232 protein-coding genes, 1 tRNA gene, 2 pseudogenes and 1 riboswitch (1 of these 236 cut by a window edge) are annotated in these 219,952 nt (G+C 60.2%); of the genes and pseudogenes, 116 read left to right on the forward strand and 119 right to left on the reverse strand.

Annotated elements, in window-relative coordinates:
* Positions 1-113 precede the first annotated feature (113 nt).
* Complete coding sequence (locus FFM53_RS36410; protein ID WP_131645326.1) at positions 114-350, forward strand: hypothetical protein; 237 nt, start codon at positions 114-116, stop codon at positions 348-350.
* On the opposite strand, the gene FFM53_RS21195 is transcribed toward FFM53_RS36410, so the two are convergent.
* A complete protein-coding gene (locus FFM53_RS21195; protein WP_138387112.1) occupies positions 310-1,194 on the reverse strand; it encodes a hypothetical protein in 885 nt (294 codons plus the stop codon). The two genes, FFM53_RS36410 and FFM53_RS21195, sit on opposite strands and share 41 nt — an antisense overlap.
* Positions 1,195-1,412: 218 nt before the next feature.
* Between FFM53_RS21195 and FFM53_RS21200 the strand changes: the two genes are divergently transcribed.
* Both FFM53_RS21200 and FFM53_RS21205 read left to right on the forward strand, forming a co-directional pair.
* Positions 1,413-1,613 (forward strand): dehydrogenase, encoded by a 201-nt coding sequence (locus FFM53_RS21200; protein WP_245509974.1) that lies wholly within the window; start codon positions 1,413-1,415, stop codon positions 1,611-1,613.
* Entirely contained in the window at positions 1,610-1,945 is a 336-nt protein-coding gene (locus tag FFM53_RS21205; protein ID WP_245517740.1) for a hypothetical protein, read from the forward strand. The genes FFM53_RS21200 and FFM53_RS21205 overlap by 4 nt, the downstream gene beginning before the upstream one ends.
* A 162-nt stretch (positions 1,946-2,107) precedes the next feature.
* Here the strand turns inward: FFM53_RS21205 and FFM53_RS21210 are convergent, their stop codons facing one another.
* A complete protein-coding gene (locus tag FFM53_RS21210) occupies positions 2,108-2,461 on the reverse strand; it encodes an RT0821/Lpp0805 family surface protein (protein ID WP_138387113.1) in 354 nt (117 codons plus the stop codon).
* A 272-nt stretch (positions 2,462-2,733) separates the two neighbouring features.
* Here FFM53_RS21210 and FFM53_RS21215 point away from each other — a divergent pair, with 272 nt between their 5' ends.
* From FFM53_RS21215 to FFM53_RS21235, 5 genes are all read left to right on the forward strand, one after another.
* The gene (locus FFM53_RS21215) at positions 2,734-3,183 is read left to right on the forward strand and encodes a hypothetical protein (RefSeq protein ID WP_138387114.1); all 450 of its coding nucleotides are present in this window, start codon (positions 2,734-2,736) and stop codon (positions 3,181-3,183) included.
* 100 nt (positions 3,184-3,283) lie between these two features.
* Complete coding sequence (locus tag FFM53_RS21220; protein WP_138387115.1) at positions 3,284-4,033, forward strand: sulfite exporter TauE/SafE family protein; 750 nt, start codon at positions 3,284-3,286, stop codon at positions 4,031-4,033.
* A 441-nt stretch (positions 4,034-4,474) separates the two neighbouring features.
* Positions 4,475-5,230, forward strand: coding sequence for an ImuA family protein (locus FFM53_RS36415; protein WP_138387116.1), 756 nt, complete (start codon positions 4,475-4,477; stop codon positions 5,228-5,230).
* The gene (locus FFM53_RS21230; protein WP_138387117.1) at positions 5,151-6,665 is read left to right on the forward strand and encodes a Y-family DNA polymerase; all 1,515 of its coding nucleotides are present in this window, start codon (positions 5,151-5,153) and stop codon (positions 6,663-6,665) included. Before FFM53_RS36415 ends, FFM53_RS21230 begins: the two co-directional genes overlap by 80 nt.
* Positions 6,662-9,925, forward strand: coding sequence for an error-prone DNA polymerase (locus tag FFM53_RS21235; protein WP_138387118.1), 3,264 nt, complete (start codon positions 6,662-6,664; stop codon positions 9,923-9,925). The genes FFM53_RS21230 and FFM53_RS21235 overlap by 4 nt, the downstream gene beginning before the upstream one ends.
* A gap of 52 nt (positions 9,926-9,977) precedes the next feature.
* Here FFM53_RS21235 and FFM53_RS21240 read toward each other — a convergent pair whose 3' ends face one another.
* Positions 9,978-10,265: a hypothetical protein gene (locus FFM53_RS21240; protein WP_138387119.1), complete on the reverse strand. Its 288-nt coding sequence runs from the start codon at positions 10,263-10,265 to the stop codon at positions 9,978-9,980.
* Between the two features lie 17 nt (positions 10,266-10,282).
* Positions 10,283-10,540 carry a CrpP-related protein gene (locus FFM53_RS21245; RefSeq protein ID WP_138387120.1) on the reverse strand — a complete coding sequence of 86 codons (258 nt, stop codon included), beginning with the start codon at positions 10,538-10,540 and terminating at the stop codon, positions 10,283-10,285.
* Between the two features lie 221 nt (positions 10,541-10,761).
* Here FFM53_RS21245 and FFM53_RS36420 point away from each other — a divergent pair, with 221 nt between their 5' ends.
* From FFM53_RS36420 to FFM53_RS21270, 6 genes are all read left to right on the forward strand, one after another.
* On the forward strand, positions 10,762-11,403 hold the full coding sequence (locus FFM53_RS36420) for a hypothetical protein (RefSeq protein WP_246413023.1): 642 nt from the start codon (positions 10,762-10,764) through the stop codon (positions 11,401-11,403).
* Positions 11,363-11,800, forward strand: a complete 438-nt coding sequence (locus FFM53_RS36425) for a hypothetical protein (RefSeq protein ID WP_246413025.1) — start codon at positions 11,363-11,365, stop codon at positions 11,798-11,800. The genes FFM53_RS36420 and FFM53_RS36425 overlap by 41 nt, the downstream gene beginning before the upstream one ends.
* 227 nt (positions 11,801-12,027) lie before the next feature.
* On the forward strand, positions 12,028-12,189 hold the full coding sequence (locus FFM53_RS21255; protein WP_246413027.1) for a hypothetical protein: 162 nt from the start codon (positions 12,028-12,030) through the stop codon (positions 12,187-12,189).
* Between the two features lie 77 nt (positions 12,190-12,266).
* Complete coding sequence (locus FFM53_RS21260) at positions 12,267-12,743, forward strand: hypothetical protein (RefSeq protein ID WP_138387490.1); 477 nt, start codon at positions 12,267-12,269, stop codon at positions 12,741-12,743.
* 125 nt (positions 12,744-12,868) lie between these two features.
* Entirely contained in the window at positions 12,869-13,642 is a 774-nt protein-coding gene (locus FFM53_RS21265; RefSeq protein ID WP_138387121.1) for an SOS response-associated peptidase, read from the forward strand.
* A 300-nt stretch (positions 13,643-13,942) separates the two neighbouring features.
* Positions 13,943-14,779 (forward strand): thermonuclease family protein, encoded by an 837-nt coding sequence (locus FFM53_RS21270; protein ID WP_138387123.1) that lies wholly within the window; start codon positions 13,943-13,945, stop codon positions 14,777-14,779.
* Positions 14,780-15,400: 621 nt separating this feature from the next.
* Here FFM53_RS21270 and FFM53_RS21275 read toward each other — a convergent pair.
* Positions 15,401-15,700 carry a DUF982 domain-containing protein gene (locus tag FFM53_RS21275; protein WP_138387125.1) on the reverse strand — a complete coding sequence of 100 codons (300 nt, stop codon included), beginning with the start codon at positions 15,698-15,700 and terminating at the stop codon, positions 15,401-15,403.
* Positions 15,701-16,238: 538 nt separating this feature from the next.
* Here FFM53_RS21275 and FFM53_RS21280 point away from each other — a divergent pair.
* Together FFM53_RS21280 and FFM53_RS21285 are read left to right on the forward strand one after the other, a co-directional pair.
* The gene (locus FFM53_RS21280; RefSeq protein WP_003577126.1) at positions 16,239-16,433 is read left to right on the forward strand and encodes a hypothetical protein; all 195 of its coding nucleotides are present in this window, start codon (positions 16,239-16,241) and stop codon (positions 16,431-16,433) included.
* Positions 16,434-16,485: 52 nt separating this feature from the next.
* Positions 16,486-16,677 (forward strand): hypothetical protein, encoded by a 192-nt coding sequence (locus FFM53_RS21285; protein ID WP_138387126.1) that lies wholly within the window; start codon positions 16,486-16,488, stop codon positions 16,675-16,677.
* Positions 16,678-16,728: 51 nt separating this feature from the next.
* Here the strand turns inward: FFM53_RS21285 and FFM53_RS21290 are convergent, their stop codons facing one another.
* From FFM53_RS21290 to FFM53_RS21310, 5 genes are all read right to left on the reverse strand, one after another.
* Entirely contained in the window at positions 16,729-17,001 is a 273-nt protein-coding gene (locus FFM53_RS21290; protein WP_138387491.1) for a hypothetical protein, read from the reverse strand.
* 301 nt (positions 17,002-17,302) lie between these two features.
* Positions 17,303-17,800 carry an SRPBCC domain-containing protein gene (locus tag FFM53_RS21295; protein ID WP_138387127.1) on the reverse strand — a complete coding sequence of 166 codons (498 nt, stop codon included), beginning with the start codon at positions 17,798-17,800 and terminating at the stop codon, positions 17,303-17,305.
* Between the two features lie 78 nt (positions 17,801-17,878).
* Entirely contained in the window at positions 17,879-18,673 is a 795-nt protein-coding gene (locus tag FFM53_RS21300; RefSeq protein ID WP_130685733.1) for an SDR family NAD(P)-dependent oxidoreductase, read from the reverse strand.
* A gap of 76 nt (positions 18,674-18,749) precedes the next feature.
* Entirely contained in the window at positions 18,750-19,250 is a 501-nt protein-coding gene (locus FFM53_RS21305) for an SRPBCC domain-containing protein (protein ID WP_138387128.1), read from the reverse strand.
* Between the two features lie 3 nt (positions 19,251-19,253).
* Complete coding sequence (locus tag FFM53_RS21310; RefSeq protein WP_130685731.1) at positions 19,254-19,856, reverse strand: NADPH-dependent F420 reductase; 603 nt, start codon at positions 19,854-19,856, stop codon at positions 19,254-19,256.
* 155 nt (positions 19,857-20,011) lie between these two features.
* Here FFM53_RS21310 and FFM53_RS21315 point away from each other — a divergent pair, with 155 nt between their 5' ends.
* Positions 20,012-20,929 (forward strand): LysR family transcriptional regulator, encoded by a 918-nt coding sequence (locus FFM53_RS21315; protein WP_130685730.1) that lies wholly within the window; start codon positions 20,012-20,014, stop codon positions 20,927-20,929.
* Positions 20,930-21,042: 113 nt separating this feature from the next.
* Here FFM53_RS21315 and FFM53_RS37025 read toward each other — a convergent pair whose 3' ends face one another.
* Entirely contained in the window at positions 21,043-21,210 is a 168-nt protein-coding gene (locus FFM53_RS37025) for a nuclear transport factor 2-like protein (protein ID WP_210273014.1), read from the reverse strand.
* A gap of 1,235 nt (positions 21,211-22,445) precedes the next feature.
* On the opposite strand from FFM53_RS37025, the gene metB reads away from it, so the two are divergent.
* Positions 22,446-23,603 (forward strand): cystathionine gamma-synthase, encoded by a 1,158-nt coding sequence (metB, locus tag FFM53_RS21325; protein WP_138387129.1) that lies wholly within the window; start codon positions 22,446-22,448, stop codon positions 23,601-23,603.
* A gap of 287 nt (positions 23,604-23,890) precedes the next feature.
* Here metB and FFM53_RS21330 read toward each other — a convergent pair whose 3' ends face one another.
* The 3 genes from FFM53_RS21330 to FFM53_RS21340 all read right to left on the reverse strand — a co-directional run bounded on the left by FFM53_RS21330 (position 23,891) and on the right by FFM53_RS21340 (position 25,865).
* The gene (locus FFM53_RS21330) at positions 23,891-24,196 is read right to left on the reverse strand and encodes a hypothetical protein (RefSeq protein WP_130658211.1); all 306 of its coding nucleotides are present in this window, start codon (positions 24,194-24,196) and stop codon (positions 23,891-23,893) included.
* Between the two features lie 415 nt (positions 24,197-24,611).
* Positions 24,612-24,752 carry a hypothetical protein gene (locus FFM53_RS21335; protein ID WP_173883617.1) on the reverse strand — a complete coding sequence of 47 codons (141 nt, stop codon included), beginning with the start codon at positions 24,750-24,752 and terminating at the stop codon, positions 24,612-24,614.
* 744 nt (positions 24,753-25,496) lie between these two features.
* Complete coding sequence (locus FFM53_RS21340; RefSeq protein ID WP_138387130.1) at positions 25,497-25,865, reverse strand: DUF488 domain-containing protein; 369 nt, start codon at positions 25,863-25,865, stop codon at positions 25,497-25,499.
* 140 nt (positions 25,866-26,005) lie between these two features.
* Here FFM53_RS21340 and fsa point away from each other — a divergent pair, with 140 nt between their 5' ends.
* Both fsa and FFM53_RS21350 read left to right on the forward strand, forming a co-directional pair.
* Positions 26,006-26,662, forward strand: coding sequence for a fructose-6-phosphate aldolase (gene fsa / locus FFM53_RS21345; RefSeq protein WP_138387131.1), 657 nt, complete (start codon positions 26,006-26,008; stop codon positions 26,660-26,662).
* 476 nt (positions 26,663-27,138) lie between these two features.
* Positions 27,139-27,960, forward strand: a complete 822-nt coding sequence (locus FFM53_RS21350; RefSeq protein ID WP_138387132.1) for a universal stress protein — start codon at positions 27,139-27,141, stop codon at positions 27,958-27,960.
* A gap of 155 nt (positions 27,961-28,115) precedes the next feature.
* On the opposite strand, the gene mazF is transcribed toward FFM53_RS21350, so the two are convergent.
* A complete protein-coding gene (mazF, locus tag FFM53_RS21355) occupies positions 28,116-28,475 on the reverse strand; it encodes a type II toxin-antitoxin system toxin MazF (protein ID WP_138387133.1) in 360 nt (119 codons plus the stop codon).
* Positions 28,475-28,738: a type II toxin-antitoxin system antitoxin MazE gene (gene mazE / locus FFM53_RS21360; RefSeq protein ID WP_037063579.1), complete on the reverse strand. Its 264-nt coding sequence runs from the start codon at positions 28,736-28,738 to the stop codon at positions 28,475-28,477. Before mazE ends, mazF begins: the two co-directional genes overlap by 1 nt.
* A 643-nt stretch (positions 28,739-29,381) precedes the next feature.
* On the opposite strand from mazE, the gene FFM53_RS21365 reads away from it, so the two are divergent.
* The gene (locus tag FFM53_RS21365; protein ID WP_138387134.1) at positions 29,382-30,137 is read left to right on the forward strand and encodes an IS1595 family transposase; all 756 of its coding nucleotides are present in this window, start codon (positions 29,382-29,384) and stop codon (positions 30,135-30,137) included.
* Here FFM53_RS21365 and FFM53_RS21370 read toward each other — a convergent pair.
* Entirely contained in the window at positions 30,134-30,595 is a 462-nt protein-coding gene (locus tag FFM53_RS21370; protein WP_138387135.1) for a hypothetical protein, read from the reverse strand. The genes FFM53_RS21365 and FFM53_RS21370 overlap by 4 nt on opposite strands.
* A 209-nt stretch (positions 30,596-30,804) precedes the next feature.
* Positions 30,805-31,506, reverse strand: coding sequence for a uracil-DNA glycosylase family protein (locus tag FFM53_RS21375; protein WP_313905151.1), 702 nt, complete (start codon positions 31,504-31,506; stop codon positions 30,805-30,807).
* A gap of 481 nt (positions 31,507-31,987) precedes the next feature.
* On the opposite strand from FFM53_RS21375, the gene FFM53_RS21380 reads away from it, so the two are divergent.
* Positions 31,988-34,486, forward strand: a complete 2,499-nt coding sequence (locus tag FFM53_RS21380) for an NAD-dependent epimerase/dehydratase family protein (protein WP_138387136.1) — start codon at positions 31,988-31,990, stop codon at positions 34,484-34,486.
* A 584-nt stretch (positions 34,487-35,070) separates the two neighbouring features.
* Here FFM53_RS21380 and FFM53_RS21385 read toward each other — a convergent pair.
* Positions 35,071-36,711 (reverse strand): adenylate/guanylate cyclase domain-containing protein, encoded by a 1,641-nt coding sequence (locus tag FFM53_RS21385; protein WP_246413028.1) that lies wholly within the window; start codon positions 36,709-36,711, stop codon positions 35,071-35,073.
* Between the two features lie 777 nt (positions 36,712-37,488).
* On the reverse strand, positions 37,489-39,084 hold the full coding sequence (gene ctaD / locus FFM53_RS21390) for a cytochrome c oxidase subunit I (protein ID WP_138387138.1): 1,596 nt from the start codon (positions 39,082-39,084) through the stop codon (positions 37,489-37,491).
* Between the two features lie 557 nt (positions 39,085-39,641).
* Here ctaD and FFM53_RS21395 point away from each other — a divergent pair.
* The gene (locus FFM53_RS21395; RefSeq protein ID WP_138387139.1) at positions 39,642-40,289 is read left to right on the forward strand and encodes a BON domain-containing protein; all 648 of its coding nucleotides are present in this window, start codon (positions 39,642-39,644) and stop codon (positions 40,287-40,289) included.
* A gap of 315 nt (positions 40,290-40,604) precedes the next feature.
* Here FFM53_RS21395 and FFM53_RS21400 read toward each other — a convergent pair whose 3' ends face one another.
* The 3 genes from FFM53_RS21400 to FFM53_RS21410 all read right to left on the reverse strand — a co-directional run bounded on the left by FFM53_RS21400 (position 40,605) and on the right by FFM53_RS21410 (position 43,690).
* On the reverse strand, positions 40,605-42,149 hold the full coding sequence (locus tag FFM53_RS21400) for an FAD-dependent oxidoreductase (protein WP_130685717.1): 1,545 nt from the start codon (positions 42,147-42,149) through the stop codon (positions 40,605-40,607).
* A 354-nt stretch (positions 42,150-42,503) separates the two neighbouring features.
* Positions 42,504-42,803, reverse strand: coding sequence for a helix-turn-helix domain-containing protein (locus FFM53_RS21405; protein ID WP_138387140.1), 300 nt, complete (start codon positions 42,801-42,803; stop codon positions 42,504-42,506).
* Between the two features lie 386 nt (positions 42,804-43,189).
* Complete coding sequence (locus FFM53_RS21410; RefSeq protein ID WP_130657961.1) at positions 43,190-43,690, reverse strand: PTS sugar transporter subunit IIA; 501 nt, start codon at positions 43,688-43,690, stop codon at positions 43,190-43,192.
* Positions 43,691-44,185: 495 nt separating this feature from the next.
* Here FFM53_RS21410 and FFM53_RS21415 point away from each other — a divergent pair, with 495 nt between their 5' ends.
* The 3 genes from FFM53_RS21415 to FFM53_RS21425 are packed head-to-tail and all read left to right on the forward strand — an operon-like array spanning position 44,186 to position 46,024.
* Positions 44,186-44,599, forward strand: coding sequence for a DUF5602 domain-containing protein (locus FFM53_RS21415; protein WP_138387141.1), 414 nt, complete (start codon positions 44,186-44,188; stop codon positions 44,597-44,599).
* The gene (locus FFM53_RS21420; RefSeq protein WP_173883618.1) at positions 44,596-45,123 is read left to right on the forward strand and encodes a plastocyanin/azurin family copper-binding protein; all 528 of its coding nucleotides are present in this window, start codon (positions 44,596-44,598) and stop codon (positions 45,121-45,123) included. Before FFM53_RS21415 ends, FFM53_RS21420 begins: the two co-directional genes overlap by 4 nt.
* Positions 45,124-45,163: 40 nt before the next feature.
* The gene (locus FFM53_RS21425; protein ID WP_246413029.1) at positions 45,164-46,024 is read left to right on the forward strand and encodes an ATP-binding protein; all 861 of its coding nucleotides are present in this window, start codon (positions 45,164-45,166) and stop codon (positions 46,022-46,024) included.
* Positions 46,025-46,032: 8 nt separating this feature from the next.
* On the opposite strand, the gene FFM53_RS21430 is transcribed toward FFM53_RS21425, so the two are convergent.
* Positions 46,033-46,884 (reverse strand): LysR family transcriptional regulator, encoded by an 852-nt coding sequence (locus tag FFM53_RS21430; protein WP_130660652.1) that lies wholly within the window; start codon positions 46,882-46,884, stop codon positions 46,033-46,035.
* 569 nt (positions 46,885-47,453) lie between these two features.
* On the opposite strand from FFM53_RS21430, the gene FFM53_RS21435 reads away from it, so the two are divergent.
* Positions 47,454-48,350 carry a universal stress protein gene (locus FFM53_RS21435; protein WP_138387142.1) on the forward strand — a complete coding sequence of 299 codons (897 nt, stop codon included), beginning with the start codon at positions 47,454-47,456 and terminating at the stop codon, positions 48,348-48,350.
* A gap of 160 nt (positions 48,351-48,510) precedes the next feature.
* On the opposite strand, the gene mnhG is transcribed toward FFM53_RS21435, so the two are convergent.
* From mnhG to FFM53_RS21465, 6 genes are read right to left on the reverse strand one after another with little or no spacing between them, the layout of a single operon-like run.
* Positions 48,511-48,873: a monovalent cation/H(+) antiporter subunit G gene (gene mnhG, locus FFM53_RS21440; protein ID WP_130660650.1), complete on the reverse strand. Its 363-nt coding sequence runs from the start codon at positions 48,871-48,873 to the stop codon at positions 48,511-48,513.
* Positions 48,870-49,151, reverse strand: a complete 282-nt coding sequence (locus tag FFM53_RS21445) for a K+/H+ antiporter subunit F (protein WP_130657956.1) — start codon at positions 49,149-49,151, stop codon at positions 48,870-48,872. Before FFM53_RS21445 ends, mnhG begins: the two co-directional genes overlap by 4 nt.
* Entirely contained in the window at positions 49,148-49,624 is a 477-nt protein-coding gene (locus FFM53_RS21450; protein WP_130685713.1) for a Na+/H+ antiporter subunit E, read from the reverse strand. The genes FFM53_RS21445 and FFM53_RS21450 overlap by 4 nt, the downstream gene beginning before the upstream one ends.
* 1 nt (position 49,625) lies before the next feature.
* Complete coding sequence (locus FFM53_RS21455) at positions 49,626-51,245, reverse strand: monovalent cation/H+ antiporter subunit D (RefSeq protein WP_173883619.1); 1,620 nt, start codon at positions 51,243-51,245, stop codon at positions 49,626-49,628.
* Positions 51,242-51,580 (reverse strand): Na+/H+ antiporter subunit C, encoded by a 339-nt coding sequence (locus FFM53_RS21460; RefSeq protein WP_130660647.1) that lies wholly within the window; start codon positions 51,578-51,580, stop codon positions 51,242-51,244. The genes FFM53_RS21455 and FFM53_RS21460 overlap by 4 nt, the downstream gene beginning before the upstream one ends.
* Positions 51,580-54,483 (reverse strand): monovalent cation/H+ antiporter subunit A, encoded by a 2,904-nt coding sequence (locus FFM53_RS21465; RefSeq protein WP_138387143.1) that lies wholly within the window; start codon positions 54,481-54,483, stop codon positions 51,580-51,582. Before FFM53_RS21465 ends, FFM53_RS21460 begins: the two co-directional genes overlap by 1 nt.
* A gap of 115 nt (positions 54,484-54,598) precedes the next feature.
* On the opposite strand from FFM53_RS21465, the gene FFM53_RS21470 reads away from it, so the two are divergent.
* A complete protein-coding gene (locus tag FFM53_RS21470) occupies positions 54,599-54,865 on the forward strand; it encodes a helix-turn-helix domain-containing protein (protein WP_130657951.1) in 267 nt (88 codons plus the stop codon).
* Between the two features lie 214 nt (positions 54,866-55,079).
* On the opposite strand, the gene rnk is transcribed toward FFM53_RS21470, so the two are convergent.
* Positions 55,080-55,493, reverse strand: coding sequence for a nucleoside diphosphate kinase regulator (gene rnk, locus FFM53_RS21475; RefSeq protein ID WP_138387144.1), 414 nt, complete (start codon positions 55,491-55,493; stop codon positions 55,080-55,082).
* A 325-nt stretch (positions 55,494-55,818) separates the two neighbouring features.
* Complete coding sequence (locus tag FFM53_RS21480) at positions 55,819-56,073, reverse strand: hypothetical protein (protein ID WP_138387145.1); 255 nt, start codon at positions 56,071-56,073, stop codon at positions 55,819-55,821.
* Positions 56,074-56,127: 54 nt separating this feature from the next.
* On the opposite strand from FFM53_RS21480, the gene FFM53_RS21485 reads away from it, so the two are divergent.
* The 4 genes from FFM53_RS21485 to FFM53_RS21500 all read left to right on the forward strand — a co-directional run bounded on the left by FFM53_RS21485 (position 56,128) and on the right by FFM53_RS21500 (position 59,506).
* Positions 56,128-56,550 (forward strand): GreA/GreB family elongation factor, encoded by a 423-nt coding sequence (locus FFM53_RS21485; protein WP_130657948.1) that lies wholly within the window; start codon positions 56,128-56,130, stop codon positions 56,548-56,550.
* Positions 56,551-57,372: 822 nt separating this feature from the next.
* Positions 57,373-57,897: a GreA/GreB family elongation factor gene (locus FFM53_RS21490; protein WP_138387146.1), complete on the forward strand. Its 525-nt coding sequence runs from the start codon at positions 57,373-57,375 to the stop codon at positions 57,895-57,897.
* Positions 57,898-58,560: 663 nt separating this feature from the next.
* Positions 58,561-58,851, forward strand: coding sequence for a hypothetical protein (locus FFM53_RS21495; RefSeq protein ID WP_138387147.1), 291 nt, complete (start codon positions 58,561-58,563; stop codon positions 58,849-58,851).
* 193 nt (positions 58,852-59,044) lie between these two features.
* On the forward strand, positions 59,045-59,506 hold the full coding sequence (locus FFM53_RS21500) for a GreA/GreB family elongation factor (protein ID WP_138387148.1): 462 nt from the start codon (positions 59,045-59,047) through the stop codon (positions 59,504-59,506).
* A 123-nt stretch (positions 59,507-59,629) separates the two neighbouring features.
* On the opposite strand, the gene FFM53_RS37030 is transcribed toward FFM53_RS21500, so the two are convergent.
* The 10 genes from FFM53_RS37030 to FFM53_RS37035 all read right to left on the reverse strand — a co-directional run bounded on the left by FFM53_RS37030 (position 59,630) and on the right by FFM53_RS37035 (position 68,884).
* The gene (locus FFM53_RS37030) at positions 59,630-59,890 is read right to left on the reverse strand and encodes a YHYH domain-containing protein (RefSeq protein WP_425504945.1); all 261 of its coding nucleotides are present in this window, start codon (positions 59,888-59,890) and stop codon (positions 59,630-59,632) included.
* Positions 59,891-59,972: 82 nt separating this feature from the next.
* Positions 59,973-60,359 (reverse strand): SH3 domain-containing protein, encoded by a 387-nt coding sequence (locus tag FFM53_RS21510; protein WP_173883620.1) that lies wholly within the window; start codon positions 60,357-60,359, stop codon positions 59,973-59,975.
* A gap of 328 nt (positions 60,360-60,687) precedes the next feature.
* A complete protein-coding gene (locus FFM53_RS21515) occupies positions 60,688-62,598 on the reverse strand; it encodes a helix-hairpin-helix domain-containing protein (protein ID WP_138387151.1) in 1,911 nt (636 codons plus the stop codon).
* Positions 62,595-63,365 carry a PP2C family serine/threonine-protein phosphatase gene (locus tag FFM53_RS21520; RefSeq protein WP_138387152.1) on the reverse strand — a complete coding sequence of 257 codons (771 nt, stop codon included), beginning with the start codon at positions 63,363-63,365 and terminating at the stop codon, positions 62,595-62,597. The genes FFM53_RS21515 and FFM53_RS21520 overlap by 4 nt, the downstream gene beginning before the upstream one ends.
* Positions 63,362-64,042, reverse strand: coding sequence for a vWA domain-containing protein (locus tag FFM53_RS21525; RefSeq protein WP_138387153.1), 681 nt, complete (start codon positions 64,040-64,042; stop codon positions 63,362-63,364). The genes FFM53_RS21520 and FFM53_RS21525 overlap by 4 nt, the downstream gene beginning before the upstream one ends.
* A 21-nt stretch (positions 64,043-64,063) precedes the next feature.
* On the reverse strand, positions 64,064-64,678 hold the full coding sequence (gene hxsA, locus FFM53_RS21530; protein ID WP_138387154.1) for a His-Xaa-Ser repeat protein HxsA: 615 nt from the start codon (positions 64,676-64,678) through the stop codon (positions 64,064-64,066).
* The gene (gene hxsC, locus FFM53_RS21535) at positions 64,675-65,763 is read right to left on the reverse strand and encodes a His-Xaa-Ser system radical SAM maturase HxsC (protein ID WP_138387494.1); all 1,089 of its coding nucleotides are present in this window, start codon (positions 65,761-65,763) and stop codon (positions 64,675-64,677) included. Before hxsC ends, hxsA begins: the two co-directional genes overlap by 4 nt.
* Complete coding sequence (gene hxsB, locus FFM53_RS21540; protein WP_138387155.1) at positions 65,760-67,169, reverse strand: His-Xaa-Ser system radical SAM maturase HxsB; 1,410 nt, start codon at positions 67,167-67,169, stop codon at positions 65,760-65,762. The genes hxsC and hxsB overlap by 4 nt, the downstream gene beginning before the upstream one ends.
* Entirely contained in the window at positions 67,166-67,414 is a 249-nt protein-coding gene (locus FFM53_RS21545; protein ID WP_138387156.1) for a hypothetical protein, read from the reverse strand. Before FFM53_RS21545 ends, hxsB begins: the two co-directional genes overlap by 4 nt.
* Positions 67,415-67,504: 90 nt before the next feature.
* Positions 67,505-68,884 carry a hypothetical protein gene (locus tag FFM53_RS37035; RefSeq protein WP_246413030.1) on the reverse strand — a complete coding sequence of 460 codons (1,380 nt, stop codon included), beginning with the start codon at positions 68,882-68,884 and terminating at the stop codon, positions 67,505-67,507.
* A gap of 305 nt (positions 68,885-69,189) precedes the next feature.
* Here FFM53_RS37035 and FFM53_RS21555 point away from each other — a divergent pair, with 305 nt between their 5' ends.
* Both FFM53_RS21555 and FFM53_RS21560 read left to right on the forward strand, forming a co-directional pair.
* A complete protein-coding gene (locus tag FFM53_RS21555) occupies positions 69,190-70,455 on the forward strand; it encodes a metallophosphoesterase family protein (protein WP_138387157.1) in 1,266 nt (421 codons plus the stop codon).
* A gap of 1 nt (position 70,456) precedes the next feature.
* The gene (locus FFM53_RS21560) at positions 70,457-73,963 is read left to right on the forward strand and encodes an AAA family ATPase (protein WP_138387158.1); all 3,507 of its coding nucleotides are present in this window, start codon (positions 70,457-70,459) and stop codon (positions 73,961-73,963) included.
* Between the two features lie 243 nt (positions 73,964-74,206).
* Here the strand turns inward: FFM53_RS21560 and FFM53_RS21565 are convergent, their stop codons facing one another.
* From FFM53_RS21565 to FFM53_RS21585, 5 genes are all read right to left on the reverse strand, one after another.
* Positions 74,207-74,407: a hypothetical protein gene (locus FFM53_RS21565; RefSeq protein WP_138387159.1), complete on the reverse strand. Its 201-nt coding sequence runs from the start codon at positions 74,405-74,407 to the stop codon at positions 74,207-74,209.
* Between the two features lie 345 nt (positions 74,408-74,752).
* Positions 74,753-75,535, reverse strand: coding sequence for a metallophosphoesterase (locus FFM53_RS21570; protein ID WP_138387160.1), 783 nt, complete (start codon positions 75,533-75,535; stop codon positions 74,753-74,755).
* 52 nt (positions 75,536-75,587) lie between these two features.
* Positions 75,588-76,913, reverse strand: a complete 1,326-nt coding sequence (locus FFM53_RS21575) for a DUF2442 domain-containing protein (RefSeq protein ID WP_138387161.1) — start codon at positions 76,911-76,913, stop codon at positions 75,588-75,590.
* Positions 76,914-78,890, reverse strand: coding sequence for an AAA family ATPase (locus FFM53_RS21580; protein ID WP_138387162.1), 1,977 nt, complete (start codon positions 78,888-78,890; stop codon positions 76,914-76,916).
* Between the two features lie 241 nt (positions 78,891-79,131).
* Entirely contained in the window at positions 79,132-79,494 is a 363-nt protein-coding gene (locus FFM53_RS21585) for a hypothetical protein (RefSeq protein WP_138387163.1), read from the reverse strand.
* A gap of 119 nt (positions 79,495-79,613) precedes the next feature.
* On the opposite strand from FFM53_RS21585, the gene FFM53_RS21590 reads away from it, so the two are divergent.
* On the forward strand, positions 79,614-80,171 hold the full coding sequence (locus tag FFM53_RS21590; RefSeq protein ID WP_138387164.1) for a helix-turn-helix transcriptional regulator: 558 nt from the start codon (positions 79,614-79,616) through the stop codon (positions 80,169-80,171).
* A 21-nt stretch (positions 80,172-80,192) separates the two neighbouring features.
* Here the strand turns inward: FFM53_RS21590 and FFM53_RS21595 are convergent, their stop codons facing one another.
* Complete coding sequence (locus FFM53_RS21595) at positions 80,193-80,765, reverse strand: hypothetical protein (protein ID WP_138387165.1); 573 nt, start codon at positions 80,763-80,765, stop codon at positions 80,193-80,195.
* A gap of 322 nt (positions 80,766-81,087) precedes the next feature.
* On the opposite strand from FFM53_RS21595, the pseudogene thyA reads away from it, so the two are divergent.
* The 5 genes and pseudogenes from thyA to FFM53_RS21620 form a co-directional block, all read left to right on the forward strand.
* A pseudogene (gene thyA / locus FFM53_RS21600) lies at positions 81,088-81,366 on the forward strand (thymidylate synthase); the annotation flags it as partial.
* Between the two features lie 13 nt (positions 81,367-81,379).
* A complete protein-coding gene (locus FFM53_RS21605) occupies positions 81,380-81,898 on the forward strand; it encodes a dihydrofolate reductase (RefSeq protein WP_138387166.1) in 519 nt (172 codons plus the stop codon).
* A gap of 148 nt (positions 81,899-82,046) precedes the next feature.
* The gene (gene hflK, locus FFM53_RS21610; protein WP_138330553.1) at positions 82,047-83,129 is read left to right on the forward strand and encodes an FtsH protease activity modulator HflK; all 1,083 of its coding nucleotides are present in this window, start codon (positions 82,047-82,049) and stop codon (positions 83,127-83,129) included.
* A 3-nt stretch (positions 83,130-83,132) separates the two neighbouring features.
* Positions 83,133-84,098: a protease modulator HflC gene (hflC, locus tag FFM53_RS21615; protein ID WP_129419962.1), complete on the forward strand. Its 966-nt coding sequence runs from the start codon at positions 83,133-83,135 to the stop codon at positions 84,096-84,098.
* A gap of 202 nt (positions 84,099-84,300) precedes the next feature.
* The gene (locus FFM53_RS21620) at positions 84,301-86,028 is read left to right on the forward strand and encodes a DegQ family serine endoprotease (RefSeq protein WP_138387167.1); all 1,728 of its coding nucleotides are present in this window, start codon (positions 84,301-84,303) and stop codon (positions 86,026-86,028) included.
* Between the two features lie 248 nt (positions 86,029-86,276).
* Here the strand turns inward: FFM53_RS21620 and FFM53_RS21625 are convergent, their stop codons facing one another.
* A complete protein-coding gene (locus tag FFM53_RS21625; RefSeq protein ID WP_173883621.1) occupies positions 86,277-86,432 on the reverse strand; it encodes a hypothetical protein in 156 nt (51 codons plus the stop codon).
* Positions 86,433-86,458: 26 nt separating this feature from the next.
* The gene (gene serB / locus FFM53_RS21630) at positions 86,459-87,349 is read right to left on the reverse strand and encodes a phosphoserine phosphatase SerB (RefSeq protein WP_138387168.1); all 891 of its coding nucleotides are present in this window, start codon (positions 87,347-87,349) and stop codon (positions 86,459-86,461) included.
* Here serB and miaA point away from each other — a divergent pair.
* Positions 87,348-88,244, forward strand: a complete 897-nt coding sequence (gene miaA / locus FFM53_RS21635) for a tRNA (adenosine(37)-N6)-dimethylallyltransferase MiaA (protein WP_138330557.1) — start codon at positions 87,348-87,350, stop codon at positions 88,242-88,244. The genes serB and miaA overlap by 2 nt on opposite strands.
* On the opposite strand, the gene pdxR is transcribed toward miaA, so the two are convergent.
* On the reverse strand, positions 88,241-89,749 hold the full coding sequence (pdxR, locus tag FFM53_RS21640) for a MocR-like pyridoxine biosynthesis transcription factor PdxR (protein ID WP_173883622.1): 1,509 nt from the start codon (positions 89,747-89,749) through the stop codon (positions 88,241-88,243). The two genes, miaA and pdxR, sit on opposite strands and share 4 nt — an antisense overlap.
* Positions 89,750-89,900: 151 nt before the next feature.
* On the opposite strand from pdxR, the gene FFM53_RS21645 reads away from it, so the two are divergent.
* Positions 89,901-90,515, forward strand: a complete 615-nt coding sequence (locus FFM53_RS21645; RefSeq protein WP_138387170.1) for a LysE family translocator — start codon at positions 89,901-89,903, stop codon at positions 90,513-90,515.
* A 21-nt stretch (positions 90,516-90,536) separates the two neighbouring features.
* Positions 90,537-91,463, forward strand: coding sequence for a dihydrodipicolinate synthase family protein (locus tag FFM53_RS21650; protein ID WP_138387171.1), 927 nt, complete (start codon positions 90,537-90,539; stop codon positions 91,461-91,463).
* Here FFM53_RS21650 and FFM53_RS21655 read toward each other — a convergent pair.
* Entirely contained in the window at positions 91,448-93,487 is a 2,040-nt protein-coding gene (locus FFM53_RS21655; RefSeq protein WP_138387172.1) for an ATP-binding protein, read from the reverse strand. The genes FFM53_RS21650 and FFM53_RS21655 overlap by 16 nt on opposite strands.
* A gap of 323 nt (positions 93,488-93,810) precedes the next feature.
* Here FFM53_RS21655 and FFM53_RS21660 point away from each other — a divergent pair, with 323 nt between their 5' ends.
* Both FFM53_RS21660 and ilvN read left to right on the forward strand, forming a co-directional pair.
* Positions 93,811-95,601 carry an acetolactate synthase 3 large subunit gene (locus FFM53_RS21660; protein ID WP_138387173.1) on the forward strand — a complete coding sequence of 597 codons (1,791 nt, stop codon included), beginning with the start codon at positions 93,811-93,813 and terminating at the stop codon, positions 95,599-95,601.
* An 83-nt stretch (positions 95,602-95,684) separates the two neighbouring features.
* Positions 95,685-96,257: an acetolactate synthase small subunit gene (ilvN, locus tag FFM53_RS21665; protein WP_138387174.1), complete on the forward strand. Its 573-nt coding sequence runs from the start codon at positions 95,685-95,687 to the stop codon at positions 96,255-96,257.
* A 102-nt stretch (positions 96,258-96,359) separates the two neighbouring features.
* Here ilvN and FFM53_RS21670 read toward each other — a convergent pair whose 3' ends face one another.
* Positions 96,360-97,208 carry an aldo/keto reductase gene (locus FFM53_RS21670; protein ID WP_138387175.1) on the reverse strand — a complete coding sequence of 283 codons (849 nt, stop codon included), beginning with the start codon at positions 97,206-97,208 and terminating at the stop codon, positions 96,360-96,362.
* A gap of 150 nt (positions 97,209-97,358) precedes the next feature.
* Here FFM53_RS21670 and FFM53_RS21675 point away from each other — a divergent pair, with 150 nt between their 5' ends.
* A complete protein-coding gene (locus tag FFM53_RS21675; protein WP_138330563.1) occupies positions 97,359-97,952 on the forward strand; it encodes a LysE family translocator in 594 nt (197 codons plus the stop codon).
* Here FFM53_RS21675 and FFM53_RS21680 read toward each other — a convergent pair.
* Together FFM53_RS21680 and FFM53_RS21685 are read right to left on the reverse strand one after the other, a co-directional pair.
* Positions 97,944-98,420 carry a DUF2269 family protein gene (locus FFM53_RS21680; protein WP_138330564.1) on the reverse strand — a complete coding sequence of 159 codons (477 nt, stop codon included), beginning with the start codon at positions 98,418-98,420 and terminating at the stop codon, positions 97,944-97,946. The two genes, FFM53_RS21675 and FFM53_RS21680, sit on opposite strands and share 9 nt — an antisense overlap.
* Positions 98,420-99,694: an SDR family oxidoreductase gene (locus tag FFM53_RS21685; protein WP_138387176.1), complete on the reverse strand. Its 1,275-nt coding sequence runs from the start codon at positions 99,692-99,694 to the stop codon at positions 98,420-98,422. The genes FFM53_RS21680 and FFM53_RS21685 overlap by 1 nt, the downstream gene beginning before the upstream one ends.
* A gap of 97 nt (positions 99,695-99,791) precedes the next feature.
* On the opposite strand from FFM53_RS21685, the gene nthA reads away from it, so the two are divergent.
* From nthA to FFM53_RS21700, 3 genes are read left to right on the forward strand one after another with little or no spacing between them, the layout of a single operon-like run.
* Positions 99,792-100,439 carry a nitrile hydratase subunit alpha gene (gene nthA, locus FFM53_RS21690; RefSeq protein ID WP_138387177.1) on the forward strand — a complete coding sequence of 216 codons (648 nt, stop codon included), beginning with the start codon at positions 99,792-99,794 and terminating at the stop codon, positions 100,437-100,439.
* On the forward strand, positions 100,436-101,095 hold the full coding sequence (nthB, locus tag FFM53_RS21695) for a nitrile hydratase subunit beta (protein WP_138387178.1): 660 nt from the start codon (positions 100,436-100,438) through the stop codon (positions 101,093-101,095). The genes nthA and nthB overlap by 4 nt, the downstream gene beginning before the upstream one ends.
* Positions 101,082-101,450: a nitrile hydratase accessory protein gene (locus FFM53_RS21700; protein ID WP_138387179.1), complete on the forward strand. Its 369-nt coding sequence runs from the start codon at positions 101,082-101,084 to the stop codon at positions 101,448-101,450. The genes nthB and FFM53_RS21700 overlap by 14 nt, the downstream gene beginning before the upstream one ends.
* A 107-nt stretch (positions 101,451-101,557) precedes the next feature.
* Here the strand turns inward: FFM53_RS21700 and FFM53_RS21705 are convergent, their stop codons facing one another.
* The 5 genes from FFM53_RS21705 to FFM53_RS21725 all read right to left on the reverse strand — a co-directional run bounded on the left by FFM53_RS21705 (position 101,558) and on the right by FFM53_RS21725 (position 104,232).
* A complete protein-coding gene (locus FFM53_RS21705; RefSeq protein WP_138387180.1) occupies positions 101,558-102,340 on the reverse strand; it encodes an anti-sigma factor family protein in 783 nt (260 codons plus the stop codon).
* Positions 102,337-102,852: an RNA polymerase sigma factor gene (locus tag FFM53_RS21710; RefSeq protein ID WP_138330569.1), complete on the reverse strand. Its 516-nt coding sequence runs from the start codon at positions 102,850-102,852 to the stop codon at positions 102,337-102,339. The genes FFM53_RS21705 and FFM53_RS21710 overlap by 4 nt, the downstream gene beginning before the upstream one ends.
* Positions 102,853-102,886: 34 nt before the next feature.
* Positions 102,887-103,267, reverse strand: coding sequence for a COG4315 family predicted lipoprotein (locus FFM53_RS21715; protein ID WP_138330570.1), 381 nt, complete (start codon positions 103,265-103,267; stop codon positions 102,887-102,889).
* Positions 103,268-103,422: 155 nt separating this feature from the next.
* Positions 103,423-103,839, reverse strand: coding sequence for a VOC family protein (locus tag FFM53_RS21720; protein ID WP_138387181.1), 417 nt, complete (start codon positions 103,837-103,839; stop codon positions 103,423-103,425).
* A 57-nt stretch (positions 103,840-103,896) separates the two neighbouring features.
* Entirely contained in the window at positions 103,897-104,232 is a 336-nt protein-coding gene (locus FFM53_RS21725) for a cupin domain-containing protein (RefSeq protein WP_138387182.1), read from the reverse strand.
* A 145-nt stretch (positions 104,233-104,377) separates the two neighbouring features.
* Here FFM53_RS21725 and FFM53_RS21730 point away from each other — a divergent pair, with 145 nt between their 5' ends.
* Both FFM53_RS21730 and FFM53_RS21735 read left to right on the forward strand, forming a co-directional pair.
* Complete coding sequence (locus FFM53_RS21730) at positions 104,378-104,929, forward strand: MarR family winged helix-turn-helix transcriptional regulator (protein ID WP_138387183.1); 552 nt, start codon at positions 104,378-104,380, stop codon at positions 104,927-104,929.
* 132 nt (positions 104,930-105,061) lie between these two features.
* Complete coding sequence (locus tag FFM53_RS21735; protein ID WP_138387184.1) at positions 105,062-105,550, forward strand: RrF2 family transcriptional regulator; 489 nt, start codon at positions 105,062-105,064, stop codon at positions 105,548-105,550.
* Positions 105,551-105,566: 16 nt separating this feature from the next.
* Here FFM53_RS21735 and FFM53_RS21740 read toward each other — a convergent pair whose 3' ends face one another.
* From FFM53_RS21740 to FFM53_RS21755, 4 genes are all read right to left on the reverse strand, one after another.
* A complete protein-coding gene (locus FFM53_RS21740; RefSeq protein ID WP_138387185.1) occupies positions 105,567-107,048 on the reverse strand; it encodes a cyclic nucleotide-binding domain-containing protein in 1,482 nt (493 codons plus the stop codon).
* Between the two features lie 188 nt (positions 107,049-107,236).
* A complete protein-coding gene (locus tag FFM53_RS21745) occupies positions 107,237-107,653 on the reverse strand; it encodes a cupin domain-containing protein (protein WP_138387186.1) in 417 nt (138 codons plus the stop codon).
* A gap of 68 nt (positions 107,654-107,721) precedes the next feature.
* Positions 107,722-108,477, reverse strand: a complete 756-nt coding sequence (locus tag FFM53_RS21750; protein ID WP_138387187.1) for an SDR family oxidoreductase — start codon at positions 108,475-108,477, stop codon at positions 107,722-107,724.
* A gap of 68 nt (positions 108,478-108,545) precedes the next feature.
* Positions 108,546-109,025, reverse strand: coding sequence for a carboxymuconolactone decarboxylase family protein (locus FFM53_RS21755; RefSeq protein WP_138387188.1), 480 nt, complete (start codon positions 109,023-109,025; stop codon positions 108,546-108,548).
* 131 nt (positions 109,026-109,156) lie between these two features.
* On the opposite strand from FFM53_RS21755, the gene FFM53_RS21760 reads away from it, so the two are divergent.
* Positions 109,157-110,080 (forward strand): LysR family transcriptional regulator, encoded by a 924-nt coding sequence (locus FFM53_RS21760; protein WP_138387189.1) that lies wholly within the window; start codon positions 109,157-109,159, stop codon positions 110,078-110,080.
* 73 nt (positions 110,081-110,153) lie between these two features.
* On the forward strand, positions 110,154-111,281 hold the full coding sequence (locus FFM53_RS21765) for an ATP-dependent DNA helicase (protein ID WP_003560862.1): 1,128 nt from the start codon (positions 110,154-110,156) through the stop codon (positions 111,279-111,281).
* A gap of 85 nt (positions 111,282-111,366) precedes the next feature.
* On the opposite strand, the gene FFM53_RS21770 is transcribed toward FFM53_RS21765, so the two are convergent.
* Complete coding sequence (locus FFM53_RS21770) at positions 111,367-112,059, reverse strand: MerR family transcriptional regulator (protein WP_138387190.1); 693 nt, start codon at positions 112,057-112,059, stop codon at positions 111,367-111,369.
* Positions 112,060-112,509: 450 nt separating this feature from the next.
* Here FFM53_RS21770 and FFM53_RS21775 point away from each other — a divergent pair, with 450 nt between their 5' ends.
* Both FFM53_RS21775 and FFM53_RS21780 read left to right on the forward strand, forming a co-directional pair.
* A complete protein-coding gene (locus FFM53_RS21775; RefSeq protein WP_138387191.1) occupies positions 112,510-113,262 on the forward strand; it encodes a pyridoxine 5'-phosphate synthase in 753 nt (250 codons plus the stop codon).
* Positions 113,263-113,432: 170 nt separating this feature from the next.
* Positions 113,433-115,265, forward strand: coding sequence for a WG repeat-containing protein (locus tag FFM53_RS21780; protein ID WP_246413031.1), 1,833 nt, complete (start codon positions 113,433-113,435; stop codon positions 115,263-115,265).
* 233 nt (positions 115,266-115,498) lie between these two features.
* On the opposite strand, the gene FFM53_RS21785 is transcribed toward FFM53_RS21780, so the two are convergent.
* Positions 115,499-116,407, reverse strand: a complete 909-nt coding sequence (locus FFM53_RS21785; protein ID WP_138387192.1) for an SDR family oxidoreductase — start codon at positions 116,405-116,407, stop codon at positions 115,499-115,501.
* Between the two features lie 137 nt (positions 116,408-116,544).
* On the opposite strand from FFM53_RS21785, the gene FFM53_RS21790 reads away from it, so the two are divergent.
* Complete coding sequence (locus FFM53_RS21790; RefSeq protein WP_138387193.1) at positions 116,545-116,961, forward strand: winged helix-turn-helix transcriptional regulator; 417 nt, start codon at positions 116,545-116,547, stop codon at positions 116,959-116,961.
* 3 nt (positions 116,962-116,964) lie between these two features.
* Here the strand turns inward: FFM53_RS21790 and FFM53_RS21795 are convergent, their stop codons facing one another.
* The 5 genes from FFM53_RS21795 to FFM53_RS21815 form a co-directional block, all read right to left on the reverse strand.
* Positions 116,965-117,198 carry a DUF6429 family protein gene (locus tag FFM53_RS21795; protein WP_138387194.1) on the reverse strand — a complete coding sequence of 78 codons (234 nt, stop codon included), beginning with the start codon at positions 117,196-117,198 and terminating at the stop codon, positions 116,965-116,967.
* Positions 117,199-117,305: 107 nt separating this feature from the next.
* The gene (locus FFM53_RS21800) at positions 117,306-118,529 is read right to left on the reverse strand and encodes an MFS transporter (RefSeq protein WP_138387195.1); all 1,224 of its coding nucleotides are present in this window, start codon (positions 118,527-118,529) and stop codon (positions 117,306-117,308) included.
* Positions 118,530-118,639: 110 nt separating this feature from the next.
* Positions 118,640-119,263, reverse strand: coding sequence for a TetR/AcrR family transcriptional regulator (locus FFM53_RS21805; RefSeq protein WP_138387196.1), 624 nt, complete (start codon positions 119,261-119,263; stop codon positions 118,640-118,642).
* Positions 119,264-119,323: 60 nt separating this feature from the next.
* Complete coding sequence (locus FFM53_RS21810) at positions 119,324-120,241, reverse strand: bifunctional helix-turn-helix transcriptional regulator/GNAT family N-acetyltransferase (RefSeq protein ID WP_138387197.1); 918 nt, start codon at positions 120,239-120,241, stop codon at positions 119,324-119,326.
* Between the two features lie 247 nt (positions 120,242-120,488).
* The gene (locus FFM53_RS21815) at positions 120,489-121,208 is read right to left on the reverse strand and encodes an aspartate/glutamate racemase family protein (RefSeq protein WP_138387198.1); all 720 of its coding nucleotides are present in this window, start codon (positions 121,206-121,208) and stop codon (positions 120,489-120,491) included.
* Between the two features lie 157 nt (positions 121,209-121,365).
* Here FFM53_RS21815 and FFM53_RS21820 point away from each other — a divergent pair, with 157 nt between their 5' ends.
* The 3 genes from FFM53_RS21820 (at position 121,366) to FFM53_RS21830 (ending at position 125,459) form a co-directional block, all read left to right on the forward strand.
* Complete coding sequence (locus FFM53_RS21820) at positions 121,366-121,830, forward strand: Lrp/AsnC family transcriptional regulator (protein ID WP_138387199.1); 465 nt, start codon at positions 121,366-121,368, stop codon at positions 121,828-121,830.
* A 108-nt stretch (positions 121,831-121,938) separates the two neighbouring features.
* A complete protein-coding gene (locus FFM53_RS21825; RefSeq protein WP_138387200.1) occupies positions 121,939-123,204 on the forward strand; it encodes an NAD(P)/FAD-dependent oxidoreductase in 1,266 nt (421 codons plus the stop codon).
* A gap of 443 nt (positions 123,205-123,647) precedes the next feature.
* Positions 123,648-125,459 (forward strand): elongation factor G, encoded by a 1,812-nt coding sequence (locus FFM53_RS21830; protein WP_138387201.1) that lies wholly within the window; start codon positions 123,648-123,650, stop codon positions 125,457-125,459.
* A 59-nt stretch (positions 125,460-125,518) separates the two neighbouring features.
* Here FFM53_RS21830 and FFM53_RS21835 read toward each other — a convergent pair whose 3' ends face one another.
* The gene (locus FFM53_RS21835) at positions 125,519-126,565 is read right to left on the reverse strand and encodes an NAD(P)-dependent alcohol dehydrogenase (RefSeq protein WP_011652713.1); all 1,047 of its coding nucleotides are present in this window, start codon (positions 126,563-126,565) and stop codon (positions 125,519-125,521) included.
* A gap of 204 nt (positions 126,566-126,769) precedes the next feature.
* Here FFM53_RS21835 and FFM53_RS21840 point away from each other — a divergent pair, with 204 nt between their 5' ends.
* The 3 genes from FFM53_RS21840 to FFM53_RS21850 all read left to right on the forward strand — a co-directional run bounded on the left by FFM53_RS21840 (position 126,770) and on the right by FFM53_RS21850 (position 130,507).
* Positions 126,770-127,678 carry an AraC family transcriptional regulator gene (locus FFM53_RS21840; protein ID WP_138330589.1) on the forward strand — a complete coding sequence of 303 codons (909 nt, stop codon included), beginning with the start codon at positions 126,770-126,772 and terminating at the stop codon, positions 127,676-127,678.
* A 91-nt stretch (positions 127,679-127,769) separates the two neighbouring features.
* Positions 127,770-128,828: a glycosyltransferase family 2 protein gene (locus FFM53_RS21845; RefSeq protein WP_138387202.1), complete on the forward strand. Its 1,059-nt coding sequence runs from the start codon at positions 127,770-127,772 to the stop codon at positions 128,826-128,828.
* Positions 128,828-130,507, forward strand: a complete 1,680-nt coding sequence (locus FFM53_RS21850) for a hypothetical protein (protein ID WP_138387203.1) — start codon at positions 128,828-128,830, stop codon at positions 130,505-130,507. Before FFM53_RS21845 ends, FFM53_RS21850 begins: the two co-directional genes overlap by 1 nt.
* Before the next feature lie 83 nt (positions 130,508-130,590).
* On the opposite strand, the gene FFM53_RS21855 is transcribed toward FFM53_RS21850, so the two are convergent.
* Both FFM53_RS21855 and FFM53_RS21860 read right to left on the reverse strand, forming a co-directional pair.
* Positions 130,591-130,956, reverse strand: coding sequence for a DUF4087 domain-containing protein (locus tag FFM53_RS21855; RefSeq protein ID WP_138387204.1), 366 nt, complete (start codon positions 130,954-130,956; stop codon positions 130,591-130,593).
* Positions 130,957-130,978: 22 nt separating this feature from the next.
* Positions 130,979-131,458 (reverse strand): hypothetical protein, encoded by a 480-nt coding sequence (locus FFM53_RS21860; protein ID WP_173883623.1) that lies wholly within the window; start codon positions 131,456-131,458, stop codon positions 130,979-130,981.
* 141 nt (positions 131,459-131,599) lie between these two features.
* Between FFM53_RS21860 and FFM53_RS21865 the strand changes: the two genes are divergently transcribed.
* Together FFM53_RS21865 and ilvC are read left to right on the forward strand one after the other, a co-directional pair.
* Positions 131,600-132,265 carry a TetR/AcrR family transcriptional regulator gene (locus FFM53_RS21865; protein ID WP_171598384.1) on the forward strand — a complete coding sequence of 222 codons (666 nt, stop codon included), beginning with the start codon at positions 131,600-131,602 and terminating at the stop codon, positions 132,263-132,265.
* 49 nt (positions 132,266-132,314) lie between these two features.
* On the forward strand, positions 132,315-133,334 hold the full coding sequence (ilvC, locus tag FFM53_RS21870; protein ID WP_003560822.1) for a ketol-acid reductoisomerase: 1,020 nt from the start codon (positions 132,315-132,317) through the stop codon (positions 133,332-133,334).
* 49 nt (positions 133,335-133,383) lie between these two features.
* Here ilvC and FFM53_RS21875 read toward each other — a convergent pair whose 3' ends face one another.
* The 7 genes from FFM53_RS21875 to FFM53_RS21905 all read right to left on the reverse strand — a co-directional run bounded on the left by FFM53_RS21875 (position 133,384) and on the right by FFM53_RS21905 (position 136,563).
* Positions 133,384-133,860, reverse strand: a complete 477-nt coding sequence (locus tag FFM53_RS21875; protein ID WP_138387206.1) for an SAM-dependent methyltransferase — start codon at positions 133,858-133,860, stop codon at positions 133,384-133,386.
* On the reverse strand, positions 133,850-134,185 hold the full coding sequence (locus FFM53_RS21880; RefSeq protein WP_138330595.1) for a type II toxin-antitoxin system RelE/ParE family toxin: 336 nt from the start codon (positions 134,183-134,185) through the stop codon (positions 133,850-133,852). The genes FFM53_RS21875 and FFM53_RS21880 overlap by 11 nt, the downstream gene beginning before the upstream one ends.
* A complete protein-coding gene (locus tag FFM53_RS21885) occupies positions 134,169-134,420 on the reverse strand; it encodes a ribbon-helix-helix domain-containing protein (protein ID WP_138330694.1) in 252 nt (83 codons plus the stop codon). The genes FFM53_RS21880 and FFM53_RS21885 overlap by 17 nt, the downstream gene beginning before the upstream one ends.
* A 118-nt stretch (positions 134,421-134,538) precedes the next feature.
* Positions 134,539-134,916, reverse strand: a complete 378-nt coding sequence (locus tag FFM53_RS21890) for a type II toxin-antitoxin system VapC family toxin (protein WP_138330596.1) — start codon at positions 134,914-134,916, stop codon at positions 134,539-134,541.
* Positions 134,916-135,125, reverse strand: a complete 210-nt coding sequence (locus FFM53_RS21895) for an AbrB/MazE/SpoVT family DNA-binding domain-containing protein (protein WP_017961195.1) — start codon at positions 135,123-135,125, stop codon at positions 134,916-134,918. The genes FFM53_RS21890 and FFM53_RS21895 overlap by 1 nt, the downstream gene beginning before the upstream one ends.
* Before the next feature lie 42 nt (positions 135,126-135,167).
* Positions 135,168-135,497, reverse strand: a complete 330-nt coding sequence (locus FFM53_RS21900) for a hypothetical protein (protein ID WP_138387207.1) — start codon at positions 135,495-135,497, stop codon at positions 135,168-135,170.
* Positions 135,463-136,563: a branched-chain amino acid aminotransferase gene (locus tag FFM53_RS21905; protein WP_138387208.1), complete on the reverse strand. Its 1,101-nt coding sequence runs from the start codon at positions 136,561-136,563 to the stop codon at positions 135,463-135,465. The genes FFM53_RS21900 and FFM53_RS21905 overlap by 35 nt, the downstream gene beginning before the upstream one ends.
* 206 nt (positions 136,564-136,769) lie before the next feature.
* On the opposite strand from FFM53_RS21905, the gene FFM53_RS21910 reads away from it, so the two are divergent.
* Positions 136,770-137,990, forward strand: coding sequence for an aminotransferase-like domain-containing protein (locus FFM53_RS21910; protein WP_138387209.1), 1,221 nt, complete (start codon positions 136,770-136,772; stop codon positions 137,988-137,990).
* Positions 137,991-138,029: 39 nt separating this feature from the next.
* Here FFM53_RS21910 and FFM53_RS21915 read toward each other — a convergent pair whose 3' ends face one another.
* The 3 genes from FFM53_RS21915 to FFM53_RS21925 form a co-directional block, all read right to left on the reverse strand.
* Positions 138,030-139,073: a DUF2278 family protein gene (locus tag FFM53_RS21915; protein ID WP_138387210.1), complete on the reverse strand. Its 1,044-nt coding sequence runs from the start codon at positions 139,071-139,073 to the stop codon at positions 138,030-138,032.
* A 203-nt stretch (positions 139,074-139,276) separates the two neighbouring features.
* Complete coding sequence (locus FFM53_RS21920; RefSeq protein ID WP_138330600.1) at positions 139,277-140,335, reverse strand: aldo/keto reductase; 1,059 nt, start codon at positions 140,333-140,335, stop codon at positions 139,277-139,279.
* 223 nt (positions 140,336-140,558) lie between these two features.
* Entirely contained in the window at positions 140,559-141,029 is a 471-nt protein-coding gene (locus FFM53_RS21925) for a MarR family winged helix-turn-helix transcriptional regulator (protein ID WP_138330601.1), read from the reverse strand.
* A 230-nt stretch (positions 141,030-141,259) separates the two neighbouring features.
* Here FFM53_RS21925 and FFM53_RS21930 point away from each other — a divergent pair, with 230 nt between their 5' ends.
* The 4 genes from FFM53_RS21930 (at position 141,260) to FFM53_RS21945 (ending at position 146,005) form a co-directional block, all read left to right on the forward strand.
* The gene (locus tag FFM53_RS21930) at positions 141,260-142,027 is read left to right on the forward strand and encodes an alpha/beta fold hydrolase (RefSeq protein ID WP_138387211.1); all 768 of its coding nucleotides are present in this window, start codon (positions 141,260-141,262) and stop codon (positions 142,025-142,027) included.
* A 291-nt stretch (positions 142,028-142,318) separates the two neighbouring features.
* Positions 142,319-143,296, forward strand: coding sequence for an ABC transporter substrate-binding protein (locus FFM53_RS21935; protein WP_138387212.1), 978 nt, complete (start codon positions 142,319-142,321; stop codon positions 143,294-143,296).
* A 7-nt stretch (positions 143,297-143,303) separates the two neighbouring features.
* Positions 143,304-144,998 carry an ABC transporter permease gene (locus FFM53_RS21940; protein ID WP_138387213.1) on the forward strand — a complete coding sequence of 565 codons (1,695 nt, stop codon included), beginning with the start codon at positions 143,304-143,306 and terminating at the stop codon, positions 144,996-144,998.
* Entirely contained in the window at positions 144,986-146,005 is a 1,020-nt protein-coding gene (locus FFM53_RS21945) for an ABC transporter ATP-binding protein (protein WP_138387214.1), read from the forward strand. The genes FFM53_RS21940 and FFM53_RS21945 overlap by 13 nt, the downstream gene beginning before the upstream one ends.
* 547 nt (positions 146,006-146,552) lie before the next feature.
* Here the strand turns inward: FFM53_RS21945 and FFM53_RS21950 are convergent.
* A complete protein-coding gene (locus tag FFM53_RS21950; RefSeq protein ID WP_138387215.1) occupies positions 146,553-146,912 on the reverse strand; it encodes a DUF4189 domain-containing protein in 360 nt (119 codons plus the stop codon).
* Between the two features lie 198 nt (positions 146,913-147,110).
* Between FFM53_RS21950 and FFM53_RS21955 the strand changes: the two genes are divergently transcribed.
* The 5 genes from FFM53_RS21955 to FFM53_RS21975 all read left to right on the forward strand — a co-directional run bounded on the left by FFM53_RS21955 (position 147,111) and on the right by FFM53_RS21975 (position 150,918).
* Positions 147,111-148,220 (forward strand): endonuclease/exonuclease/phosphatase family protein, encoded by a 1,110-nt coding sequence (locus tag FFM53_RS21955; protein WP_138387216.1) that lies wholly within the window; start codon positions 147,111-147,113, stop codon positions 148,218-148,220.
* Positions 148,217-148,990 carry an NUDIX hydrolase gene (locus tag FFM53_RS21960; RefSeq protein ID WP_138387217.1) on the forward strand — a complete coding sequence of 258 codons (774 nt, stop codon included), beginning with the start codon at positions 148,217-148,219 and terminating at the stop codon, positions 148,988-148,990. The genes FFM53_RS21955 and FFM53_RS21960 overlap by 4 nt, the downstream gene beginning before the upstream one ends.
* 165 nt (positions 148,991-149,155) lie before the next feature.
* Entirely contained in the window at positions 149,156-150,067 is a 912-nt protein-coding gene (locus FFM53_RS21965; protein ID WP_128401576.1) for a PhzF family phenazine biosynthesis protein, read from the forward strand.
* Between the two features lie 324 nt (positions 150,068-150,391).
* Positions 150,392-150,467 (forward strand) — tRNA-Lys (locus FFM53_RS21970).
* Between the two features lie 154 nt (positions 150,468-150,621).
* Positions 150,622-150,918: a hypothetical protein gene (locus tag FFM53_RS21975; protein WP_138387218.1), complete on the forward strand. Its 297-nt coding sequence runs from the start codon at positions 150,622-150,624 to the stop codon at positions 150,916-150,918.
* 38 nt (positions 150,919-150,956) lie between these two features.
* Here the strand turns inward: FFM53_RS21975 and FFM53_RS21980 are convergent, their stop codons facing one another.
* Positions 150,957-151,190 carry a hypothetical protein gene (locus tag FFM53_RS21980; RefSeq protein WP_246413032.1) on the reverse strand — a complete coding sequence of 78 codons (234 nt, stop codon included), beginning with the start codon at positions 151,188-151,190 and terminating at the stop codon, positions 150,957-150,959.
* Positions 151,191-151,521: 331 nt separating this feature from the next.
* Between FFM53_RS21980 and FFM53_RS21985 the strand changes: the two genes are divergently transcribed.
* Positions 151,522-151,824 (forward strand): hypothetical protein, encoded by a 303-nt coding sequence (locus tag FFM53_RS21985; RefSeq protein WP_138387219.1) that lies wholly within the window; start codon positions 151,522-151,524, stop codon positions 151,822-151,824.
* A gap of 220 nt (positions 151,825-152,044) precedes the next feature.
* Here the strand turns inward: FFM53_RS21985 and FFM53_RS21990 are convergent, their stop codons facing one another.
* Positions 152,045-152,353 (reverse strand): hypothetical protein, encoded by a 309-nt coding sequence (locus FFM53_RS21990; protein WP_003541169.1) that lies wholly within the window; start codon positions 152,351-152,353, stop codon positions 152,045-152,047.
* 376 nt (positions 152,354-152,729) lie between these two features.
* Between FFM53_RS21990 and FFM53_RS21995 the strand changes: the two genes are divergently transcribed.
* Positions 152,730-153,545, forward strand: coding sequence for a chromate resistance protein ChrB domain-containing protein (locus FFM53_RS21995; RefSeq protein WP_138387220.1), 816 nt, complete (start codon positions 152,730-152,732; stop codon positions 153,543-153,545).
* A 1-nt stretch (position 153,546) separates the two neighbouring features.
* Entirely contained in the window at positions 153,547-154,968 is a 1,422-nt protein-coding gene (gene chrA, locus FFM53_RS22000) for a chromate efflux transporter (RefSeq protein WP_138387221.1), read from the forward strand.
* Here the strand turns inward: chrA and FFM53_RS22005 are convergent.
* Both FFM53_RS22005 and FFM53_RS22010 read right to left on the reverse strand, forming a co-directional pair.
* Positions 154,965-156,296, reverse strand: a complete 1,332-nt coding sequence (locus FFM53_RS22005; RefSeq protein WP_017961161.1) for a hemolysin family protein — start codon at positions 156,294-156,296, stop codon at positions 154,965-154,967. The two genes, chrA and FFM53_RS22005, sit on opposite strands and share 4 nt — an antisense overlap.
* 229 nt (positions 156,297-156,525) lie before the next feature.
* Positions 156,526-156,909 carry a VOC family protein gene (locus FFM53_RS22010; protein WP_138387222.1) on the reverse strand — a complete coding sequence of 128 codons (384 nt, stop codon included), beginning with the start codon at positions 156,907-156,909 and terminating at the stop codon, positions 156,526-156,528.
* A 530-nt stretch (positions 156,910-157,439) separates the two neighbouring features.
* On the opposite strand from FFM53_RS22010, the gene FFM53_RS22015 reads away from it, so the two are divergent.
* Complete coding sequence (locus FFM53_RS22015) at positions 157,440-157,766, forward strand: RcnB family protein (RefSeq protein ID WP_138387223.1); 327 nt, start codon at positions 157,440-157,442, stop codon at positions 157,764-157,766.
* A gap of 114 nt (positions 157,767-157,880) precedes the next feature.
* Here FFM53_RS22015 and FFM53_RS36440 read toward each other — a convergent pair whose 3' ends face one another.
* The 3 genes from FFM53_RS36440 to FFM53_RS22025 all read right to left on the reverse strand — a co-directional run bounded on the left by FFM53_RS36440 (position 157,881) and on the right by FFM53_RS22025 (position 160,458).
* Complete coding sequence (locus FFM53_RS36440; RefSeq protein ID WP_138387224.1) at positions 157,881-158,060, reverse strand: hypothetical protein; 180 nt, start codon at positions 158,058-158,060, stop codon at positions 157,881-157,883.
* On the reverse strand, positions 158,057-159,262 hold the full coding sequence (zigA, locus tag FFM53_RS22020) for a zinc metallochaperone GTPase ZigA (RefSeq protein ID WP_138387225.1): 1,206 nt from the start codon (positions 159,260-159,262) through the stop codon (positions 158,057-158,059). Before zigA ends, FFM53_RS36440 begins: the two co-directional genes overlap by 4 nt.
* A 146-nt stretch (positions 159,263-159,408) precedes the next feature.
* A complete protein-coding gene (locus tag FFM53_RS22025; protein ID WP_138387226.1) occupies positions 159,409-160,458 on the reverse strand; it encodes a zinc ABC transporter substrate-binding protein in 1,050 nt (349 codons plus the stop codon).
* A 102-nt stretch (positions 160,459-160,560) separates the two neighbouring features.
* Here FFM53_RS22025 and FFM53_RS22030 point away from each other — a divergent pair, with 102 nt between their 5' ends.
* The 4 genes from FFM53_RS22030 (at position 160,561) to FFM53_RS22045 (ending at position 163,356) form a co-directional block, all read left to right on the forward strand.
* Positions 160,561-161,487, forward strand: coding sequence for an ATP-binding cassette domain-containing protein (locus tag FFM53_RS22030; protein WP_138387227.1), 927 nt, complete (start codon positions 160,561-160,563; stop codon positions 161,485-161,487).
* Positions 161,480-162,295, forward strand: a complete 816-nt coding sequence (gene znuB, locus FFM53_RS22035) for a zinc ABC transporter permease subunit ZnuB (protein WP_138387497.1) — start codon at positions 161,480-161,482, stop codon at positions 162,293-162,295. The genes FFM53_RS22030 and znuB overlap by 8 nt, the downstream gene beginning before the upstream one ends.
* Positions 162,292-162,690: a Fur family transcriptional regulator gene (locus tag FFM53_RS22040; RefSeq protein ID WP_011652680.1), complete on the forward strand. Its 399-nt coding sequence runs from the start codon at positions 162,292-162,294 to the stop codon at positions 162,688-162,690. Before znuB ends, FFM53_RS22040 begins: the two co-directional genes overlap by 4 nt.
* A gap of 267 nt (positions 162,691-162,957) precedes the next feature.
* Complete coding sequence (locus tag FFM53_RS22045) at positions 162,958-163,356, forward strand: ester cyclase (RefSeq protein ID WP_138387228.1); 399 nt, start codon at positions 162,958-162,960, stop codon at positions 163,354-163,356.
* A 31-nt stretch (positions 163,357-163,387) separates the two neighbouring features.
* Here FFM53_RS22045 and FFM53_RS22050 read toward each other — a convergent pair whose 3' ends face one another.
* Positions 163,388-163,759: a hypothetical protein gene (locus FFM53_RS22050; RefSeq protein ID WP_138387229.1), complete on the reverse strand. Its 372-nt coding sequence runs from the start codon at positions 163,757-163,759 to the stop codon at positions 163,388-163,390.
* A 419-nt stretch (positions 163,760-164,178) separates the two neighbouring features.
* Between FFM53_RS22050 and FFM53_RS22055 the strand changes: the two genes are divergently transcribed.
* Complete coding sequence (locus FFM53_RS22055; protein WP_032992104.1) at positions 164,179-164,580, forward strand: hypothetical protein; 402 nt, start codon at positions 164,179-164,181, stop codon at positions 164,578-164,580.
* 89 nt (positions 164,581-164,669) lie between these two features.
* A complete protein-coding gene (locus tag FFM53_RS22060; protein ID WP_138387231.1) occupies positions 164,670-165,377 on the forward strand; it encodes a methyltransferase family protein in 708 nt (235 codons plus the stop codon).
* A 40-nt stretch (positions 165,378-165,417) separates the two neighbouring features.
* Here FFM53_RS22060 and FFM53_RS22065 read toward each other — a convergent pair whose 3' ends face one another.
* A complete protein-coding gene (locus tag FFM53_RS22065) occupies positions 165,418-165,948 on the reverse strand; it encodes a gamma carbonic anhydrase family protein (protein WP_138387232.1) in 531 nt (176 codons plus the stop codon).
* Between the two features lie 10 nt (positions 165,949-165,958).
* A complete protein-coding gene (locus FFM53_RS22070; RefSeq protein ID WP_138387233.1) occupies positions 165,959-166,654 on the reverse strand; it encodes a fumarylacetoacetate hydrolase family protein in 696 nt (231 codons plus the stop codon).
* 290 nt (positions 166,655-166,944) lie between these two features.
* On the opposite strand from FFM53_RS22070, the gene FFM53_RS22075 reads away from it, so the two are divergent.
* Together FFM53_RS22075 and FFM53_RS22080 are read left to right on the forward strand one after the other, a co-directional pair.
* Positions 166,945-167,697 (forward strand): nucleotidyltransferase domain-containing protein, encoded by a 753-nt coding sequence (locus FFM53_RS22075; protein ID WP_138387234.1) that lies wholly within the window; start codon positions 166,945-166,947, stop codon positions 167,695-167,697.
* A 44-nt stretch (positions 167,698-167,741) separates the two neighbouring features.
* Positions 167,742-168,278 carry a GNAT family N-acetyltransferase gene (locus tag FFM53_RS22080; RefSeq protein ID WP_138387235.1) on the forward strand — a complete coding sequence of 179 codons (537 nt, stop codon included), beginning with the start codon at positions 167,742-167,744 and terminating at the stop codon, positions 168,276-168,278.
* A 31-nt stretch (positions 168,279-168,309) separates the two neighbouring features.
* Here the strand turns inward: FFM53_RS22080 and FFM53_RS22085 are convergent, their stop codons facing one another.
* Positions 168,310-169,203 carry a DMT family transporter gene (locus FFM53_RS22085; RefSeq protein WP_138387236.1) on the reverse strand — a complete coding sequence of 298 codons (894 nt, stop codon included), beginning with the start codon at positions 169,201-169,203 and terminating at the stop codon, positions 168,310-168,312.
* 162 nt (positions 169,204-169,365) lie between these two features.
* On the opposite strand from FFM53_RS22085, the gene FFM53_RS22090 reads away from it, so the two are divergent.
* Entirely contained in the window at positions 169,366-170,256 is an 891-nt protein-coding gene (locus tag FFM53_RS22090; RefSeq protein ID WP_138387237.1) for a LysR family transcriptional regulator, read from the forward strand.
* A gap of 56 nt (positions 170,257-170,312) precedes the next feature.
* Here the strand turns inward: FFM53_RS22090 and FFM53_RS22095 are convergent, their stop codons facing one another.
* Entirely contained in the window at positions 170,313-172,283 is a 1,971-nt protein-coding gene (locus tag FFM53_RS22095) for a CHASE2 domain-containing protein (protein WP_138387238.1), read from the reverse strand.
* Complete coding sequence (locus FFM53_RS22100; RefSeq protein WP_138387239.1) at positions 172,283-175,999, reverse strand: FecR domain-containing protein; 3,717 nt, start codon at positions 175,997-175,999, stop codon at positions 172,283-172,285. Before FFM53_RS22100 ends, FFM53_RS22095 begins: the two co-directional genes overlap by 1 nt.
* Before the next feature lie 129 nt (positions 176,000-176,128).
* On the opposite strand from FFM53_RS22100, the gene FFM53_RS22105 reads away from it, so the two are divergent.
* Positions 176,129-176,668, forward strand: a complete 540-nt coding sequence (locus tag FFM53_RS22105; protein ID WP_138387240.1) for a Pycsar system effector family protein — start codon at positions 176,129-176,131, stop codon at positions 176,666-176,668.
* Positions 176,669-176,793: 125 nt separating this feature from the next.
* On the opposite strand, the gene FFM53_RS22110 is transcribed toward FFM53_RS22105, so the two are convergent.
* On the reverse strand, positions 176,794-177,282 hold the full coding sequence (locus FFM53_RS22110; RefSeq protein WP_138387241.1) for a RidA family protein: 489 nt from the start codon (positions 177,280-177,282) through the stop codon (positions 176,794-176,796).
* Entirely contained in the window at positions 177,276-178,001 is a 726-nt protein-coding gene (locus tag FFM53_RS22115) for an SDR family NAD(P)-dependent oxidoreductase (protein ID WP_138387242.1), read from the reverse strand. Before FFM53_RS22115 ends, FFM53_RS22110 begins: the two co-directional genes overlap by 7 nt.
* Before the next feature lie 194 nt (positions 178,002-178,195).
* Between FFM53_RS22115 and FFM53_RS22120 the strand changes: the two genes are divergently transcribed.
* Complete coding sequence (locus tag FFM53_RS22120; RefSeq protein WP_138387243.1) at positions 178,196-179,098, forward strand: LysR family transcriptional regulator; 903 nt, start codon at positions 178,196-178,198, stop codon at positions 179,096-179,098.
* A gap of 113 nt (positions 179,099-179,211) precedes the next feature.
* Positions 179,212-179,988 carry a DUF1194 domain-containing protein gene (locus FFM53_RS22125; protein WP_138330630.1) on the forward strand — a complete coding sequence of 259 codons (777 nt, stop codon included), beginning with the start codon at positions 179,212-179,214 and terminating at the stop codon, positions 179,986-179,988.
* A 121-nt stretch (positions 179,989-180,109) separates the two neighbouring features.
* Here FFM53_RS22125 and ampC read toward each other — a convergent pair whose 3' ends face one another.
* Positions 180,110-181,267 carry a class C beta-lactamase gene (gene ampC / locus FFM53_RS22130; RefSeq protein ID WP_138330631.1) on the reverse strand — a complete coding sequence of 386 codons (1,158 nt, stop codon included), beginning with the start codon at positions 181,265-181,267 and terminating at the stop codon, positions 180,110-180,112.
* A 123-nt stretch (positions 181,268-181,390) separates the two neighbouring features.
* Here ampC and FFM53_RS22135 point away from each other — a divergent pair, with 123 nt between their 5' ends.
* Entirely contained in the window at positions 181,391-182,275 is an 885-nt protein-coding gene (locus tag FFM53_RS22135; RefSeq protein WP_138387244.1) for a LysR family transcriptional regulator, read from the forward strand.
* Positions 182,276-182,381: 106 nt separating this feature from the next.
* Here the strand turns inward: FFM53_RS22135 and FFM53_RS22140 are convergent, their stop codons facing one another.
* Complete coding sequence (locus FFM53_RS22140) at positions 182,382-182,750, reverse strand: antibiotic biosynthesis monooxygenase family protein (protein ID WP_171376910.1); 369 nt, start codon at positions 182,748-182,750, stop codon at positions 182,382-182,384.
* A gap of 98 nt (positions 182,751-182,848) precedes the next feature.
* Here FFM53_RS22140 and FFM53_RS22145 point away from each other — a divergent pair, with 98 nt between their 5' ends.
* Positions 182,849-183,325: a MarR family winged helix-turn-helix transcriptional regulator gene (locus FFM53_RS22145; protein WP_138387245.1), complete on the forward strand. Its 477-nt coding sequence runs from the start codon at positions 182,849-182,851 to the stop codon at positions 183,323-183,325.
* Positions 183,306-183,839, forward strand: a complete 534-nt coding sequence (locus FFM53_RS22150; protein ID WP_138330635.1) for a cytochrome b — start codon at positions 183,306-183,308, stop codon at positions 183,837-183,839. Before FFM53_RS22145 ends, FFM53_RS22150 begins: the two co-directional genes overlap by 20 nt.
* Before the next feature lie 71 nt (positions 183,840-183,910).
* Here the strand turns inward: FFM53_RS22150 and FFM53_RS22155 are convergent, their stop codons facing one another.
* From FFM53_RS22155 to FFM53_RS22165, 3 genes are all read right to left on the reverse strand, one after another.
* Complete coding sequence (locus FFM53_RS22155) at positions 183,911-184,075, reverse strand: hypothetical protein (protein ID WP_173883624.1); 165 nt, start codon at positions 184,073-184,075, stop codon at positions 183,911-183,913.
* 26 nt (positions 184,076-184,101) lie between these two features.
* The gene (locus FFM53_RS22160) at positions 184,102-184,791 is read right to left on the reverse strand and encodes a VOC family protein (RefSeq protein ID WP_138387246.1); all 690 of its coding nucleotides are present in this window, start codon (positions 184,789-184,791) and stop codon (positions 184,102-184,104) included.
* Positions 184,792-185,043: 252 nt separating this feature from the next.
* Positions 185,044-185,478 carry a 6,7-dimethyl-8-ribityllumazine synthase gene (locus FFM53_RS22165; RefSeq protein ID WP_138387247.1) on the reverse strand — a complete coding sequence of 145 codons (435 nt, stop codon included), beginning with the start codon at positions 185,476-185,478 and terminating at the stop codon, positions 185,044-185,046.
* A 78-nt stretch (positions 185,479-185,556) separates the two neighbouring features.
* Positions 185,557-185,699: riboswitch (FMN riboswitch) on the reverse strand.
* Positions 185,700-185,944: 245 nt separating this feature from the next.
* Here FFM53_RS22165 and FFM53_RS22170 point away from each other — a divergent pair.
* Complete coding sequence (locus FFM53_RS22170; protein ID WP_138387248.1) at positions 185,945-186,391, forward strand: SRPBCC family protein; 447 nt, start codon at positions 185,945-185,947, stop codon at positions 186,389-186,391.
* 187 nt (positions 186,392-186,578) lie between these two features.
* Complete coding sequence (locus FFM53_RS22175; RefSeq protein ID WP_138330638.1) at positions 186,579-186,887, forward strand: GCG_CRPN prefix-to-repeats domain-containing protein; 309 nt, start codon at positions 186,579-186,581, stop codon at positions 186,885-186,887.
* A 109-nt stretch (positions 186,888-186,996) separates the two neighbouring features.
* Here the strand turns inward: FFM53_RS22175 and FFM53_RS22180 are convergent, their stop codons facing one another.
* Positions 186,997-187,221: a hypothetical protein gene (locus FFM53_RS22180; protein ID WP_003541104.1), complete on the reverse strand. Its 225-nt coding sequence runs from the start codon at positions 187,219-187,221 to the stop codon at positions 186,997-186,999.
* A 215-nt stretch (positions 187,222-187,436) separates the two neighbouring features.
* Here FFM53_RS22180 and FFM53_RS22185 point away from each other — a divergent pair, with 215 nt between their 5' ends.
* From FFM53_RS22185 to FFM53_RS22195, 3 genes are all read left to right on the forward strand, one after another.
* The gene (locus tag FFM53_RS22185) at positions 187,437-188,543 is read left to right on the forward strand and encodes an adenylate/guanylate cyclase domain-containing protein (protein ID WP_138387249.1); all 1,107 of its coding nucleotides are present in this window, start codon (positions 187,437-187,439) and stop codon (positions 188,541-188,543) included.
* Positions 188,544-188,627: 84 nt separating this feature from the next.
* On the forward strand, positions 188,628-189,278 hold the full coding sequence (locus tag FFM53_RS22190) for a winged helix-turn-helix domain-containing protein (RefSeq protein ID WP_138387250.1): 651 nt from the start codon (positions 188,628-188,630) through the stop codon (positions 189,276-189,278).
* Positions 189,275-190,549: an MFS transporter gene (locus tag FFM53_RS22195; protein ID WP_138387251.1), complete on the forward strand. Its 1,275-nt coding sequence runs from the start codon at positions 189,275-189,277 to the stop codon at positions 190,547-190,549. The genes FFM53_RS22190 and FFM53_RS22195 overlap by 4 nt, the downstream gene beginning before the upstream one ends.
* Here FFM53_RS22195 and FFM53_RS22200 read toward each other — a convergent pair.
* Positions 190,512-191,417, reverse strand: a complete 906-nt coding sequence (locus FFM53_RS22200) for a LysR family transcriptional regulator (protein WP_138387252.1) — start codon at positions 191,415-191,417, stop codon at positions 190,512-190,514. The two genes, FFM53_RS22195 and FFM53_RS22200, sit on opposite strands and share 38 nt — an antisense overlap.
* A gap of 195 nt (positions 191,418-191,612) precedes the next feature.
* Positions 191,613-192,536, reverse strand: a complete 924-nt coding sequence (locus FFM53_RS22205) for a phytanoyl-CoA dioxygenase family protein (RefSeq protein ID WP_138387253.1) — start codon at positions 192,534-192,536, stop codon at positions 191,613-191,615.
* A gap of 97 nt (positions 192,537-192,633) precedes the next feature.
* Between FFM53_RS22205 and FFM53_RS22210 the strand changes: the two genes are divergently transcribed.
* The 3 genes from FFM53_RS22210 to FFM53_RS22220 all read left to right on the forward strand — a co-directional run bounded on the left by FFM53_RS22210 (position 192,634) and on the right by FFM53_RS22220 (position 195,374).
* Positions 192,634-193,458: a helix-turn-helix transcriptional regulator gene (locus FFM53_RS22210; RefSeq protein ID WP_138387254.1), complete on the forward strand. Its 825-nt coding sequence runs from the start codon at positions 192,634-192,636 to the stop codon at positions 193,456-193,458.
* Between the two features lie 363 nt (positions 193,459-193,821).
* Complete coding sequence (locus FFM53_RS22215) at positions 193,822-194,928, forward strand: AI-2E family transporter (RefSeq protein ID WP_138387255.1); 1,107 nt, start codon at positions 193,822-193,824, stop codon at positions 194,926-194,928.
* Positions 194,925-195,374, forward strand: a complete 450-nt coding sequence (locus tag FFM53_RS22220) for a potassium channel family protein (protein WP_138387256.1) — start codon at positions 194,925-194,927, stop codon at positions 195,372-195,374. Before FFM53_RS22215 ends, FFM53_RS22220 begins: the two co-directional genes overlap by 4 nt.
* Positions 195,375-195,501: 127 nt before the next feature.
* On the opposite strand, the gene FFM53_RS22225 is transcribed toward FFM53_RS22220, so the two are convergent.
* Positions 195,502-196,524, reverse strand: a complete 1,023-nt coding sequence (locus FFM53_RS22225) for an LLM class flavin-dependent oxidoreductase (protein WP_138387257.1) — start codon at positions 196,522-196,524, stop codon at positions 195,502-195,504.
* A gap of 223 nt (positions 196,525-196,747) precedes the next feature.
* Between FFM53_RS22225 and FFM53_RS22230 the strand changes: the two genes are divergently transcribed.
* A complete protein-coding gene (locus FFM53_RS22230) occupies positions 196,748-197,530 on the forward strand; it encodes a class I SAM-dependent methyltransferase (protein WP_138387258.1) in 783 nt (260 codons plus the stop codon).
* Between the two features lie 323 nt (positions 197,531-197,853).
* Here FFM53_RS22230 and FFM53_RS22235 read toward each other — a convergent pair whose 3' ends face one another.
* The 3 genes from FFM53_RS22235 to FFM53_RS22245 form a co-directional block, all read right to left on the reverse strand.
* Positions 197,854-198,567 carry a DNA helicase gene (locus tag FFM53_RS22235; RefSeq protein ID WP_138387260.1) on the reverse strand — a complete coding sequence of 238 codons (714 nt, stop codon included), beginning with the start codon at positions 198,565-198,567 and terminating at the stop codon, positions 197,854-197,856.
* Between the two features lie 40 nt (positions 198,568-198,607).
* Positions 198,608-198,793, reverse strand: coding sequence for a hypothetical protein (locus FFM53_RS22240; RefSeq protein WP_138387261.1), 186 nt, complete (start codon positions 198,791-198,793; stop codon positions 198,608-198,610).
* An 81-nt stretch (positions 198,794-198,874) separates the two neighbouring features.
* Positions 198,875-200,026, reverse strand: coding sequence for an ROK family transcriptional regulator (locus FFM53_RS22245; RefSeq protein ID WP_138330650.1), 1,152 nt, complete (start codon positions 200,024-200,026; stop codon positions 198,875-198,877).
* A 208-nt stretch (positions 200,027-200,234) separates the two neighbouring features.
* Between FFM53_RS22245 and FFM53_RS22250 the strand changes: the two genes are divergently transcribed.
* The 6 genes from FFM53_RS22250 (at position 200,235) to FFM53_RS22275 (ending at position 206,341) form a co-directional block, all read left to right on the forward strand.
* Positions 200,235-201,542 (forward strand): extracellular solute-binding protein, encoded by a 1,308-nt coding sequence (locus FFM53_RS22250; RefSeq protein ID WP_138387262.1) that lies wholly within the window; start codon positions 200,235-200,237, stop codon positions 201,540-201,542.
* Positions 201,543-201,648: 106 nt separating this feature from the next.
* Positions 201,649-202,539, forward strand: a complete 891-nt coding sequence (locus tag FFM53_RS22255) for a carbohydrate ABC transporter permease (protein ID WP_138330651.1) — start codon at positions 201,649-201,651, stop codon at positions 202,537-202,539.
* A gap of 3 nt (positions 202,540-202,542) precedes the next feature.
* Complete coding sequence (locus FFM53_RS22260) at positions 202,543-203,460, forward strand: ABC transporter permease subunit (protein ID WP_138387263.1); 918 nt, start codon at positions 202,543-202,545, stop codon at positions 203,458-203,460.
* Between the two features lie 2 nt (positions 203,461-203,462).
* On the forward strand, positions 203,463-204,569 hold the full coding sequence (locus tag FFM53_RS22265; protein WP_138387264.1) for an ABC transporter ATP-binding protein: 1,107 nt from the start codon (positions 203,463-203,465) through the stop codon (positions 204,567-204,569).
* 114 nt (positions 204,570-204,683) lie between these two features.
* Positions 204,684-205,514 (forward strand): glycerophosphodiester phosphodiesterase family protein, encoded by an 831-nt coding sequence (locus FFM53_RS22270; protein ID WP_138387265.1) that lies wholly within the window; start codon positions 204,684-204,686, stop codon positions 205,512-205,514.
* Positions 205,511-206,341, forward strand: coding sequence for an inositol monophosphatase family protein (locus tag FFM53_RS22275; RefSeq protein ID WP_138387266.1), 831 nt, complete (start codon positions 205,511-205,513; stop codon positions 206,339-206,341). The genes FFM53_RS22270 and FFM53_RS22275 overlap by 4 nt, the downstream gene beginning before the upstream one ends.
* A 111-nt stretch (positions 206,342-206,452) precedes the next feature.
* Here the strand turns inward: FFM53_RS22275 and FFM53_RS36445 are convergent, their stop codons facing one another.
* Together FFM53_RS36445 and FFM53_RS36450 are read right to left on the reverse strand one after the other, a co-directional pair.
* Positions 206,453-206,854, reverse strand: a complete 402-nt coding sequence (locus FFM53_RS36445) for an RNA ligase family protein (protein ID WP_246413164.1) — start codon at positions 206,852-206,854, stop codon at positions 206,453-206,455.
* Complete coding sequence (locus tag FFM53_RS36450) at positions 206,839-207,165, reverse strand: hypothetical protein (RefSeq protein ID WP_246413033.1); 327 nt, start codon at positions 207,163-207,165, stop codon at positions 206,839-206,841. Before FFM53_RS36450 ends, FFM53_RS36445 begins: the two co-directional genes overlap by 16 nt.
* 191 nt (positions 207,166-207,356) lie before the next feature.
* Between FFM53_RS36450 and FFM53_RS22285 the strand changes: the two genes are divergently transcribed.
* Positions 207,357-208,004: a metallophosphoesterase family protein gene (locus tag FFM53_RS22285; protein ID WP_138330697.1), complete on the forward strand. Its 648-nt coding sequence runs from the start codon at positions 207,357-207,359 to the stop codon at positions 208,002-208,004.
* Between the two features lie 287 nt (positions 208,005-208,291).
* Here FFM53_RS22285 and FFM53_RS22290 read toward each other — a convergent pair whose 3' ends face one another.
* Positions 208,292-208,654: a hypothetical protein gene (locus FFM53_RS22290; RefSeq protein ID WP_138387498.1), complete on the reverse strand. Its 363-nt coding sequence runs from the start codon at positions 208,652-208,654 to the stop codon at positions 208,292-208,294.
* Between the two features lie 5 nt (positions 208,655-208,659).
* Positions 208,660-209,472, reverse strand: coding sequence for a DUF899 domain-containing protein (locus tag FFM53_RS22295; RefSeq protein WP_138387267.1), 813 nt, complete (start codon positions 209,470-209,472; stop codon positions 208,660-208,662).
* Positions 209,473-209,591: 119 nt separating this feature from the next.
* On the opposite strand from FFM53_RS22295, the gene FFM53_RS22300 reads away from it, so the two are divergent.
* The 5 genes from FFM53_RS22300 to FFM53_RS22320 all read left to right on the forward strand — a co-directional run bounded on the left by FFM53_RS22300 (position 209,592) and on the right by FFM53_RS22320 (position 215,654).
* Positions 209,592-210,812 (forward strand): helix-turn-helix domain-containing protein, encoded by a 1,221-nt coding sequence (locus FFM53_RS22300; RefSeq protein WP_138330658.1) that lies wholly within the window; start codon positions 209,592-209,594, stop codon positions 210,810-210,812.
* A gap of 54 nt (positions 210,813-210,866) precedes the next feature.
* Complete coding sequence (locus FFM53_RS22305; protein WP_138330659.1) at positions 210,867-211,526, forward strand: Vgb family protein; 660 nt, start codon at positions 210,867-210,869, stop codon at positions 211,524-211,526.
* Positions 211,527-211,605: 79 nt separating this feature from the next.
* Positions 211,606-212,145 carry a hypothetical protein gene (locus FFM53_RS22310; RefSeq protein WP_138387268.1) on the forward strand — a complete coding sequence of 180 codons (540 nt, stop codon included), beginning with the start codon at positions 211,606-211,608 and terminating at the stop codon, positions 212,143-212,145.
* 97 nt (positions 212,146-212,242) lie between these two features.
* Positions 212,243-214,561, forward strand: coding sequence for an autotransporter family protein (locus tag FFM53_RS22315; protein ID WP_246413035.1), 2,319 nt, complete (start codon positions 212,243-212,245; stop codon positions 214,559-214,561).
* Positions 214,562-214,739: 178 nt separating this feature from the next.
* Positions 214,740-215,654, forward strand: a complete 915-nt coding sequence (locus FFM53_RS22320) for a phosphotriesterase family protein (RefSeq protein ID WP_138387269.1) — start codon at positions 214,740-214,742, stop codon at positions 215,652-215,654.
* Between the two features lie 67 nt (positions 215,655-215,721).
* Here FFM53_RS22320 and FFM53_RS22325 read toward each other — a convergent pair whose 3' ends face one another.
* Positions 215,722-216,480 carry a hypothetical protein gene (locus FFM53_RS22325; protein WP_246413037.1) on the reverse strand — a complete coding sequence of 253 codons (759 nt, stop codon included), beginning with the start codon at positions 216,478-216,480 and terminating at the stop codon, positions 215,722-215,724.
* A gap of 125 nt (positions 216,481-216,605) precedes the next feature.
* A pseudogene (locus tag FFM53_RS22330) lies at positions 216,606-217,156 on the reverse strand (GNAT family N-acetyltransferase).
* A 75-nt stretch (positions 217,157-217,231) separates the two neighbouring features.
* Between FFM53_RS22330 and FFM53_RS22335 the strand changes: the two are divergent.
* Together FFM53_RS22335 and FFM53_RS22340 are read left to right on the forward strand one after the other, a co-directional pair.
* On the forward strand, positions 217,232-218,977 hold the full coding sequence (locus FFM53_RS22335) for a sensor histidine kinase (protein ID WP_138387270.1): 1,746 nt from the start codon (positions 217,232-217,234) through the stop codon (positions 218,975-218,977).
* Positions 218,978-218,987: 10 nt separating this feature from the next.
* A complete protein-coding gene (locus FFM53_RS22340; protein ID WP_138330662.1) occupies positions 218,988-219,389 on the forward strand; it encodes a response regulator in 402 nt (133 codons plus the stop codon).
* 266 nt (positions 219,390-219,655) lie between these two features.
* On the opposite strand, the gene FFM53_RS22345 is transcribed toward FFM53_RS22340, so the two are convergent.
* Positions 219,656-219,952, reverse strand: the end of a protein-coding gene (locus tag FFM53_RS22345; protein ID WP_138387272.1) for an aminotransferase-like domain-containing protein. 1,113 nt of this gene lie beyond the right edge of the window; only the last 297 of its 1,410 coding nucleotides appear in the window; its start codon lies off the right edge, out of view; the stop codon is at positions 219,656-219,658.

The raw sequence follows: 219,952 nt of genomic DNA on the forward strand, positions 1-219,952 counted from the left end.
CAGGTCCCCGTGGATGTCCTGTCTTTCCTAGTCTGGATCATGGCGACGCCGCTGTGTCGTAACGAAGCAGTCATAGCCACGCAGGCCTGCCGCCTCCATGTCTGGGGTAACGCATGTCCAAGTGCATACAGGAAGACCACCTGCTAATGTCGAAGGCGGTCCGTGAATGGTATCGGTACTACGAGGTGGAGTGGGACGATCAAGCGTCCTCGTTTTTGTGTGATGCCGCCATCGAACTCTACAACGAGGGCTGTCGCTCGGTAGAGGAGATGGCGACCGTTCTGATCGGCACTTACGTCGGGCTGGCCGCTACGCGCGTAAACGCGCCGTCTTCGAGCTCAGTGCATTGACCGGCCAATTCAGATCGGGCTGAACTCGACGAATTCGCACTGCATGTGATCCGACCGCGTCTTCATCCAGTCGTAGACATATTCCCCCTGGTCGATTGCCGAGCAGCTCATTCCAGGCAACACGGTACCGGATGGATTGGTCGCCGCTTTCCGAGCGATGTACCGCCAGAACATGCCCGAGGTTTCGGACTGGTCCTTCTCGATACGAGAGAGTTGGACGACACCGCATGGACCTTCGGGATGATACGACCCAAGCTCCACCATTCGTGAAGTCGGAGATCCAGACGAACTCCTGCGTGAACGGGTTCGAGCTGACCTGGCAGGTCCGAAGATCCTTCGCGTGGTCGGCCCTGGTGATCTTCAGGAAGTTCTCCTCGGTCGGATGATCGCACATGCCTGCGAGAGCGCGGAACGTGTCGAGCATACTGGGGTTCGCCTTCGCGTCCTCTCGCAGACGGACCATGCCTTCCTTAAACTTCGCGGCATCCGTCGCGATTCCAGGATTGCGGGCGAGGGCGTCATCAATGGAAATCTGACCGGTGGCCATGCCGAGCCACGCGCCCATCATGTTGCATTCCTTGGGATCGGAGAATTCCTTCACAGCACCCGGATAGTTCTTGCGAGCTTCGTCGAGCTTCTTTTCCAGATCGGCTGCCTTCGCCTTCTTGCGAACAGCCGTCTGAAGGAACTCGCACCGGAGGCGCTGCTGGCCCGCCTGAAGCTTGCAGCTATACGTCAGCGAGGAATCCTCCTGCTGGTTATAGAGCATGCCATTGGTGGGATAGTCTGTGGCGACGGCATCGAACGCCACCATTCCAACTGCAAGCATTATCAGCGTTTTCATCGATTTTCCCCCGTGCTCAACTTTGCTCCGGCAGGAAGGGGAATTCAAGCCTCAGGACACGCCGCATCTTGTGACCTACTAAGGTTCAACGGATCCTTGCCACGACTCGTTCTGGTGTCTAGCTTTCGGTGCTCGCGCTGTCGCGCCGTTGCATAGGCCGCTTCGCTGCCGCAACATTGTCTCTGGGCATGCTCTTCCTGAACTGACGAGGACTCGACATGCTTGCCGAACGTCATATGACACCGGAATCCAACCCCGTCGACGCAGCGATGGCCTGGCACGGAGGGGATCCGCGCGCAACCATCGATGCTCTGCTCAAGGATCGTGAACGGCTGTGCGAACAGCTCGCAATCGCTCGGGCATGTATCAGCAAAGGTTATACGCGCGGTTGGCTGCCCGGCGCTGAATTCGAGGGATGATGACGATAACTGCGGAGACGAGCAGCGTCCCGGGGTTCGTCGCAGAACTCGTAAGGGCGGCGAATGAAGTCGACCGCCTGACCGCGAGCGAAATCGAGAGCTTGTTGGTTCGTGCGATGACCACGGTGCGCGATCTGCGCGAACAAGCTGGCATCCCTGGAAGTGGTACCGAACACGATGCAATCGTCCGTCTGGACATCGCGGCAAAAGGCGTCGTCACATTTTCCCAAACGAATATCTCGGCATCCCTTCGGGAAGCCGCAGATTTGGTCCGAACACTCTGGATCATCGTCGACAGTGGGACGGTTGTGACCTTAAAGCCGTCTCGGTAAACCAACAGCGATCGTCCTTGATCGAGTTCAGTGCGACCCAGGCTAGTAGCTCCCCGGGTCATGGGGCCGGCCGTTGCGATGGACATGGGGTTCTTGCGACTGATCGTTTGTCCGAAGAGAGCACGGCGAAGATGTCCTTGACGCGAGACCGGACGTAGAGCGCTATTGCGCACCCAGTTTCCAACTATCCCCGGATGGGCAGGCCACGCCGTTGAAGCGCGTGATGCCGTCGAGAGATTGCCGACTGGTTACAAAACCGCGACATCCGTCAGGCCCATCGTTACTGGCATCGATCTGTTCGATAACACCCGCGCTGCCCGTCGATGGGTTCGCCCAAGCAAGCGCCGTTGCACCGACGGCACTGTGACCCACCGTATCTGCGATCACGGCTTGATCGGTCAAAGGCGTCTGGTGCTGAATTGCTGACTGGGCGAGGGGCGTCTCAAGCGGGTCGATATGCGAGCATGCCGCCAAAGCCGCGATACTGATTGCCGAGATGGAGTGCTTCAGATTCATCGGTCGGATAAAGCGCTTTGCTTATTGTGTTTCAAGTTACTTATGGTTCACGATGTTGCGAGGTCTGAAGAAAGCGCATCGCTTTGAGACGGCGCGAACGTGTTCTCCAAAGGGGCAAGAGACCTTCAATGAGCACGGCCGGACAATGATCTCTCCGCGTTTGAACCGTTCGCGACGATTACCTCTATGACCAAGTCTCCGTTGCTCGTTCAGCCGACACTCATTAATCTCGCCGTCTGACCGAAAGGTCATTATTGAAATGCAGCGATTCGATGGCCATTCTCTTCAAAACAACAATCAGCGAAAACTCGGCATTCGCGATGATCGAACGGTCACTGTCAGGCCCTTACCAATATGACGGTTACCTCAATGTCGTTCGCGATGCGGGCGAGACGGCATTGTCTTGGGGGCCGGCAATGCATGCCGAGGAGTTCAAGGCAGAGGTCAGCCAAATCCTACGGCAGACTTGGGATGCTGCCCGCTTCTGGGTCATCTATGAGCGCCGCGACGACCGGGGGGATCCAAAAGGGACTGAGATCCGTAACGCGGCTTTCCGCCTGACGCGCGGATACAGCGGCGTTATCGTTGTCACGCTCAGCCTCCTTGGCAAGCGCGACAGCGCCAATGACCTGGAACTCGTCTTCGTCTGCTTCGAGCAGGATTTTCACAGAAGAAATTTTCGCGTGCGCTACGAGGGCAAGCCAATACCAAACCAGGATTGATGTTGCTCTTCTGAACGCGCAACGGCGTGCGGCGATTTGTCGGCGGCATTGGACGAGAGGCTCGGCCGGACTCAGGCTTGGGGGCTAAGGCGACCTGAACATGTACGATATCATGCTTCTTTTCCTTGCTGGCCTGTTAGCAGGTAGCATGAATGCGTTGGCGGGCGGCGGGTCGTTCGTATCCCTGCCTGCGCTGATATCGGTCGGAGTGCCGTCGGTAGCCGCAAACGCGACAAGCACCTTAGCCTTGTTTCCCGGCGGCATGGCGAGCTCGTGGGTCTACCGTGACGGGGTTAGGAGTGTGTGCGGTGTCAATGTCGTGCCCATTGCTATCGTGACGGTTGTGGGTGGTGTGGCCGGAAGCATTCTATTGCTGCTAACCCCATCGAGGATTTTCGATGGTATCCTGCCATGGCTTTTGCTGGTGGCGACATTGATGCTGGCGGCAGGTCCGAGGGTCAGCGCCGTATTCCGGACGCAGGCACGTCCGAGTGTTCTGACCTTCGCAACGGTTCAATTCTTTCTCGGTCTTTATGGCGGCTATTTTGGCGGCGCGGTGGGTCTTATGATGCTTGCGGCATGGAGCGCGCTCGGGGGCGGGGCCATCAAGAGCCTGAATCCGACAAGAATGGTGATGGTCACTGCCGCCAACGCGGTCGCCGTCGTCGTCTTCGTGGTTGCTGGGGCAATCGTATGGCAGGAGTGCATTCCCATGACGATTGGAGCCGTTATCGGCGGATGGATCGGAGCCCACATCGGACGTAGGCTGCCATCATCGGTCGTTCGGGTGCTAACCCTCACGGTCGCCTTTTTAACGACCGCGGTGTTCTTTTCGCGAGCTTACCTTTGAGCGGAGGTCCGGCACCCAGCGAGGCAGGCTTTAACCCCGGAACATCCAGCTTTGGATGTCCCAAAAACGGGAGCCAGCGCCCGACAGTCGGCGTGGCCTATCGAGAGATGGCCGCCATGCACCGGGCGGCCGCAACCGCCTACGGCACCACTGGCTCCCGGGCAGCCAATCTTTAGAGTTGGTTCTTCGAGGCGACAACGTCGCGGAGCGAGATGAATTCACCGTAGGTATTTTTCTTCGATGACTTTTCAGTGGCTGTGGACGGTTCCTCGTTACGAGATTGAATCCATTCGTCCTTCCGCTTCAGCAGCATGGGGAAAGGTTGCAGTTCGCGGAGCACTCGCCAGCATATGTACATTGACTCACATTGCCCAAAGGAACAAATAGAGAACGTACTCGCTTTCGAGTGAGATGAAAACCTGATTTTGAAGAAGGCTTCGAATGGCGCAGAACGGCGCGAACCCCATCATTTGCGATCTTCGAGACCGCATCCAGCATCTCGAAGGCGCGGTGGCTCGCCCTAAAACGGTCCTGCCATTTGGTGTTTCCGAGATCGATGAGCGGCTTCCGGGCGGCGGACTGGCATATGGCGCGATCCACGAATTCGCCGGAGGTGGGGCAGGGTCGGTTGATGGGGCCGCAGCCGCGCTTTTTGTTGCCGGTGTCGCGGCCCGTACCAAGGGCAAGGTGGTTTGGTGTCTCGCTCGCCCTGATCTTTTTGCCCCGGCGCTGGCACAGGTCGGCCTCCACCCTGATCGTGTGATCTATGTCGAAGCGATCCGTGAGGAATATGTCCTCGAAGCCTTCGAAGAAGCCTTGAGGTTCGGAGGGCTTGCAGCTGTCGTCGCCGAACTGGTCCGGTTGCCGATGGTAGCTTCGCGCCGCCTTCAACTTGCCGCCGAAGGGTCCGGGACCATCGGTCTGGTGATCCGACGATGGCGGCGGCAGACCGAGGCCGGAGATTTTGGGCATCCGACAGCTGCGGCAACACGGTGGCGAATATCGGTTCTGCCGTCCGAGCCGCTTCGGGTTCCAGGTATCGGCCGGGCGCGATGGCTGGCGGAACTGATCAGGGTCAAGGCAGGTGAAAGTGCGGATTTTGAAGTAGGTGCATGTGATGCCCAGGGTCGTATCAGTCTTTTTTCCGACGCTGGCAACGGATCGGATCAGACGCGCCGATCCGTCCATACCGGCTGAGAGCCCGCTCGTCGTTGTCGCACGGAGCGGCTCGAAACGCTGGCTGTCGGCCGTCGATCAGAACGCAGCAAAGGTCGGCCTGCACGTTGGCATGGCAGGCGCAAAAGCACAGGCACTTGTCCATGGCCTGCATATGGTTGACGCCGATCCGGCGGCCGATCTTGCTGCACTCGAACGCCTGACGCTCTGGGCGCTGTCTCAATATTCACCGGTTGTGGCAACCGATCCTCCTGATGGCATCGTCATGGACACGGAAGGGGCCGATCATCTGCAAGGCGGCGAAGAGCTGATGCTGTCCGGTCTCGTGAACCGGTTTCTTGCACGCGGTCTGCCAGCACGTGCTGTCATTGCCGACACCTGGGGAGCCGCATTCGGGCTGGCGCGGTCCATGAGGGCTGAGACGAAGGTTATTCCAACATGGAAGACGGCCGACGCTGTTGTACGACTTCCCCTCTCGGCATTGCGGTTGAGTGCCGAGACGATTGTCGGCCTGCGCACGCTCGGGTTCAAAACGGTCGGCGAACTGGCTGCGACACCGCGTGCGCCACTGTCCCTTCGCTTCGGTCCGGAGATCGGCCGTCGTCTCGACCAGATGTTCGGCCGCGTAGCAGAGCCCATCGATCCCATCCGCTGTCCGGAGATCATCGAAGTCCATCGTGCTTTCGCCGAGCCGATTGGCGCTGCTGAGACCATCGGAAAATACATCTCGCGGCTCGTGACCAAGCTCTGTCTCGAACTTCAGGCTAAGGGGCTTGGTGTCCGGCGCACCGATCTCATTATCCACCGCGTTGACAACACCATTCAGGCGCTGCGGGCGGGGACGGCAAAGCCGGTGCGAGATGTCGTCTGGCTGACGAAACTCCTCCATGATCGCATCGAGAGGATCGATCCCGGCTTCGGTATCGAGAAGCTCAGCCTTGCCGCAACGATGGTCGAGCCGCTGAAGGACAGGCAGATGGTTTCCGGTCTTGTGGAGGCAGCCGACGTCGACGTTACCTCGCTGATCGACGTATTGGGTAACCGTGGAACACAACGCATTTATCGTCTGGCACCAGTGGCCAGCGACGTTCCGGAGCGCTCGGTACAGCGGGTCTCACCGGTTGCCGAGGAAGACGGCCAGACGTGGCCGATGATCTGGCCGCGCCCGGTGCGCCTGTTGGACCGCCCGGAACTCATCGAGGTGATCGCGCTGCTCCCCGACCATCCTCCCGTTTCCTTTACCTGGCGCGGCAAGCGTCGGCGTGTGAAGCGAGCTGACGGACCCGAGCGCATCTTCGGGGAATGGTGGCTGCGAACATCCGAATGGACCGCCGTCCGCGACTATTTCACCGTCGAGGACGAGACCGGCGAGCGTTACTGGATTTACCGATCAGGTGACGGCGTTGACGCGGACACGGGCTCCCATCGGTGGTTTATTCACGGGACTTTCGCATGAGATACGCCGAACTCCAGGTCACAACGCATTTCAGCTTCCTGCGTGGCGCATCCTCGTCCGACGAGCTGTTTGCCACCGCCAAGGAACTCGGCATCGAAGCTCTCGGCATTGTCGACCGGAACTCCTTGGCCGGTATCGTTCGAGCACTGGAAGCGTCGCGAGCGACCGGTGTCCGCATGGTCGTCGGCTGCCGCCTTGATCTGCAGGACGGCATGTCGATCCTGGTCTACCCGACGGATCGTGCGGCCTATTCGCGTTTGACGCGGCTGCTGACCCTCGGCAAGTCGCGCGGCGGCAAGGCGAAGTGCATTCTGAACCTTGAAGACGTTGCACTCTACGCCGAGGGCTTGCTCGGCATGCTTGTTCCCGATCTGCCGGATGAGACCTGCGCTATCCAACTCCGAAAGATGTCCGAAGTTTTCGGAGACCGGGCCTATGTTTCACTATGCCTGCGCCGTCGACCGAACGACCAGGTTCGCCTGCACGAGATTTCGGACATGGCAGTTCGGCAAAAGGTCAAGACCGTCGTCACCAATGACGTGCTGTTCCATGAGCCGTCCCGCCGCCAGCTTCAGGATGTTGTGACCTGTATCAGAACGCGCGTGACAATTGACGATATTGGATTTGAACGCGAGCGCCATGCGGACCGGTTTTTGAAACCGCCGGCCGAAATGGAACGGCTTTTCTCGCGGTATCGCGAAGCGCTCGCTCGAACGATTGAAATCGTCGAGCGCTGTCGCTTCAGCATGGAAGAGTTGACATACCAATATCCGGAGGAGGCCATCGTTCCCGGCAAGACGACCCAGCAATCGCTTGAGCAGTTTGTATGGGAATGCGTGCCGAGCCGCTATCCGGAGGGCCTTCCAGCGCACGTCGAAAAGACCATCCGGCATGAATTGGCGCTGATCGAAACGATGCGATACGCACCCTATTTTTTGACTGTATTTTCCATCGTCCGTTTTGCGAGGTCCCAAGGAATCCTCTGCCAAGGGCGCGGTTCGGCCGCCAACTCCGCCGTCTGCTATGTCCTCGGTGTCACGTCCATAGACCCGGAAACCAACGATCTGCTCTTCGAGCGTTTCGTCAGCCAGGAACGCGACGAACCTCCGGACATCGACGTCGACTTCGAGCACGAACGCCGCGAGGAGGTCATCCAATGGATTTACGAGACTTATGGCCGCAACAAGGCCGCACTCTGCGCGACTGTGACGCGATATCGCACAAAGGGTGCCATCCGGGATGTCGGTAAGGCGCTGGGCCTGCCCGAGGACCTGATCAAGGCTCTGTCGTCTGGTGTATGGGCATGGTCAGAAGCCGTCGGCGAAAAGCAGGTCAGGGACCTCAATCTCAACCCTGACGACCGCCGTCTCGCATTGACGCTTCAACTGGCGCAACAACTGATGGGAGCCCCACGCCATCTCGGCCAGCATCCGGGCGGTTTCGTGCTTACCCATGACCGGCTCGACGACCTGGTGCCGATCGAGCCGGCCTCCATGGTGGATCGCCAGGTCATCGAATGGGACAAGGACGATGTCGAAGCCCTGAAGTTCATGAAGGTGGACGTGTTGGCGCTCGGTATGCTGACCTGCATGGCCAAGAGCTTTACGCTTCTCGCGCAGGAGAAGGACATCGATCTCGATCTCGCGACGATCCCGCAGGAGGAGCCCAAGACCTATGCGATGATCCGGAAGGCCGACACGCTCGGCACATTCCAGATCGAGAGCCGAGCGCAGATGTCGATGCTGCCGCGTCTAAAGCCTCGGACCTTCTACGACCTTGTCATCCAGGTGGCTATCGTCCGGCCGGGTCCGATCCAGGGCGACATGGTGCACCCCTATCTCCGTCGCCGGGAGGGCAAGGAGAAGGTCGAATACCCAACACCCGAACTGGAAGCGGTGCTTCACAAAACGCTGGGGGTGCCGCTGTTTCAGGAGTCTGCCATGAAGGTGGCCATGGTTTGTGCCGGTTTCACTGGCGGTGAGGCGGATCAGCTCAGAAAGAGCATGGCGACCTTCAAGTTCACCGGAGGCGTGAGCCGCTTCAAGGATAAGCTTGTGAACGGGATGGTCCGCAAAGGCTATACGCCGGAGTTCTCGGAGAAGACCTTCAGCCAGCTCGAAGGATTCGGCAGCTACGGCTTTCCGGAGAGCCACGCTGCATCGTTCGCCTTGATCGCCTATGCAAGCAGCTACATCAAATGCCACCATCCCGATGTCTTTTGCGCGGCGCTTTTGAACTCGCAGCCGATGGGCTTCTATGCTCCGGCCCAAATCGTGCGCGATGCCAGGGAACACGGCGTCGAGGTTCACCCGGTGTGCGTCAACCAGTCCCGTTGGGATTGCACGCTGGAACCAGTCGAGGGCTCGGACCGACATGCCGTGAGGCTGGGAATGCGGATGGTGCGTGGCCTTGCCACTGCGGACGTTGCTCGGATCGTTGCAGCCCGCGCCGATCAGCCATTCGATAGCGTCGACGACATGTGGCGTCGTTCCGGCATTCCGGCTGCATCGCTGGTGGAGCTTGCGGAAGCGGACGCCTTTCTGCCGTCGCTCGGACTGGAGCGTCGTGATGCTCTTTGGGCAATCAAGGCGCTTCGTGACGAGCCATTGCCACTGTTTGCGGCGGCTGCGGAGCGGGAGGCCAAAACAATTGCGGAGCAGCAGGAACCATCGGTCGAACTCAGGCAGATGACACAGGGGCACAATGTCGTACTGGACTACGGGCATACCGGGCTGACTTTGCGTGAACACCCCGTCAGCTTCCTGCGTCGGGAGCTCGCGGAACGCCGGATCGTCACCTGCGCGGAGACGAGGTCGGCCCGCGACGGCCGGTGGCTGATGGCGGCTGGCCTGGTTCTCGTGCGCCAGCGGCCTGGTTCGGCAAAGGGCGTGATCTTCATGACCATTGAAGACGAGTCAGGCGTCGCCAACGTCGTCATCTGGCCCAAGCTGTTCGAACGGTCAAGACGGATTGCGCTGGGAGCCCCGATGCTGGCGATCAATGGGCGCATTCAGCGGGAAGGCGATGTCGTTCACCTGGTTGCCCAGCAGTTGTTCGATCTGTCAGGAAGTCTGACGGGTCTTGCGGATCGCGATCTGGAATTCCGATTGCCGACCGGCAGAGGAGATGAGTTCGCTAACGGTACACCCGGCAGGCCGGATTCGCGCGAGCCGTCAGGTCAGGGAATGAAATCGCGGGATATTTTCATCTCGGACCTTCATGTCGATCAGCTCAAGTTGAAGAGCCGAAACTTCCATTAGGAGCGGATGCGCAAACAAGGCTCGGACCGCGGCCACTGACTCCAGATCCCACTCAATCTTGGCCATCGAAAAAAGTGCGCTGAATTGCTGCCCATTCATCTGGATAGGGCTCGTGATCTTGCGGAGATTCCGCCTCGTACTCGCCCCAGCCTTGAAGCTTCCAATACTTGGTCATGGCGTCGAAATGGCTATGTCCCGTCAGCTCGGCGGCCTTTACCGCCTCTGGTTTGAGGAGCGCCCTGAAATCATTGCCCAGGGGGCCAGCAAGACAAAGACCAGGAAGCATCTGACCATCGGCTTCGGGATCGAGCCAGACTTCGTGGATGAGTTCATTTTTCATTGGAACGCGCTATTACATTACGCATCGAGCGGACGTCGGTTGGCAATCGAGATCAGTTCCTTGAAGTGAGTAACAATCCTACCTTCGCGACTCGCGTCCTCAGCCTCCCAACCGAACTTCCACGCGTCGTGACGCGCAAGCCAATCCCCGAGAGCACCGGCATCACCAGTGGGCATCCTATGGGCCGCGAGGTATGGGTTCTCGTGGGCTTTCAGGTCGAGCACCCGCGCCCTTGAGCCTGCTTCCTGTATATCGATCAGCTCTTCAATTGTCATACGCGATCCCCCTCGATGTCTGCGACGGTAGCATCGGAGTTCGCGCATGCAAGCGAATGCTTAATTATGGGTTAATTTGGGACAGTTGTTAGTGGAGCGCCTCTGGTCAGCGATGCTCAATGGCTATTAAAAATTTGAGGATGGAGCTTTACGGCGGGTTTAGGTTGAACAGATAGCTATCTGGCGACGCGAAAGTGGTGGGGACTGGGAGACTGCCGTTCATGGAACATTTCGGATCGTTCGTCACGTTGGCAGCAATTCCGTATTTCATTGGTTTCTTTGCCCTGTGCTTTTGGTGGCGTTGGTGGTTGCTCGTACCCGCTGGGCTCGTCGCGGCAGTTCTGGCCAAAGTCGAATTCGCCAGTGTCAATGCCTCGGACGGGGCTGGCGCAGCATTCGGGATCATCCTCGTGATCTTCGCGATGATCGGGGCCGCCAGCGGTTTCGTGGCGAGTGGCGTTGTGGTGATCGGCCGCATGACCCGACTGCGGGCTCTGCGGGCCGTATACGTGCTTCCTGTCGTCTTCATTTTAGGCTTCGGAAGTTTTTTCGCGGTCACCTGGACCCAGCAGAAAATCAGGGAAGCTCGCTATGCACCGCCATCTGCCGCATGCCTCGACAACCTGCATCCTGCCCGGATTGCCGGTGTCGCTGTCGCGATTCCGGTCGCGCCTGGTATCTTGCTCTACGGCGATGGAACGAGTGACAATCATTACATTCTCTGGAGCAAATGCACGCGCCTTCTGCAACGAGGCAGACGGAGGCAGCGCGACCTTGAAGTCAGTGGTCTTCATGCTGGATGGCAGTCCGGCGCGGAGAGAAATGGAGACCAAACGACCGTTCTGCTCGCGCCCGCAACCTGAGTATCCGTGGGCAGAGATGGCTTGTCACCTGATCCCGACCGACGTTATTCCCGATAAGCCTGTGCAAATGACGGTTTCCGTCAAGGCTCCGGGCTTTGATCCTTCGGTGCGCGAACGCGAGGCTATGTTGAAGACCCAGGCAATTGTGGCGTCCGACGGCCTCAGAACCTATCGCTCGCAAAACGACTTCTATCTGCAGCGGCCGGATGGATATTTCGCCCAATGCCACGACCATCGCTCGAAAAGCCAACCCTGGCTCTCCTGCACGGCAACAGAGGAACTTTCAGACAAGCTCGCCATCTCGTACGATTTCAGAACCACGGCCGAGATTTTCATACAGCAGTCGGCGGCTGTTGCGACCAATGCCCGTGCGATTTTCAATTCTCTCAAACCATGACGTGCCAGTAGACTCCGATGTGCGGAGCTTGGCCAAAAGGTTCAAACAAGCTGAATTGGCCCGCCGCGAGGCGATGTGGAGATGGCGTCAAGGTCATCGACCATGCCCTCCAGTGTATTGACGCGCTTCTTCGAGCGGCTCAAGTTCATCAGATGGACGAAATATATCCGCCTGATGTGCCAAACAACGATCCTGATCGCTTCCTCCGATGCCAGGACGCGCTCCATTTGGAATTCGCTGCTCTCGTCGACCGCGCCGTTGCTGCGGGGTGGCGGGCGGATGAGGTGCTCACGACATTCATCGAATTGGCTGACAACCACGCGCTCATGCTTGCCGCTAACGCCGACCTCGACAGTGGGCTGACGGTCCTGAAGAAAAAGCGTCCTTGACTCCTCCGTCAAAAAGAACAAAATGGGAACATTCCTGCGGCAACCCGATATTCCTATTCCAGCGTGGAGGATTTGGCATGCCCACCATTTTGTACAGAAACGATCAGAAAATCTCGCCAGGCGATGTCATGAAGTTCGCGGTCTACGCGGAGCATGTCAGCAGACAGTGCTATGACGTTTTCGCCGAAGACGGTTCGAGGTCTCGATCAGGAGCTCTGTCCCGTCGAGCGCAGGCCGTGTCTGATTCACTCGATTTTGGAGATGAACCACACTTCTTGGCGGAGACGACGAAGAAGGTTCTCGACCTTCGAGATATGGTCTCTGGCATGTGCTTCGATACGTTCGGAGAGAGCGGCCAGATGGGCAAGTCCATGGACCTTCTCGGCATGGCCCGGGACGTGGACGAAGTGCTCGAAAAGCTCGTTATCTGCCACCTTTCCCCGGAGGAGTTGGAAGAGGCCGAGGCGGAATGGGCACATGAAGCTCAGTTCTATGCGAAGATCGAAGGGGACAATTTGACGCGCGATGGGCCTGGCACCGGGGCGAGCGCCTGAAATCCTACCTAGTCATGATCTCCAGACTTCCGGCATGAAAGCGGCGGCCAGCAGTGTGGACTGCAGGGATGGCCAGAAAAGCGCTCAGATATTAGGCTGGCCGTGACGCGAAGGGGGGGTCGTGAATGTGCAATCTGTATCGCATGGAAGACAAGGATTGGGTTCGCAAATGGGCAGTGGACGTCGAGAGCCTGATTAACTTGATGCCCTCCTATCAGATGAACCCGGACCAAGCTGGGCCGATCGTTCGCAATACGGCGGACGGCCGGAAGCAGCTTGTGCATGCGCGGTGGGGAATGCCGTCGCCGTTTTTTGCGATCAAGCAAGCGGCTGAAGCGCGGGCCGAGAAATTGCGGCAGAAGGGTAAGTTGGTCGATATGGATGTGCTCATCCGTATGGAGCCGGACAAGGGCACCACAAACATCCGAAATCTCAATCTTCCGCATTGGAAGAAATGGTTCGGTGTCCAGAGCCGTTGCATCGTGCCGGTAACCAGCTTTGCCGAGCCCGATCCAGCCAGCAAACAGGACGGCGGAAGCACGCCGAACGCATGGTTCGCGCGTGACGAAAGCAAGCCCTTGATGTTTTTTGCGGGTGTACACGTTCCCCAATGGCAAAGCGTTCGGAAGGTCAAAGACGGCCTGACCACAGACGACCTCTATGCGTTCCTGACGACCGATGCCAACGACGTCGTCAAACCGATTCACCCGAAAGCCATGCCGGTCCTCTTGCTGACGCCGGAGGAGGTGGATGTATGGATGCGTGCACCGTGGGAGGAGGCTAAGGCGCTCGCCCGGCCGCTTCCGAACGCCCAGATCGTTGTGACGTCACGGGAGCCCTATGGTTCGACCATCGTTACCACGTCCGGGGAGCCGGTGTCACAGCCGACTCTTCTCTAGGCAATGACCCATTTCGTAATTCGGCATTTACCAGGTTTTAAACCGGGGCCAGCCCGATCTTGGAAGCAATGGTTGTTTTGCGTACAATCAAATTACTAACAAGGGTTGCGCTGGGTGCTCTTCACTAGGATTGGATTTGTCCTTGCTCAAATTGCGCTGGTCGCAGGGGCTTTAGTCCTTCGCGACCGCGAGCATCTATGGGTCCTTGGCCTGATGTTCGGCTGGTATTGCTTCGCAATGGTCGCCCTCATCGCCGCTATTTGGGTTCATTATAAAAAATCGAGCAGGTTGCCGCGCTAGATGCAGAGCCATTCGGATTCGAAGCCAGGCGGTGCGACGCTCGTGCTCTTTGAGGCGGAACATCTCAAAGCCAATATTCGCAACGCATTGGTGGAAGCGGCTCTGAGCCCATGGCAGCGGAGCTTTCTCTCGGATGTGCTATCCAAGTTGGAAAAGTATGGCGGCCGCGCACGGTTGAGCGATAAACAACGCCTGAAACTGAATGAAATCCTCGGAGGCGATGGAACGCGGCGTCAAGAAGCGGTCACGACATCTCGTACGACCCGGCAAACACGTCGTTCTCGCTTCCGCACGCCTTCCTTCCTGTCACGACGGATCAGGTGGTGGCGCAGGCGGCTTGTCCGGGACGCGGTGGTGGTGGCGCTGATCGTAATGGCCGGTCTTGTCTACTTGGTATTCGAGACTGGACCGGTGCAACCTTTTCTTGGCACGGTCGGCAAGTGGTCGCAAGCGATGGGGCCGGTCGACCAAGCGTTCACTGTCACAGATGGCGATACGGTTCACGTTGCAGGAGAGCGGGCAGGGACGCGGCTAGTTGGTTTTAACACGCCGGAGAAGTTCTCGCCCCAATGTGAATATGAACGCAAGCTGGGAGAGCGTGCATCGTCCCGGCTGAGGGAATTGGTCAAATCCCCCAACCTTCAGCTTACAAAAGTGCCGTGTGCTTGTCCGGCCGGTTCTGAAGGAACGGACGCCTGCAATCATGGACGTAGTTGCGGCGTCTTAAAGGTCGACGGCCGCGACGTCGGACAAATCCTGATCGGGGAGGGCCTTGCCGTCCCGTTCATCTGTGAAGGAAACCGCTGTCCGAGAACGCCTCGACCCTGGTGCGGGTAGCAATCATGATCATTCCGCCGACAAGCCCGCCGAATGGGCGCAGCCTTTTCACGTCCGCTTCCTCGAAGTGCGACAATTTCCGTGAACGTTTGACATGACATTTCTCGTTCGGTTGCTGAGGATCGTACTGTCACAATCGTTTGGATCGTCGTTTTCGCGGCATTGTTCGAGTTTCTGAACGCCATAGATCATCCTGTTTCCAAACTATACGAACGGCGAGCAGCAGTCCCAGTTAGACGCGGGCAGCGTTCTTGTCCCAGATCGGACATGGCGTCCCCTTGAGTGCGTCATGCGACGTTCGATGACATCTCAAATTCATAGTTCGGTGGGAAGCGCGAGCGGCTTATCTCGTCTACCGCTTCGCAGAGAGGAGTGCCCAAGCTCGACGTATCTTCTGAAGCCGGGAGGAAATCCGCTGTGGAGAAGGGGCAGATATTCCATTGCGAAAATCAGCCAAAGCCTGAGCCTCCAGCCTCGTTCTCTCGCTTGACCATTGCTGGTCAACTATTGGCTTGCCGGTCTGGTGATCTATCACCGACCATGCCCCGTTCTCGAGTGCTTGTATCTGGTAGCGCTGCATTCGCAAATATCGCTCGCAAAGTGTGTGGGTAATGCAAAAAATTATGCACGGATATGCAGTTGCGAGCCGGTTGTCGTCTTGGTGACGATAGTTATCGCTGCGATGCCCGCTTCATCGGCCGCGCGCAGAAACGCATCCCGAAATTGCTCCGGAGCGATCTGACCGCTGATCGCGTCGACGCAAGCCTTCACCGCAGTGACATATTCTTCGCCGTCATCGAAAGGCCAGTCCTTGAGCAGCATATATGCAGCGTCGCCGAGGGTGCGGACGATCCTGTGAGCTGGCTGACCGCGCAGAGCCAGCGCGACGGGTGTGAATGCAGAGGTTGCGTCCCAGTCCATTATCGTCGACCTCAGGGCAGGGATCGCAATCCCCGAGGGGTAATATACGCGTGTATTCCCAATTCGTAATTGACGATTGATTACCTCGAGTGACCGGGTGTGAAGGCATGCGGCTGAAAAGGAGTGGGCGTTCTACGATTTCGTATAGTTAGAGACGATCGGAATTTCGCTGGATTGCGGACGCGTTCGCGAGACGAACGTACATCATTTGTTACTTCGCACTTGCGGTAATTGTCATACGATTCAAAACGCTAAATAATAACAAAAATCAGTTGCTTACTAGAAGTTTCTCGACTACGCTTTTTACAGAATAGTTCCGAAATAACCGGCCCTCGCCGGCGATACTCAGCGGTCGTTTGACCTCGCTTGAGGAGGATGATGACGTTGTTTGCCCGACTTCGTTTCTTCGCAATGGTGCAGCGAGTGCGTGATCTCGTCTCGATCCGATACCGAACTACGACGGCAATCTGACGCGTCGTAAACCCTTTGTTCCACTTTTCTAAGATGGTGCTCCCGTGTGGCGCGCCCGAGGTTTGTTATGCAAAAGCAAGCTGTCGTATTCAACGGTCAGGAAGTCGGGATCGCGGTCCCTGTCGAAAACCGCCTCAAATTCATCGCTGTGCGCTTCAATGTCATCGACTTGGACAACAGGCTCTTCGACACGGTTACCGAAATCCGGCGCGCCATTACTGAGCATCTCGCGTCCAGCGGTCGTGCGATCACCTCGCACTGAATGGCAGGAGATATTTTTCTACGTCATGCGGCGTCCGTCATCGGAGGCCGACATGAACGCAATCCCCATCTGCTTCACAACGCTGCCCGATTACGAGAACTCAAAGGTGAAGAATGGTGGACGAAAGACCATCAACCGAGGCGGTTCAATGCCCGACGTCTCAACCATGAAACTCCCGAACACCATCATCGAACTGAATTCTCTCGTGGCTCCGAGGTCGGTTGTCGTGTTGATGTCCGATTGAGGTTCCTTGGGCCCAGCAAGCTGATCGGCCAGTGCTCAGGGATCTTGCTTCCTACTCACGAACTTCAAGCTTGTCGCCATATTTCAAGGCGAGCCGACGGCAGTCCTCGCAATTCAAAGTAATGCCCTCCGCAACGACACTCGCGACGGCGGTCGTGCAAACCGAGACGTCCAGTCTCGCGACATGCAGGATTGCATTACCCAGTAGCATATCGCAGGGCGCGGTCTCGACTTCGGCCCCGCCCACGCTATGCGCGACGACGCCGCGGACGGTCGCCAGCATTCCGCGCTTTCTTAATATGGTTATGTCGGCGTCCCTGGCCATGACGATCTCTTCTGCCGCCCGAGGCGCGGGATGTCCGCCCGATACGCCGCATCTGCAACTAAACGGCCGCGAGACACCGAAGTTCCCATCGCCAATCCAGTCGCGGCCGGACACCTGCGCCATATCCCCATCGGGTCGAAGATCACCGCGCGAGAAATCAGAAATCCGCGCTATCCTCAGCAACGGACATGACCGACAACTTCCCTGGGCTTTCCGGGGCGTTCGTGGGCACCCAGTCGCCAGGCAATTTGTGCGCAGGGTCGTCGGGAGCCCCAGACGGTTCCTCCCATGCGAGGTCGGGTTAGTCGTATTGCAAAGACTCGCGTTCGAGCGCAACATTTGCAAGGTCGTGAAGGAGCTTCTCATGTGTCCGCCAAAAGATGTCGGGCGCTTCCTTCGCGAGTTCGAGCCAAAGCGGGCCCTGCATCGTCTCTTCTGTCCAAAGGAGGCAACCCTTCGACGTCGGAGTGATGATCCATGCGTGATATGCGCGGGAGGATGGCGACGACTTCGGACCGCCCGCCCAGGCGATGCGGCTGGTAGACTCGAACTCGACGACAGACGCCGAGACGTCCTGACCAGCCAAATTGGTTTCAAAACGGCTTCCGAGCCGTAGATGTGTTTGGCCGTCGAGAACGTCTACATGCGAGACACCCGGATAAAAACTAGACCACGCCAGTGGATCAGTCAAAAGAGACCAGATTGTTTCCGGTGATGCGGCAACTTCGAGTTCGTTCGTAAAGTGGATTGGTGACCGGCTGGGAGCCATATCCGCGGGCCAGTGGATTGCTTCGAACATCTTATTTCCTGCGTTTTGGATTGAATGGTGGAGCTGGCAGTTCATATTCACCTGCCGCCTGTCAATTATCAGCCGGGGTCAGACGATCGAGCGAAGGACACCGCCATCGACACGCAACGCAGCGCCGCTTGTGCCGGATGCCTGTTCAGAGCAGACGTAAACGACCATGTTCGCGATCTCGTCCGTTGTCGTGAACCGGTTGATCAACGAGGTGGGACGCATCGTGTTGAGGAAGTTCTGTTCGGCTTCGTCCTGCGTGATGCCTTGTTCCCTGGCCGTCGCGGCCATCCAGTTACCCAGGATTTCGGAGCGGGTCGGTCCCGGTAGAACCGAGTTCACGGTGACGCCTGTTCCGCCAACCAACTCAGCAAGGCCCCGGGATACGGAAAGCTGAGCCGTTTTCGTCATCCCGTAGTCGATCATCTCCTTGGGGATGTTGACCGCCGACTCGCTGCTGATGAACACCACGCGACCCCAGCCACGCTTGACCATTCCGGGGACAAACTGACGGGCCGCGCGCACGCCGCTCATGACGTTGAGCTGGAACAGGTCGAGCCACTCCTCGTCGTTCTGGTCGAAGAAACCGTTGATGTGCGCGGTGCCAAGATTGTTGATGAGGATATCGGCCTCATCGATCTGATCTGCCAGTAGGGTGGAACCCTCCGAAGTCGATAGGTCGGCAGCAACGCCACTAAATTCGGCGTTGGGAAAACGCCTGCGAAGTTCCTTCAACGCGTCGGTAACGCGCTGTTCTCCGCGCCCGTTGACGACAACTGCTGCACCTGCACGTGCCAGCCCTTCGGCAATTGCGAAGCCAATGCCGGCAGTTGAGCCTGTGACGACGGCCTTGCGGCCGTTTAGTTCGATTTTCATGATGGGTATCTCCTAGCGATATTGCGATTGTGAGATCAAGGGCACCGGGCGCGGCGGTCTGTTCGTCTACCGCGCGTCACACCTTTTGGGCGACCTCTGCTTCTGCAGCTTGAGCCAGTCGTTCGACCCAGTCCTGGTGGTAGCTGTAGAGACCGCCAGGGTGCTTGCGTCCGAGCATGTCGAGGAACCACTCGCCCTGTTGCGTTTCCTCTGTCAGGACATGACATCCGCTTTCCGTGGGCGTGATAACCCAGCCGTGGTACGCGGTGGAACCCGTTTTGTCGTCGTCGACCGTCGTCGCCCAGGCCAGTCGCTCGTTTCGGACGTACTCGGTTACGACAAGGCTCATTGGGTAGCCGACAGTTACGCGGCCGTATCGGGTTCCGAGCGCCAGTTCGGGCTCTCCCGACATAATCTTTACCTGGTCCTCGGCAGGGAAATAGCGTGACCAGTTCTCGGCGTCGATCAGCAATTTCCACACCACTTCCGGCGGCGCTTTCACATCGATGTCGTTGAGCGCGTAGATTGCCGATGTCTTCGGATCAAAGCGTTCTGGCCAAATGACATGATCGTACATCGATCAGCCCTCCTTCTTGAAGAAATCCTGGAATATAAGCGGTGCCCAAGTTTTATCCTGCGCCTGCACGAGCCGGCCGCCTTCCGCTATTTTGCCGAGGCTGACCGGAGCAAAGCCAAGCCGCCGGACGAGATTGGCGACCTCAGAGGTTGCTCCCTCGTCGTCGCTCGACAGGAAGACCACACGCCGTCCCTCAGCAGTTTTGGGGTCTTGCGCTAGCACACCAGCTGGCAGGTGATTGAATGCCTTCACAAGTCGAGCGCCCGGCATTGCCTTCGCGATAAGGCTGGAGGACGGCTTGTTACCGAGATCGGATAGCGGTACGCCATAGGCATTGGTGACATCTATGATGGTCTTGCCCTTCCAATCGATCGCTGCCTTGGCGACGTCACGGTGTGCCCAGAAGGGTACGGCGAGAATGATGAAGTCGGCCTTGACCGCTTCTTCAATCGTGAGAGCGCGCAGCACCTCCCCGTGACCGCCCAGGACTGCGGCGACTGCATCCCTCCCTCGTGAGTTTGCAACACCCACCCTGATACCATTGCGAACGAACTGGCTTGCGAGCGCCATGCCGACGCTACCGCTGCCGATGATTGAATAGTTCATGATCACTTCCTGTGAACCGATGTTCCGTCTGTGCTGCCAGAGATTTTGCCCAAAGCAAATTTCGCTATGGCTGAGAACATATGGGCTGGCATCATATCTGATAAGAGGATATATTGAGATGCAATATATCTCCAATAGAGATGGATTGTTCCGGGATGCTTGACGGGATTTCGCTTGACCAATTGCGAACGTTCATCGCGGCGGTGGACGAGGGGAGCTTTTCGGCGGCGGCCAGAAAGCTCAATCGCGTACAGTCGGCTGTCAGCGGCTGGGTCAGTGGCCTTGAATATCAGATTGGCGTCATGCTCTTTGATCGCTCTGGTAGGTTTCCGACGCTGACGCAGGAGGGGGTGCTTCTGCTTGCCGACGCCCGCAACGTCGTCGCTGGAGTGGACATGTTGAAGGCCAGGGCGAAACTGATGACCTCCGGGGTCGAGGCAGAGTTATCAGTCGTGATCGACGTGTTCTTCCCTACGGATGTCATAAGCGCTGTGGCGAAGGAGTTTGCGAAACGCTTCCCCCTGACACCATTGCGTCTGTTTGTCGAAGCTTTGGGAGCGGCATATCAGCCTGTCCTGGACGGCCGGTGCAGTCTTGGAATCTTGCCGCCACTGCCTCAACCGTTTCCGTCGCTCACCAGTGAGCGACTAGGCGAGCTACCCTTGGTTGCGGTTGCTTCGGCTTGTCATCCGCTAGCTGCCTATGGACAACGTATTCCCCGACATGAACTGGCAAAACATGTACAGCTTGTTCTCACTGATCGATCGGACCTCACTTCCGGTCGAGACTTTGCGGTGGCCTCGCCCTCGACGTGGCGGCTCGCAGACCTTTCCACCAAGCACGCGTTTCTCAAGGAGTGCGTGGGGTGGGGCGGCATGCCGCTGCATATGATTGAAAAGGACGTTGCCGACGGCACGCTTACGGTTCTGGACGTGGACGATATGCCACTTTCCGGTTTCATGTTGACGATGTCTGCGTTTCATAGGCCATCGCACCCCCCTGGGCCCGCAGGGAGATGGTTTGTCGATCAGGTGAAGTCGTTATGGCATGGCGCAGATGTCCTTCCGACCTGACCATTTCATATTTGGGTTGATTGATGAATGACGCAGGTCCCAATAGTGCTATGCGTGCTAATCCTTCGACGCCTGCGCCAGTGCCTGTGTATCGACGTACTTCCGGATTTTCGTCAGTTGCCGTTCCGGACAGTAATGGCAAATACCCAGTTGTCCTTCCACGGCTTGTTCGTGGCTTTGACTTTTCCGGTGGCGACGCCGATGACCATAACCCTGTCCGCCATGAACTCAGGAGGCTCCGTGAACGAATTTTCGATCGCCTCCGAAGCCGTCTGAAGCAAGTCTTCGAGTCCACGGCGTCCGCGGTGGGTGCCAGCCAGCGGCCAGTCTTCGCCTGTCTTCGGCAGACAAGGCCAGCCCCGACCTATCGCCGCGAAAAAAGTCCTTCACGCTTGATATTCTCTCCGATTTTCATCGAAATCTCTCCGTCGATCTTTGATCACCGCCGCGACCCTGCCAAGGCGCGGGCGCTGACAGACCAGCTCGCATCAGGAGAGACAACAGGACATACGGCTCCGTCCCAGCCGGAGATATCCAGGGTGTTGCTCGGTTCTTGCCGTCGCACCAATAGAATTGGAGACAATGGACAAGCAAATTCGTTTGCTTACCAGCCATAACGGCATCAAACTGCGTGGGAATATCAAGAGGCGCACGACTAAAAAGCATTCGCATTCGTGCCGCAGACTTGGACGCGATGTCGCGTTGGCTTTTGAACTCATCAGCACGACCGGCCGGATCTGGCCCAGCAATGAGAACTAACCGGCGACCATAACACAGCGAAGCAAAAGGAGATGAGCCATGTCAACGTTGTCCTCGCACGATTTCGATTCTGCCGTGCTCTCTCCATCTGCTCCTGCTAAGCACTACTCAAGGTCAATAAAGTTCGTCGACGAGATTGCCGAGCACGAGCCGCACCAGGCCTCAACCACGGTGGATATCTATTCGGATGATAACAACGAGTGGTACTGCCAAGTTTGCCGCGGGGGACAAAAGACCCCAGGCGATGGGTCCTTACACCAAGCGACAGGCAGAGCGAGTTCAAGACGCTCGCAGGACTAGGATAGCAACAAAGGGCACCGCCTGGCTGATCTTTGACAAAACAGAAGAGGGCGAAAGTGACGAGAGCGGCTGAGTGGTAGTGTCAGTCAAGACCTCGCCCTGTTGGGGTGCTGGGGAAGTCCCGGAGAACTCGGGTAAACGGTACCTTGTCGTCCACTGAGAACTCTAATAACGCGTCGGCTCCCGGATAGCGGCATTTTGCCAGACCTCATGCCTTCCGACGCATTATTCCTTGACCAAGCTCCTACAGCTTACGCGTCGTCACCAAAAGTAGGTCTGTTTCGAAAAGAATCTTGTAGTTCTTGCTGTCGAAGTTGTTGTCATTGGAAGAACGGGCATCCGAAGAGCGTGGAAGATCGCCCTCGGACGTGTCTCGCAACGAAGCCTTCGGCATTCAAATACAGGTGGTCTTTCGAACTGCCGGCGGCGACAAAATTCAAACGTATGGGAACGCGAGATGGCAAGAGCGAAGTCATATCGTACAATTGCGGTTGCCAATGGCATTGCGGCAGACAAAGCGTTTGGCGCGGTCACGCCCCCCCTTTACCTGTCCAGCAATTTCGCGTTTTCAAAATTTGAGCAGTCGCAGGATTATGAATATTCTCGAACCTCCAATCCGACGCGCGATGTTCTAGCTGATACCCTTGCTAAGCTGGAGGGCGGTTCAGGCGCTGTGGTCACACCCACGGGTATGTCGGCGATCCATCTTCTCCTTAGTCGCGTGCCGGCCGGTGGGCTTGTGATCGCACCATATGATTGTTATGGCGGAACTTACCGTCTTCTTGCAGCCTTGAAGGAACGCCATCAGTTGGATGTCGTCTTCATTGACCAAAGCGATAGCGCTGCCCTCACAAGCGCAATTCAGAGAGAGCCCTCGCTAGTTTGGGTGGAAACGCCTAGCAACCCGCTCATGCGCGTGGTCGACATCCGCGGGATCGTCGAACTCGCGGGAGGATGGAACGTCAAAGTGGCGGTTGACAACACATTTCTCTCTCCCGCGCTTCAGCAACCCCTGGGCCTTGGAGCGGACTACGTCGTCCATTCGACAACGAAATATCTCAATGGGCATTCAGACGTGGTCGGCGGCGCAATCGTCGCGTCCGATCCGTCTGAAGTCGAGGCCCTACGATCCTGGGCAAACATAACAGGCGCGACGGGATCGCCATTTGATTCATACCTAACTTTGCGTGGCATCCGAACTCTGTTTGCACGGGTTGAGCGGCAGCAGTCCACGGCGTTGGTCATAGCAGATTTTCTCCTCCAGCATCCGGCGGTCTCCGCGGTCCACTATCCGGGTCTGCCCTCTCATCCAACACACGGCATCGCGGCGCGCCAGCAAAGAGGCTGGGGTGCGATGCTAAGCTTTGAATTGAAAGGTGGGATTGAAGCCGTTCGACCGTTTGTCGCTTCGCTCGGTATTTTCACGCTTGCTGAGTCGTTGGGAGGCGTCGAAAGCCTCGTTGCGCATCCGTCAACAATGACACATGCGGGGATGAGCGTCGAAACACGGAGACTGGCAGGCATCACGGATGGATTGTTGAGAATGTCAGTTGGGCTGGAGGCTGAAGAGGACCTGATTGACGACCTTACGCAGAGCCTGTCACTGATTGCCTAGAGGCAAGACCACCTCAACGTTGCGTGGTTTCAGGCAGTCGACAGTACCTGCCACGGCTGGCCAGGATTGGAAGCCAAGTTCACGAGCATCCAGTAGAACAGGAACAAGGAAACGAGGTAGATAGTATTATTGAGGTTGATGGACTCGGTCACGGGATTGCCTCCAACGGAATTTCTGCATGCCTCCTCTCACTTAATGATCGGCAGCGAAGAAACCTGGTGGCGTGGTGGTGGAGAGGAGGGATACCATTCCAGTGTCGTCGAACCGCTGGGACAATTGCTGCACTCCTACAGGAGATCTTTGCCGCCGGGCCCCACAAACTCGATACGAAAACCCTGAGCCCGTGCGCTTTTGATAAATCGATCCGCGCTCAAGACATCAACGGTGATCCTTCCGCCCAGACAGTGACCGAACGGTTGACTTAGTTCCGTGCGAACCCAGGCATCGGCTCTTTCCGAGCGGATGGAAATCTCCCACTGATCGACCGTTTTGTGATCGAGCGCGAGATCGCAGTTGCTGTGTTGCGGCGCAGGGCATGCCGCTCCTGAATGCTGCGCTTCGCTTTTCCGTGAACGATTGAAATCGGTGGGCATCGAGACGCTCCTGCCTGTTCCTAAGCCATCAAGATCTCTTCGGCGGGACTGAGATCACTATCTGTTGTGATGATGTCTTTGGCTGCAGGACATCATTCTCCGGTCATTTCTCCGCCGAAGTATCGGATGCGCATAACACCTCACGCGGTGCTTGTGACGGCATGTCGCATTGCTGGTGGGATAGACGCGCAGCGCCGCAGCGCATCATCGTCAACCGTCGATAGCAACCAATCTGTGCTGTTTTTCAAAGATATGCAAACGGAACTTATTGCTGGTTAACCACAAAAATATTGCATTAAAAATGGAGCGCTGGCCAGGCGCGCGCCTTATGTAACGAATGCAGGAATACACCATCCGTAGAATGTTTGGTCGCGATAGTTTGTCATTCCCGCCGTTTCAGTTCGATGGCGAATGGCTAAACGAACATCATTACGACGATCGCGCCGATGACGATCATGACAAGCCCCCCTATCAACATGGGCAACAGACTGTTGCCCTGATCGACCTCCGAGTTTATTTGCTTTGTTACCGGCTCATCGTCAGTTGATTTATTCATGCTTGCCTCCATTCGAGAATACCTGCGGCGGTCCGGAGGTGCCTCGCCAGCATAAGCGGGTGACGGATGTCTCTCTCCTCCAGCCGATGCGGGGCGGGCTCTCCCTTCTTCATCAGCTGACCAAGCGGCTCCGATCCTACACTGACGCCTATACCCGCCGTCCGTGTGCTACGGCGGAACCGGGGCACGATAGCGCTCCATCGAAGAATCCCTGGGGCGTCAGCGCCAAGTCAACAAAGCGTGCAGCGATCAAGGATCATCTGGAAGAGGGGCATCGCTTCGCCAAACATTCTCGGCATCGTCGCCAGGTACAGTCCACGTTATACCGGTCTTAAAGACTCTGACCGACACCTAAGAACTGGGTTGCCCGGCATCGAAGGACCGTAAGGTTGCACCCCGACGGTTCACATTTCCAGATCTAGTTCGAGCCCACAATCCCCAGGTAAATGAACATTGTCAATACCGGATTCCGGCGGCTCCTATCCAGCGACATTCGCGCGCGAAACGGTTTTAGATCATGAAAACTGCACTAAACCGCTGCTTAAATTCATTTGTCTGTTGCTGGGCAGATGATAGGCTTGCATTCAATTGGCTGGGCTGACGCTTGCATACATTGGCCGGAGAGCAAAAATCATCAGCTTGTTTTCACTGCATGTGAGGATCAGTCAGCTTGGCAATCCTTAGCAAAATCCACGGCGTCCTTGATGCTGCGGACGACACGGACACAATCGGAACATGATCTCTCTATCGTTGTTTCAGCAGCATCTCCTCGAGGACGACGGCGTCGTTATGCGTCTCGTCATGAGCCGAGTAGACGAGCGTGACCGTGCCCTCCGCCATCAGCGCGCGCAATCGGTCGAGTTCGTCACCATGCTCTTCAATTTCCGCCATATACCGCCGGCGGAATTCGACCCAGCGGGCTGGATCATGTCCGAACCATTTCCGAAGATCGGTGCTTGGCGCGAGCTCCTTCAACCAGTGATCGATCGCCGCTTCGGACTTCTTGATCCCGCGCGGCCACAGCCGATCAACCAACACGCGGATGCCGTCGTCGGCGGTCGGGGTCTCGTATGCCCGTTTCAATTTCACTCTGTCGGAGATTTGTTTAGTCATCGACTTCGATCCTCGCTGTCCGTTGTTTTAAAGCATATAGGATGAGTAATCACGACTGCGAGAGTAATATCAGCCCCTGAACCAGGATAAAGAACTCCATTTATCAATTGATGGAGGTATTGACCTTGAGGAGAAGGACAATGAAGTTTTTCATCGATACAGCCGATACTGCTGAAATCAGCGAGCTCGCCGCGGCGGGCTTTGTCGACGGAGTAACCACAAATCCTTCGCTGATCGCAAAGACCGGCCGACCGTTCAAGGATGTGATCAAGGAAATCTGCCAATTAATCGACGGCCCGGTTTCAGCGGAAGTTACGGCGAAAGACGTCGAAGGCATGATCGCCGAGGGAGAGCTCTTGGCGAGCATTGCTACCAACGTGGCCGTCAAGGTGCCATCTACGTGGGATGGATTCATGGCTTGCCGGGCACTCAGCACGCGCGGGCTGACGGTCAACGTTACCCTCTGCTTTTCAGCCAACCAAGCGCTGCTCGCCGCCAAAGCGGGCGCGACCTTCATTTCCCCATTCGTCGGAAGGCTCGATGATCTAGGGTTGAATGGCATGGAGGTCGTCCGAGAAATCCGCACAATTTATGACAACGATAAATCCTTGAAAACGGAAATTCTGGCGTCTTCAATTCGTACGGCTCTGCATGTGAAGGAGGCCGCGATGGCTGGCGCAGACATTGCGACCGTGCCGCCGGCGGTGCTTAGAAACCTTGCCAAACACCCGCTGACAGAGAAGGGTTTAGCATCCTTCCTCGCCGACTGGGATAAGACAGGGCAGGCGATCCTGTGATCGCTCAACATGGCATCGTTGACAAATTCAGCACCATCGCAGCTGACGCAATCCCCGCGCCGAAGATGAGGCAATCGCTGCAACGTCCAATATTGTGCTGCGGGGCTGCGAGGCGGCCGATCATGCCTGCTTTGGTCTCACGCTGCTGTTCCAAAGAAGTGTGACCTGTTCCTCGGCCGCGGACAATTCCGGGTGCCGAGAACAGTCCGACGGCAGTTCATCTTTCGGTCGCCAACAGTTCACAACTTAGGAGAGCGCCCGGACGGCCGATGAATCGGAGGTGCCTGTCTCTAATATTCGGCGGTCGCAAAACGATATTTTCCGTCCGTTGCGGCACCCTTTGCTACACAAAAATTGCACTAAACCGGTGATTAAAATCGTTTGCGCGATGCCGAGTAAAGGGGAAAACTAGCGCATATCCCGCTTTGGATCCGCACTCTCCCCGCGCCGCTTGCTCGTTCATGGACGGAAGTCAAATGACCTACAAGTCAATCGTACTCAATCTCAACATCGACGGTATGGTTGCCCCTGTCATTAAGCTTGGTGTCGAGCTGGCCCGGCGGTTCGATGCGGTCTTGATTGGATTTTCGGCTGCCGATGTTCCGCCGCCCATCGTGATGGAAGGAGGGACGACCTTCGTAGATGAAAGCATGACGCGCCAGCTTCAGAATATCGAACGACGGATTGAGGACATTCGCGCGGAATTCGGAGGTCTTGCTGGCACAGCGGTTGAGACGGAATGGCGTGGTGCGGTAGGCAATCCAACCCGTTTGCTGATCAACGTGGCGTGTGCGGCCGATCTCATCGTCACCGCGTCGCCCGAGAGTGTCTTTTCTGGCAACGTTCATCGCTCCCCTGATCTAGGCAATCTCATCATTCAGTCAGGACGACCTGTATTCGTCGCCGCGGCCGATCAGAAAAGTATCCGGCTCAACAAAGTCATTGTTGGGTGGAAGAATACGCGTGAAGCCAGGCGTGCTGTTGTCGACGCCATGCCATTTCTGCGACTAGCTCAGGAGGTTCGCATCATTACGATCAACGAAAAAGCCACGGATGCGATTTGGAACAGCCTGAACGATGTTGTCGCCTTCCTTTCCCGCCACGGCGTACAGGCGAAGGTGGAGATATTTCCGGAAAAATCTGACGGTGGAACGATCGTCGATGTGGCCGATGCAATGGATGCGGACCTGATCATATCCGGCGGCTACGGCCACAGCAGATTGAGGGAGTGGATTTGCGGTGGGGCCACCCGCTCGCTGCTCGAAAATGACCGGTTGAATCGGGTCATGTCGCATTGAACACTTGTGCCGGGGGTGCTCGACCGCGGTGGGTCATGACTGAAAAAGATCCGGCATTATGGAGCAGTTGCCACAAACCTGATTAAAGGCTCACGGCACCTTGAGGTGGGATAGGAAATTTAAGGTGAGGGTTCTCGGCGAGGTGTGTTGGCCGACTAAGCAGGGTCGATCATGCTGACCACTCTGGCGACAATTTCGTCGATGGTGGAGGCATCCAGCGTGTCGACATGTTTGGCAGTCTTTTGCTTCACCCGCTCCAGGATGTCGAGTGCTCTCACCTGATTGCAGAGAGCCACACCGGTCGTTTTGTGGCCTGAGATATTGACGGCAAGACCGGCTTTGCGGGTGAACGCACCGCCCGTCGTAATGGGAACTGTAAGGCACATGCCGACCAGATTGATTTCACGAGGGGTGATCACGACACAGCGATGATCATCCCTCATTTCATTGCCTACAACGGGATTAAGGTCGACGAGAAAGACGTCGCCACGCTTTGGAATGTTGCTTCGGACCATCAGAACACTTCGTTACCAACGGGCGTGCTAACATTCCACGAGGCCGCTTCTTTATTGAGCGCAGCCATTTCATCTGCTCCTTCGAGCAGCTCAGCCAGCGTGTATCTTTTCTTTCCCTGCTTCGGGGTCGCCACAAGAGACCCATTATTGACAACCAAGGTCAGCTCTGTGCCGACTTCGACGCCGAGCATCTTCAAAAGCGCGGGAGGAATGCTAAATACGGTCGCGCCGCCCTGACGGCGAATCTTTGCTGTGTTACTCATCTGATGAACTCCAATTGTGCTACTTAAATAGCACATTCTTCGAATGAAGCAAGGTGCCCTGGCAAGCTTCATGGATATTTTTAACTCCTGGCCTTCGCTTGGACTGTCACGCGTCAACGCAATTCGAATCGACTCCGGATGATATCCCTGGTATCGGGTCCTTATGTTGAGATCGATACGAATAGAGCGCTGACCTTCCGCTTCCGTCCTTCGACGGAGCTGTCCGCTTATGTCCTGCGTATCGACCGGAAATCGGAACATGCTCCAGAAGCGAATTCCCATCCTGAGGCCGAACTCTTACGACCCCTTCTTCGCAGGAGACCGGAGGTTCGAAATACGACCAGTGCGCCTGGCCTGACCCGAAAGAAGGCTTTGGACAGCATCCGCTCCTGCGGCCGCATGGTCGCGATCTCGATCCGGAGAAGGTCTGGTCGCTCTCTGAGGATGACGCCCATGGCCTGTTCGTTGACTTCCGCTGGGCGGACAACGGCGGCCAGCCTTATGCCCGCGCTGCGGCTGTTTTGAGCCGTACAGCGTCCGACGTCGCCGCTTTCGATGCTCGGAGCCGGAGTGCCGCGCCGAGTTCTCGGTGACGTCCGGGACCGTGTTCGCCAACCGGAAGCTCTCGTTCAAGAAGATCATTATGGCGATCTGGGAGGAGATCACGGCCGCCAAGGGCATGGCGGCGCTTCACCTGAGCCGCAAGCTCAACGTCCAGTACAAGACCGCCTACGTCCTGTTGCAGAAGCTCCGTGAGGCCGTCGGCCTCCGCCGAGAAACGGTTAAGCTTCAAGGCATCGTGCAGATTGACGGGAAGTACGTCGGCGGCGTCCTCCGCAAGGCCAACAAGAAGGAAGAGCGAAAGGACGGGCGGAAGAAAGAGAATCAGAACGGCAAGCGCATGTGCGTCCTGGCGCTGAGGGAGGCGAACCGACACGCTCCGAACCGCACTCTCACGCGGGTGATCATGGATGAGAACGGCAAGGACGCCTGGGCGGCCGTCGCCAAGCATGTCGACCCGAAGGCGCTCCTGATCGCCGACGAGCATAAGGCGTATGACGATCTCATCGGCCTCGTCCAGTTGACCCGCGTGAACCATAGCCTTCAGTACCAGGAGGAAGACGGCACGAACTCGAACGTGATCGAGAGCTTCTTCAGCCGCGTCGAGAAGGCCTACAAGGGCATCAACCATCGCTTTTCGACGAAGTACCTCGACTGGTACATGGCGATGCTGTCGTGGAAGGAGGACACGCGCTACATGGGCCTGCGCTGGCAGTTCGCCGATCTACTCCGCACGATCACCTCCAGACCGACGTCGCGAAACCTCTGCGGGTACTGGCAGTGCGCCGCCCAGAACATCGTGGACCAGGTGTGGCTGCAGGGTGAGCCGCCGGACTAACGGCTGATTTCCCAGAGGTGACGGCGACCGTCTGCGGTGCCAGCCTGTCGCACCAGTCCCTGCTTCACCAGTCCGTTCAGCGTTGCCGAGAACCTGCTGGTGAGGGCAGATTCCAAGCGTGCCGCTTCGCTTCCGAGGTCGGCCTCGTTCGCGAACCGCTCGGCGATCTCTGCCGTCGTCGTCGGGCGCTCCGCGCGGCGCAGGATGTCGAGCACGATGTGACGGTTGTTCTTGCCCTTCAAAAGTTTGGTGACGCGACCGCTCGCCGTTTCTCGGGACGAGGCGCGGCGTGCCTTCGAAGGCGGCGCAGCCAGTTCGAAACTGGGGTCGTAAACCCTGATCACCGTCTCGAATGCGGATTTCTGAGCTTCGAGGACGACGCTCTCGCGCCGCAGCGCTTCCATCTTGCCGCCGATCTCGACCAACTTCGCTTTCAATTCGTCTACGACTTCCACCATACGCAGCACTCCCAAGGCACCCTCAGGAGATAGCATCAGCCCTCATCGGAATCTTGTGGCAACTGCTCCATAATGCCGAAAAGATCTGAGTTCAGAGAATTTCGGTGCGGCAAGTTTTCCTCTGCCCGACAATCCGGGTGACTACATTCCGCGCAGAGCGATGACGAAGCGGTTAGAGGTCGGGAATCGGGTGAGTTGGAACACCAGGACTACCCACCGAGTTGATCGATAGAGTCATCATGACGCCGGCTGGTTAGGGGAGCAGCGCCGCCCAATATGGCAGCAATCCGGTTGCGTAGATGAGGAGCCAGCTCCTCCTCGAACCAAGGGTTGCGGCGCAGCCAGACTGTACTGCGCCACGAGGGATGAGGCAGCGGGATCACTGCGGGACCATGAACGCGCCATGCGCGGACGGTCGCGGTCATCGAACGCCCCGAAGCGTGTTGCAACGCCCACCGTTGAGCGTAACCGCCGACCAGAAGCGTCAGTTCCACTTTTGGAAGACACGCGAGGAGCGACCGTCGCCAGAGCGCGGCGCAGCGCGGCGGTGGCGGGTAGTCGCCGCCTTTCGGATTGGTCCCGGGGAAGCAAAAGGCCATAGGGGCCACGCAAATTCGCGGGTCTGTATAGAACGCATCGCGATCCAACCCAAGCCACTGGCGCAAGCGATCGCCCGAGGGATCATCGAATGGAAGACCGCTCTCATGCACGCGTCGTCCCGGTGCCTGGCCGCAGATCAAGAGGCGCGTCTCAGTGGTTACCTGAACCACCGGGCGTGGTTCGTGGCCGAATTCCGTAGCACACGCCCGACACGCACGGATTCTCGCAAGCAACGTGTCAAGTTGCACCTCTTCCAACCCTGTGCGTGTTTCGCGGCTCGGCAGGTCGAATTTAGTTGCAGCAGTCTCCACCGTCGCTCCGGTCTTATTGCCGCTCTGCTCTCTGATCGTGCAGGCTGGCCAATTACGAATGTAGGAACTTGAGTTGGATTCGACCAGCTGCGACTTGCGCCGCGCGACCGTTCGCCACGCCAGTCTTAGTTCGTTAGCAGGTCGGCGACGCGACAGAAATCCTTGGTAGCGAGGGAGTCTTAGCAACAATATTGGTGTATTCAAATTCGCGTTAAAATCGTTTTTGTTGAGGGATCAGATGCCATACGCTCGGCCTAAGGCCTTGAGCGAATGACGTCTTGTGTCGAAGCGCTGCCTACCGGATTCGCCCTCGTCGTGCTCGTCAAACTGCAGGCGCTTCCTGTCCGACAAAGTCGCACTGCACGATGAGACTGCTTGTGACTGTGTGGCAGACCACGGACTGGCAGACAGTTCCATATCGTACTGACGCGGTTGTCAGGCCGGCTTAACTTTGCCTGGAGCGAAATCAAGGTTTAACATCATGTCAGCGGGTTCCACCTTTGTAACAGTCACGGATACACGGCCCGTTATTCTGATTACCGGTGGAACCGGGAACCTCGGACGTTCGATCGCTCGAGCACTTGGTCCGGATTACCGCATCGTTGCACTCGATCGGATGGCACATGATGCAGACATCCCGGTATTTGAATTCGACATTAGATCTGACGCTTCCGTCGAGCTCGCCCTTTATAGGTTCCGCGATATGTTCGGCGAGCGTATCGCCAGCGTCATCCATCTCATTGCCTTCTTTGACTTTTCCGGCGAAGACGACCCGCGTTACCAATCCGTCAACGTGGAGGGTACTCGTCGCCTTCTGAGCTCGTTGCAACGATTCGATGTTGGGCAGTTCGTCTATGCAAGCACCATGCTCGTGCACGCTCCGTGCAGCCCAGGAGAGCGCATTGACGAGCGCCAGCCGATTGATCCGCGCTGGGCATACCCGAAATCAAAAGCCGCGGCCGAAGAAGTGGTCCGCGCCGAGCACGGAAAAATCCCATACGTCATTCTGCGGCTGGCAGGTGTTTACGATGAGCGCACAATGGTGCCGACGGTGGCCAACCAAATTGCACGAATTTACGAGCGGGAATTCCAGAGCTACTTCTATTCCGGCAGCACCCTTGTTGGCCAATCAATGCTGCATCGCGAAGATATGGTCGACGCCTTCCGACGCGCCGTCGAGCGCCGCGCAGAGTTGCCGCTGGAAACTGCGATCCTGATCGGGGAGCCAGATGCGATTGGCTACGATGCTCTCCAGGACAAACTTGGCTATCACCTTCACGGCAAAGACGATTGGCCAACACTGCGCTTGCCAAAGTTCTTAGCCGCGGCGGGCGCGTGGATGCAAGGTAGGCTGGAGCCACTGATACCGGATGTCATCGATCAGGGTGAGGAACCATTCATCAGGCCGTTCATGGTTGGCATGGCCGATGACCACTACGCGCTCGATATTCGGCGCGCGCGCGACCTGCTTGGCTGGGAGCCGCGACATCGGTTGACCGACGAACTGCCTCGGCTCATCGCCACTCTCAAGGCCGACCCCGCCGACTGGTATGACGCCAATCGCGTTGCACCTCCGGCGTGGTTCGGCGAGGCCGCGGGTGCCGGAAAAAACGCTGAACTTTTGAGGGTTCAGCGCAAAACACGGCTCAAAACTGAGCACGGCGCAAGCCGCTGGGCGCATTTCGTCAATATCGGCCTCGGCACCTGGCTTCTCACGCAGCCGGCGCTGATAGACGTTTCCGAGCCGCTTCTGCGCAGAAGCGAAATGGCACTCGGCGTCGCGCTCATCGTTTGCGCCGTGCTGGCGTTGTCTTGGCGCGCGTTGTGGGCGCGCTGGCTCTGCGCCGGCATCGGCGCTGTGGTCATGGCTGTACCGTTCGTGTTTTCGACGGCGAACGCCACAGCGTATCTCTCCGACACGCTCGTTGGGGCCCTGATCTTCGGCTTTGCGGTCTGCACCAAACCCGAGCCCGGTCCTTCGGCGGTGGCCGCGCTGACCGGTCCGAGCGTCCCCCTCGGGTGGAGCTACAACCCGTCCGCCTGGACCCAGCGCTTGCCCATCATCGTGCTGGCCCTGATTGGCCTATATGTTTCCCGATATCTCGCCGGTTACCAGCTTGGCTATATTTCGGAGATATGGGACCCATTTTTTGCTGGCTCGCCCTCTGATCCGCAAAACGGCACCGAGGAGATTATCACTTCCTCAGTTTCGAAAGCCTGGCCGGTCTCCGACGCAGCCGTCGGCGGTTACGCCTATCTGCTCGAGATTCTCACTGGCATCGTCGGCTCGCGCATGCGCTGGCGTACGATGCCGTGGCTGGTCGTGCTGTTCGGCCTGATGATCGCACCGCTCGGTATCACTTCGATCGTGTTCATTATCATTCAGCCGGTCATCATCGGCACGTGGAGCACCATCGCCCTGATCGGGGCGGCGGCAGTCCTTGTGCAGATTCCCTATTCGCTCGACGAACTGCTGGCGACGTTGCAATTCATGCGTCGCCGGATCAAAGCAGGCCGGAACTGGCTGCGCGTGCTCCTTTTTGGCGACACCGACGAGGTGCCGGAGAGCGAGGCGGATCAACCCTTCCAGGACGAGTTCGACCGCTCGCCGGGTGCCGTGTTGAAGAGTATGATTGGAGGCGGTGTCAGTCTCCCGTGGGCGCTGGCTCTTTCTGCGTTGATCGGCCTGTTCTTGCTTTTCACGCGCCTGACGCTCGGTGCTGAAGGGAACATGGCGGATGCGGACCATGTGATCGGCGCGCTTGTTCTGACCGTAATTTCGATCGCTGCCGCGGAAGTCGCGCGGCCCGCTCGGTACCTGAATGTGCTTCTAGGGTGCACACTATTCATCACGCCGTTCGTCTTTGAAGCGAGCCTTGTTGGGACCCTCGCGAGCATCGCGGCCGGGGCCGCCTTGATCTTGCTCAGCGTGTGTCGAACTCCAATAAGAGAGCGTTACGGGAATTGGAATCCTTATTGAGTGGAGCGCCGTCCTGCTGCATAATTCTCCCGACTTAGCAAATGCCACAAGACGGCTTAGGATGGCGACTGGGCCGTCATCGTTAGGGGTGGAAAAACGGTGCCGGACAAGACCACGTCAGATTCTCCGGAAAGGGAGCGCCAAGCCGCCGCCGCACGTACTCGTTTTGAGAAAGCTACATTGGAAATAGCCTCAGAGCACCGCTTCGGTGGACCCAATGCGGTATCTACAGAGACAGAGATCGAGATAATGGAAGAGGCCACTCGGCTCGTAAGGGAAGCTCGTGAGGGCGAATAGCAATCTGGCTCTTATGGGATTTGCTACATAATTCTTTAATTCTCTGGATTGCCAATTAAGAGGCCACTCAATCGGCACTGCGCGGAGCGAGTTGTTGTGTTCGCGTAGACCGATGTTCATGCCTCACGTCGTCCCGCCCCCTAATCTGTGATCGCGTTCCAAGAATGAAACGGGAGTTTCTCCACGGAGACTACATTGGAGGTTCTCACGACCAGAAGCTTGCCCGTGAGGTGCACCGGCACTGACCAGGCGAGGTTAAGGGTCTAGCCGGCAAAATGCCAGGAAAATTAGCCCTCGAAGGCGGCAAGGAGCTTCGCCAGTGCACCATCGTCCCGATAGGGAAATGTTCTTTGCACCAACTCTGGGCTCAACCGTGGCTGGAGGCTACGCGCCTCGACCTCATTGTACCTCCGCCGTACTTCGTCACCGCGCTGAGCATGAGCTGCGGCGAGCAAAATTAGGGTCCGCCACGACTTGCTCGGAATATTCTCGAAATCCTCGACGGCGGCATCCGGACGGCCTTGCTGCAATCGGATAATCCCCCTGACGGTCCAGAACCACACAGGCGGATACTTCGTCCTCCTAAAGCATTCTTCGATTTCGGCTGCGGCCTTTTCCAAACCACCAATGTAGTGAAGCAACTCGGCATGATCGGCGCGAATCTCCACGTCGCTCGGCGCTAGGTCGCGTGCTTTGACGTAGTGGGATTCCGCGCCATCATAGTTTCGCATCGACACTTGAACCAATGCCGCCGCGTAGTGTGAGAAGGCATGGTTGTTGTCGAGCCGCAAGGCAATGCGCGAGATTTCTTCGGCGCGATGCAGTCGCTCGATCACTCCTTCCATGGAGAAGCGAAAAGCCAGTGCTATGGCATACGTCGCATGTGCGTCGATGAGCGCTGGATCGAGTTCCGTCGCTTTCTGGAAGAAGCGTTCTGCGTCGGGCAGCAGATGTTTCGCGTCGAGCATCCTGCCGTAAAGAAAATTCTCGTATGCGGACCAGGAAGCCTCCGGTTTCTTCGCAATGGTCTTTGATGCAGTGGAAAGCACTTTGTCAACGACGAGCGACACGATCTCCGCCGCTACCGATTCGATGGCGTCGATATCGCAATCCGCAGGAAGATCGAAAGCCCTCGACCAGAGGATGGATGTCGCCGAGGTGCGCAGGAACCTGACGTTTAACCGGAACGGACCCGCCCCATGAACGCCGGTGCTGACCGTGTAGTCGTGGGAACGGCTGCCCATTTCAGCCGTCGAGGCGGACGCGACGTCGATCCAGTGCCGATCCGAAAGGAACTGTTCGAGGCCGGAGGTGATCAGCCCCATGACGTCCTGCTGATGGGGAAGAGCCGAAGACGCGACCCCAACTCTGACCAGGACTTTTTCCTGATCCAACGATGCTGCCGCTTCAGCAATGCGCGACGGCTCTCCTTTCACGGTTCCCGCGTGACGCGGTTGCCAGTTCCAGACGCGAACGGGGCGCTCGATATTCTTCAGACGTTTTTCCCCACCCTCTACGAACTCGCCGCCGATCCGCGCGGCGATCTGGTGGTAGACACCATCGGTGATGCAAATGCCCCCGGGCACGGCACCCGCTTCAACCCGAGAGGCGACGTTTACTCCGTCACCGAACATATCCGTGCCGTCAACCAGCACATCGGCAAGGTTGATCCCAATTCTGAGAACCATACGAGCGATTTCTGACTCGCGGCGCACCAGTTCGCCTTGGATCGCCATCGCGCATTCGACTGCCCCGGTGGCAGAATCGAATACAGATAAAGTTCCGTCGCCTATCAGCTTGAATATCCTGCCGCCATTACGCTCAATGTTCGGCGCGATTACGTCAGCCTGCAACGCCTTGATCAAAGCAAGGGTCGCTTCTTCGTCACTCTCCATGAGGCGGGAATAACCAACCACATCCGTGGCCATGATTGCTGCCAGCCGTCGCTTGACAGGAACGCTAGCCATTAGCCCTCCGAGTAGTTCCCACAGATCGCATCCACGAAGTTTGGCGAGACTAACACAGAACAGTTTCTCCGTCTTCCGAAGGGCGGAGTGGTCGACTTGACTGTTATCGAAAATTCCAATCGATAAAGGACAGTGTTTACGAGCACGTCGACCGCAGGCTGCCCCTGCAATACGTGGATATTGGACCCCAGCGGCTAAAGAACATAGCGAGGGCCGTCCATGCTTATCGTGTGACCATTCAGCAGACATCCGAGAAGGTGCTCTCGATTTCCGCGATCCAAACCTTCGCGACTAATTGGCTGGCCCCGCGCCTTAGGGCATTCCAGACCGGCCCACCGCGATCTCGGGTTGAGACAGGAAGCTATGAGCCGCGTGGTAGATTTCTCGCGCGAGCCGTTTGGCCTCGGCATTCGCACGGGTATCCATGGAAATCCGATCACAGATTAGGGCGACGAGGACAATGTGGGGGCGCAACACCGGTTACGGTTAAGGCGCAGATCGCTTCGGAAGGTCTCCGACTCGGTGCGTTGGTGAATGAGGTCGCCGAGCGGTCAAGCATCTGCTTGAGGAAGAGTCGGTTTGCGCTGATCGGTGCGTTGAATCGCGACATGGCCGCCGCTTAGCTGATCGGCGAGCACGCGGGATGTTACTGAATTTTCAGAGGGCGATTGCCGCGCGTTTCATCGCGATCGGCCGAATAACGTGTGAAAAAGAGCGGCCCACATTGGATAGAGACCGTTAGAGAATGCGCGGCAGCTGGTCCCATTGATGGAAAGGCGGCGGCGAAGGCAAATGCCACTCGAGCGTCGTTGCCCCTTCGCCCCATGGATTCGCCCCCGCCTGGCGTTTTCGACTGAAAGCCTCCGCGACCGTGATAAAGAAGATAATGAGCCCGACCGTCGAAATATACGACCCGATCGAAGACACGAAATTCCAACCCTCGAACGCGTCGGGATAGTCGGCATAGCGTCGCGGCATGCCAGCCAAACCGAGAAAATGCTGAGGGAAGAAGGCGAGGTTGACGCCTATCAATGTCAGCCAAAAATGCAGCTTGCTGAGCATTTCGCTATACATGTAACCCGTCATCTTCGGAAACCAGTAATAAAAGCCGGCGAAAATGGCAAAGACGGCACCCAGCGACAGCACATAGTGAAAGTGAGCGACCACAAAGTAAGTGTCGTGAAACATGCGATCAATGCCGGGGCTGGCAACCATGATCCCGGTGACGCCTCCGATTGTGAAGAGCAGAACGAAGCCGAGAGCCCAGAGCATGGGTGTCTTGAAATCGATCGATCCGCCCCACATGGTTGCAAGCCATGAAAACACCTTAACGCCAGTCGGAACAGCGATGACCATCGAGGCGAAGGCGAAATAGCGCTGGGTGTCCACAGATAAGCCAGACGTATACATATGATGGGCCCAGACGACAAAGCCGATCGCGCCAATCGCCACCATTGCATAGGCCATGCCGAGATACCCGAAGATCGGCTTCCTGGCGAACGTCGAGATGACATGGCTGATGATCCCGAAACCAGGCAGGATCATGATGTAAACTTCGGGATGACCGAAGAACCAGAACAGATGCTGGTAGAGGATCGGATCTCCGCCGCCGGACGGCGCGAAGAAGGTCGTCCCGAAATTACGGTCGGTCAGAAGCATTGTGATCGCACCTGCCAGCACCGGCAGGGATAGGAGAAGCATGAAGGCCGTCACCAGCATCGACCAGGCGAACAAAGGCATCTTGTGCAGCGTCATGCCAGGCGCACGCATATTGAGGATGGTCGTGATGAAGTTAATCGCGCCGAGAACCGAGGAAGCTCCTGAAAGGTGGATCGACAGGATGACGAGATCGACCGCGGGCCCGGGCTGGCCGTCCGTCGAATAGGGTGGATAAAGCGTCCAGCCGCCGCCATGGCCGAACGTGCCGGGCGCTCCTGGAACGAAAATTGAGGTAATGAAAAGGATAAGCGACGCCACTAGCAGCCAAAACGAGACATTGTTCAAGCGTGGAAAAGCCATGTCTGGCGCGCCGATCATGATTGGCACCATCCAATTGCCGAAACCACCGATAAGCGCCGGCATCAGGACGAAAAAGATCATGACCAGCCCGTGGGCGCTGACGACAACGTTATAGATACCCGTATCGTCAAATATCTGCAGGCCCGGTTTCTGAAGCTCCATGCGGATCAACACCGAAAGTGCGGTACCGAGAACGCCGGTCAGGATCGAAAATAACAAGTAGAGCGTCCCGATATCCTTGTGGTTGGTCGAGAAAAACCACCTAACGAGAAACCGGGGCTTTTGATGATCCAAGGCTGGCGCTGGGTTAGACATAATCTGCTTCCTGCTTTCACGACGGCACGCCAGCGGATTCGCAATCGAGGACGTTTCCAGTCCGCAATGTGCGTCTTTGGATAGATGTTCTGCCGCGGGCGGAGCAGACGCGGACGTTTACCGCGGACATTACTCGCTCCCATTGGAGTACAGCTGATATCGGTCAGGCACTTGAGCTTGGCAGCTCGAAAACTAGAAAGCAAACGCGATTAAATGCTGGATAGATGCAATATTCTTGCATTGAAATGGAGCGCGCCGCGCGGCGAGACCCAATACGCGGAATGAAGAACGGTTCAGCCTGAATCGCGATGGACGCCTGCAGGGTTGAGGTCGAGCTGTGTCATCTTCAATGCGGTACTTCTACCTGTCATGCCGATAAGCTTCAGAAATTTTGCATTGAAACAATAATCAAATTCATTTGTCACATAGATGCAGGTCGCCGTATAGTCGGGGTCACCAGCGGCTGTGCATTTCGATCCTAGCTGTATGCACCCAATCCCAGCCGCCTCGATCGGCACAGCGGGATCCGATGCATCGGACAAAGAAAGGCGACTATCGTGAACGACAGCAAATTGAGACAGGATATCATCGACGAGCTCGACTTCGAACCGAGCGTTGATGCGGCGAACATCGGCGTAGCCGTCGAGAACGGCATCGTCGTACTGACCGGGCATGTTGCCACATACCTTCAGAAAACCAGGGTTGAAGACGTCGTACGTCGCGTGAAGGGCGTTACGGGTATTGCCCAGGAGGTCGAAGTTCGACCGTTCGGCACCAATAAAACCGCGGACGACGAAATCGTGAAACGAGCGCTGGACCTGATTAAATGGAACACCGCCATTCCGGTGGATGTTGTCCAGGTTAAGGTCCAGAACGGCTGGGTCACTCTCACCGGTGACGTGGAGTGGCAATATCAGAAGAACGCTGCGTCTGACGCCATCAAGGGCCTGGCGGGGATATCCGGTGTCGCGAACAATATTACCGTCAAGCCGCATGCCTCGGCCTTCGATGTCAAGAAGCGCATTGAAAATGCCCTAAAGCGCAATGCCGAACTTGAGGCAGCCGCGATCAAGGTAAATGTGCTGGACGGCAAGGTCACGCTTGAGGGCCGTGTCAACCTCTGGTCGGAACGCAATGCAGCCGAACATGCGGCATGGTCAGCACCAGGTGTTAACCTGGTGGTGGATCGGATCACAGTAGCCTGAGCCAAATAGGATGCAAAAGGGGAGCGGATTCGTCCGCTTCGCTTTCCTCTTCCGTCCTGGGTCAGATTTTGATTGGAGGCGCTTATTTTGGCTTCTTCTGTATCACCGACGTTAGCATCCTCGTAGGACGGGTATCTGCTTTAGCGTCGCGCCATCCATCCCCCAGGTTGTCGCGCCGGAGATGAGGATGATGAGCCGCGTCCCGCAGGTCGAACTGGAAGACAGCACAATGCTGCTACAAGCCTCTGTCTCCAGCAAAGATGCCAACGTTTGATGTCGCGTGCCGCAGCATTTTTTCGCTCCTATCTCTTGTCTCTACGTGGGTAACATCCGATTGGCCATCGCCCGCTCGAACTCAAGTTCGGCGCGAACTCCAGCCAAATCCCGATGAACAAAGGCGGCGGCCACCTTCTCGCCGCCGCGTCGATACGTGACTGTGCAGTCATTTTCTGCCAAATTCCCGTCGATCTCCGTCTCGTCCCATCCTTCAGCATGACCGACGTAGGCTAGACTGAGATCGTACTGTTCTGTCCAAAAGAACGGTACGCAATCAAATCGCTCGCGTTTACCGAGCATGTTGCGGGCAGCGGTCTGACCCTGGCGCTCGGCAACCACCCAATGTTCCACTCGAAAGTTCTCGCCGGTAAGTCGGTCGGGCCATCGGGCGATGTCGCCGGCGGCGAAAATCCTCGGGATACTGGTCTCCAGGTATGTATCGACCATTACTCCGCGATCGAGCTTCAACCCGGCTTGCCGAGCCAATGTTAGGCTCGGGCGCACGCCAATTCCTGCGACGACAAAGTCGGCTTGGAGAACCTCGCCATTCTTCAGCATGACGCCATTCGCGCCGATCGCGGCTGCCGTCGTGCCGAGGTGGAAGGTTACGCCACGGCTTTCATGAAGCGCTTGGATGTGCCGGCCGAGGTCGTCCCCGAGAACCCGTTGCATGGGGATTGTTCCGGGCCCGACGACATGCACCTCGACACCCCGAGCGCGGAGGGAAGCGGTGACTTCGAGACCAATAAAGCCAGCGCCGAGCACCACGGCCCGACGGGACTCCACTGCCTCGGCGGTCAGTGCGTGGGCGTCCGCAAGCGTTCGTAATTGGTGGACAGGAGGGCGTCCGTCATCGGCGTTTAGCCGCACCGGATCTGCCCCTGTGGCCAGCAGGAGGGCGTCGTAGGCATGTCGCGTCCCGTCTTTGAGTTCGACGTGCCGCCCCTTCGTGTCTATTACGCTCACCTGCGCCCGCAGCTTGAGGTCTATGTCCTGAGCCTGGTAGAATTCAGGTGAGCGCAACGGGAGCGAACTTTCGGTGGCAGTCCCCGAGAGATAGCCCTTCGATAGATTGGGTCGGTCATAAGGACCTGCCTCATCGGCGCTCAGCATCGTCACACGCCCGTCGTAGCCCTCATTCCTCAGGGTTTCGGCCGCCGCATGGCCGGCAGCGCCGCCGCCGACGATCACAATTGACCGTGGCAGACCGTCACGGGTTGGAAGCGATCGGCGCGCTACCGGCCCGCGCCGCGCCCGAACCATTATGTGACCATCGGTTTGCTCGACGTCAAAACACGGGATTGATGAAAAAGCTGGTGCGCGGAGCGCCTCCCCGGTTCGAAGACTGAAGCAAGCATGATGCCAAGGGCAACGAACTGTATCCTCCACCATGAGTCCGCCATCCAACGGCGCGCCGTAGTGAGTGCACACCGATCCCACGGCGAATATTTCCTCGCCCCGGCGCGCAAGCAACACATGCTCGTCGCCGACACGACCGGCGAGCATGCCACCATCGGCAAGTTGGCTCATCGGGATGCCGACGCCGAAGTCAAGCTTTTGGGAATCATTTGTCTTGGAGCTCATAAAAGGCCTCTCACTGGCATGGCTACACCGGCTGCGGTGCGCGACGTAAATCACCGCGTCGCACTGATGCGCTCGTCCTTTCGAATTCTCAGCCCGCTCCCTAACAGAGAAACCGCCAGCGATGACGTCCAGTCACGCTCCTGGCACACGAGGCGTGCAGAGAGTGCGGGAGCGCGCCGCGTTGTCCCATTGGCTGAGGGAGGTTCGGCTAACTCTCCGGAGCGTAACGCAACCGACACTATGTGACAAATGAAACGAATTGACCTTTGAGTGCAATTATATTGCACCGAATTCCAACGTTTCCGGACAAACCGGCCGCGCGGCATGTATCACGCCGTTGGGCCGATCGCGCACCTATGGCACTCGGTCAGGTGCAACTATCCCGCCTTCATTCTCCAATATGGCGATACGTTTAGCATCAGATCTCGTAAATTTCAGACGCACACCGATGCCGCGGCCGTTGTCAGAAATGAAGACCGCGCCGGCCTGTTCCAACGCTGCTTGCAAGGCAGACACTTCCTCATCGGTTGGTCCCGTGAGTTTACTCTCAAAACGCAAGATGCTCTCGATGCTAACACCTGCAGATATTGCGAGGCGTTCGCGCGAGAAGTCGATTAGTGCGCGCGCCGCCCGACATTGCGAACCGTTGATCATAATTCACCTTTCCCAGCAAAACATCAGCGCAACTTTCGCCCGGGCTGATTTCAACGCGAGCTCGTGACCACATGGTTGCTGCAACTACCAATCGTCCGTTTGAGCTGCCGATTATATCGTGTTTCCGGCAAACCGTCTGGGCCAACCGCAAGGCCGAGACGGGCCGTGCGAATTGGTGCCAATGAACATTTTTCCTCTGGAAATATCGTCGTCCTTCGGAAAAACAAGTTCTACTGTTGATCCCATGTCCACGACATTTCCGGTGCCGCGACGTCGGCTGTCTGTGCGCGTTGGAGCAACAGACCGAGCAAATCGCGGAGCAAGCTACGACGGCAAGGTTGTTCGCCCCCTGATCCGTCATGCCGATGGCGATTAGTCGCATTCCTTCATCTGAGGGACACCGATATGGCGGCGCGCTCTGGGACTGGCCAGTCGATCGCTCGAGGATCGCCATCTAGGATGGTTATCACCTCGTCAGAGGATTGTGCCAATCGGAGCCCCTCGCGGATCCGAGGTGCCCGAAGCATCCGGCACAGTTGTGCGAGCGCTGGCAGGAAGGCGGCAGCGGCAGAGCGCGGCCAAAGAAGAGTGAAAACAAGGTCGACGGGATCGCCGTCGGCGCTGCCGAAATCAATAGGAGCGGCTAATCGGGTGAACGACGCAACAGGCTTTGAAATCGAATCGAGCAGAGAATGCGGGACAGCGATACCACGGCCGATACCCGTTGCTCCGCTACTTTCGCGCTCCCAAAGGCCACGGAGAACAGCCTGATCATCAGCCTCGATCCTCTGCGCAATATTAAACGCGATTTTGGATAGCGCCGAATGCTTCCCCTTCGTCACAACGTCAAGGAAGATGTCTTTCTCTGACAGGTTTTTGAATATCATCGTGGTTGCCTCTAAGCCGAGCCGCGCCCATGCGAACGAAGCGCGTTTGGCACTCCGTCTGCAGCGGGGTCACATTGGATTGGGATGCTGGCGGACCCGGACGCGATGCCAGTGAATTCGCGCCCGGGCTAGAGGCCTGCTTTAAGGCGTCGTGGTTCTCGAAGGTGCAAGAAGATATTCATAGCTCTAAAGATGGGTGCGGTTTTTTTGAAATCAAGATAACCGCAGAAACAGCGAATCTAAGTTGCGTTTGCAATCGAATGAAATGTCTACTTCCAATTGGGGCGGTGGATGGCGAAATCATTATGTGTGAGGCGATTGTTACGTACGTGGTGGCGGCCACTACTCGGTGCAGAAATACTGCATTAAAATTCCATGTTATTTCATTGGACTAATATTATCGGTAGCTTTTGAATGGCTGTGCGCGACAGATCGAAGCGGCCCATGGCTGCCGAACTTTTGGCAATCGCGAGTTAACGAAAAAGGATCTCCCCGATGAAAAAGCTGCTGCTCGTACCTGTTCTTACACTCGCCACGTCGGTTTGTGCCATGGCAACGGATGACTTCGCAAAATCGCCACCGGCCGCCCCCTATCAGCAGGTTAGCAAGCTGGTGAAGTTACCTGATTTTTTGCCTGGCATGGGCCAACTCTTCGTCGATCCGGCGACACTGCCTGCCGGTCCGTTCCTTGCTTATGATCACGACGGAAAGCTTGTCAGCACGATTTATATGCTGCCGACGAAGGATCTTAACCCGGAAAAGACATTCGATAATCTTGCAGCGCCCGGCGGCAATGTCGACCATGTCGACGTCTACTACAATGCCGGCCATCCCGGCGTCGAAGAGCCACATGTTCATGTCGTGCTGTGGCATGTCGCAGCGGACGGCGAAGCGGGTGTCGCCAAATGACGGTCGCGCGGCGTGATGTGCTGAGCTTGGGTGGCGGGCTTCTCGCCGCCCTTTCCCTGTCCCGAAAGGATGTGTGGGCCCAAGAGGTGGTGGAGATCAGAATGCAGGGTCGCTCGGATGGCTCACATGTCTGGTTCGATCCGATTGGTGTTTTGATCAAGCCCGGTCAGATGATCCGATGGATCAACCAAAACCCCGGCAATTCGCATACGACCACAGCCTATCATCCGACAAACTTCGGGAAACCGTTTCGCATTCCCGAAGCCGCAAACTCCTGGGATTCAGACTATCTCCTGCCCGACGAGAGCTTCTCCGTCACCTTCACGGAGCAAGGGGTTTATGACTACTACTGCATCCCCCATGAGCACGCTGGAATGGTCGGTCGCATTATCGTCGGGAAACCAGAAGTACATGGTGGCTGGATGGAGTCGGTTGCTGCAAGCCGTGGCCTCCCGGACGAGGCCCTCAAGGCGTTCCCGATGGTCGAAGAGATTATGGCGAAGCGGATAGTCCGTCGTTTGTAAAGAGCCGTGGCGACAGGTTCGGCAGTAGCCGACCAGGCGAATGGATGAGGACGGTGCGGACGGGAAATGGTGCTTCCTGACGGCGTCGGTGAACAGAGAGATGGGCAACATGACAGACAACACGGCGTTTCCGAAAGAGGTTTCGCTGCCATCGCAGGCGGAACGCAGCAGTCGCGCGCAGGCGGTCCAACAGCGCGAACGCGGAATGTATCGACTTTCGACTTTGGGCGAGATGACCGGCGGTATTGTCCATGATTTCAGGAACCTCCTGGCGATCATAGAATCCGGCCTGAGGCTCGCCGAATCTAAAGCGGACCACCCCGAGAGCGTGCGCGACTATATTGCGGCGGCGCGGGAAGGCGTCAATCGAGGTGTCGAGCTAACGTCGCAGTTGCTCACATTTGCGAACTATAAAAAACTCGACCTCCGAGCACGAGACCTGAATGAGCTCATCAATTCTTTCAAGCCTATCCTTAAATATGGGACGGGAACAAAAGTCCGTATTCGGCTCGTGCTTGGTTCGGACGTGCCGAACTGTGGGCTCGATCCGTCGTTGTTCGCGGCAGCCCTACTCAATCTGGTGCTCAATGCCCGGGATTCCATGCCGTGCGGCGGGGAAATCTCAGTACTTACAGAGCGTTTTGTCCAGACGGACATTGCAATCAGTGAGCCACCGCCGGGAACCTATGCGTGCCTTCGCGTCAAGGACCAAGGCTGCGGAATGGATCCAGATCTATTGCAGAAGGTGCTGGACCCCTTCTTTACGACCAAGGGCGAGAATGGCACCGGGATGGGGTTAGCCCAAGTGCATGCGACTATTCAGTTAGTTGGCGGTTATTTACGCATTGCCAGCGAGCGAGGATCCGGAACCACGGTCGATCTCCTGTTTCCATCGATCTGAGCCGCCGCTTAGGCCTGTATGTTGCCTCTAGAGATAGCGTGTAATCCCGTCAATGCAGCGCCTACGACGCTCTCGTCGGCATTCGCAGACCTCACCGCGTAAACTGGATACGAATATTGCGGCATTTCGGGTACCAGGTGGAGCTGCCCCGCCGCTATATGCGGCTCAACAGCGCTCATCCTGAAATATCCGGAGCCGCCGCTCATCAAAACATAACTAAGGGCCAACGTGCCAAGATCGAATGACAGGTTCGGTGTGACATCTGGGAAGTTCATGTCGTGGTGCAGCACGAAATCGGGTCCCCAATCCATATGGACGTAGTTCGCCTCCTCAAGGCGCTCTACTTCCGGATTTGTCGTCACAAGCACGAGCTTTTCTTCCACCAGCAGCTCGATTTTCAGGCCTGGGCGATGCTGCGGCGCATACATTATCGCCACGTCCACTATCCCTGAAGCGACCTGATTGATCAGGTCCTGGGGCACGTCGACGTGCACGCGAAGCGCGATATCAGGGAGAGTCTGGCGAAACCATCTGACCCAGTTAAGCAAGAGCGGTTGAGCAAGCGTGACTTCGCTGCCTATCGTTAACACCGCTCGGTGGCCTGCTGGTACTGCGACCTGTTGACGAGTGCGCTGCCACAACTGGACGAACGCCGGTGCGTGGCGCAGAAACTGCTCGCCAGCAGGTGTGAGAGACGCTCCAGCCTTGTTTCGAATGAAAAGCGGCCGACCAAGCAATTGTTCTAAATTGCGAATTCTAGCGCTGACCGTCGTTTGGGCGACATTCAAGCGTTCTGCGGCGCGAACAAAGCTACCCGTTGAAACGATTTCCAGGAAGGTACGGGCAAGCTCAATATCCATCGGCGCATAGCATAAAACTTGCGTTCAAATGTCAATCAACTTCGTTTGTCAACTCCGGGACGAGGTGTGAGTTTTGGTGAACCTATCTGGCGTGCAACCCTGATCTCGCTGCAAGCGGTCGTGGGGGAGGGGTCGGAAACAAGCCTTCGCTGCCGACAGCGTCGGGTAGCGTCATCTTCTGGTCGCGCAGCATCGCCGTCCTCATGGGAATCACCGGGGTTCCCGCCGTTTCGCTTATGCGTCCCAGTGCCCTCGACTTGACTCGTTGATGCTCGCGGGCGAAGATGCTGCTATGAAGACCCGCGACATATACTCCTGCTCTTGCATCCGGATCTGCTCTATCGCAGAGCACTAGACCCGGACCGGGTTCTGTCGCTCCCGCGTCTTGGGTTCAATCTACATAGCTCCTGCTTTTGTACGCGACGAGTTTGCGAAACCGCAACTTACGCTGGAACATCCAGTCGGTCTGCGGTCGCGAAGAACGTAGCCATGCGGTCGGCAAAGCCTGCCGCTGACGTGCCGGACCCGCATCGAGCGACCGACGCGTCTCAGATCATGGGAATAGAAACATGTTCAATCCTTCACTGGATGTGTCGGGCGATGCAGTCGTCAACCAGGTACCAAGTCATATTGTTTTCGCCACCGACTTCACGGCGCGATGTGATCGCGCGCAGGATCGCGCGGTGCAGCTTGCCATCGAATGGAATGCCAGTCTCACAGCTGTTCATGCAATCGACGATGCCGGCGTAGCTGCCAACGCCTCGGTCCGCCATGCTCACCAGGTCGCTGCGCGCCGAAACGCCAAGCGCCTGCGCGAAGATCTGGCAGGGGTCGAGGGTCTTCGCTCGTCCGTTCACGTCGAAAGCGGAAGACCGGCAACAGTAGTTCAGGCACTGGCGACGAGAGAGCGGGCTGATCTGATCGTCACCGGCCTGGCAGGAAGCATGATACTGGGCGTACTGCCGATGGGCAGCACCGTAATGGCTCTGGCGAGGTCATCACTTGTTCCGGTGCTCGTGGTGAAGAAGAAGCTCCTGGACACAAGGTCACGAACGTTGGTGGCCACCGACCTAACGGCGTCGTCTAGCACCGCTTTGCGGGTTGCCCTGAATTGGTTCCCCAATGGCCGGCATGGACTCTTTCACGTTATCGATCCGCCTTACCGGATGTGGGCGGAGGACAAAGCGGCTTACACACGCCAAGTTGAACAGTTCGCGATCGGTGAATGCGCGAGGTTCGCCGTCGAGGCCGCTGGCGCGGCCGCGCGGAACAGGTTCGATATCACTGTGAGAGATGGTGACGTGGTGGACGCCCTGCGCCCCGTGGTAGACCAGGGGGACCTCGACCTTGTCATTGTTGGGACCCATGGCCGCACAGACGTGATGAATTTCCTCCTGGGCAGCGTGGCATCTCGAATTGTGAATGAGATCGAGAGTGATGTGCTGGTGGTTCCTCCAAGTTTTTAGTGAGGTCCGCCCCGGAATGCCGACGTTAGGCTGAGCTGAATAGCGATGAGTTTGCTGAGCCCATCCTGGAGACGCGCCGGACCGAGACCCGCGTGTGGGGCAACGTCTGTTGGCCATCGTCCCCTGCATGCGCCCCACGTGCCACCGCAGAAGTGCGACGTTAGGGTTCGACCTGGCCGCTCCGCAGCGGCACATCGGGATTCTTTTCAAACCTGTCCCGATATAGCGCCGCCCTCGCAAGAAGCATCAAGGTTACCGGAGTAGTCACAGTGATGAAAACTCCGATCAACACTTCGTGCACTATCAGGCGACCTCCGGCCACGCTGAAGAACAGGATGGAAGCAGTCATGATGCCGCCGGTTCCCCAACTCGTTGAGAGGGTAGGAGCGTGAATGCGCTCATAGAAGGTGGGCAGTCTCGCAAAGCCGATGGCCCCGATCAAGGCCAACCCCGCCCCAACGAGAATGAAGAAGGCGATAAAAAGAGCCAACCAAACCGGCGTGTCGGCAGCGGAATACGTCATTCGATCACTTCCCCGCGCATCAGGAACTTGGCCATGGAAACGCTCCCAACGAAGCCAAGCAGCGCGATCACAAGGGAGGCTTCGAAGTACACGGTCTTTCCGGTGCCGATACCGAAGACTGACAGCAGCAGCATTGAGTTGACGTAGAGCGCGTCGAGCCCGAGGATTCGATCCTGCGCGCGTGGCCCGTAGAACATTCGCACAGACAATATGGCGATGGCGATCGTCAGCATCAGTTGGGCAAGGCTGACGGCGGTGAGTATGATGATCGTGCTCATGAGAAAATCTCCAGCAGCAGCGTTTCGTAGCGGTTTTTGAGAAGATCCCGCCATTCGTCCTCGTCATCGAGATCCAGGACGTGAAGCAGAACCGAGCTGTTGCGCGAGTCGTATTCGAGCCAGGCGGAGCCCGGAGTGCCCGTAACGATGATGGCAAGGACCGCGAGAGCGGTAGGATCTTTCAGCTCGAGTGGGACATTGATGAACGCAGACCGATGCCCCCTTGTTCGTCCTCGTAGAATGACGACGCTCGCGCTGATGTTCGAGCGGATGATGTCGAGCATCACGAGGCCGAATAGCTTTGGAAGGAGATACCATTTGCGCAATTTCGGCTTTTCCGGTCGCAACGCGGCCAACGCCCAGGTCGAACACACTGCGACGATGCTGCCAAGCAGCACTTGGCCGATCGTGACGCCATTGAGCAGGAGCCACATCCCCAGTAAGGAAATCGTCAGTAGCGGATACGGAAACATGTCACTCCCCCGGAGCCGGTGTGTGATCGCGCCAGGATTGTAGAGGAACCACGCGTTTGACAGCCTCGATGTAAACCTGAGGATCGGCGATCGTGCGCACGGTCGCATCCGTATAGGCAAGCGCCGGTCCGGCTTTGACGGCCAAGGTAGCCGTCATCGCCAGGATCAGCATTACCGGAACAATTTCCAGGACGAGCACTCGCGGCACCGTCCCCTCAATCGAGCTCCAGAATGTTCGGATCCCAGCGCGCGTGAACGCAATGAGCGTTGCAAGGCCGCCGAGGATGATAAGGAATACGAATAGCATTGCGGTCGCCGTGGGGGCTCCTACAGACCCGGGTCCGACCAAGGCGGAGAGCATAATGAATTTCGCGACAAAGCCTGACAGGGGAGGAAGGCCAGACAGAAGAACGGCGCAGGCGGCAAAGCAGATACCCAGTATCGCTAGTGTCGCCGGCATGGTCGCACCTTGGCCCTCCTCGGGTACCTCGTTGTCGGCATCGCCGTAGAGTTCCATCGTCACTGCCAAAACAGAAGCCCCCGCGTCCTGGCCTCGCTCGACAAGTTCTACCAGCATGAAAAACGCTCCGAGCGTCAGGGTGGAACTGACGAGGTATAGAAGCGCTCCCGAAGATGCCGCCCCATTATTCAACCCAATCACCGCTAAAAGGGTACCGGAAGAGACGAGAACAGAATATGCGCCCATCCGTCCCAGCGCCTGCGATGCCAGAACCCCAATCGTGCCAAACGCCAAGGTAGCCAATCCCCCATAAAGCAGGACTTCCGAGCCGAGGCCGGCGGACGGCCCTTCGGAAAACATGAGCATCGTCAGACGCAGAATGATGTAGATGCCCACCTTGCTCATCAGAGTGAGAATTGCGGCGACCGGAGCTGCGGCAACACTGTAGGCGCTGGGGAGCCAGAAGCAGAGCGGCCACATGCCGGCCTTGATGAGAAATGCAACACCGAGAACGGCTGCTCCCGCTTCCAGCAGCATTCGACGATCGGGTTCGATCGTTGGCAGCCGTTCTGCAAGATCGGCCATGTTCAGCGTTCCCGCGGTGCCGTAAACAAGACTGACACCGATCAGGAAGAGGAGGGCAGCAGCAAGGTTTATGGCAATGTAGTGCATTCCGGCCTTGACCCGAAGCGTCCCCGAGCCGTGCAGGATCAGCCCGTAGGATGCCGCCAGCATCACCTCGAAAAACACGAAGAGGTTGAACAGATCCCCTGTCAGGAAAGCGCCGTTCAGGCCCATTAGTAAGAACTGGAACAGGCTGTGGAAGTGCGCTCCGGCGGAGTGCCAACGAGCCAGCGAAAAGGTTAGGACAGGCACGGCGAGGATTGCCGTTAGACCCACCATGAGGGCAGACAGGCGATCGATCACGAGGACGATGCCGAATGGAGCCGCCCAATTGCCTAGCAAATAGACGCCCTCGAAAGTGCTTTCCCCCGCATTCGCGATCAATAGAAGGGCGGCACCGGCCAGTGCCACGGTCCCCGATAGACTGACCAGCGCCTTTATTGATCGCTGGCGATCTGGAATGAACAGAAGGCCCGCACCAAAAATGAGGGGGATCAGGATAGGTAGGATTATCAGATGCTGCGACCAAACGATCATCGCGGATCGTTCCTTCCATCGACGTGGTCGCTGCCTGTGAGTCCACGGGAGGCGAGCAGGACTACCAGGAACAGGGCAGTGGTGGCGAAACCTATGACGATCGCAGTAAGGACAAGAGCCTGCGGAACGGGATCGGCCAGCGTTGTGACCGAGACGCCATCGACGAGGATCGGTGGCTTGTCCGACTTCACGCCTCCTACTCCGAAAATGAACAGGTTTACGGCATATGAGAGAAGCGAGAGGCCGACGATCACCTGATAGGTCCTCGGGCGGAGTATGAGCCAGATCCCACAGGCGGTCATGAAACCTATTGCTGCAGCAAGGACGAGCTCCATTATTCCGCTCCTTTCCTCGGTTCGTCCAACGCTCGGATCCGATTGATCCGGATCGATTGATGGGCGAGCGCGACGAGAATGAGCACGGTGGAGCCCACAACCAACAGGAAAACGCCAAGGTCGAAGATCATCGCGGTCGCCGCCGGCACCGTCCCGATGAGCGGGAGTTCCAGGTAGCGGGAATGAGAGGTCAAAAAGGGGTAGCCGAACAACCAGGCACCGATGCCTGCCCCTCCCGCGGTGATCAGCCCGGACCCCATCCAGCGCAGTGGCAAGACACGGAGTCGCTCTTCGGCCCAGCGGGTGCCGCCGGAGAGATATTGCAGCAAGAATGCGATCGACATAGTCAGACCTGCGGAGAACCCGCCACCTGGCAGGTCGTGGCCGCGGATGAACACATAAAGCGCCAATGTGATGATGACAGGAAAAAGCCATTGCATGATGACCGAGGGCACGAGGAGATAGTCACGCACGGTGTCGCCTGAGTGACGGTCCGGCTGCTCCTCGTCAAAAAGAGACTGGACCTGCTGCTGTGCGGGTGGAGCGAGGCTATCTGGGGCGGGCCGGAAGCGGCGAAGGAGGGCGTAGACGGTAAGGGCAACAATTCCGAGAACGGTGATTTCCCCGAGCGTGTCGAAGCCTCGAAAGTCGACGAGGATCACATTGACAACATTGCGGCCGCCCCCTTGGCTATAGGCGTTGTCGAGGAAGAAGTTGGAAATTGCGTCTGGCACTGTCATTGTCATCACGGCGTAGGAGATGAAAGCCATGCCAACACCGCAGGCGGCTGCAAGCAGGAAGTCTCGGAACCGTCGGAACCGGGATCTGAAAGTCATCTCTTCTTTGAGAGCCGCTACTCGCTTCGGCAACCATCGCAGTCCGAGAAGAATGAGAACGGTGGTCACGATCTCAACGAGTAACTGGGTAAGGGCAAGATCCGGTGCCGAGAGCCAGAGAAACGTGATGCACACGATCAATCCAACCCCACCCAGCATCACCAGAGCCGCCAGTCGATGGTACTTTGCAAGGTAAGCCGTTCCAAGCGCAAGGCAGCAGCCGATCATCCAGAGCCCGAGAAAAGGTACGTTAAGGTCGGATGGAGATATCGCTCGCGACTGAAAACCGGCGAGGTAGAGCGGTAGAAGAGCGGCCAGGAAGCCAAGAAGCGTAATCCATCTGAGCTGTGGTTGCAGCCTCCTTGTCCCAAGCCAGATCTCCAGACTTCTTGCCCAGCGCCATGATACGGTCACGAGGACCCGCTCGAATATTCGTTGACCGGCAAAGTGCCGGAACACGGGGGGGCCGTCGCAGCGCGCGAAGTATTTCCGGAAGCCTACAAAGATCGCGCACCCGGCCGACAGCGCAACGAGGCTCATCAGGAACGGAATGTTCAATCCGTGCCAGACCGAAAGGCTGTATTGCGGCGTGGACTGGCCAAGAACACTAACAGCCGCGGCATGTAGAAAAGGGCCGATCGTCAGGTTTGGAACGATGCCAACAACGAGACAGGCAATGACCAGGAATTCGATGGGGAAGCGCATCCAACGCGGTGGTTCGTGTGGGTGTTGGTTAGGGAGGTCGGTTGAAGGCGGTCCAAAGAAAACCGAATAGATGAACCTGATTGAATAGGCGACGCTGAAGGCGCTGGCTAAAACGGCCAGGTATGGTGTCGCAGTATCCAACCACGAGTGGGCATGTGTCTCTACCGCTTCAGCGAAGAACATTTCCTTGGAGAGGAAGCCGTTGAGGAGTGGGACCCCCGCCATGGCTGCGCTGGCGACCATGGCGAGCCGACCCGTTATGGGCAGATGGCGTAACAGACCGCTGAGACGTCGCATGTCGCGTGTGCCGGTTTCGTGGTCGATAATGCCGGCTGCCATGAACAGCGATGCCTTGAAGGTGGCATGATTTACCATGTGAAAGATCGCGGCAACCGTGGCAAGCGGGCTTCCCAGGCTGAGGAGAGTGGTGATCAGTCCTAGATGGCTAATCGTCGAATAGGCCAGCAGCCCTTTGAGATCCTGCTGGAACATCGCAAAATAAGCGCCGAGCAGAAGCGTCAAAATGCCTGCGAGACCGACGAGCATGAACCAATCGTAGGTTCCCGAAAGCGCCGGCGAAAGGCGCGCCAGCAGGAACACGCCCGCCTTAACCATCGTCGCGGAGTGAAGATAGGCCGATACGGGCGTGGGCGCAGCCATCGCGTTCGGCAGCCAGAAATGGAACGGGAATTGTGCGCTCTTTGTGAAAGCGCCAAGGAGGATTAAGACCAGGCACGTCAGGTAAAGCGGATGAGCTTTGATCACGTCCGCCGAGGAGAGGATGACGTCGAGGTCATAACTTCCGGCGATGTTTCCAAGGATCACCAACCCGACCAGGAGGCAGAAGCCACCGGTCGCAGTCACGGTCAACGCCATTCGCGCACCATCGCGTGCCGCAGGGTTTTGGTTCCAGTAGCTGATTAAGAGGAACGAAGTGAGGCTCGTAAGTTCCCAGAACACGGAGAGCAGGATGACGTTGCCGGAAAGGATAATTCCCAGCATCGATCCCATAAACGCCAGGAGAAAGGAGAAAAACCGAGGTACCGGATCCTCTTCAGACATATAGTAGCGTGCATAAAGGACGACCAGGACCCCGATGATCGAGACCATCATCGCGAACAACCATGCGAATGCATCCAGCCGCAGAGTGAAATTAACGCCTATCTGAGGTAGCCACTCGATCTCGAACCTAAAAACGCCTCCGTTCGAAACGAGCGGATAGAGAGCGGCCGTGAAAAACACGACAGTTGCGGTCACGACCCCGGCGATGGAAGCGGGCAGGCTTCTCGAACTTGTTCGGAGTAAAAATGCCGTCAGCAAGCTTCCCGCGAAAGGCAGGATGACGATCAGCACGAGAACTATCGATGCTGCATTTACCCCAACTGGATTCTCTCCTGACGTAGAAGTGGCGGCCGTAAAATTGGCCGCCCTGAAACACTAACTTTAAACTTTACCCTCATTGGGCTATATCTCTCATATGGGTCGCGCCACAGTAGAAGTCAGCCTCACCCCGGCATTATGTCGCGCCGCACGCGGTTTCCTTGGTTGGACCCAGGAGGAATTGGCCGCCCGCTCAACAGTCTCCCGCAGTACAATCCGCGACTTCGAGGGAGATAGACATGGGCTGCATCGCTCGACGGAAGCGCAGTTGCTCAGCGCTCTCAAAGAGGGAGGCGTCATGTTCGTTGACATTCTCGGCTGCGGTACGGCGATCTGTGGCACGACCAATGGCTCCAACGAATGAGCAAGCAGGGTATTTCGCCAATAATAGCGGTCGTTAATTCGGAAAGAAGGTGTCGAGCGATGTAATGTGTGTACCATTTTGCTTCCGAACTTTGCCGAAAATAGGCCTCGGCCAAGCCGCCGAAATTGCGCTTTAGCGCCCTCCGGCAAGCTGCAGCCCAATCCCGACAGACGAAATCCTCTTCGACCATTCCGCCATCCTGCCTCTCACGGCTTCAACGAGAGGGTTTGATGTTTTTGACCGATGTTACAGTCAGCCTATGAACGTGCCCGTCTCGACCGCTCCAGTTGATCGACTGTCCGGACGAGAGCCCAAGGAGGGCTACTCCTACAGGGGTCATCACGCTCACCATCGATCGCTCGATGTCGGCCCGTCCCGGATAGCAGAGAGTGACCGTCCGCGCTTGCCCACGTTCTGTCTCGTAAGAGACAGTAGAGCCCAAGCCCACCACTTCGGGTGGAAAACTGTCGTCGATCACCACTGAAGCCCGCTCGAGTTCGGCGAGGAGCTCATCAGCCACGTCGAGGTCCCGACCAGGTGCCGCCAGCGCCAGCGAGGTGAGGCGGGAGTGGTCGGTTTGGCGCACGATGATCGGTGGCTTGACGCCAGTATATAAGTCGGTTTCCATTTTTCATGAATCCTCACGCAGCCGTTCAGGCCGCACTGATAGAGTAGAGTCTTGTGAGTGGAGGTCGCGCGGAACCAGCAAATGACGGAGACGATCCCAGGGTTAAAGCGCGCGACAGCTGCGAAGAACCCTGGGCTAGAGTCCTTCGATAAGACGCACTCCGCGGAGGCGACGGCTACGAAATTGAGAGTTCTTCGTCATGGTCCTGAGATGATGCCGTTCCCGAGGGGGAAGTCAAGGCACTCGCTCAATCCAAGGCCGAGCTGTCCCGATGTTGTCAATCTGCGACCACATCTACAAATTCTGTGTGGCGTTTTCCGAAGCTTCAGGAAAGAAGCCCAGCTGAATTGGATGCGGCAGCGCGCCACATGCCGGACGCGAGGCGGGATGGCTTGACTTCTTGGCTCCCAATGACGATCTTAAAGGCCATGTTTAACAACCGCGACATATTCCCGATCGAAGCCTTCAGGGTCTGCCCGATCGCAGGATCGTAACCCGGATCCGGCCCATCGTCGACCGCCGGATCATGGGTAAAAGCGGTCAGCACCAGAGTTTGCTGATAGCCCGACAATTCTTCCAAAACAGTATCGCATGCATGGCAAGCGTCATGCTTGCACCGGAGGTATCGCGAGCAATGTCAAACAGTATTTCCTCTTCAATGCATCACGTGTCCATTCTCGGAGCAACAGACTACTCGTCGCTCGTACGCCTTGCTAAAACTGCCTCGGCGAAGGACCGCCACGCCTCGGCCGAACTGGTCGATAAACTCGAGAAGATCGTCGTGGTGCCGGATGGGCAGTCGCCAGACGGTACAGTCGGGATCGGTTCAACCGTTACTTTCGATGTCAAAGGCGCATCCCGCCGCACCATCACTCTCGTAGATCCGGATGATCTCGATGCCGAGGCATCAAGGATATCCGTGCTTGCTCCAATCGGGGTGGCACTTCTGGGCCTTCGGCAAGGGCAGAGCAGCCAATGGGTCTCTCAAGACGGTCAGTTCAACGACCTGACTGTGGTGCACGTTGCCGAAAGACCAATCACCGGCTTCTCGCACTAGCGCTCCTCTACGTGAGCACATCCCGAGGAACATCAATGCTCTTGCGCGACAGCAAATACCGAAAACACCGGGGAGGTTGCCTCACCGCAGGTCCGTAGCCCTGTGCTGCCATCGTGGTCGGCACAGGGCGTTCCTGTTGAACCAGCGTTGGCACATCCATAGGAGACCTACGATGACTACGGTCCATTCGTCCCTTTTATTTTCTGATGGGGATACTACTATCCTGCGGCGTCTGCTTGACGACGCTACTCCGCTTGATCGTGCGAAGGCATTGAAACGAGGAAAACTCGGTCGCATGCGCGGCCTAGTCTGCCGTTCCATTCCCCGTCTGCAGGAACTTGAACTTGCAGAGATGGAGCTGTGTGAAAATTCGCACGCGACCAAAGGGCTCAGGCGAAGGGTCCACCGGCTCCAGTGCGGGCTAGAAATGATTTCCGGATCGGCAGATTTGATGGCACGGCACCGGGAGCAGGCACAAAGCCGGCTCGACCCTTCGCAAAGTGAGGCGGCGCGATGACCTATCATTCCGTCACCAATAATCCGTCTGGGGACGCTATCGACGTTCAGCTCCACTACGACCGCCTGAGCGGGACCGCTTACGCCTGCTCGACCGTATTCGATGGGGTGTTGCCGTTGCGCTATCCAAGCCCTGAGGCTGCAGCGGATGGGGCTCGCTTGGTGATCGAGACCGCCATTTCACGTAGCGACCCGAACTTCCCGCCGCGCCAGATACGAGTTTGGTTGCGCTGAGGTCCTCATCGAGGTGCTGCGGTATCCCCGACCATCGACGAGGTGAGCGACTATATTTACTGGAGAATGAGCATGTCCAGAGAAGCTTTTTATCAATTGACCGCCGAGGACGCCAATGTCTTGATGTCCATGCTCGAACGGCAGGGGGACCGCCCGGGTCCGTTCGCGGCCGTGCTTCGAGAGAAGTTTAACCGTTCGAGGGTGTTTTCTCGCGAGGACATTCCCGCCAATGTGGTCACGATCGACACCGAACTCGTCTACACCATCAACGGCGTGAGGGCCGGACCGCATGTTCTTGTCCATAAACCGGCAGGCGGACTGCCCAGACTCGCCCTCTCTGTTTGTTCGATGCGCGGCCTGGCGCTCTTGGGGCTGGCGGTTGGGGCGAAGACCGAAATTCCGGGAAACGACGGAGAGTTTGAGGTTCTAACGGTCGAGAGCGTGGTGTTTCAGCCTGAGGCGGAAACCCGCCTGAAAGAGGATGGCCGGCAAGCCGCAGAACTGATTGACGAGGCACCCCAAGTGGTCGATTTCCGGCCACGGCCCAGGAAAATCGTGATCTCCGATGACGATGATCCTGGTCCTAGTGCCGCATGATCGGAAACACTTAGGGCACGGGAAGCAGCATCTCCGACGGCCGAGATCGCCATCATTGGCAGCTTGAAAACCGCGCTTCCAATCCGGATACATCGGGGCCTCAGAACGGTTGTTCAGCGTCGCCGAAGCTTGGGCCACAATTTCGCCGCCCTGATCCTTCCGACGCGAATATCCGAATCAGGGTGGGCGCAGCTAGGGCCGCTGCCTTTGCAAGATCCTGAATGTTTGCTCGGCCAAGTGAAAATTTCGCGGTGCTGGCACCGCGCTCGTCGGGCTGAAGAGGGTTACGACACCGTCGATCATGTGCCTGCACTACATTCTTCTACGCCGTCTAGCCAGTCGTTAGGCGTCCACAATCATGCGTCCTGGAGCATGTGACTGCCTCTGAAAATCCAACAAAGAAGTTGCATTCAACCTGCATTCGAATTCGTTTGTCAAATAGGAGCAATGCAATATCCTCATGGGGTCACAGCTCTGACTCCATGCCGGCGGTTCGGTCTCGCCTAGATCGGCATCTTGCCCGTCATCTTGTCAGAGGAGTGTGTGACAAACCGTTTTCCGCATAGCGGAATTCAACAACTGCACTTGCAAACGAGAACGTATCGAAAAGAGCCCCGTTGTCGCTCTTCACAGAGGTAGAGGTTTGGAGGCGAGGAGAACGTTATGCTGTCTACTGAGCGGGATTTTAAGCGCGGCGGCGAGCGTATGGCGATCCCTACGCAAGGTGAAGTTGAAGGAAAGTTGCTGGTTTTCGAAGTCGTTGCCATTGCTTGTTTGGAAGAACTTCTGCGACACGAGCATGCACCCGCAGTTTCAAAAGTTCGACGGCGGATACTGCATAATCTTAAAGAAAGATGCCGGTCGCTCAAATTGTGTGCCGAGGACGAAAAGGCGACTGTCGACTATGCACTGGGCGTGCTCGAGGCAGCGGTTGAGGAGGCGGGGTCTTGGTAACATTTGGGTTACGAGAGGCCGCTCTTGAGCTCGGAAAGTTGAGCTCCGGCAGAGTCCTGCACCAACGCCAATCTGCCGATTTTCCCGTAGTTTCTAATTGGAGACGGCATCCAAGGTCCACCGGCTGCCACGCAACCGGGGGCTATGGCGATCTTGCACAATTTGAGAATTTTGCACTCCGAGGAGTAATGCCATGACTGTGCCGCTTGCGTGTTACCTAACGACTAACGACCGCGCGACTCTGCAAGAAATTCTTGATCAGGACCCTCGCGACAACGCCTACAGCCGATTGCTTAAAAGCAAGCTGCTGAAGGCCTCAGTTTGCCCCCCCAGAAGTATGCCCGATGATGCCGTGACGATAGGCAGTCGCGTGACGTTCTGCGTCAATGAAGGCGCTGCAAGGACGGCCTTGGTGGTACGGAATGAGAGCCGCGACTTTCCTGTGTATACTGTCTCCGTGAAATCCATTCTAGGATTGGGGATACTCGGCTTGAGAGCGGGAGCGACGACCAACATAGAAACCGACATCGGTAGCTCACAAAAAATAAATGTCATGCGGCTCGATTTCCAAGCTCCTGCACTTCATCTCCAGCTCGTCACTGCGGTCATTTCAGAGTTTCCGCGAGGGACCATCCTTCTGCAGCCACGCGATTAAGCTGGCCGAGCGGCGCGTGGGAGTAGATTGTACTAGCCAGATCAACAACTGCGACCTGAACATATAACGCGGTAAGATCGTGCGTCGTGAATCCAACTCCCGAAGTATCGAGCGATAACCGCGTCAGTGGCAGTGATAGTCTCCGGTCTTGTGATCGGTATGGCAGCCATTCTTGTCAAGGCCACCGCCGTGACCGGAAGCACTGATTGGAGAAAAAGCGAATACTGCGGCTGCGAGAGCGATTTTTGCAAAAGTCATCGGTTGAGTCTCCATTCCTTCTAGGGAAGCACTGACTCGACCAGAAGTCGAGTTGTTCTCAACCGTTGATACACGCTTATCGAGAGGATGGTAAACGTTGCGCGAGTGGACAAAGATCGAGGTCATCCTCTCCACGCGGATAAGCAGCAATCCTTGTCAGAAGATCGGACACAATTTGCGTGTACACAATTGCCACCTTGCCAGCTTGTCAGTTCTTCGCTGTCACAAACGTCCCGTTGATCCACCCCTCGGCGCTCGAGGCTATCGACCTAACGCGCCACCATTTACCCGATCGCTCAAGCACGACCAACTCAGTCCCTTTCGCCATCGTCTCGACCTTCAAATAGTCAGGCCCCGGACCTTCGCGCAGATTTAGGTCGGTAGTCGTCAGCGCCCGGTCTTTCAGAATTGGGTCGTCGGTTTCGTCCCCCACCTGCACTGTGATCGGTTGATCGAAAATATTAGGCTGCGGAGCAATCTCTCTGGTCTGAAGTGGCGGAGGGGATGCGTCGTTCGGGATGGTAGCGGTCGGTTCCGCGGCCACGGCAGCTTTGGGGGTTGCAAGTGCGACTTCCATTGCGCGATCGAAGGCCATCTGAAAGTCCGCATCGATGGAGCGAGTTTCGGTCGAACTGTTCGCCGAGGAACTTTCCTTAGTCGATGTCGGTGACGAAGCTGCTAGCGCGGAAGCGATCGTGGGGGTGGAAGACTGAGGAAGAGGCGAAGGTTCTGCTAGTTTCGGCTCTGAGGGAGCTAGCGATGACGAGGGGAAAACACTCTTCGAGTTCGTTGCTTCTGTGTAGGTCGAACCTGAGTACGTCGATGAGCGATGAGGTTTGGCGGTCGAGTTCGCGATGACGAACGCAGCGACCGTCATCCCCACAATTATCCAAAACCCTTTGTACGATGCGGACATGACGATCCTATCCGATGTCCAGTTCAACCTGCTTTAGTCTTGTATAGGCGTCAATCAGTTGCTGTGGCGGCTTGGTCCTCAATGCCTGCGCGGTGTCGGCAAGGTGTTTCAGGTCCGCCGTCGCCTTGAGCAGATCGCGCTCGATTTCCGCACGCTGCTTAGCAATCTCACTTTTAGCGGCTTGGACAGCCGCAGGGTCCGTCGGGATCGATGCGTTATACACGAACTTGCGCTCCACCGTTCTTGCCCAGCCTTCGATTTCGCTAGCCAACGAGGGCCCAAAACCCGGAACACCCGTCACGGACCGCTGCCGCACGTCTAGTGCGCTTTCGAAACCGTAGGAGGCGAGGGTGGCCTTGCGGCCTGGGCCGACACGCGGGATTTTCGCGCGGTCGATGAGGTGCGCGTCCATGTGCTTGTCTAACTGTAGCTGCCGCTTCTTTTGCTCAAGCGCAGCCAGCTTTTCTCGTTCCTTGGCGGGCAGGCCGGAGTGCGTCGCTCCCAGCGCGATATAGTGGCTTCGACGGGCCTCAAACGCCTCCGGTCCGGCCTTCTTGACCCAGTTTTTATGCTGCTCCTCCCAACCGGCCTTTGCCCCATTGAGTTCCGAAGCGAACTTCGTCTTGAGATCGAGCGACCTCCCTGCGATCACGATAGCGCCGAGCGACAGAGCGATGCCCCAAAACCCGCTGACTTGCGCCATCAGGTAAAGACCGACGCCTACAGCGATCACGCCTGCTGCGACGGTGGCGTTACGTTCATTCCTTGCTGATTTTCCGGTCTGGGACATGGTCAGACTGGCGAGCGGCCCTATTACCGATTCAGCATTCGGCGGGGAGGGCGGAGCGGGCATTGTCTTGATAGCGTTCAGCAACTGCCCGATATCCATGACAGGTGCGGCGGGCGAGAAGTGGGCAGGGAACAGCGACCGTCCCATCGTTTTTTCCAGTTTGCACCATGGGCAGGAGCTAAGTTCACGCTTGTAGGCATGGGACTTGTCGACGGTGCAAACAGCCAGGGTGGCTTCGACGCCTTTCAGGATCGCTGACCAGGACGCGGCCGTTGGGCGACCTCCCGGCTGCCGCGCCGGAGGCATGAACGCTGCCTCTAACGCTTTGCGGACATCTTCGCCGTAGTCGCCAAGACCCGGCACGAAGGGTGGCGGCTCCATCATCGTTTCGGTTTTGCGAGCGCTGTAGGCAAAGCGGCCAGCCCCGATGGCAGTCTTGATATCCATGTCGCCCTTACCGAGGTAGCGGCCGGCGAACGGATGTCGACCCAGAAACAGCAGCTGGAAGATCAGCACGGCGAGGCCGAAGTTATCGTGAATTGGAGTCCGGTCGACCTTGCTGAAGGTCGCCCCCTGGAGTTCGGGGGGAGTGTACTCGGCGACCCCAACCAAGGAGCGATAGGTATTCGGTCCCGATCGGTACTGGAATGAATCGCTGTCGATCAGCGTCACCAGCGCCTTGTTGGAAACGAGAATTCCCGAGTGGTTGATGTCACCGATCACGCATCCGGTCGCGTGGATGCTCGCGACGGCGTTCGCCAGATTGATCGCTGACCTCAACAGGAATTGGGAATCCGCGGTCGGGAACTCCGTTTTCCGGCTGCCAGGGCCGTAGAGGTCATGGACGCTCTTGAAGCCAGCGACTTTCTTCATCGTGAAGCCGAGGAACTCACCGGACGGTGACTTGAGGGCTTCGATTGGGAAAGCCACGTAGTCCGAGCGGGTGTGAAGCCGATCGGACACCATGGCGTTGACCTTGTCGCGCCGGTCCTTCGCCTTGCCGGGATTGTAAATCTTGGCGGCGATGTCGGCGGATTCGACGATGTGATGGACCGCGCCTTCACCTCCCTTGCCGAGCGTGGCCCCTAGTGTCAAACGTCGGCCGTCCGAACAGATCACTGTGGTCACGTGCGCAGCCCCAGAATGAGGGACTTGTCGTCATCCGTGCGCTCGCAGACGTTTGCGCTGTCGAGATAGTCCCTGAGTGCGAGCGACAGAGCCTTGTCGACGGTCTCGGCAACCGAAGACTTCAATGGAGCAAGCATTCGATCGAAAAATGGACCATGAGGGGTCTTCGAAACATGATCGAGTACCATTCGCTCAATGCCGTCGGAGAAGACCGCGAACTCTGCGACACGGTCTTCGATCGAGATGACCTCCAGGCGTGGTTGCGGGTCGTCCGTCACGAAGGATGTCGTCGATGCATATTCTCCCTGGTAAGGCCAGGAGGGCACCTCCCATTCGTCGCAACCTTCACGCCTGATCACCGCCGCACCGTCACCGACGTGAATGACAACGGATCGTTCTTCTGCCACCAACAGGGCAACCAGGGTCGCGGCGAAATCCCTCGGCCGCGCCTCTGCCGTCTTGGCTTTCTGATTGATCGCTTCGCGGATCGCATCGACCCAATCCCAGACGACCTCCTCGTCGAGGTCGTCGAGGGTGGAGCGAATGAGGAAATCGCGGCAAGCCTTGAGGAAGCCGATGCAGACGGTCCGTGATCCAAATTCCGCCAATGACGCGCTTCCAGCGCCGTCGGACACGACGGCGGCCATCACCGGACCGTCTTGTGTTAGAAACAGCTTGGCGCAGGCGTAGTCCTGGCACGGCGTAGCCGTTTTCAAATGAGAGGTGCCGATCGCTCGGGCACCCGCCCAGCGCCATTCTCCATTCATGAAATAGAGGCCCATCCGTCGGGAGTCGCCGGGCTCGAGAGTGGAACCGCGTCACCTGGATTGGATTGGGAGACCGAGCTGAGCGAGCTGGAAAGCCACGAGAATAGATCGCGGAAACGCAGCGCCTTGAGCGCCAGTGGGGCGCGTGTGCTGATCTGCGCCAGGGTTTCCATGTTCGCGCCTTCGACACCGACTGCGAAGAAGGAGAACGCTTTCTCCTGCTCGCCGGCCTTCACGAGGCTTGCGGCGTTCTTCCAGGCATCTGTCGGGCCACCGTCGGTAATAAGGAACACCCAGGGACGATAGTAAGAGATGCCGTTTTGACGATACTGGTCCTTGCGCTCTCGGAGCATCTGCAGGCCCTGTTCGATAGCAGCACCCATCGGTGTGTCGCCTTGGGATGACAGGCTAGGCGCATACCAGTTCTGCACGCTCTGAAAGTCATTGACGATCGTGACTGGACCGAAGGTGACCAGACCGACTTCGACACGCTTGGCGGCCAAAGCGTCAGCAAAGAGTTCGTCCTTGAACTGAACCAGTCCATCGTTCAGCTCACTGATCGGCCGACCGTTCATCGATCCCGACACGTCGAGCAGCAGGAGACAAGGGCAACGCGGTTCCGGGTTGTCTACGAACTCCGCACCTTCGAATGGCTGTTGCTCGAACGGATTGCTCATCGGATGTCTCTCTGTTGGGATTTAGTTCGCGGCGATACCAAAGGCGTCCAGCACCTCCGGCGTGATGGTTCCTGTCGCCCTCAACCGGTAATCCGTCTGCATGGCGACAAGGGCGGTCTTGCAGGCGGGGCCGACTTTTCCGTCGATCAGTCCCGAGTAGTAGCCATAGGCGGTCAGGGCCGTTTGAACCTGCATCACGATGCGGGTGAACTTCTCGCTGTTGCCGGGGAGCGTCTTGAGCGGCGCGGTCAGCGCAGGTGCGCCAGGAGCGATCGCGTAGGCAGGCGAGGGTGCTGCGGGTACCTGTGGCGGCGCAGGTGGCGGCGTGTAGACAGGCTTTGGCGCGGTATAGGTCGGAGCGGTGTAGACCGGTGCGGGCGCGCTGTAGCTCGGTGAACTGTAGGATCGATAGCTGTAACCGCCGCCACTGCTGGAACGGTGGCTCGAGTGCGAGCGATGGGAGCTATGTGACCTGTGGCCCGCCAGCGTATAGATGTGTTTGAGCTTCAGGCGCTCGAGCACCGACGGCACCGGATTTGGTTTCGAAACAACGTCGCCCCAGATCATTGCATCGGCCTTTGACGGCAGAAAGCCCGCCGCGAAAAACGACGGGATAAGAAAAAGTCTTTTCTTCATATTGGACCCAGCGCAGAGAACCCCTCGTTGTGACTATACCATTCGAAAAAACCACCACAAGCTGCGCGGCGGTCACACTGAGAGCAAAAATCGAGGTATTTGCGCTTCCAGTCCGAAATGGTTGATGGCGCGTAAGAGCGGTATGCTGCCGGAACCGAGCAAAGCGGAAAGTTGTAGAGCGAGACGTCAATTCCCCTGGCAACGCTGAGGTCTATCGCGGAGGCGATCGGCGCGAAGTCAGCGGACGAGTCATAGAACGACTTCTGCCAGTTCATACGTCCATAGCCGATGCGCTCCATCTGCATGAGGGCCCAGACATGCGCAAAGTTCAGCCTCGTGAACACGAAGTCCGCCAGGTCAGCAAGCCCGGCGACGTTCTGGCGCATCACGACAGTGCGCAGTTCGACCGATGCGCCGCCGCTCATGAGAACGCCCAGGCCCTTTGCAAGCTGACGAAACGCACCGGACTTCCCGACGATCTTGTCGTGTGTTGCCTCGTCGGCCGAATATAGAGGCACTCCCCATAGGACGCGTTGCGTACCGATCTCTAACATCGCCTCGACATCTGACGGCTGGAAATGCTGGCCGTTCGTCAGAACGTGGAACGTGACGTCGGGTCGTGCCTGGCTCACGGCCCGCAGCATGTCAAACAGCCTCGACTTATGCAGGAGGGGCTCGCCGCCGGATATCCCGATTACCACTCCCTTGGGCGACAGGAGTGCAGCCTCCGCAAACTGGCTGAACAGATCGGTATGCTGTTTTTTGGGCGGCTGTGAGCACATGACGCAGAGTTGGTCGCACTGCTCTGTGACAAGGAAGGTATTGTGCTGCGAGGAGGCCCGTATGAGCCTGTGGGCGCTTGCTTGGCCGGGTAGGGCGAGGATGACGTCTCCATCATAGTCCTCGCCGCCCTCTGGATGTAGCACGAGTGAGAAGCCATTGAGGTCGTACTCCAGGCGGCCGTTCGATCGATCGATCAGGACGGCATCGTTCTCGGTTGTCGCGCTTGTAGCCGAATGACAAAGCCTGACCACGAGCGGCTCTGCCAAGGGTAGCTGATCGATCTCGATCCTGAGGTTTATCATCGATGCCATCTTGCGAGTGCCCGATCGAACTGCGGGGCCCCGGTCCATATCGCCATGGATTTCCGCACCTTTACGTCTTCGGAATAGATCATCGAGAAGATTTTATCGAAGATGTAGGTATGCCGCTGGCAGAAGTCCGTAAGGTGCTTGGGCATGTCGATCCGGCCGTACCGTGAAAGGTCATCGACCAGGTCGATTCCACAGAATGCCTGGTAGGGACAGTGCACGCAGTCGGGATGGTAGTTGTTCAGCGCCTCGGAATTTAAGGTGTCGATAGTCGACCTATCTATCCCGTCGAACACATTACCCATCGAGAGGTCGAACTGACCGAGGCGGGTGACCATCCGGGCTTCGTCCGTTGGGTAAACCTTGCCGTCGTAATCGATTACCACGTAGCCGTGGCCGACGATGTTGGGGTTTCTGAGATCGACATGCCCGTTGTGCCCCGATCGCAGAACCCGCCGCAGACAGTGGACGAAATAGTACTCCTCGACTGCGTACGTGGCTGTCCAGTTGTACTCGACGAGGTTGTCGATGAAGTCGGAATGGTATGCGTTCCAGGTGGCGGCGGAGGCCGCTGCGTTGTACTTCTTCCGCGCAAATCCATGGAAGTTGATCGGTCTCAGATAGATCGACCGCATCCCGAGGGACGCATAAGTTTCGATTATGGACCTTGCGGTGGGAGGACGATGCGGGTTTATTGTCGGTAGAGCGGAGACCTTGTCCGGTCCCAGCTGCTCAAGAGCCCGATGTAGGTTGAATACGAAAGCCTGTGTCCTGTCGCCGGAGAGCGTGCGCTGCCTCTCGTGGGTGAGGATGTCACCGTCGAGTGATGTGCTGACAACGACGTCGGAGAGGTGGAAGAACCGCCAAGCATCCTCAGGGATTTCCTGCAGGTTGGTGCAGACGACGAACTCGCAGCTCTCGAATTTCGTCAGACAGAACTCTCGGACTTTGGTGAGGACATCCAAGCGTAGGCTGGGCTCTCCGCCTTGAAATTCGATCTTGATTTTTTTAGTTGTGAGGCCGTCCAGGAAACCCAGGACGGCGTCGAGGGTTCGGTCATCCCAGTCGAAACCGGGCGTGTTCTCGTTGACCCGTGAAACTTGGCAATAACCGCAGGCAAGGTTGCAGCGGAGCGTGGGCACCAGGATGACGTAGTCGAGTTCGCCAGGGCTATATAAACGGCTCGCGAAACGATATTCGAAGCCAGCATAGGCGAGGTCACCGACTTCTTCGAAAGCGTTCCCATTTCGAAGCAGGTAGTTCCGGTCCCGGTCGGTCAACCGATCCAGCGCATAGCGGGTCAGAAAATCATGATCTGATTTGAAGTAAGAGCCGGCCTCGTCGGCAAACAACAGATCATCATCGGGAGAGGGACGGAAGCGCAGCGGAAAGACAGTCATCGCCCGGTCACACCGGCGAGCAACGTGTGCCTCAGCGGCAGGGTCTCGCTGTAAATCTTCTGGCGATACAGGCAGAACATGAACTGCTGTTCGAGGTCCTTGACATTTACGACCTCGCTTCCGGCAACAACTGCGGTGGCCCCGCTTATCGTCACACCGATGCCGGGATTAAGGTAGCGAAACCGTACCGTCGCGTCGGCGACATACGGCATGAGTTCAGGGGCAATTTCAAATTCCAGGGGCATGGTACACGTCGGTGCATTTGCAGTTATTGGTTGAAAGTATCGGCCCGAGGATTGGGTAGCAATCGCCAAATCTTCGGATGGTTATGAGGATCAACGAACGTTCTCCGCGATGGTCTTGAAGCAATCATCCATTGTGCCGACTTCATGTTTCAGCAGATCGGTCCATTCGCCGTCGTCAAAGCCAAAAAACTGAACGTAACATTTGCTGGCGTCGTAGTCGGCCCATTGCGCCACAAGGAGGCGACTGTCGAGCTGATATCTCAAGCTCAGGTACATGTTGTCCTCGCCTCCGACGGGAACGTCGAAGACCTGGCCCGTGCGGTTGTTGCCGACGTAGGCAAAGGAGCATCCGGTGCCGCATCCGATCTGGATCACGGAATACTCTCCGGCAAATGACGGGCCGCCACTCATTCCGTCGGTTATCCGCGTCCGAAAATTGCTGAACTCGTTGTCCCGCCCGGTGAAATCTGGAAAATTGTTCGGCCCGGAGTACGTGCGGAAGACTGGGAGCTGCCCGGGCTTGATCCGCGCTAGCGAGATCGCCGGGTGTTTGGATGTCGCCTCCTGAGATGTCCAGGAAATCGCCCTATAGCCGATGTCCAACGTTCGCCTGGTGCCATGGCTCTTTTCCAGGTACTCGCGCCTTGAAACACTGATGGTCGTAAGCTTGGCTGCCGCTGGCGCGTTCTTGTACGCGTCGGCTCCGAAGGTTGCCTTCAGCCTTGCTGCCTGATCACTGTCTATCGACGTCACGAAGGTCGCGACAGTGTCGGTCCCGCTGACGTCAAAATAGCTGAGGATATCGATCGTGCCGTTTGAGGATGCGACAACGGGGGATTTGGAGCCATAGAGGATTCCCCTTGAGCCCATCTGCGATCGGATTTCGGTCAAGGAGGTCTCTCCGAACGTCAAGTCGCCGTAGCCCGTCGAGGGCCCCGCGGAATCTTTCGGCCAGGTTGCCTGGAGCGCGACTAGGAGATTCGAAGGCTTCTGATAGGTAGCCTCGAGGTCTACTCCGTCGGAGCCATGAAACGATAGCGTCGTAAAGGCACCGTCCGCTTTCGTTTCCGATGGTTCACCCAGCCGCTGAAGGGCGATCTTGTCGTCGCCAAGCCGAAAGCCCTCAATGGACTGAGCGCTTGAAACCGATGGAGTTGCAACGGCGCAGAACGCGATCAGGCAGGGTTTCGTGAGGCACTTCGTGAATAGGCCAGTCAAGTCCCGTCGCGGTGCACTGGCGCGCGCAGGAGACTGCTGACGTGGCGTGACGAGGTTACCCTCGCGGCCGGCTTTTTCGGCCTTCCAGCCGTATTTCAGCGCGTCTAAGAGTGCCAACCGGTCGCCGAGAGCTTCGCTGCCGCCCTTGGGGACGTTGTAGTCGCTCAGATATGCGTTCTCGTGGCCCGCCAAGCCGAGCACGCGCGCCCTCGCTCCTGCCTCCCGGAGATAGATCAGTTCTTCGATTGTCATGCATCCCCCTAGAGATCGCAGATGCTACCAACAGGATACACTAATGCAAGCACTCTGTTCACGGATACATTCGCAGAAGTTGCACGGGGACGGTTGGCTTCCGGCGTCCTCACCCCTCGAATCGAGCAAGGTAAAAGCGACCGTCCTAATACACCACACCAATCCACTGGATCTGGATCGGATGAAACGAACGAAAATGCGTGCCCTTGCAACTTTCTTGGGGATTTCCAGAACAAAACGAGAATATAGGCTGGCGCGGGCGAATTGTAGCGGTTACGGAAGTAGATCACAGATGAGGCTCTGCATTGGTCTATCGATTCCTCCACACGGCCGACATTCATCTCGATTCCCCGCTGCGTACGCTGGCGTTGCGAAACCTTGAGCTTTCCGAATTGATCGGTCTGGCGACCCGGCGCTCGTTCGTTCGAATCATCGAACTTTGTCTCGAAGAACAAGTCAACGCTCTGGTTGTAGCCGGAGATCTCTACGACGGCGAGCAGACGTCGATGAAGACGGCTCGGTTCCTCGCCGAACAGCTTGGACGTCTGCACGAGGCGGGCATCAGGACGTTCATCATCCGCGGCAATCACGATGCGCTGTCGAAAATCACGGCCGAGCTCGTGATGCCGGAGACGGTGAAGGTTTTCGGTGCCGTGGCGGAGGCAGTCGCCGTCGACAGCGATCCAGGCCATTTCCCCGTCGCAATACACGGGATGAGTTTTGCAAAGCCGCATGCTCCGGAAAGCCTCCTGCGGCATTACGCACCTCCGGTTCCGGACGCCGTCAACATCGGCATCATGCACACCAGTCTTGGCGGGTCGACAGGACACGATCTCTACGCTCCATGTAGCGTACCGGACCTCCGCCAGACCGGATTCCGTTATTGGGCTCTCGGACATATTCATAAGAGATCTGCTATCGAGGATACGTCTTCCGCGATTGTCATGCCCGGGATACCTCAAGGGCGCGACATAAACGAGGACGGTTCCAAGTCCGTTTCGTTGGTTACGATCAGGGACGACCGGTCGGTCGTCGTCGAAGAACGCAACACGGCCGTCGCCCAATTCGAGAGATTGGTTGTTGATGTATCGGAAGCAGTCGATTGGAGAGATCTGGTCCTCAAAGCAAACGGTAAACTGAGAGATCTCTCTTCGACGAAGTCGGCCGAGCATCTCGTCGCCCGCGTCGAACTAAAGGGATCCAGCGAGTTTGCCTGGCTCATCCGACGAGACGCCGATCTCCTGCGGACCGAACTCGAGACACATGGCGCGGACATCGGGAATGTTTGGATCGAGAAACTGGTGACATCCCCTGTCGCACCCCGATGCGAGGAAGCACGGTCCGGCGCGCTTGAAGAACTCGCGTCGATTGTCGACACCGAAATTCGCGGCTCGATCTCTTATCTCGAAGAGGTACGCTCGATCGCCGACGAAATGCGGACCCAGCTTCCACCAGAGCTTCGGGATATGTTCGGCAAGGACGAAGCATCGTTCGAAACCCTGCTGTCGCAATTCGCGAAGGACGGCGCATCGCAGGTGTTGGCGCGTCTGCGCGGTGGCGAAGGAGCATGACGTGCGCATCAATCGTCTAGATCTCACCCGATATGGCAAATTCACGGACGCTGCCATTGACTTCGGGCCGCGCCCCGTCGCCTCGCCTGACCTCCATGTGATCTACGGCCCTAACGAGGCGGGAAAGTCGACGACGCTTGATGCGATCCTCGATCTGATCTTCGGGATCGGCAATACGACAAAATACGGGTTCCTGCATCCCTATAATGCCATGCGTTTAGGCGCGAACGTGCATGTGGCGGGTCAGGAACGCGACTTCGTTCGCATCAAACGGCCGCAAAGCAGCTTGCTCGATCGCGAAGAGCGTAGCGTGGCCGACGCCGAGATAAAGGCGGACCTCGGCGGAATCGACCGCGACGCATTCTCGACAATGTTCTCGCTGGATGACATCACGCTCGAAAAAGGCGGGGAGAGCATCCTGGCGAGCAAAGGCGATCTCGGCGAACTGCTTTTCTCCGCAAGCGCGGGTCTGTCCGATCTGAGCAGGCAACTCCTGGCGATCCGCGCCGATGCAGATGGCTTCTACAAAGTTCGCGCGCGCAGCGGACTGCTGAGCGATCTGAAGGCCCGGTTGACCGAGCTGAAGCAAAAACGCGACGAACTCGACCTCAAGGCTAATGAGTATCACAGGCGGGTGGCTGAACTGGGCCGCCTTGACGATCTCTACGACCATGCGCTGGCGGAGCGTGCAAATACGCAGCGGAGAACGGACGATATCAATCGCATTCTCCGTGCGCTCCCGACAATGAGAAGGCTGACCGGATTACGACACCAGCTCGAAACTCTCGAGATCGTATCCGAGCCACCGGAATCGTGGAGACTTGAGCTACCGGATATCCGCAGGAGCGGGATCGAAATCCACGTCAAAATGGACCAGCTTTCTCGCGCCATTTCAGAGATCGAGCAGGAGATCGGCGAGATCGCGGATGACGAGGTCGCCCTTCGCCTTGCGGCACGTGTTGGCGAACTCACGAAGACACAGGAACCAAGGTATATCACGGCGCAGGCCGACATCCCGAAGCTCACTGCCCGGGTAGCCGAACTTTCCGTCGAAACCCTCCTCCTGCAATTAGGCAAACCGAACGAAAATTCCCCAGCCCGGCTGGTCCTGGATGCGGCCACCGTAGGCAAACTGAGGGCTCTTATCCAGTCGAAATCAGGCATTGAGGTGCGTCGTGCCTCTGCGATGGAGGAATTTGCCAAGGCAGAGCGGGCGCTTCAGGAAGAGGGCGAGAAGGTCTCCCGTTTCTATGAGTTCCGTTCGCCGGCCCGGGTCAAAGCATTCGAACTGCTTTCCGCGACAGTGAAGGCGCTGCCGAAGCAAGACGACGGGACTGCTATTCGTTCCTTGATGCGGCGGCGAGAAACTGCGGAAGTCGCTTTAACGGAAAGCGTGGCGCAGCTCGCTCCCTGGCGCGGCAGCCCGGCCGAGCTCGCGGTCATGAGCACACCTTCTCCTGCAAAGTTCGACGATTGGAAAGCGCGGTATAGAGAGACCAGAGAGAAGTTGAACGCAGCGCGGTCTGAACTCGATCGCTTGGAGCCGGAGAGCAGAAGGCTTGACGCGGAGATCAGTGTCGTCCGGGAGATGGCAGGAGAGATCGACGAACCTTCGGTCGCTGCAAGCAGGGCGGCTCGCGACAAAGCCTGGATTTTACATCGCCAGACCATGGACGCTAAAACGGCCAACAATTTCGAGAGCGCCATGAGGACGGACGACCAGCTCGTTTCGCAACGAATACTGTATTTTGGGGAGGCGACCAAGTTGGCGCAGCTGATGCTAAATCGTGCATCGGTGGGATCTGATATTGACACAGCACGGGGACGCCTTGAAGCGGCGGAATTTTCGCTCGCCGAACTCGCGACACAGATGTCCGGGACCTTGGCGTTGATATCTGCAGACAGCGATTTCAGCTCCGATCCGGCAGACCTAGAGGAATGGTTTCGCGGGAGGGCGGCTGCCCTGAGATCGCGCGATGATCTGGCGTCCATCGACCAGGAAATCGCCGACATCCGCGACAGGGCTGAGCAGTCGAAGAAACGACTACTTGCCGCGATGGTCGGGGCGGGCCTTATATTCAACCCTGACGCCGACCTGGGAACGCTGTTCGCCGCTGCCGAAGAAGGCCTGGATGACTTCAACCTTGCGGTGGATCAGGCCGAACGCCTTGAGCAGTTGAAAGAAGATAACGCCGCACGCGCACGTGCCACGACCGAAGCGCTGAAAGCCGCCGACGAATGGGACGAAAGATGGTCCGAGCTTTGCGGCAGCTGCTGGCTGGGGGAGTTGACGCCGACCCCGGACGTAGATGCTGTCAACGGAATTCTCCATGTTCTTGAAAAGCTCGCCGCTGCTGACGAGACCAAAGCCGGGCTCGTTGATCGAATCCAGAAAATGGAGAACGACAGGGCCCTTTTCGAAGCGTCGGTCTTTGAATTCTGCGACACCTTGGAAATCCCGAGATCGGCCTCCCTTACAGAGCTCGCGCGGACGATATCCGACAGGATTAGGGCGGCAGAGCGGGGTCAGGAACAACGGCAGAAGTTATTGGGCGATCTCGCTAAAAAACGCGACGACGAACGCGCGCTGCTTATCGCCAAAGAAGTACTCGACGCCCGGATAGGCAAGATGGTCGCGTTCTTCGGATGCGCCACCATGGATGAGGTCGAAGCCTTTATCGATCTGTCTTTGAAGCGACAGGCTCTGCGGAACTCGATTGCCGAGCTGGAGCAGGAACTGGTCGAAATCGGCGGCGCGAATGACATCGCCGAGATCGAGGGGCGGCTCGCACTGGCGGATAGAGAGACGCTAGAGGGCGAGCTCGCATTGCTGGTCCCAACCCTGGAGGACCAGGATAAGAAGTGCCATGACGTATTTCACGAGCGGTCGACGATGCAAAAGGCACTTGATGCCATCGGCGGCGATTCCGTTGTGGCGGAAATAGAAGAGCAGCGACGAACCGTTTTGCTCGAAATCGAAGAACGAGCTGGACGCTACCTCGAACTCCGCGCGGGCATAACGGCCGCCGAGCATGCTTTGAAGCTCTACAGGGACCGACATCGCAGCGGGATGATGACGAGAGCCTCTGAGGCATTCAGGACCATCAGCCGCGGAGCCTACACAGGTGTCGCAGCGCAGCCTAGCAAAGACGGCGAAGTACTGATCGCGTTACCGGCGAACGGCGGCTCGAAGGCTGCCGACCAGCTATCCAAAGGTGCGCGTTTTCAGCTCTACCTCGCTCTACGGGTGGCTGGCTATCACGAGTTTGTCGCTAATCGCGCTCCCGTTCCTTTCATCGCAGACGACATCATGGAAACTTTCGACGACTTCCGCGCCGAGGAAGCCTTCAAGTTGTTCGCGGAGATGGGGCGATACGGTCAGGTTATCTACCTTACCCATCATCAGCATCTGACCGAGATCGCCAGAAAGGTGTGCCCGGGCGTCAGACTTCATAATCTGGAAACGATCGAATCGGCGCGTGGGCTCGCTGGCATAGCCGCGGAATAGTCGAGGCGCTGTTGACCGACGCCCCGTGTAATCTCGGTCGCTCACGCTGCGAATAAACGCTGGACAATCCGAAGATGCCAGTGAGAATTGCGCATTTTCTCGCTTTCTATCTTTCCTCCATGTGCACCTTTGATTGCTTCGTGGGCGGCCTTTTGGTCCGGATGCTAACCCCGCCAAAAATCTCCGCAAAATCGACTCTGGCCGGCGGAGTGGCATCTGGGGACTTTGGGTAAGCGGCTTCAGTCACCACGATTTGGGAGGACGTTTATCGCGGACTTCGTCGAACGCCTTTGAATAGTCGAAGCTCACGATCGGCTGGCCATCCCGCGCCATTTCGGCTGCGAGCCTGCAAAACTTGACGAAGACATACTCGCCGATGTTTGCCTGGAGAACGAATATTTCGTCATGTTCATCCCCGCGGAAGAGCCGGCACGGCTCGGCCATTGCACCGATTTCGCCAGGGTTTCGGGGAGACTGCAATATCTCGCTTGATCGCAAAGCTGCGAAGTCGGTTGGACGGGTGGAGCACCGCCTGAGTCCCTCGTTTATAACCGAAACTTTGTTGAATAGCAGAATTATGTTCCAGGTTTAGGCAAGGGGCAGAGCAGCGCACCGGGTCTCGCTCGATACTGCGAAGCCTTGGTTCGGATTAGACGGCTGCCGGACCGGGTACCCACCTTAGGTCATAAATTCGGTGAGGCATCATCGTTGCAAGTTCGTCGCCTGGATCGGGTTGGCCGTAGGTGCGCGGTCGAGGATGGCCAACGCCGACTGCACGAGTTCACCCTTTCATCCCGATTTCGTACTAATCTCGACGGTGAAATTAGGATCAAACCCCGTCGGTTCGCCGGGATATCCCCTGGCATTCGACACAATCCGCGTATCTCGGACGATGTAGTCGTTTCGGTGATGGACGTGACCGTGCACCCACAATTTTGGGCCGACCTCGTACAGCAGGTCTTCCAAATCCGAAGCATAACAAGCGGAGAGTGGGTCGTGTCGAAAACCGAGGTCGATCGCCTGTGGCGACGGAGCATGGTGTGTAACGACAACCGTCTTCAGCGGTGGATGTTTTCGGAGCTCTGCCGCAATGAAATGCCGGGTTTGGACATGCAGCCGATAGGCGTCAATCGGCTTGAACTTGCGGTATGGTCGCTTTGAGAAGTTAATCTTCTTATAGTCGTTCATCCCGTGCGCGGCGTACGACATGGTGACCTCCGGTTTTCGTCCAAACAGGCGAAAATCGGTCCAAAGTCCTCCGCCGATGAACCGGACACCACCGATGTCGACGGTCTCGTTCTCAAGAAAATGAATGTTGGGAAAACGACCAGCGAAATCGCGGGCGTCCCGGATACTTTCCTGGACGAACGCAGAATAAAACTCGTGGTTTCCCGGCACGAAAACCACGGGGATAGCATGCGCCACGGTGTCGGCGAGCCACTGCAGACTCGGGACGATGCCCTTGTCCAGAACGTCGCCAGCGCAAATCATGACATCGGCATCGGCTGGTGGGGTCTGCAAAAAAGGCTGTCCGAATTCCAGATGGAGGTCTGAGAGGATCCAAAGCTTCATAACTGTTGTCCTACTGCGGCAGAAAAAAAGAGAACTCGGTCTAGCGAGTGGATCAGAGGGCCAGGAGTGGCTGGCTTGGGTAGAGCCAACCCATGACCGCCTTTCTCATCGAACTCGCCAACTCATCGTGGTGAATCTCTAATGCGGATTTCGCCTCGTCAGCGGAGAGCCAACCGTCACTCAAGCGCCATCGGCGATAGAACAAGACATCGAGACGATGGCGTCGGAAATCTTCTGCCATGCTCCGCAGATCGCTGGGCTTTTCTGGCGGCATCGCTTCGGCATCGGGAGGTAGGTCAGACTTATCGGAGTGCTCACCATTCGGCGTCTGAACCACCCAAGTCTCCTCATCCGCGGCGGTGACAATCGCGTCTATCTGAGAGCGGATGTCGTCCGGCACGTTCGCGGCGGCGTCGAAAGCCGCCGTGATAAATCTGGCATCGCTCGCGAAATGGAGGTTCAACGTCGACGGATTGTACCGCCAGAGGACTGTTTCAGCAGCTTTCGTCCAAGACCCCGCTTGCACAAGTCCGAGAGCCTCCAGAACCGAGTATGCGTTGACCGTGGCGCACGCCGGGCCGGCCCCGTTGGCAGCGGCGATGTTGGCTACTGGCACGCTATCGGGGTCGTCCGCCTTCAGCGACAGAACGCGTCTGTCCAACTTTCGGAATCGCAGTTCGCCGTTCTGGTCGGCCACGTAGATGACCGCGGTCGAGATATCGTCCCACCTTGGCGGCGGCTCGGGACGTTCGGGAAATCGCCGCGGCTTGGCTCCCCCGACAAATTCGTGCGCCTGTCCCATCGCAACAAGCGCCGCACACCCGACCTCATAGGCGGTTATGTGGTAATGTTGCCAACCTATCTCGTCCTTGTAAGGTAATCCGTACGACAAATATACGGCAACTGCCCGAGCCCAGGCGGCGAAATCGTTTGCGTGCTTTTTGTTGTGCAGCTCCATGGCACGCGTCGCAGACTCCGCCATGAAACTCGGCGTGCCGTATATTCCGGTGATCATCAGCCCAATCTCGTGATCGACATCGAGGCTCTCCCAGTGGAGACCCGTCTCGCCAAGCAGTTCGACTTCGGCGAGGTGAGCCTCGGATGCCTCGACTAATCCCTCAAGGGATCGTCCGGGGACCGTGAAGGTCGAGCCGTTCTCGAACTCGACGACGATCCGGCCTGTCGACTGATCGTAGTAGGCACCCTTTGGAGTCGGGTGTTTCAGTCGCCAATATGCGTCGCGTGCGCTCCCGGCCATAATACGGCGTCCCAGCGGGTCAAAGCCGATTTCGTCCAGACCCAACCCAAGCGACCTCTCCCGGTCGGGTTCCGTTTTGATGCGATGATAGCGCCGCCTTCCCCGCCCCTTGCTCGCCATCTACCCCCCCGCGCTGCGACGAGGCAGCTTCGCAAGGCTGACCGTCGGCATCCGGTACCGTCGTACGATCTCGGCGACTTCCTCGCCGGACAACGTTCGCCTTCCCATCAAACGCTCGACGATGGCGTCGAGGGTGGCTCGACGGGCTTGAACGATGGACTTCACGCGGCCGAACTCGTTCTGTAAGACGTCGTGAACACGCCTCCGGAACTCTGGGTGATAGGCTCGCAACCGCTCGAGCTGCTCCTGGGAACCTTCGACGAGGAGCGTGTGCCCCATCCCAAGAGCGCCCTCAAGCATGGTAGCAAGCTCCGTCGCCCTGTTGAGGTCCGCGTCTTCAGAGCCCGAAGCGCCGTCGGCAAACCGACCGAAAACTTCCATTTCAGCGGCGATCCCGGCGAGGCAAACCGCGATTGCGTTCAAATACTCGGTCCGCGTCTTTGGTCGAGCATCTATTTGGCCGTACCGCACGTAGCCTAATTGGCCGGATTTGCCTTCGATCCGGTATTGGGAAATCTTGACCTCCATCACCTCTCCGTGGCCGATTTCAATAGATACCAGGGCATGACCTGCTTCATGGACAGCGAGAGCGCGAACGATTTCTTCCGAAAGCTCTGTCAACGTTCTCAGTTGGGCAATGATGTGGGTTCCCGAAAGAACCTCGACACGGCGTCGCGCTGCCCGTCTGGCGTCACGAGCGAGTTGTTCAATATCAGCACCCGAAAAACCCTCAGTGGCCATGCCGAACATCTCGGCTTGTGAGTGATCAAGCTCAATGCCGCTGTGGAATTTCAGAATCGACAGTCGGGAATGCTTGTCGGGCAAGGTGATTTGGTAATGGCGGTCCAGCCGTCCCGCACGCCGGATTGCCGGATCGAGGCTGTCCGGGTGGTTACATGCCGCGACGACCACCACACCTTCCCGACCATGAAAACCGTCGAGGAGCTCGAGAAAACCGGAGATCGCGGCCGTCATGTAGGCTCTGTTGTGATCACGGATGTTCCGGCTGCCAAAGGCGTCGACCTCGTCCACGAACAAAATCGCCGGCGCTTTCGATTTGGCTTCTTCGAAAGCCTTACGCATGGCTTGCAAAAAGTCGTCAAGCGAACCCGCGCTTTGCCAAGTAGAAAAAGACCCGGCGACAATGGATACGCCACAGCTGATTTGTAGCGCACGCATGAACGTCGTCTTTCCGGTTCCTGTCGGACCAGAAAGCAAGACCCCATCGTCCACATCCGCCCATTCGATGCGGCCCGATCGGTAATCTTCGATGTCCCGGGCGAGATTATTCCCCCACTCCACCACCGGTCCGTACCCGTGCATGTCCGCGAGCGTCGGAACGGCGACCTTGGCCACCGACGCAACGGTCGGCGTGCCGGGTCGCGGATACTGCCTCAACCTTTGCAATGCGAGCGCAGGCGACCGACCTTCCTGGAAGGCCTTGTCCAGGCGAGACCACGGATCAGACAGTAGCAGCTCGACGTCCCTGTTGCTAATCGGCATTCCGAAGCGTTTGAGAGCCGCCTCCACATGCCGTCTGCTTCTCAACGGAACGTCCACCACCGCGTCACCAAAGAGTTTTGCCTCGTCATCCAACTCCTTCTTGGGCTCTCTAAGGAAGATTGCCTGCTCTTTCCTCAGGACTTCAAACTGGTCGCGATTGGAGTAGCGACCGCCCCAATCGGAGACGAACGGTGGCGTTCCCACCTTGTAGTTCCCGATCCCATTTAGAAAGACCCGAGCCGCCGCAGTGTAGACGGGAATGCATCCTTCCTCCGACAGGCAGAGGATCAAATTGAACTTCGCGTTCTTCCTGTTCCACGGCCGGGCTGCCGCAGCGATCCCGCAAAAGGCGATATAGATCGGAAGGGTCATGAAGTTCTCGTCGTCAGGTAGACTGAGCTTCCACGGTGGGCGCGGCTTGCTGTTGGACGGCGGCATCGACTTTACGATCTCAAGAAATTCCACGATATCCATCAATGCAAGTCCTCTGGTGGGCCAGCTTTCTCCCGGAGCCGTTCACGCCAACATTCACAGCCAGTGACGGTGGACTTAGCGGTATTCCTGTTCCACGGCCGCGGCTTGGCGAGGCTCCCGGTGAAAACCGGCATGGTCATGACTACACCGTCGACCGGGTTGCCGGATTTCTGCGTTGCGCGTGGTTTGCCGCCGAGGGGGCTCGTCGCTTTTGTGTCGTCCTCAGTTAGCAAGTCCGGGATCAAATCGTGTCCTCCAGCGGGTAGGAAGCCCGGCGCAGCCGCTCGCCCCAGTATCCTGGCTCGACGCGGGTGCCGAGACGGTACCAGCGGCTCAACGTCCGCGCGATTCCGCGGTTCGGGTCGAAGTAGAATAGTTCGCTTGAGAACGCTGGTCTGCCGTCTGAGATCAGGGGGTGTCCCAACGGACGACCGATAAGGCATGGAACGACACGCTTCCCCAGGGTCCAGCTGTTGAACGCCGCACTCGGCGCGTCGGCGTCGGCGCAATGATTGATGTCCGCCAGATCGTCTGCGAGCCGTCGCAGTTTTCCGACCAATAAAGGGTGGGGCCTTCCCAGCCATTCGGGAACTGACTCGTTCATTTGTTTGTCCTCAGAATCGATTGTCGTCATATTTTTTACATTTGATTCCAAATTTGGTCGTCAATGTCAAATGAAAGACGCCATTTGACATTCGTGTTTTCCCCCGGTTCTTCGAATTTATGAAGTTCTACGCTCCTCCCGATGCACTACGGGCGGCCCGCGCATTGTCGCGGCTGTCGCAGCAGGAGCTATCCAAGAACATCCAGGTTAGCCGTCAAAGCATTTCTGCCGCAGAGAACGACGCATCTGCTCCGTTCCCGACGGTGTCAAAAATGCGAGGGTTCTACGAGGACAGAGGGCTGCAGTTCGTGGGTGTGATTGATATCGATACCGGAGCGATCAATGCCGCCGGGGTGTGTTGGCGGCTCCCCGAGAGGTTCCCACCACCTCAGGCTGAGGCGTCAAAATATCACACCGAGCCGCATGGCACGGCGTTCGTGGCTGCAAGGAGCCTTTTAGGCGCGAGTAGAGCGGATGTCGCTAGCAACTCAAACATTGGACTCAAGGATTTAGCAGCTCTTGAGGCGGGAAGCACATATTCGGGCGACGAGTACCAGCGCTTGCGGGCCTACTATATTGAGGCAGGCATCGAATTCATGGGCGCGGGGGACGTTCGCACAGGACTTTATTATGGAGTCGGTGTTCGTCGGGCCAGTTCAAATCCCACGGCTGATTGAAGTGGGTGGGATAGGTGCGCCTCAGACGATGGTGCGACCTTGCTTCTGTTTCCGAGATTCGGCTCGTGCGTCTAGGAGGCGATCCAGCGCACCAAGTTTCGCCTCTTCGATGGTGCCGTACATTCTGGGGTCGTTTCGTACGTACTCACCATCGAAACGGTTCTCTTTCCGAATGGTAACACCGAAGCCCGGACCCTTTTTCCAAATTGAGAGGTTGTAACCCCGGGCATTGATGAACGGGTTGCCAATCCTAGAGGTCTTCCACTCCCGCTTGGGCCAGTCATTTTTTATCCGCAGGTCGTCTCGGTATTCACGCTCGCGCTTTTCAGGGCCGCAGTAGTCATCCTTCTGTAGAGCCTCCGCGCACTTCAACCCAACGAGGATGACGTCAGGCACCGTGGCGTGAACCAACACGTGGGCGAAACGAACACGCGCATGCTGGCACATTTCGCAGCGTGCATCCTCAGCACCCATGTCCTTGAACGTTGAAAAGCGCCATCCCTCGCGAGGAAACGACTCGTCCTGCCATCTTCCTGTATCCATCCGGTGGACCAGTTCCGCACTGTCATCACCTTCTCTGAAGCCAGACATCATGATTCCCTCCCATGCGCCAGGCGCATGCGCCCTGAAATATTCGGTAGGATGGAAACATTGAGCGACAGCGTCAAGCCGGCGGCGGCAGGGCAAAAAGCTCGGACCTACGGCCGGGAAAAGGCTCCGTCTAGCATCAGAACCGTTGGAGTGTTATGGACGCTTCATAAGCCCCGAACCTACGGTCGGGGAAAAGCGACTAACGTCGATAAGGGTCAGCAATAGGCCAAGCTTATTTCGACGTGTAGCGATGGGGCATAGCCGAAATAAGCTTGGCTACGAGAAGTCAGAGATGATACCGAAATTGCAAAAGTACTTACATTCTGGGAAACCATTCAACATCGCTTCCTATGCGCTGCTGACGATGATGGTGGCTCAGGTGACCGGGCTGAAGCCCGGCGATTTCGTCCACACGCTCGGCGACGCCCATCTCTATCACAACCATTTCGACCAGGCGAAGCTGCAGCTGGCTCGCCGGCCGAAGCCGCTGCCGTTCATGCGCATCAAGCCTGGTGTGAAGGACATTTTCGGCTTCACCTTCGACGATTTCGAGCTGATCGGCTACGAGGCCGATGCCAGCATCAAGGCGCCGATCGCCGTCTGATCCGGGATATTCCATGGCCGACATCCGCAGGACCATTATCGCCGCCGTTGCCCGCAACGGCATTATCGGCCGCGACGGCGACATGCCGTGGCGGCTTTCGAGCGATCTCAAGCGCTTCAAGGCGATGACATTGGGAAAGCCTGTCGTGATGGGCCGCAAGACTTACGATTCGATTGGCAAGCCGCTGCCGGGACGGCTGAACGTCGTCATTTCGCGGCAAGCGGCGATAGACCATCCTGATGTCTCCATGGCCCATTCGCTGTCCGAGGCGATGGTGGCGGCCGACAGGCTGGCGCTCGAAACCGGCGTCGACGAGATCTGCATTATCGGCGGCGGGCAGGTCTATGCCCAGGCGATCGGTCTTGCCGACCGGATGTGCATCACGCATGTCGAGGCCGATCTCGACGGAGACGCGTCGTTTCCCGCGATCGATCCCGCCATCTGGCAGGCGGGGGAGGCGATCGCGGTTCCGGCCGGCGAAAAGGACAGTTATCCCACGCGTTTCATCGTCTACGAACGCCGTTACGCCTGAAAATGAACTATTTTCCAATTAAATTGACCAAGTTTCTCACGCTGCGTTGAAAGCCGATGCGGTGATACCTATAACGGTCACCAACGCGTCCACCGGTCAGCCCCCACGGTTTCGGATGTGTGGAGACTTAACGAACAACGAGGTTTTGATGCCCTGGAGCAATCAGAATGGCGGCGGCGGCCCTTGGGGCGGCGGCGGCGGTAATAATCAGGGACCATGGGGACAGGGGCCGAACCGGCCGCGCGGTGGCGGCGGCAAGGGCGGACCGCCTGATCTGGAAGATATCATCCGGCGCGGCCAGGACCAGCTGCGCAACATCATCCCCGGCGGCTTCAACGGCGGCGTGGCAGTGATCGTCGTGGCGATTGTCGCCGTCTTCTGGCTGATCCAGTGCATTTATGTCGTGCAGCCGGACGAGCGCGGCGTCGAACTGCGGTTCGGCAAGCCGAAGGACGAGATTTCCATGCCGGGCCTGCATTTCCACATGTGGCCGATGGAGACCGTGGAGACGGTCAAGGTGACCGTGCAGCAATTGAACATCGGGGCGACTTCGGCATCGTCTTCGAACGGCCTGATGCTGTCCAGCGACAAGAGCGTCATCAACGTGCAGTTCGCTGTCTTCTACACCGTCAGCGATCCCAAGGCCTATCTCTTCAACGTCGAAAATCCGGCAGAGACGCTGCAGCAGGTTTCCGACAGTGCCATGCGTGAAATCGTCGGCCGACGCCCGGCGCAGGACGCCTTCCGCAGCAATCGTCAGCCGATCGAAGTGGACGTGCTCAATATCCTGCAGGACACGATGAACCGCTATGGCGCGGGCGTGACCGTGACCGGCGTGACGATCCAGAACGTGGCGCCGCCGCGGGAAGTCGCCGATGCTTTCGAAGAAGTGCAGCGTGCCGGCCGTGACCGCGACAGCACGATCGAAGAGGCCAATCGCTACACGAACCAGAAGCTCGGCCAAGCGCGAGGCGATGCGGCCAGAATCCGTGAAGATGCAGCCGCCTACAAGGACCGTGTCGTGAAGGAGGCGGAAGGTGAAGCGCAGCGATTCACCGCGATCAACGACGAATATTCCAAGGCGCCCGACGTGACCCGCAAGCGGTTGTATCTCGAAACGATGGAGCAGGTGCTGAAGAATTCCCGGAAGGTCATTATCGACGAGAAGCAGGGCGTCCTGCCCTATCTGCCGCTCAATGAGCTCGGCAAGCCGGCGCAGCAGGGAGGTTGAGTCATGACATCGAACAGACTTCCCATCATTCTCATCATCCTCGCCATCGTGCTGGTCGGGCTTTATTCGTCCATCTTCGTGGTGAATGCACGCGAGCAGGCCATCGTCGTCCGTTTCGGCCAGATCCAGTCGGTCAAGACCGAGCCTGGTATTTATTTCAAGCTGCCCTTCGGCTTCATGGATGCCGACCGCGTTCAGCTGGTCGAAAAACAGGCGCTGAGGCTCGATCTCGACAATATTCGCGTTCAGGTTCAGGATGGCCAGACCTTCGACGTCGATGCCTTCGTGATCTATAACATCGCGGATGTTCGCCGCTTCCGAGAAACGGTATCGGGCGATCGCGAAGCCGCGGAAGCGCGGTTGAGAGCGCAGCTCGATTCATCGCTTCGCCGCGTCTACGGTCTGCGTGACTACAATGCCGCGCTCTCGGAAGAGCGTGTCGCGATGATGCTGGAGATTCGCGACGACCTGCGCACGGATGCCGAAAATCTCGGCCTGCATATAGACGACGTTCGTATCCGGCGCACCGACCTTTCGCCGGAGGTTGCGCCGAACACCTATAATGCCATGCGGTCGGAACGCCTCGCCGAGGCCGAGCGTATCCGGGCCGAGGGCAATGAGGAAGGCCAGCGGCGGCGAGCCATCGCCGACCGTCAGGTCGTCGAGTTCACCGCAGGCGCCCAGCGCGATGCGGAAATCCTTCGAGGCCAGGGCGATGCGGAACGCAACCGCGTCTTCGCCGAAGTCTTCAGCAAGGATCCAGCCTTCTTCGAGTTCTATCGCTCGATGGCGGCCTATTCCTCCGCTCTCTCGTCGCAGGACACGACGCTGGTGCTGTCGCCGAATTCGGAATTCTTCCGCTATTTCGACAATGCCGCCGGCACCCTGCAGCCGACAAATCCGGCCGCGCCAGTTCCGGGAGTTCCCGGCGCAGCTGCTCCCGCAGCACCCGCCCAGCCGGCGAACTGACGGCAGGAGAAACCAGCCCGATAATTCTGGAAGGGCCGGCGCGAGCGCCGGCCCTTTTTTCGTGGAATGATTGTGACGATCCGGCTTTTGCGAGGGCACGTCACATTGCACGGGGATTTCGCGAAAAGGTGATTTCACCCTCCATCATTCCGCCTTATGCTGATGCTCAATGTGCGCATTGCACCCCTTATGAGGAAGCTTGATGGCCCCCACGATTCGCTCGCCCTTCAGACGAACGCTCGCGCTTATGGCCAGCGCCGCAATCTTGGCGCAAGCCGGCGTGAGCGGGATTGCCTATGCGCAAACTACGCCTGAGACGACCGCACCCGGGGTTATTGCACCCGCTCCAGCTACTCCGGAAACGGCTGCTCCCGCTCCTACTCCTCCCGCAGCCGTCGCACCGCAGCAGACCGCTCCGATCCAGGCCGCCGTGCCCAACACTGGCCCGGCTTCCGTCGCCGATCTCGCCGAGGGGCTGCTCGACGCCGTGGTCAATATCTCGACCTCGCAGAAGGTGAAGGACGATGAGGGCGCGGGGCCGGCGCCGCGCGCGCCCGACGGCTCGCCTTTCCAGGAATTCTTCAATGACTTCTTTAACAAGCAGCAAGGTAACAAGGGCGGCAACCACAATGTCAGCTCGCTTGGCTCCGGCTTCGTCATCGATCCGGCCGGCTATATCGTCACCAACAATCACGTGATCGAGGGCGCCGACGATATCGAGATCAATTTTGCCAATGGTTCGAAGCTCAAGGCGAAGCTGATCGGCACCGATACGAAGACCGATCTTTCGGTGCTGAAGGTCGAGCCGAAGACGCCGCTGAAATCCGTGAAATTCGGCGACTCCAGCACGATGCGCATCGGCGACTGGGTGATGGCGATCGGCAATCCGTTCGGCTTCGGCGGTTCAGTGACGGTGGGCATCATTTCCGGGCGGGGCCGCAACATCAATGCCGGTCCCTACGACAACTTCATCCAGACGGATGCGGCGATCAACAAGGGTAATTCCGGTGGCCCACTCTTCAATATGAAGGGTGAAGTGATCGGCATCAACACGGCGATCATTTCGCCGAGCGGCGGCTCGATCGGTATCGGCTTCTCGGTGCCGTCGGAGCTTGCTTCCGGCGTCGTCGACCAGCTGCGCGAATATGGCGAGACGCGGCGCGGCTGGCTCGGCGTGCGCATCCAGCCAGTGACCGACGATATCGCCGACAGCCTCGGGCTCGACACTGCAAAGGGCGCGCTGGTTGCCGGCGTCATCAAGGGCGGCCCTGTCGACGACGGCTCGATCAAGGCGGGTGACGTCATTTTGAAATTCGACGGCAAGACCGTCAGCGAAATGCGCGACCTGCCGCGCGTCGTGGCGGAAAGCACGGTCGGCAAGGAAGTCGACGTCGTGGTGCTGCGCGACGGCAAGGAGCAGACCGTCAAGGTGAAGCTCGGCCGGCTCGAGGACAGCGATCAGGCGGCTGCATCCAACGATGCACCCGATGGCTCGCAGGACGACGGTGTGATCACTCCGGATCCGGGCGAGAACAATGACATGGACCAGCCTGACACCGGCGATCAGGCCAAGCCTGCACCTGATACACCCGACCAGCATAAGGGCCAGGTGTCGCCGGATGCGGCCACGCCGAAGAACGTGCTCGGACTGTCGCTCTCGCTGTTGAGCGCCGAGACCCGCAAGGCCTTCGGCATCGCCGAGAGCGTCGATGGCGTCGTCGTGACGGAAGTGACGCCCGGCTCCGCTTCCGCCGAAAAGGGGCTGAAGCCCGGCGACGTGATTGTCGAGGTGGCGCAGGAATTCATGAAGTCGCCGGATGCGGTCGCCGCCAAGGTGCAGGCGCTGAAACAGGAAGGCCGCCGCAACGCCCAGTTGATGATCGCATCGGCGAATGGCGATCTGCGGTTCGTCGCAGTGCCGATGGAATAAGGGAGCTAAGGCGGTAGTGAATGAGCCGCCGTGGTCTCCAACTCTCCCTCATTCCTGTGCTTGTCACAGGAATCCAGTGCGCCCAAGTCCTTGGGCTCAGAGGACTCTTCTCTCTTGGCGTAAGTCATTCACCGCGCAGACGCGCGGTGGCTGGATTCCTGTGACGAGCACAGGAATGAGGGCGGAGAGGGTGTGCCGGGCGGCCTTTCGAAAGGGGACCGTTGGCCTAGCGGTCCGGAGGTGACAGGCTATTTGGCGGGTTTACGGAGGTTGCCCTTCCGCGCGAGCCACCAGCGATCATCCCCGATTTCTGGAATGTCGCTGGTATCGATTTCCTTGTCCGGGAGAGCATCGAGCGTGCGAAGTTCGGCCAGTTGTTCCTCCGTCAAAACTCGCTTGCTCATATGTCTCCTCTTGCGCGGTATCGCCTTCAAGCCGTCACGAAATCCGTCTTCCGGTAGCCCTGGATATAAAGCAGGGCGGTCAAGTCGCCGTGGTTGATGCGCATCTGCGCTTCGGCGGCAACAGCGGGCTTGGCGTGGAGCGCGACGCCGGAGCCGGCAAGGTGCAGCATGCCGAGATCGTTGGCGCCGTCACCGACGGCGATCGCTTCTTCCGGTGAAATGCCGAGGCTTGCCGCAATTTCGTTCAACGCATCGACTTTCGCTTGTTTTCCGAGGATCGGTTCGGCGACGAAGCCGGAGAGGATGCCGCCGTCTTCGAGCAGCGTGTTGGCACGGTTCTCGTCGAAGCCGAGGGTGGCGGCGATGCGGCTGGTGAAGACGGTGAAGCCGCCGGAGACAAGCGCGGTGTAATGGCCTTTCGACTTCATGGTGGCGATCAGTTCCGGCCCGCCGGGGGTGAGCGTGATGCGCTTGGCGATGACCTCGTCGACGACCGATATCGGCAGCCCCTTCAGCAGGGCGACACGCTCACGCAGGGCCGGTTCGAAAGCGATCTCGCCGTTCATGGCGCGAGCAGTGATGGTCGCGACCTTCTCCTTCAGGCCGACTTCGGCGGCGAGTTCATCGATGCATTCCTGGCCGATCATCGTCGAATCCATGTCGGCGATCAGTAGCTTCTTGCGGCGGGTCTCCTGCTCCTGGATAACGAGGTCGATGGGCACGCTTGATATGACGGCAAGGATACTGGCCTCGGCCGCTTGCGCATCGGTGCCGTCGCGCAGCGCGATGTCGCAGGCAACGCCATCTGCCAGCCAGTAGAGGCCGGAAGCCTTCACGGCCTCGGCCGCCTGCTCGGCGATCTCGGGTGCCAGCACGGGATTTGACGGATTGGCAACAAGCGTGGCAACGAGGGCCATGATGGAAAACCTTCTGAGCACAGTGAACGCGATCCTGATAACCGGGCCGACCGCCAGCGGCAAGTCCGCGCTCGCTGTCGAATTGGCCAAGCGTCATGACGGCGCGGTCGTCAACGCCGACAGCATGCAGGTCTACGACACGCTGCGGGTGCTGACCGCGCGCCCGTCGGAAGAGGAGATGCAGGGTGTGCCGCATTATCTCTACGGCCATGTGCCGGCGGGTGTAGCTTATTCCACAGGCGCCTGGCTGCGCGATGTCGCGACACTACTACCGGCGCTCAGGGCCGCGGGACGGCTGCCGGTCTTCGTCGGCGGCACGGGGCTTTATTTCAAGGCGCTGACCGGCGGTCTCTCCGATATGCCCGATATACCCGAGGCGCTGCGGGAGACCCTCAGGACGCGGCTGCTGCAGGAGGGGCCGGACGGGCTCTATGCCGAGCTCGTCGAGGCCGATCCCGCCGTGGCGGCAGGTCTCAGCCGCCAGGACGGGCAGCGGATCGTCCGGGCGCTGGAGGTGATGAAGGCGACGGGACGGTCGATCGCCGAATTCCAGGGCCAGTCGGGACCGGTGATCATCGACGCCGATAAGGCCCGCAAGATCGTCGTGCTGCCGGATAGGGCGGTGCTGCATCAGCGCATCAACGGGCGTTTCGAAAAGATGCTGGAGCAAGGCGCGGAAGATGAGGTAAGGGCGCTGCTTGCGCTCGACCTGCAGGCCGAGGCGCCTGTGATGAAGGCAATCGGCGTGTCGCAGATTACGGCGATGATCAGGGGCGAGATGACGCGCGACGAGGTGCTGGAGAAGGGGGCTGCGGCGACGCGGCAATATGCCAAGCGGCAAATGACATGGTTTCGCAACCAGATGGACGATAGCTGGGAACGGCTGACGGTTTAGGCTTCAGGTCGTTGCAGGCCTCCTGCTTGAGACATCTGCAAGCTCAGCAGTTTGACGAGTTCGCCCACCGCCGCCTGCAGTTGGTCCGGCAGAAATCCGCCGAAGCCCAGCATCAGGCCGGGGCGCGCCGGCCGCGCGGCATACATTGGGGAGATCGCCCGCACGGCGAGGCCGGACGAGAGTGCGCGGGCTGCGAGTTGCACGTCGTCGACCTCCTCGGGCAGCCATAGAAGAATATGCATACCCTGGTCGCTCTGCTGGACGCGGCACCCCTCAGGCAAGGCCCGGGCGAGGGCCGAAAGCAGAACAGCGCGGCGCTCGGCATAGAGGCCGCGGATGCGTCGAATATGCGCTTCGAAATAGCCTTCCCTCATATAGGCCGCCAGAACGTGCTGTTCGGCGATCGGCGAATGCCGGTCGAGAATGGCGCGGGCGCCGGCAAAGGCTTCCGCGAGCGGAGGAGGGGCGATGACGTAGCCGAGGCGCAGGGAAGGAAAGAGCACCTTGCTGAACGTGCCGAGATAGACGACGCGTGACGGACGCAACCCTTGCATCGGCGGAAACGGGTGTCCGGCATAACGCAGCTCACTGTCGTAGTCGTCCTCGACGATCCAGGCGCGATTTTGGTCGGCCCAGGCGATCAAGCCATTGCGTCGGGCCATGCTGAGCGGCATCCCGATCGGATATTGGTGCGAAGGGGTGACAAATGCGGCGCGCGCCTGTGGACAGAGCTCGAGGCCGCGTTCCACGTTCATTCCCTGTGCATCAACCGGCAGGCGGTGTGTCCGTACGCCGAGATCGTCGAGCACTGCCGTCAGGCCGGGATAGGCCGGGTCCTCGGCCCATACCGTATCGTCACGCGAGAGAAGAACACGGCCCGCCATATAGAGGCCTTGCTGAGTGCCTGATGTAACGATGACCTGTTCCGGCTCGCAATGAACGGCCCGCGCGCGCCGGACGTGGTCGGCAATGGCAAGCCTGAGTTCGAGCAAGCCCATAGGGTCGTGATAACCCGAAGGTGCGGCCTGTCGCGACGCGCGCACGCGGTTGCCGAGACGGCGCCAGCTGTCGTCGGGCGCAATGCCGCAAGCCGGGACGGCGATGGCGAAGGGAACGGGTGGGTGCGGAGTGAGCGCACGGGCAATGGCGATCAGCCGGGCAGCCGGGGAGGGCAGATCGACAGCATCCGCGGTAGTCGCCGCTGCCGGCGCAGGCGGGGGCGCCGGCGTCGCGTCCATCAGATGAGCGGCAACACGGGTTCCGGCTCCGACCCGCGCTTCGAGATAGCCTTCGGCAGTCAACTGATCGAACACTTCGACGACGGTGCCGCGCGCGATCTTCAGCGAATCCGCAAGGCTCCGCGTCGAAGGAAGGCGTTCGCCTGGCCTCAGCTCACCGCGGGCGATTGCATTCCGCAGGGCCTGCGCAAGCTGGCGGCCGACGTTAGTCGTTCGATCTATCGCGTTGAGCGACGGGATTTCGATGGTGCTGCGCCGTTTGGACATCGCAAAATGGTCCATAGAGATTCTTCAAAAATGGCGCTTCACGATGAACCAATTTTCGAGGAAAAGGAAGCAGATTGGCGGCTCTCCGATGGCGAATTCTTCGCCTTCGGGGTCGTGCCGTGCGCGGGCGCAAACTTCTGGAAAAACGCAAATGCAGGATCTTCTCGTCGTCTACATTGCCTACGCAATCGCTGCAGGCAGTCCCGGACCGAGCAATATGGCCATCATGAACGTGGCGATGCGGCAAGGGCGTCGACCGGCGCTCGCCCTTGCCGCCGGGGTTATCACGATGTCGACATGCTGGGGGCTAGTTGCGGTCACCGGCATCTCGACACTCCTCGTCCGCTATGCCCATGCCCTGCTGTTTCTCAAGATCGCAGGCGGATTGTACCTTCTTTGGCTCGCCTGGAGGGCGGCCCGCTCGGCAACCGCCCCGGATAGGCCGGCAAGCGAGGTCGTGCGGCCTGCCGCGCAACTCGGCGCGCTCTATCGTCGCGGCGTTCTGATGCATCTCGGCAATCCGAAGGCGGTTCTGGCCTGGGTGGCGATCATGTCGCTCGGCCTCAAGCCGGGCGCTTCGCCGGAGATGGCCGTCACGGCTTTCGGCGGCTGCGTGCTCTTGGGGATCTCGATATTTGCCGGCTATGCCATGCTCTTCTCGACGGCGCCGATGGTGCGCGGCTACGCCCGTGCGCGGCGGTGGATCGAGGGTAGTCTCGCCGTCTTCTTTGCGGGCGCCGGATCGCGCCTTCTGTTCTCACATTGACCGGATTTTCAGGATCGCATCATGTCTGTCGCTTCTCCGTTTCATGGTCTTTCGGCCTTTCCGCCAACGCCCGCCGATAGGGATGGCCGGGTTGACACCGAAGCCCTCGGCCGCCTGCTGGAACGCCTGTGTGATGCAGGCGTGGCTTCGATAGGCCTTCTCGGCAGCACCGGGATCTATGCCTTTCTCACACGCGAGGAGCGACGGCGAGCCGTCGAGGCTGCGGTCGAGTGCGTTCGTGGTCGTATTCCGATCGTCGTCGGCGTCGGCGCTCTGAGGACAGACCATGCCCAGAACCTGGCGAGGGATGCCGAGGCTGCCGGTGCAGACGCTCTTCTGCTTGCGCCGATGTCCTACACGCCGCTGACCCAGGACGAAGCCTACGAGCATTTCCTGGCGGTCACCGAGGCGGCGAAGCTGCCGCTTTGTATCTACAACAATCCCGGCACGACCCACTTGACCTTCAGCCGGGATCTTCTGCAGCGCCTATCCGATATCGAGACGATCAGGGCCGTGAAGATGCCTCTGCCTGCTGACGGCGATTTCGCAGGCGAGCTGGCGGCATTGCGAGAGAAGACCAGGCTTGCGATCGGCTACAGCGGCGACTGGGGCGCGGCCGAAGCGCTGCTTTCAGGTGCCGACGCCTGGTACAGCGTCATCGGCGGCTTGCTTCCGCGCGTCGCCCTCGCCCTGACCAAGGCCGCAATTGCAGGCGAGGACGGCGAAGTGCGTCGGCTCGATGGTCTTCTCGAGCCGCTCTGGCAAACGTTCAAGGCGTTCGGAAGCCTTCGCGCGGTCTACACGCTGGTCGACCTTCTTTCACTCGCCAGGGCAGAGCTCCCACGCCCTCTCTTGCCGCTCGGGCCGATAGACCGGCAGCGTGTGCTCGACGCCGTCGAGCCTCTGATCGCCCTGGAGGGCGAGCTGAAGGCTCAATCCTTGTTGTAGAGGCTGCTCAGCGGTTTTTTCAGGATGCTTTCGCGCAGCGACGTGCCGGGTTCCCGGCGGGAGACGGCGGGCTGGTCCGCCGGCGGTGTCGGCCGGGGAAAGACCGGCTCGTCGCGACGCATCTCGCGGCGGAGCGCGTCCAGCCGGGGATCGATCGCGGGTGACGTGGCCGGGTCCAGCCGCGGCGTCTGCGGCAGCAGTTCGCGGCGGTAGGATTCAAGCGGTACGGAGGCGGGCGGCGCGGCGGAAGAGGCGGGCTGGGCGTAGGGCTTGGAGTCGAGATCCTCGTCGGCTGCATCAGCCTCGTCGAAACCTGCCACGGACGCGGCATAGTTCTGCTGGAAATTCGAAATGTCGGGTCCAACGGTCACCGCCCGCATGCGGGTGACGATCTTGCGCAGATCGACCGTATCTGGATCTTCCTCGCTTTGCTTGCTGTTGGCGCTGCTCGCCTTCGGCAGGAGGTTTTCGTCGACGCGGGAAAAACGCATACGCATCGGCACGCTGATCGCCTCGCCAAAGGCGATCGCCTCGCCGTTGCCGATCGAGGAGATGAAGCTCGTGGTCGAGATCGACGAGTTCGGGATGGCCGAGCGGATGATTTCCTGGTCGCGGTCGTTGGCGAGGCGCATGGCAAAGAGCGTCGAACACTGCGACAGGATCGTCTGGTCGAGCTCGCCCGGTCGCTGCGTGATGATGCCGAGCGAAACGCCGTATTTGCGGCCTTCCTTGGCGATGCGGGCGATTGCCTGGCGCGTCGGCACGAAGCCGAGGCTCGGATCGGAGGGGATATAGCGGTGAGCTTCCTCGCAGACGACGAGCATGTGGATGGCGCCGTCGCTCCACAACGCCACCTCGAAGGCCATGCGGCAGAGCACCGAGGCGACCGAATTGACGACCTCGGAAGGAATGCCGGCAAGCTGGAAGGTGCAGATCGGCCGGTTCTCGCCAGGGATTCGAAAGATCTGCGCGATGGTTTCGGTGATCGTGTCGCTGATCGTGTTGTTGGAGAACATGAAGTGATAGCGCGGATCGTTGATCGCAGCGATGAGGCGCATCTTCAGCGACCGCAGGAAGGGCTTTTCCGAGCGGCCCTCCAGGCGGCCGATGCGCTCGTCGATCAGCGCCAGCAGATCGGCCATGCGGTAGGGAACCGGCGTATCGGCGGTGATCGAACTTTTTTCCGTCGTCCGGCGCACCAGCGAGTTGTCGCTGCCGCGGAAGGCGCGCTTGGCTTCCGGCAGGATATCGCGCAGCATGTCGAGCTCCTCGGGCACCGGCGGGCGGCCGCGAAAGACGACTTCGGCGAACTCCTCCAACCGCATCAGCCAGAAGGGCAGGTCAAGCGTATCGGTATCGATGGTGACGGCGTGCTGAGGAAATGCGGCGGCGAATTCGTTATGCGGATCGAGGATCAGGACACGCAGCTTCGGGTCCGCCGCGATCGCCTTGTGCAGGAGCAGCGACACGGCCGTCGACTTGCCGACGCCGGTCGAGCCGACGACGGCGAAATGCTTGGAGAGCATCGAGGGGATATGGATCGCCGCATCGATGCTTTCGTCCTGCGTCAGCTTACCGATGACGGCGGTCGTGCCCTCGCCGGCATCGTAGATGCGCATCAGGTCTGCGGATCGGATGCGGTGCGCGATGGCGCCGAGATAGGGATAACGCGAGATGCCGGTCGAGAATTCCTCTCGCCCGTCCTCGTCGACACGGACCTCGCCGAGCAGCTCGGTCTCGATCTTGAAAATATTGTCTTCGCCTTCGCCCCAGGCATGGCTGCCGGTGTTCATCTGATAGACGAGCGCGACGACGCGGTTGCGGCCGACGCTGATCGAAATCAGCCGTCCCACGGACCAGAGTTCGGTAAGATCGGTGCCGCCCTGTTCGGCGACGGCGGCGATCGTCGCCCGGGAGCCGCTGCATGCAACGACGCGGCCGAGAAAGCGATTTCCCGGCGCATGGCCATCGCGGCGATCATGCTCGCCTGCCTTGCCAGACGTGCGCAAGTCGTTGTTGAGCAAAGGGCTACTCCATGCGGTAGCGTAGAAGAATAAAGTCGATCCTTTAACAAATCCTTCATCCTATCGATTTTCGGGGATGCAGGCGTGGGGCAGTTTTTTATTGCGGCATGCGTTGACGCTGCGAAATTTTCTGTCTATCACTTCCGACCATGAAAATCGCAACGGCTCTTATCGTGGTGGGAAAGCGCATGGGCAGGATGGTGTAACCATCCGGCAATAGCCACCCATGCGCTAGATGACAGGCTCCTCAGGGGCCTTTTTTTATGCCCGAAATCAGGGCTTCCGGCCACAAACGCAATCCCAGCATCAAACGGAACAGACAGATGAGCACGGACAATCAGGCGGCAGGCAATCGGATGACGGGAGCGGAGATCGTTCTCAAGGCGCTGAAGGACAACGGCGTCGAACATATCTTCGGCTATCCCGGCGGCGCGGTCCTGCCGATCTATGACGAGATCTTCCAGCAGGAGGACGTCAAGCACATCCTCGTCCGCCACGAGCAGGGGGCAGGCCATGCGGCCGAAGGTTACGCCCGCTCCACCGGCAAGGTCGGCGTCATGCTGGTGACCTCAGGTCCGGGCGCTACCAATGCCGTTACGCCGCTGCAGGATGCGCTGATGGATTCGATCCCGCTCGTCTGCCTGACCGGCCAGGTTCCGACCCCACTCATCGGCTCCGACGCCTTCCAGGAATGCGACACGGTCGGCATCACCCGGCCCTGCACCAAGCACAACTGGCTGGTCAAGGATGTCAACCAGCTTGCCGCCGTCATTCACGAGGCCTTCCGCATCGCCCAGTCCGGCCGTCCAGGCCCCGTCGTCGTCGATATTCCGAAAGACGTGCAGTTTGCGACCGGCACCTATACGCCGCCCGCCGATTACGCGATCCAGAAGAGCTACCAGCCGAAGGTCCAGGGCGACCTCAACCAGATCCATGCCGCGATCGAACTGATGGCGAATGCGCGCCGTCCGATCATATATTCCGGCGGCGGCGTCATCAATTCCGGCCCCGAGGCTTCCAAGCTGCTGCGTGAGCTGGTCGAGCTCACCAATTTCCCGATCACCTCGACGCTGATGGGCCTCGGCGCCTATCCTGCTTCAGGCAAGAACTGGCTGAAGATGCTCGGCATGCACGGCTCCTACGAGGCCAACATGGCGATGCACGACTGCGATGTCATGGTCTGCATCGGCGCCCGCTTCGACGACCGCATCACCGGCCGTCTCAATGCCTTTTCGCCGAATTCGAAGAAGATCCATATCGATATCGATCCGTCCTCGATCAATAAGAACGTTCGGGTCGATATCGGCATCCGCGGCGATGTCGGCCATGTCCTCGAAGACATGGTCCGCCTGTGGCGGGCGCTGCCGAAGAAGCCGGAAAAGGGCCGCCTGGACGACTGGTGGACCGATATCGCCCGCTGGCGGGCACGCAACTCCTTCGCCTATACGAAGAGCAATGACGTCATCATGCCGCAATATGCGTTGGAGCGGCTCTTCGCCCACACCAAGGACCGCGATACCTACATCACCACCGAGGTCGGCCAGCACCAGATGTGGGCGGCGCAGTTCTTCGGTTTCGAGCAGCCGAACCGCTGGATGACCTCGGGCGGCCTCGGCACGATGGGCTACGGCCTGCCGGCCGCGCTCGGCGTGCAGATCGCCCATCCCGACAGCCTCGTCATCGACATTGCCGGCGACGCGTCGATCCAGATGTGTATCCAGGAAATGTCGGCGGCGATCCAGCACGATGCGCCGATCAAGATCTTCATCATGAACAACCAGTACATGGGCATGGTGCGCCAGTGGCAGCAGCTGCTGCACGGCAACCGCCTGTCGAATTCCTACACGGAGGCGATGCCCGATTTCGTCAAGCTGGCAGAAGCCTATGGCGCCGTCGGCCTGCGCTGCGAAAAGCCGGATCAGCTCGATGACACCATTCTGGAGATGATCGAGGTCAGAAAGCCGGTCATCTTCGATTGCCGCGTCGCCAATCTCGCCAATTGCTTCCCGATGATCCCCTCGGGCAAGGCCCATAACGAAATGCTGTTGCCGGACGAAGCCACCGACGAAGCGGTCGCCAATGCGATCGACGCCAAGGGCCGCGCGCTCGTTTGACATTTTTAATTTACGCATAATCCTTTCCGAAAATCGCTTTCGATTTTCAGGGTTATGCGGCAGGGAAGAGGAAACTCAAGACCATGAACGCACACCTACAGCCCACGGGCTCCGCTTACTTCATCTCGCCGGAAACGGCGGCGGTCGAAAGCCACACGCTTTCGGTTCTCGTCGACAACGAACCGGGGGTTCTTGCCCGGGTCATCGGCCTGTTTTCCGGCCGCGGATACAATATCGAGAGCCTGACGGTCTCCGAGACCGAGCATCAGGCGCATCTTTCCCGCATCACCGTCGTCACACGCGGCACGCCGCAGGTGCTGGAGCAGATCAAGGCGCAGCTGGAACGCATCGTGCCGGTGCATCGCGTCGTCGACCTGACGGTGCGCGCCCGCGAACTCGGCCAGGACCGGCCGATCGAGCGCGAAGTGGCGCTGGTCAAGGTGATCGGCGAGGGTGACATGCGCGCCGAGACCCTGCGCCTTGCCGATGCCTTCCATGCCAAAGTGGTGGACGCGACGGTCGGCCACTTCATTCTGGAGATCACCGGCAAATCGTCGAAGATCGATCAGTTCGTGGCGATCATGAAGCCGCTTGGCCTCATCGAGGTTTGCCGTACCGGCATTGCGGCGATGAACCGCGGCGTGCAGGGCATGTAAATATTACACAGCCCGGGCATGTAAGATTACAGCCCGGGCATGTAGAAATACAGCCTGGGCATCCAAACCCGATGCTGCAATAGATGGGAAAGCCGCTGAAGGTCAAAGCATCTCTAGCGGCTTTTTCTTTGTGGGCGGCGGGAAGGCGGCGTCCAAGGCATCCCAGTCGTCGTCGGTGATATCGAGCGAGACGCAGTCGCGGTTTTCCGCGGCGCGTTCGGCATTCGAGGTCTTCGGAATGACGATGACGCCGTCGCGTTCGAGCAGGAAGGCGAGCGCCAGCTGGGCCGGTGTCGCCTGATAGGCCTTGGCGATGCGGATCAGTTCGGGATGGTGCAGGATGCTTCCCTGTTCGATCGGCGAATAGGCCATGACGGGAATGCCGCGGCTCTGGCACCAGGGCAGCAGATCGAACTCGATGCCGCGGCGGGAAAGGTTATAGAGCACCTGGTTGGCGGCGACATTGGCGCCGTCGGGCACGCCGAGCAGCTCCTCCATGTCGTCGGTGTCGAAGTTGGAGACGCCCCAGGCGCCGATCTTGCCGGATGCCTTCAGCATTTCGAAGGCGGCGACGGTCTCTGTGAGCGGATGGTCTCCGCGCCAGTGCAGCAGATAAAGATCGATGCGATCGGTGCCCAGCCGTTCTAGACTGCGCTCGCAGGCCTCGATCGTGCCTTTCAGGCTGGCATTCCAGGGATAGACCTTGCTGACGATGAAGACCTCGTCGCGCCGGCCCCTGATCGCCTGGCCGACGATCTCTTCGGCGCCACCGTCGCCATACATTTCGGCGGTGTCGATCAGCGTCATGCCGAGATCGATGCCGGCCTTGAGGCTTTCGATCTCGGCCTTGGCATGGCCGGCATCCTCGCCCATGGCCCAGGTGCCCTGGCCGAGCGCTGGCACCTCAGTGCCGTTTGGGAATGTGATCGATGGAATCGGGTCGTCCTGCATGGTTTCTGTCCCTTCGACAGGAGATTGGGCCGGGTCGCCATCTTTCAAGTAATCCTGTCACCATGACAATGATGTAATGGCAGCGGCTGTTTAGGACAGTTATGCTGACCTAAATAACAGGCCGCAGAAAAGCTGGCTTCGGGAGGTCGCATGCCGCTGGATACATTTCTCGCCCTCGTTCTCTTTGCCTTCACGACCTCGATCACGCCGGGACCGAACAATATGATGCTTTTCGCATCGGGGGTGAATTTTGGTTTCCGCAGGACGATCCCGCATATGTTCGGCATCGGCGCCGGCTTTTTCTCGTTGCTGATCGGCGTTGGCCTTGGGCTCGGCGCGCTGCTGCACACCGTGCCCATGGTCTATATGGTGCTGAAGTTTGCGGGCGGCGCCTATCTCGTCTGGATCGCCTGGAAGATAGCCTCTTCGCGCTCGCTCAGCGAGGGCCGCAGCGCCGTCGAGCCGATGTCCTTCGTCGCGGCGGCGGCCTTCCAGTGGGTCAACCCGAAAGCCTGGGTGATGGCGGTCACGGCGATGGCGACCTATACCAATCCGCAACTCTACCTAGTCAGCGTGCTGATCGTCGGTCTCGCTTTTGCGGCAGTCAATGTGCCTAGCGTTTCGACATGGGCCGGCTTCGGCTCGGCGTTGAGAGAATGGCTTTCCGATCCGGTGCGGCTGAAATGGTTCAATATCAGCATGGCGGTACTCTTGGTGCTAAGCCTCTGGCCGATGCTAAAATAGAGTGATTGCCGGCTTAATAAGCATCAGCCAGAGAATGCCGATGACGGCGAAGAAGGCCGGAAAACCGCAGGCGAACCAGATGCGGTAAAGGCTGAAATAGGCCGGCGGCAGGGCTTTTCCCGCCGCTGCTGCTGCGCGGGCAAGATCGCGCAAGCGGATCTGGATCCAGACGACCGGCAGCCAGAACAGGCCGGTCACGACATAAAGCAGCAGCGACAGCGCAATCCATCCCTCCGACAGCTCCCAGCCGATCGACCGGGCCAGCAGATAGCCGGTCACCGGCTGGACAATGGCTGCGGTGGCGGTGAAGAGGGTGTCGGCGATGACAACCGTGCTGGCGACATGGGCGATCAGACGGGGATCGCGTGTCCGGTGCGCCATCACCATGAAGAAGGCGATGCCGGCGCCGGTGCCGAAGAGCACGGTCGCGCCGATGACATGGGCAAGCAGCAGCCATTCCTCAAGCATCAGCGTTCATCCAGCGTGGCAAGTGCGGTGAGCGTCAGCAGGATCGATGGCAGCACCTTGACGAGGGGACCGAGCGGATCGAGCCAGAGTGCGGGTTCGAGCAGGCTGGCGCCGGCAAGATAGGCGAACGACACGGCCAGCATGCCGAGAAGGGCGCGTTTCGCCAGCGGGCGAAGGAGGACGGCGGCGCCGAGAACGATATCGATCAGGCAGGTTGCAAGCGTCAACGCCGTTGCTGCGGCCTCAGGCATGAACGGCAGGAAGTGAGCGGAGGTCTTCTCCGGTGTCAGCAGCGGGATCAGACCGGAGAGCAGCCAGAAAACGGATAGGCCTGATATGACGAGCGGCTTCAGAAGATAGAGCCTGGCAAACCAGAGATCCTGTACGCCGGAGGGATTGGCCGAGAGTGTCGCTGCCGCGGGTGTCGTGGGAAGGCTGCTCCCTGTTTTCGAGCTCCGCACGCCTTCGGACATGACTGTCATCGCCGTCGAGCGCAGCGGCGAACGCCAACCGAGCAGTCCTGATAGATCGGCCAGCCACGTCACCGGGCTGGCAAGCCAGCGGGGGAGAGCGAACACGCGAGCGGGCGGCAGGCCGAGCCACTGGCGGTGAAGGCGGACGAGATCGGCGAGCGGCAGAACTTCGTCGGCGGCAAGATCGATATCGCCGGAGATGCCGCCGGAGACTGCCCGCGACACGGCTTCCGCCACATCGTCCACCGAAAGCATTTCGACCGGACTTTCGGCATGGACCAGCGGCAGCACCAGGGGAAAGGCGGCAAGCGACCGCAGCAGCGCTGAGCCGCCATGGGCATTGCGGCCGAGAACGAGGGCAGGGCGCAGAATGAGATAAGCCAGACCGCTTGCAGCCAGCGCCTCGTCGGCCCGCCGCTTGGTGGCGAGGAAGGGAAGATCGCTAGCCGCTCCCGCTGTCCTTGCCGATATCTGCACGATCAGCGGGCGTGACGAGCGTTTGGCTGCGGAATAGAGCGCCAACATCGCCTCAGCCTGGGTGGCCGACAAATCGTCCGACAGGCCGTCCTGCAGGGCGCCGGCGCAATTGACGACGACATGCTGATCCTTGAGGATATCATCCCAATCCGCTGGTTTCGTCATGCGTGAGATATCTGCGCGCCGCCAGTCGATCGCCGGCTGTTTCAAACGGGCACGTACGGGATTGCGGCCGAGCCCGGTCACGACGTGGCCTTCGGCAACGAGCCGGGCCGCGACGACGGAGCCTATGAAGCCGGTTGCGCCGAGAATCAGGATGTTCATGACAGGAGATTAGCGGAAAAGCGCATGAGACATAGAAGGGCTTGGCGGGCCTTCGGCATATGATAGAAATAGCGGGCAGTTTCGGGAGGGCTTCGCCTTGCGCGACCATGACGACGAGCACGACCACAGTCATGCCTGTGGGCACGATCACGACAATCACTATTCGGACATGCAGGCGCGCGTGAAGGCGCTGGAAACACTGCTGACGGAGAAGGGGCTGATCGATCCGGCGGCGATCGATGCGATCGTCGAGACTTACGAGACGAAGGTGGGGCCGAGAAATGGTGCGCATGTCGTCGCCAGGGCCTGGAGCGATCCGGACTTCACCGACTGGCTGAAGCGCGATGCTACGGCGGCGATATCAAGCCTCGGTTACACCGGCCGGCAGGGCGAGCATATGCGCGCCGTCTTCAACACGGCAGAGACCCATAATCTCGTCGTCTGCACGCTCTGCTCCTGTTATCCCTGGTCGGTGCTCGGCCTGCCGCCGGTCTGGTACAAGGCGCCGGCCTATCGCTCGCGCGCCGTCATCGATCCGCGCGGCGTGCTGGCCGAGTTCGGGCTGACGCTGCCGGAGGATAAGAAGATCCGCGTCTGGGATTCGACGGCGGAACTGCGTTATCTCGTCATTCCCGAGCGGCCCGAAGGGACAGAGGGAATGGACGAACAGACGCTCGCCGGCCTCGTCAGCCGCGATGCGATGATTGGCACGGCCGTTGCCCGCAAGCCGGAGAGCGCCACATGAACGGACCGCACGATCTCGGCGGGCAGATGGGCTTCGGTCCTGTCGCGCCGGAAAAGGACGAGCCCTATTTCCATGCCGAATGGGAAAAGCGGGCGCTCGGCATCACGCTTTCCTGCGGCGCTTTCGGCGCATGGAACATCGATGAAAGCCGGCATGCGCGCGAGAATATTCCGCCGGCCGATTACCTCGCCGCGAGTTATTACGAGATCTGGATCCGCGGCATCGACAAGCTGCTCGAACGGCACGGCTTTGCGACGCGCGCGGAATTGCTGTCCGGCCATGCGCAGCAGGCGGGAGCGGTTCCAAAACGGGTGCTGAAAGCGGAGATGGTGCCCGGCGTTCTGGCGAAAGGCGGCCCTTGCGATCGTCCTGCTAAGACCGCGCCGCTCTTTGCGGTCGGGGAGACGGTGAAGACGAAGAATTTCAATCCGGTCACACATACGCGCCTGCCGCGTTATGCCCGCGCCAGGACCGGAATGGTCGAGGCAGTGCAGGGTGCCTTCGTCTTTCCCGACGACAATGCGCATGGCAGGGGCGAAAATCCGCAATGGCTCTATACCATCGTCTTTGACGGCGAGGAGATATGGGGCGAGGGCGCCGATCCCACGCTGACCGTGTCGATCGATGCCTGGGAGAGCTATCTTGAGCCGGCATGAGATATCGCCGCTGACGCAATCGTCCGGGCTGCCGAGGTCGCCGGAGGGCGAGCCGGTTTTTCCCGAGCCATGGGCGGCTGAGGCTTTTGCCATGACCGTGCACCTGCACACACAAGGCCTGTTCAGCTGGAGCGAATGGGCTGAAACGCTTTCCGCACAATTGCACAAGCCTGGCCGGGCCGAAGATGGCAGCGACTATTTTGACTGCTGGGTGGCGGCACTCTCCGACCTCATCGTCGACAACGGCATCGCCGACGCGGAAACGATCCTGGCACTGCAGCAGAGCTGGCAGCGGGCGGCGGAGGCGACGCCGCATGGACGGCCGATCGAGCTCGGCAACGATCCCTCACGCTGATCCTTAGATCGGTTCAGCTGTTCACGGAAGCGCAGAACCGCTCTAACTTTTTGTTTTTTGACGTAATTCCGGACGGAAAACCGCTTTGCACTTTTCCTGGAATTGCTCTAGGACGGGAACTGCTTGTAGCACTCCTCGGCTACCTCCCGCAGCGTCTCGCGGGAGATTTCTCCGGTCACGGCATAACCGAGTTCGCCGTCGATCCAGTAGAAAGTTTCGAGATTGCCCGATGAGGCGAAACGGAAGCTCGTCGTGCGGTTCTCCGCGTTGCGGCCGACCATGACGGTCAGGCGCTCGCCGGCCTGGTTTTCATACATGAACATGGCGCCCGGTCTGCCGTCGACCGGCAGCAGCCGGCCGCCGACCAGCTTGAAGCCGAGCGGCTGCAGGTTCGGGATCTTGAGGTTCTGGATTGCCAGGCGCTTGCCGAGCCAGGTGGCGAGGTGGACCTCCTCGTTTGCAAAGACCTCGACGGGATGGCGAACCTCGGCGGCATAGACCGTAAACGCGGTCTGGGCCTGTTTTGGCAAGGTTTCGGAGCCGGCAAGCTGCAACTCCGGCTTTTCCAGAAGTGCGGGGCCATAATGGCCGCTGACGGCGCCGAGCGTGAAGATGAGGAGGGCCGATGCGGCGATCGCCCAGCGTTTCGGTCCCGATGAGACGGCGCGCGGGGGGACGACGAGCAGAGGATCGGTGTTCTTCGCCTTCTCATAACCGGCAAACAACGATCGGATGTCTGAATTCTGCGCCTGCCATTCGGCGACCATCGCCGCCTCGTCGGGATTGTCGGCCAGGAAGGTCTCGATGCGGGCGCGCGCCGTTTGCGGCAACTGGCCGTCGGCATAGGCGTGAAGGTCGGCTTCGGTCACGCTCGGATTGGTCTCGTTCATTTCGGTCTCCGAAGCGTAATGATGTTGTCGGCCTTCAATCGCTCGGCGACGCGCCGGCGGGCGCGCGACAGGCGCGACATGACGGTGCCGATCGGGATATCGAGCGCGACGGCGACCTCGCCATAGGTGTATCCCTCGATGACCACGAGCATCAGCACGGCGCGGTGTTCCTCCGACAGGCTGTTCAGCGCATCGTCCAACCGGGCGCGTTCCAGTGGATCGGCCGGCGGTTCGGACGCGGCCAGATCCTCTGCGGCACCGAGCTCGACAAGGCCGTCGCGCGTTTTGCCGCGCCGGCTGTTGCGGTAGAGATTGGTCATGATGGTCAGGACCCAGCCGCGCAGGTTGAGGCCGCGCCATTGGCCGCGGCGCGTGAGAACCTTTTCGACACAATCCTGGAGCAGGTCCTCGCCATCGGCATCCGAGCGCGTCAGGCTGCGCGAATAGCGCCTGAGCGAGGGCAGGAGGGCCAGGATCTGGCCCTCGAAGGTTTCGGGTGCGGGTGTTTTCACGCCGGCAACTCGCTTGTGATCGGGGTCTTCGCGATCAAGGCTTGGCGAGATCCCAATTGCCGCCGACGCCATCGCCGGTGATGTCGCCGGCCTTCGTGTCCTTGACCCAGAAATAGAGCGGCATGCCGTCCTTGGCCCATTGCTTCGTGCCATCTTTGCGATCGATGATCGAATATGCACCATCGGCCTTGGCGTCGCCAGCAGCCATCAGCGGCGGCCAGTTCTTGGCGCAATCGTCGTAGCAGTTGGAAACGCCCTTGGCGTCCTTCTTGAAGGTGTAGAGGGTCATGTCGTTTTCGCCGGCGAGCACCTTGCCCTTGGCGGATTCGACTTCCTTGACGGGAGGGGCGGCGAAAGCAGCGGTCGCGGCAAGGGCGGCGGCCGCCAGGACGGACAGGAATTTCACGGATGTCATGATGTCTCTCCTCAGATTGGGCACGCAATCTTGCGATACCTGAGATGAGACACGAGGCGCGGTGGTTTTATTCCAGGCGCAGCAAAAGTTTTGATGGCGGGCGAGGTGGGCCGAAGCCCGTTTCGCCCGCGGCACGTCGCCGGACGCCTTGCCGGCTATTGCCCAGAGGCGGTCGCCGCCGCCATGTCGACCCAGACCGCTTCGAATATATGGCCATCGGGATCCTCGAAGGCACGGTTGTAGAGCCAGCCCATGTCCGTCGGCGCGCGCGGATCGGCTTTGCCGCCGGCGACTGCGGCTGCCTCGACGATAGCGTCCACGTCTTCACGGCTGTCCATCGTCAGCGCGATCAGCATCTCGCTCGCCTTCTGCGCTTCGGCAACGGGTTTCGGCGTGAAACTCGCGAAGAAATCGCGTGTCAGCAAGTGGAAGATAATGGCCTCGGACCAGACCATGTTCGACGCCTGGTGATCGCTGAACTGTTCGTTCTTGCTGCAGCCGATCGCGTCATAGAAACGGGTCGCAGCGGCAAGATCTTTCACCGGCAGGTTCACGAAGATCATCTTAGGCATTGCGGTTCTCTCCTCTTCCTTTGTCTTGTGGAGGTTGTCTTCTGAGGCGGCTTTGCCTCACACAAACTCCTGCGCGATCTCGTCGCTGGCATGAATGCAGACGATTTCGAGCCGTCCGGTGCCGACATTCTCGAAACGGTGGGGAATGTTGGCGGCCACGACGACGATATCGCCGGGAAAGGCGCGGGTCTTGGCGTCGCCTACGGTGAATTCGGCTTCGCCTTTCCTGACTGCCCACGTTTCGGAATAGGGGTGGACATGCAGGTCAGGCCCTTGGCCGGGCTCATTGTCGACCAGGAAAAGCGATATCTCGCCGCCATGGTCGCGGCCTTCGAAGCGGACCGTGCGGCTCTGATCGGGTCGCGGTTCCTGGTGGCGAAGAATACTGAACATCACGTGCCTCCTGCTGGTGCCATTTGCGATCGCAAAACTATCTTCTCGAGAAGATATATCCTCAAAACTGTCTTCCTGTCAAGATATCTTCCTTGATGTGGATGGAAGGTGTATGTCTCGGCTGTGGTGGCATATGAGGCAGAAAATGACGAATGGAACTAAAGGTGACGGCTCCTACGAGGATCATGTCGACCGGCTGCGCCGGCAATGGGCGCTGGAACTGCCCGACCTCGACACCGAGCCGATGGCGATCTTAGGCCGGGCCTTTCGGCTGTCGAACCTAGTCCGCCCGAGCATTGAGGCGACCTTTGCCGATTTTGGTCTCGACCGCGGAGAATTCGACGTGATCGCAACGCTTCGCCGTTCCGGACCGCCTTACCGACTGACCCCGACGGACATGTATTCGGCGCTGATGATCTCCTCGGGAGGCCTGACCCACAGGCTCGACCGGCTGGAGAAGGCGGGCCTGATCCGCCGGGAGAAATCGCCGCGTGACGGGCGCAGCGTATTGGTGGCATTGAGCGAGGCGGGTGCGGCACTCGCCGAAAAGGCCTTCCGCACCGACATGGCGAGCGAATCTTCGTTTCTGCAGGCTCTTGACGGAAAGGAGCGCGAGGCGCTCGCGGCCCTGCTGCGCAAGCTGATCGCCGGAATTGAAAATGAGCTGACGCAGGGAGAGGACGAGAACGGGGGCTGAGGGAGATCGGAGCCCGCATCGCCGTTCAGGCAGCAACACGCTGCTTTTGCAGCTCATTTACATCGTGCCGGTTTTCGGATATGATATGTCCTTAATTCCATCGGCAGAACCAACCATCACACGAGTTGCTGAATGATCCTGAAAAGCCAGGTCGAGTGGGCGCTTCACTGCTGCGCCATTCTCGCGGGCCTGCCAGAGGGCAGGTATCTTTCCACCAAGGCGCTCGCCGAGCTTCATGGTCTGCCGAAGGAATATCTCTCCAAAGCACTGCAGAGCCTTTCGCAGGCATCGCTGGTCGAGACCACGCTCGGTCCGAGTGGCGGCTACAGGCTTGCCAAGACCCCCTCGGATATCAACTTTCTCGAGATCGTCGAGGCGGTCGAAGGGAAGGCCAGCAGCTTCACCTGTACGAACATCCGGGCAAACAATCCCTGCCGGCCGGAAGGATATTGCGACAGCAAGCCATGCGCGGTGGCGCGCATCATGTGGGAGGCCGACGAGGCCTGGCGGGATACGCTGAGGCGCGTCCGGCTTTCCGATCTGGTCGGCACCTTGTCCGAGGAAGTACCGGCCGACATTTGGCGGAGCACGTTCGAATGGGTGCTCAAGCGCGCTGGCTGAGCGGGAGCGCCGATCTCTACGCTTTGAAGATGGTCCTGATGGTCTTCAGGATGGCATGCGCATTGCGGGCATGTTCCGGGGGCAGGGGGGCGCCGTTGCGGAAACGCTCGGCGCGGCTGGCGAGGTGGTCGGCGATTTCTTCCGCCAGCGCCGGGCGTTCGCTTAGCAGCGGCGCGAATGCCTCCTGATCGATCTCATAGGCGGTCACGGGGGTCAGAGCCTCCAGGGTGCAGACTTCCTGCATGCCGGCGAGCAGTCCGGTCTCTCCAAAAAAATCGCCCGGCGCGAGCCGTCCGCGTTCCTCGCCTGCGTTCCGCGCAGCGATGATGCCGGCGCGCACCATCATCAGTGAGGGGAGCATTTCGTCCTCCCGCACGATCACATCGCCCTTGCGGAACTCCCGGACAGTCGTGGTTTCGGCGAGCCTGCGCTTCTCATCTGATGTCAGCGTCGTAAAGACCGGAATGGCCTCGATCAGGGCAAGCGGCGTTACGCTCGGCGGCTTTGCGCTTTCTTCTGTCGGCAGATCGGCGGTCAGCACCGTCGCCGACGGCGGAATGGCCAGCAGCAGGCCGGCGGATTTGCAGTGGCGATAGACGAGATCGAGCACCTCGTTCCGCGCCGGCACCCGCTGGCTCGGGCTCGTCACCCGGAACTGCAGCTCGACCTCAAGCGCCGTGGCATCCAGCCCCTTGAGTGCTACGACCGGCGGCGGCTCGCGCACGATCGAATTGCAGCTCGCAAGCGCCGTTGCCATGACTTGGCGGACCGATGCCGGCATCCGCGTCGGGGCGATGCGGATGGTAAGGATCAAGAGATGGGTCTCGTCCGGCCGGCTTACATTCGTCAGGCCGAGCTTTGCCAGAAAACTGTTCGGCAGAACGACGATATTATTGCCACTGGTCAGGATATGTGTCGCGCGCCAATTGCTTTCGACGACGCGCCCCTCTGTGCCGTCGCTGAGAAGGATCCAGTCACCGATGACATATGGCCGGCCGAGGGTCAGGGCGATGCCGGAGAAGACGTCGGCGAGCGTATTCTGCAGCGCCAGACCGAGAATGATCGCGACCACGCCCGAGGTTGCGACGAGGGTTCCGATCGGCACGCCGAAGACGAAGGCCAGAACCGATAGGGCCATACCGATATAGACGACGCCGATAACCAAATCCTGGAGCAGGCGAGCCTCTCGCGGACTGCCCTCCAGCACCAGATAGAGCCTGATGAAACCGATGACGGCCCATGCCAGATGGATCCACCAGAGTGTTTTTGCGACGATGACGAGCAGGGCCCGCGGATCCTCGGACTCATATCCTTGAAACCGGTGGGGTTCGATGCCGCTGCCGACGAGGATCAGCGTCATTACTGCAAAGAAGAGGATCTGCACCACCAGCCGCGTCGTCGGCCGATGACGGGAGAGCAGATGCCAGACGACGATACCGGCGAATCCGACTGTTATCAGGGATATCAGAGGTTTGCCGAAGAGGGCGTCGTCAATCATCTCTCTGTCTCCGGGGTGCGGGCCGCACATGATTCAGCATCTCGGTCGCCGGCGCAAGCATCAGGCCTGCGCAGGCGGTATCGCATCGGCCCGAAAATCGGAACCGATTTCGGGCCGATGCGAGGGTTGAAAGTGTTACAGCGTCCTTTGCGCGTCTGAAAAGACGCGCGGCGCTGTAATGCGGATCGTCACTTGTTGAGCGGATAGGTCAGTTCTTTCTGGTTGGTGTCGACGACGAAGACGGCGAGCAGGCGGGCGGGCTTGGTTTCGCTGCCGTTGGCGCTGACACCGTGACGATCGCCCGGCATTTCGGAGAAACTTTCTCCCGCCTGATAGACCTTGACCGGGCCGTCATTGACCTGGCTGCGGATCGCTCCTTCGAGCACGGTGGCGTAGATGAAGGCCGTGTCGGGATGGGTGTGGCCTTCGGAGAAGCCGCCCGGGCCGTATTCGACCAGCACGCCCTTGATGCTCTTGCCCGGCACGTTCGGAAGCTCGTGCTCATAGACGAGTGTCACCTTCGCAGACTCGCTGCTGTCATGGGCGCTGACGCCGGTGGCAGCCGGAAAGGCGAGGGCGGCGGCGAGGAAAAATGTTCTGATCATCGGAATCTCCATGGTTGCTGGGTCGGGGGAAGACGCGCCCGAGCGGTCGCGTCTTGAGGGCACGTCAATCATGTCGGCTGGGCGGACTTTGCGAACCACTGCTCGAAGGTGATCGAACCAAGCCGCGGGTTGTTGTCGGAAATGAGCGACTGGTCGTTCAGTCTTGCGCCGAAATATCTCGCCTCGACATCAGCCTCGGTGGTGCGCGGGTCTTTCATGGCCTTCAGATAGCGGGCGACGAGCTCGCTGAGGCGCGCCCGTTCCGGACCAGCGATCTCGAGCGTCGCGTTGGCCGGAGCAGAGAGGGCCACGTCCGCCATGGCGTCCGCCACGTCGTCGGAAGCAATCGGCTGCACATAGGCCGGCGACAGGTGGACCGTCTGGCCGACCGTTCCCGATTGGGCGATGCCGCCGAGGAATTCCATGAACTGCGTCGAATGCACGATGGTGTAGGGAATTCCCGATGCCTTGATCAGTTTTTCCTGGGCAAGCTTGCCGCGGAAATAACCGCTTTCCTGCAGACGTTCGGTGCCGACGACGGAGAGGGCGATATGGTGCTTGACGCCGGCGAGTTTTTCGGCAGCGAGAAGATTGCGGCCCGAGGTCTCGAAAAATTCGAGCACGGCCTTATCCTCGAAAGAAGGCGAATTGGCGAGGTCGAGCACGACTTCAGCGCCTGAGAGCGCCTCTGCAAGCCCTTCTCCGGTGATCGTGTTGACGCCGGAGTTCGGCGATGCGGCGATCACGTCATGGCCGCGCTTGCGCAGGCGTTCGACAGTCTTCGAACCGATAAGGCCGGTCCCGCCGATGACAACGATTTTCATAATGGATCTCCGTTCGCTGCCGCAGTGCGGCAGCGTCAAAGGTGAATCTTTTCAATTAATTGAGTGGGTTAATTCAGGCCGGCCTTGTCGAGGCCGTAGGCCTTGTCGGCCGTGCCGGGCACGGTCTTGAAGCCGACATTGACGCGGTTCCAGGCATTGATCGCCATGACGACGAAAGTCAGGTCCGAGATTTCCTTCTCGGAAAGCTGGCCGCGTACCCGTTCGTAAATCTCGTCGGGAATGCCGCCTCCCGGAAGTTTGGTCAGTGCTTCGGTCCAGGCAAGGGCTGCACGCTCGCGGGGAACGAACAGGTTCGATTCCCGCCAGATGGCGACATGGTAGATCCGCAGTTCCGTCTCGCCGTGGATCTTGGCCTGCTTCACATGCATATCGAGGCAAAAGCCGCATCCATTGATCTGCGAGGCACGGATCTCGACGAGGGCCTGCAGCTTCTCGTCGATCACGCTGCTCTTCAGCGCCATGCTGAATTCAATAAATTTCTTGAAAAGCTCGGGGGACTGCTGGGCGTAGTTCAGTCGCTGGGTCATGTGTCTCTCCTTCAATTAAGGATATTAAATATCCTTATGGATAAAAGATATCCTTAATTGCTGGACTGTAAAGCTATTCTCGCTTAGTCTGGCTGCATAAAGCCTATGCGCAAAAGTATGAGGGGCAGGGGATGGATATCGTTTCGGCATTGCGGACCTTTCAGCGCGTCGTGGAGACGGGTTCGTTCTCGGCGGCGGCGCACGATCTCGACGTGACGCAGCCGGCGGTCTCGCGACAGGTCGCAGCCCTCGAAGGCCATTTCAATACTCGCCTCCTGCATCGCACGACGAGCGGTCTGTCGCTGACGGCAGAGGGGGAGCGGATGCTGCCGATGGCGCTGCGGATTCTCGAAGCGGTTGAGGAGCTTGGCGATGCGGCCGGATCGGACGGAGCCATGGCCTCGGGAAAGGTCAGGCTCAGCGTTCCAGCACCACTCGGCCTCTATCTCAGCGAGCGGCTCGGCGATCTTCTTGCCGCCCATCCGAAGCTCTCGGTCGAACTCATCTTCAGAGAGCAGGGCTCGGATATGATCGAGGAGCGCCTGGATCTCGAAGTGCGCTTGGGCCAGGTCGCCGACAGCAGCCTCGTCTGCCGGCGGATCGGCTGGACGACCGCCTTCCTCGTTGCATCTCCCGCCTATCTCGCGCGCAGGGCGGCTCCCCGCGCACCGAAGGAGATCAAGGATCATGAATGCCTGTGCTACAACAGGGCTGGCGAGGCCAATAGCTGGTCCTTCTCGAACGGTTCGGAAGACATATCGGTTCGGATCTCGCCGCGGCTGACCGCCTGCAATGCCGTCGCCATTCACCGGGCAGTCCTTGCTGGAGCGGGTCTTGCGGTGCTTTCGCACATCATCGCTATGCCCGATATCGCCGCCGGCCGGCTGGTCCCCGTGATGAAGGATTTCCAGCCGAGCCGGCTGCCGGTGACCGTCGTCTATCCCTCGCGGCGCAACATGCCGCTGCGCGTCAAGACGGTTCTGGATTTTCTCACCGAGGCTATGGGGCAGGACCCGTCGATGTGCGCGAGCGGCGCCGACCGGCAGTGGAACTGATGATCGTCCGGCCGGGCGATTTGCCGTTTTCCGCCTTGCCTAAAGCCCGCGAATCCTGCCAAGTCCTGCGATCATGCAATTTGCGCCGCAACAAGATGAAGCCCTGAAGGCTGTTTCGAAATGGCTGAAGGAAGGGCGCTCGCCGCTCTTTCGCCTGTTCGGCTATGCCGGAACGGGAAAGACGACGCTTGCCAAGCATTTTGCCGAAAATGTCGATGGCGACGTGTTGTTTGCCGCCTTCACCGGTAAGGCGGCGCAGGTGCTGCGCTCGCGGGGCGCCTCCAACGCCCGGACGATCCATTCGTTGATCTACCGGCCGCGCGGCGAGGAGGCGGTGGAAGACGAGGAAACAGGCAAGACCTCGATCGCGCCGATGTTTTCGATCAACCGGCAAAGCCCGGTCGCGAAGGCGGCGCTGATCATCGTCGACGAATGCTCGATGGTGGACGAGGCGCTTGGCAAGGATCTAATGAGCTTCGGCACGCCGATCCTGGTGCTCGGCGATCCCGGCCAGCTGCCGCCGGTGACCGGCGGCGGCTACTTCACCAATCAGGATCCGGACTACCTGCTCACCGATATCCACCGGCAGGCGCGCGACAATCCGATCATCAAGCTTGCCATGCAGGTGCGCGAAGGCAATGAGGTGATGTACGGCGATTACGGCACGGCCAAGGTGATCTCGAAGAACGAGGTGACGCAGCAGCTGGTGCTCGATGCCGACCAGGTGCTCGTCGGTACCAACCGCACGCGGCGGCGTTACAATCAGCGCCTGCGCGAGCTGAAAGGCTTCAATGCCGATTATCCGCAGACCGGCGACAAGCTCGTCTGCCTCAGGAATGATCCGGCCAAGGGCTTGCTCAACGGTTCGCTCTGGCAGGTGATGACCTCGTCGAAGGAAACGACGAAACCCGGCATCAATCTGCTCGTCCGCCCTGAGGATGACGACATGGACCGGGGAGCGGCCAAGATCAAACTGCTGAAGCAGGCCTTCGAGGATGTCGAGGGCGAGATTCCCTGGAACACCCGCAAACGCTACGACGAGTTCGACTTCGGCTATGCGCTGACCGTTCACAAGGCGCAGGGTTCGCAATGGAACGATGTCGTGCTCTTCGACGAGAGCTGGGCGTTTCGCGATACCCGGGAACGCTGGCTCTATACAGCAATCACGCGCGCGGCGGAGACGCTGACGATCGTCCGCTGATCCCAGTCGCACCCGCGCTAGGTCTCATTCGCCATCTGGAGTGGTGAGGAAGAAACGGTGGCGGCCGTGTCTTGGGCGGATGGCGTTAAGCCTGCACGATACCGAGCAGAACTGCCTTGGCGATGGCCTGGAAGCGGTTGTTGGCGCGGAATTTCAGGATGATTCCGGCCTCCAGGTCACGGGTTTCGTCATGTTTCAGGTCGAGCGCCCGGGCGATGCGCTGGGTGGAATAACCCTCCGCCATCAGTTCCAGGCAACGCCGCTCCTGCGGGGTCAGGCTTGCACTGTCCTGATTGTCGTTTAACGGCGGCTCCTCGATGCTGCCGTCGTAGTCCAGGAGGTCGCCGACCTGCTGGAGCTGGCGGTGCAGCGTTGACATCTCCGCCGTCAGTTCGCGCTTGCGCACCTGCAGGGCCTCGCGGAACATTGCCTCGGCCGTTTCCTGCGAATCAGCGTTGCGGAGTTCGCCCATCAGTTCCTGGATGACGGCGATCGGCATGCCGGCTTCGCGGCAGACCGTGATCACGGCCATGCGCATCACATCGTCCTGGCCATAGACCCGCATCAGGCCGATGCGGTTGGCTGAAATCAACCCTTTCTCTTCATAGAAATGCAGTGTCCTGTGTGTGACGCCGAATGCGTTTGCCATGTCGGCAATGGGCACCGGACCGTCCGGTAGATCCGGCGGCAGCGCGGCTGAAGGCAGGAACCGATATTTCGATCGGGCCTCCGAAGCGATACCGGCGGTGGCAAACAGGCGTTTGGAACCGTCTGGCATGAACCCTCCTGGGGCATGTTGTTGCACCTCATGCGGCTTTGCCAGTTGCTTCCCATGCGCGGCGAGTGGGGTTTCCTCTAGGCGTTCTTATCAGTGGGAAAGAAGCAGTACGCGGCGTACTCTACGCGATACGATGTCCACGTTATGCGTGAACGATCTTTTTTATAAGTGCTAAAAATAATCTCTTTTAAATGGGATAGCAACTTTACCGGCATATTTTGCCGGGTTCTTGGGTGTGCTGCACAAAAACATGTGCTGCACTGCGGGATCTCGCGGTGCTCTTCAAAGGTGACGGGATTTACTATCTGCGGTACGCGTGCGGCAAATGCTCAGCGTAATTTCGGTGCCCATCAGCGATCGGCATCGCATCCATTTGTGAATCTCGTTGGCCATCGCGGAGCACTTGGCTTAAAAGCAGGCCTCCCATTTCCGTGACCGATGGATCTCGCCATGCCCGCCAAGCTCTCCGTGAACCTCAACGCCGTCGCCATGCTGCGCAACCGGCGCGACCTGCCCTGGCCGAGCGTCGAAGCGCTCGGGCGTATCGCGCTGAAATCCGGTGCGAGCGGCCTGACGGTGCATCCGCGCCCCGACCAGCGGCACATCCGCTTTTCCGATCTGCCCGTCATCCGCAACCTGATCGACGACGAATTTCCCCAGGCCGAGTTCAACATCGAGGGTTATCCGACCGAGGAATTCTTCGAGCTCTGCGCCGGGGCAGCACCCGAGCAAGTGACGCTGGTGCCTGACGATCCCGCGCAGGCGACCTCCGATCACGGCTGGGATTTCCGCAAGCACCGCGCGTTTCTCACCGATGCCGTCGCACGGCTGAAGACAATGGGGTGCCGGGTGTCGCTGTTTGCCGACGGCGATGGCGATGCAGAAGCGGTCGAGATCGCCAAGGCGGTCGGCGCCGATCGGATTGAGCTCTATACCGGTCCCTATGGTGGCTGCTTTGACGCGCCGGAGCGGGCGGCCCCGATCCTCGAAGCGCTCGGACGGACGGCGGATGCAGCCCTTGCAATCGGCCTTGCCGTCAATGCCGGCCACGATCTAACGGTCGAAAACCTGCCTGATCTGGTGAAGCGTATTCCCCAGCTTGCCGAGGTCTCGATCGGCCATGGGTTGACCGCCGATGCGCTGGAATACGGCATGGCGGAAACGGTTCGACGCTTCTGCCGGGCTTGCGGGCAGGTGGTTTGAGGGAGGTCGTTTCCTTCTTGCGTATTGGCAGCGACTAACTTGCCCTGCAAGGGTCTCTCGTGCCGCGAATGAGGGCGCAAGATTCCTGTGTTCGTGACATCCGACCTGCGGACCGGCCATATTTCCAACACACGAGCATCTCCTAGTTCTTTCAACCGGGGGGCGCTAGGATGAGAGTTGTTACGCGTCAATTTATGTTTGTCGCGGCGGCATGGGTGTGTTTGCTCTGCTCCGTTGGGACCGGCGTCGCCGATCCCCGGCCGGAAAGATGGGTGGAAAGGTGCGGCGGCGTCTATGCTCTTTGCGGCTATATCGACAGGGCGATGTTAGAACCGCGGATCAATCGCAAGTTCGAAGTTGCGCTTCCTTTCTCGGAGGGGCTGGCTGCCGTGCGCTCCGAGGGGAAATTCGGCTATATCAATTCGAGTGGCGAGATGGTGATTGCCCCCATGTTCGATCTCGCCCGGGGATTTCGCAAGGGCCACGCCGAAGTGGTGGTCGGTGACAAGGCAGGAATTATCGATAGAACGGGAAAGTTTCTGCTGTCGCCGAACTATGCGCGGGCCATTCCATTCAGTGCCGGGGCGGCGCTCGTTCGTCCCGGCAAGGCGATCGCGTCGGAATCCTATGGCCTTTTACGCTTTACGGCCCGGGAACTTTTTCTCCAAAGAGACAACCCGCACTATCTGCTCATAGATCTGCCTTCGGGGAAGATCCTGAAGGACGAGCAGGCCATTAAAGAATTCGAATTTGGCACTTTCGTCTGGGCGGCTCAACCGGGAGATAAACGATACGGATTACTTGCTCCCGACGGGACCTGGAAGATCGAACCTCGCTTCGAATCGGTTGGTGAACTCAGTGGAGGAAGAGCAATTGTCTGTTATGGCGGATCGGCCGGACGCAAAGGCCAGTCCAGCCAACGTGACCGGGCCGACGCCACCCAATGCGGCGTGATCGGCCGGGACGGCCAAACTATTCTCGCCCCGCAGCAATTTAGAATCCAGGGCTATCGAAACGGTTTTTACCGTGTGGCCGAAGACCAGAAAGTGGGCGTCCTTGACGAGGCGGGACGGTTGCTTGGCGGGCGTCTGTTTGACGATGCGAGACTGCCCGATTATTCCGGTGAGGTGGCAAGGGTATTGGCCGATGGCCGGTGGATCGGGCTCAATCGAGCCGGGGATCTGGTCCAGAACCCGGAGGACGGGAAGACGCTGGCGGTATGTCCTTCGGGCGTGAAATTTGTCAGGAGGAGCGACCGCATTCAGGTCGTCGGAGCTGACGAAAAGCCGACGGTTTCGTATCTCTTTGACGACATGTACTTGACTTGCAAATTTCCCATATCGGTTCGGTACAACGGAAAATGGGGCTTTCTGAAGCAGGACGGCAAACTGCTTGTCGATCCGCCGGCACTTCAGACCCAATCTGGTTTCATCGATGGCTATGCCGGCGTCAAGGTTGAGGGCAAGTGGGGAATACTGGACAGCAACGGTGTGATGGCCCTCGCTCCCCAGTTCGATGAGATGGAGCCCGATTCCGGCGCCTACGCTGTATCGAAGGATGGGCGGAAGTTTTGGATCGACGCATCAGGACGTGAAGTCTCCGAGCCGCGCCGCCTGGAGGATCGGCGATCAAAGTTGCGTTGCGGACCAGACGGCGGACAGCGCGTCTCCAGGAATTCGAACGGAACCTTGCTCTGGGGCATTGCAGATGCCGCCGGAAACATTGTCGTCGAGCCGAAATATCGGGCCATCGCCTGTTTCCGGGATGGTCTCGCATGGGTTCCGTTCGACGAAAAACGAGAATGGTGTGCAATCGATCGGAATGAGCGGAAACGCGAGAACGTCGCGTGCGTCAAGAATTGGGCTGACAGCAGTGTTGCCGACGCGCGAATTGAGACAATGTCTGACGATCCCTATGAAAGCGGTGTGCTCTGGATGCGGGCCGAGCTTGAATACGGGCTTGATCTTAGGGAAAAACCGCCTGGCTTCGTTTCGCAATTCTGAAGGGCGCCCCTCTCTCTTGCGCTATGAAGCCGTGAGGCGTCGCGTCTCAATCAGCACCGCTGGAAGTAAGGGTCCCGTGCGCCCAAGGACTTGGGCGCGCTGGTTTCTGTGACAGGCACAGGAATCCAGCCACGGCGCGTTGGCGCCGTGAGTGACTCATCTGACGTGATGAGGGATCCAGAATCGGAGTTCGCTGCATCCCCGCGGCAAACGCAGGGATGCAGCATAAAGGCTCAATGGCCTCCGGCATTGCCTGCCGCCGTCAGGGCAGCCTTGTGCTCCACGAAGAAATCCTTCAGCGGCTGCGGCTGTTTGCCGGTCAGCTTGGTGAAGTCTTCGGTGACGATGTCGAACTTGCCGGCGCGGGTGTTGGCGTCGGCAGAAACCAGCATGTCGGCGACGAAACCGGGAAGGCCGGCGCCGCGCATGCCCTGGCCGAGCTGTTCGTCGGTGACGTCGATCACTTCGAGCGGCTTGCCGGCGACGTCGGAAACGATGGCGGCAATCTGCCGGCTGTCCAGCGACTGGGTGCCGGTCACCGTATAGGTGGCGCTCTCGGATGTGCCGGAGGCAAGGGCTGCGGCGATCGCCAGGGCGCAGTCGTCACGCGAGATGGTCGAGATCTTGCCGTCACCCGTGGCGCTATACCACTTGCCGCCCTGCAGGTTGTGCGGCATGCCGTGCAGATAGTTGTCGTGATACCAGGCGTCGCGGATGATCGTATGGGCGACACCGCTTGCTTTGATGGCGTTTTCGCTGCCGAGGTGATCGGGCGCGAAGGTGACGAGCGAATTGTCCGGTGCCGGCATCGAGGTGTAGGCGATGTGCTTGACGCCTGATTTGACTGCCGCAGCGACGGCGCCCTTGTGCTGGGCGAGGCGTTTGCCAGGAGTATCCAGCGCGTCGGTACTGATGATCAACAGCCGGTCGACGCCGGCGAAAGCCTTCTCCAGACCCGCCGCGTCATCGAAATCGGCCTTGCGAGTGACGACGCCCTTCTTTTCGAGTTCGGAAAGCTTTTCCGGGCTGCGGGTTGCCGCGACGATGTTGCCGGGGGCGACCTTGTAGGTCTCGATGAGGTGATGGATGACACGCTGGCCGAGCTGCCCGGCAGCGCCGGTAACCAGGATGATTTCGCTCATACGTCGTTTCCTTCTGTGTTGTGCTGGCTGTGTTGTGCCTGTGGTCTCAAAAAGAGAGTAACACTAGAATAGGAATTGACTTGGCGCTGTAAAGGAGGCAGTTTTTCGGCTCTACGTTACCAAAAGGGAACCAGCAGATGAGTGGCGCGGTCGTCAGCCTCAAGAACAGGATGCCGGGGATGCGGCGTGAGATCGATCTCGCTGGGCTCGATTTTTCCAATTGCCCGGTCAGGGACATGATGCAGCATATCGGCGGCAAATGGTCGACGCTGCTGCTCGAGGTTCTGGCGGCCCAGCCCTGCCGGTTCGGCGAGTTGCGGCGCCTGCTTCCCGACATCTCGCAGCGCATGCTGACGCAGACATTACGCGACCTGCAGAGGGACGGTTATGTAAATCGCGAGGTCTTCCCGACCAAGCCGCCGAGCGTCGAATATTCAATGACGGAGCTCGGCCGTTCGCTCTACCTGCCGCTGTCGCAGCTTCTGAACTGGGCGGAAGCAAACCACGAGGCGGTTCGCGCCGCCCGCTCGCGTTTCGATTCCGCCGACAGCTAGGCGTCATTCCGCCGGTCGCGTAAACAGCGCGCGGAACAATTCTTCCGATCGCCGCAAACCTTCGTTGCTCAGGACGACGGACTTTGCCTTGCCTGCGGGATTTTCAATCAGGCCGTTTCGATGCAAGCGGTCCATCACATCCCAGTCGAAACCCTTCCAGGCGCGGTCTCCGTCATGCAGCGTCAGCCATAGCAATGCCAGAACGGCATCGTCGATTTTCTCTTTGTCCATGTCCATGTTGGAAACGTCCCATAAGAACGAACATCCTGCGGCGGTGAGCGGGTGCGCGCCTGCTCACCGTATGTCCGCATTTATAAACCGGTATTGAGGTTTTTATATCGGTCTCAGATTTTGCCTTCCTGCTTGCCGCGTCCTTCCGTCAGGAACAGCAGGAAGGCCAGCGCCGGGAAGCAGAAGCCGATCCAGACCGTAGTCGTCCAGCCGCCGGTCGCATAGGCCCAGCCACCGAGTGCTGAACCGAGCGCGCCGCCGGCAAAGAAGGTCGCCATGAAGAGGCCATTGAGCCGGCTGCGGTGTTCCGGGTTCAGCGCATAGATGGCGCGCTGGCCGCAGACGAGATTGGTCGTCACGCCGAAATCGAGAAGGATCGCCGCTGCCGTCAAAAGCAGCAGGGCGGCAAGCGAGCCGTCTGCGGCGAAATGGCTGATCAGGAAGGCGGCCATGCCGAGCAGCATGGCAAGCGTCGAGGCGATCTTCGTCATACCGCGATCGGCAAGCCGGCCGGCAATCGGCGAGGCGATGGCGCCGGCAGCACCTGCGAGGGCGAAGAGGGCGATGCCGTTCTGTGTCAGGCCGAAGGCGGGACTTGCGAGCAGCAGCGGCGTCGTCGTCCAGAACAGGCTGAAGGCACCGAACATGCCGGCCTGATAGAGCGCCCGGCGCTGCAGTACCCGCGAGGTCAGTGCCAGGTGGCCCATGGAAGCGAGCAGTTCGCCGTAGCGTAGCCTGGTCGTCGGCCGGCGGACCGGCAGGTTGGCGCGGAGCACGACGGCGAGCACGAGCATGAGCGCTGCTGTGACGTAATAGACCACGTGCCAGGAGGAGGCCTCGGCGACGAAGCTTGCGAAGGGGCGGGCGAGCATGATGCCGCAGAGCAGGCCGCTCATGACGTTGCCGACGACCTGGCCGCGCGTTGCATCCGGCGCCATGTTGGCGGCAAAGGGAACTAGGACCTGAACTGCGACCGATGAAAGGCCGATAGAGAGCGAGGCGACGAGGAAGGTTGTGGGCGTCGAAGACAGCGCCGCGCCGATGAGCGCAACGGCGGAGACGGCGATCAGCATCAGCACCAGACGGCGGTTTTCGGTGAGATCGCCGAGCGGCACGATCAGCAGCAGGCCGAGGCCGTAGCCGATCTGCGTCAGCGTGACGATCAGGCCGGTAGCGGCAGGCGTGAAGCCGAGATCGGCACTGATGGGACCGGCCAGCGGCTGGCCGTAATAGAGATTGGCGGCCACCAGCCCACAGGCCGCGGCGAAAAGGAAGGTTAGCCAAGGGGATAGCGCCCTGGGAATGGCCTCATCCGGCGTGGTGGCTGAAATGCTCATCGGAAACTCCGGTATTCAAAGATTGAAAGAATTGAATGCAAAAATGCTGGCTGCGGCCACCCGATCCTTGACCGAATGCCGGTATTTCTCTCGTCCACGGTGTGGACTGTTCAGGTCACGAGCTTCATCGCGGCCTCGGCCGCGGACAGCATCTCTTCCCTGCTGCGTCCTGTTTTGCCGATGACGCGCAGGCCCTTGGTAAAGCAGAGGAAGGCGAGGGCAGCAGCATCCGGGTCTACCGTCTTCGGAATGGTGCCGTCTGCCTGGCCGATGCGGATGAGATCGGCCATCAGCTTTTCGTCCGCGGCAAAGGCCGTCACGACATGGGCAGCGGCTTCTTCGTCAAGCAGCGCGAAGTCGTTGGCGCCGCCAACGACGAGACAGCCTTTGCGGCCGGCTTCGCCATAGGAGAGCTCGGTATAATACATCACCATCTGGAAGACCTTCTCGCGACCGGTCTCTGCAGACGCGATCATCGCTTCCAGGCGCCGTCTGCCGAGTTTTCGATAATGGGCGAAAGCAGCGAGGAAGATGCCGCGCTTGTCCTTGAATGCCTTGTAGATGCTCCCCGAAGCAAGGCCCATTGCTTCGGTCAATTCGCTGATAGCTGCGGCGTGGTAACCGCGTTCGGAAAAGACGCGCAGCGCGGCATCGAGCGCTGCGTCCATATCGAACTCGCGCGGACGGCCACGGCTGCGGGTCTTTGCTTCTGGTGTGAGATTGGCAACGGTCATGGCGCCTAATTAGGGAATGAACGTTTCCAAATCAAGTGAAATTTCTGCGGCGCAGCAAATTCAGAGATCGAGCACCCAGTTCTGGCCGTTCGCTTCGGGGCCGAACATGCGATGTCTCTCCTCGGAGACAAGTCGGAATCCCGCCTTGACGTAGATGGCGCGGGCGGTCTCCAGCATATCGTTGGTCCAGAGCGAAAGCTCGCGGTAGCCCTTCTGTTTTGAGAAGCGGATGCATTCGTCGACAAGCAATTTGCCGAGCCCGAGACCGCGGGCTGACTTGCCGACAAAGAGCAGGCGGAGCTTGGCGACGCCGTCGCCGCCATTGGTGACGAGGACCGAACCGACATTGACGCCGCCGCGTTCGGCGATCCAGCAATATTCCTTGGCCGGATCGAAATTGACGAGGAATTTTCCGGCGACGTCGGCCACCAGCGCCTCGAAGCGCAGGTCCCAGCCATATTCCTCGGCATAGAAACGGCCCTGGCTCTGGACGATCCAGCCGATATCGCCGGCGCGGTGGGCGCGGATAATGGCCGGTGTGGACTTTGCTGCCGGGTCGAGCAGCGTGCGGATCGTGTGCATCGCCGAGACTGCTGCCTCCGGTTCGCCGCTGGCGAGATTGTCGAACCGGGCGGCGATCTGCGCATTGGCGCGCCGGCCGAGTTCGTCGAACTGCTCCCGTCCCCGGTCGGTGACAATGATGACCTGGCTGCGCAGGTCGGCCGGATCGGGGCTGGTTTCGATCAGCCCCTCGGCGCGGAAACGCTTGAGGATGCGGCTGAGATAGGCCGGGTCGAGCTGCAGGTCGCGGACAAGTGCGGCGGCGCTGACGCCGTCATGCGAGCCGATCTCGAAGAGAATTCGGGCATCGGTCAGCGTGAACGGCGTGTCGAGATAGGCCTTGTTCAAGAGGCCGAGGAAGTTCGTATAGAAGCGGTTGAAATCGCGGACGGTTTCGATGAGGGCGATATCGGACATGACAAGATCTCCAGATGGAGATCTTTGTCAGACTGCTGACAAACCTCGCTCTTTACTCGGCGTCATCCTCGGCCTTGTGCCGAGGACCTGCTGCATCGGTTGCAGATGCTCGGGACAAGCCCGAGCATGACGACAGAGGTGTTGGCCGACTTTGTCAGCAGTCCGGCAAAGATCTCTGAACGAAGACTTTGTTGTGCATTTAGTTGACTGAGTCAATTAAATTGATGATCCCAAGAGTGGGGCGATGTCAGGCCGCTTCCTCTTCCGCGGTCTCGTCTGCACCGAGCGCGAAATCGACCGCCGCCCGCGCATGGATCGCTGTGGTGTCGAAGCCCGGCAGCGGCAAATGGTCGGGGTCGAGGATCAGGCAGATCTCGGTGCAGCCGAGGATGATGCTGTCGGCGCCGTTCTCGACGGCGCGTGCAATCACCGTCATGAGCTTGTCGCGAGAACTGCCGAGCACCTTGCCGGCGCAGAGTTCGTTGAAGATGATGTCGTGCACGGTCGTGCGGTCGCTGGCATCAGGCACCATGATATCAACATCAAGGCTCTTCATGCGATCGCTGTAGAAGCCGTGCTCCATCGTGTAGCGGGTAGCAAGCAGCAGCGGGCGCTTGCGGCCGGCCGCATGCAGCGATTTCGCCGTCTCGTCGATGATGTGGATCAGCGGCACGGAGATCTTCTCAGCGACCTTGTCGGCGATCAGATGCATGGTGTTGGTGCAGATCAGGATGCAGCCGGCGCCGGCGATCTGCAGGCGCAGAGCGACGTCGGCGAGGCGACGGGCGGCCATATCCCAGTCGCCGGCCTTCTGAAGCGCGACGATCTCCTCGAAATTGACAGAATGCAGGATGAGTTCGGCCGAGGCGAGGCCACCCTTGCGGTCACGCACCATCTCATTGACGACACGGTAATAGACCGCCGAACTTTCGAAACTCATGCCGCCGATAAGGCCGATCGTTTCCATTTCTTCATGCTCTCCATGCTTCTCAACTGTCGGGAATGATGCCGCAATTCCGGCGCGACGTGTTTGCGTTGTTTGTCATCCTTGCGAAATATGTGATATGATTTTGCGTGATTTTACGAGATCATGCAAAAAATCGGCGAGAGGTTCAGTCTAGGCAATGCTTGACGATCGCGACAGGCGCATTCTCGACATGCTGCAGAAGGATGCAGGCATATCCGTGACCGATCTTGCCGAGCGCGTGGCGCTTTCGGTGTCGGCCTGCTCGCGGCGCATCCAGCGGCTTGAAGAGAGCGGCCATATCGCCCGGCGGATCATCGTGCTCGACCGGGAAAAAATGGGCGTGCCGACGACGGTTTTCGCGCTCATCAAGACGGCGCACCATTCCGACGATTGGACGGAGACCTTCCGCCGGATCATCAGCGACATTCCCGAGATCGTCGAAGCGCACCGGCTGACCGGCAATCACGATTATATCCTGAAGATCGTGCTGCCGCGTGTCGAGCACTACGACGTGATCTACAAGCAGATCGTTCGCCGGCTCGAACTCTTCGATGTCTCCGCGTCGATCTCGATGGAGCTTCTGAAGGGCGGCACGGCGATCCCCGTCGGATATGCCGATTGAGTCGGCTCCACAGACCGGGATGCAGGGGAGCTATGCCGAAACGGCAGTTGCAACCTTCGCGGCGAAGGCCACATTGGCTTTGAGCGAAATGGCGCAAAGGGGTAGGTCATGAGCGATCATCATGTCGTCGTTGTCGGCGGCGGTTTCGGCGGGCTGCAGCTCGTCAACGGGTTGAAGGGTGCCGGAGTCAAGATCACGCTGGTCGACAGGCGCAATCACCATCTCTTCCAGCCGCTGCTCTATCAGGTGGCGACCACCATTCTTTCCACCTCGGAGATCGCCTGGCCGATCCGCCGCCTTTATGCCGACCGGCCTGACGTGACGGTGCTGCTCGGCGAGGTCACGGGCGTCGACAGCGGTGCGAAGACTGTTTCCTTACGCAACGGCATGACTCTTGGTTACGATACGCTGGTGTTGGCGACCGGAGCGACGCATGCCTATTTCGGCCATGACGAATGGGAGCCGGTGGCGCCCGGCCTGAAGACGCTGGAGGATGCGACGACGATCCGCCGGCGCGTGCTGCTTGCCTTCGAGAAGGCGGAGATGGAGAGCGATCCTGCCGTGCGCGATGCGCTTTTGACCTTCACCATCGTCGGGGCGGGGCCGACCGGCGTCGAGCTCGCCGGCATCATCGCCGAACTTGCGCATTTCACGCTGCCCAAGGAATTCCGCAACATCGATACGCGCAAGACCCGCGTCGTGCTGGTCGAGGCTGGCCCGCGGGTGCTGCCGACCTTTGCCGAAGAGCTTTCGGCCTATGCTCAGAAGGCGCTGGAGAAACTCGGGGTCGAGATCCATCTCGGCCAACCGGTGACCGAATGCAATGCCGACGGCGTGAAGATCGGCGAGACTTTCGTTGCCAGCCGGACGATCGTCTGGGCAGCCGGCGTCACCGCCTCGCCGGCGGCGCGGTGGCTCGGCGTGCCGGCCGACCGGGCAGGGCGCGTCGTGGTCGAGAATGATCTGAGCGCGCCCGGTCTGCCCGACGTCTTCGTCGTCGGTGATACCGCCTCCGTCATGCGCGAGGATGGCAAGCCGGTGCCGGGCATTGCGCCCGCCGCCAAGCAGCAGGGCGGTTACGTCGCCAAGGTCATTCGCGCCCGCATATCCGGCAAACCCGCGCCGACGCCTTTCCGTTACTGGCATCAGGGCAGCCTGGCGACGATCGGCAAGAGTGCCGCGATCATCGATTTCGGCCCGATCAAGCTGAAGGGCTGGATCGCCTGGTGGATCTGGGGTCTTGCCCATATCTACTTCCTGATCGGCACCCGCTCGCGCTTCTCCGTCGCCTGGAGCTGGCTGTGGATCTATCTGAGCGGCCAGCACAGCGCCCGGCTGATCACCCAACGGGAGACGATGCGGGAGGAGGGGTAGGCTCTCTTTGGGTTAAGCCAGAGGATAGTTAAGAGAGGGTGTGCCGTGTGGCGCCCCCCTCTGCCCTGCCGGGCATCTCCCCCACAAGGGTGGAGATCGGCAAGAGGTTGGGTCGTCCGTCCCTCTCTGCTGTATAGTAATAACCATGCGGTAGTTGTTTGGGGAGGCCATCGCGCCCGCCGATCTCCCTCCTTGTGGGGGAGATGCCTGGCAGGGCAGAGGGGGTATCCCACGGAACCCCGACACAGGAAACCACTCGGCTCGCCCGCACCGTAAATGCAATGCACCCAGCTTGACATATCTCCACACCCACCCTTAGCATCCCGCCCGCGTCTCCCAACCACCGGGGTCACGCATCCAAGCCTAGCAACGGGTAGAGGTTCCAATGCGCCGATTCACTTCTCACGAAAATCACATTCGAAATTCTGAGAAGTTGGTGGTTCATGCGCACTTTGAATCTGGGCATCCTCGCCCATGTGGATGCAGGCAAGACTAGCCTTACCGAAAGACTGCTTTTTGACGCCGGCGTTATCGACAAGCTCGGCAGCGTCGATACCGGCAATACACAGACGGACACTCTTGAACTCGAACGGCAACGCGGCATCACGATCAGAGCCGCGGTGGTGTCGTTCACGATCGGCGACAGGATCGTCAATCTCATCGACACGCCCGGTCACCCGGATTTCATCGCCGAGGTCGAGCGGGTGCTCGGATTGCTGGATGCCGCGGTCGTCGTCGTTTCGGCGGTCGAAGGCGTGCAGGCCCAGACGCGGGTGCTGGTGCGGGCGCTACGGCGGCTTGGCGTTCCCTTCATCTTCTTCGTCAACAAAGTCGATCGTCTCGGCGCGCAATATGAGGACGTGCTGAAAGCTCTTGCCAGCCAATTGCCCGTTCGCCCCATCGCCATGTCTTCCGTCATCGATGCCGGCAGCAGGCTTGCCAGGGTGGCGGCGTTGGCTCCCGGATGCGAACCGCTTTTCACGCCGCTCTGCGAAGCTCTCGCGGAGAATGACGAGGCGCTGCTGGACGACTACGTCTTGGCGCCCGATCGCCTGACGGCGGACAGGCTTGGACGCTGCCTGAGCGATCAGGTCGCGCGCGGTCTGGTGCATCCTGTCTTCGCAGGCGCGGCAACGACCGGCGTCGGCGTGCCGGCCCTGACATCGGCCATTGCGACGATATTGCCCGGCCGGCGCCTCGATCCGGATGGGCCGATTGCCGGAACAATCTTCAAGATCGAACGCGGCTGGGGCGGTGAAAAGCTGGCCTATATGTACCTGACGTCAGGCACGGTTCGGCTGCGGCAACATCTGGATTTGCCCAAAGGCCCGGAAAGAGTGACCGCGATCGAGGTTTTCGAGGCCGGCCGGGTTCATGGTGCCGCAAGCTTCAACGCCGGGCAGATCGCGCGCGTAAGCGGCCTTGCCGGCGCACGCATCGGCGATGTGGTGGGCGGCGACCTGCTCGCGGGCGGCCGGCCGCAGTTTGCCCCGCCCAGCCTCGAAACCCGCGTCCTTGCCCGGCGGCCCTCCGACAAGGCGGCCCGCTGGCTGGCGCTGAACCAGATGGCCGAGCAGGACCCGTTGATCAATCTGCGGCGGAACGACGATGCCGACGACATCTTCGTATCGCTCTATGGCGAGGTGCAGAAGGAGGTCGTCCAATCGACCCTGCTGACGGATTTCGGTCTCGAGGCTGGGTTCGAGGAAAGCACGGTCATCTTGATGGAAAGGCTTGCGGGAACCGGGGAAGGCCTGCAGATCCTCTTCAAGGAGCCCAATCCATTTCTCGCCACCGTCGGTTTGCGCGTCGAACCGCGTCCAGAAGGGGCAGGCAACAGCTTTGCGCTTGATGTGGACGTCGGCCAGATGCCCGCCAGCTCTTACAGGGCGGTCGAAGAAACCGTGTTCGAAACGCTGAAGCAGGGCGTTTTCGGCTGGCAGGTCATCGATTGCCACGTGGCGATGACGGCAGCCCGGCACAGCTCGCCTGCAAGCACCGCCGCCGATTTCCGGCAACTGACACCTTGGGTGCTGGCAGATGCGCTGTCGGAAGGCACCATGGCGTCCGCGATGATCCAGAGCGTCCAGCAGCACTTGCCGGGTCTGACGAGCGGGGCGGGGACCATGGAAACCTCTTTCGACCATTATGCCCCGATGGCCGGCCCGCCGCGCTCGCGCGAGCGTTCAGGCCCCGATCCGTTCAAACCAGTCGAATATCTGCTGCGGCTGCAGTCCACGAGAGCCTCAGCATGAGGACGGATGGACGGCCGTTGTCAGAAAGGCGGCCCCCAAAGGAGCCGCCTCTCGTTTTCTCAAGCAGCCAGCGAGGCGATGTCGATGACGAAGCGGTAGCGGACGTCGCTTTTCAGGACGCGTTCATAGGCTTCGTTGACCTGCTGGATGTTGATCTTCTCGATCTCGGAGACGATGTTGTGCTCGCCGCAGAAGTCGAGCATTTCCTGGGTTTCCTTGATCGAGCCTATCATCGAGCCGGAAATGCTCTTACGGCCGGGGATGATCGAGAACGCATGCACGGGGATCGGGTTTTCCGGCGCGCCGACCACCACAAAGGAACCATCCACCTTCAGGAGGCCGAGATAGGCATTCCAGTCGATCTCGGCGCTGACGGTGCAGATGATCAGGTCGAAAGTGCCGGCGAGCTTCGTGAAGGTCTCCGGGTCGTTGGTGGCGTAATATTCCTTGGCGCCGAGCTTCAGCCCATCTTCCTTCTTGGAAAGGCTCTGGGAGAGAACGGTGATATCGGCACCCATGGCGGCGCCGAGCTTGACGCCCATGTGGCCGAGACCGCCCATGCCGACGATCGCGACCTTCTTGCCGGGGCCGGCATTCCAGTGGCGCAGCGGCGAATAGAGCGTGATGCCGGCGCAGAGCAGCGGCGCGGAGGCATCGAGCGGCAGATTGTCCGGAATGGACATGACATAGCCTTCCCTAACGACGATCGAGTCGGAATAGCCGCCCTGGGTCCGTGTCTTGCGGTCGGCTTCGAAGTCGTTGTAGGTACCGGCGAGCCCCGGCATATACTGTTCGCGATCGAGGTCGCGCTCGGCGCAGCCGATGCAGGAATCGACGAAGCAGCCGACGCCGACGCGATCGCCGACCTTGAATTTGGTCACATCGGAACCGACAGCCGAGACGATGCCGGCGATCTCATGGCCCGGCACGATCGGATAGACGGCGTTCTTCCATTCGTTGCGGACAGTGTGGATGTCCGAATGGCAGATGCCGGCAAACTTGATGTCGATAACGACGTCATCGGGGTTCGGGTTGCGGCGTTCGAAGGTGAAAGGGGTCAGCGGCTTGGAAGCGTCGGTCGCGGCGTAGCCTCTTGCAATGGGCATGGGAACCATCCTTTTCGATTGTGGTGGGGGTTGAAAGAGATGGTGGACTATTGCCCAGAACTGCGTCAGAGGGTTAGAGCGATCCTCTCAGCTTTTTGCACGATCCTGCAAAAGTGAGGCGCCGGCCTGTTTGCGAAATGGCCAGGGCACTCTAGATAAGAGCGGTATCGCCGGCGTCAGACAGTTGACAGAAAGAGTTGCCGCATGACTTTGCCCTTCAGCCCCTATCAGGAAATTGTCGATATCGCGATGCGCTTCGCGGCTGGTGACGGCGAGTTTGCGACTGATATCGGCAATCTTCACATCAGCCGTCGGTCCAAGCCCAGCGATCCGCTGCACAGCAGCTACCGGCCCTGTTTTGCCTTTGTACTGCAGGGAGCCAAGAGCCTGCGCCTCGGCACGGAACTTATCAGCTATGGAACTGGTGACTATCTGCTGACCTCGCTCGACCTGCCGGTCGCCTGGCGCGTCACGGAGGCGAGCCCTGAGGTTCCGCATCTCTGCCTGGGACTGGCAATCGACTCGGAAAAGCTGCTGGAGTTGCTCAGCCGCATCGATATTCCGAGCCCGGCCGCCCATACCGACGGGCAGCGCGGGATGGCGGTGAACGTCGCTCCGCCGGAACTCCTGGATGCTGCCATTCGCCTGCTGCGCTTGCTCGATCGTCCAGGCGACATTCCTGCCATGGCGCCGCTGATCGAGCAGGAAATCCTCTACCGGGTGCTGACCGGGCCGGATGGTGCGCGGCTGATCAACATCGCAACTGCAGACAGCCACAGCAACAGGGTCGCGCGCGCCGTCGCATGGCTGAAGGAGAATTTCGCGCGGCCACTGCGCATCGAAGACCTTGCCGACCGCGTCAGCATGAGCGTGTCGTCCTTCCATCATCACTTCAAGTCGGTCACGGCGATGACGCCGGTGCAGTATCAGAAGCAGCTTCGCCTGCACGAGGCGCGCCGTCTGATGCTCGTGGAGCGGCTCGATGCGGGCACGGCCGGTCACCGAGTCGGCTATCAAAGCCCGTCGCAATTCAGCCGCGAATACAGCCGCCTTTACGGCGCCTCGCCGGCCCGCGATATTGACGGCGCCCGCGAGGTCATGGCGGCGGAATAGTCGGCCTTGCGACCGGTAGCCAATCGTTAAAGGATGTTTGACGTTTCGTCGCTAGTCTGGCGCCAAACATCAAGCAGGCACCGACGTCAGCATGGCGCAAGTCCCATTTCTTTCCATCGTCGCGCCTTGTCACAACGAGGAAGAAGGGCTGCGCGAGTTCTGCCGCCGCGCTGCCGCGGCTGCTCAGAGCGTTGCCGGCGATGCCTTCGAGCTCATTCTCGTCGATGACGGCTCGTCCGACCGTACCTGGGAGATCATTTCGGATCTGGCGGCTGATGTGCCGCAGGTGCTCGGTGTGCGTCTTTTGCGCAATCACGGTCACCAGCTGGCGTCGACGGCGGGTCTTTCCGCCTCGCGGGGCGAGCGCGTGCTTTTGATCGATGCCGATCTTCAGGATCCGCCAGAGCTGCTTTTGATGATGATGCCGATCATGGAGCGCGGCGCCGACGTCGTTTACGGCCAGCGCACGCGCCGCCAGGGCGAAAGCTGGTTCAAGCTGGCCTCCGCTTCGCTTTTCTATCGCGCCCTGTCCAAGCTCGCTTCCGTGACCATTCCGCGCGATACCGGTGATTTCCGGCTGATGCGGCGCCGCGTCGTCGATATCCTGCTGGCGATGCCCGAGCGCGATCGCTTCATCCGCGGCATGGTCAGCTGGATTGGCGGCAGGCAGGTGGCTCTCCCCTACGAGCGTGACGCCCGTTTTGCCGGCACGACGAAATATCCTCTGCGAAAGATGATCAATTTCGCTCTCGATGCGATCACCAGCTTTTCGACGACGCCGCTGCGCATCAGCACTTGGCTTGGCATGATGAGCGCCGGCGTCGCGATCGCGTTGCTCGTCTACACCTTCATTCGCTGGCTGCAGGGCGAGACGGTGACCGGCTGGTCGTCGATCATGGCCGCGGTCAGCGTCTTCAGCGCTATCCAGCTGATCTGCATCGGCATCATCGGCGAGTATCTCGGCCGTCTGGTACTGGAGAGCAAGAAGCGGCCAATGTTCATGGTCGAGACGATCGTGCGCGGCAGTGAACACGCAGAATTGTCAATCGCTTTCTCGGAGATGAGCGCCAGCGACAAGCGCGCCGCGCTGGATGCGGCCTTTGCATCCGAAGAGCCGCCGCGCTCGCAAAATAACAGCCGGATCGGATAATGGACCGGATTGCCGCTCCTGCCTTGGCCGCAGCCGGGCCTGAGAAATTGATTGCCAGACAGGACTCCACCGTTGCGATCGTCGCTTTCGTCGGACTTGCCGCGGCTTTGGTTCTCCTGTTTCCCTTTCCGCCAATTCTCGATTACGCCAATCATTACGCCCGTATCTGGCTCCTTTCGGGCGGGATCGGCGAGCAGCCGTTTCCTGAGATCTATGCGGTCGATTGGAACCGCACCTTCACCAATGTCGGGATCGACGTTCTGGCCACCTGGCTGGGGCCGCTTGTCGGCGCAGACAGGCTTGCACGGGCTTTGCTTTTCCTGGCGATCGTGCTGCCACCGCTCGGGGCAATCGGCCTGCATCGCGCGCTTTTCGGCGGCCGGCACCATTGGCAGACCGCCATGCTGTCGCTCGGCTGGTGCGCCACAATGATCGGCGGCTTCATCAACTTCCAGATCGGCCTCGGCATGGCGTTGTTCTTCGCCTGCGTCGATCTGCTGCTGCAGCGCAGAAATCCCGCCCTGGTTTTTGCCTGGCGGCTCGCCGCCGCGCTGCTGCTGACGGTGATGCATCTCTTCGCGCTTGGCTTCTATATGGCGATCGTCTGCGGCCTCGAATTTTCCTGGCGCATCGATATCGTGCGATCGAAGGCGGGTCTGATGAGGCTCGCCGGCCGGTTGGCGCTGGCGCTCGGCGCCTGCGTCCTGCCGCCGTTCGCGCTCTATCTCCATACGGCGGCTTTGCCCAACGCCGGCGGCAACGGCCTTGGCCTTGCCTGGAACGACGGTATCATCCTGATCGTCCTTAATCTGCTCTCCGCCATCACGACTTATGTCCCGGTGGTGGATGTCGTGCTGGTTCTGCCGCTGATCCTCATCTGCACGCGTGCCGTCCGCGCGGGCGACATCCGCATGCATGCGGGGCTTGCCGTCGCCGCCTGCGGCCTGCTGCTGCTCTCCTGTGTTTCGCCTCGCCACATGCTCGGCACCGGATGGATCAGTTGGCGCTTTCCGATCATGACAGCGCTCGTCGCCATGGCGATGGTGCGCCCCTTCGCCAATCTCACGCGCCGGCAAGCGCTATTGCTGGCGCTTATCATCAATCTCGCAGTCTTCGGCCGCACCGGCTGGATCGGCTGGAACTGGTGGCTGGCACAGAAGGATGTTGCCGCCGTCGAGACTGTGCTTAAAAAGGTGCCGGCCGGTGCAGCCGTGCTGCCTCTGGGACATGAACCCGAGACAGTGAGCGGTCTTGCCCACTCCAACCGGCATTTTGCCTGGGGGTTGGATACTTTCCGGCACCTGCCGACGCTTGCCGTGCCCTTCTCGCATGCTTTCGTGCCGACGCTCTTCACGGCAAAAGGCAAGCAGCCGTTGTCCGTTCTGCCGCCACGGTCTGAGATCGCGGTTCCCGAGGGCAATCTGCTGTCGATCGGCGTGCTTTCATGCCCGGCAATGATGCAGGAATATAGAAACTTTACGCCTTATCTGTCGGATTGGCGCAGGCGTTTCGATTTCGTCCTCGTCGCCAATGCCGATATCCCCGACCGCTATGTCGGCACCTTGATGCCGGCGGGCCTGACGCTGGTCGAAGATGCGGGTTTCGCAAAACTTTACGCGATCGATAAGGCGATGCCGGCAGAGCCTCTCTCGATCCCCGCCGGTTGCGCCAGGGCGTAGGTCGGGGCTCTTCGTGGATCGATTGCCTCTGGACGATTGGGTCATGATTGCGGCCGCCATCCGGTTTTCGGGTGAGGCGCTAGTCAGCCGGGGAATTTCAGCGCCTTGTCGGCACGGCATTTGGCGAGCTTTAGCTGGCGGAAGGAGAGGATGCGGGTGATGCGGTCCTTGCCATCCGTTTCCACACTCATGCAGGCGCAGGCATAGCCGTAATTGCCGTTGGTTCTGACATATTCACGTTCGGAGATGTCGGAGATCAGCTCCATGCCTTCGACCTCGCCGGCATCGTCGCCTTGGGTCATGATCGTCCAGGTGTTCTCCGCGTCCTCCAGCCACCAGTTGGCGGGCGTCGGATTCTCGATCCAGCCGCAGCGCGTTTCGGCGGCCCGCGCATTGGCTGCGACGACAAGAGCTGCGATCATGACCGCGGCGGCTATCCGGTATCTCATTGCCTTTTCCCCTCGACAGATTTCAATTGTTGATCGCGATGATCGCCCAATGGCTCGCCTCGCAGGCGTTGTCCTCGCAGATCGCGCCCATCCAGACGGCGCCGCCGGCCAGCATGACGTCGTCGCTGTTGACGAAAAGATCCTCGTATTGCTGGCGCCCAACGGCGCGGCGCGTTTCCGGCGTCACGAGATCATCGAAATTGTCGATGAAATCCTCGGCGTTCTCGACGTCGTAGGTCTCACCATTGGCCTTGACCGTCAGCGGGTATTCGGCAAGGCCGGCGATGATCTCGGCGTCGACCGAGCGCATCGCCTTGACAAGCTGGCGCAGCGGTCGGTCGAAGCCCGCGGCATCGCCGTGCAGCTCCTCGATGCGATTATAGACGTCGCTATCGGACTGCGCGAGAGCGCTTGAGCCGCAAAGGAGAATTGCTCCAAGCAGGAGAAGAGCTGCTGACAGGCGTGACATCGAAGCCTCCGGCCAAATGGTATAGCGCGACATTATGCGATCACCGAGGATTCGCGCCTATCCAATTCTGGTGTTTCATCGCGGTTTCACGTATTAAAAAAATCTATCCAGGCTTCTTGACGACCTGATCGGTTTATCGCATAAACCTCACGAACCGTACCGTACGGTACGTATATGGGAGCCATGACCGTGTCCGTCGATACCGCAGAGCCGAGCGAATTTTCGCCGCGCCAGAACGCCGTTCTGGAGCAGGCGCTGCAGTTGCTCGTCGATGGCGGCGAGAAGGCGCTGACGACCTCGGGTGTGGCGCGAGCCGCCAATTGCTCGAAGGAGAGCCTCTACAAGTGGTTCGGCGATCGCGACGGGCTGCTGTCGGCGATGATAGCCTATCAGGCGAGCAAGGTGCGTACCTTCGAGCGCAACGGCGAGCGGCTGACGGCGGCAAGCCTTCACGACCATGTGGTCATTTTTGCGCGTGACCTGCTGGAGGTGCTCGCTGGCGACGTCTCGCTGGCGCTGAACCGGCTGGCGATCGGCCAGTCGAACCGCGACGGCTCGAAACTCGGCAGGCTGCTGCTCGAGCGCGGCCGTCGCCAGATCGACCGGCGCGCCATGGCGCTGATCGATGCCGGCAAAAGGGCAGGGCTCCTGCGTTTTGCCGATGCCGACGAGGCTTATCACACGCTTTACGGCCTTGTTGTCTCCGACCTGCATGTGCGCATGCTGCTCGGCGAACCAGGCCTCAAGGATACCGCACGCCAGGCGGAGAGGGCGGTCACCGCCTTCCTCAGGCTCTATGGCACGGACAAGGTTCTGGCGGAGATGCCGGTTCTCGGCTGATTCCGCTTTAATGACAGTCAACAAGACAAGCAAAGGGAAGGAACTTCAAATGCGCGTCTATTACGATCGTGATGCCGATCTCAACCTCATCAAGGCCAAGAAGGTCGCCGTCATCGGCTATGGTTCGCAGGGCCGTGCCCATGCGCTGAACCTCAAGGACAGCGGTGCCCAGAACGTCGTCATCGCACTCAAGGCCGGTTCGCCGACCGTCAAGAAGGCCGAAGCCGATGGCTTCAAGGTCATGACGGTTGCCGAAGCTGCCGCCTGGGCGGACCTGATGATGATGGCGACCCCGGACGAACTGCAGGCCGACATCTACAAGGCCGACATCGCTGGCAACATCCGCGATGGCGCAGCCATCGCCTTCGCTCACGGCCTCAACGTTCACTTCGGTCTCATCGAGCCGAAGGCTTCGGTTGACGTCGTCATGATCGCACCGAAGGGCCCGGGCCACACGGTTCGCGGCGAATACCAGAAGGGCGGCGGCGTTCCCTGCCTCGTTGCCGTTCACCAGAACGCTTCCGGCAATGCGCTTGAACTCGCTCTCTCCTACGCCTGCGGCGTCGGCGGCGGCCGTTCGGGCATCATCGAAACCAACTTCCGCGAAGAGTGCGAAACCGACCTCTTCGGCGAACAGGTCGTTCTCTGCGGCGGTCTCGTCGAGCTCATCCGCGCCGGTTTCGAAACGCTCACCGAAGCCGGTTACGCGCCTGAGATGGCCTATTTCGAGTGCCTGCACGAAGTGAAGCTGATCGTCGACCTGATTTATGAAGGTGGCATCGCCAACATGAACTACTCGATCTCCAACACGGCCGAGTGGGGCGAATATGTCTCCGGTCCGCGCATCATCACTGCCGAGACCAAGGCCGAGATGAAGCGCGTCCTCAAGGACATCCAGACCGGCAAGTTCACGTCCGATTGGATGCAGGAATACCGCGCCGGCGGCTCGCGCTTCAAGGGCATCCGCCGCCTGAACGACAGCCACCCGATCGAAGAAGTTGGCGCCAAGCTGCGCGGCATGATGCCCTGGATCGGCAAGAACAAGCTGGTCGACAAGTCGGTCAACTAAGCACTTTTTGTGCTGTTATAGTTTAAGGCCGGGGCGAAAGCTCCGGCCTTTACCGTTCTGCGCCGACGGTCAGCCAGCGGGTCGGCTTGCCGTCATGGCCTTCCGCGTCCCCGGCCTTAAAGTTCGCGTGAATGATGCCGCCGGTCCTCAGCGCGCGACGGATGCGGGTGAAAACATCAGGCAATTCCGGCCGTGGGACGTGGAGAAGGCTCGCATGCGCCCAGACGCCGTCGAAGGCGCTTTCGGCATCGAGTTCTTGGAACAGCATGATCTTGACGGGCCTGCCGATCAGCGCTTCGGCCTGTCTTGCAAGTTCGGCGGAGCCGTCGGTCGGCGTCACATCGAAGCCCTGCGACAGCATGTAGGCGCTGTCCTGCCCGCCGCCGCAGCCGAGTTCGAGGATTGCCGCACCCGGCGCAAGCCCGGCGAGGAAGGCATCGAGCTGCTGCTTCGGCAGGCTGCGCGCCCGGTTGGCATATGTCTCGGCATTTTCCTCATAGAAGGCGGAGGTGCAGTCAAGAGGCATGCTGCTCGGCCGATCGTGGGCGTCGGTTGGATTGGAGATGTCGTTCAGGAAGCCGGTCGGCGTCGATGATGTCAATGACGACAATCCCTTCCGATGTCACCCGGTAGAAGGCGACGTGACGCATGTGGAGGAGGCGGCGAAGGCCAGCGCCGAGTTCGTCGCACTCTTCTCCCATGGAGGGAGCATGCGAAAGAAGCACGAAAATCCTGTCCCAGTCGAGAAGATAGGCGTCTGCCTGCGCCTCGCCGAAATTGAGGCTAGCATATTCGTCGATGCCCGATAGCACAGAGTAGGCGGTTTGGGTCAGCCTATAGGTGGTTGTCACGCAGCTTTGCCTTCGTTTCCAACAGGATGTCGGGAATGCGTCGCTCGCTCGGGCCGCTTTCCTCAGCCTGTCTCAGAATGTGGCGCAGTTCTTCGTCGTCAAGCTTATGATGGAGCTGATCCTTCAGAATAAGCTCCGCCAGGAAAGCGCCGGCACTGCTGTATCTGCCGCTTGCGACACGGTTTTCGACGTATTCCGCCAGATTATCCGGAAGCGAGATCGTCATTTTCGCCATTGGATTCGGTGCCGCCCGCACATGCCGGTTTTCAGCCATTCCTGATGCCAGATTATCATTTCCCAGTTTGTGATAGAAGCGTTGTGCCCAGCCGTCGAGGGCTTGGGTCACATGCGGATCAGTCTTTTTTATCGATATAGATGACGCGTTCGAGATCCTTGAAATGGGCGTCGCAGGTCAGGATATCGGCATCATGGCGCTCCGCGGTCGCATAAATGATCGCATCGGCGGTGGCGAGTTTATGGGTTGCCGATATTTCGGCAGCACGGCGAGCAAGCGTTGTGTCGAGAGAAACAACCATGCATGTCGCGGTATAAGCGATGAAGCTGTCGACGGCTTCCTCGTCCTTTTCGCGTGCCAGCCATTTGGACAGCTCGAGCTGCACGATCGTCGGAACGATGCATTGATCGCGTTCCGGGATTTCAGCCTGCAGCCGAGTTCCAGCAGCACTTTTCGTCAGCCATTCTATCCATGCGGAGCTGTCGATCACGCGCATCAGAAACGGTCGTTCCGGTCGCGGTAGTTTTTCTTGTCCGCTCCTTCGGCGATGCCACGAAGATCGGCAAGCGTCGGGACCGGCATCAGCAATACGCCTTTGCCTTTGGGTATGAACACGAATTCCTGTCCCGCCGACCAGTGCTGTTGTTCGCGCACTTCCTTGGGAATGGAGATCTGGAATTTTGTAGAGAGGGTTGCGGTTGCCATTCTTACCTTTCCTCTATCGATTGGCAGATAGTAAGAATTCACTTAGCATCGGTCAATGGCGAAGTGGTTTTGGCGTTGGTGCGGTCGCAAAATGGGAAGTTGACGATGGTTTTTCCCGGCTGACTCGGCCACAAAAAAGCCGGGCGGCGTCCGGTTTCGAAAGAGATCCGCGGATTGCTTAAAGGCCGTCAGCTCGAAGAACATCGTATCGTGCAGATCGAAACGAACTTCGACGAGGGCGTAATAGATCGCCAGCCCGGCGGCCTTGCGGGCGAGGCGGAGAGCGGCGCCCACCATGTCGGTGTTGACGCCGCCGTTGGCGTGAAGCGTCCGGAGTTCAGGCCGGGACAAGGCGCGTCCAGCCGCGCTCATCGTTGGTTACGCCTTTCTGCAGACTGACGAGCTGCTGGCGCAGTTCGCTGGTCAACTTGCCGGTCTGTCCGTCTCCGACCAGAAACTCGCCGCCGGCATGCCGAACCAGGCCGATGCCCGCCAGGACCGCGGCAGTGCCGCAAGCGAAGGCTTCGACGAGCTTGCCGCTGGTTGCGTCCTGCTGCCATTCCGCGAAGGAGTAGGGACGCTGCTCGACGCGCAAGCCCTTTTCTCCAGCGAGCACGATCACCGAGGCCCGGGTGATACCCGGCAGGATCGTGCCGCCAAGAGGCGGGGTCACCACCGATCCGTCATTCATGACGAAGAAGACGTTCATGCCGCCGAGTTCTTCGACCCAGCGATGCTCTGCCGCATCCAGGAAGACGACCTGATCGCAATCCTTCTTCGCCGCCTCGGCTTGCGCCACGAGGCTGGCTGCGTAGTTTCCGCCGCATTTTGCAGCACCGGTGCCGCCGGCGGCAGCACGGGTGTATTCGGTCTCTACCCATAGGGAAACCGCCTTCGCTCCGCCTTTGAAATAGGCGCCGACCGGGGAGGCGATGATGCAGAAGACATATTCCTGAGCTGGACGAACGCCCAGGAACGCCTCGTTGGCGAACATGAAGGGGCGAAGGTAGAGGCTGGCGTCGCCGGATGGAATCCAGGCCTTGTCAACGCGGACCAGTTCTTCGACCGCCTTCAGGAAGAGTTCTTCGGGCACAGGAGGCATAGCCATGCGGGTCGCCGACTGCGCGAAGCGGCGGGCGTTCTCTTCGGGCCGAAAGAGCAGAATCCGGCCATCGTCTGCCTTGTAGGCTTTCATGCCTTCGAAAATTTCCTGAGCATAGTGTAACACGGCGCTTGCAGGATCGAGCTCCAGAGGACGCCTCGGCGTAACCTTCGCATCGTGCCAGCCCTTGTCGGCAGTCCATCGTGCCAGGACCATATGATCCGTGAAGACCTTACCGAAGCCGGGCGTCTCCAGTGCCTGGATGCGGTCGGCGTCGGAGACGGGAGACTTATGGAGTTCGATTTTGATTTCAGGAGAGGTCGTCGTCGCGGTCATTGCTGGCACCTTGATAGTACATTGAATAGTGGCGGCGACATTACTGCCGCCGGGCTGGTCTTGGAAAGGCCTGAATCAGGCGGTTTCGGCATCGATCAGGGGAATAATCGCCTTCTTGTCACAGGGACAAGAAAATAGGTCAGTATTGTTGACATAAATTCTCCGGCATGGTCTGCTGGGGGAATAGAAAAATACGAGGAAACCCCATGCTGAACTGGGACACCATGTTTGCGTCGCGCTCGTCGCGCATGCGCGCATCCGAGATCCGCGAGCTCTTGAAGCTTCTCGACCGGCCCGACATTATCTCTTTCGCCGGCGGCATTCCGGATCCGGCGCTGTTTCCCCATCAGGAATTCAAGCAGGCCTATGCCGATATCTTCGACGGCGCCGCCGTCAACTCGGCGCTGCAATATTCGGTCAGCGAGGGCTACAAACCGCTGCGCGAATGGCTGGTCGGGCAGATGGCGGCTCTCGGCATCCCCTGCGAACTCGATAACGTTTTCATCGTGTCCGGTTCGCAGCAGGGTCTCGATTATCTCGGCAAGCTCTTCCTGTCGCCTGATGACACCGCGCTCGTGACGTGGCCGACCTATCTCGGCGCGCTGCAGGCCTTCAATGCCTATGAACCGGCCTACGACCAGCTGACGCCGAACGGCAACCGCACGCCCGAGTCCTACCGCGCGGCCGCTTCCGCTGCCGGCGGCAAGGTAAAGTTCGCCTATCTTTCCACTGACTTCTCCAATCCGACCGGCGAAACCGTCGATCTTGACGGCCGCAAGAAGGTCCTGGCACTGGCGGAAGATCTCGACATCGCCGTCATCGAGGATGCGGCCTACCAGTCGCTGCGTTACGACGGCGATCCGATCCCGCCGATCCTGGCGCTCGAGATCGCCGAGAAGGGCCATATCAACGATACGCGCACGATCTATTGCGGCAGCTTCTCGAAGACGCTGGCGCCCGGCCTTCGGGTCGGCTTCATCGTCGCCAATGCGCCCGTCATCCGCAAGCTGGTGCTGATGAAGCAGGCGGCCGATCTGCATTCCTCGACGATCAACCAGATGGCGATATCAGATGTCGCCGAGCGCGGCTTCGACGCGCAGGTCGCCAAGATCAAGGCCGCCTACAGCCAGCGTCGCGACTGTATGCTGACAGCCCTTGATAAATACATGCCTGAAGACACCAACTGGACGAAGCCGGAGGGCGGCATGTTCATCTGGATCACGCTGCCGGAAGGCATGGACGGCGCCAAGCTGCTGGCGAAATCGCTCGAAACCGCCAAGGTCGCTTTCGTGCCCGGCAAGGCTTTCTTCGCCGACGGTTCCGGCGCCAACACCATCCGCCTCAGCTTCTCCTGCGCCGACGAGCAGATGATCGAAGATGGCATCGGCCGCCTGAGCGCACTGATCTCGGCCGAGATCGGCAGTTGATTCCAGTCGCCCGGCCGGCGGGGAAGGGCAGGGCGCCGATCAGAAGATCGTCGTCCAGCCTTCGTTCGCCGTCTCGCTCTTGCCGTAGCCGACCCGGTCGGCCACGGCGCCGTCGGCATTGCGCAGGATGATGTCGCCGCCCCTGTTGGCAAGCTGCGGGCCGCCGGCTGCGGCATCGAGCGCTATGGTGCGCAGCTCGCCTGCGCTAAGCGATCCCGACAGCGTCTGGGTCCTGCCGTTTTCGTCCTCCAGCTTCCAGCCTTCGAGCGATGCCTCCATGTCGGAGCGGTTGATGATCGTTACCGTTTCGGCCTCGGTGCCGCCTTCGCCGTTGACCGGGTTGATCAGCGCGGCGACGATGCGTAGCGACGAGGCGACGATCGGCTGCGGCCGGCGTGTGCCTTCGCCGCGGCCCTGGCCGCCACGGCTGTCGGAAACCGGATGGCCGGTCGCCGCATCGGTGTTCCAGTTCTGCGACTGAAAGCAGAGGAAGATCGCCGCCCATTCGTCGGTATCGTTGAAATGGACGAGCAGGGCGCCGTCCTGGTTCGGCCCGTTGGTGGCCTTGAAGCTGCCGCCGTCGCCCTGGTTCATGTGGATGTCGTGGATGCCGTTGCCCGGTTCGAAGTCGAAATATTGGTCCGGCTTGTTGTTCTCTGGCCCCCAGGCCTCGCCGAAGGCGTAGAAATGCACGTCGGAATCGGCAATGCCTTCCTGGACGATCGGCTCGATGAAATCGCGCAGGTCGTTCTTCGGGCCGGATAGCTGGAAGGGCGCGACATTCATGTCCTCGCGCTCGATCAGTCCGCCGCGGACATAGTCGAACGCGAGCTCCGGACGGTCCTTGCGGATATCGGTCAGGCCCATCGGCAGGGCTTCGAGCGCCTCCGTCAGCGCCGGGTGCCGGAAATCGACGACATTGGCATAGAGCAGATCGTGCGGCGATTCCTTGGAGCGGACGTTGAGCGCGATGCGGTAGCTGACACCGTTCGCCTCGATGCGGATTTCGATATGGGGATCGTTGTCGTCATCGAGAGCGAGTGCGCTCGCCGTACCCTTCAGGACCTTGTAATTCTTCAGCATGCAGAACCTCGCGGGGTGGCGGGATCTTACGGTAACACGGCGAAAGTGCATCTTTTGTGACGGCTAAAGTATCACGCGATCTTTCAGATTCGCCTGCCACACTTTAGTGTCTTTGATTTGAGCATGTCGTGGTCGCAAAACCGCTGTGCACTTTTGCGCGACATGCTTTGTCTTCCGCCGTGCAATGCTTGATCCGTTGCCGCCTATTGCTCCAGATGCGGTCCGAAAAGCTCGAGGTCGGCTTCACCAAGCCTGTCGCTAACCGTGTTCAGCTGGTGCCAATAGGGATAGATCACCGGCGGCAGGCTGACCGCGTCGAGGCGCTTGCACTCCTCGTCCGTGAGTTTCAGCTCGGCGGCGGCGATGTTGTCGCGGAACTGGGCTTCGGTGCGGCCGCCGATGATGACCGAGGTCACCGCCTTGCGACCGATCAGCCAGGCGAGCGCCACCTGTGCGGCGGAAACGCCGCGTTCCCCACCGATCGCGACCAGCGTCTCAACTATGTTCCAGAGGCGGTTCTCGTCGCGGATCGGCGGTTCGGTCCAACCGGCGAACTGGCGCGTACCTTCGGGCGCTGCCTGGTTGCGGCGATGCTTGCCGGAGAGCAGGCCGCCGGCGAGCGGGCTCCAGACCAGCACGCCGAGACCCTGGTCGATCGAGATCGGCAGCAGTTCGTATTCGGCGTCGCGGGCTTCCAGCGTATAGTGGATCTGCTGGCTGACGAAGCGCTGGTACCGGTGCTCGTTGGCGATGCCGAGCGCCTTCATGATGTGCCAGCCGGAATAGTTCGAGCAGCCGACATAACGCACCTTGCCCTGCCTGATCAGGGTGTCGAGGGCTTCCATCGTCTCTTCAAGCGGCGTCTGGCCGTCCCATTCATGCACCTGGTAGAGGTCGATGACATCGGTCTTCAGGCGCTTGAGGCTCGCCTCGCATTCGCGGATCAGGTGGTAGCGCGACAGACCCTGGTCGTTCGGGCCGTCACCCATGCTGAAGCGGGCCTTGGTGGCGAGCAACACGCCTTGCGGCCGCTTGCCGGAGAGCACATCGCCGATGATGTTTTCGCATTCACCGTCGGAATAGGCGTTGGCGGTGTCGATCAGATTGATGCCGGCATCGATGCACATATCGATCATCTTTTTCGCCTCGGAGACACCGAGATCGCCGACGGTCTTCGCCCAGCCGACGCCGCCGAAGGTCATCGTGCCCATGGTCAAAGTCGAAATCTTCAGGCCGGAACGGCCGAGCAGACGATATTCCATTGAAATTCCTCCCTTTAAACAAGACTGACGTACCTCAACGCTCCGAGATGGCAATGGCGGCGCGTTCACGGCTGCGTGAGACTTAGCAAGATTCTGAGCGCCGGCATCTTCCGGCCATGCGGCGGCTATGGCCGATCACGAGCCGAGCGGCAGATCGTACAATATGTCATCGGCTTGTCGACGGAAATTGTCTTGGCGCAGCGTCGACGTGGTGGAGGCCACGTTAGCCCTCGTGTTTGTCCTTCTTGTGAATATTGTCGCGGAGCGAAGCGATTGTGTCCCGAATCTTGCTGACAGCCTCGGCGTCGAGACCGACAGCCTTGCCGATGCAGTCGAACACATGGGAGGCACGGCTCTTGAGCGCCTGTCCCTTCTCCGTCAGGCGCAAGAGCACCTGGCGCTCATCGGCGGGATTTCGGTTGCGGGTGACGAGATCGACATTTTCCAGCCGCTTCAGCAGCGGAGTGAGGGTGCTGGAGTCGAGAAAAAGCGTCTCGCCGAGATCCTTCACCGTGCGGTCGTCGCGCGCCCACAAGGCGGTCATGACAAGAAATTGCGGATAGGTGAGTTCCAGCTCGTCGAGCAGGGGACGGTAAAGCTGGTTAAAGGCGTGGCTTGCCGAATAGATCGAAAAGCAAAGCATTTCATCGATCTTGGGCACGTCAGCGAGATCATTTGATCTGGTGTCTTTCATCACGCTCTCCTTTGATCTCAATATAATTTGTGCGCGATCTGTTTGCAAGCTATTGACTCGGCAGACGAGGGAGCCTAATTAGATCGTGTACAAAGAAATCGCTGACAAATTATATACCGAACACGGAAACCGCAGAGGTTTGCTGCGTCAATAGATTCGCAAGCAGGTGAATTCCCTTGTGGCTCCCCATTCGGCTTCTTTGAAACTCAACCGACGAAAGGAAATGACCAATGTTCAAGTTTGCTGCTGCCGTCGCCCTGGCGGGCGCTCTTCTTTCCGGTGCTGCCGTTGCTCAGCCGGCCAAGCCGACCGTTGTCCTCGTCCATGGCGCCTTTGCCGATTCATCCAGCTGGAACGGCGTCGTCGAAATCCTGCGCAAGGATGGCTTTTCTGTCGTGGCAGCCGCCAATCCGCTGCGCAGCGTTTCTAACGATGCTGCCTATGTCTCCGACGTGGTTGGCAGCATCGCCGGCCCTGTGGTCCTTGTCGGTCACTCCTATGGCGGCCAGGTCATTTCGACCGCGGCCAACGGCCACGACAACGTCAGGTCGCTGGTCTATGTCGCGGCCTTCGCGCCGGATGCCGGAGAATCGGTCGCAGATCTCGCCGGCAAGTTTCCGGGCGGTACGCTGAGCGGAGCGCTTGCGGCCCCGGTAAAGCTCAGCGCCGGCGGTGTCGATCTCTATATCGACCAGGCCAAGTTCCATGATCAGTTCGCCAGCGACGTGCCGGCCGGACAGGCGGCCCTGATGGCGGCTGCCCAGCGTCCGGTCACCGAGGCTGCCCTGACCGAAAAATCCGGCGAGCCCGCCTGGAAGAAGCTGCCGTCGTGGTTTGTCTACGGCACCGGCGACAAGAACATCCCGGCCGCAGCCCTTGGCTTCATGGCCGAGCGGGCAGGCTCCAAGCGGACCGTGGTGGTCGATGGCGCCTCCCACGTCGTGATGGTGTCGCATCCCGAGAAGGTGGCTGAACTGATCGAAGAAGCTGCAAAGTAGTATTCGATCCGAGGGGCCACGGCGTGTGAGCGCCGTGGCCGGCTGCCGCGGAGGTTTTGTCCGCGGGCCATGACCGGCTCTGCCTGCGCGACGTATCGGCGGGAGCGGGACCCGCTGATCAGGCATTTGCTTCAGTTGATCCTCAGTGAACTGACCGAAGCGAGGGTGGTGAGGTCACGACCAGTCGGTGGCAAAGTAGTCGTGCAGGGCTTGGACCAACCGCCGCGCCCTGTCACATCTCTGTCAACGACCCCTAATAAGGGAGGGCTATCGAAATCGAGGATCCTTCCCATGAAAACGATCGTTTCTGCCGCAGCCCTTGTCGCCGCGAGCCTCTTTGCCATTCCGGCCTCGGCCGCAAACCTGGTTCTCTATACCAGCCAGCCGAACGAGGACGCACAGGCGACGGTCGATGGTTTCATGGCCGCCAATCCCGATATCAAGGTCGACTGGGTACGCGACGGCACGCCGAAGATCATGGCGAAGCTTCAGGCCGAGATCCAGGCCGGCAACCCGGTCGCCGACATTCTCCTCATCGCCGACGTGGTGACGCTGGAGCGCCTCAAGGAAGACGGCAAGCTCTTGGCCTACAAGTCGCCGGAGGCTGCTCAGTACGACGCCGCCCTTTATGACGCCGACGGCTATTACTACTCGACCAAGCTGATCACCACCGGCATCATGTACAATACCTCGGCAGCGATGAAGCCTGCGAGCTGGAAGGACCTGACCAAGCCGGAAGCCAAAGGCCTCGTCACCATGCCGAGCCCGCTTGCCTCGGGTGCGGCCCTCATCCACGCCCAGACGCTTGCCGCCGTTCCTGGACTCGGTTGGGACTTTTACAAGTCGCTTGCGGAAAATGGCGCGATCGCTGCCGGCGGCAACGGCGCCGTGCTGAAGTCCGTTGCCTCGGGCGAAAAGGCTTACGGCATGGTCGTCGATTACCTGCCGATCCGCGAGAAGGCTAAGGGCGCTCCCGTCGAATTCGTCTTCCCGAGCGAAGGCGTTTCGGCCGTCACCGAGCCGGTCGGCATCCTCGCCAGCACCAAAAATGCCGATGCCGCTAAGAAGTTCGTCGATTACCTGCTCTCCGAAAAGGGCCAGGAAGGCTTCCTGAAGCTCGGCTACATCCCGGCCCGCAACGGCATGAAGTTGCCGGAAGGCTTTCCGGCACGCGACACCATCAAGGTCCTGCCGATCAAGGCGGCCGAAGCATTGAAGAATACCGACCAGGATCTCAAGACCTTCTCGGGCATCTACGGCTCGAACTGATCCTTTCATGCACGGATACATCAAAACCGGAAACAGCCAGCCCGCCTGGCTGTTTCCTTTTGTCGTCATCATAGTCCTGATCCTCAGCGTGCTGCCGCTCGCCCGCCTCGCCATGGTCGGAATGGCGGCCTTCGCCGATGGCGGCGTGATGACGGTTTTGAGCGAGACGTCGCTCTGGTCGGCGACCTATTACACGATCGTCACCGCCCTTCTCGGCACGATCATCTCTCTCGTCATCGGTTGCCTCTTTGCCTTCCTGCTGACGCTGACCGATATCCGCGCCAAGGGGCTGCTCAGCTTCTTCTTCGTGCTGCCGATGATGATCCCGCCGCAGGTGACGGCGCTTGCCTGGGTGCAGATGTCCGGCCCCTCCAGCCCGTTGCTGAAGGCGTTGCATCTCGCCCCGCCGCTCGGTTCGCCGCAGCCGCTCTATTCGGTGGGCGGCATTGCGCTGCTCTATGGCGTGCAGCATGCTCCGCTGGTCTACCTGGCGCTTCGGGCCGGGCTGATGACGCTGCCCCGCGACGGCGTCGAAGCCGCACGGCTCTCCGGCGCCTCCAGCCTGCGGGTGTTCCGCGACATCATCCTGCCTTTGTCGCTGCCCGGCATCATTGCAGGAGCGGCGATCTCCTTCGTCTCCTGCACCGGCAATTTCGGCATTCCCGCCATTCTCGGCATTCCGGCCTCGATCTTCACGCTGCCGACGTTGATCTTCACCAAGTTCTCCGCTTTCACCAGCCGCACCTTCGGTGATGTCGGCGTGCTCTCGGCGATCATCGCCATCATCTCGGTCGTCGGGCTGGTGATCCAGGACCGGGCGTTGCGCGGCCGCGACTACCGCGTCATCGGGTTATCCGGGGCGAGTGCGGCCTTCGAACTCGGCGCCTGGCGGCTGGTCTTCACACCGCTCGTCTGGGCGATCCTGTTCTTCATGCTGGCAGCACCCTTCTTCGCGCTGGTCGCCGGCGCGCTGGTGCCGGCCTATGGCGTGCCGCTCACCTTCAAGACCATGTCGCTGCATGCCTTTGAGGAGATCCTGTTCAGGCAGGCTGTGACGCGCACCGCCTTCATTAATTCGCTGTCGCTTGCCGGCGCGACCGCGCTTGGTCTCCTCGTGGTGACAGTGCTTGCGGCTTACACGCTGACGCGGCGCAAGGACGCGTTGTCACGCATCGTCTCCAGCCTGATCGAGATACCCTATTCGCTGCCCGGCATCGTCATGGCGGTCTGCTTCATCCTGGTGTTCGCAGCACCGATTCCGATCCTGCACGTCTCGCTCTACGGCACGATCTGGATCATCCTGATCGCCTATTTCTCCTCGTTCTTCGCCGTCAGCCTGAAACCCGTGGTCAGCGCCTTCCACCAGCTCGATCCGGCGCTGGAAGAGGCCGCACGGCTTTCCGGCGCCGGCTTCTTCCGCCGGCTTGCCGATATCATCCTGCCGCTGATTGCGCCGGCCGCCGGCGCCTCCGTTATTCTTGTCTTTCTGATTGCCTGCAACGAGCTGACGATCTCGGCGCTGCTCTGGTCTGCCGGCACCCAGACGCTCGGCGTTGCCATCTACAATCTCGATGATAGCGGCAGCTCGGACCTTGCTTCGGCGCTCTCTGTGCTCGTCGTCCTCATGGTCGTCGTACTGATGCTGCTGCTCGAGTTTCTGGCGAAACGACTGCCGAAAGGAGTGATCCCATGGCGAGGCTGATCCTCAACCAGCTCGGCAAGGATTTCGGTACAGGCCGGGCCGCCGTCAGTGGCTTTTCGCTCGATGTGCGCGAGGGCGGCTTCCTGGCGTTGCTCGGGCCTTCCGGTTGCGGCAAGACGACAGTGCTGCGGATGATCGCCGGTTTCGAGACACCGAGCGATGGCTCGATCCATCTCGGCGAGAGATTGCTTGCCGATGCCGCGCAATCGCTGCCGCCGGAAAAGCGCAATATGGCGATGGTCTTTCAATCCTACGCGCTCTGGCCGCATATGAGTGTTGCCGACAATGTCGGCTATCCTCTCCAAGTGCGCGGCATTTCGGGCGAGGCCTACCGGACGAAGGTGCGTGACGCGCTCGGCACGGTGCGGCTTGCCGATTATGCCGAACGGCGCCCGGCCGATCTCTCCGGCGGTCAGCGCCAGCGCGTGGCGCTCGCCCGCTGCCTGGTGACATCGCCCGCTGTCGTTCTGCTTGACGAGCCGCTTGCCAATCTCGACCGGCATCTGAAACAGGAGATGGAAGAGACTTTTCGCGAGTTCCACCAGCGCTCTGGCGCGACGATGATCTACGTCACCCACGACCAGAGCGAGGCGATGGCGCTCGCGACCGACGTCGCCGTCATGTCGGAAGGGCGGCTGCTGCAGGTGGCGCCGCCCGCCGAGATCTACGCACGGCCGGAAGGGCGCATCATCGGTGGGCTCATCGGGCGAGGGGCCATTCTCACGCTGCCGCTCACGGGCCGTGAACGCCATCTGGAGTGGGACGAGCTTCAGGATGCGCTTCATGCTGCCAATAGCGATGGCGCCGATGTTCTGGTGCGGCCGGAAGATGTGGTCATCGGCGGCGAGGGGGCTCCAGCAACTGTCGAATCCGTGCTCTTCGAGGGCGAGCGTTATGCTGTGAAACTCACGCTCGGCAACGGCCAGACGCTACGTGCTTTCAGCCGCGTGGTTGTCGCGCCAGGCGAGGCGGTTCGCGTCGTCATCCGCGCCGGGTGGCGGCTTTGAAGAAGGCGGAACTAGACCTCTACGGTGACACCAGTCGAAGCCCGACCATATGAGGTTGAAAATCGCCGGTACCTTCTTTCGAATCGTCAAAAAGTTGAATATCTCCGGTCTAGTAATCCGTGATGGAAGCAAACGGCTAAAATAACTACGTGCGCTATGGGTCAAGTAAAGCCCGCGCGAAAATCATATATTGAGGGACCATACTCGCATGCCAATTCAAGTAAGGCGTATCCGATCCGTTTTCGTGCTTGCGGCGGTTCTTTTAAGTGCTGCGAGCGTTCTTCAGGGATGCCCATCCTTAGAGCGGCAGAAACGGGGCGACGAATGGAGAACCCGAACATTTAAGCCAAGTGAATTACATGGCGGTTCGAGCAACGGGAGCTCGTCGAGCAGTGCTGATGGCGGGCACAGCCAACCTCACGATGGCGCCACCTCAAGCCCGCCCGGCGGGATCTAAGCGCCGCTGAAAAACGCGTCGAGGCGACCTTTTCGCCGGCGTGCCTTGCCTTGTGGCTCGGATAGCCATTGCTTTGGCTTAGCCGGATTATTAGTTCTCCGAACACTGCCAGCGGATGACGCGGCAGCTGCCGGTTTGCTTTCTGCAGCTGCGGATTGCCTGGCGCTGGGCCTCGCGGCCATCATTACCCCAGCCGGAGCCCCAGCCGCTGCGATGGCCGACGGCCACCGCGCCGCAGCCGTTCCGGAACCAGATGGCGATGCGACAATCGTTGGCGCTGCTATCGCAAATGCGCCGGGCGACGGTTTCGGCGTCGCCGCGATTGTCATAAGCATAGGACCAGCCGATGGCGCGGGTCGACGGCGAGTAGGCGATGGCGCCGTAGGTGTCGGCAAGGGCCGCGCCTGCGAGGGACGTCAGAACCGCAAACGATGCAAGAACCCGCTTCATGAAATGCCCCCGCGCCGGAACGACGATTGTCCTCTACGGAGAACTATCGGAGGCTTGCGGCGGAATGTCTGCGGCCCAAGTCACAGGCAATCGCCTCTGGGGCTCCAGGAGGAGTGATTATCCGCATATTTCTTTGCCCTGCCATCTTTTCCCGCGGCTATTGCCGGATAAGGTACTGCCCGCAACCGGATCCTTGCCATGTCGCTTCGCCTCGCCACCTTCAATGTCGAAAATCTTCTCACCCGTTTCGATTTCACCGGCTTCCGAAACCAGCTGCGCCAGGACCGCGTCATCAAGCTTTTCCAGGTGTCGAGCGAGGGTGTCTACCAGCAGCTCGAGCAGGCGCGGGTGATCGCTGCGACCGACGACACGCGGCAGATGTCGGCCCTTGCGATCGCCGACGCTGACGCCGATATCCTCTGCCTGCAGGAAATCGACAACCAGGCTGCCCTTCAGGCCTTCGAATACGGCTATCTCTTCCGCATGGTCGGAAACGGCTACCGCCAGAAATACCTGGTCGAGGGCAATGACAGCCGCGGCATTGATGTTGCTGTGCTGATGCGCGAGGAAACGCGCGACGGCCAGAAGATCGAGCTCCGGGATATCAGAAGCCATGCGATGACGACCTATCGCGATCTCGATCTCTTCAATGAGGAACTGACGCTCACCAACCGCATCGACGACAAGATCTTCAAGCGCGACTGCCTGGAGCTTGACCTTCTGATCGGCGGCCGGCCATTTTCGCTCTACGTCGTGCATTTCAAGTCGATGGGCAATCCGCGCGACGGGCTGGACGGGCGGCAGTCGACCATGCCGATCCGCCGCGCCGAGGCGCGCGCCGTGCGCCGCATCATCGAGGATCGCTTCGGTGCGGAGCAAGCCGGCACGAAGAGCTTCGCTATCTGTGGGGACATGAACGATTATCAGGAGCGTGTCGATGTCATCGGCCGCCGAGGCGCCGGCTATCGCTTCGAGCATCAGGATGAGGCCGAAAGCGCACTCGACGTTTTCAGCCGTGATGGCTTTGCCGAAAATGTGGTGCGCCGCCGCGAACCCCTCGACCGCTGGACGCTCTATCACGCGCGCGGGCCGCAGGAGCAGTGGCTCTGCCAGCTCGATTATCTCTGGCTCTCGCCAGCACTCGCCGCCCACAATGCCGGCCGCCTGCCCGAAATCATCCGCAGCGGTCAGCCCTACCGCACCATCTTCCCGCCGGGGCAGGAGGTGGAGCGTTATCCGCGCACCGGCTGGGACAGGCCGAAGGCGTCCGATCACTGCCCCGTCGTCATGACACTGGATCTCCCATGAATGCAAATTTGAACGCGAATTTCACCAACATCAATTTTTCCGATGATTTCGCCGGCTGGCCGCCGGAGGCGACGGTCTTCCCGATTGCCGGCGTGGATCTGCGCATTCTGCCCGGTCCCCATCCTTTGGTCGCTACCGAGGATGCAGCCATCCGCGAGAACTGGGCGCGGGAGACCGCCGCCAATCCGGCGCTGTTCGACGGGCGCATGGTGTTTCAGCAACGGCTCGCCCTCAGTGAAAACGGGATTGCGGGCGAGGGCCACGTCATTCCCTTTTCCGCCTTCATGTGGTGGCGCCGACAGCCGCAGCGTCAGGGCGGTGTTCACATCTTCGCCTATCCGGTGCTCGAAACCTCCGACGGCGCGCTGGTGGCGATCCGCATGGGCGCCCATACCGCCAATCCCGGCCAGGTGTATTTCGCCGCCGGCTCGCTGGAGCCGGAGGATATCGTCGACGGGCGTTGCGACATCGAGGCGAACATGCGCCGCGAGGTGCATGAGGAGACCGGGCTCGATCTTGCCGACTCTGTCGCGGGTGAGGGGCTGTTCGCCACCCATAACAAGCGCACGGTGACGCTGCTGCGGCTATTCCGCTTCGACATGACGGCGGACGAGATGATCGAGCGGATCGAGCGGCATATGCTCGTCGCCGAGGACCAGGAGATCGCCGGCGCGGTGGCGATCCGCTCGGCCGATCCCTCCGCCCATTCCTATAACATCGCCATGTTGCCTGTGATCGACTGGTATTTCGGTAAGGCCGAGCGGAGTTGATTCATGCCGCCCAAAGCCATGTAGCGTTTCGGGATAACGACATGCATCACGTAAAGATCGAAAGCGCGTCGTGTGAATCCGGTTGACGTGAAGCGTTTTAGCGCCTTGCACTCGTTCGCCCGGTCGGGCAGGTTGGCGGCGCGATGACGATTCAGGGAGGCCGATGTGGCGCGAAGCTACAGCGTCTATGACGTGTTCACCGATCGAAAGCTCGCGGGCAATCCGCTGGCGGTGATCTTCGACGGAGACAATCTCAGCGACGAGGCGATGCAGGCGATCACCCGGGAGATCAATCTCTCGGAGACGGTCTTCGTGCAGCCTTCAACCAACCCCGCCTATGCGGCGCGTCTAAGGATATTCACGCCTGGGCGCGAGCTGCCGTTTGCCGGCCATCCTACGGTCGGCACGGCGGTGGCGCTGGCCGAACGGGCGCACGGTGCTGCAACGCGTGATCTCGTCACGGTGCTTGAGGAAAATGTCGGGCCGGTGCGCTGCGCCGTGCGGCTGAGGGAGGGCGAGGCGAGCTTTGCCGAATTCGACCTGCCGCGCAAATCGCAGCCCGCCATCATGCCACTCGACAAGCTCGGCATCGCCGATGCGTTATCGCTGAAGGTGACCGAGATCGGCTTCGAAAATCACGTCCCGTCGATCTGGAGCGCCGGCGTTCCCTTCCTGCTCATTCCGGTGCACGATGTCGGAGCCACGCAGCGGGTGGAATTCGATCCGCAACTCTGGGAAAAGATCGTGCCCTTTGTCGATGGCGCGCTTGCCTCGGCCTATGTCTATTGCCGCGGCGGCGTCAACCACGTGGCGAAGTTCCATGCGCGCATGTTCGCAAGCGGCATGGGCATCGTCGAAGATCCGGCTACCGGCTCGGCGGCGGCCGCACTCTCGGGCGCGATCCACCATTTCGACCGGCTGACGGACGGGCATCATCCGATCATGATCGAGCAGGGGGTCGAGATGGGCCGGCCGTCCTTCATCCACTTGCATATCGATGTCGACGGCGGGGCGATCTCCAACGCGCGGATCGGCGGCCAGGCAGTGCGGCTGGCAAGCGGCACGCTCGACCTTTGATTTAAGCGCGTCGGGTCAATCCGCATTCATGCGACGCGCTTTGAGTCTTTGTTTTATGCAAGTCGTTATCCCAAAACCGCTGCGCACTTTTGGGCGACATGCATCGAGCGCCGCGCGTCCGACAGGACGCGCTAAGGACGCTCTATCACTTTGAATCCGCGCATAATCCTTTCCGAAAATCGATTCCGATTTTCGGGGTTATGTGCTGCGTTTCAGCCAAACCGAAAAATCTTCGCGATTAACCAAAGAAATTTCGGCTATGCGCTGGACAAGGCTGCCGATCCTGTTTATACGCCCCGTCACACCGCGCAGCCAAGCGCGAACGGGTGATTAGCTCAGTTGGTAGAGCAGCTGACTCTTAATCAGCGGGTCGTAGGTTCGAGCCCTACATCACCCACCATATTTCTTGAAAAGATTGATATATTCGAACTCAGGCCGGATTTTCCGGCCTGCCGGAAACTGTTCTCGAAGCGAGCGGCATAGTTGGCGCCGTGCGCAGGACTGGCCGCGTCGGTCGTGCGCTCTATCTCCCTTTCGCGTATCGGGAGGGGTCTATGAGAAGCGTTATTTTTGCCGTCGCATTGTCTCTGCCGTTGCCTGCCTTTGCCGCAGGCGTCATGAACGTCAAAGCGAGCGAGCATAGCTGCAGCGAGCTTACGCAGATCATTCGCCAGAACAAAAAGGTCTTTGTCCGCGTCGGTTTCGGCGGCCGCAGTTTTCGTTATCCACCCGCCCAATGCAGCATGGGCGATAAGCGCAGCACCACCAGTTTGCGCGATGCAGGTGGAAAACAGTGCATCCTTGATTATTCCTGCATCTTCGACCCTGCGTCGCCCTATAATTTTCCCTAGCGCATCGCGCTTTTCGAAAATTGTTCTTTGTGTGTCCCTCAATCGCTGCCGCTCAGTTTCATGCCGGCGAGCCAGAGAGCTGCGACGATGAAAAACGACAGGGCCGCCATCATCGCTATTGGCGGTGCGTATTCCTGGAAGGAATGCGAGGCGTTTAGTCTAAGGACGTAAATAGCCGCAACCGCAATCTTTGTGACGATCAAGAGCGCCAAGGTCGCGTTTTTGGCGTAACGCCTGGTTTTCGGCCAATCGAAGCTTCCGGCGGGCGACACATCGACCTTCCGTGCTGGAACGGCCCTTGTCTGCTCCGTCTCTGGCAATGCAAGATGTCTGCGTCCAAACGTCGGTTTCATGGCCGGCAGCGTAGACCAAACATCTTAATGGATCGGGATGTAGCGATGCCCTCGCAGAAGCAGTAGCGAAGGATTGCCCGTCCACCTGGGCCTTGCTGGCTTCAAAGAGCTCGTGCCTTAGCTGATTTCTCAAGCGTGCCGGGAGTAAAAAGGCAAGGCCGCCATGCTCGGTGTATAATTCCGGCGGTTCTCGCACTGGCGGCACGCGGTGCGATGCCCTACCTTCGCTCTCTCACATTCAGGAGTTTCCATGAAAAGCGTTGTTCTGGCCGTCGCACTGTTGTTTCCGTCCATCGCTCTTGCCGTCGAGGCGGTGGAGGTCAATGCCAGGGATCATAGTTGCGAAGAGCTTGCGCAGATCATCCGCAAGGACAAGGCGGTTTTCGTGCGCATGGGCTTTGGCGGCCGCAGCTTCCGTTATCCGCCGGCGAGGTGCAATCTCGGCGACAAGTACGACACCGCAAGAGTGAGGGATGCCAATGGCAAGCTCTGCCTCCTCGACTACGAGTGCGTGTACGATCCGCAGTCCTTCTATAACAGGATCCCGAAATAATATCCCGATCCCGGCGTTGCCAATATGGACAAGAAAAAAGGCCGGGCGAAACTCGCACCGACCTTCCTCGATCGGTCTCGATAACGGCTGCCAGTACATCCGTGGTCAGCCGTCAGAGACAGATATGATATCCCTTAAGTAGGGTTTGCTTAAAATTCTTCAAGATCTCGCGGCAGAAAGGAAGCCGGCACTGGGCCGGCTTCTTTCTGCCGAACAGCGGTTACTGCTGGGCAGGGGCAGCCGGCGGAGTGGCCGGTGCTGGTGCCGGTGCAGGCGTTGCGCTGTTGTCAGTCGGAGCGATCGGCTTGGCCGGCGCCGGCTCTGATTGGGTTGTGGAGGCTGTCGTGTCCGGGGATGTGCCGGGCGTGCTCCACTGCGAATAGGCGAATGCAGCGACAGCGATCACGGCCAATGCAGCGACCCAGACAACCCAGGTATTACTGCTGCGCGCGCTCGGCGTGGTGCGCAGATCCAGATTTGGGTTCAGCGGGCGGTTCGGGTCGTTGGCATTATTGGGGTCGTACGTCATGGTACTTTCTCCTCTTTCGGTGACAGAAGAATGCAGAAGTGGGCATTTTGTTCCGTTCTGGGCCGAAGCGCTTGTGCTGATTGGCTTTTCGTACTCATCATTCTCGTTTACTGGCGCTCCGTGCATTCGCGGCTTTGCCGCTCACGCCTCATCTGCTTGCGGGCAACCGGCAGAGACCCGGTGGTAGAGCTGCCGGCTGTGATTGGGTGCATTCGCGGATGGCAGGCCGCCGGTGGACGGCAAGCCGCCATGGCGCAATGCGCTTGACACCACGGGGTCTGTTTGCGAATGATTTCTGCATGGGGTCGCGATCACCCCACGAGGCGTCATGCTGAAGAATCGCGTCCAGTAAAACCGATCAACGGAGGGACGCGTCATGCCGTCATTTCTCGAAATTTCCCCTGACAAGCTCAATCGCCTTATCGGAACCCCCGGTGCGCCTTGCATTATCGACGTTCGCACCGAGGAGGACTTCGCGCTCGATCCGCGCCTGGTGCCGGGCTCGATCCGGCGCGCCCATGCCGAGGTCGCGTCCTGGGCGGGCAGCGTCAATGCCGGCGCCGTCGTCGTGGTCTGCCAGAAGGGCAGCAAGCTCAGCCATGGCGTCGCCGCCTATCTCCGCCATGCCGGGATCGACGCCGAGAGCCTCGAAGGCGGCTTCGAATCCTGGATTGCGGGAGGACTGGCGGTGCCCGACGAAAAGCTGCCGCAACGCGACGCCGAGGGGCGCACGGTCTGGGTGACGCGGGCGCGGCCGAAGATCGACCGCATCGCCTGTCCCTGGCTGATCCGGCGCTTCGTCGATCCGAGCGCCGTATTCCTGTTCGTGCCGGCGCCTGAGGTTTTAGCCGTCAGCGAGCGCTTCGGGGCGGTGCCCTTCGATATCGATGACGTGTTCTGGAGCCATCGCAGCGAACTATGCACCTTTGATGTCATGGTCGAGGAGTTCGGGCTGGCATCGGAGCCGCTCCTGCGCCTGGCGCGGATCGTCAGGGCGGCGGATACCGCAAGGCTCGATCTCGCGCCCGAGGCGGCGGGCCTGCTGGCCGCCTCGCTCGGCCTCTCCAGGATGTATTCCGACGATCTGGAACAGCTCGAGGCCGGGATGCTTCTCTACGACGCCTTCTTCCGCTGGTGCCGCGATGCGACCGAGGAAACCCACAACTGGCCGGCGCCGAAGAAGAGAGCATGAGATGGTCGAGATGACGGATAATGCGCCCAGTGGCAAAATGGCGGAGGAAGACGCCGGAGAGGAGCATCATCACGGCGTCTCGTTTGGCGATGCCTTCAGGGTGTGGCTGCGCGTCGCCGCCCTGAGTTTCGGCGGCCCTGCCGGCCAGATCGCCGTCATGCATCGGATCATTGTCGACGAGAAGCGATGGATCGGTGAGCACCGTTTTCTGCATGCGCTGAATTATTGCATGCTGCTTCCCGGACCCGAGGCGCAGCAGCTCGCCATCTATATCGGTTGGCTGATGCATCGGACAGTGGGCGGTCTCGTCGCCGGCCTGCTGTTCGTACTGTCTGGGTTCCTGTCGATCCTCGGTCTCAGCTATATCTACGCGGCTTACGGCAATGTCGGCATCGTCGCCGGCCTGTTCTTCGGGCTGAAGGCGGCGGTGCTTGCCGTCGTCGTGCAGGCCGTCATCCGCATCGGCGGCCGTGCGCTCAAGAATCGCGTCATGGTCGGTATCGCGGCCGCGGCCTTCATCGCCATCTTCTTTCTCCATGTGCCGTTCCCGCTGATCGTGCTCGCGGCCGGCATTGCCGGCTTCCTCGGCGGCAGGTTCGGGCTTGCCGCCTTTCAGACGGGCGGCGGCCATAAGGCCGGAAGCGGCCCGGTGCTGTCGGATGCCGAGTCGGCGCTCGGCGAAGGCATACCGGCGCATGCGCGCCCGAATCTCGCCTGGTCGCTGCGCATCTCGGCCGTGCTGCTTGCCCTCTGGCTCGCGCCGCTGGCAGTGCTCTACGCAACCTTCGGTGCTGACAACGTCTTTACCGAAATCGGCCTTTTCTTCAGCAAAATGGCGGTCGTCACCTTCGGCGGGGCCTATGCCGTGCTTGCCTATGTAGCACAGGAGGCCGTGCAGCATTTCGGCTGGCTGAAACCCGGCGAGATGCTGGATGGTCTCGGCATGGCCGAGACGACGCCGGGGCCGTTGATCATGGTCGTCCAGTTCGTCGGCTTCATGGGCGCCTACCGGGATCCGGGAGCGCTGAACCCGATGCTTGCTGCAACGCTTGCGGCGATACTGACGAGCTGGGTCACCTTCGTGCCCTGTTTCCTCTGGATTTTCCTCGGCGCGCCGTTCATCGAAAAACTGCGCGGCAACATAGCGCTCGCCGGCGCGATGTCGGCCATAACAGCGGCGGTGGTCGGGGTTATCCTCAACCTCGCTATCTGGTTTGCCCTGCACACGCTGTTTGCCGAGGTTGCGACCGTCCAGCTTGGCGGCTTGCGGCTCGATATTCCCGTGCTGCAATCGGCCGTGCCGGCGGCAATGGCGCTGTCTGCCGCCGCGGCGATAGCGATCTTCCGCTTCAAGGCTTCCGTGATCGCGACGCTGCTAGCCTGCGCGGCCGCAGGGATGATCTGGACGCTGGCGGTGAATTAGGCTTCTGCCCCATCCGCGGTAATGCGCGTCGCGAGCATCTTGTCGATACGCATGCCGTCCATGTCGAGCACTTCGAAGCGCCAGTTGTCGAAGACGAAGGTTTCGCCAGCTTCGGGGATGTGCTGGAGTTGATGCAGCGCGAAGCCCGCCAGCGTATGGAAATCGGCATCCGGACGATCGCGCAGACCCAGACGTTCGAAGGCGTCGAAGGCCGGCATCATCGCATCGATCAGGAGCGACCCGTCTTCCCTGACGACGATATCGGGCTCTTCGTTGGATCCCGGCAGGTCGCCGGCGATGGCTTCGAGCAGGTCGGTCTGGGTGACGATGCCTTCGAGGCTACCATATTCGTCGATGACGATGGCGAGGCGAACGGGTGAGGCCTTGAAACTGTCGAGCACGCGGACGACCGAGGTGCCTTCATGCAGCACCAACGGCTGCTTGATCACCTCCATCGGCCGGACCTTGCCGCCGTCGAGAACCTGATCGAGAAGGTCCTTCTTCAACACCATGCCGATCGGCTCGTCGATCGAGCCGCGGGCGACCAGCAATTGCTCGTGGCTGCATTCGCGGATGGTCTTCAGGATCTCGGCCTCGCTGTCGTCGGCGTCGAACCACTCGATATCGAGACGCGGGGTCATGATGTCGGAGATCGGCCTGTCGCCGATGTTGAACACCCGCTCGACGAGCTGCTGCTGCACCTGGTTGAGAAGGCCGGCCTCCTGGCTCTCGGCGACCAGCAGCTTGAGCTCCTGCGGCGAATGGAACGACGATTCCCCGGTTCCGGCGCGAAGACCGACGCCCCGCAGCACCATGTTGCCCATGCCGTTCAGGACAAAGATCGCTGGCTTGAACAGCACCAGGAACAGACCGAGCGGGCGCACCACAGCAAGCGAAGTGGCCTCGCTGCGCTGAAGCGCCAGGCTCTTCGGCGCGAGCTCGCCGAGCACGATATGCAGGGCCGTGATGATGACGAAGGCGATGACGACGGCAACAGTATGCGCGCCCGCCGTCGCCCATTGCCCGGGCAGCCAGGACAGCAGCGGCTCGATCAGGTGCGCAAGCGCCGGTTCTCCAACCCAGCCGAGGGCGAGCGACGAGATGGTGATGCCGAGCTGGGTGGCTGCAAGGTTGGAGTCGAGATTGTCGACGGCGCGCTGAAGTGCCGAGGCGTTCATGCGGCCTGCCGCAGCGAGTTCGGCGACGCGGCTACGCCTGACCGACACCAGGGCGAATTCGGCGGCAACGAAGAAGCCATTGGCGGCGACGAGAAGAAACACGGCTAGTATCCCAACATAGTCGGAGAGCCCGCCGGCGGAATCGGACATGTTTTCCCTGCCTTCGAATTGATGGGAATCCGAAACTACACGCTCGCACACCGGTGGCAAGGCGTTCCGGCTAGTCCGGGGGCGAGAGATGCCGAAGCCGGGCTGCCGTAATCGAAATACTGCGTCGATTTGCGATGCTGGGGCAAACCGCATGACCGGGACCATGCGTGCGGTCCACCGATGCGAAGCGTAAAACGCGTGGTGAACCGCATGATCGACGTCGCCCCATTCACCTCTTGGGCGCTTCGAAGAGCTCGATCGGGTTTCCGGCCGGATCATCGAGCAAGATCTGCTTGCCGCCGATGCCCTGCACGATCTCGTTGCGGAAGTGCGCACCGGCTTGGCGCAGCGCGGTGACTTTCGCCTCCAGGTCTCCGACCTCGATCTGGATACGATTCCATCCGCCAGGCTCCGGCTTTCGCCCGTCGGGCATTGCTTGAGATGCTCCGCCCGGTCCCGTCGTGCCGCTGACGAACAGACGAAAACCGTCCCTGGTCAGGATGGCGAAACTCGGTGCGGGACGAAGCGCGACGGAGAAGCCGAGATGTCTTGTGTAGAATTCCACCGCGGCGTCGACGTCGTCGACGATGTAGCGCATGCTGATACCGGGCATGTTTTCCTCCATTGTGGTCTTCGTTGTCTTGATCTGATCGTCCCCTCGCGGGACATGCAGAATTCTCCTGTTCCTAAAATGCGTCGCTTCGAATTCGATTATGCGCCCGTTTCAAGTTTATGCATCTCGTTATGCCAAATCGCGAGCACCTCTGGGCGATAGATATGATATCGAATGGAGGGCATGCCGCCCGCCGGCCGCCATCAGCAGCAACCCTCCACGGCGGCGTCTTCCAGGCGATGGGCACAGGAAGGGCGCGCCGTCCTAGCCTCATCCTCGGATGCCCGCAACTATCTTTTCTTCAATCCCGCCCCGATGTGCTGCCAAGGGCTTCCAAGGACGAACTGGCCGGCCGCGCCGATGCCCCATCTGTGGCGATAGAATATTCGCCATCGTGTATAAGTTTAATCTAAAATATAAACTTCGACCCGTAGCTATTGGATTTCATTACAAAAGTTTAATTTTTATTTCAGTTTCGGTTCATCTTTTCGGCCCTAGTTTGGTCACGTGCCCAACATGAGGACCCCCACATGAAAAAGATTTTTGCAGCTCTTCTTTCCGCCTCCTTCCTTCTGTCCCCGATGGTTGTTTCCCAGGCCAGCGCCGACGATCATCGCCGTCCGCCGATCGTCGTGCAGAAGAAGGTGGTCGTCAAAAAGACGGTCGTCCGGGCGCATTGGAAGAGGGGATACCGCGTCAATGCCAGCGAGCGTCGCCGGTTCTCTGATGTCAACGACTACCGCCGCTACCGGCTGGCGCCTCCGCCCCGCGGTTATCGCTGGGTGCGGGCCGATAACGATTACCTGCTGATCGGCGTCACCAGCGGCATCATCTCCAGCATTATTGCCGGTCGCTGATCGGTCGCTAGATCAGGAAAGGGCGGCTTCGGCCGCCTTTTTGATTCTGGGAGGGCGTGTAGCAGTTTCGCGCCCATCCTCCTCTTCTTCAGCTGACGGCGGCTATGACCCGCTTCAGGGTTGCCTGCGGGACGGAATGACCCGTTCAGCAATGATGCCGAGAAAACCTCTTGGTCTTCCGACTTCAGCGTCGGTACCCTCCTCGTGCGTAAGCGGATGAAGCCCTTCGATTGGCGGCAGCGGTTCGCATTCGGTACAGACGCAGAGAGTGCGTTTGATTGCCTGCGCCTTCATGCCGCCTGCCTGTTCCAACTGGCGAAAGGATCGGGCAGGTCGCGCCAGTGCTCGGGCGCGAAGGCGTCTGTCCTGATAAGACAGGCGTCGAGTTCCTTCCTGATCCAGGCTTCGTCCATCGGATCGGCGCCGATGAAGACGATTTCCTGGCGGCGGTCGCCCCAGACGGGGTCGAGATAGGGGCCGATGGCGCGCATGAAGGCCGGTTCCTCAGGCCATTGTTCGCGGGGTACGGCCGCCCACCAGAGGCCCATCTTGCCGGTGCGCACGATCGCGCCCGCCTGGCTGATCTCGCCGACATGGTGCGGGCGCGTCGCCAGCCAGAAGAAGCCCTTGGCGCGCACCACGCCTGGCCATGCCCGATCGAGGAAGGCCTGCAGCTTTGCCGGATGGAAAGGCCGCTTCTCGCGATAAACGAAGGAGCGAATGCCATATTCCTCGGTCTCCGGCACGTGGTCGCGGAAACCGTGCAGTTCCTTGTACCAAAGCGGATGGGTCTCGGCCTTGTCGATATCGAAGCGGCCGGTGCCGAGCACGTCTTTCAGGGCGACCTTGCCGAAATCCGCCTCGATCAGCTTTGCATCCGGGTTGAGGCCGGTGATGATCTTGCGCGCGGCGTCGCGCTCTTCATTGGTTGCCGTGCCGATCTTGTTCAGCACCACGACGTCGGCGAATTCGATCTGCTCGACCAGCAGGTCGACAATGGTTCTGTTGTCGCCGTCGCCGGCCGTTTCTCCGCGGTCGGCGAGGAAATCGGCCGAGGCATAATCGGCAAGCAGATTGGCGGCGTCGACGACGGTCACCATGGTGTCGAGCCTTGCGACGTCGGAAAGGGTTTGGCCATTCTCGTCACGAAATTCGAAGGTGGTGGCGACGGGCAGGGGCTCGGCGATGCCGGTCGATTCGATCAAGAGGTAATCGAAGCGGCCCTGATCGGCGAGCTGGCGCACCTCCTTCAGCAGATCGTCGCGCAGCGTGCAGCAGATGCAGCCATTGGTCATCTCGACGAGCTGTTCCTCAGTGCGGGAGAGATTGGCGCCGCCGTCGCGCACCAGGGCGGCATCGATATTCACCTCACTCATATCGTTGACGATAACCGCGACGCGTAAGCCTTCGCGATTGGTCAGCACGTGGTTGAGCAGCGTCGTCTTGCCGGCGCCGAGGAAGCCTGAAAGCACCGTGACGGGAAGTCTATTGTTCATGGGAACCTCATTAGATTCGTATTTAATGTTATATCATTACATTTAACGCGCCGAAAAAAGGCGGAACGGGGTTGTCCGCCTTTTTCCGCCTCAGCTCTCCTGGAGCGTCGCGTGTCCGGCAGGACGCGCGGAGCGGCGCATGAGATTCATGCGCTGGAGAGGCAGTCCTTCATGCTGTTGGCGATGCCGCGCATGAGGTTGAAGTAGAGATCGGGACCGGCCTTCAGTGTTGCCGCTTCGGGATCGAGCACGCCTGACTTGGCGCGCGTGCCTTCGATGACGACATTGACGAGGCGCGGCTCGAACTGCGGTTCGGCAAAGACGCAGGTGGCTCCGAGTTCGCCGACCTTGCGGTGGATTTCCGAAACCCGCTCCGCACCGGGAATGGTTTCCGGGCTGACGGTGATCGAGCCGGCGACGCGGATGCCGTAGCGGTGCTCGAAATACTGGTAGGCGTCGTGGAAGACGATGAAGGGCTTGTCCTTGACGGGAGCAACCATGCCCTTGATCTCGGTATCGAGCGCATCCAGCTTGTCGTCCAGCGTCTTGGCGTTGCCCTGATAGGTCAGAGCATTGGCGGGATCGGCGGCGACCAACGTCGTAGTGATCATGGCCGCCATGGCCTTGGCGTTCATCGGGTCGAGCCAGAGATGGGTGTCGAATGTACCGTGGTCGTGGTCATGGTCATGGTCACTGGCGTGCCCGGGATCAGCATCATGTGCGGCGTCAGCCTCATCATGCTGACCGGAAGCACTTTCGTGCTCCGGGGCGTCATCATGCGGCTCGAAAGCGCCGCCTTCACGGAAAGGCAGCTTGACGAGGCCGGGCGCGTCGTCGAGGGCCGCGATGCTGGCATCCCGGCCCAGCGCCTCCAGCGGTTTTTCGAGGAAAGCCTCGAGACCGGGGCCGACCCAGAAGATCACCTTGGCGTCCTGCAGGGCGCGGGCATTCGATGGCTTCAGATTGTAGGTATGCGGGGAGGCGGCGCCATCGACGATCAATTCGGGTTCGCCGACTCCCTGCATGATCGCCGAAACCAGCGAATGGATCGGTTTGATCGAGGTGACGACGACAGGCGCATCGGCTGCCCGCATGGTGCCGGAAAAGAGCAGAGTGGGGATCGCCAGGACCGGGATTGCAAGGGCCGGCATTCTGAGGGCCAAGATTTTGAGGGCAGACCCCAAGGCGCGTTTCATCAATATGCTCCGCTTGAATTGCAATTGTTATGTTATTACATCAATTGCGTTATGCTATAACGTGTGCAATAGCAGGACGCAACAGCACTTTCGGAAAATTTGATGCTCTCTCCCGCAAAGACCCCCGCTGGTATCAGGGCCGAACCGCTGGTTTCGCTTGAAGATGTCGGCATTCTGCGCAACGGTCGCTGGCTGGTGCGAGGTGTCGATTTTTCCGTCTCGCGCGGCGAGATCGTCACGCTGATCGGGCCGAACGGCTCGGGCAAATCGACCAGCGCCAAGGCGGCGATCGGTGTGTTGAAGCCCGACGAGGGCAGGGTGGAGCGCAAAGCCGGCCTCAAGGTCGGCTATGTCCCGCAGAAGCTGTCGATCGACTGGACGCTGCCGCTTTCGGTGCGCCGGCTGATGACGCTGACAGGACCGCTGCCGGAGCGCGATATGCTCTCGGCGCTCGAATCCGCCGGCATTGCCCATATGCTCGATGCCGAGGTCCAGCACCTCTCCGGCGGCGAATTCCAGCGGGCGCTGATGGCCCGGGCGATTGCCCGCAAGCCCGATCTGCTGGTCCTCGACGAGCCGGTGCAAGGGGTCGATTTTTCCGGCGAGATCGCCCTCTACGACCTCATCAAGTCGATCCGCAATGCGACGGGCTGCGGCATCCTGCTAATCTCGCACGACCTGCATGTCGTCATGGCCGAAACCGATACGGTCATCTGCCTTAACGGCCATGTCTGCTGCCGCGGCACGCCTGAATCCGTCAGCCGCAGCCCGGAATATGTGCGCCTGTTCGGCAGCCGGGCGGCGCAGACGCTGGCCGTCTACAGCCATCATCACGATCACACACATCTGCCTGATGGGCGCGTGCAGCATGCCGACGGCACGGTAACCGATCATTGCCACCCCGACGACGGCCATCACGCGCATGAGCATGGGCATGCCGGTCATGAACATGATCACGATCATCCTGACCATGCCCATCCTGATCATGACCATCCGCACGCGCATGAAGCGGGAGAGCGCCATGCTTGACGATTTCTTCGTGCGCGCCATCCTTGCCGGAGTCGGCCTGGCGCTGACGACGGGGCCGCTCGGCTGCTTCATCATCTGGCGGCGCATGGCCTATTTCGGCGATACGATCGCCCATTCGGCGCTGCTCGGCGTCGCACTGTCGCTGCTTTTCGAACTCAACCTGACGCTGGCTGTCTTCGCCGTCGCTGCCCTTGTGTCGGTGCTGCTGCTCTTCCTGCAGAAGCGCCAAGCGCTGTCGGCCGATGCGCTGCTGGGCATCCTCTCGCATGCGACACTGGCGATCGGCCTCGTCATGGTCGCCTTCATGAGCTGGGTGCGGATCGATCTCATCGCCTTCCTGTTCGGCGATATCCTCGCCGTTTCCACCACAGACATCGGATTGATCTGGGGCGGCGGGCTGTTCGTGCTCGTGGCAATGGCCTGGCTCTGGCGGCCACTCTTGGCTGCGACCGTCAATGCCGAACTCGCCGAGGCCGAGGGGCTGAAGCCGGAGCGGGCGCGGCTGTTCTTCATGCTGCTGATGGCCGTCGTCATCGCCATTGCCATGAAGATCGTCGGCATCATGCTGATTACTTCGCTGCTGATCATTCCGGCGGCTGCGGCGCGGCGTTTCTCGCCGACGCCGGAGATCATGGCGGTGCTCGCCTCGCTGATCGGGGCGGCGGCCGTCGTCGGCGGTCTGTTCGGCTCGCTCACCTACGACACGCCCTCGGGCCCCTCGATCGTGGTCGCAGCGCTGATCCTCTTCATTCTCAGCCTGCTTCCCGTCAGGCGCCACCGCGCGGTCATGCAAGGACAAGGCTCATGACGACACCGCAATTGACCAAGAACCAGTCGCTGGTCTTCGACGTGCTCGAAAAGGCCGAAGGGCCGCTCAGCGCCTATACCATCCTCGACAAGCTGCGCGACCACGGTTTTCGCGCGCCGCTGCAGGTCTACCGGGCGCTGGAGAAGCTGCTCGAATATGGCGTGGTGCACCGGCTCGAAAGCATCAACTCCTTTGTCGCCTGCGCCCATCCGGGCGACGACTGCCACAGCCACGGCATCGTCGCCTTCGCGATCTGCGAAAGCTGCGGCCAGGTGACGGAGTTCCACGACCACGAGGTCGACCACCGACTGATGGAATGGGTGCGCGGGCAGAAGTTCAAGCCTGAAAAGACGACGATCGAGATCCGCGGATTGTGCGAGGCCTGCGCGGCGTAAGCTTCCTCGCCTTCGCTAGACGATCGCCTCGCGGACTATTGCGATGGCAGAGCCCGCCGGGTTCCGACGGTATTCACGCGATCACAAAGCGATCGGCTTAGTCCGGCTTAGATTCAGAGCCGCCCTTGCCGGGACCGTCATTGCCGCCCTTGCCGGGCATGCAGGCGAGTTCTCTTGAACTGGAACTCTCGAGGCGGCACGCTCACCGCTGACAAGTGCAGATCCCGGCGCTATCTTTGCCGCAGACCTAAAGCCAGGGACGATCGCGTGACGAAAACCGAACTCGCGGAGATATATCGCGGCTACATCGCCTGCCTGAATAGGCAGGACTGGCCCAATCTCGGGCAGTTCGTCAGCGACGATGCGGTTCATAACGGCCGGCGGCTCGGGCTGCTGGGTTACGTCGCCATGCTCGAGCAGGACTTCGATCAGATTCCCGATCTCTATTTCAAGGTGCTGATGCTGGTCGCCGACCCGCCCCAAGTGGCTTGCCGGTTGGGCTTCGACTGCACGCCGAAGGGAAAATTCCTCGGCCTCGATGTGAACGGCAGGCGCGTTGCCTTCACCGAGAACGTCATCTACGAATTTCGCGACGGAAAGATCGTTGAGGTCTGGTCGGTGATCGATAAGTCGGCGATCGAGTCTCAGCTTGCGGGCTCGAATTGATCGCGCAGACGGCTTCCGGTTTGCGTTTCGATCAGATGATGGCGACGCGCTCGCCGAAGGGCGTATCGTCGTCGAAATTCCGGGTGCCGATCCGATCGCTTTCGCCTGACAAGACCGGCTGTTCCGCCTGTTCGCGGGACTCTTCCCCGTCGTCCGATGCCGCATGCCCGTGACGCTTTTGCGGATGCTCCTCGTCATCGACGATCAGATCCGCGTGCGGGATGAGACCGTTTGCGGCCTCCTTCTCCACGGCCTTCTTCGTTGCCAACTGATCGGCGGTGATCTGCGACTGGCGGGCGGCGACCCAGGCGTTGTCGGGTTCGGAGCCGATCGAGGTGCTGATGCCGACCTTGGTGGGTTCGGACGCGGCGGTGGCGGAGATGGGGCTGATCGCGTCGACCATGAGATTCTCCTGCTGGGACAGGATGATCGGTCTAAACCTGAATCCTGTTCTAAAATAAAGAGTTAGAGCATGATTTCATCCGAAAACCGCTTACACTTTTCGGCATCATGCTCATGGCGACTGGCGAACTAGCCGGCCGTTTCCCGAATTGAAAACGGCGCGGTCTTCGGGCTAATCAGGGAGACATATCGGAGCCTCGTCGAAAAACACAAGGGAACATTGACGTCGACGTCAATGACGAAATCGGTAGCAGGTTGCGGGAAATTCGACGAAGAATTGTGTGCGCAAGGGGGTGCTCGACGCGTGGTTAATGTAAGAATCGGAAACACTTTGTGACTAAGTGTCTCCAAAAGCAGCGTTTTTTGACTTGCTGCGCTCGAAGACATGACGGATATTGTTTAAACGTTGAGGAAGCCGTCATGATTAGAATGATTGAAAACCCTGCCGAACTGGCTGGCGAAGATATCACCGGCAAATATATTCTCCGGAGGCTGAACTATCACTGGTTCGCCTACGGCAAGGCGGCTATCGTGACCGCCTGCAAGGGAACGATCCTGCAGCTTGAGCGGGAAGAGACGGTCTATTCCGAGCGTTGGGGACGTCGCGCCTATACGGGCGCCGGCAGGCGTTATCCCGGCGGTATCTGTCCGATTTCTGCGGTCGCCTGCGTTTGCGATACGCCCGACGACGTCAATGCCGTCATTCAGCTGGATGTCGAAGCGCAGGACGAATTCTATCAGCTGATCGCCAAGGCCGAAGCCAGGGTTCAGGCGCTTGCCTCATCTTCACGAAACAGCCAATTTCTCGAAGCCGCCGAGTAAGGCGATTTTTTCAATGAAATCCGCCATATGCAGCGTCTTTCTGCGCGTCTAAGAGGACGCGCCGCGCTGTCATGGAACGGAGAGCGATCATGACGCAGCGGGACATCCGGCCCGGTCACTCATTCTCCGCGGCGCCATCGCTCGGATCGCTCGCCATCACCATTGCCGTCATGTTTGCCGCGCTGTTCTGGCCGGCCGGTACGCTCGACTGGCTGCGCGGCTGGATTTTTCTCGGCCTGTTTCTCGTGCTGACTGCTGTCGCAATCATCTGGATCTGGCGGACGAAACCGGAGCTGTTTGCGGCGCGCAGCCGATACCAGAAGGGTACCAAATCCTGGGACGCCGTGGTGGCGACGCTGACGATCATTCTCTTTGCCGCCATTCTTCCGGTCGGCGCATTCGACGACGGACGTTTCCACTGGGCGCCGCAGCCCGATTGGGTCGTGTTTATCGGCTATCTCCTGATGGTATCAGGTTATCTCGGCCTGACCTGGGCGCAATCGGTCAACCGGCATTTCGAGCCGACGGTGCGCATTCAGACCGACCGCGACCATAAGGTGATCGACACCGGACCCTACGCCGTAATCCGCCATCCCGGATACGCAACCGCCATCGTGCTCAGCGCCGGCATGGCGCTGTCGCTTGGATCGCTCTACGCGCTGATCCCCGCCGGCCTGCTCGTCATCGTCCTCTTCGGCCGCACGCTCGGCGAGGAAGCCGAACTGCGGAGAGGACTTGAGGGCTACGCGGACTATATGGCGCGTGTGCGCTGGCGGTGGATTCCGGGAGTCTGGTGAGCGGAGAGGGTGCTTCGCCACCCGCCGCCGCGTTACTCAATCACCCGATCTGCCTGAGATCCCTGGCGAAGCGTTGCCAGTTGGCGATGTAGCTTTCGGCCGAGCGACGGATGGCCGCGACTGCCGCATCGTCGAGCGTGCGCACGACGCGGGCCGGTGCGCCGACGATCAGGGAGTTGTCGGGGAATTCCTTGCCTTCGGTCACCAGCGCATTGGCGCCGACAAGGCAGTTGTTGCCGATCTTCGCACCATTCAGGATGGTGGCGCCCATGCCGATCAGCGTGTTGTTGCCGATGGTGCAGCCGTGAAGGATGGCATGGTGGCCGATGGTGCAGCCTTTGCCGATCGTCAGCGGGAAGCCCATGTCCGTATGGGCCATCACGCCTTCCTGGATATTGGTGCCTTTGCCGACGTCGATCGGCTCGTTGTCGCCGCGCAGCACGGCGCCGAACCAGATGCCGACATTCTCGCCGAGTTCGATCTGGCCGATGATGTTGGCATCCGGGGCGATCCAATAGAGGCCGGCGGCGGGCAGTTTCGGCGTCGATCCGCCAAGCGCGTAGACGGGCATGGCTTCCTCCTCAGACGACCTCGACCGATAGGGTGGCGACGCCGTCGAGGCCGCAATCGATGCGATCGCCCCTGGCCACCGCGCCGACGCCGGCGGGTGTGCCGGTCATGATGATATCGCCGGCTGCGAGAGTGAAGAGCTTCGATAGTTCGGCGATGATCTCCGGCACCTTCCATATCATCTGGTTGAGATCGCCGTCCTGCACACGCTTGCCGTTCTGTTCCAGCCAGATCTTGCCTTCAGCGGGGTGGCCGAGGCGGCTTGCCGGAACGATCGGCGAGATAGGGGCGGAATGTTCGAAGGCCTTGCCGATCTCCCAGGGACGACCAAGCTTCTTTGCCTCGCCCTGGAGGTCGCGGCGGGTGAAATCGATGCCGACGGCATAGCCGTAGACGCAGTCGAGCGCGTCCGCGGCCTCGATGTTTGCGCCGCCCGATTTCAATGCCAGCACGCATTCGACCTCGTAATGCACGTCGTTCGACAGCGACGGATAGGGAAAGGCCTTTCCCGCCGGCAGCAGGTTGTCGGCATTCTTCTGGAAGAAGAAGGGCGGTTCGCGGCTGGGATCATGGCCCATCTCGATCGCATGGTCGGCATAGTTGCGCCCGACGCAATAAACGCGGCGCACCGGAAAACGCTCGGCGCTGCTTTCGACCGGCAACAACACCGGTTGCGGAAGCGGGATGACGGTGGCGGGATCGGACATTGGCGGGCTCTTCCTGTTTCGAGTCTTGCTTTGCGGGTCATCTTAGACGGAAATCGCCGCGCCGGGGAAGCGTCCTTGGCCGGCGGCCGGCGCATTGACGCTATCACTATCCAGCGGTATCGTTGCCGCCATGAGCAGGACTTTTGCAGTTTCGACGACGTCTACGACCACCGCGCCGCGGTGGGTGGTAAACGCGTGAACTGAATTCCGTTCATTGCTTCTAAGACCAACCCGCCGGAAACGAGCGGGTTTTTTGTTCCCGCTCGCCTCCCGTATTCGAGGACGAGATCGTGGACGATATCCAGAAACATGTTCTTGCGGAGCGGGCGCTGGCCGTCGCCCGCCACTGCATCGCCAGCCGCTATGCCGGGGCCGCATTCGCCTATGTCGCCGGCTCCATCATGCGCGGCGAAGGCACCGCCTTTTCGGATATCGATTTGGTCGTGGTGTTCCCGTCGCTCCAAAGAGCCTGGCGGGAGTCGTTCAGTGCGGATGGGTTTCCGGTCGAGGCCTTCGTCCACGATCCGCAGACGCTGGCGCATTACCTCCATCAGGACGCAGATAGCGGCTATCCCATCATGGCCAACATGGTCGCGACAGGCTGTATAGTCGGATCGGATATCGACAGCGCGCGCGTCATCCAGGCAAAGGCGGCAAGTATGCTGGCGGCAGGACCGAAACCTCTTGCCGGGGCAGACTACGACATGCTGCGCTACCAGGTCACCGATCTGGCCGACGATCTGCGCGGAACGCGCCCGCCCGAAGAGATTGCCGCCATCGCCGCGCTGCTCTATCAGAAGCTCGCCGACCTGATGCTCCTCGGACGTGGCGCGTGGGCTGGCCGGGGAAAGTGGGCGCCGCGTCTGATGAGAGAGCTCGACGCGCAATTGGCGGCCGAATTCGACGCAGCGTTCAGGCTGGCGGCAGCGGGCGATGGCGCCCGATTTCTGGCTTTGGCCGATCGGGAGCTTGCCTTGCATGGCGGCCGCTATTTCGAGGGATTCAGGCAGGACGCGCCGCTGGAAGCGCGCCGCCTGGAATAATTTGGTATCAGTCACATTGCTGCGTTTTGAGAATTGGATGGAAGATGCTTCAGAACGAATTCAAAGGTGCCTTGCAGTCTGCAGTGAGGCGTACCGCCAGATTGCGCCTCAGAATTCCCGTGGAAGGGGATATCGATTTCCTGACCCGACTTTTTTCGCGGCCGGAATTGGTCGCACACCGACCGGTGCCCCGGCCGGACTCGCCGGCGGAAAGTGCCATGCGGCTTGCTCGCGACATCGGGCATTGGAAAGACCACGGGTTCGGGCGTTGGGCAGTTGAGGCGAACGGTGCGCTGATAGGGTTCGGCGGTGTGACCGTTTCCAAGGAATTCGACGGCCTCAACGTTTCATATCATCTGCAACCTGAAAGCTGGGAGCATGGCTGTGCGACGGAATTGGTCAGGGAATCCCTGATATTTGCTTTCAATGACCTGCAGGCGGACCGCGTGATCGGACTGGTTCGCACCGCCAACGCCGCTTCGAAACGCGTTCTCGAAAAATTTGGCTTCATCTTCGAGCGCGAGGTGATGTCGCACGGGGCGCCGACCAACATGTACGCCACCGGCAGTTTCCGGACTTAAGTGGCAACGACGATCGCATCCGCACAAGCGTTCACGCTCGCGAGGTCATCCAGACGCCCACCAGTGTCACCGCCAGCCCGATGAACATGGTTGCAGTCAGCGGTTCGGAAAACAGGGCCCAGGCCCATAACATGGTGACCGGCGGGCTGAGGTAGATCGCGGCGCTGACTTGCGCCACGGGGAACAGTCGAAGACTGGTGTAGTAGACCGAATAGGCGGTAAAGGTCGCAATCAGCACGAGCCATGTCATGCCGATGGCGAAATCGACGGTCATCGGCGGGATCATGTTGCCCTGCATGAAGGCGCAGAACGAAAACAAGGCCGAGCCGGTCAGGGTCTGGATGCAAAGGCTCTGGTGGACAGGCATATGCTCCGTGCGTCGCCGTCTATAGAGAACGGAGGCGAGGGCGAAAACCAGCATCGAGCCGGCCGTCAGCCCGTAGGCCCAGAGCGGGGCCTCGCCGAAACTCAGGCTTTCGAGCGAAACGAGCAATACGCCTGCCACCGCGATTGCCGTTCCCAGCCATTGTCGCAATGTCAGCCGTTCGCCCAGGAGGGGTTGCGACAGGCACGCAATCGCCAGCGGCAAGAGGTCGGAAATCAGTGCGACCAGCCCCGTCGGCACGCGCTGCTCGATGGCGAGAGCGAATCCGCCGAGATAGAGGAAGACTGACATCACGCCGAACAGCATCTGGCCCAGCACACTGCGCAGATGCATCCGCGGCCCGATGGTCAGCGCGAAGGGCAGCAGTATCGTTCCCGATAGAAGGGTGCGCCAGAACAAGACCAGGATGACGCTCGTCTCCTCGCTGGCGTAGCGAATGCCGACGAAACCGGAACTCCAGCTGATCACCAGAAGCGTCGCCAGCACAGGCCATAGGAAGCGGTGATGCGGCGCAGGCCGAGCGATAGCTTCATCCGTCATGGAATGCTCATTTTGATTTCGTTCTGCTCAGCCATAGGCCAAAGGAATCAACATCGCACATGACAAATTTCGATGAGGACATGACAGGATGATTGACTTATCGATGATGGCTTGCCAGCGTCACCATAAGCTGTGCAACATAATCAGCGGAGAGTGCCTGCCTTGACCGAACTCAACAGCCGACGATTGGAAATAGACGCGCTGCGGGTCCTGTGGTCCGTTCGCCGTCATGGCGGCATCACTCGCGCTGCCGAGGCGCTGGGTCTGTCGCAATCGGCCGTCAGCCACAAGATCAAGCGGCTTGAAGTCAGCCTCGATTGTGATCTTCTCAGCCGCAAACCGGGAGCGCCTGTGTTCACAGCCGCCGGCGAGGATTTGCTGGTTTACGCCGAACGCATTCTCGGTCTTCATGACGAAGCGCTTCTCAGCCTGACGAAAACGCCGCTCGCAGGACGCATCGCCCTCGGGCTGACCGAGGACACGACGTGTACCGATCTCGCCCGCATATTGGGCCGGTTTCGCCGCCTCCATCCTGATGTCGCCGTGCGGACCAAGGTCAGGATGAGTTTGGTTCTACGGGCGATGCTGGAGCAAGGAGAGCTCGACGCTGCGATCGTGCAGATCTTTGCCCATGAGGTTCGTCCGACCGATATCGTGCTTTTCCGGGAGCAGCTCTACTGGGTGAAACATTCCGACCTGGCTCTGCCATCGAGTGGTCCGATTCCATTCCTGTCTTTCGACAACGAATGCTTCTATCGCCAATGGGCCCTCGATATCGGCCAGGATGACAACACGCTTCTCGAGACGGTGTTTGAGTGCGCCAGCGCCGCGGGAATCGTCTCGGCAGTCACCTCAGCCCTGGGTGTGGCGCTTCTGAACGGGCGCCACCTGCGCCCCGCGATGGATATCATCACCAACCGGCTGCCCACGCCTCCCGCCCTGGCCTATGTGGTGCGTCGGGCCCGTAAGGCGCGAAATCCTGCGCTCGATACGCTGGTCGCCGAAATCGAAAATGAAGTCAGTCGTTACGGCGGCCTGACCTTGGCGAGCTGATTTGCCGCCATTAGGACGGAGAGCTGCCGGTGGCATTCGCCCCCCGAAAGTGATGGTCATTCCTCACCGGATCCGGCCAACGCATCCCGCATGATCGCGTAATAGCCGGAAAGCCCTGGGATATCGGCGGCCAGCCTGTCGAAGGCGGGATCGGATGGCGCAAGCGTGCCGGCGTATTTCGCCTCGAGGAAGGCCCGATGGGCGGCAAGGGCTTTGGCCTCGGCATCATGCACGACGGTATAGACAGGCGAGGGCACGGTGCGGCCCTTGACGATGATGCGGTCGAGCTCGACGACGATATAGGTGCCGGCGACCAGCCTTGCTGTCTCCTCGCCGAGCAGCAGCGCCACGCCATAATTCTTCGAGGCGCCTTCGAGGCGCGAGGCGAGGTTGACGCTGTCGCCGAGGCAGGAATAGTCGAAGCGGCGGGTCGAGCCCATATTGCCGACGATGCATTCGCCGGTGTTGATGCCGACGCCCATCTTCAACACATGCGGCCTGCCGCCGCGCATCGCCGCCTCTCGCGCCAGCTCGCGGTTGAGGCTCGATATCGCCGCCTGCATGGCAAGAGAGGCTTTGACGGCGTGCAGGGCATGATCGGGATCGTCGAGCGGCGCGTTCCAGAAGGCCATGATGCAATCGCCCATATATTTGTCGATCGTCCCGCCATGGTCCATCACCACGTCGGAAAGCGGCGTCAGCAAGCGGTTGATCAGGCCGGTCAGCTGCTCTGGGTCGTCCTTCAGCGTCTCGGCAATGGTGGTGAAGCCGCGTACGTCTGAGAAAAGCACCGAGAGGGTGCGCCGCTCGCCGCCGAGCTTCAGTTGCGAGGGATCGCTCGACAGGCGCTTGACGAGATCGGGCGAGATATATTGGGCAAAGGCGCGGGTGATTTGGCGCTTGTTGCGGCGCTCCTCGGCAAAATCGAAGGCGGCCTGGCCGAAGACGACAGAGATATAGGCGACCGTCGGGCCAAGCGGCGAGACGAAGATATGGGCTAGCCGCATACCGGCGGCACTGACGGCGGCGAAGGCAAGGAGGGCCGCCGCGCTGGTCACGATCGTCAGCCATCCCGTCGAGCGCCAGACGGTGGTGGCTGCCAGCAGCACCGATATCAGGATGCAGGCAGCGACCGTCGGCAGCCGGGCTTCCGCGATCGACAGGCCGCTGCGGATATTATCGTAGATCGTCGCCTGGATCTCGACGCCGGAGACGAGCTTGCCGGTATGAACGGTGTAGGGCGTCGCAAAGGCATCGACGCCACCCTTGTCGATCGCTGGCGCATTCTGCAGGCTGAGGCCGACCAGCACGACACGGTCCTTGAAATAATCCGGCGGCAGCAGGTTCTTCGGGTCGAGCGCCTGGTAGTAGGAGACGGTGGGATAGCTGCGGGCCGGGCCGAAGGACTGGATGAGCCGGCCGGCGGGCAAAGTCTCGGGGGCCACGCCGGCGACCTTGGCCAGCATGGCGGCAAAGCCGTCCTCATAGCCCGGAATGCGCCGGAAGGTGCCGTCGCCGCTGAGTTCGACGGAGGCGATGCCAGTCACGGCACCTGCCTCGGTCAGCTGCGGCAGCGGTGTCGCACGGATCAGTTGCGAGGCCTGCGGCGTCTCGATCAACGTCTCGTCGCCGGCAAGGATGACATCCGGGCCGACAGCGCCGGTGATCGCGTTGTCGTTCTCCGGGGTCGACGGTTCGGCCAGGATGATGTCGAGGCCAATGACGCGGGCGCCGGCGGCGCGGAGCTGGGTGACGAGCTGGGCATGCAGGCTGCGCGGCCAGGGCCACTGCGCGTTGATATCGGCAAGCGAGGGTTCGTCGATCGCGACGATGACGGGTCCGCCGGGTGACGGACGGGGATCGTCGACGGTCGAGAGATAGTCGAAGCTTCTGAGCTCCAGCAGTGACCAGGCGGGCAGGCGCGACAGCAGCGAGATGGCGATCAGCGTCGTCAGCGACAGGACCAGGAGCCTGAGATGGCGGCTCCTGATCTGCCTGGCCTGCAGAGGCTTGTCCCGCACCCGCATCAGAAGCGGACTTTGAGCGTGCCCTTGAAGGCGCGGCCCCAGCCGGGCACACCAGGGGTGATCTCGAAGTCCTCGTCGAGCAGGTTATAGGCGGCCGCCTCCAGCTCGATGCGCTTGTCGAACGGCTCCCAGACCAGATGGGCGTCGAGGCTCCAGTAGTCGTCGAGCTTGGTGCCAAACCGATCGCCGTCGCGCTCGCCGATATAGTTGGCGGCAACCGTTGCCTTGACCTTGGCTTCGTTGACCCAAGTCAGCGCAATCTGGCCCGAGTTCTGCGGTATGAAGGGAAGAGGGCCACCGTAGATCGGCTCAAGCGGATCCCGGTTTTCCGAATCCATATAGGCGTAGGTAGCCGAAAGGCCGAAACCACGGCCGAGCGCGACGTTTGCTGTGACGGCAGCGCGATCGATGCTGCCGCGCGAGATCGGCAGGCTCGTATCCGACGGAAGCGAGATCATCGGAAAATCGATCGAGAAATCATGCAGTTCCTGGTGCTGATACTCGACCGAGGTGAAGAATCGATCGGTCCATTCGGCATCCCACTGCAGGGCGACCGTATCCGTGTAACCTCGCGGATTGGTGGAAAACTGGTTGGTTTGCAGCCCGAGGACGCCGATGGGGGCAAGGGTCGGAATCCCAATATCAAAGCTTTGACGCATGAAGGCAGCACGCAGCCAGTGGTTTTGAACCGGCGCCCAGGCGAGGCCGAAGCGCGGCTCCAGCCGGCTGATATCGATGCCGTCGCCCTCCAGGCGCGTGGCGAACAAGGCGTATTCGCCCTTGAGGTCCGGCGTGATCTCATGCAGCACATCGATATAGCCGCGGCCGATATCGATGGTGTTCTCGGTGCGATCGGTAGGAGCTGTCAAGCCTAGGAGCGTCGCATCGACGGTGCTGCTGGCATCCATCCAGCCGCCTTCGATGCCGTAGCGAAATGTCAACGGTCCGGTACCTATGGAATGGCTCAAAGCGCCGATGTAGGTTTGGGATTCGGTCTCCTGAGTGACGTTGGTAAAGGGTATGATGAAGGGAACCCCTCTGCCGATAAACACTGGGTCCAGGTCGACATCAAGCGCGCTGTTCGTATTCGATTTGCTTCCTGAATAAAGCAGCGCTCCATTCAACACGTTTTCATAGGCAAACGTGTGGCTCCAGCCGATGCCGGCATATGTGCTTTCTCGTACAGTCTCCTCTGTTGTGTAGAGAGGCAGCGGGATAGGCACACGGAACAGGAGTTCCATGAACCCGGTGTTTGACGATAACGCGTTTAGAGTTCCGTCATTCTTCCCGTGGTTGACGAAGGCTACCACGCGATCATCTGGCGTGACCGTTGCCGTCAGATAACCGTTGGCACTCAGCAGCTTGTTATCCGTCTGGACACCGCCGAAATCCCGATAGTCGCGGTCGAGCGCCAGCTCTTCCCAGGTCAGGTTGCCATAGAAGCTGATCGGAATGGTCTCGTTCGAATAGCCTTGGATATCGGCTTCGCCGATGCGCCTCGTATGGCCGTCGACGCTGTTGATGCCGCCGCCGAGCGAGCCTTCGATGAAGGGCACATCGAACAGCGTTACCGAGCGCGAGCGGCCGGAAAGCATGTGCGGCGAAAGCAACAGGCCCTGGATGAAGGATGAGTAGCTCGACGCGTTGCCGCGGTTTTGGATGATATTGTCGTCGCTGAAGCTGGTCGCGTTGACGAAAGGAAAGATGCTGCCCTTGATCGACTGATCGATATAACCGGTGCCGTTGAAAGGATCGAAGACGGCATCGCCGTAATAGCGGCCCCAGGCATCCAATCCTTGCAGGCGGAAGGCGTCGTTCAGAGTCGAACCGGCGCTCGCATTGGCGCCGAGGCCGCTGTAATCGCCGCCGCGGGCGCGCGAGCGGCGCAGGAATTCCTGCGCGTTGCGGATCGCGCCATCTGCATCATAGTCGTCGATATCGATAGCGGTGCGGAAGGACGAGATGACCGGATCGTCATCGTCGAGGCGGTTGGCGTTGTCGAGCGCCTGTTCGGAGGGAAGCCGGTCGCCTTTTTCGTAATGGGCGGCTGCGAGCATGAACTGCGACTGCGAATGCGCGGGATTGGCGGTGCTGGCGGCAAGCAGATCTTGCAGCGCCTTGTCGCGCTCGCCGGACTGCAGGTAGTAGCGTCCGCGGGCAAGCAGGGCATGATCGAAGGACGGATCAAGCGCGATCGCGGTGTCGATTTCGCGCTTGGCTTCCTTCATGCGCGCCTGATCGAGATAGAGGATCGCAAGGTTGGCGTGCAGCAGCGGGTCCTGCGGATCGAGCTCGATCGCCTTCTTGAAGGCCTTTTCCGCTTCGCCATTGGCATCGCGCGAGCTTTGCAGCAGGCCGAGAGAATTCAGCGTGCCTGATGCGCCGGGGGCAAGCGCGATGGCGCGGTTCAGGTCCGCGAGCGCGCCGTTGATATCGCTTTCATAACTTGCCTTGTAGCCTGCACGGGCGGAGAGCGCCATCGGATGATCAGGGTCGAGCGACAGCGAGCGTTCTATCGCTTCCTTCATCTGCTCACGGTCGTCGGTGAGCTCCGCCAACTGGGCGCGGACCGCCGGCAGGGTCGGATCATCGGGATAGCGCTGCTCCGCTTTCTTGATGATCTCGAGCGCTGCGCGCGGGTTTTTTAGAAAGCCTGTCGTATAGGCCTCCATGATCGCGCCATAGGGGCCGGTGGTGTTGGCCGGCGGCTGTTCGGCATGGGCGGGGTCGGCCAGCGAACGGGCGAAATAGCCGCCATATTGGGCCATGTTGCGGCGTGTCGGGTCGAGATGCGGCAGGGCCTTCTGGAAGAGCTTGGCGGCATCGCCATAACGCTTTTCCGAGCCGGCGATGGTGGCGTCGATCAAATTGACGCGCGCCTGCTGGGCTGCCGTCAGTTTGCGGCCGCGGATATTCTTCAGCGTTGCGGTTGCAGCCTGGCGTCCATCGAAGGCGCTCTGCACTTCGGCAAGTTCCAGCCAGTCTTCGGTCGTGCGGCGCTCCGGCGGCAGGGCCAGCAGGCGATGGCGTTCGGTCGCCATGCGGTCGGCCCGTAGCGGCGAAGTCGGCATCAGGTCGAAGCCGTCGCGCAGGTCCAGATAGAAGAGCATCTGTTCGCGGTCGTCAGGATTGACGCTGATGATCTTGCTCGGCGCCTGGCCAATGGTCGCCACAGCCCCTTCGCCCTCGTTCACCTCGACGCTGCCCTGCGGGTTGCTGAGCGCCACGCGGCCTTCGAGCACAATCATCGAAGTCTTGTTGCCCTCGACCGTCATGGTCCAGTCGGTGCCGCGGATGGCGGCTGCGGCCGCAGGCGTTTCCACCGTCAGGCCCCGGCCGCCGCGCTCGGCGCGCGCCCAGATCGTTCCCGATTGCAGCTCCAGCGTCGTGTCGCCGCTCGCAGCCATCTTCTTGACCTGCAGCGAGGAATTGCGGCCAAGGCGAACCTGGGTGTGATCGGAAAAGACGATGGCGAGCTGGCCGTTGGCGTTGGTGCGCAACACGTCGCCGGTCAGGAGATCCTGATTGATGTCGACGACGCGCCAGTTCGACACGTCGATGAAGCGGACTTCCTCGCCGGTCTTGCGGGCGATGACGGAACCGGCGACCGGTGTTGCACGCTGCACCGGGTCGGCCATTGCCGACGGCGCGAAACCGGGCAAAGCAAGCGCCAGCGCCATGCCGGCGCGACAGATGTTACTGGAATAACTCCGCATGTCCTCGACCCCATACCCCACTTCCCCTTTGTCCGTGTAGAGTGGAAAAGTCAAGCGCGTTGCACACGTGTTCTTGCTTTCGTTCCAAAGTGTACTATCAGGAATACACTTTAGTGGTGGAGTATTCACGTGAGCGAATTCGAAAGTGCAACTGAACTTATGCCAAGCGAACCGTCGACAGGTGATATCGGCGCCGGGTATTTCGACCATATCAAGAAAATCAACGACATATTCTACGATCAGATAAAGATTTCCGATCAGAAGGCTGCCTATATCTTTACTTTCATGCTGGCCTTCCTGGTGAGTTCCGCCGAGGTGAGGGCAGTCTTCAGCCCGGCGCGCTACGCGAGCGGGGCACCTGGGAGCATGTTGTTTTCGGGCCTGCTTGCCGCCGCTTCGGTCTTTTCCATCCTGTCGGCAATCCTCGTCGTGCTGCCGCGCCGTCTCGACACATCAACCTCGCTGTTCTGGGGCGCCTGGCTGAACCACCGCGACCTGTTCTTCGAGGCGGCACTGCGGCGCGACGAACGTTATCTCTTCGACCAATATCTCGAAAACGCCAACATCCTCTCCGCCATCGCCCGCAGCAAATACCGCTGCGTCACCTTCGCATTCCGCGGGTTGATGGTGAGTGTGATCGCCTATGTGCTGCTGTTGGTGGCGGTCTGACGGGGTTGTTAACACCTTCATTTGCCTTCGCTTGCCGCTCAAGGCGTTCGTCGCTGCCGAGTGCAAGAACGAAGAGGATGGCATAGGTCTGAGGGGTGCGGGCGCGCCGAGGTGCGCCCGTCGTTTTAACCCTCGACTTCGAGGACAAGTTCAAGTTCGATCGGCACACCTAAAGGCAGGCTAGCGACGCCGAGCACGACGCGGCCAGAAAGCTTTTCCTCACCGAAGACCGCAAGCAGCATTTCGGATGCTCCGTCCGCGACCTTCGGATGGTCGCGGAAATCGCCTTCGGTGGCGATGTAGACGCCGAGCTTGACGACCCTGACGACGCTGTCCAATGAGCCCAGATAATCCCTGGCGGCCGCGAGCGCGCTCAGCGTTGCCGTTTCGGCGGCCTTCCTGCCGTCTTCGGCCGTCAGCGCGCCGCCGACGCGGCCGATATAGCGGGGCTTGCGGTCGACGACCGGCAGCATACCGCTGAAGAAGACCAGCTTGCCGGTTCTGACCGCCTCGACATAGGCCCCGAAGGGCGTCGGCGGCGGGGGAAGCGTGATGCCGAGTTCCTGCAGCCGCCGTTCCGCGCCGGCTGCCTCAGCTTTCGTATGGTCTACCATTTGCCCAGATGTGCGCCGCCGTCGACGTGCAGCACCTCCCCTGTTATGCGCGGAGCTTCGGTGAGGAAGACGACGGCATCGGCGATCTCCTCGACGTTGGAAATGCCTGCCATCGGCGACAGCGTCCTCAGGAAGTCCTTCGGATTGTCCTTATGCAATGGCGTATCCACCACACCGGGAGCGACGATATTGAAGCGAATTTTCTCGTTCGCATATTCCATCGCCAGGTTCTTGGAGATGGCGTTGATGCCGCCCTTTGTCATCATCGATACTGAGGCGGAGAAGCCGGCGATCGGATGATCGGTCAATGGGGTGGTGATGCTGACGACGCTGCCGCCCGTTTTCTGCGCGAGCATCTGCCTGACGACCTGTTGCGTTAGGTGGATGAAACCTTCGAGATTGGTCGAGGACAATTTCTCGAAGTCGGCCATCGTGAACTCGACGAACGGCTTGGCTAGAAAAATGCCGGCATTGTTGACGAGCGCGTCGATCGAGCCGAAGCGGTCGATTGCAGTCCTTGCCACCCGCGCTGCGGTTTCGGCATCGCCGATGTCGCCATCGACGAGCGCCAGCCTGTCCGAGGCGTGGAAAGCCTCCGAGGCGCTGACCTGGCGCGAGGTGGCGACGACATTGTAGCCGCGCTGGATGAAGGCGTTGACGAGGCCGGCTCCGATACCCTGGGAGGCGCCCGTCACGATGGCTGTTTTTCTCGTAGTCATGCTGATCTCCATAATCTGGTTCGGGCAACGCGGGCCTTGCGGCTGCAAAGGCGGGGTCGCTCGAGATGGGGCTGCTGCGAATGCGCCTCCATCCGGTTGTGGTTATTTTCGCAAGGTGAATATGGCGAAAACTCCATTACGCGATTAGATGGAAATATCTGGATTCTCTTTTGCATCCATGCAAAAATCAGTGCATGGCCGATCTTAACGACATCGCCGTTTTCGTAAAGGTGGCGCAGTATGGCAGCTTCAGCCGCGCTGCCCATTCCCTCGGCATGCCGGTATCGACCGTCAGCCGGAAGGTGACGTCGCTGGAGGAGCAGCTCGGCGTGACGCTTATGCAGCGGACGACCCGCAAGCTGAGCCTGACCGCGCAGGGCCGGGCCTATTACGACAGGTGCAGCGAACCGCTCGCCCATCTCCTCGACGCCGAGCAGGCGCTCACCGAGACACAGAGAAAACCGGAAGGTCTGCTGAAGATCTCCGTGCCTGTCATCTTCGGGCAGGAGGTGTTCTACGAATTCATCTCATCCTTCCTGAAGACCTATCCCGATATCCAGATCGATCTCTTCGTCACCAACCTGTTTCTCGATCTGATCGCTGAGAATGTCGATCTCGCCATCCGCTTCGGCGAACTTAAGGATTCCTCCATCGTGGCGCAGCGGCTCGGAAAGAGCGTGCGTTATCTGGTTGCCGCGCCGGACTATCTGAAGGGCAGGGTGCTTCCCTCAAAGCCGGAAGAGCTGAAGGACCATCAGTGCGTGCTCTTGAACGGCCGCAACGGCGAGGCGGAATGGCATCTCGTGAGCCGTCGCAAATCGGTTCGCCTGCATGTGTCGGGGTCGGTATCGAGCCGGGATTTCGACGCGGTGAGCGCCTTCACCTATCGCGGACACGGCATTGGCCTGCTGCCTTCGACATATTGCGACGAGCAGATCAGAAGAGGCGAACTCGTCCGTCTGCTGCCGGACTGGTCGTCCGAGGAAATTTTCGTGCACGCCGTCTATCCCACGCGCCGCTTCCTGCCCTCCCGATTGCAGGTCTTTCTCGAGGCGCTGAAAGCATGGAAGACCCCCTTGTGGCTTCCCTTGCATTGAAGGCTTCCGATTCCATCACCGAAAATTGAAGCCGTGCGCCTGGGCGAGCGTCCTCCCTCGGCCAAGCTGTGTTAGAGTTCGCTGGCTTGGATGGCGCAGGGATTGGATTGCCAATGCTGACGACACTTGCGGTGCTTATGGGTCTTTCCGGCCTCGTCCCCATCGCGCAGGCGGGGGGAAGCGAGGTCGATGTGACCCTCGTGCTTGCCGTCGATACCTCGCGGTCGATGGACTTCGAGGAGATCGGCATCCAGCGCGAGGGTTATGTCGAAGCGCTCAAGCACAGGGAATTCATCGACGCGGTCAAGGGCGGGCTGACCGGCCGCATCGCCATCAGCTATTTCGAATGGGCAGGCTATGTCGTCCAGGATTCCGTCATCGACTGGCAGGTGATCGAGACGGAAGAGGATGCGATTGCTTTTGCCGATAAACTCGAGGCCCGGCCGATTGCCACGCAGCGGCGCACATCGATCTCCACCGCGATCGCCCAAGGCGCCAGCATGATCGTTTCCAGTCCCTTTCAATCCAGGCGGCAGGTGATCGATGTCTCCGGCGATGGGCCGAACAATTCCGGCAATCCCGTCACTCCCGCCCGCGACAAGGCGGTGGAAGCCGGCATGATCATCAATGGCCTCGCCATCATGCTGCGGCCATCCGATGCGCCCAACGGGCTCGATAAATATTATGCGGATTGCGTGATTGGCGGTCCCGGCGCCTTCGTGCTGCCGGTGCGCAAGATCGAGGATTTCGCCGTTGCCGTGCGCCGCAAGCTGGTGCTGGAGATCAGCGGCATTTCCCCACCGGCGACGATGCAGAAAACAGCCGGCGCCGAGACGGGTGCCGACTGCCTGATCGGTGAGAAGCAATGGCGGGACATCTTCGACCGTTGATGTCAGAACAGGATGATTTTAGGCCGGGTCGGCCTAAAATCTCAATCCCGTCCTGAATTAGATAGTTAGAGCATGATGTCGTCCGAAAACCGCGCACTTTTCGGCATCATGCTCTACCGGGTCAGCGCGCCGAAGTTATATCAGTCAGTATCTGGTAGGCGGCAGAGACGCGGTCCTCGTTGGGATAGTTTTTGTTGGCCAGAATGACGATACCAACTCGCTCATTCGGGATGAACGCGACATATGCGCCGAAACCATTCGTGGAACCGGTTTTATTGATCCAGACATCGTCACGCGGTTTCATTGCGGGCATCAGTTGCTTGACGGGAATGGTCTTGAGCATCGCGCTGGAATTGTTGTCCATCAACGTCGTCAATGTCGCGGGATAGGAATACTGTTCCCAAATAAGGTCTTGGGTCATCGCGCCGACATCGAAATATCCCTTGTGCGTATTCGTGATCGCCTGCTGCAGCTTCTCGTCCAGCTCGACCAAACCCATGTTCGCGTCGATGAACCGGATCATGTCGCTTGCGGTGGATTTCACTCCGTAGGCCTCGGACGAAAGAATGGCAGGTGTCATCCGAGCCGGCTCACCGCTTCGCTTGTAGCCTTGGGCATAGTCGACCATCCGCGATTTCGGCACATCAATAAACGTGCTTTTCAATCCAAGGGAGGGAAACAATTGGTCTTCCATAAGAGCTGCGAAGTCTTTGCCCATGCTTTTTGCCGTTATATATCCGAGCGCGCCGATGCTTGGATTGGCGTATGTTCGGCGCGTTCCGGCGGCAAATGATGGTTTCCAGGTTGCGAGATATTCCATCAGCTGCTTTTCGGTTTTGACTTCGTCGGGAAATTGCAGCGGAAATCCACCAGCCGTATGGGTGCCCAAATCCATCAGCACGACATCGCCGAACGGCTTTCCTTTCATCGACGGAAGATATTTGCTTGCCTTGTCCGACAGCGAAAGTCGGCCGGTCACGTCCGCGTAGGAGGTGAGGGTGACTGTAAAGGTTTTGCTGATCGATCCCAGTTCGAACATGGTCGCCGGGGTGACGGGCCTGTCAGTGTCCTTCGACTCGACGCCGTAGTTGAAGATGTGGTTCTGTCCGTCAGCGGTGATGGCAACGGCAATGCCCGGAATGCCGTATTTATCCATGATTGGTTTTATCGCGGCGTCCGAGATGGCTTTTAGTTTCAGCTCGTCAGCCGCAAAGCCACTTGTGGAAATGCATGTCGAGACCAATGCGGCCGATAGAATTCCTATCCAATCACGCGTCATTTCTTCATCCTCTAAAAGCAGCTTCATCAGCGCAAAGGCGCATGAGGACGGCATTTAATGGCACTGTTTTGCGGCAGCAAACGATGATATCTCGGAGGAGATCCAAGAAAATCTAGGGCTAAGATGGTTCGGCAATTCCTCCCTTTAAATGGCTTGAGGGCCTTCGAAGCATCGGCAAGACATCTCAGCTTCACCCGGGCCGCGATCGAGCTTTGCGTTACCCAGGCCGCTGTAAGTCAGCAGGTCAAAAGCCTGGAGAAGCGATTGGGGGCTGCCCTTTTTCAGCGTCTCCCAAGAGGCTTGAAAATTACTGCAGAAGGCGAAGCTCTTTTGCCGACCTTGACCAATTCCTTCGATCAGATGGCGATCACGCTGGACCGGATTGAAGCCGGGCAGGTTCGGGAATTGCTGTTCCTGGGTGTGGTCGGGACGTTTGCCGTCGGCTGGTTGTTGCCAAGGCTTTCGGATTTTCAACAGCAGCATCCGTTCATCGATGCGCGCGTTTCGACAAACAATAATCGCGTCGATATGGCGGCCGAGGGACTGGACTTTGCCATTCGCTTCGGCAGCGGTTCCTGGCACGGTACAGAGGCGCTGCGTCTGTTCGACGCTCCGCTCTCTCCTCTGTGCACGCCCAAATTGGCCGAGCGTTTGAGGTCGCCTGCAGACCTGGTCGAGGCGACGCTTTTGCGGAGCTATAGGGCGGACGAATGGAGCACGTGGTTTGCGGCAGCGAACGTTCCTCCGGCGGCGCAGATAAACGCAGGTATCGTCTTCGACTCTTCCCTCGCCATGATGGAGGCGGCCCTGCAAGGACTGGGGATCGCTCTGGCGCCGCCGTCGATGTTTTCCAGACATCTATCCTCGGGGGCTATAAGGCAACCTTTTCCTACGACCATATCGTTGGGGAGCTACTGGCTAACCCGACTGCAATCGAGGCCGCCAACAGCGGCCATGTTCGCATTTTCCGATTGGATAACGTCGCAGATGTTTCCCGCATCGCAATGACGGCTTCCGGCGAGCCGGAGGTCGAGATCAGCCCGACGCTCAAGGACTTGGCCGTCGTGGCTCGTGCCCTTCACTCCTCCGTCATGCTCCACGACCGCCGCTTTGCTTACGCCACACAGATGCCTGGCACGGCGACCTTCTGGAAGAGATGCGGGGAGGCGACCGCCGAGGACGGATAGTCCGAGAGCTTCGCCCGAAACTCCGGATGCGAGAATGCCGCCCGGAAGTCGGCGGTCGATTCCCAGACGGCATAATTGAGATAAGCAGGACTTTCGCCGATGGCGCGATGCATCTGGGTCGAGATGAAGCCAGGCTGCCGTTTCATGAAGGCTGCATCGGCCTGCCAGGCATCAAGGAAGGCCTGCTCGTCGGCCTTGTCGAGCGTGAAGAGGTTGATGAGGACGATCGCGGAGGCATCGATCGCGATTTGGCGATCGATCGGGAAGGCAGGGTCCATCGGGCGCATGAGCGACATGGTCGACTCCATCTGATTTGGTTACATGATGTCAATCTGGTAATACGCCTACATAATCAATTTGACACTATGATGTCAATATAGCTATATGGTGACAAATGCACGAATCTCAACGGACCCCGGCCGGAACAGCTTTGACCGACCTCATTCTGGATCTCTTCCGGCTCAACAACCGGATGATCAACGCGGGCGACAAGCTCGTCGACGGGCTCGGCCTGACCAGCGCCCGCTGGCATGTCCTCGGCACCGTCGCCACGGCAGGCCGGCCGCAGCCGGTCGCATGGCTGGCGCGCGACATGGGCGCCAACCGCCAGAACGTTCAGCGTATCGTCAACGATCTGGAGAAGGAGGGGCTTCTGGTGTTCCAACCCAACCCGCACCACCGACGGGCACAACTCGTCGTGCTGACGGACAAGGGAAAGCAGGCATATGAAACCGCCATGCGCCTGCAGGCCCCGTGGGTCGACATGCTCTCGGAAGGGCTTCAGGTCGAGGATCTCAAAACCACGCATGCCGTCATGAAGGCGCTGCGCAGCAAACTGGAAGGATATGGAGATGTTGAAGAGCAGGCCTGATCGCTATGGCGCAATAGCGGTCTCGATTCACTGGCTGAGCGCGGTTCTGATCCTGGCGCTGCTCGGCTCCGGGTTCCGGGCCGCCAACGCCATGGACGCCGCGACCAAGGCCGGGCTGTTGCGTTTCCACATTCCGATGGCGATCGTCGTCCTGCTTCTAACGGCTCTTCGCATTGTCTGGTGGTGGCGTTTCGATCGCAAGCCTGCGCCGGTGCCGGCATCGCCTCGCTGGCAGGAGCGCCTTGCGGGCTTTGTTCACGTCGCCTTCTACATTTTCATTCTCGGCATGGTCGCCAGCGGCATCGGGATGATGATCCTCAGTGGCGCTGCTCCCGCCATCTTCGAGGCAGCCGGCGCCACGCTGCCTGATTTCACCGCCTATCCGCCGCGTGGCCCGCATGGGTTCGGCGCCTTCCTGCTTGTCGGCCTGCTGGTCTTCCATGCCGGTGCCGCGCTCTATCACCAGTTTGTCCGCGGCGATCACCTGCTGCGGCGGATGTGGTATGGCGGCTGAGATCCCGCCGCGTTCGATGTCAAATGTTTGGCTTCTCGAAGATCTGTCAGGCGGCCGCGTTCGGGCCTGACTCAGGAGACGCAGATCGCCACGCCGGCAACGAGCTGGCCAGTGCCACGCCCAATTCGACGATCGACGATCAGCGGGACCGGCTCGACGGTATGGTGACCGCTGTGCACCAAGAAGGCGCGATGAAGCGCCGCGCCGTTGCCGCCGAGACGCTTCTCAAATGTCACCGTCTGCGTGATGCCGCCGCCCTTGCCTATAAGGGCAGCTGCTTGCCGGCCTGTTCGCTGACCATGTATTCGGCGTACCAGTCCGGCCAGTTCTCGTCGTGTTTGCCGCCGTTTCGCTTCTCGTGTTCACCGTGCGCGGTCGCCGCACGGCGCATAGCTGACGCGAGATCGGTCGAGGTCGTGAATGTCGTCCCGTCGGCGTCGATGCGTCCTGGCAGGCGCGTGGTGACTTCCTGGAACAGCCAGCCGTTGCCATCGGGATCCTTGAAGGAGGCGAAAGAACGGTAGCTGCGGTGATCGGGATCGCGGCCGGCAATGCGGAGCCGCCCGAACAGATAGGGTTCGTCCTTGCCGGCATAGACGCCGGCCGCGTCATGGAACACTTCGCTGACCTCGACGCCGCGGGCGATGAGATCGCGGCGGGCGGCCTCGATGTCGGAGACGATAAGATAGAGCCCCTGGGCGGAACCGGGGGCGGCGGCCGTGACGTTCTTGCCGAAGATGATCGCGCAGCCGGAGCCCGGCGGCGTAAACTGGATCACCCGAAAATCGGCATCATTGGCGAAGTCGGCGTCGAGCCGCCAACCCAGGCCGTCGTAAAAGCGCTTGGCGCGGTCGACATCGGAAACAGGGATGACGACGACCTCGAGCTTGGTGTCGACGGGATGTGTTTTCGGGGTCTGCATGGGGGTTTCGCTGCGCAGTGCATTGCTCATCTTAAGCTCCTTGGGGTTTTGGATGCCTTGAGAATTGCTGACGCGTGACGACCGAAGTTGACCACGGCGCGGTGAGGCCGTCGAATCAATTATTCTGTCTGATTTGACCGGTATTGGCGGATTCCGCGGCGACGCTAGGCGCGCCGCTCCCGATCCGCGGGGGTTGGCAAGGTCATGTCGATCTGAGTGGTCGACGGCGGGATTGGCCCGCCGTCTTCATCGGCTGTTGTTGTTCTGCTCGTCGAGCCGCTTTCACGCAGCGAGAGCGGCGCGGGTTTTGCCGATCGTCAGAGCCGCCTTTGCTGCCTCGCGGCCTTTCTCGACGAAATGTGCGCGGTAGATCTGCTTATGGTGCTCGGTTTCCTGATACTGATGCGGCGTCAGCGAAACCGACAGCACCGGCACACCGGTATCCATGCCGGCGCGCATCAGTCCATCGACGACGGCCTGGGCGACGAATTCGTGGCGGTAGATTCCGCCGTCGACGACGAAGGCGGCGGCAACGACCGCGGCATAGCGTCCGGTTGCCGCAAGATCGCGTGACAGCAGCGGCATCTCGAATGCGCCGGGAACATCGAACACGTCGACCTGCTCGGGCGGAATAAGCTGATGGAAGCCATCAAGGGCGCGGTCGACGATTTCGGCGTGCCAGCTGGCTTTGACGAAGGCATAGCGGGTGGGTGTCACGGTAATCTCCTTTGGCGAACAGACACATCACCCAAGGCGATCACGAACGTTCCCGACAGCCGCAAGGGCGGCAGGAACGCACGTTCTCTTTCATCCGGACTATGACCGTCGGCTCAGGCATCTCACCTGATCTGCTGACCCTTCCTGAGAAGGCGCTCGCGGGCTCGCAATCAAAATTGCATACCGCCGGTAGGGACTTTCACCCCGCCCTGAGAACGGCGCGAACAATAGGGGGAAGGTGACGGGCTGGCAATAGGTCGAAATGCATTCGCGGCGGGAGCTGGATCAGGGCTCCCGACGCGGCGATTTCGCTTGTTCGTCGATCGCGACGGGCAAGCCACTTGCGGAGGATGGGCTTGCGCCTACATGCTCCCATTGAGGACATTCACGTCAGAATAGCACGGCAGGACAGGATGCGCCGCTCCACCGGAGGCGGGCAGGGCCGTGGCAACTATGGGAGAGAGAGATGCAAGACCCCTTCGTCGTCCGCCGCGAGGCGCATATCGCGGCGCCGCCGGCCGCGGTGTTCGCGTTGATGACCGACCCGGAAAAGATCCTGCGCTGGATGGGAACGGAGGCGCAGGTCGAGCCGCAGCCCGGCGGGCTCTATCTCGTCAACGTTACCGGAGCCCGCTTTGCACGCGGCTCGTTTCGTGAGGTGGTGCCGGTTCATCGCCTTGCCTACAGCTTCGGCTGGGACGGCAGCGAGGTGGTGCCGCCGGGGTCGAGCCTGGTCGAGATCGATCTGATCGAGCAGGGAGGCGGAACGCTGCTGCGGCTCACCCATAGCGGCCTGCCGAGCGCCGAGCAATGCGCCGGCCATGCGGAGGGCTGGGCACATTATCTCGGACGGCTGACCGAGGTCGCTGCCGGGGGTGATCCGGGTCCCGACCCTTTTTACGGCAGGACATGAACAATTCTTGCGGGCGGCGGGGGCGTCTCTGAAGGCGCTTGACGTTGCGACAACAGCGGTCGGCGAGCGCTCAGACCGGCCGTGCGGAAGCGCTTCTTTTTCTCCCGCAAACATGAACGCGCAGTTCATCTCCAGTTCAATTTGGCGGTCATAAGCTGTGGACGGCTGGATTGAAATGGAGTTCTCGATGAAGGCACTTTCTATCGCGGCTGCCTTGCTCGCTGGCAGCCTCTCGTTCGGCACAGCGCAGGCGATGCCGATGGGGACAATCAATGTCCAGAGCAATATCACAACGGTCGACTACGCGTGCGGTCGCGGCTGGCATCTGACGCGCTGGGGCGAATGCCGGCGAAACTGGCGCCGCCCGCCGCCGGTCGCTTTTTACGGTGGCCCGCCGCGAGGGGGCTGGGAACGGCGTCACCGGCATTGGGATGGCCCGCGCTGGCGCCATGAGCGGCGTTGGGATCGCGACCGCCGTTGGCGGGATGATGACTAAGGGTCTCGCTTAGATGGACGAAGGCCGGAGCGATTTTCGCCCGGCCTTTTCTGATGAGACAGGTTCGCCGACGCTGAACGGCAGCGTCCTCCCGATTTGTCCGATACGGTCAGATCCTGCTGACGAGCCAGTACTTGTCGTCGATCAGCTCCTCGAGTTCGACGGGATCCTTGACGCCGAATTCGAACCATTCGACGAGTTCCTTCGCCTTGCGGCTGCTCTCCTCTGCCGTCAGCTCGACCTGATATCTTTCGCACCATCGACGAAGGATCGACGTCAGCAGCGTCATGTCATTCCCATCCAGCGGATCTTTCGGCCAGAAAATCGTACCCATCGCACCCCTCAATCACACGATGACGACCGACCTTATAATGGAATCAAAGCCGTGCAAGTTTAAAGTGTTTATTTTTCGTTTTCCACCGCGGTGAATGGTTTTCGACAGGGATGCGGACGGCCTTTGCGGGCGACAGGCTGAGTCGCTGGAAACGTCCTCGCGATCACCCCGGGGATGTCCTTGTGGACGTCCACGTGGGCGTGCGATGTTAAGCGATGGATCTGCCATCTCCCCTTGCCTGGCTGGTTGACGAGGCTGGAGCCTCGCCTGGTCCCGAACGGTTTCTGGCCGAACTCGGGCGCCGGCTGCTGGCCGACGGACTGCCGCTTTCCGGCGGCACGCTGACGCTTTCGGTGCCGCATCCGATCATTGCGCGGCGCACCTGGCTGTGGCGGGCCGAGACCGGTGCTGTCATCGAGGCGCTGGCCTTTGCCGCGGCTCCGCAGAGCGAGGCCGGGCGCGACTGGCTGACCGCGCTCGGGCCGGTATGGGAGGAGCCAATAGGGCCTTCGCAGGATAGTCCCATGCTCGGCTGGGCGGGTATCGACAACGGGGCAGGGGGCGGCGCATTCGCTCCGGCCGAAGCCGACCGGCTGCGCGAGGTTGCGCGTTTTGCCGCTGCACCGCTCGCAGCGCTGGTGGCGCGGGAGGCGCGGGCAGCCCTGCTCGAAGCCTATCTCGGCCGGCGTAGTGCCGCCCGGGTGCAGGCCGGCGAGCTTGCCCGCGGCACCGGCGAGACCATACGTGCCGCTCTTCTCTGCGCAGATCTGCGCGATTTCACCGCGCTTTCGGAGGTGACGGAGCCGCACGCGATGATCGCGACGCTCGACGCATGGTTCGACCGCATCGCAGGCGCGGTGCACGCCTTCGGCGGCGAGGTGCTGAAATTCATCGGCGACGGCGTGCTGGCGATCTTTCCGGTCATGGGCGCTTCCGACGATGCGGGAGGGGTGAGCCACGGAGACCGGGAAGCCTGCGAGGCAGCCCTCAGGGCGGTTGCTGCCAGCCGTGCCGGCATGGCCCATCTCGACCAGATACGCCAGGCGCAGGGGCTGGCGCCGCTGCCCTTCGGCGCGGCGCTGCATTTCGGCGAGATCCTGTGGGGCAATATCGGCGCAGCCGACCGGCTGGACTTTACCGCCATCGGCCCCGCCGTCAATCTCGTCAGCCGGCTGGAAGGGCTCTGCAAACCGCTCGGCCGAAGCGTGCTGATCTCGGGCGCGGTTGCAGCGAATACGGCGACGGCCCTGATGCCGCTCGGAGAGCACAGCTTGCGCGGCATTGCCCAGCCTTGCGCGGTCTTCACCTTGCCGGAGAATTGAGCCGCAAGGCAGGGTGCCGTGAGCGGCCTTCGTTTATGCAAAGAAATCTTTGCAAAGATATGTTTGCAATAGTAGGCTGCCGGCATGAAAAATCCGCGCTCGCAGCCTGCCCACTCAGTCACCGCACCCCGCACCCTCAGCCGGGTCGTGCCCGATCCGACCGCGCTGAAAGCGCTGACGCATCCTGTCCGGCTGAGCATGCTGGGCATGCTCAGGATCGATGGGCCTGCCACGGCGACGCAGCTGGCAGTGCGGCTGGGCTTAAACAGCGGCGCGACCAGCTATCACCTGCGCCAGCTTGCCCAATACGGTTTCATCGAGGAAGCGCCGCATGCTTCACGGCGCGACCGCTGGTGGCGCGCCAGCCACGAGCTCACCTCGGTGCCGGCAAGCGAGGCCGAGGGTGAAGCGCTCGATCTCGACATCGCCTTCAACCAGGCTGCACTCTCGCTGCAGGTCGGCCAGATGCAGCAGGCGCTGGAGGAATATGCCGAGCTGCCGGCTGAATGGCGCAAGGCGACGGCTGCCGACGACATCATCATCCCGATGACGGCGGCACAGGCCGAGGCCCTGACGAAACGGCTGAGCGACATCATCCTGGAGGCGATGCGGGCGGCCCCGCCGCTCGGGGAGGCGGCGTCGCAGGAATCCGGCATGGTTCCCTTCTATGTCATGTTGCACGCCTTTCCCTATCCGGGCCGCGTTCCGCATCGCGAAGGGGAGGATAAACCGTGAGACTGGGCGGGCCGTTCCTGGCGCTCGCGGCTGCCGAGACATTCTCGCTCTCCGGCACGCGGCTTTCGACCATCGCTATTCCCTGGCTGGTGCTGAGCACGACTGGCAGCCCGGTGCTGACAGGCCTGACGGCAATGATGGAGATGCTGCCCTATGTCATCGCCAAGGCGCTCGGCGGACCGCTGATCGACCGCGCCGGCGCCAAGAGCATCGCCATCATCTGCGACACGGCTTCGGTGCTCGTGGTCGCTCTGGTGCCGCTTCTCGATCTCTTCGGCATGCTTGGCATGCCGGTGCTGCTGCCGCTCGTCTTTGCCATGGGCGTGCTGCGCGGCCCCTCCGATGCGGCCAAGCAGGCGATGGTTCCCGATATCGCCACACTCGCCAATGTACCGCTCGAACGAGTGACCGGCGTTGCGAGCGCCATCGAGCGGCTGGCCTCGACGGCGGGCGCGGCCGGCGCCGGCGCTTTGATCGGGCTGATCGGCCCGGGCCAGGCGCTGCTCGTCAATGCCGCCACCTTCGCCGCCGCTGCGCTGATCGTTGCCGCGGGCATACCCGGGACGCGACGCGCGCCTGCGCCCGAAACTCGACCGGTCGAACGGGCGTCCTATCTCGAGGATCTACGCGAAGGCTGGCGCTTTCTGCGCGGCGATGCCGTGCTCGTCAGCATCGTCGCTATGGTGGCGGTCACCAATCTCTTCGACCAGGCCTATCATGCCGTGCTGCTGCCGGTCTGGACACGGGATGCCGGCCATGGCCCGGAGCTGCTCGGTGCGATGTTCGCCGCCTTCGCCGGCGCCTCGATCGCAGGCGCGGCGATTGCCGCGGCGATCGGCGAGCGCATGCCGCGACTGATGGTCTATACGGTGGCCTTCCTCCTGACCGGCTTTCCGCGCTTTCTCGTTCCGGCGCTGGACGCGCCCATCGGCCTCGTCTTTGCGACGCTCGCCATCGCAGGATTCGCGTCGGGCTTCCTCAACCCGATCCTGTCGGCGGTCATCTTCGAGCGCATCCCCAAGCCGCTGACTGGCCGCGTCACCGCATTGAACACAGCCCTCTGCTTCGCCCTCATCCCCTTCGGCGGCCTCGCCGGCGGCGCGCTGATCAGCGGGCTCGGCCTTGCTGCGGCGCTGTTCCTGATGGGGATTGCCTATCTCGCGGCAACGCTTGCGCCGCTGGCGCTGAAGAGCTTTCGCGGGTTTGACAGGGCCTCGCCTGAAGCGTCCAGCTCTAGCCGTGGCCAAGCTCCTCAACCATCAGGTCGATGAAGCGGCGGACAGGTGGTTCCAGCAGGCGCTTGTCGGGATAGAGCGTGACGATCTTTGCGTCGTCGGTTTCGAGGTCGGCCAGGATCTGCCGAAGGCGGCCGGCAGCGAGATCGTCGGTGACGAGAAAATCGGGTAGCAGCGCGATGCCCAGCCCCGCCAGGGCGGCGTCGCGGATCGCCTCGCCGCTGTCGAGCCTCAGGCGGCTGCGGCCTTGCGCCTTGATCCAGGAACCGCCTTTCCCGCGAAAGCGCCAGCCCTGCCTTTGATTGCGGCCGGCGAAGATCAAGCAGTCATGGACCGCGAGATCGTCGATATCGCGCGGCTCGCCGCGCTCGGCAAGGTAGGACGGTGAGGCGCAGAGGCGCGCCTTGTAGGTGGCGATCACGCGCGAGACCAGGCGGGTGTCCGACACCGTCGCCGTCGCGCCGATCCGGATCGCCAGATCGAAGCCTTCCTCGACAATGTCGGCCAGGCGATCAGTGAAGCTCACTTCGACCTGGATGTCGGGCCAGGCCCGAAGATATTTTTCAAGCAAAGGCAGCACGACGAGCCGCCCGAAAGCATCGGGAACGGCAAGCCGGAGAACGCCTCGCGGCGTGCTGTTCTGCCCCGCCACGCTCGCTTCCGCCTCGTCGACCGATACAAGGATCTGCAGCCCGCGCTCGTAAAACATCCGGCCTTCGTCGGTCAGGCTCAACGTCCTCGTCGTGCGGTTGAGCAGGCGCGCGCCGAGCCGGTCTTCAAGGCGGATGACAGCCTTGCCTGCCGCCGAACGCGAGAGGCCCATGGCCTGGCCGCCGGCGATAAAGCTTCCGGCATCGACGACGGCCATGAAGATCAGAATATCGTTCAGGTTCGTACGCGGCATCAGGCAACTCGAGCGGTTCGGCTACATCAATAAGTCGGGCAGTCATGGGATCGTTCAAGGCCCGGACCATCAACGCCCATCGCGGCAGTAAGGTCCCCACGCTTCGCTTCTATGTAGACGTCCCTTCGCCAATCAACCTGCTATAGCAGCCATCGCACCGGATCGCAGGTTGAAGATGGGCCCTGGAAAGCCGGACTACAGCATATCGCCGAGACTCCAATGGTTGTTCCATCGGACGTCGATTTCGTCGTCGACATTCTGATATCTGATGTCGGTGGAGAGGCGCAGCCGTCGGCTACGGTCCTGGTTGGTGGTCGAGGCGTGGATCATGTAGGGCGAGTGAAGCACCACGTCGCCGGCCTCGTAATCAGCGGCGAGCCAGCGGGTGTCGAAGCGCGCCGCCATATCGGGCAGGTCCTTCGAGATCCAGCCGCCTTCGGCCATGTGGTGGTTATAGGCGCTGATCCGCTCTTCCGCAGAAAGATCGCCGCTTGTGGCCTTGAACTCGGCTTCCATCTTGACGCCCAGGGCGTGCGAACCTTCGAGGTAGACCAGGCCACCCATCTCGGCGGGGATATCGCCGATCGGAATCCAGGCCGTTACCAGGCGGCTGGTGCCGCCACGGAGATAGACGAGATCGTAGTGGGCGGGTGTGGCCGTCGGCGATCCCGGCTGGACGAAACGCATGATCTTGCGCTTGTGGAGATAGGAGATACCCTGCAGGAAATCGTCCATGAAGCGGGCGAGTGGCGGTTGCGCGCAGAAGCCTTCATAGGCGGCGGAGCGGACGAGCGACATCAGGCGCCTGTCCGCCAGGCTTTTGTCGAAGCCACCGGCAGACGCCAAGCCCAGCGAAAAATCGCTTCCAGGCTCGACCAGCCCGGTTTCGGCGAGGCGTTCGAAGACCCAGCGGCGGAAATCGATCACATCGGCCCGCGGCAGAAGGCCTTTCAGCCAGACATAGCCATCGTCCTGGTAGCGGCGGCGGATGGCGTCGATGCCGATGCCGGGATCGGTCGGCGCGAGCCAACCGATCCGCTCCGCGGGCAAGCTTCTGCCATTTGCGGCAAGAGGAAATTCCATCTTGCGAGCTTGCATGACCTCCGCAGCAATTGACATTTCACTCCTCCGTCGTTTGAGTTGACTTGTCATCAATTACCTGATCCGGCATGCCAACCGACATAGAGAAAATTTATAGCTGGACTTTTCGCTCACCATGAGAGACGCCGAGGCCATCTATAGAACGCCGCTCGGTGCGGCCGGCGGACTGGCAGTCACCGGCAGCGGCAGGCAGCATGCCCGCCGTGCGGTGACGGACCGGAAACTACCGAGTTTCGCCGTCGTCCTGGTGGAGCGGGGACAGGGTTGGCTGGATACCGCCGCCACCGGCCGCATGAGCCTGACCGGACCTGCACTGTTCTGGCTGTTTCCCAACCGCGTGCATTCCTATGGCCCCGACGAAGGCGGCTGGGACGAGCGCTGGGCGCTTTTCGAAGGGTCGTTCACGCGGGATTTCGTGAGGCTGAGGATCATCGCGGAGCGACATCCCGTTGTGGCCCTGCATCATCTCGACGAGGTGGTGCGGCTCTTCGGCAAGCTTCATGCCGATCTGCTTGACGACACCAACCTCGGGCAGGCGTCGGCGGCATTGATGCTGCATCGCATCGTTATATCAGCCGCCAGACAGGCAAGCGGCGCGGCTGATCGACGCCAGGAAAGGCTAGATATGGCCGACATCGTGGAAACGCTACGGCGGCGGGCGATGCAACCGTTGGACCTCGCAGCCTTTGCCGCCGAGCACGGCATGTCTCCGGCCACGCTGCGCAGGCGGTTCACGCTCGAAACCGGACTGCCTCCCAAGGCATTTCAGCTTCGGGTGCGCATGGACCATGCCAAACAACTACTGGCAACCACCGACGAAAAGATCGAAACGGTGGCCGCCATGATCGGCCTGGATGACCCGTTTTATTTTTCGCGGGTCTTTCACGAACGTGAGGGCTGCAGCCCTCGCGAATTCCGTGCGAGATATCCGCGGGTTTGAGAGCCGACAACCGTGGCCGGGGTGCAGCGCCAGCCGAGCGCCGGGGCGATGTGGGTCAGGCTCGCTTCGATGAGTTTTCTCGTCGATGAAGCCGATCTTGTCACCCTCGTCGTTGCCGTGCCGAAATGGGCGCGGTCGCGGTCGTCGACCAGCGCGAAGATGGCGGCTGCCCCAGACGCTTGGCTGGCGTATCCCGTGTTCACGAAGTCATGTATGATAATGGGGCGTTAGAGACGATCTTTCATCGCGTAGGGAAAATTTCGCCGCACCACCAATTGCAGGTCCGATACCGGGTGGTTTCGTTGTCCAATGCATGAACGTCCGGCTTCGCTCATTCGCGAAGCTCCGGGCGGGGAGGGGAAAATGACGTCCAGCGCATCGAACGCCGATCTTGCGCCGTCGAGACCGTCCATCGTCCATGCTGCGGTTCAATTGGGACTTGTCGCCCTTCTGGTCTATGTCTGTGCCAGGGTCATGTTGCCCTTCATGGGCATTCTGCTTTGGTCGGTGATCCTGGCGGTCATGCTTCATCCCTTGCATCTGCGCCTGTCCGGCCGGATCGGCAATCGCTGGTCGGCATTTCTCATCGGGATGGTCGGCGTTGCCGTCGTGCTGGTGCCGATGTTCGTCGTCGTCACATCGCTTGGATCTTCCATTTATTCGCTTGTTTCCGGCTTGCAGAACCACAGCCTGACAATTCCGCCGCCTCCCACGTGGCTTGCCGACCTGCCGGTGGTCGGGGCGAAGCTCTCGGAGGGCTGGTCGCTCACTGCCGCCAACCTGCCCTCGGCGCTCCGTCAATACGGTCAGATGCTGAGCAAACCTGCCGCCTGGCTCGCATCTTTCGCCGGAGGCCTCGCCGCCGGTGGCCTATCCTTCGTTCTTTCCATCGCGATCGCCGCCGTGCTTGTCGCCTATGCCAAGGGTGCTGCGGCATTCGCCCTCAGTCTGCTGGAGCTCGTCACCAACAGCAAGGCGCGGGGTGCCCGGCTCATCCATCTGACTGCCACAACGATCCGGGGCGTGGCGGTCGGCGTGGTCGGCGTGGCGGTGATCCAGTCGATGCTCGTTGGCGTTGGCTTCTTCGCCATCGGCGTTCCGGCGGCCGGCGCTCTGACGCTCGTCACGTTTCTCTTGGCAGTCGTACAGATACCGCCGCTGCTGCTGACGCTGCCCGTCATGGCCTATGTCTTTGCCACGGAGGCAACAACACCGGCAATCATCTTCGCCATATGGTCCTTGATCGCCGGGCTGAGCGACAATTTGCTCAAACCCTTGATGCTCGGCCGTGGATCGGACGTGCCAATGCCGGTCATTTTGGTCGGTGTCATCGGAGGGATGATAGCCGACGGCCTTCTCGGTATATTTGTTGGCCCCGTGCTGCTGGCCGTCGGCTTCGTGTTGCTGATGGAATGGCTGCATCAGCGCCCGGCCGAGGACGGACCCCGGATCGAAGGTCCGGCCCCATGATTACAGTTATTAGCCTCGGCTTGCTTGCGATGTCGATATGCCTCGCACTGCAGGCACTCGCTTCAGTGCTGGCCGCGCGTTATTTTGCTCACGCGCGCACGCAACCGATGGGCCGAAAGCCCTGGCGAAGGATCTTCCTGCAATTCTCGGTTCTGATGATCGTGCTCATGCTGGGCAATATCTTCCAGGTCGTTTTCTGGGCGCTTTTATATCGTGCGCTCGGCGCCTTCGAGGACTTCGAGACGGCCATGTATTTTTCCGGCGTCACCTTCACGTCGCTTGGTTATGGCGACGTGGTGCTTGACGGCCGTATCCGGCTGCTTGGGCCGCTGCAGGCAGCCAATGGGCTCATGATGTTCGGGATCACAACGGCCCTGTTTTTCTCGGCTATCCAGCACGCCACGGGCAAATTGGCCGTGGCACATCGAACGGCGCATGAGCCCTAATGCATGTCGCCTAAAAGTGTGCAGCGGTTTTGGGACAACGACATGCATATAAACGAAGATCTAAAGCGCGTCGCGACGCGCTTTAGAGTGCTGGAGCCTTGCCGACGAATACGCCTTGCCCGGGACATCAGCGCCAACCCATCGCAGGCGCGACATGGGTCAGGATCGCTTCTATGACATGGGCGTTGTATTCGACGCCGAGCTGATTGGGGACGGTGAGCAGCAGCGTGTCGGCTTCGGCGATCGCCTCGTCTTCGGCGAGCTGCTTAATCAGGGCATCGGGTTCGGCGGCATAGCTGCGACCGAAGATTGCGCGGGTCTTCTCGTCGATGAAGCCGATCTTGTCCTCACCGTCGTTGCCGTAGCCGAAATAGGCGCGGTCGCGGTCGTCGACCAGCGCGAAGATGCTGCGGCTGACCGAGATGCGCGGCTGGCGCTCGTGGCCGGCTTCTTTCCAGGCCGCGCGGTATGCCCGGATCTGGTCGGCCTGCTGGACGTGGAAGGGCTCTCCCGTCTCATCGTCCTTCAGCGTCGAACTCTGCAGGTTCATGCCGAGCTTGGCCGCCCAGACGGCGGTGGCATTCGAGCTCGCGCCCCACCATATCCGCTCGCGCAGTCCCTCGGAATGCGGCTCGAGGCGCAAGAGGCCGGGCGGATTGGGAAACATCGGCCGCGGGTTCGGCTTGGCAAATCCTTCGCCGCGCAGCACTTCCAGGAAGACTTCGGCATGGTGGCGAGCCATGTCGGCCTCGCTCTGGCCTTCGGGCGGGGCGTAGCCGAAATGGCGCCAGCCATCGATCACCTGTTCGGGCGAACCGCGGCTGATGCCGAGCTGCAGGCGGCCGCCGGCGATGAGGTCGGCCGCACCGGCATCTTCGGCCATATAAAGCGGGTTCTCGTAGCGCATATCGATGACGGCGGTGCCGATCTCAATCCGGTTGGTTCTAGCACCGACGGCTGATAGCAGCGGGAAGGGTGCGGCCAGCTGTCGGGCGAAATGATGCACGCGAAAATACGCCCCGTCAGCCCCGAGCTCCTCGGCCGCCACCGCAAGCTCGATCGACTGCAGCAGCGCATCGCCGGCGGAGCGCGTCTGCGATTGGGGCGAGGGCGTCCAGTGCCCGAACGAGAGGAAACCGATCTTCTTCATACCGATGCCGCACCTTGATCCGTTGTGTCTGGGGTCGATGGGTCATCGCACAATTTCGGCCCGAAAGACAATCGGAACCGGATGAGTTCGGCGTATCACTTCTGCGGCATTGGCCTGCCATCCGCCGCTATAACCGACAGAGAGATTGTTACGGCCGCGCTAAACCCCTGACATAAACGCGTGTTACAGCCTCCGCCGGCTGCGGCGTGAGCATGGAGTTTTGATGGACCAGCGCAGGGGCTCCTCATTCGAGGAAATCGACGTCGTCGCAAATTACCGGTATCGTCCGCCTTATCCCGATGCCGTCTTTCGAAAGCTTCTGGCGATAGCTCCGCGGTCGGAGCATCTGCTGGATATCGGTTGCGGACCGGGAAAAATCTCCCGCCCGCTGTCAGGTTCGTTTGCGAGTGTCACAGCGGTCGATCCCTCCGCGCATATGATTGTGCTGGGCAGATCGCTGCCGGGTGGCGGCGCTGAGAATATCCGCTGGATAGAAAGTTTCGCCGAGAATTTCCCGACCGATGGCCAGCGCTTCGATCTGACGGTCGCAGCAGCCAGTATTCACTGGATGGATCATGCCAGGCTGTTTCCGCATCTTCTGGCGAGTGCCGCGCCAGGTCACGTCATGGCGGTGGTTTCCGGCGACGACCCGTTCGAGCCTGCGTGGCTATCGGATTGGCATTCATTCCTGGGGAAGTGGGTTTCTGAGGTGACCGGCCAGCCTTTCGATCACAGCAGATGGTCCGAGGGCATGCGAAGCTACCAGAGCTATCTTGACCTGCATGGCAGCGAGGACTTCATATCGGAGCATCCCTTCGAGCAGAGCGTCGAGGATTTCGTCTCCTGCCAGCATTCGCGCGACACCTTCGCACCTTCGAAACTTGGCGATCGTATCGCGACCTTCGACACGGAACTCTCTGAATTGCTACGCGCCTATTCGAATGATGATCGGTTGAGCTTTGTCGTATGCACCAGGATTGTCTGGGGCGAAATCAAGCTGATCTGAGAAGACACGATGTTTGGATTGGGCGTACGGCTTGCTCCCTCTTCTCCCCAGCGGGGGTCCGAAGGACGGGTCGAGACCCGCGGCTCGACCCCGGTCGGTGGCCCGAAGGGTCGGATGAGGGGGCCGCACGGCAGGCCAGTCATTATTGCCCTTCGCTTACGCTCCGCGCATTCGCGGCTTCGCCGCTCACCCCCTCATCGCCTCGCTATCGCTCCGGCACTTCTCCCCGCTGGGGAGAAGAGATTCGTCGCAGCGCAGTGCCCTCTCTCATCCCCGGTCGCGGGCCATGTGTGAGGCCCGCGACCGGATTCTAATCGGCGTCCCTACCGCGCAGCTTGAAACGCGACCTGGCCGTTGTTCAGGAAGCAGGTCTTGTCGAATAGCTTCAGGTCCAGCGGGTTCGGCAGCCTGATATCGGCGATATCGGGCAAGGGTCTCTCGGATCGCTCGTAGGATCGGTCGATCTGGGAGATGAAGACGATGATCAGGCCGCGCTCGCGGGCGAACGCCTTCAGGGTGCGGACCTGGACGGAGAGTTCGGGATTCTCCCGTTTCTGATCGAGCAGTTGGAGATAGTCGATGACGACGAGGGTGCCGCGCGGGGCTGAGGCCAGTTTTTCCGCGATGTAGCCGGCGCTGATGGCGTCGGAGCCGTCGAATTCAAACAGGTGTTCGAATTGCGCCCGATCTACGCCGATGGCGCGAAAGCGATCCTCGACGTTTTCTTCCGTATATTCCAGCGAGAAGAACACACCGGGACGGCCCGATTTCATCGCCTCGACGGCCAGTTCGAGGCCCATCAGGGTCTTGCCGTGGCCGGGTCGGGCGCCGACGAGCAGGAGATCGCCGGGCAGCAATTGCTGAAACAGCTTGCCGGCGGGTGCTTCCGCCGCTGCTTTTGCCGCAAGCAGGCTCCAGCCGCCGTAGCCTTCTTCCAGGGCTATGCGGTCGAGCGCCTGGTGCAAGGGTATGTTATCGGCTCGGGAGAGCTTTCTGGCTTTACGCTTCAGGTGATAGATAGGCGCAGACATCTTCATTCATAAACCTCCTATTGCGAGCGGTTTTCGCAATCCCTCCTTATGCAAGATGCTCGAACAGTCGGTTCGGTTTCAAGTGGCCCCACATGAAGTCTGCTTTCCCGATGGAGGGGGGAGGCGTGGGCTGCGCCAGAATCAGATCATAGCGCAGGAACGGCCGGGCGAAAATCGCCAGCGTCGAGTCAGGGCGAAAAGCCGTGCTTCCCGCCCACCGCCGCTTGCTCATCGATTTCCTCAAGCAAAAGCAGAGGGAATTGCCGTAAGCGGCTGAGCGGGAGTCGGTTTCGGGCTCGAGGACACGGCGGCTTCAATAATAGGCCGATTTAAACGGGGTCACAGCGGCACCCATGGCCGAGGCGTCGCTTGCGATTTCGGAGATCACAAGCTTCGGGCGTGGGCGCGGCACGCCGTAGCGGGGGCGGTCGTAGATCTCGGTCCGGTCTATCAGCATCTGCGCCAGGGCGTAAGGGACCTGGCCGCCGAAGATGATCGACTGCGGGTCGTAGATCGCCCAGATCGCATTGATGAGGCGGTTATAGGCCGGCGTCACCTCATCAACCCACTCTGTCACTCCCGGCCATTTCCGATCGAAATGCTTGCGCATATAGCTGATCGAGGGAACGTCGACGCCGTTGCGGTTGAGTTTTTCGATCAGGTACTGCAAGGCCGGCCGGCGCTTGTTTTCCTCGGCGTCGTAGATGCCCGAGAATTCGCCGGCATTGCCGATACCGTTATGCAGGAGTTCGCCGTTGGTGATCAGGCCGCCGCCGAAGCCGTAATTGAAGCTGAGATAGGCGAAGTGCTTCATGTAACGGCCGACACCGAACATGGATTCGGCGATGGCTCCCGTCTTGGCGCCGTTGTGCACCCAGACCGGCTTGTTGAAAAATTCCGACAACAGCGGGCCGAGCTCGATCAGCGACCATTCATGCAGTGGGAGGGGCGCATTGAAGCGGGTGCCGCTGACGTGAAAGCCGGCAATGGCAAAGCCGATGCCGAAGAAGGCCTCTTCGGAAAGATTGTTCGCCCTCTGGTGCTCGATCAGCTGCTCGCGAACGAGATCCAGCGCCTGGGCCATGGTGCGTTCGCGCAGGGCGATGCTGCTTTCGGCCAGCACATTGCCCGATATATCCATCAGGCAGATGCCGATCACGTCGGTGTTGACAGAGATGCCGCAGGAATAGGCGTAGCGGCCGTCGAGCCTAAGCGTCGGGCTCGGCTGGCCGCGGCCGGCGCCGGGCTTCGGCGAGCCGAAGGAAACGATGCCGCGCTCCTCCAGCTGGTCGATGATGCGGTAGACGGACTGCTGGGTGAGATCGGTGTGGGCGGTGACTTCCGACCGGGAAAGGCCGGGATTGCGCCAGATCAGCTTCAGCAGGTCGCGCTCGTTCGAGGAGACGACGCCGCCGCCTTCGCGCAGGAAGCGCGGCGCGATCAGCGGCTCCGGAAAATAGGCCATATCAAACACCTCCTTTCGTCAAAAATTACTATCGAGGTGTAGTAATTATTGTTGTCTTCCTGGCCACTTAGCTCATTTACCCTATAGCAGCAGCCTCGTCCCACGACAAGAGTCATGTGTGCGTCACCAAATTGTTACACACTGTGTGTAGTAAATCGCCGTCACGGTGCTGGGCATGAACCCGGCTATCAAAACAGGCGAGGGCAAGATGAAGATTTCCATTCTCGCGGCTGCGGCCGCGCTGATGGCGGGCGCGTGTTCCGCGCAGGCCGCCAATATCGAATTCTGGTACGGCAATACCGGCGTTGTCGAAAAGGCGATCCAGGACCAGTGTAAGGCGTTCAATTCAGCGCAGAGCGAGCATCACATTTCCTGCGTCGGCCAGGGCAGCTATGAAGTGTCGATGCAGAAGGCGATCGCCGCTTTCCGGGCTAAAAACCATCCCGTTCTCATCCAGTTCTTCGATGCCGGCACGCTCGACCTGATGCTGTCGGATGCCGTCGTCCCGGTTCAGGACGTACTGCCCGAGGTCAAGTGGGACAATTACATCGCCGGGGCGCGCGCCTATTACGAAACATCCGGCGGCAAGCTTTTCGCGCAGCCTTACAATTCCTCGACGCTGCTGTTCTACACCAACAAGACCGAGCTTGAGAAAGCCGGCGTCACCAAGACGCCGACGACCTGGGAAGAGATCATCGAGGCCGCCCGCAAGCTGAAGGCTTCAGGCCATGAATGCCCCTTCACCACCGACGGCGATACCTGGCGCGTGCTGGAACAGTTCTCGGCCCGTCACGGTCTGCCGATCGCCTCCGAGCATAATGGCTATGACGGCCTCGACGCCGAATATGTCTTCAACACCACCTTTGCCGCCAAGCATCTCCAGAACCTGGTCGACTGGCGCAAGGAAGGTCTCGTCAAGCTCGGGACCGATACCAAGGCCGGCAATTTCACCGCCGCCTTTAACACCGGCGAATGCGCGATGATGGAGAATTCGTCGGGCTCCTACACCGCGTCCGCCAAGGCTTTCGACGGCAAATACCAGATCACTGTCGGCATGGCGCCGATGTATGAGGGTCATGAGCGCCACAACACGTTCGTCGGCGGCGCCTCGATCTACATCATGAAGGGCCACGATAAGGCCGAGGTCGAAGGCGCCAAGGCCTTCCTCGATTTCCTGCGCCGTCCCGAACAGCAGATGTTCCTGACCGCCGCCACCGGCTACGTGCCCGTCACCAACGATGTGATGGATGCGATCGCCAAGAGCGGCGAAGCGAACGCGCCGAAATATGCAACAGCCGCCGTCGGCATCGAGTCGATGAACCAGCCGCGCACGCCCGATACCCGCGGCATCCGCCTCGGCTTCTACGTGCAGTTCCGCCAGGTATTCATGGAAGAAACCCAGAAGGCATTCGCCGGCCAGCAGACCATGCAGATGGCGCTCGACAATGCCAAAAAGCGCGGCGACGAGCTGCTGCGCCGCTTCGAGCAGACCTACAAGGGCGTGAAGCTGCCCTGATCGCAAGCTAATCCAACCCCACGCACGGGCGCTCGAAGCGCCCGTGCGTCAGGCACGGGGCGTTCTCGGCTCGCCCCGTGCCTCTCTTCCAATCCAGGATGCTGCCATGACGTCGGAATCTTCGCTCTTCAACCACCGCTGGCTGCCGCTTCTCCTGGTAGCGCCGCTGATGTTGCTGATCGCGCTGTTCTTCTATGTGCCTGTTTTTCAGGCCTTTTACTGGTCGTTCTTCCTGGAGCGCCCATTCGGCGGCGGTTCGATGTTCGTCGGCTGGGATAATTTCGCCCGCGTGCTGTCCGATCCCGAATTCTGGGAGGCCGGCTGGCGTACCGTCATCTTCATGGTGACCGCCTCATCGCTGGCGGTGCTGATTCCGCTGGTCCTTGCGGTCGCGGCCGACCGGAAGATCCGCCTGGCGCTGCCGGCGCGCAACGTGCTGGTCTGGCCGAAGGGGGTGGCGGGCGCTTCGATCGGCGTCGTCTTCGCCTTCATCTTCAATCCCTTCGTCGGCATCCTGGCGCCGCTCAACAGCGCTTTTCCCGGCATATGGGCGCCCGGCATCGACGGCACGGATGCCTTCATCACGCTGATTGCAGCCCATGTCTGGGGCGGCATCCCGTTCAATTTCGTCATCTTGCTCGCCGGCTTGCAATCGATCCCGAAGACCATGCACCAGGCAGCGGCGATGGACGGGACCGGGCCGTGGCGGCGCATCTTCGACGTGCAGCTGCCTCTTATCATGCCGCAGCTCTTCCTGACGCTGGTGCTCGAGTTCACCGAGAGCGTCACCTCGGCCTTCGCGCTGATCGATACGATCACCAAGGGCGGTCCAGGCGGCTCGACGACTTTGCTCGTCTACAAGATCTATACCGACGGCTTCACAGGCTACGACCTTTCCGGCGCCTCGACCCAGACGGCGATCCTGATGGTCTTCGTCGTCCTCCTCACCGCCGCCCAGTTCCTCTTCCTCGGCCGGCGCATCAATTACGAGCGGTGACCCATGATCGAAAACGCACGTTCCCTCAACATCGCAGCCAGCTTCATCCTCGTCGTCGGCATCGTCTATATTCTCGGGCCGCTCTACCTGACGCTTGCGACCGCCTCGCAGTCCTATGAATTCATGCTGCGCAACGGGCTTGCCTGGTATCCCGGCACCGCGCTTTTTTCCAATATGGCGCGGGTTTTTGCCGAGACGCATATCCCGATCCAGATGGTCAACAGCATGCTGACCGCCTTCAGCGTCGCGATCTTCACCTGCATCCTGTCGTTCCTGTCGGCCTATGCGATCGTCTATTTCCGCATTCGCTGGGCGGGCGTTGTCTTCGCGCTCATTCTCGCGACCATCATGCTGCCGCTCGATATCCGCGTCATCACCACCTATCAGGTGGCCTCGAACGTGTTTTCGCCGCTGAATGCTCTGCTTGACGTTACCGGCCTCAATGATTTGATCGCAAATATCTTCGGTGCGCCGGTGAAGCTCGAATGGAGCGTGCTGAACACGCATCTCGGCCTCGTCGCGCCGCTTGTGGCGCATGGCACCGGCACCTTCCTGTTCCGCCAGTTCTTCCTCACCCTGCCGAAAGACCTTTTCAAGGCGGCGCGCATGGATGGTGCAGGGCCGATCCGCTTCCTGTTCGACATCCTGCTGCCGCTGTCGCGAACGAGCTTCGCCGCGCTTTTCGTGCTCACCTTCCTCAGCGGCTGGACGCAATATCTCTGGCCGCTCGTTGCCGCTTCGACACCTGATATGCAGACGGCCGTCGTCGGTCTTGCGCGGCTCGTTCCCGATGCCGACGGCGAAGTCCCCGATTTCCCGATGATCATGGCCGCTACCGTTATCGTTTCCATCATTCCGCTCGCGATGATCGCGCTCCTGCAGCGCTATCTCGTCCAGGGCCTCGTTCTCACGGAGAAATAGCCATGAACGCCATCGACATGGCCATCCGCGCCGCCGCGGCCAACATCACGCTCTCAGGCGTCAGCAAGGCCTATGACGCCGAGACCATCGTCATCCCGTCGATGGATGTCGAGCTCAGGGCCGGCGAATTCACCGTCGTGCTCGGGCCTTCGGGCTGCGGCAAGTCCACGCTTTTGCAGATGATCGCCGGCCTCGAACGGGTGAGCGGCGGCACGATCGTCATCGGCGGCCGGCAGGTGCAGGATCTGGAACCGAAACATCGCGGCTGCGCCATGGTGTTCCAGAACTATGCGCTCTATCCGCATATGAGCGTCTTCGACAACATTGCCTACAGCCTCAGGGTCGCCGGTATGCAGAAGGCCGAGCGCATCGAGCGGGTCGGGGCGGTGGCGAAGATGCTCGGCCTTTCCGATTATCTCGGCCGCAAGCCCGGACAGCTTTCCGGCGGCCAGCGCCAGCGCGTGGCGATCGGCCGCGCCATCGTGCGCGAACCCAGCGTGCTTCTGTTCGACGAGCCGCTTTCCAACCTCGATGCGCAACTGCGCCACGACATGCGCGTCGAACTCGCCGAACTGCACCGGCGCATCGGCGCCACCACCGTCTTCGTCACCCATGACCAGGTGGAGGCGATGACGCTTGCCGACCGCATCCTCATTCTCAACAAGGGCCGGATCGAACAGTTCGACACGCCGAAGGCGATCTATCACCATCCGGCCTCGGTCTTCGTTGCGAAATTCATCGGCGCGCCGCCGATGAACATCCTGCCGGTCATCGGCGACGGCACGGCGCTCAGGCTCGCCGACGGGCAGGTGGTGGCGCAAGCGCGGCTTACCGGCGCCTATCAGCTCGGCATTCGGCCCGAGGATATCCTCATCGGCGGCACGGCCAACGGACAGGTGGTCAACTCGGCTCTGCGGTTTCGCGAGGATCTCGGCTCGCATTCGATCCTGGCAGCCGAGCTCGGCGGCTCGGTTGTCAGGATCGCGACACCCTTCGGCGTCGAGATACCGGATTACCGCCAGCTCTCTCTCGATTTCCCTGCCTCCCGCCTGCATCTCTTCGATGCGGAAAGCGGCAAGGCCATACCAGGCGCATTCGGCGCAAACTAGAACATTTCCGTATTTTTCTCCGAAACACGGAAACGTTCTATCTCTTTGTTTTAACACAATTCCGGACGCAAAACCGCTGCGCAGTTTTGCTGGAATTATTCTAGAGGAAGCCCCATGAAATACATCGACCACATTGCCGACCCGTCGCGTTCCTGCGCCATCGTTGCCCATCGCGGTGCCTGGCATCAAGCTCCTGAAAACAGCCTTGCCGCGATCGAGAATGCGATTGCCGGTGGCTATGACATCGTCGAGGTGGACATTCGCCAAAGCGCCGACGGCGTGCTGTTTATCCTGCATGACGACACGCTCGAGCGCATGGCCGGCATCGATCGCGTCCCCGAGGAGATGACGATCGCCGAGATCACCAGCCTGCGGCTGCGCATGGCCGATGGCGGGCCGGGCCAGCCGTTCACGAGTGAGACCATTCCGACGCTGGAACAGGTGCTCGAAACCGTGCGTGGCCGCATCTTCGTCGATCTCGATCTCAAGGATCTCGAGATGATGGGCACCGTCGCCGCCAAGGTCAAAGAGATGGGCATGGCCGATCAGGTCGATCTCAAGGCTCGCGCCGGCACGCCGGAGGCGCTAACTTGGCTCGCCAGGCAGCCCGGCATCGATGGCATTCCGTTCATGGGCCAGGCGTTTTTCAGGGTCGGGAGCGCCGAAGAGACCGCCAAGGCAGTCATCGCGGCGCGCCCCTTCATGTGCGAAGCCAAGTTCGATGAGCTTGAGACGCTGGCCGGCCAGCACGAGCGTCTGCGCAACGCCGGAATCTCGCTCTGGGTAAACACGCTTGATCCGGTCTCCTGCTGCGGCTTGACCGACAGTGCGGCACTTGAAGATCCGGATGGAATCTGGGGGCGGATGATGGCGGCCGGCATCAGCGTCATCCAGACCGACCAGCCGGCGGCGCTCAAGGCCTATATCGAGGCGCGCCGCGCATGAGGGAAGTGTCGGACGACATATTCTCCGCCGTGATGGAGGATATGCGCCGGGCGGCGGAGGCAGAGATCCTGCCCCGCTTCCTCGGCGTCACCGCCGAGGGCATTCGCACCAAGACCGCTCCCGACGATCTGGTGACCGATGCCGATCTCGGCGCCGAGCGGCGGCTCACCGAAGCGCTGTCCGCGCACTTTCCCGAGGCATTGCTGGTCGGCGAGGAAGCGGTCTCCGCCGATCCCTCGATTCTGACGCGGCTTGGCGACGCCGATCTCGCCGTCATCATCGATCCTGTCGACGGCACCTGGAATTTCGCTCACGGCCTGCCGCTGTTCGGCATGATCGCGGCGATCGTCTCCGGTGGAGAGACGGTGGCCGGGCTGATCCACTATCCCGTGACCGGCGATTTCCTCGCCGCGCGGCTGGGGCAGGGCGCATGGCACATCGCCCGCGATGGCACCAGGACCCAGCTCAGCGTCACACCGCCAGGGCCGATCGGGGAAATGCACGGCTTCGTGCCGCTGCATATGTTCCCCGCCGAGGAGCAGCCGGTCTACGCTCGGAGCATGCTGCACTTTGCCCGCACGACCACATGGCGCTGCTCGGCTTATGAATACCGGGCGGTGGCAACAGGCGCTATGAGCTTTTCGCTCAACGCCGAGCTCAAACCCTGGGACCACGCCGCCGGCGTGCTGATCCATCACGAAGCTGGCGGCTACGGGGCATTGCTCAGCGGCGAAGCCTATCGTCCTGCGATGACCAAGGGCCGGCTGCTCTTGGCGCCGGATGCCGAGAGTTGGGAAGCGATCCGCCGGAGTTTTACGGAGGGGTGATAGCGGTTGTGGTTCGGCATTGCGCCGGCGTGAAGTTTGGCAGAAGCGCCACCCCACCCTCCGTCATTCCTGTGATAAGCGCAGGAATGACGGAGGAGAGGCAAGCAGCCGTCAGGAATTTGCCAAGCGATTGGGGATGAGTTCGGACTGCATCCAATGCGTTTCACTCTGAATGTGGTTGTCCCGCACATACCTGCCCATCCGAACTGGCATTTCCGCTTCAGGGAACGCATCAGCGATCCGAACGACAAACCCCTCCTGCTTGGTCCTGTCCAGCGGGGCCGCAGTATCCTCGAACAGGCCGGCTTTGTATGGCCCCCGATATAGTGTCGACACCGAAACGATGCTCAGTTCTTCGAACCGGGCCTGCGTCAGATCCCAGGATTGAACTTCGCCGTCGATAATCCACGCAAAGCCGAGGAAGTACGACGGAAGATCATCATAGCCGATCGAGTGCCGGGCATAGAGGTTCTCGCCCACGATGCGTTCGCCATCTGCTAGTTGCGGGCTGATCCCGGCAGCAAAGGCTTTAAGCCAATCGCGCGATGAATGGTAACGGCTATCGGGACTACGGCATGAGACCCGCCCCGATGAATGGTCGTGTTCTCACCCTCCATTTTCTCGGTGATGACAAGATCGCCAATCATCAGCCCGTCAAGCATCACCATGACCTTATCGTCGCTTGTCGCTCCGGGCGAAATCGGTAGGTGATAGGTTCGTGCGTATTTCTTCATGATGATGAAGGCATAGCCGTTGGCGACCGCACAATGCAAGATCGCACCCGTTTGCGGATCGGCATCTTCAGCGGTTGATGCGATGATCATATCCGAACTCAAGCCAAAAGAGAGCCAATGGCCATAAATGCCGGAGAACGAGTCGGTTTTCGCAATGGCGGCGGGCTTTCGTTTGCTATGATGAGGCGGACGGCGAGCGGCGTGAGCCTCCGCACAAGTCCTAGCGTGTCTTCTCATCCTTGGCTGCGGGGCCGTCGCATTGCAACCGAGAAGCTTGGAACATGCGCTACACGTTTGCCATAGGCGATATCCATGGCTGTATCGATCCGCTGAACAGGATGATCGATCGGATCGCGGCTTATGCGCCTGAAGGGACGGTCGTCTTCCTTGGCGATTATATCGATCGCGGGCCCGACGGCAAAAGTGTCCTCGACCGGATCATCGCGGGTCCATCGGACCCGTGGCGATGGATCTGTCTGAAAGGTAATCATGAGGACCTGATGGTCGCTGCCTATGCCGATAGCGACAGCAGAGACGTATGGATCGGCATGGGCATCGGCGGATTTGAAACCGAAATGTCCTATGGCGGCAGAGTTCTGCCCCAGCATCTGCAATGGGCGGCCGATCTTCCCCTCATGCACATTGATCGATATCGCATCTTCGTCCATGCGGGCGTCGATCCAGCATTTCCGCTGGAGCAGCAGAGCGAGCACGATCTTCTCTGGTTACGGTTCCCTCCCGGTGAGTCCAGCGACTATTGGGGCAAGCACCTGGTTCACGGCCATACACCGTCGCTGTCTAACCCGGTGACGACAGGAAACCGCACCAACATCGACAGCGGCTGCGTCTTCGGCGGCAAGCTTTCCTGTGCGGTGTTCGATGACGATATTGCCGGCGGGCCGATCGACTTTATTAAGGTGAGCGCATGAACTTCGGCGTGTCGGTAAGGGTATGAAGCCGGAGATGGCGGAGTGGGAGCATTGCGGAGCGGGGGAGGCCTATCGCCCCGCCATGACTCGTCAGCAGAAAGTTTGGCGAGACGCCACCCCAATCTCCGTCATTCCTGTACTTGTCACAGGAATCCAGCCACGGCGCGTCGGCGCCGTGAATGACTCCCAGAAGGAAGTCGTTCTCCCACGCCCAAGGACTTGGGCGCACTGGATTCCTGTGACAAGCACAGGAATGACGGAGGAGAGATGTGGCGGCATTTAGCACGTCACTGACGACTCAGGCCCCGCCAGCCGGCGGCGAGCCGCAGCCAGGGCGCCAGGTGGAAGCCGCTCATCAGCAGGTACATGGGCACCATTCCGCCGATCGGGAAGGCATCCGGCGTCGTCATGCAGATCATGTCGGCGCTGCCGGTCGCGGCTGTCAGCAGCGCCATGACCCCGAATGTCGGGGCGCCGGCGAGTGATAGCCAGTCGGCGGTGTGGGCGGCGATCCGGCCGCCCGGGCTAGCGATGCCACTGCGCGGCTTAGCAGCTGATCCGTCTGCTGCGGCGGCCAGCGAGAGCCATTCGGCGGCGTTGAGAGCGGCGTTTCCGTCGCCTCGCTCTGGAGTGTGGGCGGAGAGCAGCATCGGCGTCACTCCTTGCCGTACCGGTCGTGGTGGCGCCACCAGATGCCGGTTTCGTTGCGGCCCTTGGGGGCACGGTCGAGCCATTGGTACACGCCCCATAATCCGTCCAGCCCGCGCGCATAGCTGGAATAGCTGTGGTAGACGGCGCCATCGATGAGCTCGAAGGCGCTGACACCCGGCCGGTCGCGGGTATAGGTTGGGACATCGGTGCCGGTCATGGCGGCGATCTGGGTGATCGGGGCTTCGCTGTCGCGCGGCTGCCATTCCTGGACAGTCCTGTCGGCAAGTGGTTCTAAGGCGGGCGGTTCGGGGGCGGGCGGTTCGCGGCGGTAATTATAGTCTACCTCGCCCTGGTGCTGTTGCTCGGCAGAAAACCAGACGCTGAAATCGCCGTTGAAGTCGCTGTCGAAGGAGGAGGCCCACGGAAAGCTCCAGTCCATCCGCCGCTTGAACGCTTCGAGCTTTGCGAGCGGGGCGCGTGAGACCGCCCAAAAGGCGACATCGTGGTTCTCCAGGTGAACGAAGAAGCCGTTGAAGCTATCGGCGATCGACGAGCAGGACGGGCATCCCGCAGTGTAATCCGGTCCGAACATGAAGTGATAGACGAGAAGCTGCGAGCGGCCGCCGAAGAGATCCTTCAGCGAGACGTTGCCGCCGTCGGTGTCGAAGCGATATTGCTTCTCGATCCTCACACGCGGCAATTGCTGGCGCTTTATCGCCAGCGCGTCGCTCTGCCGGGTCAGTTCCTTCTCCTCTTCGAGCAGATCGAGGCGAGCCGCCAGCCATTGCTGCCGTGTTGCGTTCAGCTCTGTCGTCATGGGTCTTCTCCTTTGCCTGTCTCTCGTCGTAGCATCCGGCGCAGGCTTGCTTGCCGGTCGACGACAAATCTAAGGCCGGGTGGGGAAATGATGGGAGTGACAAGTGTGACGGGATTTGAATGGACTCGCTGATCACGGCGGCGGCGCGAGCGCTGGCAACAGGCGATGCGCTCGGCGCGCTGAAGCGGGTGGCGCTGCGCGACGATGCGCCGGCGCTGGCGCTGCGCGGCATTGCGATGGCGCAGCTCGGCGATCTCGTCCGCGCCAAGGCGCTGTTGAAGAGTGCGGCGCGTGCTTTCGGTCCGAGGGAGGCGATGGCGCGGGCCCGCTGCGTGGTCGCCGAGGCCGAGATCGCGCTGGTCTCGCGCGATCTCACCTGGCCGACCAAAGCGCTGGAGGCGGCGCGCAAGGTGCTCGAAGCGCATGGCGACAGGGTCAATGCCGCCCATGCCAGGAATGTCGAGCTTCGCCGGCTGGTGCTGGTCGGCCGGCTCGACGAGGCCGAGCGGGCACTGGAAACGCTCGACCCGACGCCGCTGCCGCCGGCGGCAAGGGCTGCCCACGAGTTGGTGGTCGCGGGTATCGCGATCCGGCGCCTGCAGACGAAAGCGGCGCGTGCGGCGCTTGACCGGGCGAGGCAGGCGGCGCGCGAGGCCGGTATGCCGGTATTGACGGCGGAGGTGGAAAATGCCGCCCGCGTGCTCAGCGCGCCCGTGGCGCGGCTGATCTCGCGCTGGCGGGAAAGCCCGCTGCTGCTCGAGGAGGTGGAAGAGCTGCTAGGTTCGGGCACGCTCGTCGTCGATGCCTGCCGCCATGTCGTGCGCGACGATCAGCTTTCGGTGTCGCTGGCAACGCGGCCGGTGCTCTTCACGCTCGCCCGGACGCTTGCCGAAGCTTGGCCGGCAGATGTGGCACGGGGCACACTCATCGCGCGTGCCTTCCGCGGCAAACATGCCGATGAATCGCACCGTGCCCGGCTGCGCGTCGAGATCGGCCGGCTGCGTGCCGAGCTGCGGGCGCTCGCCGAGGTCTCGGCGACGAAACGCGGCTTTGCGCTTTCGCCGCGCCGTGCCGGAGAGACCGCCGTACTGGCGCCGCTGGTCGAAGGCCAGCACGGGGCGGTGCTCGCCTTTCTCGCCGATGGCGAGGCGTGGTCGAGTTCGGCGCTGGCGATTGCGCTCGGTGCCAGCCCGCGCACAGTGCAGCGGGCGCTGGATTCACTTGCGGAGGAGGGCAAGGTGCAATCCTTCGGGCGCGGGCGGGCGCGGCGCTGGATGAGCCCGCCGCTGCCCGGTTTCCCGACGATCTTGTTACTCCCGGGACCTCTGCCAAGCGACTAGTATGGCCTGACTGATGAGGATGGCCCTGGTCAACGGGCAAACAGGATGGAAGAGATGAAAAAATCGGCTGCGACGATTATCCGTGAATATGGACCCTTTCCAGGCGCCGAGCGCGTCAACGGCGTCACCTTCGATGGTGAGCATGTCTGGTTCGCCTCGGGCGACAGGCTGAACGCGCTCGATCCCGCAAGCGGCGAGGTGGTGCGCTCGATCGAAGTTGCGTCCCATGCCGGTACGGCTTTCGATGGCGAGTTCCTCTATCAGATCGCCGAGGATGTCATTCACAAGATCGACCCGAAGACCGGACGTATCGTTTCCACCATCCCGGCGCCCGGCAATGGCGGCGATTCCGGCCTTGCCTGGGCCGAGGGCTCGCTCTGGGTCGGCCAGCACCGCGGCCGCAGGATCCATCAGATCGACCCGGAAACCGGCAAGATCCTCCGCACCATCGAATCCAACCGCGTCGTGACAGGCGTCACCTGGGTCGACGGCCAGCTCTGGCACGGTACCTGGGAGGGCGATGACAGCGATGTCAGACGCATCGACCCCGAAACCGGCGAGGTGCTGGAGCGGCTCGATATGCCCGAAGGTACCGGCGTCTCAGGCCTCGAATCCGACGGCGGAGACTGCTTCTTCTGCGGCGGTGGCGGCAGCGGCAAGATCCGCGCTGTGCGCCGGCCGGGGGTGGGGCCCGGTCCCGCAAAGCGGGAGTGATCGATCCAGTGGATCGATCACAGGGCCGAACGCGCTGAGCTATGAGAAGGGCCGGGAGAGGCAAGGATGGAAGGCGAAGTTGTCGATGCGGCGTGGGCGGGTGGACCAGCCGCAAGAAAAGCAAAGTGCGGCGATGTTTCGGCTGCCGTCAGTCGGGTGGCCCATCCACGGCTTTGCCTTCATGGCCATTTTTAGCGCCCGAGACCATCATAATTTCTTAACACTCGTCAATTTTAATCGCGGTTTAGTTGCCGATTCTATAAAACCTATTTTAAAATCAATCTTTAAGAGCATTTTATGGGGCGGCATCATGCGGGCAAGCGCTGTGTTTCGCAGGACCAGGAAACAGAAGCTTCTTTCACGGATCTGCTTCGCGGCGCTGAGTTTCGGCTGTTCGTTCGCAACGCCGGCTTTAGGTAGCGCGGGAAAGCGTCGGGAGTTTATAGCGCGGCACCTTTCTCTCTCGATAGTGTCGGGAGCGGTGCTTATGGCCCTGTCCGCAGGGGCGGCCTCGGCCCAAACCGCTTTTTGGACCGGAGCAACAAGCAGTGACTGGACAGACGCGAGCAACTGGTCGACGGGCATCGCTCCCGTCGCCGGTCAACCGGTAACCATTTAGTCAGCCGGGCACACCATCGCAGAGGCCGACCGTCCTCGGCGTCAACGGGCCGGTGAGCGTCTCGGTGGGGATCACAGGCGTGGGCCAAGGTGGTGCAGTGCCTGGGGTTCTAACGATCCAGAATGGTAGCACCCTGACAAGCACGGGCCAGGCGCGGCTGGGAATTGCGGCTGGAGGCACCGGCATCGTCACGGTGACAGGACCGGGATCGCATTGGAACGCGCTCGGACCTCTTGTACTCGGCTTTCAAGGCGCTGGCACGCTCAACATTCAGAACGGCGGACAAGTCGACGCGGGAACCACGACCCTAGGTAGCTTGGGCACATCTTCCGGCACGCTCAACATCACTGGCGGCGGCACGCTGCAGGCTCAAACCTTGCGGGGCGGCGCCGGCGCAAGCCAGGCCAATTTCGACAATGGTATTCTGCGCGCTACCGCCGCTAACGCGACCTTCATCAACGGATTTTCCGGCAGCGAGCTCAATCTACACGCCGGCGGGCTGACACTCGATACCAACGGCTTCACCGTAGGCACCGACGCGGCGTCCGGCTTCACCGGCGTGGGCGGCCTGACCGTCACCGGTGGCGGTGTCTTCAGCCTACTGGCGAACAGCATCTATAGCGGCGAGACGCAGATCGACTTCGGCAGCAGCCTCGCCCTTTCCGGCGCCGGCGCCATCGCCAATTCCAGCCGGGTTGTCGCGGATGGCGCTCTTGACGTTTCGGGGGCAGCGGCCCCGACCATCCAGAGCCTGGCCGGCAGCGGCCTCGTGCAGCTCGGCGCGCAAACCCTGACGATCGCCAATGCCAACGACACGTTCGCGGGTGTCATCGCCGGCACGGGCGGGCTGACGGTCGCCAGCGGCAGACAGACGCTTTCGGGCGTCAACACCTATACTGGCGCCACGACGGTGAGCGGCGGCCGGCTCGCCGTCAATGGCTCGATCACCAGCCCGGTCACGACATTGGGGGCTGGTATTCTCGGCGGCACCGGCACGATCTTCGGCGATGTGACCAATGCCGGCGTGGTGGCGCCGGGCAATTCTATCGGAACGCTGACGATCTCGGGCAACTATATCGGCAGCGGCGGCACTCTGGAGATCGAGAGCGTGCTCGGCGAGGATACATCCGCGACCGACCGCCTCGTCGTCACCGGCAACACATCAGGCACCACCGATGTCAAGGTGATCAACCTCGGAGGCGGTGGCGCGCAAACCGTCGAAGGCATCAAAATCGTCGATGTCGCCGGTACGTCGGCCGGCACCTTCTCGCTGCTCGGCGACTATGTGTTCGAAGGCGACCAGGCCGTGGTCGGCGGGGCTTATGCCTATCGACTTTACCAAGGGGGTCTCAGCACGCCTGCCGATGGCGACTGGTATTTGCGCTCAGCCGTTCTCGATCCTGCCGGCACCGCGACCGGGCTATTATATGCGCCTGCCGTGCCGCTCTACGAGGCCTATGCCGGCGTGCTGCAGAGCCTCAACGAGTTCGGGACGCTGCGCCAGCGCACCGGCGGGCGCGAGGTGGACGATGGTCAATCCGCTGCCGACGCCGGGAACGATGAGGTCAACGATCAGGGCAAGGCGATCTGGACCCGCATCGACGGGACGCATTCGCATTTCGAGCCGGAAACCTCGACGACGGGCACCGAATATGACGTCGACAGCTGGACGCTGCAGGCGGGCGTCGACGGAATGTTGCGCGGAAGCGGGGCGGGCGTGCTGATCGGCGGGCTCAGCTTTCACGTGGATACGGCCTCGGCAGACATCTCTTCGCGCTTCGGCACGGGCGACATCGACACCACAGGCTACGGCTTCGACGGCACCTTGACCTGGTACGGCAACAGCGGCTTCTACATCGATACGCAGGCTGGCGTGACCTGGTACAGCAGCGATCTCAAATCCTCGACGCTTCACACCACGCTTACCGACGACAACAACGGCTTCGGCTATGGGCTCAGCGTCGAAGCCGGCCAGAAGATCGCGCTGACGAACCGATGGTCGCTGACGCCGCAGGCGCAGTTTGCCTATTCCTCCGTGCGTTTCGATGACTTCACCGATGCCTATGGCACCGCTGCCTCGCTCGACGATGGCGACAGCCTGACCGGCCGTCTCGGCATCTCAGCCGATTATGACAGCGACTGGAAGGATGCCTCCGGAAAGATCAGTCGCTCGAAGCTCTACGGCATCGCCAATCTCTACTACGACTTCCTCGACGGCTCGGATGTCGATGTCTCGGGGACCAAGCTTATCAGTGAGAACCAGGCGCTCTGGGCCGGCCTTGGCATGGGCGGCTCGCTCAACTGGGCGGACGACCGATACGCGGCCTACGGCGAGGCCTTCGCCCGAACCAGCCTCAAGGACTTCGGCGACAGCAACGCCTTCGGCGCCAAGGTCGGGTTCAGCGTGAAGTGGTAGCGGGATGGCTGCCGGAGGGCGCCAGGTCGGAAGTCGACATCAAGGGTCAGGTTGTCAGAATTTCCATCGAGCGAGCAATTGATTTCATCACGTAACGATCTACTTTCGCGGCAGTGTCGACGCTTCGGTGTCGGTCGAGGGCTGCACGCAAAGCCGGTGCGACTGTGGGGGAGAGACTTTGAAACAACTGCGCACGACGCTCGGGCCTAAGAGCAAATCCGAACTTGGGATGATCCTCCCGCACGAGCACGTCTTCGTCGACCTCAGGACGCCGGACCAGCCCGGTTATGCCGAAGCAGTGACCGACGACGTCGTTCGGCTGATGGCCCCCGAGATCGAGCGGATCAAGAAGCTCGGGGTGACGGCATTGGTCGAATGCTCGACAGGCGGCGTCGGACGCCGTGCAGATATCGATCTTGCGGTGTCACTTGCGACGGATTTTCCGATCGTCGTGCCCACCGGCAATTACCGTGAGCCCTGGATTCCCGAATGGGTCCGCCATGCTTCCGAGAAGGAGCTGGAGGCATGGATGCTCCGGGAGCTGACCGAGCAGATCGACGAGACCGGGTTCCAGGCAGGCTGGATCAAGCTCAGCGCCGGCGATGACGGGATGACGGCGCTCGAGACGAAAATCCTGCGGGCAGCCGCGCGCGCGGCGGCGCAGACCGACGCCGTCATCGGCAGCCATACGATCAGGGGACGGGTCGTGATGGACCAGCTCGATGTCATCGAGGCGGAGGGCTACAGGGCCGACAGGTTTATCTCGATCCATACGCAGGAGGAAAAGGACTTCGCCTATAATGTCGCCGTCGCCGAGCGAGGCGCCTGGATCGAGTATGATCATGTCGGCCGGGCCGGGGACAACGAGGTGGCGGAGCTGGTGACCAAGGCGCTGGAGGCGGGCTGCGGTGATCGCCTGTTGTTGAGCCATGACCGCGGCTGGTTCGATCCGGCGCTGCCGATGGGCGGGACGCCCAAACCGTATACGCATCTTTCCACGGTCTTGCTGCCAGAGCTGAAACGGCGGGGCATAGACGACGGCACACTGGTGCGCCTGACCCACGACAATCCGTTCGAGGCTTTCGCCCGATAGGTGCGTGGCCCGGCGAAAGAATCCCGCATAATTATGTCGCGATACCTGGAATTGCTCAAAACCCGGTTCACCCGATTGCCCCCACTTCGGCGCCGCGAGAGCGGAGGTCGCCGACAATGCTGTGGGGACCGTTCAAAAGGCCGATCGGCAGGATGATGAAAGCGTTCGTGCCTGCCGACAAGTTCGCGATCCGCTCGATCAGCCTTGTAGAGCTCGTCGAAATGGGCGCCGATCGGTCCGATCCGGCGGCGCAACTCGAGAAGGTAGGCGATCGAGGCGGGGCCGACGGAATTGACCGTTCGAGCGTCAATGGCTTCTGCATGGCCTGCATTTCCCGGTCGGCGGCAAGCGTCTTCACATCGCGCCCGATGGATACGCCGTATTTCGCAAGCGCCAGGCCGATGCTCGGCGCGTCGGGGCCGAAGGCATGCTGTCCTTCGCCGATCGCCTCGAAACCGGAAAGCTTTTCGATCGCTCCCTTTGCCGGGGATGTCGAGAAAGTGGTCTTGAACTCATCCTGATCGGATGGCGTCAAACCTGTAAAGACGGACTTGATATCACTGTTCCTGAACTTGGTGGTCGACAGGGTGAGGCTGGGATTGACGTCGATCAGCACCGTCTTTGATTGATCGACCAGGCGTTTTCCCTCGGCCACGATGTCAGGAAAACTGTCGGCGCGGATGCGCACGTAGCCGAAAAGCACATGGTCATTCGCGGCGGATTTGGCGCGCCAGAAGAGAGCGTTTTCCTCGTCTGCTGCGAGTGGCATCCCCGGCAGGAAAACTACGGCTGCAAGCGCTGCAAATTGCCGGCGGGTGATGTGCATGGCTGCCTCCTCGCTGAGCCCGATGCATGGCGGCGCATTCGCATCGAACTAATCGCGTGACGGAGCATTTGTTCCAACTCCCGGTCGAAAAGAGGATCGTCGAGAGAGGAGTCAGCCGGACTCGTTCAAGAATTCTCGGCGATATCAGCCGCGCCGCGCTCGTCGAACAGAAGCGCCATGCTGATCGCATTGATGAACCGACCGTCTATGCGTGCCGCACGCCGGACGATGCCTTCGCGTGCAAATCCCATCTTTTCGTAGAGAGCGATTGCACGGGTGTTGTCTTCTTAAACATCAGTTCAATCCGGGCAAAACCACTTTTCTGGGCGGCTCTCAAGGTCGTCTCGATGAGCCTTCGTCCGAGACCCTTGCCACGATAGGCGGGAAGGATACCCATTCCGAGGTTTCCGCGATGGGCGTGCGACGGGAAAAAATGCCGGCTGATGTCGCACCAGCCGACCACCTGGTCTTGAGCGGTGGCAACGAATTGCGGATTGCCTTTTGCAATCATGCCCATCACGAACTCGCGCGTCTGCGGCAGGGGAGTTGCTTCCAGCATGGACAGGTATTGTTTCTCCCGCGCGACCACGTCGAGCGCATGATGAAAGCTGTCGATATGGGCGGCAGCGATCGGCTCGATCCTGATGCCTGATGTATCCGACGATGCTGCATCCATGTGCTTCTCCTTCAACGATTGCGGAATGCCTATGGAGACCTGCACGGGAGCGCATAATTCACGGTCCGTCAACCTTTGCGTGTCAATTTCTCGGCAGCGGGCGCCATCAAAGGGTTGCAGGTATTGAAGGTCGGGCTCACATCCCACATTACATTCGTCTTGGTGACGCTCACCTGCGCGGCGGCCGCATTGCTGTGCGGATTTGCGTGGCTCGCCGCGGTGAAGGTCGATGATCTCTCCCTGCGCCGGCAGGCTGACTTCGTCCGCCAAGGACTGGAAGAACAGATCGTGGCACTTCCCCGGGAGCAGGAAAGCGTCACCAAATGGGACGATGCCTTCCTTTATGCCAAGCAGCGGAACCATGAATGGCTGCTCGACAATGTCGGCCAATGGACGAGCCGGTATTTCGGGCACGACAGGACCTATATCTTCGACGATACCAATCGCCTGATGTTTGCGTTCCGCGACGGCGCGGATGCCATGCCGCCGCGGCTCGGTGACGACGACGGCCGAGAAGTGACCGCTCTCGCCGGTGAGATGCGCGCCGTTCTCGTCGAGCCGGCTGCAAAACCCGGCGCCGAAGCGCTCGGACAACTGGCCGCGGTTCGGACGATCATGATCGGCAACAGACCGGCGATAGCAAGCGCGCGTCCCATTCTGCCGAGCTCGGCCCGGATGCAGATCGAGGCGGGCCAGGAATTCATCGCCATCTCGGTCAAGTTCATCGATGGAAAGGCCGCTGAAAGTATCGCGCATCATGCGCTGCTCGAAGGCTTGCATTTCGCGCCTTCGAAAGGTGAGGACGAGCGGGCGCAAGTGCCTGTATCGTCCCATGACGGCGGCACGATCGGCTATTTCGTGTGGCCGCCTATCCTGCCCGGATTCATGCTGCTTCGGCAGATCGCGCCGGCGGGGCTCGGCTGCCTGGCGCTGCTGATCGCTGTCGTGTCCTGGCTCGGACGAGGTCTGCATCGGACCTCGCTGACCCTGCTGGACAGCCAGGCGCAGCTCACCCATCACCGCAACCATCTGGAAGAGATGGTGGCCGATCGAACGGCCGAGATCGAAAGGCAGAGAGAGGAACTGGACCGCCTGCTGGTGCACGAACGCCAGGTGAATGCGCTCCAGCGCCAGTTCGTCGCCATGGCTTCGCACGAGTTTCGCACGCCGCTCGCCATCATCGACGCCGCTGCCCAGCGGCTCTGCCGCTCGACGACCAACGTCAGCGGCGATTACGTTCACGAAAAAGCCGGCGTGATCCGAAGCGCTGTCGTGCGCATGGTCGACCTGATGGAGAGCATCCTCGCCAGCGGCCGGCTCGAAACCGGACAGATCACACTGAAGCGCAGCCAAGGCGATCTGAAAGCCCTGCTCGTCACCTGCTGCGACAGGCAGCGCCATCTCAGCCGCACGCATGTGTTCCATCTCGATCTTGAGCCCATACCGGATGTATTGACGTTCGACCGCAGTGCGATGGAACAGGTCTTCACCAATCTGATTTCGAACGCCGTCAAATATTCGCCCAACGCGCCCGACATTCATGTTCGCGCCCGGGCCGACGAGAAGACGGTGGAGATCGCCATCTCCGACAGCGGCATCGGCATGGATGCGGAGGATCTGCCGAAGCTGTTCCAGCCCTATTATCGCGCCCGCAGCGCGACGGGTATTGCCGGAACCGGCATCGGCCTCAACGTCGTCAAGCAGGTCGTCGAACTGCATGGCGGCACCGTCGAAGTGACGAGCGAGCTCGGCAAAGGCACAACATTCACCCTGCTTCTGCCAATAGAATTTCTATTGTCGGATCAACACGTCGCAGCTTAAGGAAGAGCTCATGGTTACAGTCCTGTGCGTAGAAGACGAAGTCGAGATCCGGAACCTCCTCGTCGAAGAATTGAGCGAAGCCGGCTACAAGACACTCGAGGCCTCGAACGGCGCCGAGGGACTGGAAATGATCCTGTCGAAATGGCCCGATATCGTCATCAGCGACATTTCGATGCCGGTCATGGACGGGCACCAGCTTCTGGCAGAAATTCAGATCAACCACCCGGAGCTCTCCAATATTCCCTTCATCCTGCTGACGGCACTGACCGACCGGGAAAACACGCTAGCCGGCCTGCGCGGCGGAGCGGCGGACTATCTGACGAAGCCGCTCGACTTCGATCTGCTGCTCGCCAAGCTCGAAGGCTGCGTGACGCGCCTTGCCAACGACAAGGCGGTTCACCGGTCGTTCTGATGGTTGCTGGCGGGACCCAAGAAGCCTCATCCTGAGATGCCCCGCAGGGGCCTCGAAGGGCGAGGCGGGTGCGCAAACGTCAGATGGGTGCAAGGAGCAGCGCTGCGGCGTGTCCTTCGAGGCTTCGCCCCGTGGGCTACGCGCCTCAGGATGAGGGTCGTTGGTGAATGCCGCCCCTAACCAGTCAGCGTTGGTGGATGCGCCCTCAAAAGAGGGGTCGGACGCAGCAAGAAGAGCGCGCTCGACCCGCTACCGCCCACCTTCCATCATCCTCTTCTAGCCAAGATGTCGCCCAGCACCGCGAATACGCACGGATCGAGCGTCTGAGACACGTTGAAGCGCATGAAATTCGTTGCCGATTGCGACAGGCTGAATGCGTTTCCGGGAGCCAGAACGATCCTCTTTTCGAGTGCGGCCCGCGCCACATCAGCTGCATCGATGCCATCAGGCAGCCGGCACCAGAGGAACATTCCAGCCTGAGGCTCCAGCCAGGGCGTTATGCCGAGATTCTTCAGTCTGGCCGAGACCTCGCTCATCGCCCGGGAGAGCCGGTGTCTCAGCGT

This window comes from Rhizobium indicum (assembly GCF_005862305.2).
Lineage (GTDB): Bacteria > Pseudomonadota > Alphaproteobacteria > Rhizobiales > Rhizobiaceae > Rhizobium > Rhizobium indicum.

Bases quoted from the DNA above. Each gene is read 5' to 3' on its own strand.
- FFM53_RS36410 (WP_131645326.1), top strand. From the start codon at position 114: ATGTCCAAGTGCATACAGGAAGACCACCTGCTAATGTCGAAGGCGGTC.
- FFM53_RS21195 (WP_138387112.1), bottom strand. From the start codon at position 1,194: ATGAAAACGCTGATAATGCTTGCAGTTGGAATGGTGGCGTTCGATGCC.
- FFM53_RS21200 (WP_245509974.1), top strand. From the start codon at position 1,413: ATGCTTGCCGAACGTCATATGACACCGGAATCCAACCCCGTCGACGCA.
- FFM53_RS21205 (WP_245517740.1), top strand. From the start codon at position 1,610: ATGATGACGATAACTGCGGAGACGAGCAGCGTCCCGGGGTTCGTCGCA.
- FFM53_RS21210 (WP_138387113.1), bottom strand. From the start codon at position 2,461: ATGAATCTGAAGCACTCCATCTCGGCAATCAGTATCGCGGCTTTGGCG.
- FFM53_RS21215 (WP_138387114.1), top strand. From the start codon at position 2,734: ATGGCCATTCTCTTCAAAACAACAATCAGCGAAAACTCGGCATTCGCG.
- FFM53_RS21220 (WP_138387115.1), top strand. From the start codon at position 3,284: ATGTACGATATCATGCTTCTTTTCCTTGCTGGCCTGTTAGCAGGTAGC.
- FFM53_RS36415 (WP_138387116.1), top strand. From the start codon at position 4,475: ATGGCGCAGAACGGCGCGAACCCCATCATTTGCGATCTTCGAGACCGC.
- FFM53_RS21230 (WP_138387117.1), top strand. From the start codon at position 5,151: ATGCCCAGGGTCGTATCAGTCTTTTTTCCGACGCTGGCAACGGATCGG.
- FFM53_RS21235 (WP_138387118.1), top strand. From the start codon at position 6,662: ATGAGATACGCCGAACTCCAGGTCACAACGCATTTCAGCTTCCTGCGT.
- FFM53_RS21240 (WP_138387119.1), bottom strand. From the start codon at position 10,265: ATGAAAAATGAACTCATCCACGAAGTCTGGCTCGATCCCGAAGCCGAT.
- FFM53_RS21245 (WP_138387120.1), bottom strand. From the start codon at position 10,540: ATGACAATTGAAGAGCTGATCGATATACAGGAAGCAGGCTCAAGGGCG.
- FFM53_RS36420 (WP_246413023.1), top strand. From the start codon at position 10,762: ATGGAACATTTCGGATCGTTCGTCACGTTGGCAGCAATTCCGTATTTC.
- FFM53_RS36425 (WP_246413025.1), top strand. From the start codon at position 11,363: ATGGAGACCAAACGACCGTTCTGCTCGCGCCCGCAACCTGAGTATCCG.
- FFM53_RS21260 (WP_138387490.1), top strand. From the start codon at position 12,267: ATGCCCACCATTTTGTACAGAAACGATCAGAAAATCTCGCCAGGCGAT.
- FFM53_RS21265 (WP_138387121.1), top strand. From the start codon at position 12,869: ATGTGCAATCTGTATCGCATGGAAGACAAGGATTGGGTTCGCAAATGG.
- FFM53_RS21270 (WP_138387123.1), top strand. From the start codon at position 13,943: ATGCAGAGCCATTCGGATTCGAAGCCAGGCGGTGCGACGCTCGTGCTC.
- FFM53_RS21275 (WP_138387125.1), bottom strand. From the start codon at position 15,700: ATGGACTGGGACGCAACCTCTGCATTCACACCCGTCGCGCTGGCTCTG.
- FFM53_RS21280 (WP_003577126.1), top strand. From the start codon at position 16,239: ATGCAAAAGCAAGCTGTCGTATTCAACGGTCAGGAAGTCGGGATCGCG.
- FFM53_RS21285 (WP_138387126.1), top strand. From the start codon at position 16,486: ATGAACGCAATCCCCATCTGCTTCACAACGCTGCCCGATTACGAGAAC.
- FFM53_RS21290 (WP_138387491.1), bottom strand. From the start codon at position 17,001: ATGGCCAGGGACGCCGACATAACCATATTAAGAAAGCGCGGAATGCTG.
- FFM53_RS21295 (WP_138387127.1), bottom strand. From the start codon at position 17,800: ATGTTCGAAGCAATCCACTGGCCCGCGGATATGGCTCCCAGCCGGTCA.
- FFM53_RS21300 (WP_130685733.1), bottom strand. From the start codon at position 18,673: ATGAAAATCGAACTAAACGGCCGCAAGGCCGTCGTCACAGGCTCAACT.
- FFM53_RS21305 (WP_138387128.1), bottom strand. From the start codon at position 19,250: ATGTACGATCATGTCATTTGGCCAGAACGCTTTGATCCGAAGACATCG.
- FFM53_RS21310 (WP_130685731.1), bottom strand. From the start codon at position 19,856: ATGAACTATTCAATCATCGGCAGCGGTAGCGTCGGCATGGCGCTCGCA.
- FFM53_RS21315 (WP_130685730.1), top strand. From the start codon at position 20,012: ATGCTTGACGGGATTTCGCTTGACCAATTGCGAACGTTCATCGCGGCG.
- metB (WP_138387129.1), top strand. From the start codon at position 22,446: ATGGCAAGAGCGAAGTCATATCGTACAATTGCGGTTGCCAATGGCATT.
- FFM53_RS21330 (WP_130658211.1), bottom strand. From the start codon at position 24,196: ATGCCCACCGATTTCAATCGTTCACGGAAAAGCGAAGCGCAGCATTCA.
- FFM53_RS21335 (WP_173883617.1), bottom strand. From the start codon at position 24,752: ATGAATAAATCAACTGACGATGAGCCGGTAACAAAGCAAATAAACTCG.
- FFM53_RS21340 (WP_138387130.1), bottom strand. From the start codon at position 25,865: ATGACTAAACAAATCTCCGACAGAGTGAAATTGAAACGGGCATACGAG.
- fsa (WP_138387131.1), top strand. From the start codon at position 26,006: ATGAAGTTTTTCATCGATACAGCCGATACTGCTGAAATCAGCGAGCTC.
- FFM53_RS21350 (WP_138387132.1), top strand. From the start codon at position 27,139: ATGACCTACAAGTCAATCGTACTCAATCTCAACATCGACGGTATGGTT.
- mazF (WP_138387133.1), bottom strand. From the start codon at position 28,475: ATGGTCCGAAGCAACATTCCAAAGCGTGGCGACGTCTTTCTCGTCGAC.
- mazE (WP_037063579.1), bottom strand. From the start codon at position 28,738: ATGAGTAACACAGCAAAGATTCGCCGTCAGGGCGGCGCGACCGTATTT.
- FFM53_RS21365 (WP_138387134.1), top strand. From the start codon at position 29,382: ATGGCGATCTGGGAGGAGATCACGGCCGCCAAGGGCATGGCGGCGCTT.
- FFM53_RS21370 (WP_138387135.1), bottom strand. From the start codon at position 30,595: ATGGTGGAAGTCGTAGACGAATTGAAAGCGAAGTTGGTCGAGATCGGC.
- FFM53_RS21380 (WP_138387136.1), top strand. From the start codon at position 31,988: ATGTCAGCGGGTTCCACCTTTGTAACAGTCACGGATACACGGCCCGTT.
- FFM53_RS21385 (WP_246413028.1), bottom strand. From the start codon at position 36,711: ATGGCCACGGATGTGGTTGGTTATTCCCGCCTCATGGAGAGTGACGAA.
- ctaD (WP_138387138.1), bottom strand. From the start codon at position 39,084: ATGTCTAACCCAGCGCCAGCCTTGGATCATCAAAAGCCCCGGTTTCTC.
- FFM53_RS21400 (WP_130685717.1), bottom strand. From the start codon at position 42,149: ATGAGCTCCAAGACAAATGATTCCCAAAAGCTTGACTTCGGCGTCGGC.
- FFM53_RS21405 (WP_138387140.1), bottom strand. From the start codon at position 42,803: ATGATCAACGGTTCGCAATGTCGGGCGGCGCGCGCACTAATCGACTTC.
- FFM53_RS21410 (WP_130657961.1), bottom strand. From the start codon at position 43,690: ATGATATTCAAAAACCTGTCAGAGAAAGACATCTTCCTTGACGTTGTG.
- FFM53_RS21415 (WP_138387141.1), top strand. From the start codon at position 44,186: ATGAAAAAGCTGCTGCTCGTACCTGTTCTTACACTCGCCACGTCGGTT.
- FFM53_RS21420 (WP_173883618.1), top strand. From the start codon at position 44,596: ATGACGGTCGCGCGGCGTGATGTGCTGAGCTTGGGTGGCGGGCTTCTC.
- FFM53_RS21425 (WP_246413029.1), top strand. From the start codon at position 45,164: ATGGATGAGGACGGTGCGGACGGGAAATGGTGCTTCCTGACGGCGTCG.
- FFM53_RS21430 (WP_130660652.1), bottom strand. From the start codon at position 46,884: ATGGATATTGAGCTTGCCCGTACCTTCCTGGAAATCGTTTCAACGGGT.
- FFM53_RS21435 (WP_138387142.1), top strand. From the start codon at position 47,454: ATGTTCAATCCTTCACTGGATGTGTCGGGCGATGCAGTCGTCAACCAG.
- mnhG (WP_130660650.1), bottom strand. From the start codon at position 48,873: ATGACGTATTCCGCTGCCGACACGCCGGTTTGGTTGGCTCTTTTTATC.
- FFM53_RS21445 (WP_130657956.1), bottom strand. From the start codon at position 49,151: ATGAGCACGATCATCATACTCACCGCCGTCAGCCTTGCCCAACTGATG.
- FFM53_RS21450 (WP_130685713.1), bottom strand. From the start codon at position 49,624: ATGTTTCCGTATCCGCTACTGACGATTTCCTTACTGGGGATGTGGCTC.
- FFM53_RS21455 (WP_173883619.1), bottom strand. From the start codon at position 51,245: ATGATCGTTTGGTCGCAGCATCTGATAATCCTACCTATCCTGATCCCC.
- FFM53_RS21460 (WP_130660647.1), bottom strand. From the start codon at position 51,580: ATGGAGCTCGTCCTTGCTGCAGCAATAGGTTTCATGACCGCCTGTGGG.
- FFM53_RS21470 (WP_130657951.1), top strand. From the start codon at position 54,599: ATGGGTCGCGCCACAGTAGAAGTCAGCCTCACCCCGGCATTATGTCGC.
- rnk (WP_138387144.1), bottom strand. From the start codon at position 55,493: ATGGAAACCGACTTATATACTGGCGTCAAGCCACCGATCATCGTGCGC.
- FFM53_RS21485 (WP_130657948.1), top strand. From the start codon at position 56,128: ATGTCAAACAGTATTTCCTCTTCAATGCATCACGTGTCCATTCTCGGA.
- FFM53_RS21490 (WP_138387146.1), top strand. From the start codon at position 57,373: ATGTCCAGAGAAGCTTTTTATCAATTGACCGCCGAGGACGCCAATGTC.
- FFM53_RS21495 (WP_138387147.1), top strand. From the start codon at position 58,561: ATGCTGTCTACTGAGCGGGATTTTAAGCGCGGCGGCGAGCGTATGGCG.
- FFM53_RS21500 (WP_138387148.1), top strand. From the start codon at position 59,045: ATGACTGTGCCGCTTGCGTGTTACCTAACGACTAACGACCGCGCGACT.
- FFM53_RS37030 (WP_425504945.1), bottom strand. From the start codon at position 59,890: ATGACCTCGATCTTTGTCCACTCGCGCAACGTTTACCATCCTCTCGAT.
- FFM53_RS21510 (WP_173883620.1), bottom strand. From the start codon at position 60,359: ATGGCCTTCGATCGCGCAATGGAAGTCGCACTTGCAACCCCCAAAGCT.
- FFM53_RS21520 (WP_138387152.1), bottom strand. From the start codon at position 63,365: ATGAATGGAGAATGGCGCTGGGCGGGTGCCCGAGCGATCGGCACCTCT.
- FFM53_RS21525 (WP_138387153.1), bottom strand. From the start codon at position 64,042: ATGAGCAATCCGTTCGAGCAACAGCCATTCGAAGGTGCGGAGTTCGTA.
- hxsA (WP_138387154.1), bottom strand. From the start codon at position 64,678: ATGAAGAAAAGACTTTTTCTTATCCCGTCGTTTTTCGCGGCGGGCTTT.
- hxsC (WP_138387494.1), bottom strand. From the start codon at position 65,763: ATGATAAACCTCAGGATCGAGATCGATCAGCTACCCTTGGCAGAGCCG.
- hxsB (WP_138387155.1), bottom strand. From the start codon at position 67,169: ATGACTGTCTTTCCGCTGCGCTTCCGTCCCTCTCCCGATGATGATCTG.
- FFM53_RS21545 (WP_138387156.1), bottom strand. From the start codon at position 67,414: ATGCCCCTGGAATTTGAAATTGCCCCTGAACTCATGCCGTATGTCGCC.
- FFM53_RS37035 (WP_246413030.1), bottom strand. From the start codon at position 68,884: ATGACAATCGAAGAACTGATCTATCTCCGGGAGGCAGGAGCGAGGGCG.
- FFM53_RS21565 (WP_138387159.1), bottom strand. From the start codon at position 74,407: ATGGCCGAGCCGTGCCGGCTCTTCCGCGGGGATGAACATGACGAAATA.
- FFM53_RS21570 (WP_138387160.1), bottom strand. From the start codon at position 75,535: ATGAAGCTTTGGATCCTCTCAGACCTCCATCTGGAATTCGGACAGCCT.
- FFM53_RS21575 (WP_138387161.1), bottom strand. From the start codon at position 76,913: ATGGCGAGCAAGGGGCGGGGAAGGCGGCGCTATCATCGCATCAAAACG.
- FFM53_RS21580 (WP_138387162.1), bottom strand. From the start codon at position 78,890: ATGGATATCGTGGAATTTCTTGAGATCGTAAAGTCGATGCCGCCGTCC.
- FFM53_RS21585 (WP_138387163.1), bottom strand. From the start codon at position 79,494: ATGAACGAGTCAGTTCCCGAATGGCTGGGAAGGCCCCACCCTTTATTG.
- FFM53_RS21590 (WP_138387164.1), top strand. From the start codon at position 79,614: ATGAAGTTCTACGCTCCTCCCGATGCACTACGGGCGGCCCGCGCATTG.
- FFM53_RS21595 (WP_138387165.1), bottom strand. From the start codon at position 80,765: ATGATGTCTGGCTTCAGAGAAGGTGATGACAGTGCGGAACTGGTCCAC.
- FFM53_RS21605 (WP_138387166.1), top strand. From the start codon at position 81,380: ATGGCCGACATCCGCAGGACCATTATCGCCGCCGTTGCCCGCAACGGC.
- hflK (WP_138330553.1), top strand. From the start codon at position 82,047: ATGCCCTGGAGCAATCAGAATGGCGGCGGCGGCCCTTGGGGCGGCGGC.
- hflC (WP_129419962.1), top strand. From the start codon at position 83,133: ATGACATCGAACAGACTTCCCATCATTCTCATCATCCTCGCCATCGTG.
- FFM53_RS21620 (WP_138387167.1), top strand. From the start codon at position 84,301: ATGGCCCCCACGATTCGCTCGCCCTTCAGACGAACGCTCGCGCTTATG.
- FFM53_RS21625 (WP_173883621.1), bottom strand. From the start codon at position 86,432: ATGAGCAAGCGAGTTTTGACGGAGGAACAACTGGCCGAACTTCGCACG.
- miaA (WP_138330557.1), top strand. From the start codon at position 87,348: ATGATGGAAAACCTTCTGAGCACAGTGAACGCGATCCTGATAACCGGG.
- serB (WP_138387168.1), bottom strand. From the start codon at position 87,349: ATGGCCCTCGTTGCCACGCTTGTTGCCAATCCGTCAAATCCCGTGCTG.
- pdxR (WP_173883622.1), bottom strand. From the start codon at position 89,749: ATGTCCAAACGGCGCAGCACCATCGAAATCCCGTCGCTCAACGCGATA.
- FFM53_RS21645 (WP_138387170.1), top strand. From the start codon at position 89,901: ATGCAGGATCTTCTCGTCGTCTACATTGCCTACGCAATCGCTGCAGGC.
- FFM53_RS21650 (WP_138387171.1), top strand. From the start codon at position 90,537: ATGTCTGTCGCTTCTCCGTTTCATGGTCTTTCGGCCTTTCCGCCAACG.
- FFM53_RS21660 (WP_138387173.1), top strand. From the start codon at position 93,811: ATGAGCACGGACAATCAGGCGGCAGGCAATCGGATGACGGGAGCGGAG.
- ilvN (WP_138387174.1), top strand. From the start codon at position 95,685: ATGAACGCACACCTACAGCCCACGGGCTCCGCTTACTTCATCTCGCCG.
- FFM53_RS21670 (WP_138387175.1), bottom strand. From the start codon at position 97,208: ATGCAGGACGACCCGATTCCATCGATCACATTCCCAAACGGCACTGAG.
- FFM53_RS21675 (WP_138330563.1), top strand. From the start codon at position 97,359: ATGCCGCTGGATACATTTCTCGCCCTCGTTCTCTTTGCCTTCACGACC.
- FFM53_RS21680 (WP_138330564.1), bottom strand. From the start codon at position 98,420: ATGCTTGAGGAATGGCTGCTGCTTGCCCATGTCATCGGCGCGACCGTG.
- FFM53_RS21685 (WP_138387176.1), bottom strand. From the start codon at position 99,694: ATGAACATCCTGATTCTCGGCGCAACCGGCTTCATAGGCTCCGTCGTC.
- nthB (WP_138387178.1), top strand. From the start codon at position 100,436: ATGAACGGACCGCACGATCTCGGCGGGCAGATGGGCTTCGGTCCTGTC.
- FFM53_RS21705 (WP_138387180.1), bottom strand. From the start codon at position 102,340: ATGAACGAGACCAATCCGAGCGTGACCGAAGCCGACCTTCACGCCTAT.
- FFM53_RS21715 (WP_138330570.1), bottom strand. From the start codon at position 103,267: ATGACATCCGTGAAATTCCTGTCCGTCCTGGCGGCCGCCGCCCTTGCC.
- FFM53_RS21720 (WP_138387181.1), bottom strand. From the start codon at position 103,839: ATGCCTAAGATGATCTTCGTGAACCTGCCGGTGAAAGATCTTGCCGCT.
- FFM53_RS21725 (WP_138387182.1), bottom strand. From the start codon at position 104,232: ATGTTCAGTATTCTTCGCCACCAGGAACCGCGACCCGATCAGAGCCGC.
- FFM53_RS21730 (WP_138387183.1), top strand. From the start codon at position 104,378: ATGACGAATGGAACTAAAGGTGACGGCTCCTACGAGGATCATGTCGAC.
- FFM53_RS21735 (WP_138387184.1), top strand. From the start codon at position 105,062: ATGATCCTGAAAAGCCAGGTCGAGTGGGCGCTTCACTGCTGCGCCATT.
- FFM53_RS21740 (WP_138387185.1), bottom strand. From the start codon at position 107,048: ATGATTGACGACGCCCTCTTCGGCAAACCTCTGATATCCCTGATAACA.
- FFM53_RS21745 (WP_138387186.1), bottom strand. From the start codon at position 107,653: ATGATCAGAACATTTTTCCTCGCCGCCGCCCTCGCCTTTCCGGCTGCC.
- FFM53_RS21750 (WP_138387187.1), bottom strand. From the start codon at position 108,477: ATGAAAATCGTTGTCATCGGCGGGACCGGCCTTATCGGTTCGAAGACT.
- FFM53_RS21755 (WP_138387188.1), bottom strand. From the start codon at position 109,025: ATGACCCAGCGACTGAACTACGCCCAGCAGTCCCCCGAGCTTTTCAAG.
- FFM53_RS21760 (WP_138387189.1), top strand. From the start codon at position 109,157: ATGGATATCGTTTCGGCATTGCGGACCTTTCAGCGCGTCGTGGAGACG.
- FFM53_RS21765 (WP_003560862.1), top strand. From the start codon at position 110,154: ATGCAATTTGCGCCGCAACAAGATGAAGCCCTGAAGGCTGTTTCGAAA.
- FFM53_RS21770 (WP_138387190.1), bottom strand. From the start codon at position 112,059: ATGCCAGACGGTTCCAAACGCCTGTTTGCCACCGCCGGTATCGCTTCG.
- FFM53_RS21775 (WP_138387191.1), top strand. From the start codon at position 112,510: ATGCCCGCCAAGCTCTCCGTGAACCTCAACGCCGTCGCCATGCTGCGC.
- FFM53_RS21780 (WP_246413031.1), top strand. From the start codon at position 113,433: ATGAGAGTTGTTACGCGTCAATTTATGTTTGTCGCGGCGGCATGGGTG.
- FFM53_RS21785 (WP_138387192.1), bottom strand. From the start codon at position 116,407: ATGAGCGAAATCATCCTGGTTACCGGCGCTGCCGGGCAGCTCGGCCAG.
- FFM53_RS21790 (WP_138387193.1), top strand. From the start codon at position 116,545: ATGAGTGGCGCGGTCGTCAGCCTCAAGAACAGGATGCCGGGGATGCGG.
- FFM53_RS21795 (WP_138387194.1), bottom strand. From the start codon at position 117,198: ATGGACATGGACAAAGAGAAAATCGACGATGCCGTTCTGGCATTGCTA.
- FFM53_RS21800 (WP_138387195.1), bottom strand. From the start codon at position 118,529: ATGAGCATTTCAGCCACCACGCCGGATGAGGCCATTCCCAGGGCGCTA.
- FFM53_RS21805 (WP_138387196.1), bottom strand. From the start codon at position 119,263: ATGACCGTTGCCAATCTCACACCAGAAGCAAAGACCCGCAGCCGTGGC.
- FFM53_RS21810 (WP_138387197.1), bottom strand. From the start codon at position 120,241: ATGTCCGATATCGCCCTCATCGAAACCGTCCGCGATTTCAACCGCTTC.
- FFM53_RS21815 (WP_138387198.1), bottom strand. From the start codon at position 121,208: ATGGAAACGATCGGCCTTATCGGCGGCATGAGTTTCGAAAGTTCGGCG.
- FFM53_RS21820 (WP_138387199.1), top strand. From the start codon at position 121,366: ATGCTTGACGATCGCGACAGGCGCATTCTCGACATGCTGCAGAAGGAT.
- FFM53_RS21825 (WP_138387200.1), top strand. From the start codon at position 121,939: ATGAGCGATCATCATGTCGTCGTTGTCGGCGGCGGTTTCGGCGGGCTG.
- FFM53_RS21830 (WP_138387201.1), top strand. From the start codon at position 123,648: ATGCGCACTTTGAATCTGGGCATCCTCGCCCATGTGGATGCAGGCAAG.
- FFM53_RS21835 (WP_011652713.1), bottom strand. From the start codon at position 126,565: ATGCCCATTGCAAGAGGCTACGCCGCGACCGACGCTTCCAAGCCGCTG.
- FFM53_RS21840 (WP_138330589.1), top strand. From the start codon at position 126,770: ATGACTTTGCCCTTCAGCCCCTATCAGGAAATTGTCGATATCGCGATG.
- FFM53_RS21845 (WP_138387202.1), top strand. From the start codon at position 127,770: ATGGCGCAAGTCCCATTTCTTTCCATCGTCGCGCCTTGTCACAACGAG.
- FFM53_RS21850 (WP_138387203.1), top strand. From the start codon at position 128,828: ATGGACCGGATTGCCGCTCCTGCCTTGGCCGCAGCCGGGCCTGAGAAA.
- FFM53_RS21855 (WP_138387204.1), bottom strand. From the start codon at position 130,956: ATGAGATACCGGATAGCCGCCGCGGTCATGATCGCAGCTCTTGTCGTC.
- FFM53_RS21860 (WP_173883623.1), bottom strand. From the start codon at position 131,458: ATGTCGCGCTATACCATTTGGCCGGAGGCTTCGATGTCACGCCTGTCA.
- FFM53_RS21865 (WP_171598384.1), top strand. From the start codon at position 131,600: ATGGGAGCCATGACCGTGTCCGTCGATACCGCAGAGCCGAGCGAATTT.
- ilvC (WP_003560822.1), top strand. From the start codon at position 132,315: ATGCGCGTCTATTACGATCGTGATGCCGATCTCAACCTCATCAAGGCC.
- FFM53_RS21875 (WP_138387206.1), bottom strand. From the start codon at position 133,860: ATGCCTCTTGACTGCACCTCCGCCTTCTATGAGGAAAATGCCGAGACA.
- FFM53_RS21885 (WP_138330694.1), bottom strand. From the start codon at position 134,420: ATGGCGAAAATGACGATCTCGCTTCCGGATAATCTGGCGGAATACGTC.
- FFM53_RS21890 (WP_138330596.1), bottom strand. From the start codon at position 134,916: ATGCGCGTGATCGACAGCTCCGCATGGATAGAATGGCTGACGAAAAGT.
- FFM53_RS21895 (WP_017961195.1), bottom strand. From the start codon at position 135,125: ATGGCAACCGCAACCCTCTCTACAAAATTCCAGATCTCCATTCCCAAG.
- FFM53_RS21900 (WP_138387207.1), bottom strand. From the start codon at position 135,497: ATGAGCGCGGCTGGACGCGCCTTGTCCCGGCCTGAACTCCGGACGCTT.
- FFM53_RS21905 (WP_138387208.1), bottom strand. From the start codon at position 136,563: ATGACCGCGACGACGACCTCTCCTGAAATCAAAATCGAACTCCATAAG.
- FFM53_RS21910 (WP_138387209.1), top strand. From the start codon at position 136,770: ATGCTGAACTGGGACACCATGTTTGCGTCGCGCTCGTCGCGCATGCGC.
- FFM53_RS21915 (WP_138387210.1), bottom strand. From the start codon at position 139,073: ATGCTGAAGAATTACAAGGTCCTGAAGGGTACGGCGAGCGCACTCGCT.
- FFM53_RS21920 (WP_138330600.1), bottom strand. From the start codon at position 140,335: ATGGAATATCGTCTGCTCGGCCGTTCCGGCCTGAAGATTTCGACTTTG.
- FFM53_RS21925 (WP_138330601.1), bottom strand. From the start codon at position 141,029: ATGAAAGACACCAGATCAAATGATCTCGCTGACGTGCCCAAGATCGAT.
- FFM53_RS21930 (WP_138387211.1), top strand. From the start codon at position 141,260: ATGTTCAAGTTTGCTGCTGCCGTCGCCCTGGCGGGCGCTCTTCTTTCC.
- FFM53_RS21935 (WP_138387212.1), top strand. From the start codon at position 142,319: ATGAAAACGATCGTTTCTGCCGCAGCCCTTGTCGCCGCGAGCCTCTTT.
- FFM53_RS21940 (WP_138387213.1), top strand. From the start codon at position 143,304: ATGCACGGATACATCAAAACCGGAAACAGCCAGCCCGCCTGGCTGTTT.
- FFM53_RS21945 (WP_138387214.1), top strand. From the start codon at position 144,986: ATGGCGAGGCTGATCCTCAACCAGCTCGGCAAGGATTTCGGTACAGGC.
- FFM53_RS21950 (WP_138387215.1), bottom strand. From the start codon at position 146,912: ATGAAGCGGGTTCTTGCATCGTTTGCGGTTCTGACGTCCCTCGCAGGC.
- FFM53_RS21955 (WP_138387216.1), top strand. From the start codon at position 147,111: ATGTCGCTTCGCCTCGCCACCTTCAATGTCGAAAATCTTCTCACCCGT.
- FFM53_RS21960 (WP_138387217.1), top strand. From the start codon at position 148,217: ATGAATGCAAATTTGAACGCGAATTTCACCAACATCAATTTTTCCGAT.
- FFM53_RS21975 (WP_138387218.1), top strand. From the start codon at position 150,622: ATGAGAAGCGTTATTTTTGCCGTCGCATTGTCTCTGCCGTTGCCTGCC.
- FFM53_RS21985 (WP_138387219.1), top strand. From the start codon at position 151,522: ATGAAAAGCGTTGTTCTGGCCGTCGCACTGTTGTTTCCGTCCATCGCT.
- FFM53_RS21990 (WP_003541169.1), bottom strand. From the start codon at position 152,353: ATGACGTACGACCCCAATAATGCCAACGACCCGAACCGCCCGCTGAAC.
- FFM53_RS21995 (WP_138387220.1), top strand. From the start codon at position 152,730: ATGCCGTCATTTCTCGAAATTTCCCCTGACAAGCTCAATCGCCTTATC.
- chrA (WP_138387221.1), top strand. From the start codon at position 153,547: ATGGTCGAGATGACGGATAATGCGCCCAGTGGCAAAATGGCGGAGGAA.
- FFM53_RS22005 (WP_017961161.1), bottom strand. From the start codon at position 156,296: ATGTCCGATTCCGCCGGCGGGCTCTCCGACTATGTTGGGATACTAGCC.
- FFM53_RS22010 (WP_138387222.1), bottom strand. From the start codon at position 156,909: ATGCCCGGTATCAGCATGCGCTACATCGTCGACGACGTCGACGCCGCG.
- FFM53_RS22015 (WP_138387223.1), top strand. From the start codon at position 157,440: ATGAAAAAGATTTTTGCAGCTCTTCTTTCCGCCTCCTTCCTTCTGTCC.
- FFM53_RS36440 (WP_138387224.1), bottom strand. From the start codon at position 158,060: ATGAAGGCGCAGGCAATCAAACGCACTCTCTGCGTCTGTACCGAATGC.
- zigA (WP_138387225.1), bottom strand. From the start codon at position 159,262: ATGAACAATAGACTTCCCGTCACGGTGCTTTCAGGCTTCCTCGGCGCC.
- FFM53_RS22025 (WP_138387226.1), bottom strand. From the start codon at position 160,458: ATGAAACGCGCCTTGGGGTCTGCCCTCAAAATCTTGGCCCTCAGAATG.
- FFM53_RS22030 (WP_138387227.1), top strand. From the start codon at position 160,561: ATGCTCTCTCCCGCAAAGACCCCCGCTGGTATCAGGGCCGAACCGCTG.
- znuB (WP_138387497.1), top strand. From the start codon at position 161,480: ATGCTTGACGATTTCTTCGTGCGCGCCATCCTTGCCGGAGTCGGCCTG.
- FFM53_RS22040 (WP_011652680.1), top strand. From the start codon at position 162,292: ATGACGACACCGCAATTGACCAAGAACCAGTCGCTGGTCTTCGACGTG.
- FFM53_RS22050 (WP_138387229.1), bottom strand. From the start codon at position 163,759: ATGGTCGACGCGATCAGCCCCATCTCCGCCACCGCCGCGTCCGAACCC.
- FFM53_RS22055 (WP_032992104.1), top strand. From the start codon at position 164,179: ATGATTAGAATGATTGAAAACCCTGCCGAACTGGCTGGCGAAGATATC.
- FFM53_RS22060 (WP_138387231.1), top strand. From the start codon at position 164,670: ATGACGCAGCGGGACATCCGGCCCGGTCACTCATTCTCCGCGGCGCCA.
- FFM53_RS22065 (WP_138387232.1), bottom strand. From the start codon at position 165,948: ATGCCCGTCTACGCGCTTGGCGGATCGACGCCGAAACTGCCCGCCGCC.
- FFM53_RS22070 (WP_138387233.1), bottom strand. From the start codon at position 166,654: ATGTCCGATCCCGCCACCGTCATCCCGCTTCCGCAACCGGTGTTGTTG.
- FFM53_RS22080 (WP_138387235.1), top strand. From the start codon at position 167,742: ATGCTTCAGAACGAATTCAAAGGTGCCTTGCAGTCTGCAGTGAGGCGT.
- FFM53_RS22085 (WP_138387236.1), bottom strand. From the start codon at position 169,203: ATGACGGATGAAGCTATCGCTCGGCCTGCGCCGCATCACCGCTTCCTA.
- FFM53_RS22095 (WP_138387238.1), bottom strand. From the start codon at position 172,283: ATGCGGGTGCGGGACAAGCCTCTGCAGGCCAGGCAGATCAGGAGCCGC.
- FFM53_RS22100 (WP_138387239.1), bottom strand. From the start codon at position 175,999: ATGCGGAGTTATTCCAGTAACATCTGTCGCGCCGGCATGGCGCTGGCG.
- FFM53_RS22110 (WP_138387241.1), bottom strand. From the start codon at position 177,282: ATGGTAGACCATACGAAAGCTGAGGCAGCCGGCGCGGAACGGCGGCTG.
- FFM53_RS22115 (WP_138387242.1), bottom strand. From the start codon at position 178,001: ATGACTACGAGAAAAACAGCCATCGTGACGGGCGCCTCCCAGGGTATC.
- FFM53_RS22120 (WP_138387243.1), top strand. From the start codon at position 178,196: ATGGCCGATCTTAACGACATCGCCGTTTTCGTAAAGGTGGCGCAGTAT.
- FFM53_RS22125 (WP_138330630.1), top strand. From the start codon at position 179,212: ATGCTGACGACACTTGCGGTGCTTATGGGTCTTTCCGGCCTCGTCCCC.
- ampC (WP_138330631.1), bottom strand. From the start codon at position 181,267: ATGACGCGTGATTGGATAGGAATTCTATCGGCCGCATTGGTCTCGACA.
- FFM53_RS22135 (WP_138387244.1), top strand. From the start codon at position 181,391: ATGGTTCGGCAATTCCTCCCTTTAAATGGCTTGAGGGCCTTCGAAGCA.
- FFM53_RS22140 (WP_171376910.1), bottom strand. From the start codon at position 182,750: ATGTCGCTCATGCGCCCGATGGACCCTGCCTTCCCGATCGATCGCCAA.
- FFM53_RS22145 (WP_138387245.1), top strand. From the start codon at position 182,849: ATGCACGAATCTCAACGGACCCCGGCCGGAACAGCTTTGACCGACCTC.
- FFM53_RS22150 (WP_138330635.1), top strand. From the start codon at position 183,306: ATGTTGAAGAGCAGGCCTGATCGCTATGGCGCAATAGCGGTCTCGATT.
- FFM53_RS22160 (WP_138387246.1), bottom strand. From the start codon at position 184,791: ATGAGCAATGCACTGCGCAGCGAAACCCCCATGCAGACCCCGAAAACA.
- FFM53_RS22170 (WP_138387248.1), top strand. From the start codon at position 185,945: ATGCAAGACCCCTTCGTCGTCCGCCGCGAGGCGCATATCGCGGCGCCG.
- FFM53_RS22175 (WP_138330638.1), top strand. From the start codon at position 186,579: ATGAAGGCACTTTCTATCGCGGCTGCCTTGCTCGCTGGCAGCCTCTCG.
- FFM53_RS22180 (WP_003541104.1), bottom strand. From the start codon at position 187,221: ATGGGTACGATTTTCTGGCCGAAAGATCCGCTGGATGGGAATGACATG.
- FFM53_RS22185 (WP_138387249.1), top strand. From the start codon at position 187,437: ATGGATCTGCCATCTCCCCTTGCCTGGCTGGTTGACGAGGCTGGAGCC.
- FFM53_RS22190 (WP_138387250.1), top strand. From the start codon at position 188,628: ATGAAAAATCCGCGCTCGCAGCCTGCCCACTCAGTCACCGCACCCCGC.
- FFM53_RS22200 (WP_138387252.1), bottom strand. From the start codon at position 191,417: ATGCCGCGTACGAACCTGAACGATATTCTGATCTTCATGGCCGTCGTC.
- FFM53_RS22205 (WP_138387253.1), bottom strand. From the start codon at position 192,536: ATGTCAATTGCTGCGGAGGTCATGCAAGCTCGCAAGATGGAATTTCCT.
- FFM53_RS22210 (WP_138387254.1), top strand. From the start codon at position 192,634: ATGAGAGACGCCGAGGCCATCTATAGAACGCCGCTCGGTGCGGCCGGC.
- FFM53_RS22215 (WP_138387255.1), top strand. From the start codon at position 193,822: ATGACGTCCAGCGCATCGAACGCCGATCTTGCGCCGTCGAGACCGTCC.
- FFM53_RS22220 (WP_138387256.1), top strand. From the start codon at position 194,925: ATGATTACAGTTATTAGCCTCGGCTTGCTTGCGATGTCGATATGCCTC.
- FFM53_RS22225 (WP_138387257.1), bottom strand. From the start codon at position 196,524: ATGAAGAAGATCGGTTTCCTCTCGTTCGGGCACTGGACGCCCTCGCCC.
- FFM53_RS22230 (WP_138387258.1), top strand. From the start codon at position 196,748: ATGGACCAGCGCAGGGGCTCCTCATTCGAGGAAATCGACGTCGTCGCA.
- FFM53_RS22235 (WP_138387260.1), bottom strand. From the start codon at position 198,567: ATGAAGATGTCTGCGCCTATCTATCACCTGAAGCGTAAAGCCAGAAAG.
- FFM53_RS22240 (WP_138387261.1), bottom strand. From the start codon at position 198,793: ATGAGCAAGCGGCGGTGGGCGGGAAGCACGGCTTTTCGCCCTGACTCG.
- FFM53_RS22245 (WP_138330650.1), bottom strand. From the start codon at position 200,026: ATGGCCTATTTTCCGGAGCCGCTGATCGCGCCGCGCTTCCTGCGCGAA.
- FFM53_RS22250 (WP_138387262.1), top strand. From the start codon at position 200,235: ATGAAGATTTCCATTCTCGCGGCTGCGGCCGCGCTGATGGCGGGCGCG.
- FFM53_RS22255 (WP_138330651.1), top strand. From the start codon at position 201,649: ATGACGTCGGAATCTTCGCTCTTCAACCACCGCTGGCTGCCGCTTCTC.
- FFM53_RS22260 (WP_138387263.1), top strand. From the start codon at position 202,543: ATGATCGAAAACGCACGTTCCCTCAACATCGCAGCCAGCTTCATCCTC.
- FFM53_RS22265 (WP_138387264.1), top strand. From the start codon at position 203,463: ATGAACGCCATCGACATGGCCATCCGCGCCGCCGCGGCCAACATCACG.
- FFM53_RS22270 (WP_138387265.1), top strand. From the start codon at position 204,684: ATGAAATACATCGACCACATTGCCGACCCGTCGCGTTCCTGCGCCATC.
- FFM53_RS22275 (WP_138387266.1), top strand. From the start codon at position 205,511: ATGAGGGAAGTGTCGGACGACATATTCTCCGCCGTGATGGAGGATATG.
- FFM53_RS36450 (WP_246413033.1), bottom strand. From the start codon at position 207,165: ATGATCATCGCATCAACCGCTGAAGATGCCGATCCGCAAACGGGTGCG.
- FFM53_RS22285 (WP_138330697.1), top strand. From the start codon at position 207,357: ATGCGCTACACGTTTGCCATAGGCGATATCCATGGCTGTATCGATCCG.
- FFM53_RS22290 (WP_138387498.1), bottom strand. From the start codon at position 208,654: ATGCTGCTCTCCGCCCACACTCCAGAGCGAGGCGACGGAAACGCCGCT.
- FFM53_RS22295 (WP_138387267.1), bottom strand. From the start codon at position 209,472: ATGACGACAGAGCTGAACGCAACACGGCAGCAATGGCTGGCGGCTCGC.
- FFM53_RS22300 (WP_138330658.1), top strand. From the start codon at position 209,592: ATGGACTCGCTGATCACGGCGGCGGCGCGAGCGCTGGCAACAGGCGAT.
- FFM53_RS22305 (WP_138330659.1), top strand. From the start codon at position 210,867: ATGAAAAAATCGGCTGCGACGATTATCCGTGAATATGGACCCTTTCCA.
- FFM53_RS22325 (WP_246413037.1), bottom strand. From the start codon at position 216,480: ATGCACATCACCCGCCGGCAATTTGCAGCGCTTGCAGCCGTAGTTTTC.
- FFM53_RS22340 (WP_138330662.1), top strand. From the start codon at position 218,988: ATGGTTACAGTCCTGTGCGTAGAAGACGAAGTCGAGATCCGGAACCTC.